Raw genomic sequence first — 225,572 nt, 5'->3', positions numbered from 1 at the left:
GCCGCGGCGACTCGCCGGACTACCTGCCCCAACTGCAGCAGGAGCTGGTTGCCGTCATTTCGAAGTATGTGAAGATCGACCCCGAGGACATCAAGGTCCATCTCGAACGCCAGGACACCCTGGAAGTGCTCGAGGTCAAGATCGAAATGCCGCAAAACTGAATACTCGGGTGCCTGTCCCCGCACGGGGGACAGGCACCCGCTGAATCTTGCTCCCCGCACGCGGGACAGGCGCCCGCTGAATCTCGTCCCCGCACGCGGGACAGGTGCCCGCTGGATCCACGCTGGCCGCCTCCCCGACGGCGCCTCGGCAGCCACAAAAAACCCGGCCGAAGCCGGGTTTCTCGTTCAGGCGCGGGCGCGGATCTACTTGCCGACCTGGTCGCCGATCACGCCGCCGATGGCGGCGCCGCCGACCGTGCCGAGAATGCCGCCGTTGGTGATCACGGCGCCCGCCACGCCACCCAGTGCGGCACCACCCACGGTGCTCTTCTGGCGGCGGCTCATGCTGTCCCAGGACGAGCAGCCGGCCATGGAAACGGCCAGCAAGGCGGCCATGCAGGCTTTGGAGAGGGTACCGATCTTCATAAAAAGCTCCTATTCTTGTGCCGGGATAGCGCACCAGCAGCGAAGCGAGCGCAACACGCACAAAGCGCGTCCCATGAAACTTAGAGCCTACAGAATCGCAAAATACTGCACCCGATGCTGTTAGGTTTGCCCAGGAATTGTGTCAATGGGTAGGCAATCCCGCCCGGATGCAGGCAGGTTGTTGCCGGAACGCGCGTTCATTTGACCAAACGTAACACGTCGCGAAACTTGGGATGTTCGCAAGTTTCCATCCATTCGAAAATCGCCATCTCGGTGGTGACGATTTCGGCGCCCGCGCCGCGCGCGCGGCGCAAGGCCGCATGGTGGTCGGCCGGCTTGCGCGAGCCGGCCGCGTCCGAGACCAGCAGGGCGCGGTAGCCCTCCTCGCGCAGGCCCAGCACGGTTTGCAGCACGCAGATGTGCGCTTCGCAGCCGGCCACGAGTATGGTCTTGCGGGCCGGCGGCAGCCAGGCGGTGAAACCGGGCTCGCGCGTGGCCGAGAAATGCATTTTCGGGAACCGGGCCTGGATCTGCGTGTCCAGCGGCGCCACCGTGACGCCCAGCATGCGGGCATGGTGTTCGGTGGCCACCACCGGCACATCCAGCAGGCGGGCCGCCTGCGCCAGCTTGTGCGCGGCGGCCAGCACGGCCTGGCCGTCGTGGATGGCGGGCATGAGACGGCCCTGCATGTCCACGATGAGCAGCGTGGCCTGGTTGGCTTGCAGCAATGCGGACATGCGGACCTCCCGTCGCGGCCTTACTTGAGGGCCTTGTAGCGCAGGCGCTTGGGCTTGGCGCCTTCCTCGCCCAAGCGTTGCTTCTTGTCGGCTTCGTACTCCTGGTAGTTGCCGTCGAAGAACACCACTTGCGAATCGCCTTCGAACGCCAGGATGTGGGTGGCGATCCGGTCCAGGAACCAGCGGTCGTGGCTGATCACCATGACGCTGCCCGGGAACTCGAGCAGCGCGTCTTCCAGCGCGCGCAGCGTTTCGACGTCCAGGTCGTTGGACGGTTCGTCCAGCAGCAGCACGTTGCCGCCGGCGATGAGGGTCTTGGCCAGGTGCAGGCGGCCGCGCTCGCCGCCGGACAATTGCCCGACGATCTTGTTCTGGTCGCCGCCCTTGAAGTTGAAGCGGCCCAGGTAGGCGCGCGAAGGCATTTCGAACTTGCCCACGGTCAGCAGGTCGGCGCCGTCGGCCACCGCGTCGAACACGGTCTTGCTGCCCTCGAGCGAATCGCGCGACTGGTCCACGTAGGCCAGCTTGACCGTCTGGCCCAGCTTCACCTCGCCCGAATCGGGCTGCTCGCGGCCGGCCAGCATGCGGAACAGCGTGGACTTGCCCGCGCCGTTGGGGCCGATGATGCCGACGATGGCGCCGGCCGGCACCTTGAAGCTGAGGTCGTCGATCAGCAGGCGGTCGCCATAGGCCTTGCTGACATTGTTGAACTCGATGACTTCATTGCCCAGGCGATCGCCCACCGGAATGAAGATTTCCTGGGTTTCGTTGCGCTTCTGGTACTCGTACGAGGACAGTTCCTCGAAACGCGCGATACGCGCCTTGGCCTTGGCCTGGCGGCCCTTGGGGTTCTGGCGCACCCACTCCAGTTCCTTCTTGATGGTTTTCTGGCGCGCGGACTCGGTGGCCTCTTCCTGCTTGAGGCGGTCTTCCTTCTGCTCCAGCCAGGAGCTGTAGTTGCCTTTCCAGGGAATGCCGTAGCCGCGGTCCAGTTCGAGGATCCACTCCGCCGCGTTGTCGAGGAAGTAGCGGTCGTGGGTCACGGCCACCACGGTGCCCGGGAATTTGTGCAGGAACTGCTCCAGCCATTCCACGCTTTCCGCGTCCAGGTGGTTGGTGGGCTCATCCAGCAGCAGCATGTCCGGCTTGGACAGCAGCAGGCGGCACAGCGCCACGCGGCGCTTTTCGCCCCCCGACAGGTTGCCCACCATCGCATCCCACGGCGGCAGGCGCAGGGCGTCGGCGGCGATTTCCATCTGGTGCTCGATATCGTCGGCGCCGCTGGACGCGGCGGCGGCGATGACGGCCTCCAACTCGGCCTGCTCGGCCGCCAGGGCGTCGAAATCCGCATCCGGCTCGGCGTAGGCCGCATAGACCTCGTCAAGGCGCTGCTTGGCGTTGAAGACGGCGCCCAGGCCCTCTTCCACCGATTGGCGCACCGTATGCGCGGGGTTGAGCTCGGGTTCCTGCGGCAGGTAGCCGATGTTCAGCCCCGGCATGGGGATGGCTTCGCCTTCGATTTCCTTGTCCACGCCGGCCATGATCTTGAGCAGCGTGGATTTCCCCGAGCCGTTCAGGCCCAGTACGCCGATCTTGGCGCCAGGAAAAAAGGAAAGGGAGATGTCGCGCAGGATCTGCCGCTTGGGCGGCACGATCTTGCCGACACGATTCATCGTGTAGACGTATTGGGCCATGGACTCAGGGTCGGAAAAAGACAGTGATATACCGGAACAAGCCTTGATTGTAGGCCGGAACCCGCCGGCCCATGGCGGGCCGCCCGCGGCGGCCTCAGGCGCGGCGCCGCGCAGGGCGCCACTGGGCCAGGCTGACGCCGGCCAGCGCCATCAGGCCGCCGGCGATGTGGTACAGGTGCGGCGTTTCGCCCAGGAAGGCGGCGGCGATCGCGACCGTGACGACCGGCATCAGGTTGAGGAAGATGCTGGCCCGGTTGGGCCCCAGGTAGCGCACCCCCTGCATCCACAGGAACGGCGCGAACAGCGACGGGAAGATGCCCGCATACAGGACCAGCGGGATGTTCTGCGCATTCAGGGGCGAGGCCGGCGCCAGCAGGAAGGCCGGCAACTGGAACACGATGCCGAACAGCACCTGCACGAACAGCGATTGCCACGGCCCGACCGACATCGGCCACTTGCGCAGCAGCACCCCGTAGAGCGCATACGCCAGCGCCGCCAGCCCCATCAGGGCGTCGCCGCGGCTGCCGCCCAGCGCCAGCAGGCGCAGCGGGTTGCCCTCGCCCAGCAGGATGCCCAGCCCCGCCAGCGAGACCACGGCGCCCAGGATGGCCGTGAGCGCCGGCCGTTCGCGCAGCATCAGCGAGCCGACCGCGACCGTCAGCAAGGGGACCATGGCGGTGATGATGCCCATGTTGGTGGCGGTGGTCGTGCCCGCCGCGACGTACATCAGGCCCTGGTACAAGGCCATGCCCAGGCCGCCCAGGACCGCCAGCCTGCCCAGGTTGGGCCGGATCTGCGGCCATTGCCGCAACACCCCGGGCAGGGCGAAGGGCGCCAGCAGCAGGCCGGCCAGCACCCAGCGGTAGAAACCGATGGAAGCCGGCGCGATCACGTCGGCCGCCATTTTGGTCACCACCATGTTGACCGACCAGATCGTCGTCGCCAGCAGGGGAAACGCCATGTGGCGCGGCTGCGGCTGGGCGGCGCCGGGCGGCGGGAGGCTACTGCGCATCGAAAATCCGGAATTGGGGAAACCCCGCGATGTTAGCGCAGGGCCGCCATGCGCCCGGCCGCGGAAAGCGCGACAATACGGGCTGCCTTTTGTTGTCCCACCAGGAATCACCATGTCCGCTTCCGCCCAGCCGCCCGCCTCGCTCACGCATTTCAGTCCCGCCGAACTGGACATGCTGGCCAAGACCGCCGACGCGCTCAGCGCCTATCTGGGCAAGCCGGTGCTGGCCGAAGTCGCGCTCGGCGACGAGGGCACCGAATGGGTCACGTTCGGGGTCGCGCTGGATACCGACGCCGACGAAACCGACGACGCCGCGCCGCATGTACAGATGGGCGGCGCCGGCGCGCGCCTGCTGGGCGGGCGCGGCGGCCTGCCCGACTCCGACACGGAAAGCTATGACTGCCTGTATCTGTGGGCGGTGCAGATTTCGCTCGTCGAGGGCGAGCGTTTCGTCAAGCTGGACCAGGACGGCGACGAATGCGCCTGGTCGGACCAGCTCACCGACGTGCTGCCGTTCGCGCTGAGCGAGGACGAGCTGCCGCCGGACGACGACGAGGACGACGAGGATGACGATGACGGCGCCGACGACGACGGCCCCGGCCACAATGGCGATACACACCGTCACTAAGCGGGCAGGAATCGGGCGGATTTTGCGGTAGTCTGGCTTCTGTCCGGGCGGCCCGTGCAGCAGCCGTCCCGCCAGCCGGCCGGCCCAGGCCGCGCGGCCGATCCGTCGTGAAAGGAGCCCCATGACCTCGACCCCGCCCCCCACGTTCCCCGCCGGCGCCAAGCGCCCCGACCTGGCCAGCCTGACCGCCTACGAGGCCGCGCGCGAGCTGGCCGCCGGCGAAATCAGCAGCGAAGCGCTGACCGCCGCCTACCTGGCCCGCATCGCGGCGCATCCGGAACTCAACGCCTTCATCACGGTGGACGCCGACGGCGCGCTGGCGCGGGCGCGCGCCTGGGACGCGGCGCGCGCCGCGGGCGCGGCCGCGCAGCCGCTGGGCGGCGTGCCCGTCGCCATCAAGGACAACATCCACGTGGCCGGCCTGCCCAATACCGCCGGCACGCCGGCGCTGCGGCAATTCGTGCCGCGCGAGCACGCGCCGGTGGTGCAGCGCCTGGTCCAGGCCGGCGCCATCATCCTGGGCAAGACCAATATGCACGAGCTGGCCTACGGCGTCAGCGGGTACAACACCGCGTTCCATGGCGAGCGCACCGTCGGCGTGCGCAATGCCTACGACACGGCCCGCATCGCCGGCGGTTCCTCGGCGGGCAGCGGCGCGGCCGTGGGCGCACGCCTGGCGCCCGCGGCGCTGGGCACCGACACCGGCGCCTCGATCCGCCTGCCGGCCGCGCTCAATGGCGGCGTGGGGCTGCGGCCCACGGTGGGCCGCTACGATGGGGCCGGCATCACGCCGATCTCGCATACCCGCGACACCCCCGGCCCCATGGCCAACAGCATGACCGACGTCATGCTGCTGGACGCGGTGATCACCGGCGAGCCGGCGCCGGCGCCGATCCCGGCGACCCGCATCCGCCTGGGCCTGCCGGCCTGGTTCTGGAGCAACCTGGATCCCGCCATCGAAACCGTGGCGCGCGCCGCGCTGGGCAAGCTGCGCGCCGCCGGCGTCGACCTGGTCGAACTCGACATGCCCGGGCTCAAGGAGCAGAACCAGGAGATCAGCTTCGTGCTGGCCCTGTACGAACAGAAAACGGACCTGGCCGGCTATCTGCGGCGCTACGAGGCCGGGCTGGATTTCGACGGCGTGGTGGCGCAGATCTCCAGCCCCGACGTGCGCGCCATTTTCACCGACATGATCGCGCCGCTGCGGCTGCCCGGCCCCGACGGCGCCGGCTTCGACCTGGAGCCCTTGTACCGCGAGGCCATCGCCACCGGACGGCCGGCGCTGATCGACATCTACCGCGACGCCTTCGCGCGCCATCGCATCGACGCGCTGCTGTTTCCCACCGTGCCGGTGGGCGCGCCCCTGGCCGGCCCCGAAGCCAGCTCGCTGGAGAACTTCGCCAGGCTGGCGCGCAACGCCGACCCTGGCAGCAATGCCGGCCTGCCCGGCCTGAGCCTGCCCGCCGGGCTGGACGCGCACGGCCTGCCGGTGGGCCTGGAGCTGGACGGCCTGCCCGGCGAAGACCGCAAGGTGCTGGCCATCGGCCTGATGCTGGAAACCATCCTGGGCCGGCTCCCGCCGCCCGCCATCGCGGCGGCCTGAGACGCGGCCGCCCGCCCGAGGCGGCCAGCGGACACCCGGCACGGGGCGATCGCGGCGCATTGCATCGCGACGCTTGCCGGCGCGCGCCACGGCGCTTTAAGGTGGAAAGACCCCACCCACCGGAGCCGCGCCATGGCCCGCCTCACCCGCATCGTTCCCTGCCTGTGGTTCGACCACCAGGCCGAGGAAGCCGCCCGCTACTACGCGGACATATTCGACAACTCGCGCGTCGGCGCGATCAGCCACTACGGCGAAGCCGGCCAGGAGGTGCACGGACGCGCACCCGGCTCGGTCATGACGGTGCAGTTCGAACTGGACGGCACTCCCTTCACGGCCCTGAACGGCGGCCCGGTGTTCCAGTTCAGCCCGGCGATTTCGCTGCAGGTCAGCTGCGCCACCCAGGAAGAGATCGACCATTACTGGGAACGGCTGGGCGCCGGCGGCGATCCGCGGGCGCAACAGTGCGGCTGGCTGGCCGACCGCTACGGCCTGTCGTGGCAGATCGTGCCCGCCATGGTGGCCGAGTGGATGACCGGCGATCCCGCCGGCGCGCAGCGCGCCATGACGGCGCTGCTGGGCATGAAGAAGCTGGACATCGCGGCCCTGCGGCGCGCCTACGACGGCGCCTGAGCGGGCGCCGCGCTCAGGCCATGCGGCCTTCCTCCACCGCGTGGCAGGCGACCACGGCCAGCCCGTGGCCAAGCGCCCGCGGCGCCTCGCTCTTGCAGCGCGCATTCGCATGCGGGCAGCGCGGATGGAACGCGCAGCCGGTCGGGGGGTTGAGCGGATTGGGGACCTCGCCGGCCACCGCGGTGCGCGGCCGCCCGGCGCCGTTCAGATCGGGAATCGCCTCCAGCAGCATGCGGGTGTAGGGATGCCGCGGCTGCGCGAACAGGTCGTCGCGCGGGGCCACCTCGACCAGCTTGCCCAGGTACATCACGCCCACGCGGTCGGCCACATGGCGCACCACCGCCAGATTGTGCGAGATGAACAGATAGGTCAGGCCCAGTTCGCGCTGCAGGTCCTTCATCAGGTTCAGCACCTGGGCCTGCACCGACACGTCCAGCGCCGAGGTCGGCTCGTCGCACACCAGGAACTGCGGCCGCGCCGCCAGGGCGCGCGCGATCGAGATGCGCTGGCGCTGGCCGCCCGAGAACTGGTGCGGGTAGCGGTGCTGGTCGGCCGGGTCGAGCCCGACCTGGCGCAGCAGCTCGCCGACCCGCTCCTGGCGCTGCTGCGGCGCCATGCTGGCATGCGTGAGCAGCGGTTCGGCGATGATGCGCCCGACCCGCCAGCGCGGATTGAGGCTGGCATAGGGGTCCTGGAAAATCATCTGCAGGCGGCTGCGCAACTGCTTGCCTTGCGGCGTGGCCAGCGCCGACAGCGGCTGGCCATCGAACTGTATCGCACCGCGCGTCAGGCCATACAGGCCCACCAGCATGCGCGCCACGGTAGATTTGCCGCAGCCCGACTCGCCCACCAGCGCCAGGGTCTCGCCGCGCGCGATCTCGAAACTCACCCCGTCGACCGCGCGCAGCATCTGGCGCGGCTTGCGCGCCAGGACGCGCTCGAGCCATGGCGCCGACACGTCGAACCAGCGCGCGGCGTCCTGTACCTGTACCAGCGGCGCGTTCATGCCGCCTCCCGCGCATCGTGCAGCCAGCAGGCCGCCCGCGAGGCGCCCGCGGCCATCAGCTCGGGGCGTTCGCTGCCGCAGCGCGGCAGCCGGACCTTGCAGCGCGGGTTGAAGGCGCAGCCTGGCGGAATGGCGTTCAGGCGCGGCATGCTGCCGTCGATCTGCACCAGCCGCTCGGCATGGCCATCGAGCGCCGGGATCGATCCCATCAGGCCTTCGGTATAGGGATGACGGGGGCGGTGGATGACATCGCCGACCGGCCCGATCTCGGCCAGCCGCCCGGCGTACATGACCGCCACGCGGTCGGCAGTTTCGGCGATCACGCCCATGTCGTGGGTAATCAGCATGACCGAGGCGCCCTGCTCGCGGCACAGCTTCTTCAGCAATTCGATGATCTGCGCCTGGATGGAGACGTCCAGCGCCGTGGTGGGCTCGTCGGCCACCACCAGCCTGGGTTCGGCCGCCAGCGCCAGCGCGATCACCACGCGCTGGCGCATGCCGCCGGAGAACTGGTGCGGAAAATGATCGATGCGCTCGCGCGCGGCCGGGATGCCGGTGGCCGCCAGCAGTTCGATGGCGCGCTCGCGCGCCTGGCTCCAGGACAGCGGCAGGTGCGTCACGATGGTTTCGGCCAGCTGGCGGCCGACCGTGTACAGCGGATTGAGCGAGGTCAGCGGATCCTGGAACACCGCCCCGATCTCGCGCCCGCGCACGCGCCGCATCTGGTCTTCGCGCAGGTTGTCGATGCGCCGCCCGCCCAGCAGGATCCGGCCCGCGCTGATGCGCCCGGGCGGCTCGAGCAGGCCGATGATGGCGGCGCCGGTCAACGACTTGCCCGCGCCGGACTCGCCCACCACGCCCAGCACTTCGCCCGGCGCGATCGTGAACGACACGTCGTCCAGCGCCTTGAGGGTGCCGCGGCGGGTCGGGAATTCGACCGACAGGTTCTTCACTTCCAGCAATGCGCTCATGGTCGCCTCAATTCAGCCGGGGGTTGAGCGCATCGCGCAGCCAGTCGCCCACCAGGTTGACCGACAGCACCAGCAGCACCAGGGCGGCGCCCGGGAAAATGGTGATCCACCACTCCCCGGAAAACAGGAAGTCGTTGCCGATGCGGATCAGCGTGCCCAGCGAGGGCGCGGTGGGCGGCACGCCCACGCCCAGGAACGACAGCGTCGCCTCCGTGATGATCGCGGTGGCCAGATGCACCGTGGCCAGCACCAGGACCGGACCCATGACGTTGGGCAGGACGTGGCGGAACATGATGACCGGCGAGGCCACGCCGATGACGCGGGCCGCCTGCACGTACTCGCGGTTCTTCTCCACCAGGGTGGAGCCGCGCACGGTGCGGGCATACTGCGGCCAGCCGGCCAGGGCGATGGCGCCGATCAGCACCGGGAACGCGATCACTTCGTGCAGCTCGCGCGGCACGGCGGCGCGCGCCACGCCGTCGATGAGCAGGGCGATCAGGATGGCGGGAAACGACAGCTGCACATCGGCCACGCGCATGATCAGCGCGTCCAGCCGGCCGCCCACGTAACCCGAGACCAGGCCCAGCACCACGCCGATCAGCATGGACAGCGCCACCGAGGCCAGCCCGATCAGCAGCGACACGCGGGTGCCGTACAGGATGGCCGAGTACAGGTCGCGGCCCTGGCTGTCGGTGCCCAGCAGGTACTGGGGCTGGCCGTTGTCGGACCATACCGGCGGCAGCAGCGCATCGAGCAGCTCGACCGTGGTCAGGTCGAAGGGATTGTGCGGCGCCACCCAGCGCGCGCCGAACGCGCTGACCAGCAGCAGCGCGAGCACCAGGGTGGCGACCATGGCCACCGGACTGTGGCGCCACGACCAGGCCAGGTCGCTATCCCACCAGCGTTTGAGTGCGGCGCGCATCAGTGGCCTCCGTTGCGTGACAGCCCCGAACGCAGGCGCGGGTCGACGACGAAATACAGCAGATCGACGATCAGGTTGATCACCACGAACACCAGGGCGATCAGGCACAGATAGGCCGCCATCACGGGCACGTCGGCGAACTGCACCGCCTGGATGAACAGCAGCCCCATGCCGGGCCACTGGAACACGGTCTCGGTGACGATGGCGAACGCGATGATGCCGCCCAGCTGCAGGCCGGTGATGGTGATGACGGGCACCATGGTGTTCTTCAGCGCGTGGCCGAAATGGATGGCGCGCTGGCGCAGGCCGCGCGCGCGGGCGAACTTGATGTAGTCCGAGCGCAGCACTTCCAGCATTTCGGAACGCACCAGCCGCAGCACCAGCGTCATCTGGAACAGCGACAGCGTGATCGAGGGCAGGATCAAGTGCTTCCATCCCGTGGCGGTGAACAGCCCCGAGGTCCACCAGCCGAAGCTGACGGTATCGCCGCGGCCGTAGCTGGGCAGCCAGCCCAGCTGCACCGAAAACACCAGGATCAGCAGGATGCCGATCAGGAAGGTGGGCAGGGATACCCCCAGCAGGGATCCGGCCAGCACCAGTTGCGCCAGCAGGCCATGGCGGCGCAGCGCCGTGTACACGCCCAGCGGCAGGCCGACGACCAGCGCGAGAATCGCCGCCACCAGCGACAGCTCCAGCGTGGCGGGCAGCCGGGCCTGGATCAGGCTGGAGACCTTCTCGCTCTGGCGCAGCGAAATGCCGAAATCGCCCTGCATGGCGTTGCCGACGAAACGGGCGAACTGGACCGGCGGCGCATCGTCCAGCCCGAGGCGCTCGCGCAGCTCGACCCGCTCGGCGTCGGTAGCGTCCTGCCCCAGCATGATGGTGACGGGATCGCCGACGTACTGGAAAAGCACGAAAGCCAGCAGGGCGACGGTGAGCATGACCGCCGCGGCCTGCAGGATGCGGCGCAGAATGAATGCAAGCATGGCAACTCGATACGGAGCGCGACGCCGGCGCGGCCATGCCGGGCGGCGTCGCGGAACGTCCCTCGCGGGCCTCAGTCGATACGCACCCAGTCGGCCGACAGGCGGTTATCGGCCCGATGGATCACCGTCACGTTCTTGCGCATGGCCCAGGGAATGACCTGGTCGTGCAGCGGGATATGGCCGAACTCCTGGGCATGGATCTCGAGCGCGCGGACGATGTCGGCGTCGCGCTTGGCCGGGTCGGTCTCGGTCTTGATGCGGTCGATGATCGCGTCGGCTTCCTTGTTGCTGTAGTCGCCCAGGTTGTACATGCCGTCGGCGCCCTCGCCCTTGGTGCGCACCAGGTTCTGCAGCGTATACATGGCGTCGAAAGTCGGCACGCCCCAGCCGAACAGGAAGGCGCTGGTGTCGCGCGACTGCACCTTGGGGAAATAGGTGGCGCGCGGCATGGCGTTCAGCGAGGCCTTCACGCCCACCTTGGCCCACATGCCCACCACGGCCTGACAGATCGCCTCGTCGTTGATGTAGCGGTTGTTGGGGCAATCCAGCGTGAAGCTGAGCGTGCCGTCATAGCCGGCTTCCTTGAGCAGCGCGCGCGACTTCTCGGGGTCGTAGGGCACGCGCTTGTGCAGGGCCTCGGTCCAGCCATGCACCTGCGGCGCGATCATGGTGCCGGTCGGCGCCGACAGTCCGCGCATGACCGCGCGCTTGATCGCCTCGACATCGATGGCGCGGTACAGCGCCTCGCGCACGCGCACGTCGGCGAACGGGTTCTTGCCCTTGACGCTGGAATACAGCAACTCCGGACGCTTCTGGTCGAAGCCGAGGTAGATGGTGCGGTACTCGTTGCCCTCCACCACCTTGGCCTGCTGGCGCAGGCGCTCCAGGTCCTGCGCGGCCGGATCGAGCACGAAGTCGATCTCGCCGGACAGCAGCGCGGCGGTGCGGGTGGCGTTCTGCTTGATCGGGGTGAACACCACTTCCGTGACATTGCCGATCTTCTTGTCCTTGTTCCACCATTCGGTGTTCTCGACGAACACCGTGCGCACGTCCACCTCGCGCGACTTCAGCTTGTAGGCGCCGGTGCCGTTGGTGTTGCGCGCCGCATAGGTTTCTTCCTTGTTGACGAAGTCCTGCGGCTTGGCGACGTTGTGCTTCTCGGACCAGGCCTTGTTCATGATGAACACGTTGGGCAGCTGCCGCAGCAGCACCGGATTGGGCGCGCTGGTCTCGATCTCGATGGTGTGGTCGTCGATCTTGCGCGCTTCCTTGATGCCCGTGGTGTACGCCTTGTAGTTCGAGGTGGGCGCCATGGCGCGATGGATCGAGAACACCGCATCGTCGGCGGTGAACGGCGCGCCGTCATGGAACTTCACGCCCTCGCGCAACTTGAACCGGTACAGCGTGGGCGAGACCTGGGTCCATTCGGTGGCCAGGGCCGGCACCACCTTGAAATCCTTGTCATAGGCCACCAGCGGCTCGTACACATAGCTGTTGGCGGCAATCGTCATGCCTTCGTTCTGCGAATGCGGGTCGAACGTGAGGATGTCGCCCTGCGAAGCCCAGCGGAAGGTTTTCGCCTGCCCGATCGACGGCAAGGCGCAAGCGGCGGCGATCGCGATAGCAATCATGGTGCGGCGCATGGTTAGCTCCTGACAGATATCTGAATGACCGCCGGATATTGCCGTAGCGCCGCTTTGCGCGTCAATTAGGGGTTTGTGCCGATACAGGCGGCCCCCGCCCGCGCAGACAGGCGCCGGCGCTCAGGCCACGCCGCGGCGGCGATCCCGGCGATACAGCAGGTAGCCCAGCGGCCACATCAGCAGGACCAGCAGCCGCGCGGACGGCTGGGTGAGCCGGTATGCCTGCACCGCAGTGGGCAGGCCGGAGTTGTCCAGGTGCAGGCGAAAGCGCGTGTAGCGCGCCGCCGCCATGATGAATTCCCGCGGCCGGTAGCGAAACCAGTCCAGGTGATGCTGCAGCATGTCCCAGGCCAGCAGGTACAGGCCCTGGATATTGCTGCTCAAGGACACGCCGCCCTGGCTCAGGCCGCCCGGCGTGTCGTGGTACACGCGCACGACCCGGTTGATGAAGCGGCTGAGGTAGCCGGCGCGCGAGATCGCCCACCACACCAGGCTTTCGGGCACGAAGCCGGCCACGTCCTCGGGAAACGGAAAGCGGCGCAGCACATCGGCGCGCATGGCGCCGAACTTCTCGCCCTGCACGCGGTAGCGGAAGTACATGTCCACCGCCGTGCTGTCGAAGACATCCTGCGGGAAACGGTCGCCCACGATGGAACCGTCGGGCCGCGCGCACAGGCCGGTGACCGCGACGTAGGTCTCGCGCCGGTCGGCGGGTATGCCCTCCCAGGCCTCCTTCAGTATGGCCAGGGCATCGGGCGGGATCTCGTCGTCGCTGTCCAGCCCCACCACCAGCATGCCGCGCGCTTCGCGCACGCCGCGGTTGAAGGCGGTTTTCTTGTGCTGGTTGTGCTGCCACACATAGCGGATGGGGAAATCCGCCTGCGCCTGCCAGGCCCGCACCACCTCGTGCGTGTTGTCGGTGGAACCATCGTCGACGACGACCCATTCGAAATCCCGACAGGTCTGGCGCTGCAGTGACTGGAACACTCGGTGCAAGGTGGCAGCCCGGTTATATGTGGGCGTCAGCACCGTGAATTGGTATTGCGAATCGATCATGCTCGTTTAGCCGGTACGCAACGGACGAGTCGGTTATGGGGTGGTGCGAGAGTTGCAGTGTATGAGATAAGCCTCGCAGGTACACGCGCACGTCCTCTCATTTTGCAATTGAATATGTCATCTGTTGGCATATTCTTACCTGACTCGTAGGACGCGGTACACTCGCGCCGTACCTGTCCGACCCGTCATGCAAGCGCAAACCGTCCAGCTCAACGATATCGCCCTGTTCGTCGAAGTCGCCAAGCGCAAGAGCTTCAGCCTGGCCGCCCGCGCGCTGGACATGCCGACGTCCACGCTGTCACGGCGCATCAATCAGCTGGAAAAGGCCATCGGCCTGCGGTTGATCAACCGCAATACCCGGCGCCTGGAGCTGACCGACGCCGGCATGGTCTATCTGCAACGCTGCCAGGGCCTGATCGACGAAACGCGGCTGGCGCGCGAACAGCTGGAATCGCTGACGGGCCGCCCCAAGGGCCGGCTGAATATATCCATGCCGTACAGCCTGGCGATCTGGCTGCTGCCGACCTCGCTGAGCGCATTCCTGGACAGCTACCCCGAGATCGATTGCGAATTCGATCTCAACCTGAATGCCAGCGCGACCTCGCAGGGCGCGCCCTTCGACGTCATCCTGCGCTTCGGGCGCGACAGCGGCGACGACGAAGCGCCGGATCCCAATACCGTGGTCGACGAAATCATTTCGCTCGACAGCTACCTGTACGCGTCGGAAGACTATCTGGCTCGCCACGGCGAGCCGCGCGACCCCGCCGACCTGGGCCGCCACGAATGCCTGCGCACCGCCATCGACCCGGAGCATTCGCACTGGACGCTGCACAATGGCGAGCGCACCGAGCGCGTCGAGGTAAGCGGCCACGTGGCGGGCAACAACATCAGCGTGGTGGGCACGCTGGCCGGGCTGGGACTGGGCATCACGCGCCTGCCCCATTGCCAGGCGCTCGATCCGGTGATCGAACGCAACTCGCTGCGCCGCGTGCTGCCCCAGTGGCGGGTGCAGCCGATCTCCATCTACGCGGTGTACCCGTCGCCGATCCTGCCGGGCCGCACGCGCGTCTTCATGGATTTCGTGCGACCGATGCTCGGGCCGGCGCCGACCGGCCCGCAACCGCGCGCCTGATCCCGGCCCACCCCGCTCCACGCCTCGCGCGTGGCGCCGCGCATGAAAAAAGCCGCCGGCAAGGGCCGGCGGCTTTTTACCTGCAAGCAACGCAACTTACACGCGCTTGATCTTTTCCAGCATCTTGAAAACGCCCTTGGGCGACTTCACGAAAAGACGCTTGAAAGCCTTGCCCAGGCAACGGCGTTCCAGGGTGTTGCGACGCACGCGTTTGCGTTCGGCCATGATGATCTCCAGTGGGGTGGCCGCCGCGCCCGCGCCTGCCATTGCAGGCGCGAAAAGGCGACGGCGAAAATCTGAATAACTCGGCATTCTAGCCTGAAACAGGCTGGACCGCCAAGCCGCCCCGCTTACCCGCTAGCCCGCTCCAGCAGGGCGCGCACCGCTTCCGGGCGCGGCAGCGGACCCACCGCGCCGTATCCGGTGGTCGACAGCGCGGCCGCGGCATTGGCGTAGCGCACGGCCGGCTCCCAATCGTCGCCGGCGCAGCGGCGCGCCAGCAGGCTGCCGGCGAAGCAATCGCCGGCGCCGGTGGCGTCCACGGCCCGCACCGCCAGGCCGGGCACCGCCTGGCGCCGCGCGCCGTCGTCGATCAGCGCGCCGTGCCGGCCCAGTTTCAGCACCACCGTGCCGGGCGCGCCGGCGGCGCGGATCCAGTCCAGCGTGCGCTGGGGGTCTTCATGGCCCGTCAGGTGGCGCATGTCGTCCAGGCTGGGCAGGAACAGGTCGGCCTGGCGCATGGCCTCGCTCAGGATGGCGCGGGCCCGCGCCGCCGGCCACAGGCGCAGGCGCAGGTTGGAGTCCAGGCTGACCCGCGCGCCGCAGGCGCGCGCGCGCCCGATGGCCGCCAGCACGGTGTCGCAGGCCGAACTGCTGATGGCCAGGCTGACGCCGGACACATGCAGCACGCGGGCGCGCTCGACCAGCCCGCAGTCCAGGTCGGCGGGCTGCATGCGGCTGGCGGCCGAATCGCGCCGCAGATAGCTGAATACGTGGCCGTCCGCCCCGTGCTGCACGAAGTACACGCCGGTGTGGGCCTGCGGGTCCACCCGCACGCCGTCGGTGGCCACGCCCTCGGCGCGCCACAAGTCCATCAGCTGCTCGCCGAACGGGTCGGCGCCGATCCGCGTCAGGTAGGCGCAGCGCGCGCCCTGGCGCGCCGCGGCGATGATCGCGTTGGAAGTATCGCCGCCCACGCCCTGGAGATAGCCGGGTTCGCCCGGACGGGTCTGGTTGAATTCGATCAGGGGCTCGCCCAGGCCGACGATGTCGAAGTCAACCATGGGCCGACTCCAGCGTGCGGGCGACCTGCCGCGTCAGCGCGGCGGTATCGCGCGCGGCGAACGCGGCCGGGTCGTACAGATTGGCGCCGATGCCGACGATGGCCGCGCCGGCCGCGAAGTATTCGTGCATGTTCTGCGCCGTGACGCCGCCGGTGGGGCACAACGGCGTATCGGGAAAGACCGACCGCAAGGCGGCCAGATGGCGCGGGCCGCCGGTATCGGCCGGGAAGATCTTCACCACGTCGGCGCCCGCCGCGCGCGCCTGCATGGCCTCGGATGGGGTGAACGCGCCCAGCAGGCAGAGGGCGCCGGCGGCATGGGCCTGCTCGGCGATGCCGGCCGTCAGCCCCGGCGATACGAGAAAATCCGCGCCCGCGGTCAAGGCTTCGTGGGCCTGCGACGTGTCGAGCACGGTGCCCACCCCCAGCAGCAGCTGCGCGCCATGCTTGTCGCGCAGCGCGCGCAGCAGGTCGGTCACGCCGGGGATGGTCCAGGTCAGCTCCAGCGTGCGGCAGCCGGCGTTGACCGCCACCTCGGCGGCATAGGCGGCGGTGGCCGCGTCGCGATAGCGCAGCACCGGTACGACGCGGCTGGCCAGCAGGGTGGCGAGTCTGGCTTGTTGGGTCATGGAGTCTCCTCAGGATGCGGCGCCGGCCGCGGCCGGCCCGGCGCCTGTCAGTTGCCGCACGGCGGCGGCGCGCAATTCCAGCAGCGGCGCGATGCATGCGGCGGGGTCGGCCTGGCCCACCCGCACCGTGCTGACGCTGACGCCCGCCAGCGCGCGTCCGTCCGGCCCGGCCAGCGCCACGCCGTAGCACACGATGCCGGCCTCGTTTTCCTCGTTGTCGATGGCATAGCCGCGTGCGCGCACGATATCCAGTTCGGCGCGCAGGGCGGATTCGCTGGTCAGGGTGTTGGGCATGAGGGCCGGCAGCGGCAAGCCGGCCAGCGCGGCGTCGAGCTCGGCGCCCGGCAGCGAGGCCAGGTACGCCTTGCCGACCGCGCTGGAATGCAGCATCAGCCGCCCGCCTATGCGCGACACCATGCGCACCGGACCGGGCGCTTCCAGCTTTTCTATATAGGTCATGGCCTGGCGATCCGGCACGGCCAGGTGCACGGTGGCGCCGGTCGCGTCGCGCAGGGCGCGCAGCTGCGGCGCCAGCAGCGCACGGATGTCGAAGGCCGCCCAGCTGCGGCTGGCCAGTTCGAGCAGCCGCGGGCCCAGGCCATAGCGGCCCGGCACGGACTCGGCCAGCATGCCCTGTTCGAGCAGCGCCGCCACGATGCGGTGCGTGGTGGCGCGCGGGTAGCCGCTGGCGCGCGCCAGCTCGGCCACGGCGAGCGGATGCGGGGCGTCGGCCACGAGCTGGAGCACATGCATGAACTTGGCGAACGCGGCGGCGCCGGCCACGGCGGTCTGGGACACGGGGTTTCCTTGCAACAGACGCGCAAGGCGTCAGGAAAATCTGCGATACTGGGTATTTATACAGCAACCAAACCAAGATAATGCCCACATTGTGGGCACATTCACCACAATGTAGTTGATTATTCCATATCCCTGGAATCCCAACCAGCCGGGCAGCCTCCTGCCTTGCCGCCGCTTCCCCTCAGGCTACGATTACGCCCCATGAGCTCCCAGATCCGCATCGTTGGCGCCCGCCAGAACAATCTCAAGAACCTCGACCTGACCATCGCCACCGGCGAACTCGTGGTGGTGACCGGGGTATCCGGCTCGGGCAAAAGCTCGCTGGCCTTCGACACCCTGTATGCCGAAGGACAACGCCGCTACGTCGAAACCTTCTCGCCCTACGCGCGCCAGTTCCTCGACCGCATGGACAAGCCGCAGGTCGAGCGCATCGAAGGCATCCTGCCGGCGATCGCCATCGACCAGACCAACCCTGTGCGCAGCTCGCGCAGCACGGTCGGCACCATGACCGAACTCAACGACCACCTGAAGCTGTTGTTCGCGCGCGGGGCGCGGCTGTACTGCCGCGGCTGCGGCAAGCTGGTGCGGCGCGATACGCCCGAGTCGGTCTACCATTCTCTGGCCGAGCGCGCGGCCGCGCTGGGCGATCCGCGCCTGGCGGTGACCTTCCCCATCGCGGTGCCGGCCAATTTCACCGAGGACGAGGTGCGCGGCTTCCTCGACCAGCAGGGCTACACGAGGGTGCACGCCGAGGAGGCCGCCAGCGCCGCCGCGCCCGCGGCCAAGGCGCGCCGGGGCAAAAGCGCCAAGGGCGCCAAGGACGGCGCCGCGCCGGTCGCGCGCCGCATCCTGCACGTGGTGCAGGACCGCTTCCGCTTCGCCGGGGCCGAGCGCGAGCGCGTCATGGAAGCGCTGGATACCGCGCTGCGCATGGGCGCGGGCCATCTGGCGGTGTACGCCATGGGCGACGAGGGCGACGCCGACCAGGCGGTCTGGAAGTACAGCGACCGGCTGCACTGCGCCGACTGCGACATCGAATACACCGATCCGCTGCCCAGCAGCTTTTCGTTCAACTCGCCGCTGGGCGCCTGCGAAGCCTGCCGCGGCTTCGGGCGCGTGATCGGCATCGACATCGGGCTGGTGATTCCCGACGAGAACAAGACCTTGCTGGAAGGCGCGATCAAGCCGTGGCAGACGCCTTCGTTCAAGGAATGCCAGGACGACATGGTCAAGTACGCGCCGCGCGCCGGCATTCCGCTGTCGGTGCCATGGAAAGCCATGACGCCCGAACAGCGCGGCTGGGTGCTGCACGGCGACCCCGACTGGAAAGGCGGCAACCAGGCCTGGAAAACGCAGTGGTATGGCGTGCACAAGTTCTTCGCGTGGCTGGAGAGCAAGGCCTACAAGATGCATGTGCGGGTGCTGCTGTCGAAATACCGCAGCTACACCCCCTGCCCCACCTGCCATGGCGCGCGCCTGAAGCCCGACGCCCTGCTGTGGCGCCTGGGCAGCCGCGCCGAGGCCGATGCGGTGCTGCCGCCGGGCGAAGGCCGCTACCAGCGCTTCATGCCGGCCGGCACCAGCTGGAGCCGGCCGCAGCTCGAGGCGCTGGACGGCCTGTCCGTCCACGACGTGATGCTGCTGCCCATCGAGCGCGTGCGCCGCTTCTTCGACGGCCTGCGCTTCGAGGGCGTGCTGGACGCCGCGGCCGATCTGCTGATGACCGAAGTGCGCGCGCGCCTGAAGTTCCTGTGCGACGTCGGGCTGGGCTACCTCACGCTGGACCGCCAGAGCCGTACGCTGTCGGGCGGCGAAGTGCAGCGCATCAACCTCACCACGGCGCTGGGCACCTCGCTGGTCAATACCCTGTTCGTGCTCGACGAGCCGTCCATCGGCCTGCATCCGCGCGACATGCACCGCGTGGTCGAAGTCATGCACCGCCTGCGCGACGCCGGCAACACGCTGGTGGTGGTCGAGCACGACCCGCAGGTCATGGTGGCCGCCGACCGCATCATCGACGTCGGCCCCGGCCCCGGCGAGCGCGGCGGACGCATCGTGTTCGACGGGTCGCCCGAACAGCTGCGCGCCGCCAATACCCTGACCGGCGACTACCTGGGCGGGCGCCTGCGCGTGGAAGCGCCCCGGCCCATGCCGGTGGCCAGCAATACGCCGCGGCTCATCCTCGAAGGCGCCACCGCGCATAACCTGAACAACGTTTCGATCGAACTGCCGCTGGGCCGGCTGGTCTGCGTCACGGGCGTGTCCGGCTCGGGCAAATCGACGCTGGTGCAGGACGTGCTCTACCCCGCCCTGCTCAAGCAGAAGGGCAAGCCGTCCGAAGCGCCCGGCGCGTTCGACCGCCTGCTGGGCGCCGAGCAAATCGCCGACGTGGTGATGGTGGACCAGACGCCCATCGGCAAGACGGCCCGCTCCAACCCGGCCAGCTACGTCGGCGCGTTCGACGCGATCCGCAAGCTGTACGCCCAGGCGGCGCTGTCCAAGGAGCGCGGCTACACGGCCGGCACCTTCAGCTTCAACAGCGGCGACGGGCGCTGCCCGACCTGCGGCGGCACGGGCTTCGAGCACGTCGAGATGCAGTTCCTGTCCGACGTCTACCTGCGCTGCCCCGATTGCGACGGCAAGCGGTTCCGCCCCGAAGTGCTGGAGGTGCGCGTCGAGCACCTGGGCAAGAGCGCCTCGATCGACCAGGTGCTGGAAATGACGGTCAGCGAGGCGCTGGAATTCTTCAAGGGGCTGCGCGACGTGCAGACCGGCCTGGCGCCGCTGGCCGACGTAGGCCTGGAGTATGTGCGGCTGGGCCAGCCCGTACCGACGCTGTCGGGCGGCGAGGCGCAGCGGCTCAAGCTGGCCGGGCACCTGGCCGAGGCGGCGCGCAGCGGCATCTCCACCGCCAAGGTCGCCAAGAAGGGCAGCCTGTTCCTGTTCGACGAACCCACCACCGGCCTGCACTTCGACGACGTGGCGCGCCTGATGCGCGCCTTCCGCAAGCTGCTGGCCGCCGGCCATACGCTGCTGGTGATCGAACACAACCTGGACGTGATCCGCGCCGCCGACTGGCTGATCGACCTGGGCCCGGAGGGCGGCGACGCCGGCGGCGAGGTGGTGGGCGTGGGCACGCCGCAGGACCTGATGGCCAATGCCCGCTCGCATACCGGCCAGGCGCTGCGCGATTACGAAGGCAGCATCCTGCCCGTGGCGCCGGTCAGCGCGCTGGCCGAGCCGGCCGCCGCCTATGGCGAGGAAGCCGGCACGCCGCTGCAATCGCTGATGCGCCGGCGCCGCCAGGCAGCCCAGTCCATCGAGATCCGCAACGCGCGCGAACACAACCTGAAGAACGTCAACGTCGAGATCCCGCGCGACAAGTTCACGGTCATCACGGGCGTGTCCGGCTCGGGCAAGTCGACCCTGGCCTTCGACATCCTGTTCAACGAAGGCCAGCGGCGCTACCTCGAATCGCTCAACGCCTATGCGCGCGCCATCGTGCAACCAGCGGGCAAGCCCGACGTGGACGCCATCTTCGGCATCCCGCCCACCGTGGCGATCGAGCAGCGCACCAGCCGCGGCGGACGCAAGTCGACCGTGGCCACCATGACGGAAATCCACCATTTCCTGCGCCTGCTTTACGTCAAGCTGGGCACCCAATACTGTCCCGATTGCAAGGTGGCGGTCGAACCGCAGAACGCCGACCAGATCGTGGCGCGCCTGCTGCGCGAGCACAAGGGCCAGCACATCGGCGTGCTGGCGCCGCTGGTGACGGCGCGCAAGGGCTACTACACCGACCTGGCCAAGTGGGCCGGCAGCAAGGGCCACACCCATCTGCGCGTCGATGGCGCCTTCATTCCGGTCAGCCCCTGGCCGCGCCTGGACCGCTACAAGGAGCACACCATCGAATTGCCGGTGGCCGACGTGGTGGTCGACCCCGGCAACGAAGCGGCGCTGCGCGATGCCGTGCGGCAGGCCCTGGAGCATGGGCAGGGCGTGCTGAGCGTCGTGTATCCGCTCGACCGGCTGCGCGAAGGCCTGGACGGCGATCTGCAGCAGCAGCACTTCTCGGTCAAGCGCGCCTGCCCGTCGTGCGGCGTCAGCTTCCCCGAGCCCGATCCGCGCCTGTTCTCGTACAACTCCAAGCACGGCTGGTGCGGCGGGTGCTTCGGCACCGGCCTGCAGCTGCAGGGTTTCGACGCCGAACAGACCGGCGAGGAAACCGCCTGGAACGCCTGGTACGAAGGCGAGGCCAGAACCTGCACGGTATGCCACGGCCAGCGCCTGAACCGCGTGGCGCTGGCCGTGCGCTGGCGCGACCGCTCGATCGCCGAGCTGGCGGCGCTGCCCGTCTCGGACGCCCATACCTTCTTCACCGGCCTGGTCGCGCGCGGCCGCGAAGGCGAGATCGCGCGCGACATCCTGGCGGAAATCCGCGGCCGGCTCAATTTCATGCAGGAGGTGGGGCTGAGCTATCTGGCGCTGGACCGCGCCGCGCCCACGCTCTCGGGCGGCGAGGCGCAGCGCATCCGGCTGGCCGCGCAACTGGGCTCCAACCTGCAGGGCGTGTGCTACGTGCTGGACGAACCCACCATCGGCCTGCACCCGCGCGACAACCGCATCCTGCTCGACGCGCTGGCGCGCCTGGAAGGCAATGGCAACACGCTGGTGGTGGTGGAACATGACGACGACACCATCCGGCGCGCCTCGCACATCATCGATATCGGCCCCGGCGCGGGCATCCGCGGCGGCCGCGTGGTGGCGCAGGGCAGCGCGCAGGACCTGATCGACGCCCCCGAATCGGTGACCGGCCGCTACCTGGCCAAGCCGCTGGCGCACCCGCTCAACGGCCGCCGCGCCGTCGCCGCCGACACGCCCATGATCCGCGTGCATGGCGCGCGCCTGCACAACCTGCGCAGCGTGGACGCCAGCATCCCGATCGGGCGCCTGAGCGTGGTGACCGGCGTGTCGGGCTCGGGCAAATCCACCCTGGCGCGCGAGGTGCTGCTGGACAACCTGGTCCAGGCCGTGTCGCAGGGCAAGGCGCCGGGCTGGAGCGGCTGCGAACGCATCACCGGCTGGGAGGTCATCGACCGCGTGCTCGAGGTCGACCAGACTCCCATCGGCAAGACGCCGCGCTCGTGCCCCGCCACCTATGTCGGGTTCTGGGACGACGTGCGCAAGCAGTTCGCCGATACGCGCGAGGCGCGCATGCGCGGCTGGACCGCGGCGCGCTTCTCGTTCAATACCGGCGACGGCCGCTGCCCGATCTGCGAGGGCCAGGGCATGCGCACCATAGAAATGAGTTTCCTGCCCGATGTGAAGGTGCCCTGCGACGCCTGCAACGGCGCGCGCTTCAGCAGCGACACCCTGAGCGTGCAGATGCGCGGCAAGAACGCCGGCGAGCTGCTGGCTATGGAAGTGGACGACGCCATCGGCTACTTTGCCGCGCATCCGAAAATCCACCGTCCGCTGCAATTGATGCAGGACGTCGGCCTGGGCTACCTGACGCTGGGCCAGCCCTCGCCCACGCTCTCGGGCGGCGAGGCCCAGCGCATCAAACTGGTCACGGAGCTGTCCAAGGCGCGCCTGACCGAAGGCGTCATCACCACCGGGCGCGCCTCGCGCGCGCCGCACACGCTGTACGTGCTGGACGAGCCCACCGTGGGGCTGTCGATGGCCGATGTCGAGAAGCTGATCCACGTGCTGCACCGGCTGGTCGAGGCCGGCAATACCGTGGTGGTGATCGAACACAACCTGGACGTGATCGCCGAAGCCGACTGGCTGCTCGACCTGGGGCCCGAAGGAGGCAGCGGCGGCGGACAACTGGTGGCCGAAGGCTCGCCCGAACACGTGGTAAGTTTGCGCGAGCGTTCGCACACCGGGCGCGTACTCGGTGAGTTCCTGCAGCAGTAGAAGCAATGGAATGTCGTTTTGAAGACCGGCTGGCCGGACGCGCCCTGCGCCTGGCCGGCGACCCGATCCGCATCGAGGCGCGCAGCGCCGACGCGGTGGCGCCCGCCCTGCGGGAAATCGAGCGGGCGCGCGCCGGCGGCCGCTGGATCGCGCTGCTGCTCGACTACGAACTGGGCGAATGGCTGCTGCCGGAGGCCTTGCGGGCGCCTGCGTCCGGCGCGGCGCCCGCCCCCCGCGAGGACGGCCGGGCGCGCCTGACCGCGCTGGCCTTCGAGCGCGCCGACGTCGAAGCGCCCTGGGCCGCGCCCGCCACGCCGGCGGCGCGCATCGCCTCGGTCGCGCCGCGCATGGCGCACGACGATTATCTGCGCGCGGTCGACGCCATCCGCGGCCTGATTGCCGCGGGCGAGCTGTACCAGCTCAACTACACCCAGCCGCTGGACGTGCGCGTCGAGGGCGATCCGCGCCTGCTGTACCGTCAGATCGCGGCGCGCCATCCCGTCGGGCACGGCGCCTACATCGAGGACGGCGAACGCACCATTCTGTCGTTCTCCCCGGAGCTGTTCGTAGCGCGCCAGGGCGAACGCCTGGTGACGCGCCCCATGAAGGGCACGGCGCCGCGGCACGCCGACCCCGCCGAAGACGCGCGGCTTGGACGCGAGCTGCTGGCCAGCGACAAGAACCGCGCCGAGAACCTCATGATCGTCGACCTGCTGCGCAACGACCTGGGCCGCCTGGCCACGCCGGGCTCGGTCAAGGTCGATGCCCTGTTCTCGCTGGAACGCTACCCCACCGTATGGACCATGACCTCGACCGTCTCGGCCCATGCGCCGCAAGCCGGCCTGGCCGACGTGCTGCGCGCGCTGTTTCCCTGCGGCTCGATCACCGGCGCGCCCAAGATCGCCGCGATGCGGCGCATCCGCCAGATGGAGGCGGCGCCGCGCGGGTTGTATTGCGGCAGTGTCGGCTGGCTGGCGCCCGATGGCGATTTCTCGCTGAACGTAGCGATCCGCACGCTGGTGCTGGATAGCGCCGGCCACGGCGTGTACGGCGTGGGCGGCGGTATCGTGCACGACTCGGACGCCGCGCAGGAATGGCAGGAGTGCCATTGGAAAGCGCGCATTCTGGGCTGACGCCGGCGCGCCGCTTGGCCTACACTAGCCGAGGCACCGCGCCGCAAGGAACCGCATGCAACCCGAGCTCATCGAAACCATCCTGGTCACGGCCGACCGCCAGCTTCCGCTGCTGGGGCGCCACCTCGCGCGGCTGCTGACCTCCTGCCAGGCATTGCGGTATCGCTGCGACGAGCCGGCCGTCGAATCCGCCATCATGGCCGCCGTGCGCGGCCTGCACGCCCCGGGCCCGCACCGGCTGCGCCTGCTGCTGGCGCGCGACGGCAGCCACGACATCCAGACCGCGCCGCTGGCGCCGCTGCCGCCCGACCTGGAAGTCATGCTGGCGCCCGAGGCGCTCGATGCCGACGAGCCGCTGCTGCGCTACAAGACGACTTACCGTCCCTGGTACGCCCACACCATCGAATGGCTGCCCGCCCATCCGCGGGTATTCGACCTGCTGTACCTGAACCAGCGCGGCGAACTGTGCGAAGGCAGCCGCAGCAACGTCTACCTCGAACTGGACGGACGCTGGTACACCCCGCCCGTCGCCAGCGGCTGCCTGCCCGGCGTGCAGCGCGCCGAACTCATCGACCAGGGCAAAGTCCAGGAACGCACCCTGACCATGTCGGACCTGCGCAGCGCCGCGGGCATCCGCCTGTCCAACGCCCTGCGCGGATGGATAGAGGTGAAATACCATTAACCCGGAGCCTGTCCCCGCAGGGGGACTGGCTCCGGCAAACTCCTCCGGTGCCTGTCCCAGCAAGGAGGCTGGCTCCGGCAAACTCCTCCGGTGCCTGTCCCCGCGGGACAGGCACCCCGCCCTGCGCCATGCGCACTTGACCGCCACGCTCACACCGTCATGCCGCCGCACACATACAGCACCTGCCCGGTGATGAAACCGGCGCGGGGGTCGAGCAGGCTGGCCACCGCATGGGCGACTTCCTCGGGACGGCCGACGCGGCCTACCGGAATGGCGGCTTCCAGTTGCCGCGTGCGCGGATCGCCCGGCGGATTGGACTGGTTGAACAGCTCCGTGGCGATCGGGCCGGGCGCCACGACGTTGACGGTGATGCCGGCCGGCGCCAGTTCCAGCGCCCAGGTGCGCGACATGCCGGCCAGCCCCGCCTTGCTGGCGCCATAGGCCGAGCGGCCGGGCTTGCCCAGCGCCGCGCGGCTGCCGATATTGACCACCCGCCCGTAGCCGCGCGCCCGCATGCCCGGCAGCAGCGCCTGCAGCAGCACCAGCGGCGCCACCAGGTTCAGCGCCAGGGTGCGCTGCATAGCGTCCGGCGCCACCTGGTCGATCCCGGCCACTTCGATCAGGCCCGCGTTGTTGACCAGGTGCAGCACTTCGCACCGCGCCGCCAGTTCGGCGGCCGCGCGGCGCGCCGCCTCGGTATCGGACAGGTCCACCGGCACGAAGCGCTCGCCCGGCAACGGATCGGCCGGCTGGCCGCGGCTGAAGTTCACCACCTCGTAGCCATCGGCCAGCAGGCGTTGCGCGATGGCGCGGCCGATACCGCGGCTGGCGCCGGTCACCAGGACGACGGGCCGGCTCATTGGGCGCGGATCCCGCGTTGCTTGATCAGGTCGCCCCACTTCTGGCGCTCGGCCTGCTCGAACTGGCCCAACTGGGCGCCGAACCGGTCGCCCGGCCGCGCGCCCATGGCGCCGAACTGGCGCGCCAGCTCCGGCGCCTGCAGCCCCTGGCGGGCCGCCGCCACCAATTGGTCGACCACCGGCTGCGGCGTGCCGCGCGGCGCGTACAGCGCGAACCACGCCGTCACATCGAAGCCGGCGACGCCGGCTTCGGCGAAGGTGGGCAGCTCGGGCACCGAGGGATCGCGCTGCGCCGAGGTGATGGCGATGCCGCGCACCAGCGAACCGTCCTTGATCTGCGCCAGCGCGCCGGGCAGGTTGTCGAACAGCAGGTCGACCTGCCCGCCCGCGACCGCCGGCAGCGACGCCGAGGTGCCCTTGAACGGCACGTGCAGCAGGCTGACCCCGGCCACGGCCTCGAAATACGCGCCGGTCAGGTGCACCGACGACCCCACGCCCGGCGACGCGTAGGTCAGCTTGTTGTCCTTGCGCTGGCGCGCCGCCTCGATCACGTCGGCCAGCGTGCGATAGGGAGATTTGGCGCTGACGGCCAGCACATTGGGGGTGGTCGAGACCAGCGCGACCGGCACCAGGTCCCGGCCCGGGTCGTACGGCATGTCGGCGTAGAGGAATTGGTTGATGCTTTGCGTGCCGATGGTGCCCAGGCCCAGCGTGTAGCCGTCGGGCTTGCTGCGCGTCACGTACGTCATGCCGACGTTGCCGCCGGCGCCCGGCCGGTTTTCCACCAGCACGGTCTGCTTCAGATGCGGCTGCATCGCATGGGCGATGGCGCGCCCGAAAATGTCCGCCGCGCCGCCCGGCGGGTACGGCACCACGACCGTCACGGGATGCTCAGGGTAGCCCGCGGCGCCTGCCTGCGCCGCCAGCGTCGCCATGCACGCGGCAACGATGGCGCGAACCGCCGCCATGCACGCGCGCCACTGCCCAGGTGTTCGCTTCATGCCTGCCTCCACTTGTATCCGTCGCCGGCTTTTTCTAAAGTACGTAAATACGTACTTTATCGATCTAAACATAAACGGCCAGGGCGGACAACCGTAGGCGCGCCGCGCTTGCGCCCCCTTTCCGGGAGGCCCCCCATGCCCGCCGCTGAACTGTTCGCCACGAGGCTCGACACGCATGCCCGCGAGCGCCCCGAGGCCGTTGCGCTGGTCGACCGCGACCGCCCCGTCACGCATGCCGCGCTGCGCGCCGGCGTGCTGGACCTGGCCGGCGGCCTGGCGGCGCTGGGCGTGCGCCGCGGCGAACGGGTCGCGCTGTGGCTGCCCAATTGCGCGCACTGGGTGACGATGTTCCTGGCCTGCGCCCGCCTGGGCGCGCTGACGCTCGCGGTCAATACCCGCTTCCGGGCCCAGGAACTGGGCGACATCCTCGGACGCGGCCAAGCCGACTGGCTGGTCTACTGGCCGGGCTTCAAGGGCATCGACTTCGCCGGCATCCTGGCCGCCGTACCGCCCGCCGCGCGCGCGCGGCTGCGCGGCGCCATCGCCGTGGACGAGGACGGCGTGCCGGCCGTCCCTGGCCCGGCCGGCCTGGCCGCCCACGCCCTGGCCGCGCTGCACGGCCCCGCCCCATTGCCCGCGCCCGATGCCGGCGTACTGTGCTTTACCACTTCGGGCACCACGTCGCTGCCCAAGTTCGTCCTGCACGACCAGGACACCCTGCTGCGCCATGGCGACGCCATCGCACGTTCGTATGGCTATGACGACGACAGCCGCATCCTGGCCAGCGCGCCGTTTTGCGGCGCGTTCGGCTTTGCCACCCTGGTGGGCGCGCTGGCGCGCGGCGTGCCGGTGGTGTGCGAGCCCGTGTTCGACGCCGCGCGCTCGGTGGCGGCCATCCGCCGCCACCGCGTCACCCATACCTACGCCAACAACGAAGCCCTGGCGCAGATGTTGCGCCTTGGCGAGCGAGCCGACTTCGCGACGGCGCGGCTGTTCGGCTTCGCCAGCTTCGCGCCGGCCCTGGGCGACCTGCTGCCGCTGGCCCAGGCGCGCGGCGTGCCGCTGACCGGCCTGTATGGCTCCAGCGAACTGATCGCGCTGGTGGCCGCGCAACCGCGCGAACCGGCCGCCGGCGACGTCTCGGTGCGCTACGAGCCCGGCGGCGCCTTGATCCACCCCGAGGCGCGCGTGCGCGCCCGCGATCCGCAAGACGGCCGGATCCTGGCCGATGGCGAATCGGGCGAAATCGAAATCCTGGCGCCCAGCCTGATGCGCGGCTATCTCGACAATCCGCGGGCCAGCGCCGGCGCCCTGACCGACGACGGCTATTTCAGGACCGGCGATCTCGGCTACACCCTCGGCATGCGGCAGTTCGTGTTCCAGACCCGCATGGGCGACTCGCTGCGTCTGTCCGGGTTCCTGGTCAACCCGGCCGAGATCGAACAGGCCGTCGAGGCCCTGCCGGGCGTGCGGGCCTGCCAGGTCGTCGGCGCCACCCGCGGCGGCAAGACCGTGCCCTACGCCTTCGTACTGCTGGACGAAGGCGCAAATCCCGATCCGGCCGGCTGGATGGCCGCCTGCAAACAAGGCATGGCCGGCTTCAAGGTGCCGGCCGGCTTCCAGGTGCTGGAGGCGTTCCCGGTGGTCGAAAGCGCCAACTCGGCCAAGATCCAGAAACACAAGCTGCGCGAACAGGCCGAGGCCCTGCTCGCCGCCGCGCCCGCCGCCTGACCATGTCCGACGCCCGGCTCTTTGCCCGCAGCCCCCAGCCGCTCTACCTGCAAGCCGCCGCCATATTCCGCAACCACATCCAGACCGGCGCCTGGCGGCCCGGCCGGCAGATCCCGCCGCTGGACGCGCTGGCGGCCCGCTACGGCATCGCCCGCTCGACCGTGCGGCAGGCGCTCGGCCTGCTGGAGGCCGACGGCCTGATCCGCCGCTCGCGCGGCAGCGGCACCTTCGTCCAGGATGCCCTGCCCGCAACCCCTACGCTGCTCATCCCGAAGAACTGGGCCGAGACCGTGGCCCTGAGCAGGCAACTGGGCACCGTGGCGCTGCACGAATCCGCCGCGCAGCAGCCGCTGCCCGAGGACCTGGGCATGCCATGCGACTTTGCCCGCGACGGCCGCTTCCAATACCTGCGCCGCCTGCACACCGCCGCCGCGGGCCCGTTCTGCTTCAGCGAGGTCTACCTGGAAAGCGCGCTGTTTCGCCAGCACCGCGCCGAGATCCGCGCCAGCACCGTCGCGCCCGTGCTGGACCGCCATTACCGGGCGCGGCTCAGCCATGCGCGCCAGGTGCTCACCGTGATCGAGGCCGGCGCCGCGTCGGCCCAGGCCCTGCGCATTCCCGTATCCGCGCCGGTGGCCGAACTGCGCCGCTACGTCTGCATCGACGCGCGCGTCGTCTACTTCGCCCGCCTGGAATTCCCCTTCCACAAGGTGCGGATGGAATTCGACCTCCTTCCATAAACCGGGTGCCTTGTATCTTTCCTCCGGTGGTGATTAGCTATCACCACCGCGCGCCGATGACCGCGAGTTGGTGCCCAAAGCGAGGACTTTGTGGGACAGATAGCGGCTCGGTTGCGCACTGCTGGGCCGGCGAAACACTGGACGGTATCGTAGGGCGAGGACCCTGTATGTACAAGGCAAGTGGGCGCAGTGGCTGACAGCAGTTTGTTATCTGCAGGAGGCCAAGTCCATGTTTTTTATAGGTATTGATGTATCGAAGGCTAAGCTGGATTGCACGTTGCTGACGGCTCAGTCTGATAAGCGTAAGACCAAGGTGGCGGCCAACAGCGCCGCGGGCGTGAAGGCCCTGCTGGCGTGGTGCGCCAAACACGGCGCACAGCCAGCGCAGTTGCACGCCATCCTGGAGCCCACGGGGCTGTATCACGAGCAAGCGGCCACGGCGCTGCACGATGCCCAGGTCCGGGTCTCTTTGGTCAATCCCGCCCAGGCTCGGGACTTTGCCAAGGCCTTGGCGATGCGCTCCAAAAATGATGCGCTCGACAGCTACGTTCTGGCACGCTATGGACAGACGCTGAGCCCGGCGCTGTGGCACCCGGCGCCCTTGCATGCGCGCCAACTGCGCGCCTTGTTGACGCGACGCGAGGCGCTGGGCAAGGATCTGCTGCGTGAGCTCAATCGCAAGGAGAAGAGCCAGTTCAGCCCTTCGGCGCCCTTGGTCGATGGCTCCATCGACAAGGCCATCGCGTTTCTGCGCGAACAGCTCAAACAGATCGAGCGGGCGATCGAGCAGCACATCGACAACCACCCCGATCTCAAGCAAGACCGCGAGCTGCTGAACTCCATCCCCGCCGTCGGGCCTCAGGCCGGCAACGCCATCCTGGCCGTCATGCACAATCGGCGTATCGACTCCGCCCAGAGCCTGGCCGCCTACCTCGGGATTGTCCCCGTGCAGCGCCAATCCGGCAGCAGCCTGAACGGCCGCGCACGCCTGTCCAAAGCCGGCCCGGCCCAGGTGCGCGCCACGTTGTACATGGCGGCCCTGGTGGGCACCCGCCACAACCCCCACATCCGTGCTCTCTACCAGCGTCTGCTCAAAGCGGGAAAAAGCAAAAAGGCCGCGCTGGGCGCGGCCATGAGAAAACTGGTGCATCTGTGCTTCGGGGTCCTCAAAAACCGCATCCCCTATCAGCCCAATTACGCCATGAACGCTTGACGGCCAAGACGGTATCTGTCCCCGAATGGGGACAGGCACCCGATACGCCAGCACGCTTGACCGCCAGCGTACCGGCGCGCCGGCGCCACTGATCAAGCGCCCGGTCTGCCCACCACCCACCGCAGCACTTCATTGGCCGCGGCCAGCCCCATGGCGGCTGTTACGGTGACGACCGAGCCATAGCCGGCGCACGACAGGCCCTGGGGGGCCGCGCGGGTCCCGGCCGCGCCCATATCGTCCTCGCCCTCGACCGCGCGGGTCCAGGCATCGGGCAGGATGGCGGGCTGGTCGAACCACAGGGCGCGCACGCCCATGCGCGGCACCCGCTTGCGGGCCTTGCCATTGGCGTCCGCTGCCCGGGGAAAGCCATGCTCGCGCCGCAGCCTGTTGCGCAGCTTGGCCAGCAACGCGTCGTTGACGGCTTCGGACAGGTCGCCGGCGCGCAGCGCCAGCGGGTCGGTCTTGCCGCCGGCGCCGCCGCACAGCAGCAGCGGCACGCCGCGCTGGCGCGCGTGCAGGATCATGGCGATCTTGGCCGCCGCCTGGTCGGTGCAATCGACGATCGCGGCATAGGGACCGTCGAGCACTTGCATCACGTTGTCGGGCGCGACGAACTCGTCGACGCACGTCACGGCGCAGGCGGGGTTGATCTGGCCGATGCGCTGCGCCATGGCCTCGATCTTGGCCTGCCCCAGCGTGTCCGACAGCGCGTGGATCTGGCGGTTGACGTTGGATTCGGCGATATGGTCCAGGTCGATCAGGGTCAGGGCGCCCACGCCGCAGCGCGCCAGCGCCTCGGCGGTCCAGGAGCCGACGCCGCCCAGGCCGGCCACGGCGACATGGGCCCCGCGCAGGGCGGCCGGCGCATCCGGGCCATACAGACGGGCCAGGCCGCCGAAACGGCGTTCGGCATCGGCCTCGCGGGCCGGCGCGATCACAGAAGGCAGAGAGTTCATGGGCGCCATTTTCCCATGCCGGCCGCGATGCGGGACGATACGCCCCGCCTGCCATCGAGGCTGTTCCGTTGCGCATACGACACATTACCGCGCTGAAATACCCCGCGCGGGCGCAGCATGCCCACGGCAAGGCTTGAGCCAATTGCCGCCAAATGCCGCCAACTGGCCGCCACCTGCGCCATACAGGCCGCCTACCTCGCGCCATGCGCGCCGGGGCGCGCGAGGCTGCCTGCTCGACATAGGCCGAAGTTAGGGACAGAATGAAAGCAGTTACGCCGTGTCTACCTCCGACCCTACCCCCTCGCGCTCGACCCATGGCCCCGAACTCTCGGGAGCAGGGTATCTGTGCCTGCTGGCCATGCTCAACCACATGGCGCTTACCGGGGGACGCATCACCGTTTCACTGACCGCCCTGAAACTGGGCCTGTCGACCTTCACGGTCGGCATGCTGGTGGCGGTGTTCGCCGTGCTGCCGATGTTCGCTTCGGTGCATGCCGGACGCTGGGTAGACAAGATCGGCGTCGTGCGGCCGCTGGTGATCGGCTCGTCGCTGGTCACCTTCGGCACGGCCCTGCCCTTCGTCGCGCAAACCCAGGCGGCGCTGCTGGTGGCGTCCTGTTGCATCGGCATCGGCTTCATGCTGCACCAGGTGGCGACGCAGGACCTGCTGGGACACGCCGAGCCGCGCGAGCGGCTGCGCAATTTCTCCTGGATGTCGCTGGCGCTGGCCGCCTCCGGGTTCTCCGGCCCGCTGATCGCCGGCCTGGCGATCGACCATCTGGGCACGCGCCTGGCGTTCGGCATGCTGGCGATCGGGCCCATGCTGTCGCTGGTGGGGCTGTACCTGCTGCGGCAGCCGCTGCGCACCATGAACGGCGCGCTGACCGGGGGCAGCAACCGCCCCGCCGAGCGGCGCCGCATCACCGAGCTGCTGGCCGTGCCGCCGCTGCGCCGCATCCTGATGGTCAACACCATCCTGTCCGGCGCCTGGGATACGCATTTGTTCGTGGTGCCCATCTTCGGCGTGGCGATCGGCCTGTCCGCCACCACCATCGGCGTCATACTTGCCGCCTTCGCGGCGGCAACCTTCGTGATCCGCCTGGTTCTGCCGTTCATCCAGACGCGCGTGCGCTCGTGGACGCTGGTGCGCGCCGCCATGGCCACCGCCGCCATCGATTTCCTGCTTTACCCGTTTTTCACCGACGTAGGCATGCTGATCGGCCTGTCTTTCGTCCTGGGCCTGGCGCTGGGCTGTTGCCAGCCGAGCATGCTGTCCCTGCTGCACCAGTATTCGCCGCCCGGCCGCGCGGCCGAAGCCGTGGGCCTGCGCATGGCGCTGATCAATGCCTCGCAGGTGTCGCTGCCGTTGACGTTCGGCGCGCTCGGTGCGGTAATTGGCGTGGCTCCCCTGTTCTGGGCCTATGCGCTCGCCCTGGTGGCGGGCGGCTGGGCCAACCGCAATCCCCCGCAAGAATCCGATTCCTCCAAGTCTTCGTGAATACGCAGTCCGCTCCGTCCCCGCACGATCCGCATGGCGCCGCCGCGCTGCCCTTTCGCCTCTGGACGGCCGAGGAGCGGCGCGCCTCGCTCGATACCGCGCTGCGCGAATGGCGCGCCGGCGAAGACGTCTGGGTGTACGGCTATGGATCGCTGATCTGGCGGCCCGACTTCGATTTCCTCGAGCGCAGGCTGGCTACCCTGCACGGCCATCACCGGGCGCTGTGCCTGTGGTCGCGCGTCAACCGCGGCACCCCGGAATGCCCCGGGCTGGTGTTCGGGCTGGACCGCGGCGGCTCATGCCGCGGCGTGGTCTACCGCCTGGCCGGCCGGCAGGTGCCCGATTACTTCCCCGCGCTGTGGGACCGCGAGATGTCCACCGGCGCCTACCTGCCGCGCTGGCTGCGCTGCGCCACCGAGCACGGCCCGGTCAACGCGCTGGTGTTCATCATGAACCGCGCCAATCCGGCCTATATCCGCGCCTTGCCCGAACCCGAGCTGCTGGCCATCGTGCGGCGCGCCTCGGGCCGCTACGGCCCCTGCACCGAGTACGTGGTGCAGACGGCGCAGGCGCTGCGCCAGGCCGGCATCCGCGACGCGCGCCTGGAGCAGATCGCGCGCAAGCTGGAGGCCGACGTCCATCCGCTGGGCGTCTAGGGCCGCGCCCACGCGCCCGCGGCGTTGGCGGTACACTGACAGCCTTCCATCCAGCCGGTTCCGCAACAGATATGTCCGTGTCCGATCTGCGTCAGAGTTACGAAAAAGGCGTTCTCGTCGAAGGGCAGGCAGCCGCCTCGCCATTCCGGCAGTTCGCGCGCTGGTTCGACGAAGCCGTCGCGGCGCGGGTGCCGGAACCCAATGCCATGACCCTGGCCACGGTCAATGCCGAAGGCCAGCCCAGCGCCCGCATCGTGCTGATCAAGGGCTACGACGACGCCGGCTTCGTGTTTTTCACCAACTACGAATCCCGCAAGGGCCTGGACCTGGAGGCCAATCCCCGCGCCAGCCTGCTGTTCTTCTGGCAGCCGCTGGAGCGCCAGGTGCGCATCGAGGGCGTCATCGAGAAGGTCAGCGCGGCCGAATCGGACGAATACTTTCACAGCCGCCCGCTCGGCTCGCGCCTGGGCGCCTGGGCTTCGCGCCAGAGCCAGCCGATCACCCGCGACGAGCTGGAAGCGCGCGAGCGCGAGTTCCGCGACCGCTACGGCGAGCATCCGCCGCGCCCGCCGCATTGGGGCGGCTATCGCCTCAAGCCGAACCGCTTCGAATTCTGGCAGGGCCGCCCGTCGCGCCTGCATGACCGGCTGCGCTACGAGCCCGACGGCAAACAGGGCTGGACCATCGACCGCCTCTCGCCCTGACGCGCCCTTTTTGCCGCCATTGCCGCCTGAATGTCCGCAGCTTTCCCTCCCGCCTTTGACGCCGCCTTCTTCCGCACCGCGCTGGGCCGTTTCGCCACCGGCGTCACGGTCGTCACCACGGCCGGACTGGACGGCCAGCCTGTCGGGCTGACCGTCAGCTCGTTCAACTCGGTGTCGCTCAACCCGCCGCTGGTGCTGTGGAGCCTGGCGCGTACCTCGTCGTCGCTGGCGGCCTTCGAGCGTTGCCAGCGCTATGTGGTCAACGTGCTGTCGGCCAGCCAGATCGCGCTGGCGCGCCGCTTCGCCACCGGCAAGACGCCCGAGCGCTTCGCCGGGCTGACGCTGGCGCGGGCGCCGGCCGGCACGCCCATGCTGGGCGAAGGCTGCGCCGCCTGGTTCGAGTGCCACAACCGCAGCCGCTACGAAGAAGGCGACCACATCATCATGGTCGGACAGGTCGAGCACTGCGGGCACAGCGGCGTGCCGCCGCTGGTGTTCCACGCGGGCGGCTTCGATCTCACGCCGCCGCAGGGCGGCGCTTCCAGCTGAGAGCATCCCCATGAGCACCGATATCGATTGCATCGTCATCGGCGCCGGCGTGGTCGGCCTGGCCATCGCGCGCGCCCTGGCCGCCAGCGGCCATGAAGTCCTGGTGGCCGAAGCGGCCGAGGGCATCGGCACCGGCACCAGTTCGCGCAATTCGGAAGTCATCCACGCCGGCATCTACTATCCGGCCGACAGCCTCAAGGCGCGCCTGTGCGTGCGCGGCAAGCACCTGCTCTACGAATACTGCGCCGCGCGCGGCGTGCCGCACCGGCGGCTGGGCAAGCTGATCGTCGCCGCCTCCGACCAGGAAGCCGCCCAGCTCGACAGCATCGCGCGGCGCGCCAGCGCCAACGGCGTCGACGACCTGCAACGCATCGACGGCGCCGCCGCGCGCCGGCTGGAGCCGGCGCTGCACTGCACGGCGGCGCTGGTGTCGCCGTCCACGGGCATCGTCGACAGCCACGCGCTGATGCTGGCCTACCAGGGCGACGCCGAAAACAACGGCGCGCAATTGGTTTTCCACACTCCCGTGACGGCCGGCCGGGTGCGGCCCGCGGGCGGTTTCGAGCTGGATTTCGGCGGCGCCGAGCCCATGACGCTGAGCTGCCGGGTGCTGATCAACGCCGCGGGCCTGCACGCCCCCAGCCTGGCGCGCCGCATCGAAGGCATACCGCGGGACAGCATTCCGCCCGAATACCTGTGCAAGGGCAGCTATTTCACGCTGGCCGGCCGGGCGCCGTTCTCGCGCCTGATCTACCCCGTGCCCCAGCATGCCGGGCTGGGGGTGCACCTGACGCTGGACCTGGGCGGACAGGCCAAATTCGGCCCCGATACCGAGTGGATAGCCACCGAAGACTACACGTTGGACCCGCGCCGCGCCGACGTCTTCTACGCCGCCGTGCGCAGCTACTGGCCGGCCCTGCCCGACGGCGCACTGGCGCCCGGCTACACTGGCATCCGCCCGAAGATCTCCGGCCCGCACGAACCCGCCGCCGATTTCGCCATCGCCGGCCCCGCCAGCCATGGCGTGGCCGGCCTGGTCAACCTGTACGGCATCGAGTCGCCCGGGCTGACGGCCAGCCTGGCCATTGCCGAAGAAACCCTGGCCCGCCTGGCCGCCTGAGCGCGCCCGGCCCGTACCAACCCCTGCCCCATATCGTCTTCCGACCATGCAGCACAACGACTACATCCTGACCCTGTCCTGCCCCGACCGCACCGGCATCGTGTTCCGCGTCAGCGGCCTGCTGTTCGAACTGGGTTGCAACATCCGGGATTCGCAGCAATTCGGCGACGAAGAGACGGGACGCTTCTTCCTGCGCGTGCACTTCGACCTGCCGCGCGAAGTGGCCGAAAGCGCGCTGCGCGAGCAGTTCGCCGCGCTGGCCAACGGCTACGACATGCAATGGCAGATCCACGACGCGCACCGCAAGGCGCGCCTGCTCATCATGGTGAGCAAGCAGGGCCACTGCCTGAATGACCTGCTGTTTCGCGTCAGCAGCGGCCAGCTGCGCGCCGAGGTGGCCGCCATCGTGTCCAACCACAACGACTACGCCAGCCTGGCGGCGTCGTACGGCATCCCGTTCCACCACATGCCCGTCACGCCCGACACCAAGGCCGGGCAGGAGCGCCAGGTGCTGGAACTGGTCGACCGCGAGCAGATCGACCTGGTGGTGCTGGCGCGCTACATGCAGATCCTGTCGGCGGACATGTGCCAGGCGCTGGCCGGGCGCGCCATCAACATCCACCACAGCTTCCTGCCCAGCTTCAAGGGCGCGCGCCCCTATCACCAGGCGCATGCGCGCGGCGTCAAGATCATCGGCGCCACCGCGCACTACGTGACCTCCGACCTGGACGAAGGCCCCATCATCGAGCAGGACATCGAGCGCGTGGACCACACCATGACGGCCGAAGACCTGACCCAGGTGGGCAGCGACATCGAATCGCTGGTGCTGTCGCGCGCGGTACGCAGCCACATCGAGCACCGCATCCTGCTCAACCGCAGCAAGACCGTCGTCTTCCGCTGAGCCAGGCTCAAACGGGCGGCGGCGCGAAATGACGCAAGGCCGCCTGCAGGGCCGTTGCCTGCAGGGAGGTGGGCGCTAGGCTGGGCCAGGCGATCTGGCACACCGAGCGGGCCTGGTGCTCGAACGCCACATAGCAGGCGCCGGCCAGCCCGGCCCGCGCCAGGCACGACGGCACGATGGACACGCCCAGCCCGCTGGCCACCAGCGCCGCGACGCTGAGCCAATGCCGCACCTCGTGGCGCACCGCCGGGTGGAAGCCAGCCGCCACGCACAGCGACAGCACCGTCTCGTAATAGCTGGGCGAGGCGGCCTGCGCGAAGAACACGAAATCCTCCCCGGCCAGGTCGGCCAGGCGCAGCGAACGCTGGCCGGCCAGGCGGTGCGTATCGGGCAGGCAGACGACGAACGGCTCTGCCACCAGGTCGCACGCGCTCACGCCCTCGGGCGGCGGATTGGCGTGGATGAAGCCCAGGTCGAGCTCGCCGCGCCGTAGCGCCTCGAGCTGGTCGTGCGAATTGCGCTCGGCCAGCACTTGCTCCACATCGGGAAGCTGGCTGCGCAGCGCCGCCAGCAGGTCCGGCAGGCCCCGGTACAGCATGGAGCCGACGAAGCCGATGCGCAGACGGCCTTGCAGCCCGGCTTCGGCGCGCCGCACCAGCCGCCCCACCTCCTCGCCCTGGCGCAGCAGCGACAGCGCTTCGCCATAGAGCACCCGCCCGGCGTCGGTCAGCGCCACATGGCGGCTGGAGCGCTCGAACAGGCGCGCGCCCAGCTGCGTTTCCAGCTGGCGGATGGCATAGCTGAGCGGCGGCTGCGAGATATGCAGGCGCTGGGCGGCGCGGCTGAAGTTGCGCTCCTGCGCCACGGCGATGAAATAGCGCAGCAAACGGGGCTCCAGGTCCATGCCTCCTCCTATCCATACTTTAATTGTATTGTTCTACACCAAAACGGTATTTGTATAGATATATCGAACGGGCGACCATGGCGGCAAAGAATCCGGCAAGGGAGACACCATGGATACGCTTTCCTCCACCGACACGGCCGCCGCGGCGGCCAGTCCGGTGCCCGACGCGCGCGGCCTGAACCTGTTCCGCGCCGACCCCTATGCGGCCGGCCTGGCACGCTGCTATCTGCCCGCCGATCTCTGCGACCACCTGTTGCCGCACCTCGACCGCCTGGGCGCGCTGGCCGGCGGCCGCATGGACGAACTGGCCATGACGGCCGACCGCCACCCGCCGACGCTGTCGGTGCGGCACCGCACCGGCACGGACGAATCGCGCATCGACAAGCATCCCGCCTATGTGGAGCTGGAGCGCCTGGCCTACAGCGAATTCGGCCTGGCGGCCCTGTCGCATCGCGGCGGCGTGCTCGGCTGGCCGGACCCCATGCCCGCCGCGGCCAAGTACGCGCTCAGCCATTTGTTCGTGCAGGCCGAATTCGGCCTGTGCTGCCCGGTCAGCATGACGGACTCGCTGGCGCGCACGCTGCGCAAGTTCGGCGACCCGGCGCTGGTGGAACACGTCCTGCCGCAAGTCATCACGCAGGATTTCGACCAGCTGCAGCAAGGCGCCATGTTCATGACCGAACAGGGTGCCGGTTCCGATGTCAGCGCCACCACGGTGACCGCCCAGGCGCAGGCCGACGGACGCTGGGCGCTGCATGGCGACAAGTGGTTCTGCTCCAACCCGGATGCCGGCTTTGCCATGGTGCTGGCGCGCAGCGAGCCCGACGCAGGCCTGCGCGGCGTGTCGCTGTTCCTGCTGCCGCGCCGCCTGCCCGACGGCAGCCCCAACCACTACCGCATCCTGCGCCTGAAGGACAAGCTGGGCACGCGCTCGATGGCCAGCGGCGAGATCCGCCTGGAAGGCGCGCTGGCATGGCTGGTCGGCCAGCGCGGCCAGGGGTTCAAGCACATGGCCGACATGATCAACAACTCGCGCCTGTCCAACGGCATGCGCGCCGCCGGCCTGATGCGCCGCGCGCTGACCGAGGCGGTTTTCTTCGCCCAGCAGCGGCGCGCCTTCGGCAAGCGCCTGATCGACATGCCGCTGATGCGCCGGCAGCTGGCCAAGATGGCCGTGCGCGCCGAGCAGGCGCGCAGCGTCATGTTCCAGACCGCCCAGGCGCTGGCCGCCGCCGACCGCGGCGAGGGAGAGCCCGCGCTGCCGCGCATCCTCACGCCGCTGATCAAGTTCCGCGCCTGCCGCGACGCGCGCCACGTAACCGGCGACGCGATGGAAGTGCGCGGCGGCTGCGGCTATATCGAAGAGTGGGTCGAGCCGCGCCTGATGCGCGATGCGCATCTGGGCTCGATCTGGGAAGGCACCAGCAACATCGTGGCGCTGGACGTGCTGCGCGCCATCCGCAAGGCCGACGCTCTGCCGGCGTTGCAGCGCCATGTGCAGGCCTTGCTGGCCGATGGCGCGCCGTGCCCGCCCGGGCTGGCGCAAGTGCAGGCGCGCGCCTTCGACGACGCCTATGCGCTTGCCGCGCACGCGGCCGCCCATGAACGCGATGACCTGGCCCGCCAGGCGGCCTCGGCGCTGTACCACGTCGTCGCCATCGCCGCGCTGCGCTGGGAAGCGGCGCGCGATCCCCAACTGGCCTCGCGCGCCGCGCTGGCCGACCTGGCGCTGCGCCACCGGCTGGCGCCCCGCGACCCTTGTGCGCTGCCCGCCGACGATGACCAGGCGTGCCGCGCCGTGCTGCAGACCGCGCTGTAGCGGCGGTCCCCCCATAACAACGACGGAGACATACCATGCAACAGCTGATTCGCAGCCTCGTCCTGGCCGCCGGCCTGGCCTTGCTGGGCGGCGCCGCCGCGCCCGCGCTGGCCGACTACCCCGACCGGCCGGTCACCCTAGTCGTGCCCTTCCCGCCCGGCGGCCCCACCGACGCCATGGCGCGCCGGCTGGCCGAAGGCCTGAAAACGCAGCTCGAGCAGACCGTGGTGGTGGAAAACCGCGGCGGCGCCGGCGGAAATATCGGCGCCGAACTGGTGGCCAACGCCAAGCCCGACGGCTATACGCTGCTGTTCGGCACCTCGGGCCCGCTGGCCATCAACCTCAGCCTGTACAAGAAACAGAACTACGATCCGCGCACCAGCTTCGCGCCCATCGTGCGCATCGGCCACCTGCCCAACATCCTGGTGGTGCATCCCTCGGTGCCGGCCAACAACGTGCAGGAACTGATCGCCTACGCCAAGGCCAACCCCGACAAGCTGAGCTACGCGTCCTCGGGCAATGGCGCGTCCTCGCACCTGGCCGGCGTGCTGTTCAACCGCATGGCCGGCACGCGCATCCTGCACGTGCCCTACAAGGGCACCGGCCCGGCCCTGAACGACCTGCTGGGCGGGCAGGTCTCGATGTCGTTCACCGACATCCTGACCGCGCTGCCGCACATACAGGCCGGCAAGCTGAAGGCCATCGGCCTGGCCAGCGCGCAGCGCTCGGAGGCCCTGCCCGACCTGCCCACCCTGGCCGAACAGGGGCTGGCCGGCTACGACGTCAGCGTGTTCTTCGGCATCGTGGCGCCCAAGGGCACGCCCGAAGCCGTCGTGCAGAAACTGAACGCCGCCTTCATCGCCGCGCTGGACGCGCCCGATGTACGCGACACGCTGCGCAAGCAAGGCATCGTGCCGGCGCCCGAGCGCACGCCGCAGGCCCTGGCCGGTTTCATCAACGAGGAAGTCGACAAGTGGGGCGAGTTGATCCGCGCCGCGCAGATTTCCCTGGACTAGAGGCGTACCCATCATGGCTGTTGCCGCATTGCCCCCGGGCGCCCTGCAAGGCTGCCGCGTCATCGACCTGTCGCGCGTGCTGGGCGGCCCATACTGCACCCAGATCCTGGCCGACCACGGCGCCGACGTGCTGAAGATCGAACCGCCCGGCGGCGACGAGACACGCGGCTGGGGGCCGCCGTTCTCCGGCCAGACCGCGTCGTACTTCATCGGCGTCAACCGCAACAAGCGCGGCATGACGCTGGACCTGTCGCAGCCCGCCGGCCAGGAGCTGCTGCGCGGCCTGCTGGCCGACGCCGACGTGCTGGTGGAGAATTTCAAGCCCGGCACGCTGGAAAAGTGGGGGCTGGGCTACGACACGCTGAGCCAGGCGTTTCCGCGCCTGGTGCATTGCCGCGTCAGCGGCTTCGGCGCCGACGGCCCGCTGGGCGGCTTGCCAGGCTACGACGCCTGCGCCCAGGCCATGTGCGGGCTGATGAGCGTCAACGGCGAGGCCGACGGCCCGGCCACGCGGGTGGGCCTGCCGGTCGTGGACATGGTGACCGGCCTGAACGCGGCCGTCGCCGTGCTGCTGGCGTTGCAGGAGCGCCAGCGCAGCGGGCTGGGCCAGTTCCTGGACATCACGCTGTACGACTGCGCGCTGTCGCTGCTGCACCCGCATGCGCCGAACTACTTCTACAGCGGCCGGGTGCCCGCGCGCACCGGCAACGCGCATCCGAACATCGCGCCGTATGAAACCCTGCCCACCGGCGCCGGGCCGATTTTCCTGGCGGTGGGCAACAACCGCCAGTTCGCGGCGCTGGCCGACGCGCTGGGCGCCCCGCACCTGGCGCAGGATGCGCGTTTTGCCAGCAACGCCGACCGCCTGGCGCACCGCGACGCCCTGCGCGCCGCGCTGGCCGAACTGCTGCAGCCGCACGAAGCGGCCTCGCTGGCCGAGCGCCTGCTGCGGCTGGGCGTGCCGGCCGCGGCCGTGCTGGACGTGGCGCAGGCGCTCGACCATCCGCATGCCCGCCACCGTGGCATGCTGCTGGAAACGGGCGACTACCGGGGCATCGCCTCGCCCATCAAGCTGTCGCGCACCCCCGCGCGCCTGCGCAGCGTACCGCCGGCGCTGCAGGAACCGGCCGGGGCCTGAACCGCCCTCAATCGCCCAGCGCCAGCCCTTCGCGGCGCGGGTCGGCGCCGCCGGCCAGGCCGTGCGGCCCGATCACGATGCCCTGGATCCCGCTGGGAAAATCGGTAATGCGCACCTCATGGCCCATGCGCCGCAGCGCCGGGGCCAGCGCCTCCAGCGCCGTGCCGCGCTCGAGCTCGGTTTCCCTGTTGCGGCTGCCCAGGTTGGGCAGCGCGATCGCCTGCTGCACGTCCAGCTTCCAATCGAGCACGCCGACCAGGGTCTTGGCCACGTAGTTGATGATGGCGCTGCCGCCGGGCGAGCCCAGCGCCAGCACGGGTTTGCCGGCGCGAAACACAATCATGGGCGCCATCGAGCTGCGCGGCCGCTTGCCTGGCTGGACCCGGTTGGCCACCAGCCGCCCTTCCGGATCGCGGTACGAGGACGAGAAGTCCGTCATCTCGTTGTTGAGCAGGAAGCCGCGCACGAAAATCTTGCTGCCGAACGCGGCCTCGATGGTCGAGGTCATGGAAACCACGTTGCCCGCGGCGTCCACCGCCACCAGGTGGCTGGTGGAGGGCACCTCGATGGCGTCGTCGCGCGCGCGCTCGGCCAGCAGCCCCTGCGGATCGCCGGGCAGGGCCGTCTTCATGCTGCGGTCGGGGCGGATCAGCGCGCCACGCTGGCGCAGGTAGGCGGGATCGAGCAGCGCGCGCACCGGGACGTCGACGAAAGCCGGGTCGGCCACGTAGAAATCGCGGTCGGCGAAGGCCAGCCGCCCGGCCTCGGAAAAATAGTGCACCGCCTCGACACTGCCGGGGCGCATGCGCGCCAGCGGGTATTGCTCCAGTTCGCCCAGCATCTGCAGCACCGCCAGCGGGCCGCTGCTGGGCGGCGGCGCGCCGCACAGCCGGTAGCCCCGGTACAGGCCGCAAACAGGCTCGCGCACCACGGCCCGGTAGGCGGCCAGGTCGGCCTCGCTCAGGTCGCCCGGCGTGGGATGGGCGCGCACCGCCGCCACGATGTCGCGCGCGATCGGCCCGCGGTAGAAGGCGTCGGCTCCCTCGCGCGCGATGCTGCGCAGCGTGGCCGCGAACTCGGGATTCTTCAACCGGTGGCCGACCGGCCAGGCCTGCCCGCCGGGGCCGTAGAAATAGCGCGCCGCCGCGGGCTGCGCCGCCAGCGCCTTGTCGCCGGCGATCGACTCGTGCAGGCGCGGCGACACGGGAAACCCCTGCTCGGCCATCGCGATGGCCGGCTCGAACAGCGCCTGCCATGGCAGCTTGCCGTGCTCGCGGTGCGCCAGTTCCAGGCCGCGCAACAGGCCCGGCGTGCCCACCGCGCGGCCGTTGTTGACCGATTCCGCGTACGACAGCGGCTTGCCCTCGTGCATGAAGCGATCGGGCCGCGCGGCCGCGGGCGCGGTCTCGCGGCTGTCGTAGACGCGCAGCTCGCCGGCGCCGCGGTCGTAATGCACCATGAAGGCGCCGCCGCCTATGCCCGAGGATTGCGGCTCGACCAGGTTCAGCACCAGCTGCGCGGCGATGATGGCGTCGGCGGCGCTGCCGCCGGCCCGCAGGATGCGGTAGCCGGCCTCGCTGGCCAGCGGGTTGGCGGTGGCGATCATGTAGCGCCGGGCGTGCGCTTGCGCGCGCTCGCTGCGCGCGCCGGCGATCTCCGGATTGATGTCCTCGCGCGCCACGCCCGGCGCCTCGCGCGCCCAGGCCGGCGCCTGGCAAATGGCGGCGGCGCACAGCGCCAACAGCAGAGTCCGCAATGGCATGGTCTTCCCTTGTCCAGGTGGTCCAGCGGCACATGATAAACAGGCTGTCCGGCAGCGGCGAATCCGCCTCGGCATAGAATCGCATTTTCCATCCCGGGTTTGAGCCATGCGCCTGCGCCACATCGAAATCTTCGAGGCCATCCGCCGTACCGGGTCGCTGACCGAGGCGGCGGCGGCCCTGCATATTTCGCAGCCCGCGGCCAGCAAGCTGCTGGCGCACGCCGAGGCCCAGCTCGGGTTCAAACTGTTCGAGCGGGTCAAGGGGCGCCTGGTGGCCACGCGCGAAGCCGAAATCCTGGCGCCCGAAGTGGCGCGCCTGAACCAGGACCTCGGCAGCGTGCGCCGGCTGGCCGCCAGCCTGCGCGAACGCCCGCACGGCCACCTGCGGCTGGGCTGCGCCCCAGCCCTGGGCCTGGGCCTGCTGCCCGGAGTGGTGCGCGCCAGCCGCGACGCCCAGCCCGGCATCACGTTCGACATCCACACCCATCACAGCGCCGAGCTGGTGCAGGGCCTGCTGGCGCACGAGCTCGACCTGGCCATTACCTTCGACGCCAACGACCACCCCGGCCTGACGCGCGCCAGCCTGGGCCATACCGAGCTGGTGCACCTGAGCCGCCGCCCCGGCGCCGGCGCGACGCGCCTGCAGGATCTCGGCGACGAAACCCTCATCGTGCTCGACGCCCGCGATGCCTCGGGCTCGCTGCTGCAGATGGCGCTGGACGCGCAAGGGCTGGCTCCGCCCGTGGCGATCCAGGTACAGACCCACTACGTGGCCTGCGCGCTGGCCGAGGCCGGTTGCGGCGACGCCGTGGTCGACGCCATCACCGCGCGCGCCATGCTGCGCCCCGGCATGGCGCTGCGGCGCCTGGAGCCGGCGCTGCGCGTGCCCATCAGCGTCATGACCCGCAGCCAGGACGCGCTCTCGACCCTGCACCACGACTTCATCGAACGCCTGCGCCAGGCCTGCGCGGCGCTGCAGGCGCAGCCCGCGCCGCAGGCGGAATAAAAAACGCGCGCAAGAAAAAAGCGCCCCGCGGGGCGCTTTCGGCGTGCACGGTGTCAGGCAGCCATCAGTCCAGCTTGATGTTCTGCTTCTTGACCACGTCCTGCGCCCAGTCGTACTGCTCCTTGATTTCCTTGGCGAACTCCTCGGGCGTGTTGCCCGACGGCGCCGACCCCTGGTCGTCCAGGGCCTTGATGACCTTCGGGTCCTTCAGGGCCACCACGGCGGCATCGCGCAGCTTGTTCACGACGTCCATCGGCGTGCCCTTGGGCGCCAGCAGGCCGTACCACACCGGCTGGTTCAGCACCGGAAAACCGGCGTCGGCGAACGTGGGGACGTCCTTGATGGCGTCGATGCGGGTCGGCCACGCAATGGCCATGGCGCGCAGCTTGCCGGCCTGGATCTGCGGCATGGAAGACGGCAGGTTGTCGAAGATCAGTTCGATCTGGCCGCCCACGGCATCGGCGACGGCCGGGCCCGAACCCTTGTAGGGCACGTGCACGATGTCGGTGCCGGTGGCCATCTTGAACGACTCGCCCATCAGGTGCAGCACGCCGCAGGTGCCCGAGCTGCCGTACGAGTACTTGCCGGGGTTCTTCTTGAGCTCTTCCAGGAAGCCCTTGAAATCCTTGGCGGGAAACTTGGGATTGACCGCCACGACGTTGGCCGTGTTGGCGAAGTTCGTGACCGGCTGGAAATCCTTGATCGGGTCGTACGGCAGGTCCTTGGGACGGCAGGCCGGGTTGACGGCCATGGTCGACACGGTGGCGATCGACAGCGTGTAGCCGTCGGGTTCGGCCCGCGCCGCTTCGGACGCGCCGATGGCGCCGCCGGCGCCGCCCTTGTTCTCCACCACCATGGGCTGGCCCAGTTCCTGGCTCATGCGCTGCGTCACCAGGCGGGCGATGATGTCGGTCGAGCCGCCCGGGGCGAACGGAACGATCACGCGAATGGCCTTGCTGGGATAAGCATCGGCGGCCTGCGCGCCAGCGGCGGCGACAAGACCGGTGGCCACGGCAATGGCCTGAACCAGGGTGCGTACTTTATTCATGAGTGTGTTTCCTCCAGGGATTTCGACGCCGTGCGTAACGGGCCGGCTGTGCGGTGGGCGCGCCGGTGTGCGGCGGCCTTTTTGATTGTTGGCGCGCGCCTTCAAAGGGTTGCTTATGGCCAAGGCGCTGCCAGAATGTCGGAGAATAGCAGCTTGCGCCGCGACGCGGAAGCGCCGCCCCCGTCAATTTTCCCTCCAGGTTCCATGTCGGTTGCCCTGCTGGTTTTGCCCGATTTCATGCTCGTCGCCCTGGGCTGGGCCCTGCGCCACAAACTGGGATTCTCGCGCGAATTCTTCGCCGGCACCGAACGCATGGTGTATTTCGTGCTGTTTCCCGCGCTGCTGTTCCAGTCCATCCTGCGCACCCCCATCAGCGCCGGCCACGCCGTGCAGCTGCTGCAGGCCACCGCGGCCCTGATGGCCTGCGGCGTGGCGCTGGCGTGGCTGGCCGGCCCGGTGCTCAGGCCCGCGCCGGTGGCGCTGGCCTCGGCGGCGCAATGCGGCTACCGCTTCAATACCTATATCGGCCTGGCCCTGGCCGCCAGCCTGGCCGGCGGCCCCGGCCAGACCATCATGGCGCTGATCGTGGGCTTTGCCGTGCCCATGGCCAACGTCGCCGCCGTGTACGGCCTGGCTCGCCACAGCGGCAACGGCCTGCTGCGCGAGCTGGCGCGCAATCCGCTGCTGGTCTCGACCCTGCTGGGCCTGGCCTGCAACCTGGCCGGGCTGAGCCTGCCGGGCCCCATCGACACCGTGATGGCGCGGCTGGGCGCGGCCGCCCTGGCGCTGGGCATCATGTGCGTGGGCGCCAGCCTCGCCTGGGAGGGCGGCAAGGGCCATGGCCGGCTGATCGGCTGGATGCTGGCGGTCAAGCTGGCCGCCATGCCGTCGGCGGCCCTGGGCATCGCCTGGGCGCTGGGGCTGCCGGCGCTGGAGACGCGCATGCTGATGCTGTTTTCCGCCCTGCCCACCGCCTCGGCGGCCTATGTGCTGGCCATGCGCATGGGCGGCGACGGCCGCATGGTCGCGGTGCTGATCTCGCTGGGCACGCTGGCCTCGGCCGCGACCATCCCGCTGTGGCTGACCGCGGCCGCGGGGCTGGGCGCGCCCAGCTGACGCGCCGGCGCCGCTCAGCGGCGCGCGTTGGTCATCTCGCCCGGCACCACCCACTCGGCGAACTGCGCCTCGGTCAGGTGCCCCAGCGCCAGCGCCGCCTCCTTCAGCGACAGGTTTTCCTTGTGGGCCTTCTTGGCGATCTGCGCGGCCTTGTCGTAGCCGATGTGCGGGTTGAGCGCGGTCACCAGCATCAGCGAACGCTCGACCAGCTCGGTGATGCGCTCGCGGTTGGGCTCGATGCCGGCGGCGCAGTGCTTGTCGAAGCTGACCATGCCGTCGGCCAGCAGGCGCACCGACTGCAGGAAGTTGTGGATCACCAGCGGCTTGAAGACGTTCAGCTCGAAGTTGCCGCTGGCGCCGCCGAAATTGATGGCTACGTCATTGCCCATGACTTGCGCGGCCAGCATCGTGACGGCTTCGCACTGGGTCGGGTTGACCTTGCCCGGCATGATCGAGCTGCCCGGCTCGTTCTCGGGGATGCTGATCTCGCCCAGGCCCGAGCGCGGGCCGCTGGCCAGCCAGCGCACATCATTGGCGATCTTCATCAGCCCGGCCGCCAGCGTCTTCAGGGCGCCGTGCGCAAACAGCAGCGCCTCGTGCGAGGCAAGCGCCTGGAACTTGTTGGGCGCCGACACGAATGCGCTGCCGGTGTCATGGGCCAGTTCGGCCGATACCTTGGCGCTGAACTGCGGATGCGCATTCAAGCCGGTGCCCACCGCCGTGCCGCCGATGGCGAGCTGGTGCAGCCCGGCCAGCGTCGCGCGGATCTGCTGCTCGGCCAGGTCCAGCTGCGCCACGTAGCCGGAGATCTCCTGGCCCAGCGTCAACGGGGTGGCGTCCTGCAGATGGGTGCGGCCGATCTTCACGATGTCGTAGAACGCGGCGCTCTTGGCCGCCAGCGTGCCGCGCAGCGCCTTCAGGGCCGGCAGCACGCGATGCTCGACTTCGACCGCGGCGGCCACGTGCATGGCGGTCGGAAAGGTATCGTTGGACGACTGGCCCCGGTTCACGTGGTCGTTCGGGTGCACCTTGCGGCCTTCGCCGCGCTCGCCGCCCAGCAGCTCGGAGGCGCGGTTGGCCAGCACCTCGTTCATGTTCATGTTGCTCTGCGTGCCCGAGCCGGTCTGCCAGACCGACAGCGGAAACTCGTCGGGCCACTTGCCGGCGACCACTTCGTCGGCGGCCCGCATGATCGCGTCGGCGATCTGCGGATCCAGCTCGCCCAGTTCGGCGTTGACCTTGGCGGCGGCGCGCTTCAGGCGCGCCATGGCGGCGACCAGCGGCACCGGCATCCTCTCGGTCGAGATCGCGAAGAAGTGCAGCGAGCGCTGGGTCTGCGCGCCCCACAAATGCTGGTCGGGCACCTCGATCGGGCCGAAAGTGTCTTTTTCGGTGCGGGTTTTCATGGCGGTACAGCTCCGTTTGCGGCGAGTTGGTCGGGTTGCCGGACGCGTCCGACAATACATGAACGAGAATCAATCCTGTCGGCAAGCGTAGCAGAAAGCCCGCTTCCTATAATCCGCTCCACGCTTTGCGTTTTACCACTCGAGACCCGCCATGTCCGCCCCACCGACCACCCTCCGCCTGCACCTGCCCGACGAAGCCGCCACCGAAGACCTGGCGCGCCAGCTTGCGCCGCTGGTCGACGGGCGGCGCGGCGGACCACCGGGGGGACAGATCCACCTGCAAGGCGACCTGGGCGCCGGCAAGACGGCCTTCACGCGCGCACTGTTGCGCGAATGCGGCATCCAGGGCCGGATCAAGAGTCCCAGCTACGCGCTGCTTGAATCCTATAAAGTTTCTAACTTATACTTCTATCACCTTGATTTTTATAGGTTTAGCGATTCGCGCGAATGGCTGGACGCCGGTTTCCGAGATTTACTGCGTGACGACGCGGTAGTTTTGATCGAATGGCCGGAGCGCGCGGCAGGCTTGCTGCCCCCTCCGGACCTGCTGATCTCCCTGGCTTACGCAGACCAGGGACGGGACGCCAACCTGACCGCCCATACCGCCCGAGGACAAACATGGTTGAACGCGATTGTCCCCCCGCCCACGGCGCGCTCTCTCCCCGCGCCGCCGCCCGCCGACGCCTGATCAGCGTCGCCGCGACCCTGCTCGTCCTCCCCGTCGTTCCCCGCCTGGCGCATGCGGCCACCATCCTGGCCGTGCGCACCTGGCCGGCCGATGAGTACACGCGCGTCACGCTCGAGCTCGACAGCGAGCTCAAGGCTGAACACTTCACGCTGGAGAATCCCCACCGCCTGGTGGTGGATATCGAAGGCCTGTCGGTCAATGCCGCCCTCAACGACCTCGTGTCCAAGGTGCGGCACGACGACCCGTACATCCGGGGCCTGCGCGTGGCGCAGAACCGGCCCAACGTGGTGCGCCTGGTGTTCGACCTCAAGCAGTCGGTGGCGCCCCAGGTGTTCACCCTCAAGCCGGTGGCCGACTACCAGTACCGCCTGGTGCTGGACCTGTACCCGAAGGTGGCGCAGGACCCGCTGATGGCGATCCTGAACAAGCAATCCGGGCCCGATGTCGACGATCCGCTGGCGCGCGTGCTCGACGAGATCGCGCGCAACCAGCCCGCGCCCGACCAGCCGGCCGCGCCGCTGGCGCGCGGCCAGGAGCCGGCGCCCGCGCTGCCCACCCCGCCCATCAAGCCGCTTCCCGCGCCCAGCCGCTCGGCCAGCCGCAAGCGCATGCTGACCATCGCGCTCGATCCGGGACATGGCGGCGAGGATCCTGGCGCCATCGGCCGCTCGGGCCTGCGCGAGAAGGACGTGGTGCTGCGCATCGCGCGACGGCTCAAGGCCCTGATCGACGCGCAGCCGTACATGCGCGCCTACCTGACGCGCGACGACGATTATTTCGTGCCGCTGCACGTGCGCGTGCAGAAGGCGCGCCGCGTGCGCGCCGACCTGTTCGTGTCCATCCACGCCGATGCCTTCATCAAGCCCACGGCCAACGGCTCGTCGGTGTTCGCGCTGTCCGAGCGCGGCGCATCGAGCACGCAGGCGCGCTGGCTGGCCGACAAGGAAAACGCGGCCGACCTGATCGGCGGCGTCAACCTCGGCAGCCACGACCGCCAGGTGGCCAAGGTGCTGCTGGACCTGTCCACCACGGCGCAGATCAACGATTCGCTCAAGGTCGGCACCGCCTTCCTGGACGAGATCAAGAAGATCAATCGGCTGCACAAGAACCGCGTCGAACAGGCGGGCTTCGCGGTGCTGAAGGCGCCCGATATCCCGTCCATCCTGGTCGAGACGGCCTTCATCAGCAATCCCAAGGAAGAAGCCCTGCTGCGCAGCGCGGCGCACCAGGAAAAGCTGGCGCAGGCCATGATGACCGGCATCGACCGCTACTTCACCGCCAATCCGCCGCTGGCGCGCGTAGGCGACGTCAGCTGAGGCCGGCGCCTGCCCCGCACGGGGCGGGCGCCGCGCCGCTCATCCGCCGCGCCGTACCTGCGCCAGGCGCACCAGCGCGCCGACGACCACGGGCACAATGGCCGCGCCCAGGCCGATCAGCACGATGGTGTTCAGGTGCTCGCGCACCAGCGGGATGTTGCCGAAGAAATAGCCCGCGGCCACCAGGCTGATCACCCACAGCAGCGCCCCGCCGATATTGAACAGCTGGAAGCGCGCCAGGCGCATGTCCGCCACGCCGGCCACGAACGGCGCGAAGGTGCGGATCACGGGGATGAAGCGCGACATGACGATGGTCTTGCCGCCATGCTTCTCGTAGAACGCGTGCGTGCGCATCAGCGCGTTGCGGTCCAGGAAGCGCAGGTTCATCGAGAACACGCGCGGCCCGATGTAGCGCCCTATCGTGTAGTTGACCGTATTGCCGCTGATGGCCGCCACGATCAGCAGCGCGGCCGTCAGCACCGGGTCCATGTGGCCGGTGGCGCCGAACGCGCCGGCGATGAACAGCAGCGAGTCGCCGGGCAGGAACGGCAGCACCACCAGCCCGGTCTCGGCGAACACGATGAGAAACAGCACCAGGTACACCCACACGCCGTACTGTTCGACCCAGATGCCTAGGGTCTGGTCGATGTGGAGCACCATATTGAGGAAGTCGAGCATGAGGGTCCGCGGATGTGAGGCCGGCTGCCGGGCGGTAGCGTAGGGCTAAAATCGCCATTATTGCCTATTCCGTTTGCCGCCCGCCCATGTCCGATCGCCGTCCGATTGCCACCCTCCCCGACCTGTTGATCAGCCAGATCGCCGCCGGCGAGGTGATCGAGCGGCCGGCGTCGGTGCTCAAGGAAATCCTTGAAAATGCCATCGACGCCGGCGCGCGCGCCATCGAGGTGCGCCTGGAGGGCGGCGGCATCCGCCGCATCGCCGTCACCGACGACGGCAGCGGCATCCCGCCCGAGGAGCTGCCGCTGGCGCTGACGCGCCATGCCACCAGCAAGATCCGCTCGCTCGACGAACTGGAAGCCGTGGCCTCGATGGGGTTTCGCGGCGAGGCCCTGGCGTCGATCGCCTCGGTGGCCGATCTCACGATCATCTCGCGCACGCGCGGCGCCGACCACGCCTGGCAGATCGACGGCGGCAGCCTGCAGGTCAGCCCGGCCTCGGGACCGCCGGGCACGACGATAGACGTGCGCCAGCTGTTCGACCGCGTGCCGGCGCGGCGCAAGTTCCTGCGCTCGGAAGCCACCGAATTCGGCCATTGCGTCGACGCCATGGAACGCATCGCGCTGGCCCACCCCGAAGTCGCGTTCCGCCTTTTCCACCACGACCGCGCGCAGCGCCAATGGCTGCCGGCCGACCATGGGCAGCGCATCCGCGACGTGCTGGGCGCCGAATTCGTCGGCCACGTGCTGCCGGTGCAGGCGGCCGCCGGCGCCATCGCCCTGATGGGCATGGTGACGCGGCCCACCGCGGCGCGGGCGCGCGCCGACCGCCAGTACCTGTACGTCAATGGCCGCTTCGTGCGCGACCGCACCGTCAGCCATGCCTTGCGCAGCGCCTATGCCGACGTGCTGCATGGCGACCGGCAGCCCGCCTACGTGCTGTACCTGGACATCGATCCGGGCGCGGTCGACGTCAACGTGCACCCGGCCAAGCATGAAGTGCGCTTTCGCGACAGCGGCGCGGTGCACCGGTTCGTTTCGCAGGTCGTGGGCCAGACGCTGGCGCAGACCGGCGGAGCCGAAGCGGTGCCGGCCGGCGCCCCGGACGGCGCCGCCCCCGACGCGGCCTACGCCGGCCAGCCGGCCGCCGCGCCCGGCCTGGCCGAGCCGCGCGCGCCCTATCCCGCTTCCTATCCCCCGCCAGGCCAGGTTTCCTACCAAGGGTCGCCGGCCCGGCCGCACACGCAGGTGCCGTTCCGCCTGCACGCAGAACCGGCCGGCATCCCCGCGTCCGATTGGCAAAGCCTGTACCGCCCCCTGCCCGCGGACGCGGCGCCGGCGGCCATGGCGCTGCGCGACGCTCCCGCCACGGCGCTGCCGGCGGCCGACGAGCATCCGCTGGGGCAGGCCCTGGCGCAGTTGCACGGCATCTACATCCTGGCGCAGAACTCGCGCGGTCTGGTGCTGGTCGACATGCACGCCGCGCACGAGCGGGTGGTATACGAACAGCTCAAGCGCGCCCTGGACGACCGCGCGCTGCCGCGCCAGGACCTGCTGGTGCCGGTCGTGTTCCATGCCGCCGAGAAGGACGTGGCGCTGGTCGAAGAGCACGAGACGCAGCTGAACGAACTGGGTTTCGAGATGCGCCCGTCCGGCCCGGCCTCCATCGCGGTGCGCAGCGTGCCGGCCCTGCTGGCGCGCGGCGACATCGAAAGCCTGGCGCGCGCCGTGCTGCGCGACCTGGGCGCGGTGGGCGTGTCGCGCCTGCTGACCGAGCAGCGCAACGAGCTGCTGAGCACCATGGCCTGCCATGGCTCGGTGCGCGCCAACCGGCGCCTGACGCTGGAGGAAATGAACGCGCTGCTGCGCCAGATGGAAATCACCGAGCGCGCCGACCAGTGCAACCACGGCCGCCCCACCTGGGTGCAATGGTCGGTCAACGACCTCGACAAACTGTTCCTGCGCGGCCAATGACCCCGCGCGCCATCATCTGCCTGGCCGGCCCCACGGCGGCCGGCAAGAGCGCCTCGACCCTCGCGCTGGCGCAGCGCTGGCCGCTCGAAATCATCAACGTCGATTCGGCCACCATCTACCGCGGCATGGACATCGGCACCGCCAAGCCGTCGGCCGCCGAGCGCGCCCAGGTTCCCCAGCACCTGCTGGATATCCGCGATCCGGCGCAAGCGTATTCGGCCGCCGAATTCCGCGCCGACGCGCTGCGGCTGATCGCCGAGATCCACGCGCGCGGGCGCATTCCGCTGCTGGCCGGCGGCACCATGCTGTACTACAAGGCGCTGCGCGAAGGGCTGGACGATCTGCCGCAGGCCGATCCGGCGCTGCGTGCCGAGCTCGAGGCGCGCGCCGCGCGGCTGGGCTGGCCTGCGCTGCATGCCGAGCTGGCCTTGCTGGATCCGGTCACCGCGGCGCGCCTGTCGCCCAACGACAGCCAGCGCATCCAGCGCGCGCTGGAAATCTGCCGCCTGGCCGGCCAACCCATGTCGGCCCTGCTGCAGGGCGAACGGCGCGGCGACGCGCCATCGCCCTACCGCTACGTCACCCTCAGCCTGGAACCCTCCGAGCGCGCGGCGCTGCACGCGCGCATCGCACAGCGCTTCGACGCCATGCTGGCGGCCGGGCTGGTCGAAGAAGTGCGCGGCCTGCACGCGCGCCCGGACCTGCATCCGGGACTGCCGTCGGTGCGCTGTGTCGGCTACCGGCAGATGTGGTCATACCTGGATGGCGATATCGACCTGGACACCGCCCGCGAGCAAGGCGTGGCGGCCACCCGCCAGCTGGCCAAGCGCCAGCTCACCTGGCTGCGCGCGCAGCCGGAGCGCGTCATCATCGATTGCCTGGCCGGCGACGCCGTGGCGCGCACCGTCGACGCGATGGCGCGGGCGCTGGGCCCGACGCCCGACTGAACGTCCGGCGCCTGTCCCCGCGGGGACAGGCACCGAACCCTGCCTCAGACCACGACGGTCTGGGCCATGCCGTCTTGCTGCGGCACGATTTCGCCGATCCGGTTGACGATCTCGCCCTGCTCGCGCAGCGTGGCGGCGACGGCATCGGCCTGATCCGCCGCGACCACCAGCACCATGCCGATGCCGCAGTTGAACACGCGGTGCATCTCGGTATCGGCCACGCTGCCCTGCTGCTGCAGCCACTGGAACAGCTTGGGCATTTCCCAGCCGTCGCGCTGCAATTGCGCGGCCATGCCGGGCTGCAGGATGCGCGGCACGTTGTCGAGCAGGCCGCCGCCGGTGATATGCGCCAGGCCCTTGATGGCCGGGCCGTGGCGATCCAGGGCCGCCAGCACCTGCTTGACGTAGATGCGGGTCGGCGCCATCACCACGTCGGCCAGCGGCTGGCCGTGGAAGTCCTGGTCGGGGCGCGCGCCGGCGCGCTCGAGGATCTTGCGCACCAGCGAGTAGCCGTTCGAGTGCGCGCCGCTGGAAGCCAGGCCCAGCACCACGTCGCCCGGCTGGATCGACTTGCCGTCGATGATGGCCGACTTGTCGACCGCGCCCACCGCGAAGCCAGCCAGGTCGTATTCGCCGTCGGGATACATTCCCGGCATTTCGGCGGTTTCGCCGCCGATCAGCGCGCAGCCGGCCAGTTCGCAGCCGCGCGCGATACCGCCCACCACCGCGGCCGCCGTGTCCACCGACAGCTTGCCGCAGGCGAAGTAGTCGAGGAAGTACAGCGGCTCGGCGCCCTGCACCAGGATGTCGTTGACGCTCATGGCGACCAGGTCGATCCCCACGGTGTCATGACGGTTCCAGTCGAACGCCAGGCGCAGCTTGGTGCCCACGCCGTCGGTGCCGGACACCAGCACGGGCTCGCGGAATTTCTTCGGCACCTCGAACAGGGCGCCGAAGCCGCCGATGCCTGCCAACACTCCGGGACGCATGGTGCGCGCGGCCAGGGGTTTGATGCGGTCGACCAGCGCGTCGCCTGCATCGATGTCGACCCCGGCATCGCGATAGGTCAAGGGAGCGGAATGTTGATTAGTCATGTGAAAAACCGTGGGGTATGTAACAATTGCGGGATTTTGGGTGGTACGTCCGGGATTTTACGACGCCGGGCGCGATCCTGGCCGCAAACCCCTGGAAATGCTCCGAAATGCTCCGCCCGCCGGGTTTCGCCCGCCCGCGTTCGCCGTCGCGCGACACCGCCCGGCCCGCAGTGGTTTAATGCAGGGTTGGCCGCGCCGGGGCATGCCATGCGCCGCGCGCCCCGATCCGGAAAGCCTGTTTTATCGCCATACATGAACCGCCAGCTGCTGCTTGACGTTCTTCCTGCGCCTGCGCCTACGCTGAACAACTACATTGCCGGCCCCAACGGCCAGGCGCTGGCGGCCGCGCACGCCCTGACGGCGGGGCGGGCCATCTACCTGTGGGGGCCGGCCGGCTGCGGCCGCACGCACCTGCTGCGCGGCCTGAGCGCCCAGCCCGAGGCCATCTACATCGATGCCGCGCGCGCGGCGCAGTCGCTGCGCGAGCTGGCCGAGGCCGACTCGACCGCGCCCATGCCCCGGCTGGTGGCCGTCGACGACGTGCACCGCATGGACGACGCGCGGCAGGCCGGCCTGTTCGCCCTGTACAATCGCTGGCGCGAATCGGCCGCCACCGGCCGGGCCTTCGCGCTGGCCGTCTCCGGCGACCGCGCCCCGATGTCGCTGCCGCTGCGCGAAGACCTGCGCACCCGGCTGGGCTGGGACCTGGTCTTCCGGCTCGACCCCCTGTCCGACGCGGACAAGCTGGCCGCGCTGACCGCCCAGGCCGCCGAGCGCGGCCTGCAGCTGGCGCCCGAGGTCATCAACTGGATGCTCACCCACCACGAACGCGACATCCGGAAACTGGCCGCCTTGCTGGACGCGCTGGACCGCTATTCGCTGGCCACCGGCCGGCCCATTACCATTCCCCTGCTGCGCGCCATGCTGGCAGACCCTCACTCGCAAGCGACATGACGACCCGACGCCTAGCCCTGTTCGACCTCGACCACACCCTGTTGCCGTTGGACAGCGACTACCAATGGGCCGACTTCCTGGCCCGCACCGGCCGCGCCGGCGATCCCGACGAGGCGCGCCGCCGCAACGACGACCTGATGGAGCGCTACAACCGCGGCGAGCTGACCGCCGAGCAGGCCGCCGAGTTCATGCTGGGCCTGCTCGCTGCGCATTCGCCGGTGGAGCTGGCCGCCTGGCACGAGGAATTCATGCGCGACGTGATCCGCCCCAGCCTCACGGCGCAGGCGGTCGACGTCGTGCGCGGGCACCTGGCGGCCGGCGACCTGTGCGCGCTGGTGACCGCCACCAACAGTTTTGTCACCGCCCCGATCGCGCGCGCCTTCGGCGTGCAGCACCTGATCGCCACCGACCCGGAATACCGCGACGGCCGGTACACTGGTCGCATCGAAGGCACGCCCAGCTTCCGCGAAGGGAAGGTGGTGCGGGTCAGCCAGTGGCTGGCCGGCATGGGCCTGGCGCTGGGCGATTTCGCCGAGTCGTTCTTCTACAGCGATTCGGTCAACGATGTTCCCTTGCTGGAAGCGGTAACACGGCCTATCGCCGCCAATCCCAGCCCGGGCCTGCGCGAGATCGCCCAGGCGCGCGGATGGCAGGTGATCGACCTGTTCGACCACCTCGAAGATGCGAAGTCCTAAATGATTACCGAAACCATAAGAAAATTTGTCGGCCGGCTGTTCGCGCCGGCCCTGCGCGGCCCACAGCGCATCGGCGCGGAACGCCATGGCATCGATCGCCGCAATGTCTCGCGCCACGCCATCAAAGTCTGCGACGTACTGCGCCAGCATGGCTACGAAGCCTATATCGTCGGCGGAGCGGTGCGCGACCTGATCGTGGGCCTGGAGCCCAAGGATTTCGACGTGGCCACCAACGCCACGCCCGAACAGATCCGCCCGCTGTTTCGCCGCGCCCGCATCATCGGCCGGCGCTTCCAGCTGGTGCACGTGGTGTTCGGCCAGGAAATCATCGAAACATCCACCTTCCGCGCGCCGGCCTCGGACGACCAGGAAACCGACGAGCACGGCCGCATCCTGCGCGACAACGTATTCGGCTCCCAGGAAGAAGACGCGGCGCGCCGCGACTTCACCATGAACGCGCTGTACTACGACCCGCACACCGAGGAAGTCATCGACTACCACCAGGGGGTGCAGGACCTGAAGAAGCGCCAGGTGCGCATCATCGGCGACCCGGTCAAGCGCTATCGCGAAGACCCCGTGCGCATGCTGCGGGCGGTGCGCTTCGCGGCCAAGCTGAACGGCACCATCGATACCGCCACGCGGCAGCCGATCCGCACCATGGCCAGCCTGATCGAGAACGTGCCGGCCTCGCGCCTGTTCGACGAAATGCTCAAGCTGCTGACCTGCGGCCACGCCATGGACTGCCTGCGGCAGTTGCGCAATGACGGCCTGCACCACGGCCTGCTGCCCTTGCTCGACGTCGTGCTCGAGCAGCCTGGCGGCGAGAATTTCGTCGAACTGGCGCTGGAGCGCACCGACGCGCGCGTGCGCGCCGGCAAGACCATCAGCCCCAGCTTCCTGTTCGCGGCGCTGTTGTGGCAGCTGGTCGACGTGCGCTGGAAACAGCTGCGGGCCCAGGGCGAACACAACATCCCCGCGCTGGTGCAGGCCGCCGACTCGGTGCTGGACGAACAGACCGAGAAACTGGCCATCCAGCGCCGCTTCTCGTCCGACATGCGCGAGATCTGGTTCATGCAGCCGCGCTTCGAGCGCCGCGCCGGCAAGACCATCTACCGCATGCTGGAGCAGCCGCGCTTTCGCGCCGCCTGCGATTTCCTGCAGCTGCGCGCCGCCGCCGGCGAATTCGACAGCGTGCTGGCCCAGTGGTGGATGGACCTGGCCAATGGCGACGATGCCACGCGCGCCGAAATGATCGAGGAAACCGCCCGCCTGCCGCGCGAGGCGGGCGACGCGCCGGCGCAGAAGCGCCGCCGCCCGCGCCGCCGTCCGTCCAACCGCCCGTGCGAACCGCAATGAGCGGCGCCCCGGCTCCCGTCCTGGCGTACGTCGGCCTGGGAGCCAACCTGGGCGATGCGGCCGCGACACTGCGCGGCGTGCTGGACGAACTGGCCTCCGCGCCCGGCGTACTCGCCTGCACGGCCTCGCGCCTGTACCGCACGGCGCCCGTCGAGGCCCAGGGCCCCGATTTCGTCAACGCGGTCGCCGCGCTCAGCACTACGCTGGCGCCACTGGCCCTGCTGGATCTGTTGCAGGCGCTGGAGCAGCGCCACGGGCGCGAACGGCCCTACCGCAATGCGCCACGCACCCTGGACCTGGATCTGCTGCTGTACGGCGACGAGGCCATCGACCATCCCCGCCTGAGCGTGCCGCATCCGCGCATGCATGAACGCGCCTTCGTGCTGGCGCCGCTATGCGAGCTGGCGCCGGGCCTGCGCCTGGCGCAAGGCGACTGCGCGGCGTTGCTGGCCGCGCTGGCCGGCCAGGCCATCGAGCCGCTGCGCTGAGGCAGCGGCCCGGCCCTGTTCAGGGCTGCAGATTGCCGTCCTTGACCACCTTGCCCCACTTGGCCATCTCGTCCTTCAGGAAGGCCGCCGCGTGCTCGGGGCTGTCGGCCACCAGGTCGATACCGTCGCGCTCGAGCATCTGGCGCATGGCCGGCGTGTTCAGCGCGCGCGCGGACGCCTCGTTCAGCGTCTGGATCACCGCCGGCGGCGTGCCTTGCGGCGCGGCCAGCACGAACCAGTTGCGGGCCTCGAAGCCCGGCAGGGTTTCGGCCACGGTCGGCACGTCCGGCAGGATGGCCATGCGCTTGGACCCCGTGGTCGCCAGCACGCGCAGCTTGCCCGAGCGCACGTGGACCAGGGACGAGGCCGGGTTGTCGATCATCAGGTCCACTTCACCGCTGATCAGGTCCATGAAGGCCGCGCCCGCGCCCTTGTAGGGAATCGTCATGAACGTCACCCCGCCCTGCCCGGCGAGCATGGCGGTGGCCAGCGCCTGGATGCCCGTGCTGGCGCTCAGGGCGAAATTGATGCGGTCCGACTGCCTGGCCTGCGCCAGCACGTCCGGCAGCGACGCCGCCTTGAACTTGTTGCTGGCCACCAGCACCTGGGGCGCCGCCGCCATGATCATGACCGGCGAGAAATCCTTGACCGGGTCGTACGGCACCTGCGGGTAGAAGGCCGGCGTCGTGGCGAAGGCGGCCGAACTCAGCAGCAGCGTATAGCCGTCGGCCGCGGCGCGCGCGACGTCGGTGGCGCCGATCTGCCCGGTGTTGCTGGGCTTGTTCTCGACCACCACGCTCTGGCCCAGGATATCTCCCAGTTCCTTGGCGAAGGGGCGCGCCAGCGCATCGACGCCGCCGCCCGCGGCAAACGGCACCACGATGCGCACCGCCTTGTCGGGGTAGCCGGCATGCGCCGCGCAACTTCCCACCGCCATCGCCGCGGCCAGCAGCGTTCCCCAGATTTGCTTCTTCACGTATGTCTCCTATGTTGCACGTGCATTCAGGCGGCCGGCTGTTCCGCCGCCAGTCGCATGACGGCGGCGGCGTCGCCTGCCTCATCCAATGTCCAGACCGCCTCGATCAGCCGGTCCGCGTCCACGCGCGCGCCGCCGTGGCGGCACAGTTCGCGCAGTTTCTCCTCGATCTCGCCGTCTTGCAGCGGCCGCGCCCGCGAGCCGCGCGCGGCCTGCACCTCGCGCTCGAGCAGCGTGCCGTCCTGGAACGCGATGCGCACCTTCACGGCGTCGACCGACATGCTGTCGTCGTCGTGAAAACCCAATCGCTCGCCCAGCGCCCGCAACCCGGCGTCGGCGACCGCCTCGTCCGAGAACTCCGGCAACCCGGCGCGGCCGCGCGCCAGGGCCACGGCCACGGCATGCTGGGCGCTGACCTGCGACTGCCGGCCGGTGGCCACGCCGGGCCGGTCGGTGCGCTGTTTCAATAGCGGATGCCCGGTCAGCTCGATGCGCTCGATGGCGGCCCAGCCGCCGCCGGCGATGCGGGGATCCGCCGCCAGCGCCAGGCAGGCGTCGATCACCGGGTTGAGCACCACGCCGCAGGGATAGGGCTTGTACGTGTTGTTCAGCACCTCCCAGCGTTCTCCCAGGCCGGCGCTGACCGCAGCGATATCGGGCGCGTCGGCGGCCACGCGCAGATAGCCGCGCGGGCCCTCCAGCGGTTGCGGCGGCCCGTCCAAGCCCTCCGCCGCCAGCAGGGCCGACAGCAGGCCATTGCGCGCCGCATTGCCCACGCTGATACTCTTGGCCGCGGTGCCCAGCATCTCCACCAGCCCGCCGGCCTGCACCGCCGCGCAGCCCAGCGCCGCCACCATGGCGTCGCCCGGCAGCCCCAGGCAGCGCGCCGTGCCCAGCGCGGCGCCGAACACGCCGCAGGTCGAAGTGATATGCCAGCCGCGCGCGTAGTGTCCCGGCGACATGGCGTTGCCGATGCGGCAGGTCGCCTCCACGCCGAGCACGAACGCATGCAGCAGCTGCGCGCCGCTCAGCGGCCGGGTTTCGGCCAGCGCGAACAGGGCCGGCGCCACCGGCGCCGTGGGATGGATGATGGTGGGGTGATGCGTGTCGTCGAAATCGTAGACATTCGCCGCCATGGCATTGAGCGCGGCGGCGTTGAGCATGTCCAGGCGCCGCGCCCGGCCGACCAGCGAAGCCCGCGCGTCCGAGGCGAACCGGGCATAGGTGCGCGTGGCGGTATCCAGCACGGGATCGCGCGCCGCCGCCAGCGCCACGGCGAAGTAGTTCAGCAGGCTGCGCCGGCCTTCGTGGCGCACGGCCTGCGGCACATCCTCCCAGCGGCTGGTGGCGGCAAAGCGCGCCAGTTCGGCGCTGACCGCGGGCGTGCCGGCGAGCGGCGAAACGGCTTGATTCATGGTCATTTCACTTGTTGGGGAAGCCACATCACGATCTGCGGGTAAATGTAGATCAGGCACAGGAAGAGCAGGATGATCAGCACGAAGGGCAAGGCGCCGCGGATGATATCCGTGAAACGCGCCTTCTCGTTCATGCTGCGCAACACGAACAGAACCATGCCCACGGGCGGCGTGATCAGCCCGAGCTCGATCATCAGCACCAGGAATACGCCGAACCAGATCGGGTCCAGGCCCAGCGACATGGCGATGGGATACGTCACCGGCAGGGTCATCAGCATCATCGCGATGGACTCGACGAACATGCCCAGCACCAGATAGGCCAGCACCATGGCGGCGACGATCAGCGCCGGCGACAGGTCCGCGCCCTGGATCAGGTTGACCACCTCGCGCGGCAACCGCAGGTAATCGAACACCCAGCTGAAGATGCCCGCGCCCACGACGATCAGCAGCAACAGCGCCGTCACCTTGGCGGAGTCGTGCGCGATCTCGAACAACGCCCGCCAGCTCAACTGGCGACGCACCAGGCACAGCACGAAGGCGCTGATGGCGCCGATGGCGGCGGCCTCGGTCGGCGTGGCCACGCCCGTATACATCGAGCCGAGCACCGCGCCGATGATCGCCACGAAAGGCACCATGCCGCGCGACGCGCTCAGCTTCTCGCGCAGCGTGTAGGCGCGCGCCACCGGCGCCGAGCCCGGCACGGCCAGCGCCCACACCAGCGCGCCCAGCATGAAGCAGGCCATCAGCAGCAGGCCCGGCAACATGCCGGCCAGAAAGAGATGGGTGACCGACGCGCCCACGGTGGTGCCGTAGATGATCATCGGAATGCTGGGCGGGATGAGAATGCCCAGCGTCGCGCCGGCCGCCGCCACGCCGTAGGTCAGGCGGGGGCTGTAGCCGCGCTCGATCATGTCCGGGCAGGCCACCTTGCCCAGCGTGGCGGCCGTGGCCAGGCTCGAGCCCGACACCGCCGCGAACACCGCCGAGGCGCCCGCCGACGCGTGCGCCAGGCCGCCGGGCGCGCGGCCGAACCAGCGCACCAGTGCGTCGAACATGCCCGCGGTAATGCCGCTGCGCAGCAGCAGCCCGCCCATGAAGATGAACATCGGCACGGCCGTCAGCGTGAAGGTGTTGGTGCTGCTCCAGGCCCGCTCGGCCAGCAGCGACAACTGCGGGCGCGACAGCAGGAAATACACGCCGAACAGGCCCACCAGGCCCAGCGCGACCCCGATGCGCACGCCGAGAAACAGCAGCAGCATCATGCTGGCCACCAGCAGGACGGCGATCCAGCCCAGCGACTGCCCGCGCGCCAGGCCATACAGCACGGCGCAGCCGCCGACGACCAGCACGACGTGCGCCAGCGTGCGCGCGCCGCTCCAGGCCCATGCGCAGACCAGCAGGACCGCGACGATCAGGGCCATGCCCCAGTCGAAACGTCCGCCGCCCGCCATCGGCACCGTATTGGCGCCCAGGGCCACCAGGGCGGCCGCCAGCAAGGCCAGCAGCGCCGGCGTCAGCCAGCGCCGCCAGGCCTGGGCAGGCGGGCTCAGGCGATAGAGGTCCACCAGGATGGACATGCAGAAAACCACCATGCCCACCGACACCGCCAGCTCGGGCATCCACTGCGGCGTGGACAGCAGGCCCCAATCGCGCGTGTCGTTGAGGTACTCGCGCACGTTGAAGCTGGCCATCTGCCAGCCCAGCACCACGCAGAACAGCAGCGCCAGCCACTGGCACAGCAGTTCCACCCGCAGGCGCACGGGCGCGGACAGGCGGTCGATCCAGAGCTCCACCTGGACATGCGAGTTGGACGCCTGCGCCGCCGCCAGGCCGAAGAACACCGTCGCCACGAGCAGATAGCCGGAAATCTCGGTCGCCCATGCCGTGGGCGAATTGAAGAGGTAGCGCGAGAAGATCTCGTAGCACATGGACAAGGCCATGAGCAGCAGCGCCAATGTCGCCAGCGCGCCGGAGGCGCGCGAAATCCCCGCCATCCAGCGGATCAGGCAGAAGTCCCGGTCGGCCGCCAGGGGATAGGGGGAGGCGCCCGCCAGCTCCGCCGGCTCGATCGGCATGACAGGCGCCGGCATCTCGATACTGCTCATAGCTGTCTCCTCGACACACGCGGCGCGGCCGCGCGATGGTGTTTTCCCTGAGAGAGCCGGCAAGCTCCTCCCAGAATGATGTTATGACGGTATTATAGGCATATTGTATGATTGAATGCTTGAAATTTTAACAGCGCACCGCGCCGCAACACCAACCCAGGAGGAGCAACATGCCCCAACATTTCCCGCTACCACGCGGATTCCAGGCCGCCCTGGCGGCGGCCGCCCTGTGCACGGCCAGCTGGAGCGGCGCCGCCGCCGCCCAGACCTATGACCTGACCATGGCCGTCATCACCTCGCCCGGCGACGGCTACTCCATCCTTACGGCCTCGGTGCCCGAACGGGTGGCCAAGGCCACGGACGGCAAGGTCAAGGTCACGGTCAGCGACTCGCTCGTGCCGCCGGCGCAAATCGCCACCGCCGTGCGCGAAGGCCGCGTGGACATGAGCGCCGCCCTGCACACCTATCTGGCCGCCGACGAGCCGCGCATGGGCATCTTCAACCTGCCCGGCCTGATCAACAACATCCAGGAATACAAGCAGGTGTGCGACGCCTTCTGGTGCGAGGACACCCGCAAGATCTGGAAGGACAAGTGGAACGCCATCGTCCTGGCCGAGGGCGCGTGGTGCACCCAGCAGCTGTTTTCCAAGGATCCCATCCACAAGGTCGAGGACTTCAAGGGCAAGCGGCTGCGCGTGCACAACCCGCAGACCGCCGAAGTCGTCAACGCGCTGGGCGGCAAGCCGGTCGCCATGCCCACCACGGAAATCTTTCCGGCGCTCGAGCGCGGCGTGATCGACGGCCTGTTCATCTCGACCTGCGTGGGCGGCTCGCTCGAATTCTGGCGCATCGCCAAGAACGTGCAGAACTGGAGCCTCGGCCCGATCAACGGCTGGGCCATCCTGGTCAACCCCGACAGCTGGCAGAAGCTGCCCCCCGAGGTGCAGAAGCAGGTCCAGGGCGCGATGGACGCCCTGCAGCAGGAAGCCTTTGGCAATTACGACACCTTCGTCGGCAATGCCCAGCAGGAGATGATGAAAAAGGGCGTGACGTTCTGGGTGGCCCCCGAGGAGGAACGGGCTAAACTAATGCAGCAGCAATATATCGGTCCTTCCTACGAGGCGTGGAACAAGCGCGCCAAGCAGGTCGGGTTCGATGGCCCGGCTTATCTCGATCGCGTGCGCACGACGCTCGGCAAGAGCGCCTCGAACTGATCGCAGGCCGTCCAATGGTGTCCGGTGCGCTTGCGCGCACCGGATGCCTTTCCCATTTTGCAATCCGAACCGCATGACATCTCCCGCAGCGCCAGAAGGTGAATTCAAGGTCCAGCGTGTCGCTTCCGTACTGCGCCACAGCGTGACCGAGAGCATCCGCAACGCCATCCTGGTGGGCCGGTTCCGCCCCGGCGAACGCCTGCCCGAACGCGAACTCTGCGAAATGACCGGCGTCAGCCGCACCCTGGTGCGCGAAGCGCTGCGCCAGCTCGAATCCGAAGGCCTGATCGTCGTCATTCCGCACCGCGGCCCCGTGGTCGAACGACTGTTGCCCGAACAGGCGCGCGGCATCTACCAGGTGCGCGAAGAACTGGAAGGCCTGGCCTGCCAGCTGTTCGCCGAACACGCCAGCGACGCCCAGCTCGCCGCCCTGCAGGAAGCCTTCCAGGCGCTCAAGCGCGCCCTCACGCGCGGCACGCCGCTGGAGCAGATCGCCGCCAAGAACGCGTTCTACCAGCAACTGCTCGACGGGGCCGGCAACGAGGCGCTGACCACCACCTTGCGCCTGCTCAACTCGCGCGTCATGCTGCTGCGTTCCACCTCGATGCAGGCGCCGGGCCGCGCCAAGCACAGCGTGGCCGAACTGTCGAACCTGCTGCAGGCCCTGGTGGCGCGCGACGGCAAGGCCGCCCGCAAGGCGGGCAGCCTGCACGTGCGCAATGCCGCCAGCGTGGCCATCGCCATACTGCAGGACTCGCTGGCCGACGCTGCCGCGCCGGCCGAGTAAGCCCCGCGCGGCGCGCTCAGCGCGCCGCCGCCCCGAACGGATCGGCCTCGACCGGCGTATCCACCTGGTAGGGCAGCGCCTCGGGCAATCCCGACAGGCTGCGCATGACCGGGTAGATCGCGCTGTAATCCTGGCCGCCACGGCCCTGCGCACGCGCCGCCGTATAGGACTGGAATGCCGCGCTGCCCATCGGCACGCAGGCCCGGCTGCGCGCCGCCAGCTCGAGCGCCAGGCCCAGGTCCTTGTGCGCCAGGTCGACCTGGAAGCCCGCCGACAGATCGCCGCGCAGCACCTTGTTGGGATAGGTGATGTTCATGTGCCCCAGACCGGCGATGGTGCCGCGCATGACCTCCAGGGCCAGCTCGACGCTCAGGCCGCTGGCCTCGGCCAGGGTCAGCGCCTCGGCCGTCAGGGCATTGAGCGAAATGCCCATGAAGTTGTTGACCACCTTCACGCGCGAGCCGCCGCCCACTTCGCCGCAATCGATGACCTGGTTGCCCATGCACAGCAGCGCATCGCGGGCGCGCGCCTTGTCCTGCGCGCTGCCGCTGGCGAGGATCAGCAGCGTGCCGCGCTGCGCCTCCATGGCGGAGCGGCCTACCGGCGAATCCAGCATGCGCAGGCCGCGCTCGGCCAGGCGCTGCGCGATCAGGTCCGTCTCCTGGGGCAGGATGGTGGACATGTTGATGAAGAGCGCGCCCGGGTCCATGCCCTGCAGGGCGCCGTCCGCGCCTTCGAGCGCGGCCTGGATATGCGCCGCGGTCGGCAGCATGGCGATGACCAGGCCGGCGCCGGCCGCCGCCTCGCGCGCGCTGGCGGCGCGCTGGCCGCCGGCCTGCGCCAGGGCGTCCAGCGCTTGCGGATTCAGGTCATAGCCGGTGACGGCGTGGCCGCCCTTGACCAGGTTGCAGGCCATGGGCAGGCCCATCGCGCCCAGGCCGAGAAATGCGATCTTGTGTTTTTCCATGATGTCTCCTTGTCGGCCAGCGCGTCCAGGCGCTGGCCCGTCTTCCCCGACGCGTCAGGCGAAGGCCCCTTCCTTTTCCATCGTATCCACCACTTCGCGCACCGCCTTCATGGCGTCCAGCGCGGCGGGCACGCCACAGTAGATGGCCGCCTGCAGCACGACCTCGACGATTTCCTCCTTGGTCACGCCGTTGTTGATCGCGCCGCGCAGGTGCAGGCGCAGCTCGTTGGGCCGGTTCAAAGCGATCAGCATGGCCAGGTTCAGGAAGCTGCGGGTCTTGCGCTCCAGGCCGGGACGCGTCCAGACTTCGCCCCAGCAATATTCGGTGACCAGCTTCTGCAGGGAAGCCGTGAGGTCATCGGCACTATTGAGCGATTTGTCCACATACGCGTCGCCGACCACCGCGCGGCGAACTGCCAGGCCTTTTTGGAACTGCTCGGTTTGAAACTCAGGCCGTAATGCCATGGTGTGTCTCCATTGAGTAAAAAGCGGCGCGTTGGAACATCCACTTGCTACCGCACATCGTACTACTATAATACAATCCTATTGTATTTATAAGATCCCGAACGTCATCCAGCCTGGAGGAGACACCTTGAACTGTGCGCCTTTTGACGTGTACGCCATCCGCTACGCGCGCCATAGCGGCCGGATCGCGGCCGACAACTATCTGGGCAAGGTGGATTTCCACGATGCCGAATCCGATCTCGATTACTACGTCTGGGCCCTGCGCCGCGGCGACGAGGTCTATGTGGTGGACACCGGCTTCGCCGAAGACGCGGCGCGCCAGCGCGGCCGCGAGCTGCTGATGCGCCCGGCGCAGGGTCTCGCCCTCATCGGCATCGACGCGGCGCAGGTGCGCGACGTGATCCTCACCCATCTGCACTACGACCACGCGGGCACGCTGGGCGACTTCCCCGCCGCCACCTTCCACGTGCAGGACGCCGAGCCGGCCTACGCCACCGGGCGCTGCATGTGCCATGGGCCGTTGCGCCATCCGTACGACGTCGAGGACGTGGTTGGGTTCGTGCGCAAGGTCTATGCCGGCCGGGTCAATTTTCACAACGGCCAGACCGACCTGGCGCCCGGCCTTTCGCTGCACCTGGTCGGCGGCCACACCGGCGGCCTGCAGATCGTGCGCGTCTGGACGCAGCGCGGCTGGGTCGTGCTGGCTTCCGATGCCAGCCATCTGTACGGCAATATCGGCCACGAGGCGCCCTTCCCGGCGGTCTACCACGTGGGCGACATGCTGGAGGGCTACCGCACCGTCAGGCGGCTGGCTGACTCCGAGGCCCATATCGTGCCGGGCCACGATCCGCAGGTGATGCAGCGCTATCCCGCCCCCTCGCCCGAGCTGCAAGGCAAGGTGGTGCGGCTGGACGTCGCCCCCACGCCCGACGACCTCGTGCCGGAGGCGGCATGAACCCGGCCCGCCCGCTGCACGGACGCTGCGCCCTGATCACCGGCGCCGAGGCCGGACTGGGGCTGGCCATCGCCGATACGCTGGCCCGTTCCGGCGCCGACATCGTGATGCACTGCCTGCAGGCCGGCGACGCCGCCCGCCAGGCGCAAGCCGCCCTGGCGCGCGAGCACGGCGTGCGCGTGCTGCTGCTGCAGGCCGACCTGCGCGACGTGGACCAGATCGAGGCCATGGCGGCCCAGGCGCTGGCCGAGATGCCGCGCCTGGACATCCTGGTCAACAACGCCGTGGTGCGCCATTTCGAGCCGGCCCATGAACTGCCGCGCGCCCACTGGGACGAGTCGCTGGCCGTCAACCTGTCGGCGGCCTTCCACCTCGCCCGCCTGGCGCTGCCGGGCATGCTGGCGCAGGGCTGGGGCCGCATCATCAATCTTTCGTCGGTCTATGGCGCCGCGGCCGCGGCCAACCGGGTCGGCTATGTCACCACCAAGACCGCCCTGCTGGGCCTGACGCGGGCGCTGGCCGTGGAGACCGCCGCCAGCGGCGTCACGTGCAACGCGGTCTCGCCGGGCACCGCGCCCACCCCGGCCATCGTCGGCCGCATCGCCGACATCGCGCGGCGCGACGGCGTCGCGCAGGAACAGGCCGAACGCGAATACCTGGCGGCGCGCCAGCCCACCGGCCGCTTCGTCGCCATGGAAAACGTGGCGGCCCTGGTCGCCTTCCTGTGCAGCGACGCCGGACGCGACATCACGGGCGCCACCCTGCCCATCGACGGCGGCTGGACCGCGGCCTAGGCTCGCCCCTCTTTCACTTCCCACTCTCCACTCACACCACAGCGAGACACATCATGACGACGGAAAAGCATCTTGGTTTCGTAGGTATCGGCCGCATGGGCACCCCCATCGCCGAACGCCTGCTCGAAGCCGGCTACACCCTGACGGTCTACGACACGCAAGCCCCCGCGCTGCAGGCGCTGGCCGCCAAGGGCGCCCATATCGCCGACTCGCCCAAGGCGGTGGCCGACCGCGCCGAGACCGTGCTGGTATCCCTGCCCACCCCGGATATCGTGCTCGCGGTGGCGCTGGGCGAGAACGGCCTGGCCCGCGGCAGCGCGGTGCGCACGGTCATCGACCTGTCCACCAGCGGCTCGCAGGCCGCGCGCACCCTGGCCGACGGCCTGGCGGCGCAAGACATCGCCAGCATCGACTGCCCGGTCAGCGGCGGCGTCACGGGCGCCAAGCGCGGCACGCTGGCGCTGATGGTATCCGGTCCGCGCGACCGCTACGACGCCTTGCACGACATGTTCGGCGTGATCGGCAAGCCGGTCTACGTCGGCGAGCGCGCCGGCATGGCGCAGACCATGAAGGTCATCAACAACCTGATTTCGGTCACGGCGCTGAGCATCACCTCGGAACTGATGGTGATGGGCGTGAAGGCCGGGCTGGATCCGGACATCATGCTCCAGGTCATCAACTCGGGCTCGGGCCGCACCAACGCCTCGGAAGACAAGATTCCCCGCTTCGTGCTTACCCGCAGCTTCGACTTCGGCTTCGCCATCGGCCTGTCCGCCAAGGACGTGCGCCTGTGCCTGGAGGAAAGCGAGCAGCTGGGCGTGCCGCTGCGGGTCGGCGACGCCGCCCGGCGCCTGCTCAACGACGCGCGCGACAAGTTCGGCAACGAGGCCGACCTGACCGAAATCATCCGCTACGTCGAAGACAACGCGGGCGTACAGGTGCGCGGCAAGGCCGCCGACGCCGCATGAACGCGGCCGGCGTAGCCGTCATCACGGGCGGCGCAAGCGGCATCGGCGCCGCCTGCGCCCGCCGCTTCGCGGCCCAGGGGATGGCGGTCGCCATCCTGGACGTGGCGCGCGAGGCGGGCCAGGCCCTGGCCGCCGAACTCGCTGCCCTGGGCGCGCCGGCGCGCTTCTATGCCTGCGACGTGGCCGACGCCGCGGCCGTGCAGGCCTGCGCCGACGCGGTCTCGGCCGAACTGGGCCAGGCCGCGCTGCTGGTCACGTCCGCCGCGCTCATTCCCAATACCGAATCGGTGCTGGACATGGACCTCGCCGAGCATGACCGCATGTGGCGGGTCAACTACCACGGCACGGTGCATGCCTGCCGCAGCTTCGGGCGCATCCTGCGCGCGCGCGGCGCGGGCCACATCGTCACGCTCGGCTCCATCAACAGCCGCAACGCCCTGCCCCTGCCCGCCTACAACCCGGGCAAGGCCGCGCTGGCGCGCCTGACCGAATTGCTGGCCCAGGAGCTGGGCCGCCATGGCGTGCGGGTCAACAGCGTCGCGCCGACCTACGTCATGACGCCGGCGCTGCAGGCCCGTATCGACGCCGGCCAGCGCGACCTTGCCTCGATGATGTCGGTGCACGCGCTGGACGCGCTGCCCACGCCCGAGGACATCGCCGACGCCGTCGCCTTCCTGTGCTCGCCGCAGGCCCGCCTGATCACCGGCGTGCTGCTGCCGGTGGACGCCGGCTGGGCCGGCGGCATCAGCTATCGCACCTACGCCGGCGGCATGCCCCCGCAAAGCCAAGGCGCCTGACCCCATTCCCATACCAAGACAACGGAGACCCCTGATGTCCAGCTCATTCCTGAAAGCCCTGCGGCGCGCGCCCGTGCTGGCGCTGTGCCTGGCCCTGCTGCCTGCCGCCGCCGCCCGGGCGGCCTACCCCGAGCGCCCCGTGCGCGTCATCGTGCCCTTTGCCGCCGGCGGCGGCGCCGACATCGTCGCCCGCCTGGTGTTCAAGGGCGTCAGCGAGCAGCTCGGCCAGCCCTTCATCATCGACAACCGCGGCGGCGCCGGCGGCATCATCGGCACCGACGCGGTCGCCAAGGCCGAAGCCGACGGCTATACCCTGCTGCTGGGCCAGAGCGGCCCCAATGCCATCAACCCCTCGGTGTACGGCAAGCTGCCGTACGACGCGCGCAAGGACTTCGCGCCGGTCACGCAGCTGACCAGCTACCCCTATGTCGTGGCGGTCAAGAACGGCCTGGCGCCGAACAACCTGCGCGAACTGATCGAACTGGCCAAGCGCGAACCCGGCACGCTCACGCTGTCGACCGCCGGCCAGGGCAGTTCCGCGCACCTGGCGGTCGAGCTCTTCATGCGCCAGGCCGGCATCGTCGTCATCCCGGTGCCGTACAAGGGCGCCGGCCCTGCGCTGCTGGACGTGGTCGGCGGCGTGGTCGACATGACGTTCGGCGACGCCGCGTCGGCCTCCAAGCAGGCACAGGCAGGCAACATCAAGGCGCTGGCCGTCACGGGCGCGCGGCGCTCGCCGCTGATTCCCGACGTGCCCACGGTGCAGGAAGCCGGGGTACCCGGCTACGAAGCCTCGGCCTGGCATGCCGTGCTGGCCCCGCGCGGCACGCCGGAACCCGTCATCCAGACGCTGTACACAGCCATCGGCAAGGTGCTCGCCGACCCGCAGCTGAAGGCGCGCCTGGCCCAGGACGGCATCGAAGCCGTGGGCAGCGAGCCGCAGGCATTCGGCCAGGCCTTGAACGCGGAAATCGACAAATGGCAGAAGGTGGTCGAAGACGCGGGCATCAAGCTGGAGTAGTCCGGCGCCGTGCTACGGCTTCTCGGGCCAGCGCGCCATCACGGCGGCGACATCGTCCTGGCCCGGCAGCCCGGCCTCGTTGCCCAGGTGCTGGATCTTGTAGGCCGCGGCCGCGCGCGCGAAGCGGAAGTGCTCGCGCCATGGCAGCCGCGGCCGCGCCGCATACGACCACACATAGGCGCCGTGAAACACGTCGCCCGCGCCCGAGGTGTCCACCACCGCGCTGGCGGGAATGTCCAGCGCCGGCAGGCGCGACACCGCACCCGCCTCGTCGTACCACAGCATGCCGCGCTCGCCCTGGGTGACCGCGCCGACGCGGCAGCCGCAATCGCGCAGCCAGTCGAGCAATGCCTCGGCGCTCAGACCCATCTGTTCGCACAGGCGCTCGGCGCATACCGCCACGTCGATATGCCGCATGAGTTCGGCGGTGTTGCTGCGCAGGCCGCCGCCATCCAGCGAGGTCAGCACGCCGGCGGCGCGGCAGGCGCGCGCGTAGTGCAGCGCGGCGTCCGGCTGGTGCCCATCCAGGTGCAGGACACGGTATCCGCCCACTTCGAGCAGCGGGAACGATTGCAGGTAATCGGTATCGCGCGCCCGCAGGATGGCGCGCTTGCCGTCGCGCGGCATGATGAACGACAGCGACGAACGCCGCACCGGCCGGGGATGGACGCGCACGCCATGGCTGGCCGCCATGTCGGCGAACATGTGGCCCAGCCAGTCGGGCGCCTGCGGACAGATCAGGTCGGGGGCCAGGCCCAGGCGCGCGCAGGCGAACGCCGCGGTGACGGCATTGCCGCCGAACGACACCGCGTAATCGCGCGCCACGCGCTTTTCGTCGCCGCTGGGCCATTCATCGGCCAGCAAGGTCACGTCGATATAGGCATGGCCGACGAACAGCGCCGCCGGCGCGGGGCCCGGCGCGGCCATGGCTCAGGCGTCCGGGCCGGCCGGCTCGCCGGCTCGCGCCAGCAACTGGCGCGCCCGAGCGATCACCGGCGCGTCCACCATCCTGCCGTCGAGCATGAAGGTGCCCGCGCCGCTGTCGCGGTGCGCCGCCACCACGCGGCGCGCCCAGTCGAGCTCGGCCAGGGGCGGCAGCAACGCCTCGTGCACGATCGGGACCTGGGTCGGATGGATGCACAGCATGCCGGCAAAGCCCATGTCGCGCGCCCGCGTGGCGGCCGCCCGCAGGCCGGCCGTGTCCTGGACGCCCGGATGCACGCCGTCGAGCGGCTGCGCCAGACCGGCCGCGCGGCTGTGCAGCAGCACCTGCACGCGGGCCTGGTCCAGTACCACGCCGGCCGCCTCGGTGTCGGGCGTCAGGCCGAGGTCCAGCGCGTAGTCCAGGCTGCCGAACGCCAGCCGCGCCACACCGGGCGTGCCCGCCACTTCGGCCGCGTTGAGCACGCCGCGCGCCGTCTCGATGATGGGCACGATGGGGATGCCGCTTTGCGCCGCATGCCGCACCTGCATCAGGCTCTCGGCCTTGGGCAGCAGGATGCCCCGCACGCCGGGCCGCCCGAGGCAGGCCTTCAGGTCGTCATCGTGCCAGGCCGTGGAAGCATCGTTGATGCGCACCCACAGGCGCGCGTCGGGATGCGTACCCAGGAAGTCGCACAGCGCTTCGCGCGCGCTGTCCTTGGCCAGGTGCTCGACCGCATCCTCGAGATCGACGATCACCGCATCGGCGCCGCTGGCCAGCGCCTTGGGAATACGTTCGGGCCGGCTGGCCGGCACGAACAACGCAGTACGCACGACAGTTTGCATCACACCACCTCGGCTGCACGCAGGCGCGCCACCTCATCGGGCGCGTATCCCAACGATGCTAGCACCGCGGCGGTGTTTTCGCCCACCGCCGGCACGGCGTCCATGCGCGCGGCGAACGCGTTGCTGGTGGCCGGCGGCAACAGCGCCGGCAGCATGCCGGCCGGGCTGTCCACCTCGCGCCAGCGCTGGCGCGCCTGCAATTGGGGGTGCTTCCAGACGTCGCGCATCTGGTTGACGCGCGCATTGGCGATCTGGGCCTGCTCCAGCCGCGCCGTCACCTCGCCGATGTCCAGGCGCGCGAAAGCCGCCACGATCAGGGCGCGCAGCGCGTCGCGATTGGCCGCGCGGCGGGAGTTGCTGGCGTAGCGCTCGTCGTCGGCCAGCTCGGGCTGGCGCAGCACGCGCTCGCAGAACGCGCGCCATTCGCGCTCGTTCTGCAGGCCAAGCATGATGGTGGCGCCGTCGCCCACCGGAAACGGGCCATAGGGGTAAATGGTGGCGTGCGCGGCGCCGGCGCGCGGCGGCGGCGCCGCGTCGTCGAAGGCGTAATACATCGGATAGCCCATCCACTCGACCGTGCTCTCCAGCATGGAGACGTCGATGCGGCTGCCGAGGCCGGTCTTGCCGCGCAGCAGCAAGGCATTGAGAATGCCCGAATAGGCGTACATGCCGGCGGCGATGTCGGAGATGGAGCAGCCGGCCTTGACAGGCTCGTCCGGCGTGCCGGTGACCGACACGAAGCCGCTCTCGCTCTGGATCAGCAGGTCGTACGCCTTCTTGTCCTGGTATGGCCCGCCTTGCCCGTAGCCGGAGATGTCGCAGACGATCAGGCGACTGAAGCGCGCATGCAGCTGCTCGAACGACAGCCCCAACCGGGCGGCCGCGCCCGGCGCGAGGTTCTGCACCAGTACGTCGGCCGAAGCCAGCAGGCGCTCCAGCACCTCGTCGGCGCCGGGCCGCTTGAGGTCGAGGGTCAGGCTTTCCTTGGAACGGTTGGTCCACACGAAATGCGACGACAGGCCGCGCACGCGCTCGTCGTAGCCGCGCGCGAAGTCGCCGCTGCCGGGCCGCTCGATCTTGATGACGCGCGCGCCCATGTCGGCCAGCTGGCGGGTGCAGAACGGCGCGGCGATTGCGTGCTCCAGGCTGACGACGGTGATGCCGTCGAGCGGGCGGATGGCGGGCGCGGCGCTCATGCCGTGAACCTCAGCTCGCCCTGGTGGGCCAGCGTGTCGTCCTGCTGCGCCCACAGGCGCGCCAGGCCCGGCTCGGCCACGGCGCCGGCCACCTCGAACGGGCGCGGCGCGATCAGCGGCCGCAGGCCGCGATAGGCCAGATGATCCAGGCGCGCCCCGGGGTGGGCGCGGCGGAACGCCGCGACCATCATGGTCGCGATCATCGGCCCGTGCACCACCAGTCCGGGATAGCCCTCGACGCCGGTGACATAGGGGTGGTCGTAGTGGATGCGGTGGCCATTGAAGGTGACGGCGGAGTAGCGGAACAGCAGCACTTCCGAGGGCGTCACGGTTTCGCGCCACTGCGCCGCCGGCGCGGGCTCGGTGCCGGCCAGCTTGGGCGGACTGGGCTGGCGGTAGACGATGTCCTGCTCTTCCAGGATCGCCAGCTCGCCCTCCTGGCGGTATTCGTGGCGCACGGTGACGAACAGCAGCGCGCCGGTGCGGCCGGTCTTCTCCTGGATACCGGCGACCGTGGACAGACGCTCGGCCGGCACGCCCACGCGCAGCGGCTGGCGGAACTCGACCCGGCCGCCGGCCCACATGCGGTTGCGGTCATCGGCCGGCGGCAGGAAGCCGCCGCGCGCCGGATGCCCGTCGCGGCCCAGGCCGTCCAGACCCACCGTACTGATGAAAAACGCCCACTGCCACAGCGGCGGCAGCGGCTGCCCGGCGCCAGGCGCCGGCTCTCCCAGCGTCGCGGCCACGCGGCCCACGGCTACCGGATCCAGGGAATCCTGCACGCGTTCGGAGCTGCCTATCCAGGCGGTGAGGGAAGTAGCGGTCATCTCGGCGATCCTCGTTGCATCGAATCCGCCAGCATGCCCGCCCCACCGCCCCCGCGCAATTCGTTTTTCCGGTAGGCCGCCTTCAAAAAACGAATACACCTACATGGGTGCCCGTCCCCGCACGGGGGACGGGCACCCACAGACTCCCGGGCCTTGCCCCCGCAGGAATCCCGGCGCCTGTCCGCACGGCGACAGGCGCCCGCCCCGGCCGCCGTCCGAACCAGGAATCAGGCCACCGCGACCGGAATCTTGCCGATGCGGGCCTGCCATTCCTTCGGGCCGGTGGTGTGCACCGAAGTGCCCTGCGAGTCCACCGCGACGGTCACGGGCATGTCCTTGACATCGAACTCGTAGATGGCTTCCATGCCCAGGTCTTCGAAAGCCAGGACCTTGGCGTTGCGGATGGCCTTGGACACCAGATAGGCCGCGCCGCCCACGGCCATCAAGTAGGCCGAGCCGTGCTTGCGGATCGACTCGATGGCGACCGGGCCGCGCTCGGACTTGCCGATCATGGAGATCAGGCCGGTCTGGGCCAGCATCATGTCGGTGAACTTGTCCATGCGGGTCGCCGTGGTGGGACCGGCCGGGCCGACGACTTCGTCGCGCACCGGATCGACCGGGCCGACGTAGTAGATGACGCGGTTGGTGAAGTCCACCGGCAGGCTCTCGCCCTTGGACAACATGTCCTGGATGCGCTTGTGCGCCGCGTCGCGGCCGGTCAGCATCTTGCCCGACAGCAGCAGGGTCTGGCCCGGCTTCCAGCTGGCCACTTCTTCCTTGGTCAGGGTATTGAGATCGACCTGCCTGGACTTGTTGTAGTCGGGCGCCCAGTGCACTTCCGGCCATTCGGACAGCGACGGCGGATCGAGGCGGGCCGGACCGGAGCCGTCCAGCACGAAATGCGCGTGGCGCGTGGCGGCGCAGTTCGGGATCATCGCCACCGGCTTGGACGCGGCGTGCGTGGGGAAGGTGTTGATCTTGACGTCCAGCACGGTCGTCAGGCCACCCAGGCCCTGGGCGCCGATGCCCAGGGCGTTGACCTTCTCGTACAGCTCGATGCGCAGCTCTTCCAGCTTGTTCTGCGGGCCGCGCGCCAGCAGCTCGTACATGTCGATGTCTTCCATCAGCGACTGCTTGGCCATCAGCATGGCCTTCTCGGCCGTGCCGCCCACGCCGATGCCGAGCATGCCCGGCGGGCACCAGCCGGCGCCCATGGTCGGCACGGTCTTGAGCACCCAGTCGACCAGCGAATCGCTGGGGTTGAGCATGACGAACTTGGACTTGTTTTCCGAGCCGCCGCCCTTGGAGGCCACTTGCACGTCGACGGTGTCGCCCGGCACCAGTTCGACGTGCAGGATACAGGGCGTGTTGTCGCGGGTGTTCTTGCGCGCGAACAGCGGGTCGTCCAGCACCGAGGCGCGCAAGGGGTTGTCGGGGTTGAGGTAGCCGCGGCGCACGCCTTCGTCACAGAGTTCCTGCAGCGTGCGTTGCGTCTCGAAGCGCACGTTCATGCCGACCTTGAGGAACACGTTGACGATGCCGGTGTCCTGGCACAGCGGGCGCTTGCCTTCGGCGCACATGCGCGAGTTGGTCAGGATCTGCGCCATCGCGTCGCGCGCGGCCGGGCTTTCTTCCCGCTCGTAGGCGCGCGCCAGGTGACGGATATAGTCCACCGGATGGTAGTAGCTGATGAACTGGATGCCATCGGCGATGGATTGGATGAAGTCTTCTTCTTTGATGAGGACGGTCATGACGGTATGCGAGGATGGATGAAAATGGGCGCGCGGCGGTCGGACCCGCCGCGCCATGCAGCCTGTTTTATTTGCCTTGCCAGACAGGCTTGCGCTTCTCGGCGAAGGCGGTGGCGCCTTCCTTGGCGTCGGCCGAGGTGAAGATTTCGGTGACCTGGGGACGCTGGCGGTCGAACATGGTTTCCTGGTCCCAGTCGCCCGATTGCGCGACGATGCTCTTGGCGACCTGCACCGCCAGCGGGCCGTTCTCGACGATGACGCGGGCCAGCGCCAGCGCGCCTTCCAGCGCGCCGCCGGCCGCCGTCAGGCGGTTGACCAGGCCCAGCGCGTGCGCGCGCGAGGCATCCAGAAAATCGCCGGTCAGGATGATTTCCATGGCGACGTGGTACGGCAGCCGGCGCGGCAGGCGCAGCATGCCGCCGGCGCCCGGCACCAGCCCGCGCTTGACTTCGGGCAGGCCGAACCGGGCATTGTCGGCGGCCACCAGCAGGTCGCAACTCAGGGCCATTTCGCAGCCGCCGGCCAGCGCATACCCCTCGACCGCCGCGATCAGCGGCTTTTTCGGCGGGCGCTCGGTCAGGCCGGCAAAGCCGCGCCCGGGAAGGGACGGGCGCTGTCCGGTCTGGGCGAACGCCTTCAAGTCCATGCCGGCCGAGAACGTGCCGCCCGCGCCGGTCAGGATGCCGATACGCACGTCGTCGCGTTCATCGAGTTGGTCCAGCGCGGCCGCCATGGCCTGCGCCGTTTCGAAATTGATGGCGTTCCTGGCTTCGGGACGGTTGACCGTGATGATCTGGATGCCGTCGGCGATTTCCACCTTGACCAGTTCTGACATGCAATGCTCCTTCCGTATGCGCATGGGGCCGGGCCCCGACTTTTATATAAGACTCGCCAGACCCGCATCATACGACCATTGCTCCGACCCCCGCTTCGGACTGCTCTCACCGCCGCTTGCGAGCCGTATCAAAACTTAGGTACACTTGTACTATCATCAATACAACAGATCAGGAGACGAACATGCAGGGATTGCAACGCCTGGCCGCCGGCTGCGCACTGTTTGGCGCGCTGGCCCTGCCGCTGGCGCCGGCCTCGGCGCAGAACAACGCCATCAAGCTGGTCGTGGGCGCCCCGCCCGGAGGCACCACCGACACCGTGGCGCGCAGCATCGCCCAGCACATGGCGCAGGATCTCAAGCGCACGGTGCTGGTCGAGAACAAGCCCGGCGCGGGCGGCAACATCGCGGCCGACTATGTCGCCAAGGGCAAGGCCGACGGCAGCACCCTGCTGGTCACCTTCACCAGCTTCTCGATCAACGCCAGCCTGTACCGCAACCTGCCGTTCGATCCGGTGCGCGATTTCACGCCCATCAGCATGCTGGCCAACGTGCCCAGCGTGCTGGTCACGCGCAAGGACTTCCCGGCCCAGACCATGCCCGAGTTCGTGTCCCTGGTGAAGGCCAGCCCGGGCAAGTACACCATGGCGCTGGGCGCCATCGGCTCCTCGCTGCACATGGCCGGCGAGCGCATGAAGATGATGGCGGGGCTGGACATCCTCAACGTGCCGTACAAGGGCACGTCGCCGGCCATCACCGACCTGCTCGGGGGCCAGGTCGACATGATGGTCGCCAGCTCGCTCAACGCCCTGCCGCACATCAAGAGCGGCGCGCTCAAGGCGCTGGGCGTGACCAGCCCGCAGCCGCTGCCGCAATTCCCCGGCGTGCCGCCCATCGGCGATACCATCAAGGGTTTCGAATCCAACGCATGGTTCGCCCTGTTCGGCCCGGCCGGCCTGCCGCCCGAGACGGTCGCGGCGCTGAACGCCGCCGCCCGCAAGGCGGTCGACACGCCCGAGTTCCGCAAGCTGCTCGAAGGCGAGGCGGCCACCGCGGTCAGCAGCAGCCCGCAGGAACTGGACGAATTCGTGCGCAAGGACATCGAACGCTACGCCGAACTCGTCAAGTTCACCGGCGCCACGGTGGACTGAACCCAACCGACTGGAGCCCCCGTGCCCGACAGCCCCTTGCCTCTGTATCACAAGGTCTATCTGCTGCTGAAGCAGCGCCTGCAGTCGGGCGGCTTCGCCCTGAACGCGGCGATGCCCGGCGAGAACGCGCTGGCGGCCGAATACGGCGTCTCGCGCCTGACGATACGGCGCTCGCTCGAAGCGCTGGAGTCCGAGGGCCTCATCGAGCGCCGCCAGGGGCGGGGCACGTTCGCCGCCGAGGGCGCGGTCCTGTCGGCGCCGCAGCACAGCGCCGACATCGACGCCCTGATGGCGCACCTGGCCCGCATGGGCATGCATACCCAGGTGAGCCTGCTCGAACTCGACACCGTGCCGGCCACCCCGCAGGCGGCGGCGCAGCTCGAACTGCCGGCCGGCGCGCCGGTGCAACGGGCGGTGCGGGTACGCAGCCACCAGGGCCTGCCGTTTTCGTACCTGGTCACGTACGTGCCGGGCGAGATCGGCGAGCGCATCCGCCGCGAGGACCTCGTCGCCAAGCCCCTGCTGGCGATCTTCCGCGACCTGGGCGTGCGCGTGGCGCGCGCCCAGCAATCGATCTCGGCGGTGCTGGCCGAACCCGGCACGGCCGGCGCGCTGGACGTGCCGGTCGGCTCGGCCCTGCTCAGCCTGCAGCGTCTGGTGCGCGACGACGCCGGCCGGCCGGTGGAATGGCTGCATGCGCTGTACCGGCCCGACCGCTACGAATACCGGCTGGACATGCAGGCCCACGATACGCCGGGCCAGCCCACCTGGCTGCCCGCCGGCGCGCCGCGGCGCGCCTGACCGAAACCTCCCATACGCCATCATGCCCGCCCAGACGCTAGCCCAGAAACTGCTGGCCGCCGCCGCCGGCCGCGACGCCGTGCGCGTCGGCGAGATCGTGACCTGCAAGGTCGACCTGGCCATGTTCCACGACTCCAGCGGCCCGCGCCGCCTCCAGCCCATGCTCGAAGAGCTGGGCACCGGCCTGTGGGACCGCTCGCGCATCGTGCTGGTCATGGACCATTACGTGCCCGAGTCCGATGACGAATCGCGCCGCATCGTACGCATCGCCCGCGATTGGGCGCGCGAGCAGGCGCTGCCGCATGTCTACGACTCGATGGGCATCTGCCACGTGGTGGTGCCGGAACATGGCCATGTGCGCCCCGGCATGTTCTGCGTGGGCGGCGACTCGCATTCGCCCACCGGCGGCGCCTTCGGCGCCTATATGTTCGGCGTGGGCAGCACCGAAATGCTGGGCGTGGTCACCAGCGGCGAAATCTGGATGCGCGTGCCCGACACGCTGATGATGCACTGGCGCGGCCGGCTGCGCCCTGGCGTCATGGCCAAGGACATGATGCTGCACATGATAGGCCTGCACGGCATGAACGGCGGACGCTACCAGGCCGTGGAGTTCTGCGGCGAGGCGGTGCGCGCCCTGTCCATGCAGGAACGCATGACGCTGTCGAACATGTCGGCCGAGCTGGGCGCGCAGGCCGGCCTGATCGCGCCCGACCGGACCACGGCGCAGTACCTGCGCCAGGCCGGCGCGCCCGAGCCCGATACCGCGCGCTGGCAGTCCGACCCGGACGCGCCCGCCCAATGGCACGAGTTCGACGCCGACAGCCTGCCGCCCTACGTGGCGGCGCCGCACAGCCCGGCCAACGCCGCGCCGGTGCAGGCATACGCGGACACCGCCGTGCAGGTGGCCTATATCGGCGCCTGTACCGGCGCCAAGCTGGACGATCTGCGGGCGGCCGCGCAGGTGCTGCGCGGCCGCCGCGTGGCGCCGGGCGTCAGCCTGCTGGTGGCCCCGGCCAGCCAGCGCGACCAGGCGCGCGCGCAGGACGAAGGCGTGCTGCCGGCGCTGGTCGAGGCCGGCGCGACGGTGCTGCCCACCACCTGCGGCGCCTGTTCCGGCTACGGCGGCTCGATCCCGGACGGCGCCAACGTCATTTCCACCACGGCCCGCAACTTCAAGGGCCGCATGGGCGCGGCCAGCGCCCGGGTCTACCTGGCGTCCCCCTGCACCGTGGCGGCCTCGGCCCTGGCCGGCCGCATCGCCGACCCGCGCGAGGTCCTGTCATGAGCGAAACGCACCAAGCCTGGCGCGTGGGCGACGATGTCGATACCGACCAGCTCGCCCCGGGCGCCTATATGAAACTCGGCATCGCCGATATCGCCCGCCATTGCCTCGAAGGCGTACGCCCCGACTTCGCCGGCGGCGTGCGGCCGGGCGACGTGCTGGTGGCCGGACGCAACTTCGGCATCGGCTCGTCGCGCGAACAGGCCGCCGCCGCCCTGGTCCAGCTGGGCCTGCGCGCGGTCATCGCGCCCAGCTACAGCGGCCTGTACTTCCGCAACGCCTTCAACGTGGGCCTGCTGCTGCTGACCTGCGAACGCGCCGGCGAGATCGCCGAAGGCGAGCGGATCCGCATCGACCTGCCCAGCCAGCGCGTGCTGCGCGCCGACGGCACGCCCCTGCCCTGCGAGCCCGTGCCCGCCTTCCTGCTCGACATGGTGCAGGCGGGCGGCCTGCTCATGCAATTGAAGCGGCGGCTGGCCGATGGCTCGCTGCCGCGTTACCCGATGAAAGCCTGATGACCCCTGCATCCCTGAAACACAAACTGGCCGCCGGCCAGACCCTGCTGGCCCCCGGCGTCTACGATGCGCTGTCGGCGCTGATCGCCGAACAGGCCGGCTTCGACGCCCTCTACCTGTCGGGCGCCTCCATCGCCTACACCCGCCTGGGCCGCTCCGACGTGGGCCTGACCACCTACAGCGAAGTCGAGGACGTGCTGGCGCGCATCACCGAACGCGTGCGCCGCCCGGTGATCGTCGACGCCGACACCGGCTTCGGCAACGCCCTCAATGTGCAGCGCACCGTGCGCGGCTTCGAGCGCGCCGGCGCCGCGATGATCCAGCTGGAGGACCAGGACTTTCCCAAGCGCTGCGGGCACCTGGCGGGCAAGTCGCTGGTCCCGGCCGACGAAATGTGCGGCAAGCTGCGCGCCGCCCTGGATGCCCGCGCCAGCGACGACACGCTGATCCTGGCCCGCACCGACGCGGTCGCGGTCGAGGGCATCGAGGCCGCGTTCGAGCGGGCCGAACGCTACCTGGAATGCGGCGTGGACGCCCTGTTCATCGAGGCGCTGCGCTCGCCGCGGCAGCTCGACGCCGCCTGCGCCCGCTTCGCCGCGCGGGTGCCGCTGCTGGCCAATATGGTCGAAGGCGGCCAGACGCCCATCGAAAGCGCCCAGGCCCTGGCCGGGCGCGGCTTTCGCATCGTGATTTTCCCGGGCGGCACGGCGCGCGCCGTGTCCCATGCGCTGCAGGACTATTACGGCAGCCTGCGCGAGCACGGCACCACCGCGCCCTGGCGCGCGCGCATGCTGGACTTCGACCAGCTCAACGCGCTGATCGGCACCCCCGCCCTGCTGGAGACGGCCGAGCGCTACCGCTAGCGCGCGGCCTTGCCGCGCGGCAGCCAGTGCCAGAACACGGCCGCGGCGGCCAGGCCCACTCCGCCCATGGCCGCCACCCCGGCGGCCAGCGACACCGCGGCGGTGATACCCGACAGCGCCACCGGCCCCAGGCTGCCGCCCAGGTCGGACATCAGGCGCCACAATCCCAGGAACTCGGTACGCCCGGACGCGGGCGCCGCGTCGGCGCCCAGCGTCATGACGATGCCCGAACCGATGCCGTTGCCCATGCCCAGCATCATCGACACGATCACGAAACCGGCCACGCCGGTGGTCAGCGAAGTTCCGATCAGGGCGCAGCCCATCAGCAGCGTCGAGGGCACCGCCACCCACAGCCGCCCGCGCCGGTCCATCAGCATGCCGGCCGGATAGAACACCGACATGTCGATCGCCGCCACCAGGCCATAGATGAGCGAGGTGGTCGCCGGGTTGATGCCCAGGTGGTCGGCCCACAGCGGAATCACCACCTGCCGGGACGCGCGCACCGCGCTGACCAGCAGGATGCCCAGCCCCAGCGTCAGGTACACCTGGCGATGCGCGCGCGCCACGTCCAGCAGCCGCGGCCGCGCCGCCGCCTCGCCGCGCCGCCGCGGCGGCGCCATGTCGGGCGCGAACCAGGCGATCAGGCCGGCGCCGGCCATGGCCACGGCCGCCACCCAGTACGCGCCCTGCAGGCCCATGAAGTGGATCAGCGCCGCCCCGGCGAACGGCCCGGCGAACACGCCGATGCGCATGGTGCCCGCCAGCGTGGACAGGGCGCGCGCGCGCATGTGGGCGGGCACGGCGTCGATCATGTAGCCCTGCCGCGCCAGCAGGAAGACCGAGGACGCCATGCCGACCATGAATACGCCGGCCGCCAGCATCCACAGCGCGCCGGCGAAGATGCACAGCAGCAGCGCCGTCACGCTGAGCACGGCCGCCCCCACCATGGAGCGCCGCTCGCCGTGGCGCGAGGTGAACATCGCGGCGGGGATATTGCTGACCAGCGAACCGATGCCGACCAGGCCCACGATCAGGCCCGAGGTGGCCAGCGATGCGCCCAGTTCCCGCGCGGTCAGCGCCACCACGGGCAGGATGGCGCCATTGCTCACGCCATAGAGGATGGAGGGGCCGAAGGCGGGAACGGCAATGTCTTTGAGGCTGAATGAAGCGTCGTGGTCGGACACGATGGAAGCAGGAAGTGAAGGCCGACCTGTATTCTAGGACCTGTCCCGCGTGGGGACCGACATCCGCGGCAACGCGTGCCTGTCCCAGCACGGGAACCGACATCCGCGGCAGCGTGTGCCTGTCCCCGCTGGGACAGGCACACCGTCGCAGGCCATGAACGATTCACGGCCAAAAAGGGACGCGTCCGCCGTCTACGCCAAGGCCAGTTAAAATGGCGGGTTTTCCACGCTGCCGGCTGGCGCGCGGCCTGCCGCGTCCCGACTTTCCTTACCCTATGCTCACCTTCCAGCAAATCATCCTCACGCTCCAGGACTATTGGGACAAACAAGGCTGCGCCCTGCTGCAGCCGTACGACATGGAAGTCGGCGCCGGCACCTCGCACACGGCCACCTTCCTGCGCGCCATCGGCCCCGAGCCGTGGCGCGCCGCCTACGTGCAGCCCTCGCGCCGCCCCAAGGACGGCCGCTACGGCGAAAACCCGAACCGCCTGCAGCACTACTACCAGTACCAGGTCGTGCTCAAGCCCGCGCCGCCCGAGATCCTCGATCTCTATATCGGCTCGCTCAAGGCGCTGGGAATCGACCCCACGCAGCACGACATCCGCTTCGTCGAGGACGACTGGGAGAACCCCACGCTGGGCGCCTGGGGCCTGGGCTGGGAAGTCTGGCTCAACGGCATGGAAGTCACCCAGTTCACCTACTTCCAGCAGGTCGGCGGCCTGGACTGCACGCCCACCACCGGCGAGATCACCTACGGCCTGGAACGCCTGGCCATGTACCTGCAGGACGTCGAGAGCGTCTACGACCTGGTCTGGACCGAAGGGGCCAACGGCAACCGCGTCCACTACCGCGACGTGTTCCACCAGAACGAGGTCGAACAATCGACCTACAACTTCGAGCACGCGTCGGCCGACATGCTGTTTGCCCACTTCAACGATTACGAAGCCGAGGCCAAGCGCCTGATGGACGTGCCGCTGGCCCTGCCGGCCTACGAGGCGGCCCTGAAGGCCGCCCATACCTTCAACATGCTGGATGCGCGCGGCGCGATCAGCGTGACCGAGCGCGCCGCCTACATCGGCCGCATCCGCAACCTGTCGCGCGCCGTCGCGCAGGCCTACTACGACTCCCGCGAACGACTGGGCTTCCCCATGCTTGCCGGCCGCAAGGCCGCCGGGGAGGCAGCCTGACATGACCACCGATATCCGCCCCCTGCTGGTTGAACTGTTTACCGAAGAACTGCCGCCCAAGGCCTTGCAGAAACTGGGCCAGGCGTTCGCCGAAGGCGTGCGCGCCACCCTGGCGCGCCACCATCTGCTGGCCGACGGCTGCGCGGTCGAGCCTTTCGCCACGCCGCGCCGGCTGGCTGTGCGCCTGTCGGCCGTGCTGGCCCAGGCCCCCGACCAGGCCTACGTCGAGAAACTGATGCCGGTGAAGGTCGGCCTGGACGCCAGCGGCCAGCCCACCGCCGCGCTGGCCAAGAAACTGGCCGCCAAGGGCCTGGAAGGCCTGGACCCGGCCACGCTGGAACGCGAGTCCGATGGCAAGCAGGAATACCTGGTGGCGCGCGGCACCGCCGCCGGCGCGCAACTGGCGGCCGGGCTGCAGGAGGGGCTGGACGCCGCCATCGACGGCCTGCCCATTCCCAAGGTCATGCGCTACCAGCTGGCCGACGGCCAGACCACCGTCAAGTTCGTGCGCCCGGCGCACGGCCTGGTGGCCCTGTTCGGCGCCGACATCGTGCCGGTCGCGGCGCTGGGCCTGCAGGCAGGCCGCGCCACGCAGGGGCACCGTTTCCAGAGCAACGGCGCCATCGAGCTGGCCACGTCGCAAGACTACGAGGCCGACCTGGCCGAGCGCGGCCGCGTCATCGCCTCGTTCGAGGCGCGCCGCGCCGAGATCTCGCGCCTGCTCGGCGAGCACGCGCAACGGCTGGGCGCCACGCTGGGCGACGACCCCGAAGTCACGGCCTTGCTGGACGAAGTCACCGCCCTGGTCGAACATCCCACCGTCTACGTCGGGCAGTTCGAGGAACAGTTCCTGCAAGTGCCGCAGGAGTGCCTGATCCTGACCATGCGGCTGAACCAGAAGTACTTCCCGCTGTTCGACCCGGCCAGCGGCAAGCTGACGCACCGCTTCCTGATCGTCAGCAACATGCAGGTGGCCGACCCGACCAATATCGTCGAAGGCAACCAGCGCGTGGTGCGTCCGCGCCTGGCCGACGCCCAGTTCTTCTTCGAAACCGACCGCAAGACCCCGCTGGCCGCGCGCGTCGAGCAGCTGGGCAGCATCGTCTACCACAACAAGCTGGGCACCCAGCTCGAACGCGTCGAGCGCGTGCGCGCCATCGCGCGCGGCATCGCCATGGCGCTGGGCGGCGACGTCGCCCATTGCGACCGCGCCGCGCTGCTGGCCAAGGCCGACCTCGGCTCGAACATGGTGGGCGAGTTCCCCGAGCTGCAGGGCATCATGGGCGCCTACTACGCCCAGGGCGACGGCGAGCCCGCCGACGTGGTCACCGCCTTGCGCACGCAATACCGCAACCGCTACGACGCGCCGGTCGACGCCGCCACGCTGACCGCGGCCACGCTGTTCATCGCCGAGCGCATCGAAACCCTGGTCGGCATCTGGAGCATCGGCCTGGCGCCCACCGGCGAGCGCGACCCGTTCGGCCTGCGCCGCGCCGCGCTGGGCCTGATCAGCGCCTTCGAGCAGCTGGCCGCCGGCGGCTGGCTGAAAGTCAGCGAAGACGGCCCGCTGTCGCTGGACGGCCTGCTGGCGCTGGCCGCGCAGGCCTTCCCGGACGGCAGGATCGGCGCCGCCACCCTGGCCGAGGTGCGCGCCTTCATCTACGAACGCTACCGCAACCAGCTGATCGGCGAGCACGACCGCAATGCGGTCGAGGCCGTCATCGCGCTGGCGCCGCCGCTGCACCAGGTGGCCGGGCGCGTACGCGCGGTGGCCGCCTTCGCGCAGCTGCCGGCGGCGGCCAGCCTGGCCGCCGCCAACAAGCGCATCGGCAATCTGCTCAAGAAGGCCGAAGGCGAAATCGGCGCGGTGGACGCCGCCCTGCTGCAGGACCCGGCCGAGAAGGCGCTGGCCGACGCCGTGGCGCAACTGCGCCCGCAGGCCCAGGCCCAGCTTCAGGCGGGCGATTTCGCCGGCAGCCTGGCCACGCTGGCGCAAGCGCGCGAGCCGGTGGACGCCTTCTTCGCCGATGTCATGGTGATGGCCGACGACGCGGCGCTGCGCGCCAACCGCCTGGCGCTGCTGGGCCAACTGCACGGCCTCATGAACCAGGTGGCCGACATTTCCAGGCTGGCCCAGTGAAACTGATCATTCTCGACCGTGACGGCGTGGTCAACCAGGACAGCGACGCCTTCGTCAAATCGCCGGACGAATGGATCGCCCTGCCGGGCAGCCTGCAGGCCATCGCGCGCCTGACGCAGGCCGACTGGACGGTGGTGCTGGCCACCAACCAGTCCGGGCTGGCCCGCGGGCTGTTCGACACGGCCACGCTCAACGCCATCCACGACAAGATGCACCGCGCGCTGGCGCAGATGGGCGGTGTCGTCGACGCCATTTTCATGTGCCCCCACGGGCCGGAAGACGGCTGCGCGTGCCGCAAGCCGCTGCCGGGCATGTATCGCGACATCGCGCGCCGCTACGACATCGACCTGGCCGGCGTGCCGGCGGTGGGCGACTCGCTGCGCGACCTGCAGGCGGCCGCGCAGGCGGGTTGCGCGCCGTGGCTGGTGCAGACCGGCAACGGCCGCAAGACCCTGGCGCAGGGCGGCCTGCCCGAAGGTACGCGCGTGTGCGAGGACCTGGCCGCGATGGTCGAACAACTGCTGCAGGAGGCCTGACCCATGGCCTGGCTGCGTTCGGCGTTGTATGCCCTGTTCCTGATCGTTACCGTCATTCCCTACGCGTTCGCCTGCATCCTGTGGGCGCCGCTGCCGCTGCACTGGCGCTATCGCCTGACCGTGGGCTGGCCGCGCCTGGCCATCTGGGGCGCGCGCGTGATCTGCGGCATCCGCTGGCGCATCAAGGGCGCCGAGAACCTGCCCGACGGTCCCGCCATTCTGCTCTCCAAGCACCAGTCCGCCTGGGAGACCCTGTTCTTCCCGGCCCACATGCCGCGCGAAGTGTGCTTCGTCTACAAGAAGGAACTGCACATGGTGCCGTTCTTCGGCTGGGGCCTGGCGCTGCTGCGCATGATCCCGATCGACCGCGCCAAAGGCCGCGACGCCTTCGAGCAGGTCGTGCGCCAGGGCCAGGTGCGGCTGGACGAGGGCCGCTGGCCGCTGCTGTTTCCCGAGGGTACGCGCGTGCCGCCCGGCAAGACCGGCCGCTTCAAGATGGGCGGGGCCCTGCTGGCCTCGCGTACCGGCGCGCGCATCATCCCGATCGCGCACAACGCCGGCGAATGCTGGCGCCGCAATGCCTTCGTCAAGCGCCCCGGCCTGATTACCGTCTCTATCGGCCCCGCGATAGAATCGCAGGACATCGCCCCCGAAGCCCTCAACGCCAAGGTGCAGGCCTGGATCGAAGGCGAGATGCGTGTTCTCAATCCCGAAAGGTATGGCCAAGCCTGATCAGCTGGAACTGCTGTTCGACGCCGCGCCGCCGGCGGATCCGGCCAGCGCGGCGCCGCCGGACGCGCCGCCGCGCAAGTCGCCCAGGGCCCGGCCGGCCCCCCCCGCGCCCGCCGCCATCGCCACCCCGTGCCCCGACCCGCTGCCGCCCGGCGCGCGCTGGCGCGAAGTCCATACCGAACAGCAGCCCATCGGCTTCGTGCTGCTGCGCTCGCGCCGCCGCAGCATCGGCTTCGTGGTGGCCGATGACGGGCTGCGCGTCACCGCGCCCAACTGGGTCACGCTGGGGCAGATCGATGATGCCGTGCGCGAGAAGGCGCGCTGGATCCTCGCCAAGCTGCGCGACTGGCACGCCCGCAAGGAGCAGCTGGCCATGGCGCACACGCGCTGGCAGGCCGGCGGCGAACTGCCCTACCTGGGCAAGCGCATCGTTCTCGGCCTGGGCGCCGAGCACCGCCAGGCCAGCATGTCGGGCGATGCCGACGCGCCCTGCGACGGCGACACCCTGTGGCTGGCGCTGCCCGTCGATGCCGACCAGGCGCGCATCCGCGATGCCGCCCAGGCATGGCTGCAGCAGCGCGCCGGCGCCTGGTTCGGCGCCCGCCTGGCGCACTTCCTGCAGCTCACCGGCCTGCGCATCCGGCGCTGGCGGCTGTCCTCGGCCGCCACCCGCTGGGGTTCGTGCACCAGCGACGGCAACATCATGCTCAACTGGCGCCTGATCCACTTCGCGCCGGCCATCATCGATTACGTCATCGCCCATGAGCTGGCCCATCTGCGCGAGATGAACCACAGCCAGGACTTCTGGACCGAAGTCGGCCAGATTCTGCCCGGCTTCGAAGACGCCAAGAACGTGCTGCGGCGCCACGATCCGGCCACCCTGCCGCAATTCTGAGCCCACCCCGGCTTGCGCGGCCGATTTGCTACGATGACGCCCTGGACGTTTTACCCATGAGGAGTTCATCATGCGCCTGTTGCATACCATGCTGCGCGTCGGCAACCTGGATAAATCCATCGATTTCTATACCAGCGTGCTGGGCATGCGCGAACTGCGCCGCAAAGACTACCCGGATGGCCGCTTCACCCTGGCCTTTGTCGGCTACCAGGACGAAAGCGAAGCCGCCGCCATCGAACTGACCCACAACTGGGACACCGAGAAATACGACCTGGGCACCGGCTACGGCCACATCGCCATCGAAGTCGACAATGCCTACGAAGCCTGTGACAGGGTCAAGGCAAAAGGCGGCAAGGTCACCCGCGAAGCCGGCCCCATGAAGCACGGCACCACGGTCATCGCCTTCGTCGAGGATCCGGACGGCTACAAGATCGAATTCATCCAGAAAAAGGGTCGCAACGACTGAAGCCCCGCCATGATCCACGCCATACTCAAAATGGGCGACCCGCGCCTGCTGCGCGTGGCCGCACCGGTCGAGCGCTTCGACACGCCCGAACTGCGCGCGCTGATCGACGACATGTTCGAGACCATGGCCCACGCCCAGGGCGTGGGCCTGGCGGCGCCGCAGATCGGCGTGGATCTGCAGCTGGTGATCTTCGGGTTCGAGCGCAACGACCGCTACCCGGACGCGCCGGCCGTGCCGCGCACCATCCTGTGCAACCCGGTCATCGAACCGCTGTCGGACGAGATGGAAGACGGCTGGGAAGGCTGCCTGTCGGTACCCGGCCTGCGCGGACTGGTGCCGCGCTACCGCCATATCCGCTACAGCGGCTACGACCCCGTCGGCCAGCGCATCGAGCGCGAAGCCGAAGGCTTCCACGCCCGGGTGGTGCAGCACGAATGCGACCACCTCATCGGCCGGCTCTACCCCACCCGTATCCGCGACCTGACCAGGTTCGGCTACACCGAGGTGCTGTTTCCGCAGATGGACCCGAACGCCGACTGATCCATCCGCGGCGAGATGTGCCTGTCCCCGCTGGGACAGGCACACGCGCTCGGGGGCTTGCGCCCGCTACCGCCCGCGCCCGGTCAATTCCTCGGGCGCGAAATCATCCACCGCCAGCACGCCGGCCACCGCCGCCTCGGCGGCCTCGATCTCGGCCGCCTGCTCGGGCGTCAGCGCGCCGCCGCGCAGCGCGTCGCGCCAATCCGGCACGCCTTCGCGCCGCAGGCGGTCCAGCAGGGGCTGCACGGCCGTCGCCAGGGCAAAGGCGCGCTCCAGGCGGCCCAGCGGATCGTCGCCATCGCGCTGCAGGTCGGCCGCCAGCCGGTCGTGCGTGCGCGACGGCGACAGCAGCAGGCTGGCGCATTCGCGCGTCAGCGCATCCGAGGGGCCGCGCGCCAGCCGCACGGGCAGGATCAGCGCGCGCACCAGCCACGCCAAGGGCCGGTTGGGCAAGTTGGACAGGACCTGGTCGATGCGGGTCTCGATGCGATGGCGGCCATCCTCCATGCACCAGCTCACCAGGGGCAGGTCGCCGTGGCAGCGCCCCTCGTCCTCCCAGCGCTTGAGCACCGCCGACAGCAGATACAGCTCGGACAGGATGTCGCCCAGTCGCGCCGAAATCATCTCGCGGCGCTTGAGCGCCCCGCCCAGCGCACCCAGCGCCACGTCGGCCAGCAGCGCGAACGCCGACGCGTAGCGGCTGAGCTGGCGGTAATGGGCCGCCGTGGGTCCGCTGACCGGCGCGCGCGCCAGCAGCCCGCCGGTCCAGGCCCGGCCCCAGGCCCGCAATGTGTTGGCGCCGGCGTGGCCCAGATGCTTCCAGAACAGGCTGTGGAAGGCCTCCAGGCCGCGCTGGGTATCCTGGTCGCCCAGCGCCAGCACCTCGCCCATCAGGTACGGGTGGGCGCGGATCGCCCCCTGGCCGAATACGATCAGGCAGCGCGTCAGGATATTGGCACCCTCGACCGTGATGGCGATGGGCACCGCGCGATACAGATTGCCGAGATAGTTGGACGGGCCGTCGATCACCGCCTTGCCGGCGTGCACGTCCATCGCGTCGTCGACCGACTCGCGCATGCGTTCGGTGGCGTGGTACTTCATGATGGCGGAAATCACCGCCGGCTTGTGCCCCTGGTTCAGCGCCGCGCAGGTCAGGCGGCGCGCGGCCTCGACCAGATAGGCATTGCCCGCCAGCCGCGCCAGCTTCTCCTGCACGCCTTCGAACTGGCCGACCGGGATGCCGAACTGGCGGCGGACCCGCGCGTACATGCCGGTGGCGCGCGCGCTGACCACGGCCGCCGCGGCCGACAGCGACGGCAGCGAGATCCCGCGGCCGGCGGCCAGCGCGCTCATCAGCATCTGCCAGCCCTGGCCGGCGCGCGCCGGCCCGCCGATCAGCGCCTCGATCGGCACGAAGACATCACGGCCGCGGTTGGGGCCGTTCTGGAATACCTGCATGGCCGGCAGATGGCGCCGGCCGATTTCCACGCCGGGCGCCTCGGTGGGCACCAGCGCCACCGAAATGCCGATGTCGGCCGGACCGCCCAGCAGGCCCTCGGGATCGGACAGCTTGAACGCCAGGCCCAGCACCGTGGCCACCGGCCCCAGCGTGATGTAGCGCTTGTGCCAGTTCAGGCGTATGCCCAGCATCTCGCGCCCGTCCACCATCTGGCGGCACACTACGCCGGTGTCGGTCATGGAGGCCGCGTCCGAGCCGGCCTCGGGGCTGGTCAGGCCGAAGCACGGCACCTCGGTGCCGTCGGCCAGGCGCGGCAGCCAGAATTCGCGCTGCTCGGGGGTGCCGAACTGCAGCAGCAGCTCGCCCGGCCCGAGTGAGTTCGGCACCATCACGGTCACCCCCGCCGTGATCGAATAGGCCGAAATGCGCCGCACCACCTCCGAATGCGCATACGGAGAAAAGCCCAGGCCGCCGTATTGCTCGGGAATGATCATCCCGAAAAAACGCTGCGTCTTCATGAACTGCCAGACCGGCTCGGGCAGGTCGCGGCGCGACCAGGTGATGTCCCATTCGTCCAGCATGGCGCACAGCTGCGCCACCGGGCCATCGATGAAGCGCTGCTCGGCGGCGGTCAGCTCGGCCGGCGGCACATCCAGCAGCTTGCGCCAATCGGGGTTGCCGGTAAACAGGTCGGCGTCCCACCAGACGTCGCCGGCCTCGATGGCCTCGCGCTCGGTGTCCGACATGCCGGGCATGGCCTTGCGCGCCCAGCGAAATGCGGGTTCGGTGATACGCCTGCGGCGCCAAGCGTTGAAATCCATGCGCGGTTCCTTTTCGTATCGATGCCTCTGCGATCCAAGTTACCAGAATTGACCGGGTGCGGCCAATGCCGCGCCAGTCTGCGACAATGAGCGGCGCCGCGCCGCGGCGCCCTGCCCTGTCCGCCTCACCGCGCACCCGCTCATGCTGAACAAGCTCTGGCTCGCCTTCTTCCTGACCGCCGCCGCCGCGGCCCTGTACCGCTGGCTGGGGCTGGGCGAACCCGACGTCTTCCAGGCCATGGTGGTCTCGCTGTTCGACATGGCGCGCGTGTCGGTGGAAGTGATGGTGCTGCTGTTCGGCACGCTCACCCTGTGGCTGGGCTTTCTGCGCATCGCCGAAGCCGCCGGCCTGGTCGAGCGGCTGGCCAGCCTGCTGGGGCCGCTGTTCGCGCGCCTGATGCCCGACGTCCCGCGCGGGCATCCCGCCATCGGGCTCATCACGCTGAACTTCGCCGCCAACGGCCTGGGGCTGGACAATGCCGCCACGCCGATCGGGCTGCGCGCCATGCGCGAACTGCAGTCGCTCAATCCCAGCCCCGAGACGGCCAGCAACGCGCAGATCCTGTTCCTGGTGCTCAACGCATCGTCGCTCACCCTGCTGCCGGTCACGCTGTTCATGTTCCGCGCCCAGCAGGGCGCGGCCGATCCGACGCTGATCTTCCTGCCCATCCTGCTGGCCACCAGCGCCTCGACGCTGGCAGGCCTGCTGGCCGTCGCGTTCTGCCAGCGCCTGCGCCTGTACGACCCGGTGGTGCTGGCGTGGCTGGGCAGCGCGGCGCTGGCCTTGGGGGCGTTCATGGCGATGCTGGCCGGCATGTCGGCCGCCGCGATCGCCGCCCTGTCCTCGCTGCTGGGCAACCTGACGCTGTTCGGGGTGCTGCTGGCGTTCCTGGTGGCGGGCGCCTGGAAGAAGGTGCCCGTCTACGAGACCTTCATCGCCGGCGCCAAGGACGGCTTCAACATCGCGCGCGACCTGCTGCCCTACCTGGTGGCCATGCTGTGCGCGATCGGCGTGCTGCGCGCCTCGGGCGCGCTGGATTTCGCGCTCGACGGCATGCGCTGGCTGGCGCATGCCGCCGGCTGGGACACGCGCTTCGTCGACGCGCTGCCCACCGCCCTGGTCAAGCCGTTCTCGGGCAGCGCGGCGCGCGCCATGATGCTCGAAACCATGGGCCACTTCGGCGTGGACAGCTTTCCGGCGCTGCTGGCGGCGGTCATGCAGGGCAGCACCGAAACCACCTTCTACGTGCTGGCCGTGTACTTCGGCTCGGTGGGCATCGTACGGGCGCGCCACGCCGTGGGCTGCGCGCTGGCCGCCGACCTGGCCGGCGTGCTGGCCTCGATCGGCGTGTGCTACTGGTTCTTCGGCTAGGGTTTATTCCACCTTCAGGATCTTCAGGCCGTTGGTGCCGCCGCTGTCGCGGTAGAAATCGCCCTTGGTCAGGATGACCCAGTCGCCCGCCTCGACGCGGCCGCGCTTTTTCAGCTCGTCGATGGCCGCGTTGCTCAGGTCGGCAGGATCGTATTCGGCCGGCGCGAAAGGCACCGTGTAGACGCCGCGAAACAGCGCCGCGCGCCGCTGCGTGGGGCCATGCGGGCTGTAGCAGTAGATCGGCACGCCCGAGCGGATGCGCGACATGATCAGCGGCGTGTGCCCGCTTTCGGTCAGCGCGATGATGGCCTTCACGCCCGGGAAATGATTGGCCGCGTACATGGCCGCCAGCGCGATGGTCTCGTCGCAGCGCGTGAACGTCTCGCCCAGGCGGTGATGCGAATGCGTGGTGGTGGGGTGCTTCTCCGCCCCCAGGCAGACCCGCGCCATCGCCGCCACCGCCTCGATCGGATACTGGCCCGAGGCGCTCTCGGCCGACAGCATGACGGCATCCGTGTAGTCGAGCACCGCGTTGGCCACGTCCGACACCTCGGCGCGCGTGGGCATGGGGCTGGCCACCATGGACTCCATCATCTGGGTGGCCGTGATGACCACCTTGTTCAGCGTCCGCGCGTGCTGGATGATGCGCTTCTGGATGCCGACCAGCTCGGCGTCGCCCACTTCCACGCCCAGGTCGCCGCGCGCCACCATCACGCCGTCGCTGGCGCGGATCAGCGCGTCCAGCGCGTCGTCGTCGGCCACCGCCTCGGCGCGCTCGATCTTGGCGATGATCCAGGCCTGGCTGCCGGCCGCGCGCAGCAGCGCGCGGGCCTCATCGATGTCGGAGCCATAGCGCGGAAACGACACGGCCACGTAGTCCAGCTCCATCTCGGCGGCCAGCTTGATGTCGGCGCGGTCCTTGTCGGTGAGGCTGGGCGCCGAAAGCCCGCCGCCGCGCCGGTTGATGCCCTTGTTGTTCGACAGCGGCCCGCCCACCGTCACGGTGGTGTGGACCTCGTCGGCGCCCACGCTGTCGACCACCAGCACCACGCGGCCATCGTCGAGCAGCAGCTCGTCGCCGGGGCGACAGTCCTGCACCAGCTCGGGATAATCGATACCGACGATGGTTTCGTCGCCAGCCTCCTTGGCGTGCGAACGCGACAGCGTGAAAGGCTGGCCGGCCCGCAGGCTGACCTGCTGGGCGGTGAAGCGGGCGATACGGATCTTCGGCCCCTGCAGGTCGCCCATGAGGGCCACGAAGCGCCCTTGCTTGGCCGCCAGCTCGCGCACCAGCCGCACGCGCTCGCGATGGTCTTGCGCGCTGCCGTGCGAGAAATTCAGGCGGGCGACGTCCATGCCGGCGCGTATCAGTCCGTCGAGCCGCTCGGGCGTGGACGTGGCGGGCCCCAGGGTGGCAACGATTTTGGTGCGGCGCAGTACGGGCATGTGGGCTCTCTCCGGGGAAAACACGACAAGCCTGTATGGTACGACGCCCCCGGGGCGCGCGGGTATCATAGGCGCTCGCCATGCCGCGCCAGGAGCCGCACCACCGTGAAGATCGTCATCGCGCCCGACTCATTCAAAGAAAGCCTGTCGGCTCCCGCCGCCGCCGCCGCCATCGCGCGCGGCGTCAGGCAGGCCTGCCCGGGCGCCCATACCCTGTGCATCCCGATGGCCGACGGCGGCGAAGGCACGGTCCAGGCCGTGCTGGCCGCCACCGGCGGCCAATGGCGCGAGACAACCGTGCGCGGCGCGCTGGGCGAACCGGTGCAAGCCCGCTGGGGCTGGCTGCCCGATGACGCCACCGCGGTCATCGAAATGGCTGCCGCGGCCGGCCTGGAACTTGCCGCGCCGGCGCAGCGCGATCCCTTGCGCGCCTGCAGCCATGGCGTGGGCGAACTGATCCGCGCCGCGCTCGATGCCGGCGCGCGCCGCCTGATCGTGGGCCTGGGCGGATCGGCCACCAACGACGGCGGCGCGGGCATGCTGGCGGCCCTGGGCGTGCGCTGGCTGGATGCGGACGGCCGTGAACTGCCGCCAGGCGGCGCGGCGCTGGCCGGGTTGCGGCAGGTGGACGCCAGCGGCCTGGATCCGCGCCTGCGCGACGTCGTGGTCGAGATTGCCTCCGACGTCGACAATCCGCTGTGCGGGCCGCACGGCGCCTCGCACACCTTCGGCCCGCAGAAGGGCGCCAGCCCGCAACAGGTGCGGCAACTGGACGCCGCCCTGGCGCACATGGCCGACATCGTGACGCGCGCCGGGCATCCCGACCGGCGCACGGCGCCGGGCGCCGGCGCCGCCGGCGGCCTGGGCTATGCGGCGCTCGCCTTCCTGTCGGCGCGGCTGCGCCCAGGCGTGGAGATCGTCGCCGAACTGGGCCAATTGGCGCAGGCGGTGGCCGGCGCCACGCTGGTGTTCACCGGCGAAGGCCGCATCGACGCGCAGACGCTGCGCGGCAAGACCCCGGCCGGCGTGGCCCGCATCGCCAGCGCCGCCGGCGTGCCGGTGGTGGCGCTGGCGGGCTCGCTGGGCGCGGGATACCAGGATCTGCATGCGGGCGGCATCACGGCCGCCTTCAGCCTGACGCCTGGCCCCATCACGCTGGAACAGGCCTGCGAGCAGGCCGAAACGCTGCTGGCCGAGCGGGCCCGCGACATCATGCAGCTGTGGGTCGCGGCAGGACGCCGCATGCTCTAGGGCCGGCCTGCGCCAGCGCGGCGCGCGCCGTTCAGGCGCGGGCCAGTCCTGGCGCCGCAGCCGCCAGCAAGGCGTCGGCCAGGCCGATGAATTGCGCCACGCCCACTTCCTCGGCGCGCGCGGTCGGCGCAATGCCCAGTTCTTCCCAGGGGGTCAGGGCCGCCCAGTCGCCCAGCACGCGGCGCAGCATCTTGCGCCGCTGCGAAAAAGCCCGCGCCACCACCGCCTCGAACGCCGCCTCGCTGGCCGGACGCAGCCGGTCGGCCGGCAGCGGCGCCATGCGCACCACCGCCGACACCACGCGCGGCGGCGGATCGAACGCCTCGGGCGGAACGTCGAACAGCTTCTCCATGCGGTAGCGCGCCTGCAGCATGACCGACAAGCGGCTGTAGTCGCCGCTGCCGGGCTCGGCCACCATGCGGTCGATGACCTCGCGCTGCAGCATGAAGTGCTGGTCGCGCACATGCTCGACGGCGCCCATCAGGTGAAACAGCAGCGGGCTGGAAATGTTGTACGGCAAGTTGCCCACCACCCGCAGCCCCTGGCCGAACTGCGCGAAATCGACCGTCAAGGCATCGGCCTCGACCACGGTCAGCCGTTCGGCGGGGTACTGGCGGCGCAGGCGCGCGGCCAGGTCGCGGTCGATCTCGACCGCGGTCAGGCGGTCGATGCGATCGAGCAAGGGACGGGTCAACGCCGACAGGCCCGGACCGATCTCGACCACGCGGTCGTCCCGCGCGGGCCCGATGGCCCGCACGATCGACTCGACCACGCTCTCGTCGGTCAGGAAATGCTGGCCGAAGCGCTTGCGCGCCTGGTGTGCTGACATGAAATGGACCGGTCCTGTCGATGCTAACGGTTGTTCTGTTCCAGCCGCTCTTGCTTCTCGAGGCGGTTGTCGATGAACGCCTGCGAACGCAATTGCTCGAGCCAGTCCTCGAAGGCCGGCACGGCGCGGCGCTCGAACAGCAACTGGCGGGCGCGCATGCGCTGCACTTCGTCGGACACGTCGTGCTCGCGGCGCTCCAGCACCTGGATCAGGTGCCAGCCGAACGGCGACAGCACGGGCGGGCTGATTTCGTTGGGCTGCAGCGCATTCATGGCGGCCTCGAACGGCGGCACCGTGTCGCCCGGGTTCACCCAGCCCAGGTCGCCGCCCTGCGGCGCGGTCGAGTCCTGCGAGTACTGGCGGGCCATGTCCTCGAATTTCACCGCGCCGCCCAGCAGGCGCTCGCGGATCTGCTCCAGGCGCTGGCGCGCCTGATCGTCGGTCATGACGGTGGAAGTCTTGATCAGGATGTGCCGCGCGTGCGTCTGCGTCACGCGCACCGGCCCTTGCGGCGCGGCCACCGACGGCCCTTCCTGGAACGAGGACGGTTGCTGCGGCGCCGGCGCGGGCGCCGGCCGGGCGGCTTGCGCGGGCTGGCCGCCGCCGGCGCGGTCGACCACCTTCAGGATATGGAAACCGTTGCCGCTTTGCACCAGCGCCGACACCTGGCCGGCGGCCAGCGAGCCGGCCGCCTTGACGAACAGGTCCGGCCAGCCGTCCAGCGGACGCGCGCCCATCATGCCGCCCTGCAGCGCTTCGGGGCCATCGGAATTGGCGGCGGCCAGGCTGGCGAAGTCATCGCCCTTCTTGGCGCGTGCAAGCAGGCCCTCGGCCTTCTTGCGCAAGGCCGCGACCTGGTCGGGCGACGAACCCTCCGGCACCCGCACGAGAATCTGCGCCAGCACCAGCACCGCCGGCCCGGACTGCGCCTGCTGCCGCGGCTGGGGTTGCGGTTGCTGCGGCGCCGGCGCGCGCGTGGCCTGGGCGGCGGCCGGGTTGCGCTCCTGGTCTTTCAGGAAGGCATCCACTTCGGCGTCGGAAATGATGATGTTGGCGTCGACCGCGCGCTGGCGCAGGCGGTCCATGCGGATGTCGTCGCGCAGGGACTTGCGGTACTGCTCCCAGGTCAGGCCGCTTTTCTCGATTTCGGCGCGCATCGCGGCGGGCGTGATCTTGTTGCGCGAGGCAATCATGTTGATCGCCTGGTCGACCTGCGCCTCGTCGACGCGGATACCCATGCGATCGGCTTCCTGGCGCTCCAGGCGCTCCATGATCAGGCGCTGCAGCACCTGCTTCTGCAGGGTGCGCTCGTCGGGCACCTGGATCCCGCGTTTCTGCAGGTCGGCCGAGGCCAGCTTGGACGCCTCGCGCACTTCGCGCAGGGTAATGACGTCCTTGTTGACGATGGCGGCGATACCGTCGACGAACTGCTCGCTCGGCGCAGGCGCGGCCGGTTTCTGGGTGCTTTTCGGCGCCGGCCTGGCCGGCTGCTGGGCCTGCGCGGCCGACAGGGGCAGGCCCGCCGCCAGCGTCACCGCCAGTACCGTGCCGGACATGCGGCGCAGGGAATGCAAGCTACGCATCATTCATACCTTTCAAAAGTCGTGCCCGTAGGCGTCGGTGGAACCACCGATTGGTAGCCCGGGATGCTCCGGTTGAGCAGGCTGATCGGATCGGTGCCCAGGGCACCCAGCCCGGTCAGCTCAAGCTGGAAGAACAGCGCCGTGTTGGTGTCGGCGGCCGACACCGCGTAGCGCTGGTAGACCACGCGGCCCACCCAGCAACAGTCGCCCTTGTACTCCAGCCCGGCGATGGCCTGCGTCACGCGCGGCGACTGCTCGGCCGCCGCCGCCGTGGCGGGCTCGGAGCGCAACGAGTAATCGACCCGGCCCACGCCATACCAGCGGCGATGGATCGGCCATTGCACCGCCAGGCTGACCTGGTTCTGGCCTTGCGGCTGGTACGAAATGCCCGGCAGCGGGTCACGCTGGTAGCGGTAGGCCAGCGCCACCGTGGTCAGGCGCTGCGGCGACCAGCGCGCGCTGACCATGCCGCGCGACCATTTGTTGTCGTACGGGTTGTACTGCGCCGCCATATCGGTGGTCAGCGTATCGGTAAGCGCCGCGCTGGCGCCCACCAGGAAGTCCGAACGCACATTCTTGCGCGGCTGTTCCGCCGGCAGGGTGACTTCCTGGTCCTGGAAATAGATGCGCTGCGCGGCCGACAGCGACAGGCGCTCGAAACCGGTGTTGGCGTCCAGCCAGCGCGTGGTCAGCGCCGCCGTGAGCTGGTTGGCGTTGGCGATGCGGTCCCAGCCGCCGGTATAGATGTTCTCCTGGAACGCCTGGTCGAAGCTGAAATCGGCCAGCGTCGTGTCGTAGACCGGCAGCGCCGACTGGTCGCGATACGGCACGCGCAGATAGTACAGGCGCGGCTCGAGCGTCTGCGTGGCGGCCTTGCCGAACAGCGAGGCGTCGCGCTCGAATATCATGCCCGCGTCCAGCGACATGATGGGCACGGTGCGCGATTCGGTGCGCTTGTAGTTCGACAGGCCGATGCGGTTCCAGTCGCGGTTGTACCAGTCGGTCCGGTACTGGGTATAGTGCACGCCCACCTTGGGCACCAGGAACCAGCCCGGCCGCACGATGGGATACGACACCGTGGGGTACGTCTGCAGGCGGTCGCCATCGGGGCCCAGGCGGCGGCCGTTGAGCAAGGGGCGCTGGAACCGCACGGCCGTGCTCACCCACTCCGCGTCGAAGCCGCCCCAATCGTAGCGCGCCCCCTTGAGCCACAGCTCGGGCACCTTGTCGTAGGGCGGCGCCAGCGGCGCGTCCGGATCTTGAAGCGTCTGGTACTTGTAGACCTGGGCGTAGGTCTGCCAGTAGGTGCTGGACCAGCCCACCCGGCCGCGTCGCGGCAGATAGGTGGTGGACGCCGTATTCAGCCCCAGTTCGGAGATGTCGCGGAAGTAATTGTCGTCCGACGCCCCGGCGATATCCCAATCGGTGTAGAAACCGTTGCCCAGGATCTGCCGGTGGTACGTGCGGTACATCCAGCGGTCGCGGCCGGTCTCGTTGTCGTCGGGCAGGTAGGTGCCGATCGCCACGCCCCGATAGCCCGAGCCCAGGTAGCGGAACTCGCCGCCCAGCTGCGCGCCGCGCTTGCTCAGGTAGCGCGGCACCAGCGTCAGGTCATAGTTGGGCGCCAGGTTGAAGTAGTACGGCAGCGAGATATCGAACCCGCTGTTGCTGGTGGTGCCGTAGGTGGGCATCAGGAAGCCCGATTTGCGCTCCTTCTTGACCGGGAAGGTCAGGTAGGGCGAGGCCAGGATGGGCACGTCCTTGAAATACAGCACCCCGTTGCGCGCCACCCCTTCGTTCTCGTCGAAATCCAGGTCTACCGTATCGGCCTTGATGTACCACGACGGCTTGGGGCAGGGGCAGCCGCTATAGGTGACCTGGCTCAGCCGCATCTGCGACTTGCTGAAAATGTCCGCGTGCTGGGCCTGGGCCGTGCCGCCGCTGGCGCCGATCCAGAAATTGGGCTCCTGGATCTCGCCGCTGTAGGTATCGACGTTCAGGCGCGCCGACGGGCCGGTGATCAGCGTGCCGTCGCGCAGCATCCGCGCACTGCCCTGCACGTCCACGTCGCCGGTGTCGCGCCGGTAGTTGATGCGGTCGCCCTTGATGATGCCGTCCACCCGGCGCACCTGGGCGTTGCCCGTCAGGGTGACCTCGCTATCCGGGTCGCCGCTGATCTGGTCGGCCTCCATGAAGGCCGGAATCTTCTCGTCCGGCAGCCGGTGCACGCGCAACCCGGGCGAGGTGCGCAGCACGGGCGCATCGGCCGCGGTCGAAGAGGCGCTGGCCGCGGCCGAATCCTGATTGCCCTGAGCCTGAACGGCCCCGGCTACGCTGAAAGCTGAAAGGATCAACCACCGGAGCATGCGCACGAGGGAAACAACGCCTTATGAAGGATGCCGTCCGGGCGGGACTGGCCCTGACCGACGGCTGGAATGACCCGGTATTATAGAGAAGCCGGGCGATAGGGGAATTCCTGTTTTGCCCGGTGCCGGCCTACCCATCCGGGGCCGCCGGGATCCCGAAACCATCGAGACGCGCTGCTTGAACAACGACCAAGACCCCCGCCTGGCCCTGATCCACGCGTGGCTGCAAACCCTGCCGGGCTCGCTCGGCCTGCGCCCCGGGACCATGGAGCCCGCCTCCAGCGACGCCAGCTTCCGCCGCTATTTCCGCCTGCAGGCCGCCGCCGGCACCCTGATCGTCATGGACGCCCCGCCCCCGCACGAGGACGTGCGTCCCTTCGTGCACATTGACGGCCTGCTGCGCGAGGCCGGCGTCAACGTGCCCGAAATCGTGGCCCAGGACGCCGAACAAGGCCTGCTGCTGCTGTCCGACCTGGGGCAGGACACCTTCTATCAGCGTATCCGCGCCGGCGTCAGCGACGCCCAGCTCCAGTCGATGTACCGCGACACCCTGGCCACGCTGGTGCGCCTGCAGCAGGCCAGCACGGCCGGGCTGCCGGCCTACGACGGCGCGCGGCTGGCCGCCGAGCTCGAACTGTTCCCCGAATGGTATGTCGGCCGCCACCATGGCGTGACGCTGGACGACAAGACCGCCGCGGCGCTGCGGCAGATATTCGGCCTGCTGGCGGCCGAGGGCGACACGGGCCACCGGGTGCTGGTGCACCGCGACTTCCATTCGCCCAACCTGATGGTCTGCGACGAGCCGCGCTACGGCCCGAATCCCGGCGTCATCGACTTCCAGGACGCGCTGGCCGGCCCGCTCACCTACGACCTGGCTTCGCTGGTCACCGATGCCCGCACCACCTGGGAGGAGCCGCAGCAGCTGGATTGGGCGATCCGCTACTGGGAGCTGGCGCGCGCCGCCGGCCTGCCGGTGGACGACGATTTCGCGCAGTTCCATCGCGCCTACGAATGGATGGGCCTGCAGCGCAACCTGCGCATCCTGGGCGTGTTCGCCCGCCTGAACCACCGCGACGGCAAAGCCATCTACCTGTCGCACATGCCGCGCGTCAATGGCTACGTGCGCCAGGTGGCGCAGCGCTATGGCGTGTTCGCGCCGCTGCTGCGCCTGCTGGACAGGCTGGACGACCGCCAGGTCCAGGTCGGGTACACCTTCTGATGCGCGCCATGATCCTGGCCGCCGGCCGCGGCGAGCGCATGCGGCCGCTGACCGACACCACGCCCAAGCCCCTGCTGGCCGTGGGCGGCAAGCCGCTGATCGTCTGGCACATCGAACGCCTGGTGGCCGCCGGCCTGCGCGACATCGTCATCAACCACGCATGGCTGGGCCAGCGCATCGTCGAGCGCCTGGGCGACGGCGGCGCGTACGGCGCGCGCCTGCGCTACTCGGCCGAGCCGGCCGCGCTGGAGACGGCGGGCGGCATCGCCCAGGCCCTGCCCCTGCTGGGCGAGTCCCCCTTCCTGGTCGTCAATGGCGATATCTGGTGCGACTGGGACCCCGCCCAGGCCCGGCGCCAGGCCGCGGCCCTGGACGCCGCCGGCGCGCAAGCCTGGCTGCTGCTGGTGGACAATCCGCCCCAGCATCCGCAAGGCGACTTCCGGCTGGCAGACGACGGACGGGTCGCCGACGACGGCGCGCCGAAGCTGACTTTCGCGGGAATCGGCCTGTACCGGCCCGCCCTGTTCGATCCGGTAGCGCGCGGCGCCGCCGCCCCGCTGGCCCCGCTGCTGCGCCAGGCCATGGCGCGGCAGGCGGTCATCGGCGCGCGGCACGCCGGCCGCTGGACCGACGTGGGCACCCCCCAGCGATTGGCCGCGCTGGACGCCCGATTGCGCCAGGACGGCGCGTAACGTCACGTATTTCACGTCATCTACGGACGAAACCAGAGGTATCCGCCGGTCGCCAACGCGGCTGCAACGCGGTATCCTCTACCACTTTGGCCCGAAGACACGCATGCTGTCTTCGCTGATTCTGCTACAGGAAATTCTCTCGCATGGCGTTCGGACGATCACAACGGCAAGTATTCAAGCCCTCGGTGTATCAGCCCGGTAAACGCACCCGGCGCATGCCGCGCTGGCTCGTGTTGCTGCTGGTAGGCATTGCGCTCGGCGCGGGCGGGGTGCTGTTCCTGCAGGCCAACTACGGTCCGCAGCGCCTGACCGTCGAGCAATCCGAACAGCTGCACACCGAACTGAGCGCCGCCAACCTCGAGCGCCAGCGCCTGCAGACCCAGCTGGACGAAGCCATCGGCCAGCGCGACGCCAACAAATCCACCCACGAACAGCTCACGACCGACCTGGCGCAGGCGCGTACGCGCATCGACACGCTGAACCAGGAACTGCTGCTGTTCCAGGACGCCATGCCGCCCGACCCGCGCGGCGGCGACATCGGCGTGCGCTCCGCCGTGTTCAAGCGCCAGCCGGGCCAGCTCAGCTACCAGGTGCTGATCATGCGCGAGAACCACACCGGCCCGGCGTTCAAGGGCAATGTGGCGCTGGCCATCGAGGGCAACTACGCCAACGGCCGCCGCGGCACGCTCACGCCCGACCCGCTGGCGCTGGAGCTGCAGCGCTACAACAATACCCAGGGCGTCCTGCCGCTGCCCGACGGCTTCACGCCGCGCTCGGTCACCATCCGCGTGCTGGACGGCCAGCAGAAGCAGCACGCCATGCGCATCTACTACGTGCGCGGCTGATCCGCGCGCGCCGGCAGGCCGGCTCCGCCCAGGCGGCCGGCCGCCTCGTCCATGAACTGCGCCATGCGCACATCCAGCTCGGTCACCCCGCCGGCGTCATGGGTGGTCAGCGTCACGTCAACCCGGTTGTAGACATTGCGCCATTCCGGGTGATGGTCCATTTTCTCGGCGAACATCGCCACCCGCGCCATGAATCCGAACGCGGCATTGAAATTGTCGAACCGATAGCGCTTCTCGATGGCGTCGCGCCCGGCCGCCGCGTTCCAGCCCTGCAACGCCGGCAGCGCCACCTCGGCGCCGATACGCATCGGAAATTCCGTGCTCATCGCAAACTCCCCGCGACCGCGTCCGCCAGCCGGCATGGGCGGCGGACGCGCCGCCTTGCCTGTTACTTGACCGCGTACAGATAGACTTCGACGCGGCGGTTGGCGGCCCGGCCCTCGGCCGTCGCATTGTCGCCTATCGGGTCGTTCGCGCCGCGGCCCTCGACGGTCATGCGCCCCTGCGCCACGCCCTGCTTGCCCAGGTAAGTCGTCACGGCGCGCGCGCGATTGACGGACAGCTGCTGGTTGTGGGCCGCCGAGCCGGTGCTGTCGGTATGGCCCACCACCTTGGTGCGCAGTTCCGGATGCTGGTTCAGGGCGCGCGCCACGCTGTCGAGCACCGGCAGCAAGGCCGGCTTGAGCTGCGACTTGTCGGTGTCGAACGATACGTTGCTGGGAATGTTGACCTTCAGGCTGCCGTCCGGCATCTCGACCACGTCGATGCCCAGCGACGACGCGCCCGACTGCTGCACGTCCTGCTTGACGCCCGACCAGTTGTAGCCGATCAGGCCGCCGGCCACCGCGCCGATGCCAGCGCCGATCGCGGCGCCCTTGCCGTGGCCGATCAGGGCGCCGATACCCGCGCCTACCGCCGCGCCCGCGCCCGTACCGACCGCGGTATTGGTCTGCTGCTGTGTCGCGCAGCCCGAAATGAGCAGGGCTGCGGCACTGACGACGGCGACGCGCATGATGGTTGTTCTTGCTTGCATGACGACCTCCTCGACGGTAGGAACAGGACCGGCAGGAACCGGCTCGACCATGCTAGCAAGCGGCAGGCGGCGCACTCGAAACATTTTGTATATTCCGTGCCGCCCGCCCGCGGCACGCCCTCGGGCGCGCTCCCTTTCCGGAGGGCGCAAGCCTATAATTTTCTTCCGCCCGCCCGATGCGACGCGCCATCGGGCATGACGCCAGCAAGATAGCGCGTCGATTCCTCATGTGCCGCGAGCGGCGTCGCCGCCGCGGTGCGCAAGGGGCACACCATGTCACGCAAATATATCGATTGCCGTGAATTTCCCAGCGCAATGAACTGCTCGGTCGCGCTGTCGGCCGACAGCGACGCCGAACTCCTGGAGGCGGCCGTCCAGCACGCCACCACCGTGCACAAGCACGCCGACACCCCGGAGCTGCGCGCGCAACTCAAGACCATGTTCCATGAGGGCACGCCGCCGCTCGCGGCGCAGGCCGGCAGCCGCGCCTGACCACGGGCCGGGCCGCGCGCGGCCCGGCCGCCCCGGCGGGCGCCCGGCGCGCCCGCAGCCTCAGCCGAAGACCGTGGCCAGCGCCCGGTCGATCGCGCCGCACAGTTCGTCCACCTCGTCGCGCGTCAGGATCAGCGGCGGCGCCAGGCACAAGGTCGTGTTGAGCCCGGGCAACGCGCGCGTGATGACGCCGATCAGCACGCCCTGCGCCTTGCACTGCGCCACCACCCGCTTGGCGTCCGCCTCGGACACCGGCGTTTTCGCCACCCGGTCGCTCACCAGTTCCACGCCCTGCAGCAGGCCCTTGCCGCGCACGTCGCCGATGACGGCATACCTGTCGGCCAGTTGGCGCAGGCGCGCCTGCAAGTAGTCGCCCACCTGCGCGGCATGCTCGACCAGGCCCTCCTCCTCGAGGATGCGCAGGTTCTCCAGCGCCGCCGCCGCGCTGCCCGCGCAGCCGCCGAACGTGGAGACGTCGCGGAAGAAGCTGAGGGGGTCCTCCGGCTCGTCCTTGAACTGGTCGAAGATGCGCTCGTGCGTCACCGTGCAGGCAATGGCGGCGTAGCCCGAGGCCGTGCCCTTGGCCAGGGTGACGAAATCCGGTTCGACGTCGAAATGCTGGTAGCCGAACCATTTGCCGGTGCGCCCCAGGCCGCACACGACCTCATCGATATGCAGCAGCACATCGTGACGCCGGCATATCTCCTGCACGCGGCGCCAGTAGCCCTCGGGAGGCACGATGATCCCGCCGCCGGCGGTGATGGGTTCGAGGCAAAGCAGCCCGACCGTTTCCGGGCCTTCGCGCAGGATGACTTCCTCGATGGCGTCGGCGGCGCGCTCGCCGTAGTTCGCCACATCCCATTGCTTGCGGTACTCCAGGCAGTGCGGCACCTGGACGAAGCCGTCGGGAAACGGGCCGTACTGCGCCGCCCGTTCGGGCTGGCCCGCCGCCGCCAGCGTGGCGATCGAAGAGCCGTGATAGTCCCGCTCGCGAAACAGGATCTTGTATTTCCTGCCGCCATGGCGGCGCGCGGAAATCTGGCGCACCATCTTGAATACCTTCTCGTTGGCCTCGGAGCCCGAGTTCGAAAAATACACCCGGCTCATGCCCGGCATCTTCGAGACCAGCTGCCTGGCGAACAACGCGCCGGGCACATTGCCCGCGCTTTGCGCGAAGTAGTTCAGCTTGAGCATCTGGTCGCGCATGGCATTGGCGATCCGCTCCCGCCCATAGCCCACATTGACGGTCCAGAGCCCGCCAGCCGTGGCGTCCAGGTACTCCTTGCCGCTGGCATCGCGGATACGCGTGCCCTTTCCTTCGACCACCACCCAAGGGGCCGTGGCCTGCAAGGCGTCGTGCTGCAGCATGTGATGCCAGATGGCATTGCGGTCGTCTTCGACGACGCTGTGAAGATCGTTGATCGTTGCCGAGTCGTTCATGGAAACCTTCCGCTGAAGTAGGGGCTGGGGAGTAAACGGGTTACACAGGGTCCACCGGGACAGGCGGCATGCCGCGCGCGGCGATGTCCTCGGCCGCCAGGAACAGCAGGTCCTCGCGGTAACGGCCGGCCGCCAGCTGGATCCCCACGGGCGCCGACCCGCACATGCCGGTCGCCACGCTCATGCACGGCAGGCCCATGAATGCCAGGCCCAGCTGCGGCATCTGCGCCTCCCAGACGCCGTCGTAATCGGCCGCGGACCGGGTATCCAGGTCGTTGGCGAAGGGCAGGCGGGCCGACACAGGCAGCATCATCAAGGGATAGTCTTCGAAGAACAGCATCCACTGGCGCAGGTAGGAAGCCCGCGCCTTGAGCGCCGAACAATAGCTTTGCAGGGTGACGCCGGCCGACTGCGGCTGGCCCCGCAGCATGGCCAGGGCGCCGGGGTCGCCTTCGGCCTGCGCCTCGGCCAGCAGGGCCGGATACTCGTCTCCGAGCCACAGCGTCACCTGGGCCACGGCGGCCTCGCGCATGGGCGGAATGTCGTCCAGCTCGGCCACTTCCCAACCGGCCTCGCGCAGGCGCGCCGCCGCATCCAGCAGCGCGTCGGCCACCGCGTCGTCGATCTCCAGGCCGTCGGGCCGCAGGCACAGCGCCACCCGGCGCGGCCGGGCCGGGCCGGCCAGCGGCGCGGGCACCCACCACGGGTCGCGCGGGTCCGCCTGGGCAAGCGCGGCGAACGACAGCGCGACGTCCGCCACGGTGCGGGCCAGCGGACCGGACACCGACATGAGCTGCCCGCCCAGGCCGCGTTCGGGAAACGAGGCGTTGTAGTTGGGGATGCGCCCCAGGGTCGGACGCAGCCCGTGCACGCCGCATGCATAGGCCGGATACCGGATCGAACCGGCGATGTCCGTGCCATGCGCGATGGCGCCGATGCCCGAGGCGACCGCCGCGCTGGCGCCGCCGGAAGAACCGCCGGGCGTCAGGCTCCGGTCGAACGGATTGTAGGTATCGCCGTGCAGGCGGCCATTGGTGAACCAGCGCAGGCCGAACGCCGGCATGTTGGTGCGTCCGATGGGAATCGCGCCGGCCCGCTCGAAGTTGTCCACGATGGGGCTGTTGACCGCGGCGCGATGGTCCTTCAGCTTGCGGATGCCCATGGTGGTCGCGAAACCCGCCTGGTCGTGCGTGACCTTGATCGTCACCGGCACGCCGGCCAGCGGGCCGGGGTCCTCGCCGGCGGCGATGCGCGCATCGACGCGGGCCGCCGCCGCCAGCGCCGCCTGGGGGTCGCTGTCGACCACGGCATTGATGCGCCCATTGACGGCCTCCATGCGGTCCAGCGCGGCGCGCACCGCCTCGCTGGCCGAGAACGCCCCCGACTTCACGCCCGCGACGATCTCGCAGGCCGACAGCCGCCACAATTCTGATGTCACGCCCCTTCCCCCTCGATGCTTCGCAAACCGGACAGATGGCTACCGTTCGCGAAAGTTGGCAAAGTCCCAGTCGCGTCCCGGCGCGGCCTCGATCAACGCGCGCGTGTAGGCGTGCGCGGGCCGCGCCAGGACATTCTCGGCCGTGTCGTGCTCCACCACGCGGCCATGCCGCATTACCATGACCTCGTCGCAGATCTGCGCGGCCACCCGCAGATCGTGCGTGATGAACAGAATCGCGATGCCCAGCTTGCGCTGCAGCGTCTCGAGCAACTCGAGCACCTGCGCCTGCACCGAGACATCGAGCGCGGACACCGCCTCGTCGGCCACCAGTACATCGGGCCGCATGGCGATGGCGCGCGCGATGGCGATGCGCTGCCGCTGCCCGCCCGAGAACTGGTGGGGGTAGCGCGCCAGGGCGTCGGCCGGCAGGCCCACCAGCTCCAGCAATTCGGCCGCCTGCGCCAGCGCGGCCTGCCTGTCCTGCCCGAAATTCACCGGCCCTTCGATCAGGCTGGCGCCGATGGTGCGGCGAGGGTTGAGCGAACGGTACGGATCCTGGAAGACGATCTGCAAATGCTTGCGATACGGCTTGAGCTGCCTGGGTCCCAAGCGCGCGATATCGGCGTCGCCGACGCGGATGGCGCCTTCGCTCGGCTCGATCAGCCGCATCACGCAGCGCGCCACCGTGGACTTGCCCGAACCGCTCTCGCCCACGATGCCCAGCGTACGGCCGGGCTGGATACTGAAAGCGACATCCTGCGCGGCCTGGACCTCCCGCCGGCGGCCCAGGAATCCGCTCAGCGCATAGCGTTTCGCCAGCCCCTGCACCTGCAGCGCGGCGCTCGCCCGCGGCGCGCCCCGGCCCGGCCGCGGAATCAGGCTGGGCACCGACTTGAGCAACTTGCGGGTGTAGTCCTGCCGCGGTTCGCGCAACAATTGCTCGACCGGCGCGCTCTCGACGATTTCGCCCAGGCGCATGACGTACACCCGGTCGGCGATCTCGGCCACCACCCCCATGTCGTGGGTGATGAACAGCACGGCCGTATCGTGCTTGCGCTGCAGCTCGCCGATCAGCTTGAGCACCTGGTTCTGCGTGGTGACGTCCAGCGCGGTGGTCGGCTCGTCGGCGATCAGCAGCCGGGGCTCCAGCACCAGCGCCATGGCGATCATGATGCGCTGGCGCTGCCCGCCGGAGAGCTGGTGCGGGTAGGACTCGTAGATGCGCGCCACGTCGGGCAGGTGGACCTGCTCCATGATGTCGAGCACACGCTGCTTCTTCTCGCGCCTGGACAGCGCCGTGTGGCTGTCGAGCACCTCTTCGATCTGCGGCCCCACCTTCATGACCGGGTTCAGGGCCGTCATCGGCTCCTGGAAAATCATGGATATGCGCCTGGCGCGCAAGTCGCGCAAGGCGGCCGGGCCGAGTTCGAGCAGGTCCTGGCCATCGAGTTCGATGCGTCCGCCCGTCACCCGCAGAAGCCCCTTGGGCAGCAGGCCCATGACGGCAAGCGAGGTCATGGACTTGCCCGAACCGCTTTCGCCCACCAGGCAGACCGTTTCGCCCTGCCGGATCTCGACGTCGATATCCCGCAGGATGGCGTTGCCGGCGCCCGGCTGCCCGTCCGCCAGGGACAGGCCCGCGATGCGCAGCACCACCGGGCGATGTTGGAGGTCGCGCTTGCGAAATATCATCGTTTACTCCCCCCGCCGCTTCAGGCGCGGATCGAGCATGTCGCGCGCGGTATCGCCCAGCAGGTTGATGGACAGGATGCACAGCGACAGCAGCAGCCCCGGCCACAGCATCAGCCCCGGGCGGATCTGGAAATACATGCGCGCTTCCGCCATGATGTTGCCCCAGGTGGGTATCTCGGTGGAGACGCCCGCCCCCAGGAACGACAGGACCGCCTCGGTCAGGATGGCCGAGGCGCAGACGTACGTGGCCTGCACCATGAGCGGGGCCAGGGTGTTGGGCATGATGTGCCGCCAGAGAATGCCGGGCATCGACGTGCCCAGCGCCAGGGCGGCCTCGACATAGGGCTCTTCGCGCGCCGACAGCACCACCGAGCGCACCAGGCGCACCACGCGGGGCACCTCCGGCACGGTGATGGCGATGACGACCGACCAGATGCTCGGCCCGTTGAGCGCGACCAGCGCGATCGCCAGCAGGATGGATGGCACCGACATCACGGCGTCCATGATGCGCATGACCACGCCGTCCAGCACCCGGAAGAACCCCGAGACCAGGCCGATGCACAGCCCCGCGGCAATGGAGATGGCCGCCGCCGCCACGCCCACCAGCAGCGAGACCTGGCCGCCCGCCATCACGCGCGAGAACAGGTCGCGCCCCAGCGCGTCCGTGCCCAGCCAATGGTCGGCGCTGGCCAGCTTCAGGCGCATCAGCGGGTTGATCGCAATGGGGTCGTGCGGGATGTACAGATAGGCGCCCGCCGTGGCCAGGACCAGGACCGCCAGCACCAGCGCGGCGGCAATCGGCGGCCAGCCGAAGCGGCACCATGCGGGCAGCTGGGTGACCCGGAATACGGCCTGCAGGGCGCTGGCCGGCTGCGGTAGCGTGGTCATCAGTAGCGGATCCTCGGATCGAAAATGGTGTAGGACAGATCGATCAACAGATTGATGAAGACGTACAGCGCGCTGGTCAGCAGGATCATGGCCTGGATGACCGGATAGTCGCGCGCCAGCACCGCATCCACGGTCAGCCGGCCGATGCCCGGAATGTTGTAGACGCTCTCGGTCACCACCACGCCGGCGATCAGCAGCGCGAAGCCCGTGCCGATGATGGTGATGATGGGCACCGCCGCATTGCCCAGCGCATGGCGAAACAGCACGATGCGCTCCCTGACGCCCTTGGCCCGCGCCGTGCGGATATAGTCCTCGCCCAGCACGTCGAGCATGCTGGCCCGCGTCATGCGCGCGATCAGGGCCACGAATACCGTGGCCAGCGTCATGCACGGCAGGACCGCCGTGCGCAGGAACTGCTGCGGATCCTGGAACACCGAGGTAAATCCCTGCACCGGCAGCCAGCGCAGGTCCACGGCGAAGACCTTCATCAGGATGTAGCCCACCACGAAGGCCGGGATCGAGAAGCCGATGACCGAGAACGCCATCACCGCGTAGTCGAGCCAGCTGCGATGGCGCCATGCGGCCAGCACCCCCAGCGGCACCGCGATCAGCACCGACAGGATGATGGTCAGGGTGGCGATCTGCAGCGTCGGCCCGATCCGCTGGCCGATCAGCTTGGTGACCGGCTGCCTGGAAATGATCGACGTCCCCAGGTCGCCGGACGCAAGCTGCGTCATCCAGGTGCGAAACTGCACCGTCAGCGGCTCTGCCAGGCCCAGCGATTTGCGGATGTTCTCGATCTGGGCGGGCGTGGCCGAATCGCCGGCGATGATGGCCGCCGCGTCGCCCGGCGTCAGGCGCAGCAGCAGGAAAACGAACACCGCCACGATCACCACGACCGGAATCGTGGCGAGCACGCGCCGCAGGATGTAACCGAGCATCGGCCGCCCCTTGTGGATTGAGTCAGGATGAGGCGGACCGCGCCCCCCGCGGGCCGCAGGTCCGCCATGGAGCCACGCCTACTTCTTGTCCATCTGCCAGAACACGGGAACCGGCGACGGAATGATGTCGACCAGGTTGGCGCGGCGCCCCTGGACCGTCTGGAACTGGCCCAGCGGCAGATAGGTGACTTCGTCCATGACGCGCGCCTGGATGCGCTTGGCCACGTCCAGCTGCGCCTGCGGCGATCCGGCCGTGATGTACTCGCCGCGCATCGCCTCCAGCTCGGGATCCTGCGCCCAGCCGAAGAAGCCCTCGTCGCCGCGCGCGTTCAACGTCGCATTGATCAGCGGCGTCGTGACCTCGGGCACCATCCAATAGCTGAAGAACATGCTCCAGCCGCCTTGCGACGGCGCGCCCTTGTTGGTGCGGCGGGTCACCAGCGTCTGCCAGTCCATCGGCTGCAGGTCCACCTTGAAGCCCGCGGCGCGCAATTGCTGGGCCGCGACCAGCGGCGGCGCGGCAAGAATGGGCACATCGGTCGGCTGCAGGATCACCACGGGCGAGCCGTCGTAGCCCGCCTCCTTGAGCAGGGCGCGCGCGCCCTCCACGTCGCCCTTGCCGGTCAGGGCGCCGGCGCCGGCCTCGGAGGCCAGCGGCGTGCCGCAACCCAGCACCGCGCCGCAGACCTGGTAATACTTGGGATTGCCGACCATGGCCGCCAGGATGGGCTCCTGGCTCATGGCCTTGAGCGCGGCCTGGCGTATCCGCTTGTCGTTGAACGGCGGCTGCTTGAAGTTCATGCGTCCCAGGGCCTGGTAGCCCAGCTGGTCGCGCACTTCCAGCACCACGTCGGGGTTCGACTCCAGGATGGGCAGCAGGTCGGTCGGCGTCTGCTCCAGATAGTCGATCTCGCCCGACGACAGCGCGCTGACCGCCGTCTGCGCGTCCGGCATGGTCACCCAGTTGACCCGGTCGACCTTGACCACCTTGCCGCCCGCCATCCAGTTGGCGGGCTCGTCGCGCGGCACGTATTTGTCGAACTTCGCATACGCCACCTTCACGCCGGGCGAGAACTCGTCCAGCACGAACCGGAACGGGCCGGAGCCGGTGTAGTCGGTAATGGCTTCGCTCGACGGCGTCTTGGCCACCCGCTCGGGCATGATGAACGGCGGCACCGTCGACTGCTTGCCCAGGGTTTCCAGCATCGGGCCGAACGGCTTGGTCAGCTTCCAGGTGATCGTCCGGGCGTCGGTGGCGGCCAGGCTTTCGGTCTGGTCGAAAATGTGCTGGCCGCCGGTGTCGCGCTCGCCCCAGCGCTTGAGCGAGGCCACCACATCGGCCGCCGTGACCGGCGCCCCGTCGTGGAACCACAGGTTGTCGCGCAGCGTGAAGGTATAGGTGAGTCCGTCGGGCGACACGCTGAAATCCGCCATCTGGGGCCGGACGTTGAAGTCCTTGTCCATCGAGACCAGGACGTCGTAGATCATGTACCCGTGATTGCGCGTGATGTGGGCCGTCGTGATGATGGGATCCAGGACGCGCAGCCCCGAATGCATGACGGCCGTCACCGTCCTGGGCGCCTGCGCCGCCGCGGGGGCCGTCGCGGCCAGCCCGCAGAGCGCGGCCGCCACGGCCGCCAGGCGCGCGCCGGCGCGTATCTTCACAGCGGTATCAGCCGCATTGCGTGCGATGAACATCGTTTCTTCCCCTTGTTGTGTCGACTACATCAGAGATGACTTCGGTGACCGGGAACAACTAACATCGAAAACAAACTTCGGAACTTAAGTATCGCTGTGAGATACTTATATATTGTTTGCGACAATCCTAAATGAGATATCGTCAGCCCGTCAATAGGAGGAATTCATGCGGCGCAGTATTGTCAACAGCGAACTGGGCGTCAGGTCTCCCACCGAAGCAGAGCTCGAAGACCCGTTGTTCGTGCAGGCCGCGGCGAGAACCCTGCAGGTGCTGTCCGCCTTCCATCGCGCGGTGCGGCCCATGAGCCTGGACGAAATCGCCGAGGCGTCGGGGGTGGGCCGCAGCAGCACCCAGCGCATTCTCAATACCCTGCGCGTGCTCGGCTACGTCGAACGCAGCGACGGCGGGCGCGGCTATGTCCCCGGCATACGCATCCTCGACCATGCGCTGGACTACCTGCGGCTCAATACCCTGATTTCGCGCGCCTCCCCGGTCCTGCTCGACCTGCGGCGCAATGCGCTGGAGCGCGTCGACCTCAGCGTGTTCGACGACCTGCGGCTGGTCTACGCCTCGCGCCTGCAGAGCAAGCGGGAGACCTTCTTCGCCACCCTGGTGGGGCACAGCGTGCCCACTTTCTGCACCGCCGGCGGGCGGGCCATCCTGTCGCACCTGCCGGGGGCCGAGGTCGACGACATCATCGCCCGCTCCGACCGCACCCCGTTCACGGACAAGACCATCACCGCGCCCAGGGAGATCCGCAGGAAAGTCGAGCAGGCGCGCGTGTCCGGCTACGCCGTCACCATCGAGGAGGTGCTGGTGGGAGAGATAGGCATAGGCGTGGCGGTGCTGGGCGCCGACGGCCGGCCGGTGGGCGCGATACACATCGCGGGCTCGCTGAGCGAGTGGACGCCCGAGGCCTTCACCGCGCGGTTCGCGCCGCTGGCGGTGGAAGCCGCCACGGCCATCAACCGCCTGAGCTGAGACGGCGCCGCGCGCCGGCGGCCCGTATCAGGGCCACGGGCGTGCGCGGGGCCTGCCCATGGCCGCGCCTTACGCGGCCGAGCGCGCCGCGCCGCCCACGGGTTCGGCCACGAAATCCAGCAAATCGTGGAACAGCTCGCGCCAGAGCCGGTCAGACATCGGAAATCCAGCCACGTACCGCATGAAAAACGCGCCTTCGGCCGCCAAAAATGCGATACGCAACAGCCGCTCTTCCTGAGTTTCCGCCGAGAACTTGCCGACGCGCGACGCGTACCACTTCGCCATCACGCCCTCGGTCGTGTCCGAGTCGACCAGGGCGGTGAGGACCGCCGCCAGCCTCGAATTGGCCTCGGGCGATTCCTTGCCGGTGATCTTGACATGCCTGCGCACACGCTCGCGCAGCGACGATTGCGGCCCGATCTTCTTCTGGTAGGCCCGCTGCTCCTTGCGCAGCCATCTTTCCAGCAAGGCCTCGATCATGGCCTCGCGCGTACCGAACACCGACTGCACGCTGGCCTTGGACAGCCCGGCCGCCTCGGCCAGCCCGCCGAACGAGATCGCCACCGCGCCCGCCTCGGAAATGATGGATTCGGCGATATCCAGCAAACGCTCTCGATCTATTGTTCGGGGTCTGACCATCTAGGCGTCCAAATTCAATTATGATACGATCATATGATAACAAGTCGGAGCCTCGGGGTCGTGTCTCCTCGTGCCTCCATCCGGCGCTTGACGCCGCGCCCGTAGTCCCGCCTCGAGCCCGGCCCACTGGCCGCCGCTGGCGTAACGCAATATGAAGTCTCGGCCCCGTCTCGGCAGGGGCCCATCTACTGGTTGGAGAGGACGCTATGAATAGTGACGCCCTCTTCCAATTGGGGATCGTTCCGGCATCGCTGAACACGACCCAAACGGAAGACAGAACTATCGTGACCGCAACGCGAATCGCATTCGCGTCGGCCACGCGTGCGCTGCATCCGTCGCATGGCGCGCTCCACCACAAGGCTGGCACGCTGCTTCCCCACTCGGCCCGAATGCATACCTGAGGCCGGCGCCGCGGCCCGGCGCGCCTCCACCCGCCATCGCCTTCACGGGCGCCCGGCCTCGCGGCCGATCGCCCGGCCACATTCCTATTGCAACACTCCACGCATGGCCCGCGGCCCCTGCGTGGCATTGCCCCGCCATGTTGAAAACGCCTTACTACCTGATCGACAAACGTGCCCTGCTCCAGAACCTGGAGGTCATTCGCCGGATCCGCGAGCGGTCCGGGGCGAAGGTCCTGCTCGCCCTCAAGTGCTTCGCCACCTGGAGCGTATTCGACCTGATGCGCGAGCACATGGACGGCACCACATCGTCGTCGCTGTTCGAGGTTCGCCTGGGCCGTGAGAAATTCGGCGGCGAAACCCACGCCTACAGCGTGGCCTACGCCGACGACGACATCGACGACGTGGTCGCCTGCGCCGACAAGATCATCTTCAACTCGCTGTCGCAGCTCGAGCGCCATGCGCCGCGCGCCTCGGCCATACCGCGCGGGCTGCGCCTGAACCCCGGCATCAGCGTGTCCGGCTACGACCTGGCCAACCCGGCCAGGCCGTTCAGCCGCCTGGGCGAAACGGACCTGGACAGGATCGCGCAGGCCATGCCGATGATCGACGGCTTCATGGTTCACAACAACTGCGAGAACCGCGACTTCGACCGCTTCGACACCCTGCTCACCGAACTCGAGCATCGCTACGGCCACCTTCTTGGGAAAATCAACTGGATCAGCCTGGGCGGCGGGATCCACTTCACCGAGCCCGGATACGCGCTGGACGCGTTCTGCGACCGCCTGCGCCGCTTCTCCGAGCAATACGGCGTCCAGGTATACCTGGAGCCGGGCGAAGCGGCCATCACCAATACGGCCACGCTGGAAGTGACGGTGCTCGACACGATGCGCAACGAAAAGAACCTTGCCATTGTCGACGCGGCGACCGAGGCCCACATGCTCGACCTGCTGATCTACCGCATGAGCGCGCGCGTACTGCCCGACCAGGGCCCGCACCGCTACGTCATCTATGGCAATTCCTGCCTGGCCGGCGACGTGTTCGGAGAGTTCAGCTTCGAGTCGCCGCTGCAACCCGGTTCGCGGATTTCCATCCAGGACGCCGCGGGGTACACGATGGTCAAGAAGAACTGGTTCAACGGCGTGCGCATGCCCGCCATCGCGATCCGGGAACTGGATGGAGAAATTCGGCTGGTGCGGGAGTTCGGCTACCAGGATTACGTAGACAGCCTGTCCTGAGGAACTGGCTCTGTTGATTGAAGCGAGGTCAAAATGAAACGAAACGTCCTGATCATCGGCGCCGGCGGCGTGGCGCACGTGGTCGCGCACAAATGCGCGCAGCACAACGCCACGCTCGGTGAGATCCACATCGCGTCGCGCACGCTGGAAAAGGCCCAGGGCATCGTCCGCTCGGTCCATGCCATGGGCAACCTGCAGACCAATGGCGTGGTGAAAGCCCACGGCCTGAACGCACTGGACATCAAGGCGACCGCCGCGCTCATCCGCGCCACCAACGCGCGCATCGTCATCCAGGCCGGCACCTCGTTCCTGAACATGGCCGTGCTCGCCGCGTGCGTCGAAACCGGCGCCGCCTACATCGACACGGCCATCCACGAAGACCCCGCGAAGACCTGCGAGGCGCCGCCCTGGTACGCGAACTACGAGTGGAAGCAGGCGCAGGCCTGCGCCGACGCCGGCGTGACCGCGATCCTGGGCGCGGGCTTCGACCCCGGCGTGGTCAACGCCTACGCCAAGCTGGCGGTCGACGAACTGTTCGACGAGGTCAGCTCGATCGATATCATCGATACCAATGCCGGCTCGCACGGCAAGTACTTCGCCACCAACTTCGATCCCGAGATCAACTTCCGCGAATTCACCGGATCCGTCTGGTCGTGGCAGGAAGGCCGCTGGTGCGAGAGCCGCATGTTCGAAGAGCAGCGCGCCTGGGACCTGCCCGTGGTCGGCCGCCAGACCACCTACCTGACCGGCCATGACGAAATCCACTCGCTGTCGACGCACCTGGACGTCCCCAACATCCGCTTCTGGATGGGCTTCAGCGACCACTACATCAACGTCTTCACCGTCCTGAACTCCCTCGGCCTGCTGTCCGAGCAGCCGGTGCGCACGGCCGAGGGCCAGCAGGTCGTCCCGCTGAAGGTGGTCAAGGCCGTGCTGCCCGACCCGGCCTCCCTGGCCCGCACCTACAAGGGCAAGACCTGCATCGGCGACCTGGTCCGCGGCGTCAAGGATGGCCGCCCCCATGAGGTCCTGATCTACAACGTGTGCGATCACGAGCAGGCCTACCGCGAAGTGGGCAGCCAGGCCATTTCGTATACGGCCGGCGTGCCCGCCACCGCGGCCGCGCTGCTGATCGCCGACGGCACCTGGGACAACCGGAAGATGAACAACATCGAGCAACTCGCGCCGCGCCCGTGGCTGCAGTTGCTGGAAACCATGGGGCTGCCGTCGCGGATCCGCGACGCGCACGGCGACCGCGCGCTGCTCAGCCCGTGCGGGAAGCTGCTGAAAGCCGCGTAACGCCGCCGCCCTGCATACGCCAAGCGCCACCCATTCCGGGTGGCGCTTCGCATTGCGGCCCGCCTGGCCGCGCGGGGCCGCGCGTCAGCGCGTCGCGTTCGCGACCGCCTCGATGGTGATGCGCAGCTGGACCTCGTCGCTGACATCCGGCGCGAACGCGTCCACGCCGAAGTCGCTGCGCTTCAACGTCGTCGTGGCGTCGAAGCCGACGGCGGGACGCTGCGCCATCGGGTGCATGCCCTGCTTGTTCCGGCGCGCCTGCAGGACCACCGGCTTGTCGATCCCCTTGATGCGCAGGATGCCGTCGATCTGCAGCTTGCCGTCGCCCCGGTCGGTCACCGAGGTGCTCTTGAAGCGAATATCGGGATACTTGGCCGCCTCGAAGAACTGGGCGCCCTGCAGCATCTCGTCCAGCTTGGGAACATGCGAAGTCAGCTTCGACGTCGGTATGCGCAGATCGACCGCCGAATCCGCCGGCCTGGCCGCGTCGTAGCGCACCACACCGGTAACGCCACCCGCGTGCGCCGTGGGCTTGGAGAAGCCCAGGTGGTCCCAGGTGACCACGACTTCGGTGTGCTCCGGATCGATCTGGTAATCGACCGGCGCGGCCTGCGCCGACAGGCCAGCCAGCGCCAGGAGCGTGGCGGCGAAATAAGCAGGGTAGTTTTTCTTCATGGATGCGCTTTGGTGCCAGGCCTCCGGAAATCGGAAGCGCCCTGGTTCATGGCGGCGGCCAGGCCAGCTGGCCGCCGGAGCGTGCGAACCTACAGGTGGAAATCCCCCGCGGCTTCCGGCTGGTAGAGCACTTTCTCGATCCAGATCCGGCGGGTGCGGTCCGAAATCCGCCAGTCGACGGCATCGCCTTCCTGGTAGCCCAGAATCGCGGTGCCAAAGTCGGAAAAGACAGATAATTTCCCGGCGCTGTCGTCCGCGTCGTCAGGATAGACCAGCGCCACCTCCACTTCCTCGTCGTCCACCTGCAGCAAGGCCCTGGAGTTCATCGTCACGACATTGCCCGCCACGTGCCGCGGATCCACCACGACGGCGCGCTCGACCTCGTGCTCCAGCTCGGCAAACGCCGGGCCCTGTTCGAGCTCGAGCAGACTCCTGAGCCGGGCCTGATCGATTTCGGTGATCTGGATTCCACTGGGCTCGCCCGCCGCGCTTTCGCGCAAGAACCGCAGATAGCGCTCCAAAGTCATGGAAAACGACTTCAGCGTCGGCGTTTCGCTTTCAAGCACGAAACCGCAACGCAGGAAGGCCTTCAACGAACGCTCGTTGTCCGGGTGGACCTTGGCGATGAGCCGCGCGGCCCGCATCTCGAAGAACGCCAGCTTCATTCCTTCGCGGATCGCGCTGGCGCCCAGCTTGCGGCCCCAGTTGTCGCGGTTGCCGATGACCAGGACGATCTCGCAGTCCGGCCCCGTCTTGACGAGACGAACAAAGCCCACCGGCACGTCATGCCGGTCGTAGGCCATGAAGAATCGGCCGCCCTGGTTGAACAGATGGGTCAGGATCGGCAACTGGACCCGGTCGATAACCTGTTCGATGAACCGCGAGACATGGCGCGAATCGCTCAGATGGCGGGTGACGTGCTCGTCTTCCAGCCAATCCATCAGAGTCAGCGCGTGTGTCCGGGTAATCTCCGGACACAGCGAAATGAAAGGCTTGTTCATCTTCACCACATTTGGTTGTAAAGAATGAAAGCCCTTCATGGCCACGGCCATGACGGTTCTTTCTACACGTTGCGCATTTTAAGCCAGCCCGCGCGAGGCGGGTCCGGCGCATGCCGCGGCCGTACGGCCAGGCGCGCCGCAAAGTTGAGAGTGGAACATGAGCCAATATTCGCGCATCCCGGGTATGCAAGCCTGCGTTATAGCCCCAGTCTTTCCTTCAATCGCGCGATAAGATCCATCCTCTCATGCAGGATCGCCAGGATCAGCGTCTGCCGATTCTGGCGAGGCAGGCAAAAGAGCACATGCTTGCCTGCCCGTCTTACCCGCAAGCCGGGAAGCAGGTCATCCAGCTCTTTGAAGACTCCTTGGCCTTGGGCTACTTCACAAGCAGCGGCTTCCAGCTCAGCAATATAGGCAACGCTCCGTGCCTCACCCCAAGTCTCCACGGTATAGCGAACAATGCCCCGTAAATCCGCAGCGGCCCCACGGGAAAGAACGTAGGGCCGGGTCATTGCGCCTTGCTGCGGCGCAGTTCCGCCATGGCGATATCGGTGATGCTGCCGTCTTCCAGCTCGCCACGCTCAGCCTGGGCCAAGCGTTCGTTGAGCAAGGTCTTTAGTTCAGACAGAGCCTGCTCTTCCCCAACCGCCTTGGGAAACAGGCGCTCCAGGGCATACTGCTTGATAGTCTTGCCTTCCAGGGCAGCCATCGCCTTGAGAGCCTGGTGCTGCTGGTCGGTTACGTCTATGGTCAGGCGGCTCATTTGCAGATCTCTTTTCACTGGTCGGTGACACCCACATTACCACAAATGTGGGTTTTTTGGCGAGAAACGGGAAATGCTCCGTCCTGATCGACGCGACAAGGTCCATGACGCTGGCAAGGACTTCGTACTGGTGGCCATCAATGCCTATGCTCGCGCGGCCTTTACCGACATCCATCCCGACGAGCGGTTCCCCAGTCCGCGTCCGCAGACCAATGGCGAAGCCGAGCGGTTCATCCAATCAAGGTATCGGCCTCGCTGTACCCATCTCCAGACTCAAATTCGATGGATACACCCTCTTGACGCCCCACAATGGGGTTCACTTGCAACAGGTGCTTGCGCCCTTGTCGCAACCGCATAGTACGTTTTAGCCACTCTGGCCGCGATCAACAGACTGTCGAAGCGTACAAACCGCGCAAGCTGAACACACCACACTTAGTCTTCAACCTTTACCTTCGGCGCAATCTCACCGTTGAGCCACTTCGTCATTGCCGTTTGCAGTCTAGCTGTTCGCTTCACGGTTTCAGGGTCTTCGGCAATACTACGCACCTCAAGTGGCAGTGTCTGCTCGCCCTTCATGAGCGCAACAATGCCGCGCCGGATTTCCGTCTGCTCATTCTCAATATCGAAATGCCCACGAGGCGCATAAATCTCGTTCTTGAGCTGTAACGGGTCAAACCCATAGTTCAGCTTCTCAGCCATCTTCGACAACAAGTCGGTGTACAGCTCCACGCGCTTCGCGCCCCACGCCTCAAGCGAAGTGCCCTGGTTGTTCAAGTGGTCAAGATATGTACGCCAGCTGCGCATAATTGCCTTGTCCTTGTGAAACTCCAAGGGCACTGCGTTCAACGCATTGACATGCTCAGCGGTTAGGGTGCCGACGCGGGTGTTCATCAGCGATCGGAACAACCATTGCTTCCTCTGCCGCGCTTCCCCACGCTCGGCAACGATCCGCTGCGCTTGGACTGCCAACACGGGACCAAGGAGCGTCGCAAATACAACCGCCCATGTGTCTATGTTCATCCTTCTTATCCCCCTCTCCACATGCATCAATAATAATGGTGGGCTGGGGAATCCGGAAATGGAAAAGGACTTAGCGATCGCTCGCTACGTCCTTGATCATTCTGGTGGGCTGTAAGTGGCTCGAACACTCGACCTACGGATTAAGAAGGCAAGCGTGTCCGCTTTTACCTTTACGTGGATGCCTCCACCTTACTGAGCGACTTCTGGAAAGAAGTCGAACTGATCCTGCAAGAGAGGAGTCCCTGACATGAAAATGCTGCTGGCGAGTTTCCGGCGGCGGTTTCTCAAGGAGATCGAGGGTTTGTTCGTGCAGGTGCTGCTGCTGGCGCGCGAGATGAAGCTGCTCAAGCCGAGGCACATTGCGCTGGACGGCACGAAGATCAAGGCCAACGCGAGCAAGTACAAGGCGCTGTCGTGGGGGCTTGCGAACCGTATTGCGGGGCAGTTGCGCGAGGAGGTGTGGGGCAAGGAACCGCAGCCGCCGCCATCGGCGCTCGCGCTAATTATTGAAATAAAAAATAAAATTCAGTACATTCCCTGACGAATTCCTGAATTTTCGAGAGACGGCTAATGACCCGACGCCAGCAGCGAAAGTCCCGCATGACACCTCGATTGCTGGCTGTGGCGGTATCAGGGTTATGCGTTTCGGGCTGCGAAACCACGCCAGGCGGATCATCCGCTGCGCCGGACGCGTATGCCTCGGTCCCATCCGCTAGCGGCCAACTGCGTTCGCTGGGGACGGTTCCCGATCCTGCCGCTGCGCTGCAAGCCCGTGCCTTGCGGGACATCAACCATCTGCTGACGCAAGGCGAAGCCCTGTTCGCTCCGGGGCAGGGCGTTTCGTGCCCGGTTTCTTACCCGTTGGAAGCGGTTAACAGGCGCTTGCGCGCCAACGGGTCGCCGGAAGAGGCGCCACCGCTGGTATATGCCTTGAATGTCGTCTCGGGCGCTTGCCCCAGCCAGGGATCGAGCGCGGAGGATTTCAAGTTCGAAGGGCCGGTGGATTACATACTGGTCACGCACAAACGCAAGAAGACTACGGGCGACGACCATGACGACATTCTGTTGCAGGAGCGCCGCGTGGGGGTTTACGCCGGGGGCATGCCCGTCGGTGAGCACAAGGAATTCGGGCGCGCATTGCACAAGCACTATCGTCGCCTGTTTTCCGGGGAGATCATGGAGATGCAAGCGGCAGGCCGTGACGCCGGCAAACCCATGTATTCCGTCTACTACCAAAGCTACGGAGGCGGCGGCGCGCCGGAACTGGCCGGAACGCCCGCTGGCGGGACGGTCGATTTCTTTTCTCCGGACTGGCTGGCACGGCCTCTCAAAACCACGATCACGGTGGCCGCATACCCTGACGCATCGCGCAGAGTCGTCACGATTTATGAGGATGGCGAGCCCGTCAGGCGCTTTCGTTCCAGAAAAATGGACGGGCAATACGTCTTGCATGGTTGGTACGAATACCTCAAGCCACGCAGGGATAGCGTGTGCTACCAACAGGCCGTGCAAATCCATGCAACCGAATGCGCCGACCTTTGAGGCACGGGATGACAATGCAATATAAGAACAGAATCAGCACGGGACTGATCCTGCTGGCGTGCGGCGTATTGGCCGGTTGCATGGGGGACCACGACCCTTACGCGGGTTATGCGCCCGCGGAACGAGCCAAGCTTGAGGCGGACGACAATGCTCGCCTCGCTGCCTTCAATCAGCAGTTCAGGCAAGAGAAGGCAAACAACGCAGCGCTGGAAACCGTTGCCGATGAAATGCTGGCGTACCGCATGCGCTCAGGGGATACATCGCTGTTCGAGGGGGTGCGCGTTCGCGGCGACTTTGATCGCTTTGACGGGCAAATGAGCCTGGTGCGCGATGCATATACCCATAAACTGGCGCTCACCTATCACAAAGGTACGTATCATTCCTCGCCGGCATCCACCTACCTCGGTCCCGCATCGGGCTTGAACCAGGCGCCGGCTGGATTCAATGGGCAGTACCAGGGTGATTTCAACATGTTCCTGCAGGCGCCCAGCAAGCTTGACCAGGAATTGGAATTGACCGACCCGGCCATTCGCACGGGGTCTTACGTGATGATTGGCACCTTTGTCCGTCACGATGGCGTGCGGGAACATGGCATTTACGTGGCGGATTTTGGCAATGGCAATCACGCGTTGAAATTCACCAGGGCCACGCCTGCCTATCTTGCCCAAATGGAGCAGCGCTACGCCGATCAGGTGGCGTCTTTCCGCGAGTCGGAGCGCCAGCGGCGGCAAGCCGAGGCCTCTGGCGGCGGCGACGGATTCGGGGCCTTGCTGGCGCTGGGCCTGGGTGGCTTGATTTTGTCGTCGGCCGATATTCCCGGGGCGGATGTCGCCCAGATCGGCGCGGCCTTGTTCCAGGACGTGATGACCGACGGCCAAACACAGGCGCTGGCCGCCATCGCGCGAAGTGGCCGAGGCGCATACGCGCCCAGCACGCCAGGCGGAGCCGCGGTTGCGTCCGCCGGCAATACGCCCGCCCGCGGCGGCGCCGAACGCACCCAGCAATACCGTGTCACCTGCCCGGCGGGGCATTCCAGCACGGTGCCCATTCCATACAAAAGCGCTTCCTGCCTCGCGGCCAAGCAGGAAATGGCGCGCGTCTACGCTTGCAATCTGGTGGGCGAGTTTGAACAAGTCGCGCGGCAATGCGCACAGGGCTGCGGTTCGCCGCAGTGCGTCGAATGAATATCATCCATGCCGCGCGGCGGTTGGCCCTGGTAGCCTTGGCAAGCCTGGCGCTTTCGGGGTGCGAAACGCTGACCAATATGGCGACCAGCGTGCGCGATGCCTTTGCGCCCGCGCCTCAAAGCGATGCGGCGGTCGAGGCCCCGCCGGCTCCCGGGACTTCCGTGGCGGATTCGTCGGCTGGCCCTGCCGACGAATCCGCCGAGGATCCTCTCGCGCCGGGTTTCCTGCATTTCGTTCTGCCCGATTCCCCCTGGGGTACGGAGGGTTGGCGTTTCGAGGCCTTGGCGGCCAGGTCCACGGCTGGCTTCATCCCTTTGCAGTCCGATGCCAGGTTGGGCTATCACCTCAAGCTGACCTTGTGGCCTGATCAATACCAGGTCCGGGTGTCTTTGCGTGGCGATACACGCTTGTCCCAGTGGGTGACGGTCGAGGCCGGAAGGCACACTGTCATCCATGTGGACTTAGGCGTCGTGACGGACGACGTTCTAGTCCTGCATGGCGAAGATGCCCTGAAACGTCTTGCCGAGTCCTTGGCGCTGTCCCGGGACCTGGGTCTGGCGCAGACTTTCAGCCCGTTTCGTCTGATATTCGACGGCGGTCTGGAGGGACGCTGGCATGGCCCCAGGAGCGATGGACAGGCCCGCGGTACGGGCAGGCTGGAGCTCTTCCGAGCCCAGTCTCGCGTGGCTCGCCTCGAAAATGCCCAGGCATTGCCGGGTGCGCGAAGCGGTTTCGAGGGCGTACCGGTATTTGACGACGGCCGGCAAGTGGCGGGCCGCTGGCAGGGCAGGAGCCTGGCCGAGGGCAGCGTCATGCGTTTTCCGGACGGCCGTGTTTTCCAGGGCGGCTATACCGGCACGGAACCCGACACAGGCAAGTTGACCCTGACCGATGGCAGGACGTGGACAGGCAAGGTGAGCAATGGACAGCCGACAGGCAACGGAGATTTGACGTTGCCCGACGGTACGGTGGTTCACGATGTGCCGGGCATCGACGAGTCGGCGTTTGACGGCGAGTACGAATGCACCGCGCCGAGCGGCCGCGCCGTCAACTGCGCTTATTTCGAGGGCGAAAGACAGGCTTCTCTTGCGCAATACAAGCGTCGCGACAAGGCGCGGCAGGCCGCGACAGCGCGTGAGGTTGCGCAGGCGCGCGAGTTGGCCGAGGTTGCCCGGCAAACCCAGCCGGCCTCGCGAACCGATCCCATGAGTAAACAAGGCCTTGCCGCGGCGGTTGCCGCCGCCCAGGAAAACCAGGCCCGTCATCAGGACGCGCCCGCCGTCGACGGCAAACTCGATCGCCCGCAACTATCGAATGCCGCGCGAGCGGCCAGCGGTTGCGCGCGGGTAGAGGGCCGGTTTTCCACCACCACGGGTTTGAGCAAGGTGTCTTTCGATGCCGGCGGACGCGGGCATTTCTGGCAAAAAACATATGGTGGCGCGCGCGCCTATACCTTTGACGTCGATTTCCGTTGGACGAGCACTGATTCCAAGATGACGTTCGACTACGACGAAGCCGTCTACCGCGATGCGGCGGGCAATGAAATGCAGCGTACCCGCATGCCCGGCGGCACTGTCGCCTGCAGCTACGACGGGCGCGAACTGTCGATTGGCGGCGTGTCCTACTTCCGGCTCTAAAAACCAAGGCCTTGCAACTCGATGCGTTGCAAGGCCTTTTAAAAATGGCGGAAGGTGTCATTCCTGTCGAATGTAATGACCCAGCGGAACCTGCTCAGGTTAAGCGGCTAATGCAAATGCCTGAGCCGGAGTCTTCATGCCAAGCGCCCGGTGCGGGCACCAGCGGTTGTAAAAGCGTATCCAGTCCCCTACGACGCGGCTGGCGTGGTGGATGGTCTCGAAGCGATGCCGATGTGCGCATTGTTCTTTCAACGTGCGGATCACGCGTTCGATCATGCCGTTCTGCTGCGGGCAATGCGGCGTGATGAAATCCTGGCGCAGCCCGTAGCCTCGCACCAACGCGGTATAGCTGCGAGACGTGCAGACCAACCCGTTGTCGGATAGTAGACCGTGCGCCGCGGCACGTTGAACCAGCGGCACAGCTTGGCGATCGAGACGGTGATGCCGTCGGCTTGCAGTCCCTGGCGGATCGTCTCGATCACTTCTCGTCCTCGTCCAGCAGGGACTGCAGTTTTTTCTCGCGCGTGGCTCCAGCATCGCCTCGCCGTACGCTTCTTGAAGGTCTTTGAGATGACATTCGTACTGCTCGACTTCCGAGGGCGACAGGTCGTACTGGGGGCTGGCCTCGGCCACGATGGTCTTGCCTTGAATAATGCCCAGCACCAGCGCGCTCTTGCTTTCGTCACTGCCACCCGGCTCCGTTCGTGTTCCATGTTCGGGCATCGCCTACCGCCTCACCATGACCTGAATTGATCGATGCAGACTCAGAATGCCTGCACAGCGCCTACATGAAGCCGAAAAGCAAAAAGGCCGTTAGTGACTACTATCACTAACGGCCTTACAAATCATGGTGGGCTGTGAGTGGCTCGAACACTCGACCTACGGATTAAGAGTCCGCTGCTCTACCAACTGAGCTAACAGCCCGGCGATTGCTGCCTGTCATTCCGGGCCAGCCGGTTGCAGTACTGATGCAATTGCAAGAGGGCGCATTGTACACGAATTTTCGGACCTGTCCAGCCGCGCCCGGTTTTCTTTGCCTTCAGGCGGCGTAGCCGCCATCGACTGAGAGTTCGGCGCCGGTGACGTAGCGCGCCTGGGGCCCGGCCAGGTAGGCCACCATGTTGGCGATGTCGGCCGGCTCGCCATAGTGGGGCACGGCCAGCATCTGGACCAGCGCCGCGGCCTTGTCGGTGCCGGCGGGGTTCATGTCGGTGTCGATGGGCCCGGGGTGCACCACGTTGGCGGTGATGCCGCGCGGGCCCAGGTCGCGCGCCAGCGCGCGCGTGAAGGCCGCGACGGCGGCCTTGCCGGCCGCGTACAGGGCCACGCCCGGCCGGCCGGTGTGCCCGGCCAGGCAACTGCCGATATTGACGATGCGCCCGCCCTCGCCCAGGTGGGGCAGCGCCGCCTGGGTGGCCACGAACACGGCGCGCACGTTGATGTCCATGGAACGGTCGTAATCGTCCGCCGAGATGTCCTCGAGCGGCCCGGCCAGGAAGATGCCGGCGTTGTTGACCAGGATGTCGAGGCGGCCCAGGTCGGCGGCGGCCCGGGTCACCGCTTCGCGGACCTGCCCGGCATCGGCCGCGTCGGCGGCGTAGGCGTGGGCGCGCCGGCCGGCGGCGCGCAGTTCTTCCACCAGCGCGTGGGCCTTGTCGGCGGCGCTGACGTAGGTCAGCGCGATATCGGCGCCGTCGGCCGCCAGGCGGCGCGCGATGGCCGCGCCGATGCCGCGGCTTGCGCCGGTGATGAAAGCAACTTTTCCGTCGAGTGCGGCCATGGCCAGCTCCATTTATGTAGTGATCGATACATATATAATGAAGGCGGGTCACCCAGTCTGTCAATACCCTGGCGACAGCGGGCCCCACGGGTAGAATCCAGGCATGGCAGAACGTGGTCGCCCGCGCAGCTTCGAACGGACCGAAGCGCTGCGCCAGGCAATGGAAATTTTCTGGTCCAAGGGATATGAAGGGGCCTCGCTGGCCGACCTGACGTCGGCCATGGGCATCAATGCGCCCAGCCTGTACGCGGCGTTCGGCTCGAAAGAGGCCTTGTTCCGCGAAGCGGTGCAACGCTACGCCGACACCGAGGGCGCGCGGACGCGGCGCGCCCTGCTGGAGGCGCCCGACGCGCGCGCCGCCATCGAGGGCATGCTGCGGGCCGGCGCGCAGACCTGCACGCTGGACGGCAAGCCGCCCGGCTGCCTGATGGTGCTGGGCGCCACCGCGGGCCCGGCGCAGCATGCGCCAGTGCGCGGCTGGCTGTGCGAGCACCGCCGCAATATGCAGGCCCTGATCCTGCAGCGGCTGGAGCAGGGACGCCGCGACGGCGAGATCGGCCCGGATGCCGACCTGGCCGCCCTGGCGGCCTTCTACGCCACCGTCCTGCATGGCATGTCGATCCAGGCCCGCGATGGCGCCGATCGCGCCGCGCTGCAGGCCGTGGCGCGGCAGGCCATGCACGCCTGGGACGCGCTGGCGCGCCCGCCCGCCGCCGCCCGCTGAGCTAGCGGCGCGGCGCCTGGGCAGGCTTGCGCATCTCCGTCAGCAGGGTGGCGCAGTGATTGTCGTCGCTGGTGCTGGGCGCGATCAGCGCCAGCAGGCCGGCGGCCGGCGTCAGGAGTATGCCCAGGGCCACCGCGCCGGCGCCGCGTGCGGCCAGCGGTCCGACATGCACGCCGGCGTCGGGCTTCTTGAAGCTGCCTTTGACGTACAGCGGCGAGCGCAGCGAGAACAGGCGAAAGCCCTTGCTGTCGGGATCGATATCCAGGTTGAGCAGTTCCTTGCGGAAGTCGATCGAGCCGGTGATGTTGACGATGGCGTTCTCGGTGTCGATCACGAACACGCGCGGCGTCATGACGCCGCGCGTCATGCCCATGTCGGCCGCGGCGCAATTGATCTTGACCTCGTCGTCGCCGAACAGCTTGCTGACCACGTAGTTGCCCACGTTCAGGCCGGCGATCTCCATCAGCGCGCGGCTGATCACGCCGTCGTTGACCAGCAGCTTGGTCTCGCCGCTGGCGCTGCCCAGCAGGGCCGCCACGGAGTTGCCCTGGCCTGAGAGCGCCACGTCGCCGTTGACCTCGCCCAGCGCCTTCTGCATGGCCTGCACGTTCGGAAAAAGCTGCTTCAGGCGCAGCCGCCGCACGGCCAGGCGCACGTTGCCATTCATGGGCGCCTGGCGCCCGTCCAGCTTGAGCGTGGTGTCCAGGCTGCCGCCCGCCATGCCGAAACGCAACGGCGCCAGGGTCAGCACGCCGTCGTCGAGCTGCACATGCGCGGTCAGGTCGCTGATGGGCAGCGTGTCGCTGTGCAGGATGCGTTCGCCGCGCAATTCCACGTCGGCATCCATGACGCGCCAGCGGTCGGTGCGGAACTCCTGTACCGGCAGGACCTTGTCCGCCGGTTGCGCGACGGCCTTCTCGCCTTCGGCCTTGACGGACTTGGCGCCGCCCGATTGCACGCCGATCAGCGGGCCCAGGTCGGCCATGCGCAACAGGCGCGAAGACAGCTTGCCGCTCAGCTTGGGGCGCGGTTGCCGCAAGGCGAAGGTGATGTCGCCGTGCAGGTCGCTGGCGCCGACCTTGCCGTTGAAGCCGCGGTATTCGAAGCGCGCGCCGTTGGGGTCCTGCAGCCGGGCCACCAGGTGGCCGTCGGTGGAATACGGCGGCGTATCGGGCAAGGTCACGCCGGTCAGGGGATACAGGTTGGCCATCGAAGCGCCGGCCAGCTTCAGGCGCAGGTCCAGCGCGCCCAGGTTCATGGGGTCGGTCAGGGTGCCCGCCACCGCGACCTTGGTCGAGCCGATGGCCACCTCGGCCTGCACCGGAAACGGCTGGCGGGCGTCGCGCAGCGCCAGCATGCCCCCGACCTTGCCCGTCCCTTCCAGGGGCAGGTTCTTGTAGCGGCCGTTCACTTGCCAGCCAAACGCGTAGTCGGGCGGCGCGGCCGCGGCGTCCGCCGCCTTGCCGCTGTCCGCCTTGCCGCTGTCCGCTTTGCCGGCCGGCTGGTCCGCGGCGCCGTCGGCGGCTGGCGCCCCGGCCAGTTCGGCGAACGGCACGGGCTTGCCCAATGGGTCGACCAGCACGTCAAGGTCGGCCTGCACAATGGCGTCCGCATAGCGGATGGCCCCCTGGTCGAAGCCGATCGCGTCGATATCCACCTTCCAGGGCGAGGGCTCGCCCGTATCCGGCATGGTGAATTCCCAGTTGGCCACGCCATCGGCGCGGCGCTGCAGGTCGGCCCGCAGGCCGCTCAACTGGATGCGCCGGATGACCACGCGCTGCCGCAGCAGCGGCAAGGGCGCCAGGCGGAACTCGCCGCGGCGCAGCGTCAACAGGTTGGGATCGCGGGCCCAGACGGCATTGGCGATGGCGACATCATGGACCACGAAATGCGGCCAGGGCACCCAGCCGCGCCAGCCGCCCTGCCCGGGTTCGCGCGCCCATTGCACGCTGAGGTCGCCCTGGATGGCGAACGGCCTGCCCAGCGCGGCGCTCGCCTGCTCGTTGATCATTGGCTTGAGGCGATTCCAGTCCAGCGTGGCCAGAATCACCAGCACGGCGGCCAGCACAACCACCACGGCGCCGGCCAGACCCAGGAAAATCTTCTTCTTGCGCGTCATCCCGCGGATCCCTTTGCCTGGCCACGTGGAGCGGACCAGGCTGTTTATCCTTCAACTAGGGTAGCGCAGGCATGCCCGGGCGCAAAGGCCGGCGCACCATCGGGATACAGCCGGCAATACTGCCTTACGTACTCGGCGCCTCTCGATCGGGACGCTGGAAGCGGTAACGCGCCTGCTCGCAGGCGGCATGATGATGGCACAGGGGGTGATGGTCGTTGACCATGCCGACCGACTGCATGAAGGCATAGACGGTGGTGGGCCCCACGAAAGACCAGCCCTGCTTCTTGAGCGCCTTGGAAAGGGCCTCGGACTCGGCGGTGGAGGCCAGCACCTCGAAAGGGGCGTCGGCGCCGCGCGGCGGCGCTTCGTAGCGCCAGAAGAATGCCGCCAGCGAACCCTCCCGGTCGCGCAAGGCCAGGGCGCGCCGCGCATTGTTGATCACCGCCTCGATCTTGCCCCGGTGGCGCACGATGCCGGCGTCCAGCAACAGCGCCTCGACCCGGCGCTCGTCGAAACCCGCCACCCGTTCCATGTCGAAGTCCGCGAAGGCGCGCCGGAAGGCCGCGCGCTTGTTCAGGATGGTGCGCCAGCTCAGGCCGGACTGGAAGCCCTCCAGGCACAGCTGCTCGAACAGGGCGCGATCGTCGGCCTGCGGTCGGCCCCATTCGTGGTCGTGGTAGGCCACATAATCGACGGAATGATCCAGCCAGCCGCAGCGGGTCAGGCCGTCGGCAAAATCGGTACGAGGGTCCATGAGGCGGGCAGACAGAAAGGCAAGTTCCGGAACCACCGATGCTAGCAAATCTTCTGGAAAATTCCCGCCCCTCCCTGCTAAGATCGCTGCCTTCCGGCCCCCCCGGCGCTTGCGCCTTCGCCGCCATGACGATCCCCCCTCTCTCGCTCACCCAGGCTCCCGTCCCCGTCTCCCTGGTCGTCGGCAGCGACGACGCCAACCCCTGCCTGAGCTGCGGCGCCTGCTGCGCCCATTTCCGGGTGTCGTTCTATTTTGGCGAAGTCGATGGCGTCCACGGCGGCCAGGTCCCGCAGGAGCTGGTCACCCAGATCGGCCCGCTGCGCGTCTGCATGAAAGGCACCGAGGCCGGCGGCGGACGCTGCGTCGCGCTGCGCGGCGAACCGGGCCGGCCTGGCATCCTGTGCGCCATCTATGAGCAGCGGCCCACGCCGTGCCGCGAGTTCTCGGTATGGCAGCCGGACGGCACGCCCAACCCGGACTGCCAGCGCCTGCGTCTCGCCCTGGGGCTGGCCGCGCTGGCGCCGCGCCCCGACGCCGAGAACGACCCCGAAGGTCCCGCCACCCCGACCCAGCCACGCGCGGCGTAAGCGCGCCACGGCGTCATTCGGGCGGCGGAAAATGCGGCCCCGCGCCCAGGCGCGCCATGGCGTCGTCGGGGTTGCGCAACGGGCACTCCCGCAACGACAGGCAGCCGCAGCCAATACAGCCGTCGAGCTGGTCGCGCAATTGCGTCAGCCCCAGGATGCGCTCGTCCAGTTCCTGGCGCCACGCGCGCGACAGGCGCCGCCAGTCGGCCACGGTGGGCGCGCGCGAGGTCGGCAAGGTGGCCAGCGCCTGCGCGATCGCCGCCAGCGGCAGGCCCATGCGTTGCGCCACGCGTATCACGGCCACCCGCCGCAATACGGCGCGCGCGTAGCGGCGCTGATTGCCGGCCGTGCGCGTGCTGGCGATCAACCCCTTGGCTTCGTAGAAATGCAGGGCCGATACGGCCAGCCCGGTGCGCTCGGCCACCTCGCCCACCGACAGCAAGTCCGGACGCCGGACGGCTTTCGCGGATCGCGTCATCACCAACCCCAAGTCTGCGTCATCGCGCAAATGCTAACAGCGCGCCCGCGCCGGGCGTCCACAACCCCAAGATGCGCAGGGGCTTTGCCCTTGACCTCAAGCCAGCTTCAGGGTCCATACTGGTGTGCGTCGTCGATACACCGGAAGTCGCCACGGCGTAATGAACTTATGCCTGATCGGCCGATCCTAATGCCTTGCGCATCAGCGCCATGCGCCGCGCCGCCACACCAAGGAGTACCCATGTCCGAACCCGTACGCACCGCCTCCCGCCCGGGCAAGCAGCCAGCCCCGCCCGTCGCCGAGCCGATGGCCCCGCGGCAGGCGCCGCGCTCGCGTCAAGCGGCGCGCGCCGGCGCCAACGCATCCGGCCGGCCGTACGATGCAATCGAGCACGAACAGGTGCGCGCCTGGAGCAACGTGTCGTAGAAACCGCCCAGGCCGGCATCGGCGCGCCAGCCATCGCGGCTGCCGTTATCCGTCCAACGCGTACTCCGGGACCGCCTGGGTCGTCAGCGACGCCCGCGCCCAATCCAGGGCTTCGCGTATGGCACGGAACTGCTTGCCGCCCTCGTTGCCGGCGGAGGCCGCACTGACCCCGTAGACCACCCCGTCGACCTCGAAATCGATGGCCACGGCCGTATAGCCGGGCGTCAGCACACTCCGGGTCACGAAACAACCCTGCTTGCGGCATTGCCGGACCCGCTCGCGGATGTCCGACCCCTGGTAGCCGGCGGCAAGCAACCCGTCCTGATTGCGCACCAGGTAGCGGTCTATTTCGTAGTCGGGCCAGCGCGACAGCAGGCAAACCCCGGCGGGACCGATGCCGAGCAGCCGCATGACCGCGACCTTGCTCGGCACGATCTCCAGCTCGGCCACGTCGAAGTAGGTCCGCTGCAGGACCGAATAGTCACCCGAGCAGCGAACCAGGTGCAGGCGGCATGCGTGCTGTATGGCGAGCGGCTTGAGCACCTCCTCGATGGCGGGCGGCACGTACGGACGCGCGACCGCCTGCACCCCCAGATCGAACGCCAGGGGGCCCAGGTGCAGCTTGCGCGTACTGGGGTGGCGGACGATCAGGCCCGACTGCCGCAGCATGTCTATCCAGCGATACGCCGTCGATAGCGACAGGCCGAGCTGCTCGCTGACGTAGCGGGCCGTCACGCCGGCACGGTTGCTGTCACCGACCAGCAGCAGTATCGACACGCAGATCGAAAATGGCGCCATGTCCGGTCAGTTCAGCAGCCGCAGCGTTTCTTTCTGCATCGCTGCCGCAGTCTCTTGCTCGGACATGTCGTTGGCCAGCATCTTGTTGATGGCGCTCTCGATCTGGCCGGAACTGATCAGGTCGCCGGACTTCGGCGTCAGCCCTACCCCGTCGATCCCCGGCATGGTGCCGTCCGTATGGCGGCGAATGAAATCGGTGGCATCGGGAAAGCGCTTGACCGTCTCGTTCGAGGCCTGGAATTGCCCGTACGCCGCCTGGTCGTGGTAGACCGGAAACGAGCTGATGGAGGCGGCCTCCAGGTAGGCCGCGAACGAGTTGGTGGAGAACAGATGCTCGACGAACGCCTTGGCGGTCTGGCTGTTCTTGCCGTCGGCGATGCACCAGCCGCGCTGGTTCTGGATCGTGCGGTTCACCTTGCCCGGCAAGGCCAGGGCCAGGGTGGAGCCCTCGTCGCGGTTGGTGCGCTGGAACGTCGCCATGGACGAGGGGTTGGAGATGGTCATGGCCACCCTGCCCTGCGCCAGCGCGCGCTGGATTTCCGAGAAGCCGAAATTCAACGACCCCGGCGGCGAGTAGGCGTACAACTGCTTGTAGACCTTCAGCGCATCGATGGACGCGGCAGACTCGAAGATGGGGTTGCCCTGCGCGTCGAACGTGCTGCCGCCCATGGAGTACAGAATCATGCCGTAGGCGAAGCGTGGCGAAAAATCGGTCTTGCCGGGCATGGCGATGCCGTACTTGCCATTGGCGGGATCATTCAGCTTCTGCGCCGCGCGGATCACATCGTCCCAGCTCTCCGGCGCCGCCAGCCCGGCCTTCTTGAAAAGATCGGCCCGGTACATCAGATAGGTCGGCGTGCGCGCCACCGGCACGCAGGCCACCGCGCCCCGATAGCTCCATTGCTTGAGCGCGTCCTCGTCGAAGCGGTCTTTCCCCAGCCGGTCGATGAGGTCCGACACATCGGCCAGTTTTCCGCCTTTCATCCCGTCCAGCCACGGCGCCAGCCCATAGGTCGTCCAGATGACATCGGGCAAGCCGCCCGCCGCCGCCGCGGCGGGAATCTTGAGGTAGGCGTCATTGGGAGACATCTGCACCACGCTGACCTTGACGCCGGGCTGCTTCGCCTTGAACGCGGCAGCCTCCGTTTCGAGCCATTTCTTGTAGCCAGGACGGGAGTCCGTCATCCATACAACGATGGAACCATCAGCCATCGCACAGCCGGAATACAGCAGCGACGACACCAGCAGTGAAGCAACGCGTTTCATCATGTCCCCTTCGACGATTCTGGTTGAGACAGGTCGACGCCTGTCTATATGAACTTCATGGAGGCCAGCTCGGAAAATGCCGCCCGGGAAGAGCCGGCAACAAGCTCATGGGCCGCGATCCCGGCCGACTCGCCCATCTGGATGCACGGCGCGGTGACCCGGCAGGACGCCTGCGCCAATGGCGTGCTGCTGATCGCGCGGCCGACGACCAGGGCGTTCCGGACTCCCTGCGGCAGGCACGATTCGTAGGGAATGCCATAGTAGCGGTCGCCCTCCAGGGGCTCCCAGTGCGTCTGCGTGTTCGAGCCGTGGAACTCGATCGGCCAGGCCGAATAGGCAACCGAGTTGGCCGGCTTGTCTCCGTCACGCACCATGGCTTCGGTGAGGGGATGGTCGTTGACGATGTTGCGCGAATCCCGCACGCCCACCGACGAGCCCAGGTCGACGATCTCGATATTGGCGAAGCCGTCCACCTCCCGCTTCAGCAGCTCGACCAGCCGGAAGGCTTCCTTGCGCGCCTCCATCTCCACCCGGGACATGTCCAGCGCGGCGGCCAGCGCATCGTCGGCGGTCGACTCGAAATACACCCTGGTCGCATTGAAGTGCAGCAGCCGCTGGTCGGGATGCACATAGACCGCGACGGCGCTGCGCTTGAACGCCTCCGCCTGGCCGCCGGCATTGTGCTTCTCGATGGCCTGCTTGATTTCCGTGCGCACGTCGCGCACGCGCGGGTCCACTTCCGCCCCGATCACCCGGAACATCGACGATGCCGCCTGCACGGTGCCGTTCTCGCCGCGGCGCAAGGGCGTCGCGCACAGGCCCGCCAGGGAGGCGTTGCCGGTCGCGTCGACATACGCGCGCGCCGCGAGGGAGAACGGGCCTTCCACGCCTGCCAGGTGGATGCGCGCGATCCGCTCGCCTTCCATGTCGACCGCGAACAGCCGCGAATGGAAGAATGTCGTGACGTTGGGCGGCAGGAATTGATCCAGCAGATACCGCACCTTGACCGGCTCGTAAGGCAAGGCCGTGACATGGCCGTACGAGTACAGGCCATCGCAGGCCTGCGCCTTGCGCATCGCGTGCACAAACTCGTCGAACAGGCCATGCACGACCTGGGTATGGGCAGCGCCCGTCCAAGCGCCGCAGATGCCGCCCAGGGTCACCTGCGTCAGCGTTCCGCCCAGCATCCCGGATGCCTCGACGAGCGCCACGCGCAGCCCCCTGCGGGCCGCGCTTATGGCCGCGAAGGCGCCGCTGGTGCCGCCGCCCACGACGATCAGGTCATACCTGCCGTGTGGGCTATCCATGTTCCTACTCACGTATCCTCCTTCCGCTTTGCGGGTCGAAACACATCGCATGCTTGCCCTCGAAGCGGACGCTGTAGCGCTGCGTCCGGTCGAGCCGGTCCGGGCCGAAGGCCTGGACCATCATCTCGCCAGCCTCGCGCCTGAGGGAAACAATGGTCTTTCCTCCGAGATACTCGGAAGAGAGAAACACGAACTCCCCATTGGCGTCGGGCGTGATCTCCAGGTGGTCGGGCCGGACTCCGATCAGCAGATCGCCGCGCGGATCTAGCGGGCAACGTCCATCGCCAAGCGTCACGACGTCCCGCGCCGCGGCCTGGGAGAACCGCTCGCTCGCCACGCGCAGGAAATTGATCCGCGGGGAGCCAAGGAATTCGGCCGCGTACGTCGTGGCCGGCTGCTCGTACAGCTCGGCCGGCGCGCCATCCTGCTCTATGCGCCCTTCCCGCATGAGAATGACCCGCGTGCCCATCGTCATGGCCTCTGTCTGGTCGTGGGTCACGTAGACAATGGTGTGCCCGAGGTCGCGGTGCAGGTCCGCGATCTCGCGCCGCGTCGAGGCCCGCAGCTGGGCATCCAGGTTGGAAAGCGGCTCGTCCATCAGGCAGATTTCCCTGCCATCGACGATGGCCCGGGCCAGCGCCACGCGTTGCCGCTGCCCGCCCGACAGCGCGCGCGGCTTCCTGTCGAGCAAGGGCGTCAGCCGGACTTTGCCGGCCGCCCGCTCGGCGGCCTCGCGCATGGTCCTGAGGATACGCTTGCGCTTCGGGAACAGCCGGCCAAGCAAGGGCAGCGAGTACGCATACTTCCACAGGCTCATCTTGATGGGAAAGGAGATGTTCTCCCAGACCTTCAGGTGCGGATACAGCGCGTAGCTTTGAAAAACCATCGCCAGGCGCCGGTCCTTCGGCGCTACGTCCGTCATGACCTCGTCGCCGATGCGAACGGTTCCGGCCGTGGGTTGCTCGAGGCCGGCGATGATCTTGAGCAGCGTGCTCTTGCCGCACCCCGACTCGCCAAGTATCACCACGAACTCCCCCGGCGCGATCGCCACGGAAATATCATCCAGTATGGGCGAGCCGCCGTACGACTTGGATACCGAGTTCAGCTCGATTGCAGTGCTTGCAGACTTCATGGAATGGTTCTCATCCTTTGACGGCGCCCGAAGTCATTCCGCCAACGAAATACTTCTGGAAGAAGACGAAAAGCAGCAGGATCGGCAGCGTGGTGATGGTTCCCATCGCCATCATCAGGCCGTCGGTCAGTTCATAGTCGGACGACAGGTATCCGATCGCCAGCGGCAGGGTTCGCAGGGTCTCCGAATCGAGCAGGATGAGCGCGAAGATGTAATCGTCCCAGGCCAGGATGAACGTCAGCAAGGCCGTGGCGACCACGCCAGGCTTGATCATCGGGGCCAGGATGTAGACCAGCGTCTTGAGCCGGTCCGCGCCATCGATGGCGGCGGAATGTTCCACCTCCTTCGGCAATTGCTCGAAATACCCGATCATGACCCAGGTCGCGAACGGTATGGCATAGGTGGACAGCCCCAGCACATGGCCCATGCGCGTGTTGTAGATGTTCAGCCAGACCGCGATCAGGTAGAACGGCACGACCAGGATGATGATGGGCACCATGTACGCGAACAGCACATAGGCCCGGTAGTACTTGCTGTGGCGGATCTCGAACCGGGAGAAGGCGTAGCCGGCCAGGATTCCGATCGGCATGGAGAACAGCACCGAAAGCACCGAGTTGACCGCGCTGTTGAAGAAAAACTGGCCGAACGATTTCTCGTACCAGGCCGACTGGATATTGGCCATGTCGAGCGCGCCGGGCAGGATGCGCAAGGGCACCTGGTAGAGCTCGTGTTCCGGCCGGATCGCGGTCAGCACCATCCAGGCGATCGGAACGAACAGCACCGCTCCGACCAGCCACGCCACCGCGGCCGGAAGCGGGAATCGATCAATTATCCGCATGGCGTCGTCTCATCATGAAAGCGATACACAGACAGGTCAGCGCAAGGGCGATGACGCCCAGGGCGGAAGCCTTGCCCAGCGCGAACTCCCGAAAGGCCAGTTCGTAGATCATCAACGGCAGGATGCGGGTGCTGTCCGCCGGTCCGCCGTTGGTCAGCAAGGCCATCAGGGAATAGTTGTTGGCGATCTGCATCGTGCGGATGACGGCGAGAATGAGCAGCAGGCCCTTGAGATAGGGCAGCGTCACGTAGACGAAACACTGGATCGAATTGCCTCCCGAAACCCTGGCGGCGTGATAGTCCTCGTCGCTGATGCCCTGCAGGGCCGCGAAGACCATGATGACGACGAACGGAATGCCGCGCCATGCGCTCACGATCAACGCCGTCGCGAATGCCGTGTCGGGCGAGGACAGGAACGGAAACCGCGCCAACCCGTCCAGCCCCGCGCCGCCCGCGATGCCGGAGACCAGGCCGGTCTCCGGCGTCAGCAGCCATTGCCACATGTACGCCACCACCGCGACGGGTATCACCCAGGGCAGGAAGATCGCGCCGCGCAGGAACGCCTTGAACCGGGTGACGCGGTCGAGCAGCACCGCGATGACGGTGCCAAGCGCCAGCTGGGGAATGACCGATAGCACGATCCACAGGAAAGTGATCCTGAGCGATCGCCAGAACTGCTCGCTGGCCAGCAGTTCGCCGTAGTTCCGCAAGCCGATGAACTGCGCGCTCGACTCGCCCAGCCTCAGGTCGAAGAACGAGAACGCAATGGTGGCAAGCAAGGGGACGATCACCAGCGCTGTCAGGACCACCAGCGCCGGGCTGAGCAGCAGCATTCCCAGCCGGTTCTCTTTCATGGCGCGCCGTTGATCAGTTTCGAGATCTCGCTGGCCAGCGGATTGGCCGTCTCGTCGCGCAAGCGCGCCACGATGCGGTCGACCGCCTCGGGCGCCAGCAGGCCACGCGCGCCATCGGCCAGCTTGGTGGCATGGTCGAAAGGACGGTCGTAGCCACCGAGCATCTGCTCGACGGTCCTGGTCGCCGTGCGCCCGTCCCGGGCGTGGACGGTCACCGTCGCGCCGTACTTGAAGTCCTGGAACTGCGCCTTCTGCAGCCGGGCGCTGGGAACCAGGCTGATCTTGCCGTACAGGGCCTTGACGCGCGCGTCGGTGGCGTTCTCGACCAGGTATTGTTCGTGGATGAGATCGCCATGGACATAGGCGGCGGCAACGCAGAACTTCGTGTCGAAACACAGGCCCACGTGCGTCAGCAGCCCTTGCTCGTAGGCGTCGAGGATGCCGGGTTCGAAATCGTCGTAGCGGCCGCCCACGTACAGCGTGGCCGTGCTGCATTCGACCACGATCCGCTCCACGTCCTCGGGCGCGATCTCGTCGCGGATCGACATGGCGCACTCGGCCGCCGGCAGGTTGTACGCGCAACCCGCGTGCTTCTTGGTCGACAGCGTTTCGGTGTACCACTTGACGCCGATATCGCGCGTCAGCTCCTTGAAGTCGATCGACTCGGACACCGTGGCCAGATAGCCCGCCGGGTGTTCCACGATGTCGCCGCGGCCCACGATATCCTGTTGGGCCATGTTGGCCGAGGCGATGGCCCACATCGCGGGCAGCCCGTTGACCAGCAGCTTGGAATCGCTCGTCCAGCCCACCGGGCAGTTTTCCATCGCCATGTAGCAACTATGGCCCAAGGCATAGCCCAGCTGCCGCCGGTCCAGCCCGAGCAGCCGGCCGGCCACCAGCGGCAACTCGATCTGATGGTTGGGCAGGCCATTGCCCAGATAGGCGCCGCGCTGGATCGCCCGCGACGTACGGCCCGCGATCTCATTGCCGACCGTCACCGCGGCGACCACGTCGTTGAGGCGCAGGCCGCGCTCTTCGGCAAGCGCCCATGCCACCGGTACGACGGCGGCGCCGACGTGGCTGATGAGCACCCAGTCTTCCCAGTCCAGGATCTGCGCCAGGCCCGAGTTGTACAGCGCCGCCGAAGCGGCGGACATGCCCGTGCCCGCGCCGAAGGCCGAGCTTTCACCGCGGCCGAACGTCGTCTGGATGGCGTTTTCGAAGGACTTCGCGACCGGCAATTGCGCGCCGCCCAGTATCGAGCCTACCGTGGCGATGATCTGTTCCCGCACGATGGACCGCACGTGGACGGGAATATCCTCGTAGCGCAGGTCATGGGCGAAATCGATGAGGGGAGCCGAGCTGTTCATTGTTTTTCCTCGAGCAGGACGGCCTGCAGCAACATGGAGAAATGCATGATGTAGCGACGTTCGTGCTTCAGGAAACCGCACTTCCCGGCCAGCACCTTGCTCATGATGGAACGCTCGCCGCTGAGCACCGTGCCCCAGTCGTCCGTGCCCAGCTCGATCGTGCAATGGGGCCGGTGCGCGTGCTCACGCGCGACCATGGGCGGCTCCACGCACAGGAACACGGACTCTTCGCCGCGCTTGAGCTGGTAGACCGTGCCCAGAACGGCCTCCAGCCTGGGTGTCAGGTATTTACGTCCGCTGCGCTGCAAGGCACTGCGGATTCTTTCTATCTCTTCGAAGAACATGACGCGTTTCCCTTGGCAAAAGATGGCCGGAGTATTGGGGACAACGCGACACGGCACAATTGCGCGCGGCGAAAGTTTCGCAGTTTCTGGGAATTTCCATGAAACCGCGGTTACTCCCCTATAGGACTGGCCTCGCCCTCCTGCTAAGGTTATTTGTTTTGCCACGCCGGACCTGCCTGACCCCGCTCCCTACCGAAGGTACCCCTATGTCCCAACCCTATCTGCAGGTCATCGCGCACTACCATGCCCAGCCGGGCTCCCAGGACCAGGTCGGCGCGCTGCTTGCCCAGCTGGCGCAGCACACCCGCACGGAACCGGCGAATCTGTATTACGAGTACTTCCAGTCGGGAAGCGATCCGTGCCACTTCGTCATCCTGGAGAAGTATCGCGACATGCACGGCCTGGACGAGCATCGCAAGACCGCGCATTTCCAGGCAATCGGCATCGGCCAGATCATTCCCCTGCTGGCCAGGCGCGAGGTCGAAAGCCACATGGTCACCCCTGACAGCTAGCGCCGCCACGGGTCGGCGCGCACCGCCGCGACGGCGGTGCGCGCGACGCCGGCGGCGTCAGAAGGCCTCTTCGTAGAGCCGCGTGGCGTCGGCCAGCGTGACATCGCGCGGATTGTTCGCCAGCAGGCGCTGTTGCTGCAGGGCCTGCCCGGCCAGCGCCGGGATGTCCGCCGCCGTAACGCCCACCTGCGCCAGCCGCGTCGGCAGTTCAAGCGTCCCTGCCACCTCGGCCATCGCCTGCACGAATGCCGCGGCCTTCTCCGATGCGCCGCCGGCATGCCCCGGCAGGATCACGTCCGCCAGCTCCGCGTACTGCGTCTCGCAGCGAAGCGAGTTGAACCGCAGGACCGGCCCCAGCACCAGGGAGTTGGACAGCCCATGCGGCACATGGAATGTGCTGCCCAGCGGATAGGCCAGCGCATGCACGGCGCCCACCGGCGCATTGGCGAACGCCTGGCCCGCCAGCATCGCGCCCAGCAGCATGTCCTGCCGCGCCGCCAGATCGCCGCCGTCGCGGCAGGCGACAGGCAACGCGCGAAACAGCAGCCGCAGCGCTTCGCGCGCCAGGGCATCGGAGATGGGATTCTTGAGCACGCGGCTGGTGTATGCCTCGGTCGCGTGCACCATGGCGTCGATACCCGTCGCCGCGGTGATGGCCGGGGGCAGGCCCAGCGTCAACGTGGCGTCCAGGACGGCCAGGTCGGCATACAGCACCGGCGAGATGACGCCGGCCTTGGCGCCATCGGCCGTCGTCACGACGGCGATCGGCGTGGCCTCCGAGCCGGTGCCCGCCGTGGTCGGCACCTGCACCAGCGGCAAGCGCGGCCCGGCGACGCGGCCTATGCCATAGGCCTGGCGCAAGTCCTGCGCCGTACCGGCGAACGCGGCAGCCAGCTTGGCCACGTCCATCGAAGACCCCCCGCCAAAGCCCACGATCACCTGGGCCCGGGCATCGCGCGCCGCCATGATGGCGCGCTCGACCACCGACTCCGGCGGGTCCGCGACGACCTCGTCGAACATGGCCACCGTATGGCCCGCGCCGGCCAGCGCGTCGCGCAGCCGGCCCGCCAGGCCCAGTGAAACCAGCGCCCCGTCCGTCACCAGCAGGACACGGCTCGCCCCCCATCGGGCCGCCAGCGTCTCTCCCAGGGCGTCGCTGGCGCCACGGCCGACCAACGTCCTCGCATGCGTACAGAACTCAAACATCGCCACCTCGATCAGAACAGGCTGGAGAGTCCGCGCGCCGACGCACGGCATCCGCCCGGCGCGGCGCGACCCGGAAAACCAGCTTAGCAGGCCGCGGGACCTCGCAGGCAGGCGGGTACGGCGGTTTCCCAGTTGTCGGGAAACCGCGTTCCGGCAAATCGCGATCCAAGACTGGAAGAAGGCGGCGGGCGTGAAACAACCAGGCGCGCCAAATGAAAAAAGCCGCTCCTGTGAGCGGCTTTTTTCTTGCTGACGTTGCTTGCCAACAGTGCTTGCTGAATCTGGTTGGTGGGTCGTGCGCGACTCGAACGCGCGACCAACGGATTAAAAGTCCGCTGCTCTACCAACTGAGCTAACGACCCGACCGAAGCCAGGAATTATGACGGATTTCCAGCCTCGTGTCAAAACGGCCGGGTGAAAAAACCAGGCCGCCCGAGGACGGCCTGGCTGGATGCGAACCCGGCCAGGCCGGATGCGTGCCGCGCGGGCTTACCAGGCGGCGACCACGGCGCCCTTGTACTTGCCGAGAATGAACGCCTTGACCGGCGCGCTCTGGTAGATGGAAACCAGCTTGCGCAAGTCGGCGCGGTCCTTGTCCTGCTCGCGCACCACCAGCACGTTGGCATAGGGCGATTCAGCCGATTCGCGCACCAGCGCATCCTTGCTCGGATCCAGGCCGGCTTCCAGCGCGAAATTGGTATTCACGGCGGAGGCGTCGGTGTCGTCCAGCGAGCGCGGCAGCTGGGCGGCGTCCAGTTCGATGAAGCGCAGCTTGCGCGGATTCTCGACCACATCGATCGGCGTGGCCTTCAGGCCGGCCTCCGGACGCAGCTTGATCAGCCCATGTTCCTGCAGGAGCAGCAAGGCGCGGCCGCCGTTGGTGGGGTCGTTGGGGATGCCGATGCGCGCGCCGTCCTTCAGCTCGTTCAGGTTCTTGATCTTCTTGCTGTAGATGCCGATGGGGAAGATCACGGTCTTGGCGATGCTGACCAGCTTGTAGCCGCGGTCGGCATTGGCGTTGTCCAGGTACGGCTGGTGCTGGTAGCTGTTGGCGTCGAGGTCGCCCGAGGCCAGCGCCACGTTGGGCTGCACGTAGTCGGAGAACTCGATGACCTGGATGTTCAGGCCCTGCTTGGCCGCTTCCTCCTTGACCACCTCGAAGATCTGCGCGTGCGGGCCGGCGGTCACGCCGATCTTCAGCGGCTTGTCCTGCGCCAGCGCGGGCTGCGCGAAGACGGCGGCGCCCAGGGCGAACGCGGCGAGGGTTTTCAGGAACTTGGTGCTCATGTTGCGATATTCCCAGATACGGAGTGAGGAAAAAGGATCCAGCGAGGTTCAGCGGTGCGACATGCGGCGCACCAGCCAGTCGCCCAGGCTCTGGACGACCTGCACCAGCGCGATCAGCACGACCACCACGGCCAGCATGACTTCAGGCAGGAAGCGCTGGTAGCCATAGCGGATGCCCAGGTCGCCCAGGCCCCCGCCGCCGATGGCGCCGGCCATGGCCGAGTAGCCGATCAGGCTGACGATGGTGACGATGGTGGCGGCCACCAGGCCCGGCAGGGCCTCGGGCAGCAGCACCTTGCAGATGATCTGCAAGGGCGAGGCGCCCATGGCGCGCGCCGCGGTGATCAGGCCCGGGTCCACTTCGCGCATGGCGTTCTCGGCGACGCGCGCCATGAAGGGAATCGCCGCCACCGCCAGCGGCACGATGGCCGCGGTGGTGCCGATGGAGGTCTGCACCAGCAGGCGGGTGAACGGGATGATGGCCACCATCAGGATGATGAAAGGCACCGAGCGGGTGCCGTTGACGACAGCCGCCAGGACCCGGTTGACCGCCAGGTTCTGCAGCATGCCACCGCGTCCGGTGACGATGAGCAGCACGCCCAGCGGAATGCCGACCACCACCGAAATGGCGCCGGACACGCCGACCATCAGCAGGGTCTCATGCAGCGACGTGATAAGCAGGTCGATCAGTTGCGGGCTCATGGGCGATTTCTTCTACAGTGATTTCACGGGCGGCCAGCGCGGCGAGCGCGTCCTTGACCGCATGCGGCGCGCCTTGCGCCAGTACGAACAGCGTGCCGACGGCCACGCCCTGGATATCCTCGACGCGCGCCTGCACCAGGCTGACGTCCAGCGCGAATTCGCGCGCCAGGTCCGACCAGAGCGGCTCGCCGGCGGCCACGCCCTTGAGCGACAGGCGCCACAGGCGCACGGCGCGGCCGGGCTCGGCGGCCGCCAGCGCGTCGATACGCTGCTTGACGGCGGCCAGGGTGGCCTCGCTGAGGTCCGACGCGGTGGCGGCCGAGACCATGGCGCGGGTGACTTCGTGCCGGGGCGCGGCGAACACTTCGCGCGTGCTGCCCAGCTCCACCACCTCGCCATGCGACAGCACGGCGACCCGGTCACAGATCTCGCGCACCACTTCCATCTGGTGGGTGATCATCACCACCGTGACGCCGGTCTTGCGATTGATGTCGCGCAGCAGCGCCAGGATGTTGTGGGTGGTCTCGGGGTCCAGCGCCGACGTCGCCTCGTCGCTGAGCAGCACGTCGGGGTCATTGGCCAAGGCGCGCGCGATGCCCACGCGCTGCTTCTGTCCGCCGCTGATCTGGCTGGGATAGCGGTCGCGCAGGTGCTCCAGGCCGACCAGCGCCAGCAGCCGCTCGACCTTGGCGGGAATCTCGGCGCGCGCCACGCCGGCAATTTCCAGCGGCAGGGCCACGTTGCCGTACACCGTGCGGCGCGCCAGCAGGTTGAAGCCCTGGAACACCATGCCGATGCGGCGGCGCTGGTTGCGCAGTTGCGCCTCGCCCAGCCCCACCAGGGCCTGGCCGCCAATGGCGATGCTGCCCTGGTCCGGGCGCTCGAGCAGGTTGATGCATTGAACCAGCGTACTTTTGCCCGCGCCGCTCGGCCCGATGATGCCGAACACCTCTCCCTGCTGGATGTGCAGGTTGATGCCCCGCAGCGCTTCGAAGCGGCCATGCGGGGTGGCGTACGTCTTGGATAGATTTTCGATATGAATCATGGCATGCGATTGTGAATCGCCGCTCTTCTTAAGCGAACGACTGTTTATTCCTCTTTTTATAACTGTCAGTTATATAAAATGGATAAGACCCGATGCGCGCCGGCAATGGGCCGGCGATGCATCGGGTCGGAAGGGAACGCGCCGGGCGCCAGGCCCGGCAGGCGTCAACGAGCGCGCGAGATGCGGACTTCTGCGCCGCGGCGCTTCACTTCCAGCCCTTCGGAAGGCAGGATGCGCAGTCCTTCCAGCCCCTTGATATAGCTGGATCCCTGCATTTGCATTACGCGGATTTTATTGCGCATGACCACCGGATTATGGACAGGCATGCCGAACATCCAGACCTCGTCCAGGATGCGCGCCGAATTGAACTCGCCCGTGTGCTGCGCGGCCGGGCCGAGACAGAGCATGTGGCCTTCGCGGCCGAACACGGGGTAGCGGTCCAGCTCGCACTCGACCGTCCAGGTCGTGCCGCCCTCGTAGCGGTGGCCGGTGTTGAGGTCCCACCAGGCGTCGCCCTTGGGCAGGTAGACGCGCACCTGCTTGCCGGGCTGCGTCACCGGCGCCACCAGCAAGGCCGGCCCCAGCAGGTATTGCAGGTCCCAGGCATGCGCGTGCGGGTCGTGCGGGAACGACATGGCCATCGAACGCTGCACCGGCAGGCCGGTGCGCGCCGAGTCCTCGATGGCGCCCAGCACATAGGGAATCAGGCGGTAGCGCCACTGCATCCAGGTGCGGGCGTGCGCCAGGGTTTCTTCGCCGAAGGCATCGGGCAGCAGGCCAGGGACGCCCTGGAAGCTGAAGTTGGCCGACAGCACGCAGGCGCCCAGCCAGCGCAGGTACAGCTCGGCAGTCATGCCCTCGAGCGGCGCCCGCGCCGAACCCAGCGCGTGCACCTGTACCGGCACGCCGCTCGCGCCGATCGACAACGCGGTGCGCAGGCTGTGCTCCAGCCCGGCCCAGTCGTTGGTGACGCGCGGACCCACCTGCCACGGCAGGCGCTGCGCCGCCGGGAACAGGTCGGTGCTGGGCACCACGCCCTCCGGCGGCACTTTCAGGCCGGCCACCGCGTCGAAGAGCGCGCGGCGGACCAGCAGCGGATACATGGTGCGCAGCGCCGGGCCGGTTTCGCCGTTGCGGGCCGACACGCCGTCGGGAATCGCAATCTGCGCGTCGCAGGCCGGCGCGTCCAGGCCGTCCTCGATCAACTGGCGATGCCGCTCTACCCACATCGCGTAGGCGTCCCGATACGACAGATCCAGCAGGCCGTATGGCTGCCCGCCGGTGGCGGCATTGCCGTCGAACACCTGGGCGCTGCCGTCGTCGCGCGTCAGCAGCCAGCCGCGGTCTTCCAGTTCCTCGAACAACAGGCTGGATTTCAGCACGCCCGGAAAACCGCTCGCCGCCACATGGACGTGATGCTTGTGGAACAGCGCCAGCATCTGGCGCGCGTCGGGAAAGCGCTGGGCGTCCCACTCGAGCACCGGCTTGTCGGCCTGGAAGCTCCAGGCCGCCGGCAAGGCCAGCGTCACGGCATCCAGCGCAATCTGCTGATCGCGCAGGCGCGCCACCAGGGCCGCCGTCTCGGTCGGCATCTGGCCGTCGGCCTGCTGCAGCCATGCGCCCATCGCCCACAGCACCGGCTGGCCGGCGCGGCCGGTCAGCGCGGTGTACTGGTTGAGAATCTCGGCCGGCTCGCCGACAAACAGGAACAGGTCCAGCACCGGGTCGTCGATGGTGAGCACATAGGCGCCCTCGGCGGGCTCCAGGCCCACCGCGTGCTCGACGCGCCGCATCGTGTTGGCGTAGACGCCCCAGCCGCGCGGGCTCCAGGCCAGCGGCAGGGCGCGATGCTCGGGGTCGTCGGACACCACGGCTTCGCCGCGTCGGTCGAGATCTCCCGGCGTTTCCCCCAGGCCATAGACGGGCTCGGCGCCCTCCAGGCCCAGGCCCACGGTCCACACGGCCTCCTCGGTTTCGTCGAGCGCGTTATGACCGAACGCGGGCGTATGCGCGGACACTTCGGAAGCAAAGACTTCCTGGTCGCCGCGATACAGTTTCACGCGCACGGGATCGGAGAGCACCTCGAGCGTCGTATCGCCCTGCGCGATACGCCAGCCGCCGCCATCGTCGCGCGGCGACAGCGTCGCCTCGCCCACGGCCTCCTGGCGCGCCAGCAACATTTCAGCCACGGCGCGCGCTCGCGCGCTGGATTTTTCATCGGTGAGGAGACTCGCCTCGCCACAACGCAGGCGGTATACGCCCGGCGCGTGCGCTTCGACTACCAGATGCAAGCCGTCGCCCGCGTCGAAGTCGATGCGGCTAGGGCGGGACGTCAACAACTCGACGGTGTCGAGCTGGGTAGTATGAGCAAAGTCGAACTTCGGCGGCACAGAGCATCCCCCGGCTTTAGCCAAAAAACCATTAAAAGACGCTATTTTGACGGATTTGGGCCCTGAAATAAACTCGCCCCTTCATTTTGAGGGTGCCGGCATGCCAGGGACGGCGATTCAGGCGCCATTTTGCGGCCTAAGCGGTCACTTACTTCAAACCCCCGCAAAATCGCCAATCACCGCTATCGTTCCGCTTATATCGGTGTTTCGGGCCCTATTTTGCCCGCAACCCCGGCCGATTATGCGCCCACTCGGCCGCGCGTGGCCGGCGACGGATACGACACCATTTTATTTTCATCGCGGCGCGATTTGCGCCAGCAAGTCGGTTTCGAGCAGCCCGGGCTCGCCGCAAAGACGCGCCGCGATCACATCGCCCATCAGCGCGGCCCAGCTCAGCCCGCGCGATGCATACCCCGCCGCCAGCCACAATCCGGGCGCATGGGCGAGCGGCCCGACGGCCGGCAACCGCCCCGGCAGCACGGCGCGCCATCCCGCCCAGCCGGGCAGCGATCCGGGCCGCAGGGACGCGAAGGCGGCCGGCGCCTGGCCCAGCAGGCCGGCGGCCTTGTCCAGGTTGACGCGCTGGCCTGCGGCGCCGGTCAGCGCCTGCGCGGCGCCATGCACATAAGTGCTGCCCGCCACGCACCAGCCGTCCACGGCGGGCAACAGATATCCCTCGCCGCCGACGACGCAGCACGGCCCGCCGGACAGGGCCGCGGCCGGCAGCAGGGTCACTTCGCCGGCCAGCGCGTGCATGCGGGCCAGCCGCGGCAAGGGCTCGAGCAGGCCGCTGTCGGCCAGCAGGCGCGGCGCGTCGGCCGCATTGGCCAGCACCACCACCGGCGCCCGCGCCACTTGCCGTCCCTGCGCGTCGAGCACCTGCCACTGAGCGCCATGGCGTCGCAGCCGCGCGGCCTGCGCCGCGATCGTGCCTATGCCCGGGCCCGCCAGCAGCGCATCGATGAGCGCGCCCGGCCGCACCAGCATGCCGTCGGCGAAGAATACGCCGCCGCGCGCCACCGGCAAGCCGGCCAGCGCGCCAGCCTGGTCGCGGTCCACCATGCGCACCCAGTCGGCCGGAAATTGCAGGATCTGCAGCGTCTGCGCCAGCGCCGCGGCCCGGCCGGCGTCGCGCTCGAGCTGCACGGTGCCGCAGCGCCAGGGCGCGGCCGGCGCCGGCAGGTCGCGCCAGCGCAGCCAGGCGCGCTGGCTGCCCGCGCGCGCCAGGCGCGCACGCGGGTTGTCGTCGCGCGCGATGACCGGCGTCAGGGCCGCGGCGGCGTGGCCGGCGTGTGACGCAACGCCCGCCAGCCGCGCCGCGTCCAGTACCGTCACGGCCCGGCCGCGCAAGGCCAGCGCATGCGCCACCGCCGCGCCGGCCAGCCCGGCGCCGACCACCAGCACCGGCGCGCCGTCGTCATCGGGCGCGCCGTCGTCGGGCGTCGCCGCCCCGGGCAGGCGCCGGCCCAGCGTCATGTGCCACTTGCCGCCAAAGCCCGGCGCGCGCGTGACGGCAAAGCCCGCCTGCTGCAGCGCCTGCCGTACCTGCCCGGCGCTGCACCAGGACGCCAGCGTGGCGTCCGGCGCGGCCAGGCGCGCCAGGGTCTGCAGCATGAACGGGTCCCACATGGCGGGATTGCCGCGCGGCGCGAAGCCGTCCAGGAAGTAGGCATCGACGCGCGCCGCCAGGCGCGGCGCCAGCTGCTGCGCGGTGCCGAAGCCCAGCGTCAGGGTCAGCGCGCCGCCCTCGAACTCCAGCCGGTGCAGCCCCGGCAACAACGGCGGCCATTGCGCGGCCAACTGGGCGGCCAGCTCCTGCAAGCCCGCCGGCGCATGGGCGCGCAGCACCGCCAGCAGATCCTCGCGCGTGAACGGGTGGCCCTCCAGCGACAGCATGTGCAGGCGGCGCGGCCGCGCCGGATCGTCACGCCAGGCCCGCCAGAGGGCGAGAAAATTCAGCCCCATGCCAAAACCCGTCTCGCAGACGGTGAAGCGCGCCCGGCCGCGCCAGCGCTGCGGCAGGCCATTGCCGCGCAGGAAAACATGCTCGGCCTGGCCGGCGGCGTCGTCGCGCGAATGGTAGACATCGCCATAGGCGGCGCTGTACAGGCGGCCCTGTTCGTCACGGGCGACGACGGCGGGCTGCAGGGGCGCAAACGAGGCAGACATGGCGGCAGGAAAGATCCGACTATTCAAAGGTTTGCCACTATAAAGCCATCGCCGGCCGTTGGATAAGCACCACGCCGTCGCGGCGAAATGCCCGGCCGCGAGACCGAATTCTCCCTGGTTGCGAAACGGGCTGCGAGCATGGGCTTACACTTGGGCTATGCAGACCTCCGCCCAACGCTCCCCTGCCTCCGCCACCCTGGACCTCGGCGCGGCCGTCGACGCAGCCGTCACAGCGGCCCATGCGGGCGCCGCCATTCTGCAGTCGTACGCGCACCATCGCGCCGACCTGGTCATCGACCGCAAGGCGCGCAACGACCTGGTCTCGCAGGCCGACCGCGAGTCCGAAGCCGCCGTCATCAGCGTATTGCGCGAACGCACGCCGCAGTTCGGCATCGTGGCCGAAGAAACCGGCGGCGCGGCGCAAGGGCCGGCCACCTGGTACATCGACCCGCTGGACGGCACGACCAACTACCTGCACGGCATTCCGCACTACGCGGTGTCGATCGCGCTGGTCGCCCACGCGGGCACGCGCGTGGTGGCGGGCGCCGACCTGCAGGAAGACACGCCGGTCATCGGCGTGGTCTACGACCCCAGCAACGAAGAGCTTTTCACCGCCGTCCACGGCATCGGCTCGTGGCTCAACGGCCATCGCATCTCGTGCTCGCGCACGTCGACGCTCGACGACGCCGTGCTGGCCACGGGCTTTCCGTTCCGCGATTTTTCCTTCGCCCACCAATACATGCCGATGCTGCACGACGCCATCCGCCGCACCCGCGGCGTACGCCGCATGGGCGCGGCGGCGCTGGACCTGGCCTGGACGGCCTGTGGCCGCTACGACGGCTATTGGGAAATGGGCCTGGCGCCGTGGGATGTCGCGGCCGGTACCTTGCTCGTGCGCGAGGCCGGCGGTGTGTGCACCGACATGATGCAGCAGCAGTCGTGGCCCAGCGGCGGCCGCGTGGTGGCCGGCAACCGCCACATCCACGGCGCGCTGTTCGACATGGTCAGCCCGCACCTGGACGCGCCCGCGCCCGATTCCAGCCAGGCCTGAGCACCCGCGCGGCCCGGGCTAGCTACCCGCGTCGGGCCGCAGTTCGCGCCGCAGGATCTTACCCACGTTGCTCTTGGGCAGTTCGTCGCGGAACTCCACATGGCGCGGACGCTTGTAGCCCGTCAGCCGCTCCTCGCACCATTGCAGCACCGCCTCGGCCGTCAAGGCCGAGTCCTTCTTCACGACGAACACCTTGACCGCTTCGCCCGAATGCTCGTCGGGCACGCCGATGACCGCGCACTCCAGGACCCCCGGGTGCGCCGCGATGACGGCCTCGACTTCGTTGGGATACACCTTGAAGCCCGACACCGCGATCATGTCCTTCTTGCGGTCGACGATGCGCGTATAGCCGGCTTCGTCCATGATGCCGATATCGCCAGTGAGGAAGAACCCGTCGGCCGTCATGACATCGCGCGTTTCCTCGGGCTTCTGCCAATATCCCAGCATGACTTGCGGACCGCGGATCGCGACCTCGCCGCGCTCGCCCAGCGGCACCGGCACGCCATCATCGCCGAGGATGGCCACGTCGGTCGATGGCAGCGGCAGGCCGATGGAACCCGAATAGGTCTTGGCATCGGTCGGGTTCACGGTGGCCACCGGCGAGGTCTCCGACAGGCCATACCCTTCTATCAGCGGATGGCCGGTCAGCTCCAGCCACCGCTCGGCGACCTGGCGCTGCACCGCCATGCCGCCGCCCAGGGTCAGGCGCAGGTCGGTGAAGTCCAGACGAGCGAAATCCGGGTTGTTGATCAGGGCGTTGAACAAGGTGTTGACGCCGGGGAAGATGTTGACCGGCGCCTGGCGCCAGGCAGCGATCAGCGCCGCCTGGTCGCGCGGGTTGATGACCAGCAGATTGCGCATGCCGGCATGCATGCCGTAGAGGCCGCACACCGTCATGGCGAACACGTGGTACAGCGGCAGCGCGCTGATGATCGTCAATTGCCGGCCCTGCAGGTCGTGCAGCACCGGCTGCGCCACGGCCTCGGTCTGCAGCACATTCGCCACCAGGTTGCCGTGCGACAGCATGGCGCCCTTGGGAGTGCCGGTGGTGCCGCCGGTGTATTGCAGCACGGCCAGGTCGTCCATGCCCAGCTCGGGTGGCGTGAACGTGGCGCGCGCGCCATCGCGCAGGGCATCCGGCAAGCGGTGCGCCCCCTCGATGTTCCATGGCGGAACCAGCTTCTTCACATAGCGCGCCGCCAGGTTGACCAGCGGCGCTTTCAGGCCTCCCAGCAAATCGCCAGGGCCGACCACCACGACATGCGACAACGCGCCGCGATCGGACACCGCCTGCAGCGTGTGCGCGAAATTCTCCAAGATGACGATCGTCTCGGCGCCGCTGTCGAGCAACTGGCGCTGCAATTCGTCGGCCTTGTAGAGCGGATTGACGTTCACCACCACCATGCCGGCGCGCAGCGTGCCCAGCAGGCACACCAGGTAGGCCGGCACGTTGGGCATCATCAGCGCCACGCGCGCGCCGCGCGCCAGGCCGCGCCCCTGCAGCCAGGCGGCGAAGTGCCGCGCATGGGCATCCAGTTGCGCATAGGTCATGTCCGAGCCCATCGAGCGGCAGGCCGCCTGGCCGGCATGGCGCCGGCAGGCCCGGTCCAGCAGGTCGGTCAGCGACGTGTAGTCCTGCGGCGAAATCTCGTGGGGGACTCCCGCGGGATAGTGAGCGAGCCAGGGGCGCAGCATGGTGTTTGCCTCCATTAATTCGAGTTTTGTTTGATGATAACCTTGTTGCCTCGGACTTCCGCATGGAGCCCACGGCATGAAACTGATCGAACCCATCGTCGCGTGGCGCCAGGATATCGCCGCCATACGCCGCGACATACACGCGCACCCCGAACTGGCCTTCGAGGAATTCCGCACCGCCGACGTGGTGGCGGCCAGGCTGCAGGAATGGGGCATCGAAGTCGACCGCGGCCTGGGCGGCACGGGAGTGGTCGGCATCATCCGCGGCGCGCGCGAAGGCGCGCGGGCGGTCGGCCTGCGCGCCGACATGGACGCCCTGCCCATGCAGGAAGCCAACACGTTCGACCACGCCAGCCGCAATCCGGGCAAGATGCACGCGTGCGGCCACGATGGCCATACCGCCATGCTGCTGGCCGCGGCGCGCTTTCTGTCGCAGCAGCGCGACTTCGCCGGTACCGTGTACGCGATCTTCCAACCTGCCGAGGAAGGCGGCGGCGGCGCCAAGCGCATGATCGACGATGGCCTGTTCACCCGCTTCCCCATGGAAGCGGTATTCGGCATGCACAACTGGCCGGGCATGAAAGTCGGCCAGTTCGGCCTGACCGCCGGGCCCATCATGGCCTCGAGCAACGAATTCGCGATCCACATCAAGGGCAAGGGCACGCACGCCGGCATGCCGCACCTGGGCATCGATCCGGTCATGGCGGCGGTGCAATTGGCGCAATCGCTGCAGACCATCGTCACGCGCAACCGCAACCCGCTCGACGCCGCCGTGCTCAGCATCACCCAGATCCACGCCGGCAGCGCCGACAACGTGGTGCCCAACGAGGCCGTCATGCGCGGCACGGTGCGCACCTTCACGCTCGACACGCTGGACCTGATCGAACGCCGCATGGGCGAAATCACGCGCCTGACCTGTGCCGCCCTCGATTGCGAGGGCGAGCTGGAATTCCGGCGCAACTATCCGCCCACTATCAACCATCCCGCCGAGTCGGCGTTCTGCGCCGGCGTCATGCGCGGCATCGTGGGCGCGGAAAACGTCAACGACCACGTCCAGCCCACCATGGGGGCCGAGGATTTCGCCTTCATGCTGCAGGACAAGCCCGGCTGCTACGTCTGGATCGGCAACGGTTCGGGCGACCATCGCGACGCCGGCCATGGAGCCGGCCCGTGCATGCTGCACAACGGCAGCTACGACTTCAACGACGAGCTGTTGCCGCTGGGCGCCACCTACTGGGTGGAGCTGGCGCGCCAATGGCTGGCGCGCCCCTGAGCCGGCCAGGCCCCTAGGGCAGCGCCAGGCAGGCGTCCAGGAAGCGCTGGGTGGCGCGCGACGCCGCGCTGGCGTGCGGCGCCAGGATGCTGAGCGTGCGCGTCAGCGGCCGCGGCAACAGCCGCAGCGTCGCCAGCGAACCGTCCTCGTGCCGCACCGACATGATGGAGACGAAGCCCACGCCCAGGCCGGCGCGCACCGCCTGCTTGACGCCTTCCACGCCCGCCAGCTCCAGCCCCACGGCCGGCGCCAGCCCCGCGCTGGCGAAGGCGCGCTCGACCAGCCCGCGCACGCCCGAGCCCGGCTCGCGCGTGACCTGGGGCCACGCCGCCAGGTCGCGCAGCGTGGCCGCGCCGTTGCCCGCCAGGGTGTGGTCGGAGCGCACGATCGCCACCACCTCGTCCTGGCGCCAGGGATGCACCACCGTATCGGCGGGCAGGCCGGCCGGCACTTCGCCTTCGATGAAGGCCAGGTCCAGGGCCGGCAGCCGCTCGACGATCTGGCGCGTATTGCCATCCGACAGATGCACGCCGACCGCCGGATAGCGGGCCCGGAAGGCGGCCACCAGGCCGGGCAGCAGGTAGCTGGCCGGCGTGGTGCTGGCCCCCAGGCGCAACGAACCGGTTTCCAGGCCGCGCCACGCATCGCGCAAGGCGCCGGCCTGGCCGTACACCTGGCGCAGCTGGCGCGCGTGCTCGGCCAGCCGCTCGCCGGCCGCGGTCAGGACGATCCCATGGCCGCTGCGCCGATACAACGGTTCGCCGAACCAGTCCTGCAACATGCGCAACTGGCCGGACACCGCCGGCTGCGACAGGTGCAGCAGTTCGGCGGCGCGGCTGATATTGCCGGCGTCGGCCACGCTGGCGAAGGTAAGCAATTGGTCCGGCGTCATGTTGATATCGTAATATCTGATGATAGATATTAAAAATAAAGATTTTTCAGATAATAGTCCGGGCCGTAATATTTCTGCCAGTTATTTAGTTATTGCTGACGGCGCCATGACCACCACTACCTCTACCCTGCCCCTGCCCACCCCGTGGCGCGACAAGCTCAACGGCATCCTGTTCGTCGCCCTGATGGCGGCGGCCGTGGTGCAGCTGGCCGACCTGCCGTTCATCCGGCAATTCGGCTTCTCCCCCCTGGTGGTCGGCATCGTCTGCGGCATGCTGTACGGCAACTTCCTGCGCGGCACCATGCCGGCCGACTGGGGCGCCGGCGTGCACTTCACGGCGCGCCGCCTGCTGCGCATCGCCGTCGCGTTCTACGGCCTGAACATCAGCATCCAGCAGATCGCCGCGGTGGGACTGCCCGGCCTGGCGGTGTCGGTCGGCGTGGTCGCCTCCACCCTGCTCATCGGCACGGTGGCCGGCCAGCGGCTGCTCGGCCTGGACCGCGACACCGCCATGCTGACGGCCGCCGGCAGCGCGATCTGCGGCGCCGCCGCCGTGCTGGCTTTCGAGCCGACCCTGCGCGCCGCCCCTCACAAGAGCGCGGTGGCGGTCGCCACCGTCGTCCTGTTCGGCACGCTCTCGATGTTCCTCTACCCGGTGATCTACCACGCCGGCTGGCTGCCCTTCGACACCCAGGCGCTGGGCATCTATATCGGCGGCACCGTGCACGAGGTCGCCCAGGTGGTCGGCGCGGCCAGCAACATCGACCCCGCCACGACCGAGGTCGCCACCATCGTCAAGATGACGCGCGTCGCCTTGCTGGTGCCCGTCCTGCTGGTGCTGGGCTTCTGGCTGCGCGCCAGCGCCGCCGCCGGCGCCGACGGCAAATCCCACGCCAAGCTGCCGGTGCCGTGGTTCGCCATCGGCTTCCTGGTCCTGGCCATCGTCAACTCCCTCGACATCCTGCCGTCCGACCTGGTCACCACCATCCGCAAGCTGGATGTGTTCGTCCTGACCATGGCCATGACGGCGCTGGGAATCGAAACCCGCTTCGCCCAGATCCGCAAGGCCGGACCGCGCGTCATGGCGCTGGGACTGGTCCTGTACGCATGGCTGGTGTTCGGCGGCTACGGAATCGTGAAGCTGGCGACCTGAGCCGCGCGCCTAGGACACGTTTTTCCTGCATAATCGGCCGGGTCCCTTCAGGAGCCGGCCCGCATGACCAACCCAGCCAAATCCCCCTTCACCAGCCTGCCCACCGGGCGCGAGCCGGTCCTGCGCGTCATGCCCATGCCCGCCGATGCCAATATCCATGGCGACGTGTTCGGCGGCTGGATCATGGCGCAGGTGGATATCGCCGGCTCGATCCCCGCCGCCCGGCGCGCCGCCGGGCGCGTGGCCACCGTGGCCGTCAACGCATTCCAGTTCAAGCAACCGGTATTCGTCGGCGACCTGCTCAGTTTCTATACCTCCATCACGCGCACCGGCACGACCTCGGTCACGGTGTCGGTCGAAGTGTATGCTGAACGCCAGCGCCTGGACGCCGAAGTCGTGAAAGTCACCGAAGCGGTGCTCACCTACGTCGCCACCGACGAAGCCCGGCGCAGCCGCCCGCTGCCCACCCTTTGAGTCCTGTTGCATGACGCAGTCCGCCGCCACGCCCAAGCCGCCCGCGACACCCCGCCGGCTCGACCCCGAAGACGCCCAGCACGCACTGGCCGAGGTCCAGGAGTGCCTGCGCCGGCAGCATCTGGTCGAAGACCTGGTCCATCGCCAGGAACAGGGCGACGACAAGGCCCACCTGGTCGAAGACCTGGTGCACCGCCAGCATGAGGCGGAGCTGGCCACCCTGATCAACGGGCTGCACCCGGCCGACATCGCCTTCATCCTGGAGTCGCTGCCCAAGGACGAGCGCCAGACGGTCTGGCGGCTGGTCAGTACCGAGCACGATGCCGATGTCCTGATCGAAGTCGAAGACTGGGTGCGCGAATCGCTGATCGAGGCGATGGACCGCCAGGACCTGGTCGCCGCCACCGGCAGCATGGACGCCGACGAGCTGGCCGACCTGGCGCCCGACCTGCCGCCCGACGTGGTGGCCGAAGTCCAGAAGGGCCTGACCGAGGAAGAGCGGGCCCAGCTGCTGGAGGCCATGGGCTACCCCGAGGACAGCGTCGGCGCCATCATGGACTTCGAAATGGTCCGGGTGCGCGAGGACGTGTCGCTGGAAGTGGTGTTGCGCTACCTGCGCCGCCTGCACGAACTGCCCGACCACACCGACCAGATTTTCGTGGTCGACCGCCAGGACAAGCTGCAAGGCGTCCTGCCCATCGCCACGCTGCTGGTCAGCGAGCCCGATACCGAAGTGCGCGCGGTCATGAACTCGGATTTCCTGACCCTGGGCCCGCTGGATTCCGACGCCGACGCCGCCAGCGCGTTCGAACGCTACGACCTGGTCTCGGCCCCGGTCACCGACGAACAGGGCCGGCTGATCGGCCGCGTCACCATTGCCGACGTGGTGGACGTGATCCAGGAAGACTCGCAGGAGCAGGCGCTCTCGCGCGCCGGCCTGCAGGAAGAAGACATCTTCGCGCCCGTGCTCATGGCCTTGCGCAACCGCGCCCCCTGGCTGCTGTTCAACCTCTGTACCGCGGCCACCGCCTCGTTCGTGGCGTCGCGCTTCGAGGATACCGTCAGCCACATCGTGATCCTGGCGTTTCTCATGTCCATCGTGGCGGGTATCGGCGGCAACTCCGGCAACCAGACCATGACCATGATCATCCGCGCGCTGGCCGTCGGCCGCATCACCGGCCGCAACCTCTGGCCACTGGTCAAGCGCGAAATGCTGGTCACGCTGCTGGTGGGCTTGTGCGGCAGCCTGGTGGCCGCCCTGTTCGCCTGGGCCATTTCCGATTCGCTGTCCATCGCCGTCGTCATGATGGGCGCGATGATCTGCAACATGCTGGTCGGCGCCTCGGTGGGCGTCATGGTGCCCATGCTGCGCGCGCGCTTCGGCAAGGACCCGGCCATCGGCTCGTCGGTGCTGCTGACCTTCGCCACCGACTCGCTCGGTTTCTTCATTTTCCTCGGGCTGGCCACGGTCTTCCTACTGTAGTTCCGCACCCCAGGTAGGCGGTTTCTCTTGACAGCTCACTGAAAGGCTGTGTGTCGCGCTATCGGTTAAGGTGTAGGTTTGCACTTTTTCCCGTTAGCGCAGCATATGACCCAGTATTTCCGGGCCCTGGCTTTCTTTTTCCTGCTGGTGCCGGCAACGGCCATGGCCTGTGACGACTGGCCTTCCTGGGCGCGTGGCGCCTGCCAGCGCGTGGGCCAGATATGGAATGAAGGCGGCAACGACCTCTACCTGACCGGCTATTCGTGGCACAACCGGGCCATGTACAGCAGCGACAAGATCCGCAGCTTCAACGAACTGGCCTGGGGCGGCGGACTGGGCAAGAGCATCTACGACGAAGACGGCGACTGGCAAGGGTTGTACGCCATGGCGTTTCTCGATTCGCACAGCGACATCGAACCGATAGCCGGCTACGGTTTCCAGAAAATCGGCCGCGTCGGCGCGGACACCCGCCTGGGCATCGGCTACACCGTCTTCCTGACTTCGCGCTCCGACATCATGAGCCGGGTGCCGTTTCCCGGCATCCTGCCCCTGGTCTCGGCCGGCTACAAGGATGCCACCCTCTACGCCACGTATATCCCGGGCGGCAAGGGCAACGGCAACGTGCTGTTCATGTTTGGCCGCTGGCAGTTCTAGGACTGCGCCAGCCTGTCGACCAACGCCCCCAGGCGCCAATCGACAATGCCGTGCTCGTTGAGCGCCCTGTGGGTTTCCCGCACGTAATCCAGGCATGCGCCCGAACGCCCCACCGCCTGGCGCACGGCGCGGATCAGCAGTTCGTCGCTGAGCGCGCCCGCGTAGTGCCGGCAACGCCGGTCCGGCACGAAGGCCAGCCCACGCACCGGCGCCTGCCCGGTATGGCAGCGCAGCCAGCGCGGTTTGTATGCGCCGCCGCTCATTTCGCGATGCCACAGCGCCTGGAATACGTCGGGCACGTCGCGCCCGGCCACCCGGAACGCCACGCCCCGGCAACAGCCGCCACGGTCCAGGCCGAACACCAGGCCCGGGTTGTCGGGCGAACCGCGATGGTCATGCGACCACAGGCACAGCGAGCGGTGGTAGCCGCGCACCGTCGCCAGCCGGCGCTCCTGCCAGGCGAAGTCGGGTCGCCAGATCAGCGATCCGTATGCAAATACCCAGACGTCCTCGCAGCCGTTCCACTGCGACAACAAGTCGCGCGCCGAACCTGTCCGCGGATCGGCCCCTTCGTCCGCCGCGGCGGCGGACTCTCGCAATGACATGACCAAACCTACCTCTGCCTGTGCGCCGGCACGCGCTCCGCGAGCCGGATAGCGAGCTATGCTACGCCGGCGCCGAAGAAATTACCTTGCGAGATGACGGGCCTGCCATGCCCTGGCAGGCAAAACCCGTTCACGGCGCGCGCCCGCCGTGAAAAATTTTTGCGCGCGCTCGGCGCCCTCTACACGGCATCCAGTGGCAACTCCGTGGTGCTCTTGATGACTTCCATCGAAAAGCTGGCGCTGACGTCCAGCAAATCCACCGCTTCGATGAGACGCCGGTAGAACCGGTCATAGGCGGCCATGTCCTCGACCACGACCTTGAGCAGATAGTCGATATCGCCCGCCATGCGGTAGAACTCCACCACGTTGGGCAGCGACATGACCGCGTTGATCAGGTTGTCGGTCCATTTTGCGTTGTGCTGGTTGGTCTTGATGGACACGAAGACGGTCAGGTTCAGCCCCAGCGCCCTGGGATCGAGCAGCACCGCGTTGCGCGCGATCACGCCGTCGTCCTTCAGCTTCTGGATGCGGCGCCAGCATGGCGTCACCGACAGGTTCACCTGCTCGGCGATCTCGGCCACCGAGCAGGTGGCGTCTTTCTGCAGCAGGCGCAGAATCTTGATATCGGTTTGATCCACGGGAACCCCCAAATAGCGTCAGGTGTAGCGGTCGGCGGTCAAGCCATCCAGGTCAATCTGCGGCGTGCGGCCTGCCACGATGTCTGCGACGATCCTGCCGGTACCGCAGGCTTGTGTCCAGCCATTCGAGCCATGGCCGCAATTCAGGTAGAGATTGGCGTAGCGGGTCGGCCCCAGGATGGCAGGGCCGTCCGGCGTCATGGGCCGCAGGCCGGCCCACGCCTGCGCCGCATCGTAGTCGGCGCCTTGCGGAAACCACTCGCGCACCACGCCCTTCAGAAACGCCACGCGTCCTGGGTCGATCGCCAGGCCGTACCCGTCCAGTTCGGCCATGCCCGCCGCGCGCAGGCGCGAACCCAGCCGGGAAATCATCACCTTGTTGTATTCGTCCATGATGGCCGCCCGCGGCGCGCGCGCCTCGTCGGCGATCGGGGCGGTGATCGAGTAACCCTTGACCGGGTAAATGGGCAGCTTCAGGCCCAGCGGCCGCAGCAGGAAGGGCGTGCTGCCGCCCAGGGCGACCACATAGGCGTCGGCCTGCAGCAATCCCTGGTCGGTGCGCACGCCCGCGATCGCCCCGCCGGCTTGCGCCAGGCTCGCCACGGTGCAGCCATAACGGAACGCCACGCCCTCGCCAGCCAGGTAGGCGGCCATGTCGCAAACGAACTTGTAGCAATCCCCCGAGCCATCGAGCGGCAGGAACAGGCCGCCCGCCACCGGCGCATGGGCGCCGGCCAGCGCCGGCTCGCGCGCGGCGGCCTCGGCGCCGCTCAGGAACTGCCATGGCACCTCGAACTCATCGAGCGCACGCGTGATATTGGGCACCGCCTTCAGGTCGGCCTCGCCGCGAAACAGCTGCAGCGTGCCATCCTGATGGAAATCGAACGAGACCGGCAGCCCGGCCGCGGCGATCTCGCGCAGGCAGGCCTGGCTGTAGTGCGCCACACGCTGCATGCGCAGCTTGTTGACGCGGAAGCGCTCGGCGGAGCACTCGCCCAGCCAGCGTGCCAGCCATGCCAGCTTGCGCGGCCGCGGCGCCAGCGAAAAGCGGATCGGCGCATGGCGCTGCAGCGCCATGCGCAGCACTTTGGCCACCATGCCGGGCGCGGCCCACGGCCCGGCGAAGCTGGGACACAGCCCGCCGGCGTTGCCGAAGCTGGTTTCGCGCGCCGGGCCGGCCTGGCGCTCGAGCACGGTCACGGCATGACCGTCGCGCCACAGATAGTAGGCTGCGGTCATGCCGGCCACGCCGGCCCCCAGGACCAATACACGCATCAATCGCTTCCTTGTGTGAGAGGCCGTGAGGCCGCTCTTTTCGATAAGGGGCGCATTATGACGCAGCGCCCGCGCCACGCGGGCTTCAATAGGTCCCGGGATAGCCGCCGCCGTCGATCAGAATATTCTGACCGGTCATGTATCCGGTATGCGTCGAGCATATGTAGGCGCACAGGGCGCCCAGCTCCTCCGGCTGGCCGTAGCGGCCGGCCGGATTGGAGCGGCCGCGCTCTTCCCACAGTTTCTCGAACGGCTGGCCCGACTGCTCCACCAGGCCCTGGATGTGGCGCACCTGGGCGTCGGTCGCGAAGGCGCCGGGCAGCAGGTTGTTGATGGTGACGTTGTGGCGCACGGTCTGCCGCGCCAGGCCCGCGACAAATCCGATCAATCCGGAACGCGCGCCATTGGACAGGCCCAGCTCCGCGTGCGGCGCCTTGACGCTGCGCGAGACGATATTGACGATGCGGCCGAAGCCGCGCTGCGTCATGCCATCGACCACCCGGCGGATCATGTCGATGGGGCCCAGCATCATGGCGTCCAGCGCGCTGATCCAGTCGTCGCGGCTCCAGTCTCGGAAGTCGCCCGGCAAGGGGCCATCGGCATTGTTGATCAGGATGTCGGGCGCCGGACAGGCCGCCAGCGCGGCCTCGCGGCCCTCGGCGCGGGTCAGGTCGGCGGCCACCCAGCCCACGCCGATGCCGGCTTCGCGGGTAATCTCCGCCGCGGCCAGCTCCAGTGTCTGCGCCGTGCGCGCGGCCAGCGTCACCTTGACCCCCTCCAGCGCCAGCTGGCGGGCACAGGCCCGCCCCATTCCACGGCTGCCGCCGAACACCAGCGCCGTCTTGCCTGCGATACCCAGATCCATGCCGACTCCTGATGAAATATTTTTCTAATCCGTCCCCTGCGGACCTGCCAATTGGCAAACCCATTCCGGAACGTAGCCCCTAGGATAGGAATACTGTCAGCATTCGTCCATCCCATGCGCCCGCAACCGTTTTTGTCCGTCCCCATTTCGCCCGGCCTGCAGGATTTGTGCGCCTCGGTGCAGTCCGCGCAACTGAACGCGGCGCAGGCCTTGCTACGCGAACTGGCCGCCAGCGTGGCCGGCGCGGACGGCGCGCTGGCCGACCTGCCGTCCGAGCTGCGCGCCGGACATCCCGATCACTACAGCCGGCACGTCGCCTACGCCGACCCGCACGGCAGCTTCACCATCGCCTATCTGATCTGGCGCCCCGGGCAATTCAGCCCGGTGCACGGCCACAAGACCTGGTGCACCTACCGGGTTCTGCAGGGCGAACTCACCGAATCGCATTACCGCTGGAACCCCGACCTGGGGCTGGCCATGCGCACCGGCATGGTGGCGCGCCGCCCCGGCGACATCGTCACCGCCACCCCCGGCCTGGCGCAGATCCACCGGCTGGGCAATGCCGGCGACGAGGTCGCCATTTCCCTGCACATCTACGGGGTGGCCCAGAGCGATATCGCCACCGGCGTCAACCACGTCGTGCAGGAAGCCGCGCCGCGCCCGCACTAGGCGCCGCGCTCAGTTCTCGAGGCTGATGTTGTTGGCCTTGATGAACGAGTCCCAACGCTCGTATTCGCTGCGCACATACTGTTCCAGCGCCGGACCGTCCGAGGCGACGATCTCGAAGCCCGCTTCGTTCAGCTTGCGGCTGACCTCGGGATCGGCCAGCACTGCCTGGAAGGCCGCGGTCAGCTTGCGCACCGTATCGGCCGGCGTACCGGCCGGCGCGAACATGCCGCTCCAGGAATAGGCGACAAAACCGGGAAAGCCCGATTCGATCACCGTGGGCACCTCGGGCAAATCGCTCAGACGCTTGTCGCCGGCCACCGCCAGCGGCTTTATCTTGCCGGCCTGGATCTGGCCCCGCAGCGCCGCGTAACTCAGCCAGGTCATGTTCGCCTGCCCGCCCACAACCGCCTGCACCGCCGGCCCCGCGCCGCCATAGGGAACGTGCAGCAGCTCGACCTTGGCGCGCCGCTTCAGCTCTTCGGGCGCCAGGTGATTCAGCGAGCCCACGCCCGTGGAGGCGTAATTGAAGGTGTTGGCCGGCTGCTTGCGTGCCATGTCCAGAAACTCGGCCAGCGTCTTGCCCGGCACCGACGGATTGGCCCCCACCACCAGCGGGAACCGCACGGTCTGGCTGATCGCCACGAAGTCCTTGAAGGTGTCGTAGGGCAGCTTGGGCTTGACCGCCGGGTTGATCGCATGGTTGTCGAAGCTGACCAGCAGGGTGTTGCCATCCGGTTCGGCACGCGCCACGTACGCGGTCGCGATCTGGCTTGCCGCGCCCACCTTGTTCTCGACCACGACCGCCCGCCCGTCCAGCTCCTTGGACAGGCGCGGCTGCATGATGCGCGCCAGGATGTCGGTGCTGCCGCCCGGCGGATACGGGACGACCAGCACGAGCGGCCGCTCGTCGGCGTGCGCGGGCGCATAGGCTGCCGCGCCCGCGCCCAACAGGGCCAGCGCGCACAGGCCGGTCGTAAAACCCTTCAGTATTCGAGGTTTCATAGATTTTCTGCCTCAAAGGTCAGTGAAGACGGCCTGCCGGCCGCCGTGGATCACGCATGCGGATCGCGGGCCGTCTCGCGCGGCCTCGGCCCGACCCTGGCCATGCTCAGCCTCCATGATGCGCCATCGGCGCGCGCCGCGCATGGCCGGCATGGCCGGCCGCGCCCTTGCCGCTCAGACGCCGGTATCCAGCGTGTAATGCGCGCCGTCGCGGTTTTCCAGCGTCAGCGTGCGCAGCCGCGGCGTGGCGCAGGCGGGATCCTGCAGCACCCGCAGGCGCAGGTTGCCCAAGGGTACGTCCCAGCCGCCGGGCGCGGCCTCGGCCGGCACGTCCGCCACCAGGCCCAGGCGCTGCGCCACGGCTTGCGCGTCGGCGGCGCCCGCCTCGATGCTCACGATGCCGCGGGCGCCGTTCGGGTGGGACAGGAGTTCGTCGTTCCAGACCAGCTCGGGCGTCAGATGGCGGCAGAAGTACATCCGGATTCCCGGAATGGGCTGCTCGGCGAAACGCACGGTATGGAAGCGCGCCTGCACTTCACGGCCCTGCCACTGCGCCGGACGCGTCAGCTCCTGCACCGGATTGACGGCGAAACCTGCCTCGAGCAGGCGCCGATACGTGGCCTCGGCATCATAGGTGCGAAACACCAGGGCTTCCAGGCCCAGCGGCGAGTCGGCGATTTCCTTGCGCGCCGGCGGCGCGCCGGGCGGCCAGCCCAGCAGCTCGATGTAGGTGCCTTCCAGCACGATCAGGCGATTGCACGACCCCAGGTTGTGCACCGCCTTCTCGCTGAGATGGAAGCCCTGCCGCTCGAAATGCGGCGCCAGCGCATCCAGCCGGTCGCGAACCATGACCACGGCGTGGTCGAATTCGGTGCGGCCGACGGCATGCAGCATGGCGTTCTCCGGGTGCGTCAGGCCAGCTGGCCGTGGCAATGCTTGTATTTCTTGCCGCTGCCGCACGGGCAGGGTTCGTTGCGGCCGACCTTGGGCAGCACATTGCGCACCGGCTGCGCCCCCTGCGGCTGGCCGTCATCGGCGAGCGCCTCGTCGTAGTCGGAGTGGTGGTACTGCACGTTCTGCACGTGCGATTGCGCCGCATCGGCCTCGGCCTGCTCGACCTGCTCGGCCGACTGCACCCGCACCGTCATCAGCACCCGCACCACGTCGTCGCGGATACGGTCCAACATGCCCGAGAACAGCTCGAAAGCCTCGCGCTTGTATTCCTGCTTGGGGTTTTTCTGGGCGTAGCCGCGCAGGTGGATACCCTGGCGCAGATAGTCCAGCGCCGACAGGTGCTCGCGCCAGTGCGTATCGATCGACTGGAGCATGATCGAACGCTCGAACTGCGCCCACGACTCGGCCCCGACCTGCTCCACCTTGGCGGTGTAGATCTGGCGCGCGGCCGCCACCACGCGCTCGAGCAGTTCCTCGTCGGTCAGGTTGGGCTCCTGCTCCAGCATGTCGGTCAGCGGCAGCTGGATGTGCCAGTCGCCCGCCAGCGCCTTTTCCAGCCCGGCGACGTCCCATTGCTCCTCGACCGATTCCTCGGGGATGAAGCCGCGGAACATTTCGGTCACGGCGGCATCGCGCAGGCCCTCGACGGTCGCGCCGATGGAAGCGGCCTCCAGCACCTCGTTGCGCTGCGAATACAGCACCTTGCGCTGGTCGTTGGCCACGTCGTCGTATTCGAGCAGCTGCTTGCGGATGTCGAAGTTGCGGCCCTCGACCTTGCGCTGGGCGGTCTCGATCGACCGGGTCACCATGCCTGCCTCGATGGGCTCGCCTTCGGGCAGCTTGAGGCGCTCCATGATGGCGCGCACGCGGTCGCCGGCGAAGATGCGCATCAGCGGATCTTCGAGCGACAGGTAGAAGCGCGACGAACCCGGGTCGCCCTGGCGCCCCGCGCGGCCGCGCAGCTGGTTGTCGATACGGCGCGATTCATGGCGTTCGGTGCCGATGATGCGCAGGCCGCCGGCCTCCTTGACGCGCTCGTTGAGCGGCTTCCACTCGGCACGCAGCGTCTGGATGCGCGCCTCCTTCTCGGCCTCGCTCAGCGCCTCGTTGGCGTGGATCAGGTCGACCTGCTTGTCGACACTGCCGCCCAGCACGATGTCGGTGCCGCGGCCGGCCATGTTGGTGGCGATGGTGATGTGGCCCGGCTTGCCCGCCTCGGCGACGATCTCCGCCTCGCGCGCGTGCTGCTTGGCGTTGAGCACCTCGTGCGGCAGCTTGGCCTGGCGCAGCAGGCCGGCCAGCAGCTCGGAGTTCTCGATGCTGGTGGTGCCCACCAGCACCGGCTGGCCGCGCTCGTGGCAATCGCGGATATCGTTGAGGATCGCCTGGTACTTCTCTTGCGTCGTCTTGAAGACCTGGTCGTTCTGGTCCTTGCGGACCATCGGCTTGTTGGTCGGGATGATGACGGTTTCCAGGCTGTAGATCTCCTGGAATTCGTACGCTTCGGTATCGGCGGTCCCGGTCATGCCCGACAGCTTGTCGTACATGCGGAAGTAGTTCTGGAAGGTGATCGAGGCCAGCGTCTGGTTCTCGTGCTGGATCTTGACGCCTTCCTTGGCTTCGACGGCCTGGTGCAGCCCGTCGGACCAGCGGCGGCCAACCATGAGGCGGCCGGTGAACTCGTCGACGATCACGACCTCGTCGTCCTGCACCACGTACTGCTGGTCGCGGAAGAACAGCGTATGGGCGCGCAATGCCACCATCATGTGGTGCATCAGGGCGATGTGGCGAGGATCGTAGAGGGATTCGCCTTCGGGCAGCAGGCCCACGCGCGTGAGGATTTTCTCGGCGCTCTCATGGCCGGCCTCGGACATGTAGACTTGCTGGCTCTTCTCGTCGACCCAGTAGTCGCCTTCGGGCTCGGGCTCGTGCGGCTTGGGTTCGGACGCCATGCGCTTGAGCAGCGGCGGCACCGCGTTCATGCGCACGTAGAGCTCGGTGTGGTCCTCGGCCTGGCCGGAAATGATCAGCGGCGTGCGCGCCTCGTCGATCAGGATCGAATCCACCTCGTCGACGATGGCGTAGGAGAGGCGGCGCTGGCGGCGGTCCTCGACCCGGTACTCCATGTTGTCGCGCAGGTAGTCGAAGCCGAATTCGTTATTGGTGCCGTACGTGATGTCGGCGGCGTAGGCGGCGATCTTCTCGTCGTTGGGCTGCTGCGGCACCACCACGCCGGTCGACATGCCCAGGAAGCGGTACAGCCGCCCCATCCACTCGGCGTCGCGCCGGGCCAGGTAGTCGTTGACCGTCACCACGTGCACGCCCTTGCCGGCGATGGCGTTCAGGTAGACCGGCAACGTGGCCATCAGCGTCTTGCCCTCGCCGGTACGCATTTCGGCGATCTTGCCGTTGTGCAGCGCGATCCCGCCCAGCATCTGGACGTCGAAGTGGCGCATGCCGAACACGCGCTTGCCGGCCTCGCGGACCACCGCGAAGGCTTCCGGCAGCAGATCGTCCAGTGACGTGCCCTGCTGGTGCCGGTCGCGAAACTCCTGAGTCTTTGCCGACAATTCCTCATCGGAAAGAGCCGAGATCTTGGACTCCAGGCTATTGATCTGACTTACCTGCTTGCGATATTCCTTCAGCAAGCGGTCGTTACGACTACCAATGAGTTTTTTGAGCAGAGAAACCATGCGTGTCGTTGGCGGCACCGGCCGGTTTGCGCCGCAACGGCGGCGGACAGGCCCGTGACTGGATTGTTGTTGTCTGGTTGAGCGGGCGAACCCGCTGGGAAACGATCCAGTTTAACGCACCTGGACCGCAACGGCCTGCCGTGCGCGCGGCGGCCCCGTCCGGCTCCGCGACGCGCCTTTTCAGCGGGTCGCGGAAGCCGCGGGCGCCACGGCCGGCGCCTGGGCCACGGTGGGCGGCGCCGTCTGCTGCGGCCCCAGGAACAGGCGCGGATCCAGCGGCTGGCCGGCCAGGCGCACCTCGAAATGCAGGTGCGGCCCGGTGGAGCGGCCGGACGACCCCACGCGGGCGATCTCCTGGCCGCGTTCGACCACGTCCCCCGCCTTGACCAGCAGGCGCGACGCGTGGGCGTAACGTGTGATCAGGCCGTTGCCGTGGTCGATTTCCACGCTGTTGCCGTAGCCGCTCTGGTATTTGGCCACCAGCACCACGCCCCCCGAGGCCGCCAGGATGGGCGTGCCGCTGGGCGCCGAGAAATCGAGCCCTTCATGCATGGCGTAGCGGCCCGTGACCGGGTTGCGGCGCCAGCCATACGAGGAACTGAGGTAGGGGTATTCCGTGATCGGCATGGCCGAAGGCACCAGCGCCTTGTCCGCGGAGCGGCGCGTCAGGGCGGCGTCCAGCAGCCGCAGGTTGTCGGCCTGCTGCGCCATGCGTACCTGGATCTCGTCGAGCTGCTGCGCCAGGTCGGCGGCCGTGGCCGGCGACGGCGGCTGCCGGTCGGTGAACAGGTCATCCATCACGTGCGTGGCTTCCTCGGGCATGCCCTGCAGCTGCGTGGCCAGTTCCGGGTCGGTATAGGCGACCCCGGCCACCTGGGCCACGCGCCGTCCCAGCCCGTCGATGCTGGCCAGCTTGGCCTGCAGCGTGCCGACCTTGGTGGCAAGCATGGTAACGTTCTCACGCACGAACGCTGTATCCCGGTCGGGGCTGACGGCCTGGGCGTAGGCAGGCCAATCGACCGCATAGGCGGCCGGAGCCGGCGGGGACATATAGCGTTGCACGGCGGCGCCCACGATGGCGGCGGTCACCAGGGTGGCGCCCACCAGCAACGCCAGGCGCCCGCCCCCGAGAGTGAAATGCCCTTCCCGCCCGGGCTGGGCATGCATAATCACGATCTTCAAGCTTGCATCCTGTTATTTGAGCCGGCATGGCCAGTCGAAACACATACCGTCCTCCGCGTTCTTCCACCAACCGCCCCGGCGACCGTAGCGCCCTGGGGTGGCTGGGTCATGACATGCGCGGCGCCGGCGTATTGGCCACGGCGCGCAAGCACCTGCAGATACAGCACGCCGTGGCGGCGGTCCTGCCGCCCGCGCTGGGCGCGCTGTGCGTGGTCGCCAAGCTGGAAAACCAGCAGCTGCAGCTGGCGGTGCCGGGCCCGGCCCACGCGGCCAAGCTGCGCCAGATGGCGCCGCGCATCGCCCAGACCCTGACAGAGCAAGGTTGGAACGTAAACGAAATCAGCGTCCGGGTGCAAGCCGGCATGCCGCGGCCAGGACAAAAAGCGCCGCGCCCGCCCAAGCTGGCCCAACCCCTGGGCTCGACCGCGCTGGACGCCTTCGAGACACTGCATCGGGGCTTGCGCCCCGGCCCCCTGGCCGACGCCGTGGCGCGGCTGCTGAAACACCACAAGAACCGCTGACGCGGGGCCGGCCAGCGGCCGGCAAACCGGGGACGCCTGGGCGTCCCCACCAAAAAGCCTATGGCCGCTCAGCGCGGCCATAGGGCGAAAACCGATATCGGCAAGGCCTGGTCAGGCCAGCTTCCATTCGTGCCGGAACGCCTGCGGCGCCGCGGCTTGGGATTCATACGTCACCAGCTCCCAGGCATCCTGCTGTTCGAGCAAGGCGCGGGCCAGCTGGTTGTTCAGGGCATGGCCCGATTTGTAGGCGACATAGCGCGCCACCAGCGGCTTGCCCAGCAGATACAGGTCGCCGATGGCGTCCAGGATCTTGTGCTTCACGAATTCGTCGTCGTAGCGCAGGCCGTCGCTGTTGAGCACCCGGAACTCGTCCATGACGATGGCGTTGTCCAGGCTGCCGCCGCGCGCCAGACCCATCGAGCGCAGGGCCTCGACCTCGTTGACGAAACCGAAAGTGCGCGCGCGCGCGATTTCACGCACGTACGAATGGGTGGCGAAGTCGATTTCGGCGAAATTGGCCGTGGAATCGATGGCCGGATGGCGGAAGTCGATCGAGAACGCCAGCGCGAAACCCTCGTGCGGCTCCAGCCGAGCCCACTTTTCGTTGCGGCCCTCGCCTTCGCGCACCTCGATGGGCTTCAACACGCGGATGAAGCGCTTGGGCGCATTCTGCTCGACGATGCCCGCCGAACGCAGCAGGTACACGAACGTGGCCGCGCTGCCGTCCATGATGGGCACTTCTTCGGCCGTCAGGTCGACATGCAGGTTGTCGATACCCAGGCCGGCCAGCGCCGACATCAGGTGCTCGACGGTCGAAACGCGCACATTGCCCTGCTGCAGCACCGACGCCATGCGGGTGTCGCCCACGCCGATGGCCGAGGCCGGCAGGTCCACGACCTGCGGCAAGTCCACGCGGTGGAAGACAATGCCGGTATTCGCCTCGGCCGGACGCAGGGTGAGTTCGACCCGGCGGCCCGAATGGACGCCAACGCCTGTCGTGCGTACGAGATTTTGAATACTGCGCTGTCGGAACATGACGACTCTATTATTCTTGCGAAAGCCGGAAATCTACCAATAGACACCGGCATAACCGGGCTATTGTAACCTCCGGGGAACAATGCTGCCAGCCGGGTCCCTTGCCAACAAAAGATACGTCCCTTTTATTGAAGAACAGGCGGACCGCTCCGACCCCGGCCCGCCGGGGAAAGGGCGGGCCGGAGTTGAGGGAGTTAGAGCCGCAGGACGGCTCTTGGTTCACTACGTCAATCGGCTTGCTTGCGCAGGAACGCCGGAATGTCGAAATGATCCATCCCGGAGCTTTCCAACGCGCGCACCTGGGCCGAAGCCTGGCTGCGCGGGTTGCGCATCACCGACGGCATGTCCAGCCCGCGGTAGTCGCCCTGCTGGCCAGCCAGCATGTTGCCCACCGGCATGTTGTCGGTGCCGGTGCGCAGCGCCTCGCTGGTGTGCTGCACCAGTTGCGGACGGACAGCCTCGCGGCCCAGGCCGGTGGCGACCACGGTGACGCGCAGCTCTTCACCCATCTGCTCGTCATAGGCGGTGCCGAAGATCACGGTCGCGTCGTCCGAAGCGTAGCTGCGGATCGTTTCCATGATTTCGCGCGTTTCGCGCATCTTCAGCGTGCGGCTGGCGGTGATGTTGACCAGCACGCCGCGCGCGCCGTTCAGGTCCACGCCTTCGAGCAGCGGGCAGGCGATCGCCTTTTCCGCCGCCACGCGCGCGCGGTCCGCGCCGCTGGCCGCGGCCGTGCCCATCATGGCCTGGCCCTGCTCGCCCATGATCGTCTTGACGTCTTCGAAGTCGACGTTGACGTTGCCCTCGACATTGATGATCTCGGCAATGCCCGCGCACGCGTTGTGCAGGATGTCGTCGGCCGCCTTGAAGCAGTCTTCCTGCGTGGCATCGTCGTCCATCAGCTCGTAGAGGTTCTCGTTGAGGACCACGATGAGCGAATGCACGTGCTTGCCCAGTTCGCCGATACCATCCTCGGCCATGCGCAGGCGCTTGTTGCCTTCGAAGGTGAACGGCTTGGTGACCACGCCGACGGTCAGGATGCCCAGCTCCTTGGCCACTTCCGCGACCACGGGGCCGGCGCCCGTGCCGGTGCCGCCACCCATGCCCGCGGTGATGAACACCATGTGCGCGCCGTTGAGCGCCGCGCGGATTTCCTCGCGCGCCGTCTCGGCCGAGGCACGGCCCTGCTCGGGCTTGGCGCCCGCGCCCAGGCCGGTGCGGCCCAGGCGGATCTGCACCGGCGCATTGGTAGCCGCCAGCGCCTGCGCGTCGGTATTGGCGCAAATGAAGTCCACGCCGCTGACACCGCTGCGAATCATATGCGCGACGGCGTTGCCGCCCGCGCCCCCAACGCCAACGACCTTGATTACGGTCCCCTTGGCGTTGTTCTCAAGCATCTCAAAGTTCATCATGATGACTCCCTCACAAGTCCGAATTGCAAATCACAAAAATTCCCCAACAACCTATCTTTTGTGAATCGCCTCAAAGCCGAAGCCGACCGTGGTCCGCAATGGGTTTGAGACGCCTCCCCTCTTCCGATGCGCCCGGCAATACCGCCGCCGCGCGCACCGAGGAACAGGCCCCGACCTGTCCCTTCCTGATCAGTTCATGAACCATTCCTTCATGCGCGCCAGCAGGGTCTTGAAGTTGCCGGTCTGCGCCGCCACCTTGCGGCCGCGCAGACGCTGCATGCGCGCTTCCTGCAGCAGGCCCATCACCGTCGAGAAGCGCGGGTTGCGCATCACGTCGGCCAGGCTGCCTTCATATTCGGGCACCGCCACGCGCACCGGCTTGAGGAACACGTCCTCGGCCAGCTCGATCATGCCGGGCATCTGCGCCGAGCCGCCGGTGAGCACCACCCCCGAGGCCAGCAGGTCCTCGTAGCCGGAGTCGCGCACCACCTGCTGGATCAGCGTGAACAATTCCTCGACGCGCGGCTCGATCACCGCCCCCAGCGCCTGGCGCTTGACCTGGCGCGGGCCGCGATCGCCCAGGCCCGGGACCTCGACGGCCTCGTCGGGACGCGCCAGCACCTGCTTGGCCACGCCGTAGCGCAGCTTGATTTCCTCGGCATCCGGCGTGGGCGTGCGCAGCATGGCCGCGATGTCGTTGGTGATCTGGTCGCCCGCGATCGGGATCACGGCCGTGTGCCGGATCGCGCCGCCGGTGAAGATGGCGACGTCGGTGGTGCCGCCGCCGATATCGACCAGCACCACGCCCAGCTCCTTTTCGTCGGCGGTCAGGCACGCCAGGCTGGAGGCCAGGGGCTGCAGGATCAGGTCCTGCACTTCCAGGCCGCAGCGGCGCACGCACTTGACGATGTTCTGCGCGGCGCTGACCGCCCCCGTGACGATGTGCACGCGCACTTCGAGACGCAGGCCGCTCATGCCGATGGGCTCGCGGATATCTTCCTGGCCATCGACGATGAACTCCTGCGTCAGCACATGCAGCACCTGCTGGTCGGTGGGGATGTTCACCGCCTTGGCGGTTTCGATCACGCGGGCGACGTCGGTGGCGGTGACTTCCTTGTCCTTGACGGCCACCATGCCGCTGGAATTGAAGCTGCGGATATGGCTGCCGGCGATGCCGGCGTAGACGTCGCGGATCTTGCAGTCGGCCATCAGCTCGGCCTCTTCGAGGGCGCGCTGGATGGAGTTGACCGTGGTCTCGATATTGACGACCACGCCCTTGCGCATGCCGCGCGATTCATGCTGGCCCAGGCCCAGCACTTCGAAGCGTCCCTCGGGCAAGATCTCGGCCACTACAGCCACCACCTTGCTGGTGCCGATATCGAGGGCGACGATAAGGTCCTTGATGTCACGGGTCATGGCGTTAGCGTTTCTTGGCAGGTTTCGATTTGGAATTTGATGCATGCTCGGGCGGCAGCGGCGCCAGCGCCAGAGCAAATCCGGTTGGGTAGCGCAGGTCGGCCTGCGTCACGGTGCGGCCTTCGAGCCGGCTGCTGACCACCGGCCAGGCCTGCACGAAGCGCTGGATGCGCGCGGCGAACGGCAAGGCGCCGGGCAGGCCGTGCGGATCGGGCGCATCGGCGCCCGGGTCGCGGCCCAGGTCCAGCTTCATGCCGTTGGACAGCGTCACGGCCCACGCATAGCGCGGGTTGAGCACCAGCTCGCGCACGTGCATGTCCAGCGGCGCGAACCAGCGCGCCAGCTCGGCGTAGCGCTGCACCACCAGGCTCTCCGTGCCTTCCGGCCCGGTGAAGTGCGGCAGCACCATGTCGTCGGCCAGCTCGCCCGTGTTGGCGGTGAACGCTTCGCCCCAGGTGTTGATCATCTGGTTCTCGTTCCACAGCGCCAGCGGCTGCTGCTCCTCGACGCGCACACGCAAGGTATTGGGCCAGATGCGCCGCACGGTGGCATGGCGCACCCAGGGCACCGACTCGAACGCCTCGCGCGCCTCGTCCAGGTCCACGGTAAAGAAATTGCCCCCGAAGCGCCCCGCGATCGCCGCGCGCACGGCGCCGGTCGATACGTAGTGCATCTCGGTCTCGGGCATGGGCTCGATCTCGATGGTCGCCAACGTGAAATAGGGACGCTGCGCCACCCACGCCACGCCGGCCAGCAGCATGGCGGCTACCGCCAGCACGGCCAGCGTGTTGGCGATCAGGTTGATGGTGCGAGCGTCGTTCCACACAGAGCGTCCCGTTCAATCTTGTCGCGCCGGGCTGCGCACTTTGCACGCCGCCTCGGCCAGGATGGCCACGCACAGGTCGGCATAGCTCATGCCCACCGCGCGCGCCGCCATCGGCACCAGTGAATGGCCGGTCATGCCGGGCGAAGTATTCATTTCCAGCAGCCAGGGCCGGTTCTCCCGGTCCAGGATGAAATCGACCCGGCCCCAGCCCTCGCAGCCCAGCGCGGCGTAGGCGCGCTCGGCGACGGCGGCGACTTCCGCGGCCACGTCCACCGGCAGGTCGGCCGGGCAGAAGTACTGGGTGTCGTCCGAGAAATACTTGTGTTCGTAGTCGTAGTTGCCGCCAGGCGCGACGATCTCGATCACCGGCAAGGCGCGCGCCGCGGCGCCCGAACCCAGCACGGCGACGGTCAGCTCGCGGCCCGTGATGAACTGTTCGGCCAGCACCTCGGCGTCGAAGCGCGCGGCCAGCTGGTAGGCCTCCTTCATGTCGGAATAGCCCACCACCTTGGTGATGCCGACGGTCGAGCCCTCGTGCGGCGGCTTGAGAATCAGCGGCAGGCCCAGGCGATCGGGCACCAGGCGCAGCTCGCTGTCGCGGCCCAGCACCTCGAAGGCCGGCGTGGGCAGGCCGTGCTGCAGCCACACCCGCTTGGTCATGATCTTGTCCATCGACAGGCTGGAAGCCAGCGGCCCGCTGCCGGTGTAGGGAATGCCCAGCAGTTCCAGCGCCCCTTGCAGCGTGCCGTCCTCGCCATAGCGGCCGTGCAGGGCGATGAACACGCGCTCGAAACCCGCCTCGGCCAGGTCCGCCAGGCTGCGCTCGCCGGTGTCGAACAGGTGGGCGTCCACGCCCGCGCTCAGCAGGGCCGCGTGCACGCCCTTGCCGGACATCAGCGACACTTCCCGTTCGGCCGAACGGCCGCCGTACAACACGCCGACTTTGCCGAATTGCTTGCTCATGCCAGTTCTCCCACAAGGGCCGGCGTCTTGCTGATCGAGCCTGCTCCCATCACCACCACGACGTCGCCGTCGCGCACGAAATCGAGAATCGCCTGCGGCAATTCGCCCACGTCCTCGACGAATACCGGCTCGACCTTGCCCGCCACGCGCAGCGCGCGCGACAGGGCGCGGCCGTCGGCCGCCACCAGCGGCGCTTCGCCGGCCGCGTAGACCTCGGTCAGCAGCACGCCGTCGGCCGCGCCCAGCACGCGCACGAAGTCCTCGAAGCAGTCGCGCGTGCGGGTGTAGCGGTGCGGCTGGAACGCCAGCACGATGCGCCGCCGCGGCCAGGCGCCGCGCGCCGCGGCCAGCGTGGCCGCCATTTCGACCGGATGATGGCCGTAGTCGTCGATCAGGGTGAAGGTGCCGCCGCCATGCGCGGCCGGCACCGGCAGATCGCCCCATTGGGTAAAGCGCCGCCCCACGCCCTTGAAGGCCGCCAGCGCCTCGCAGATGGCGGCATCGTCCACGCCCAGTTCGGTGGCCACGGCGATGGCCGCCAGCGCATTGCGCACGTTGTGCAGGCCGGGCAGGTTCAGCTCGACCTGCAGCGCGGGCAGCACCACGTCGCGGTCGCGCCGCTGCACCGTGAAGCGCATGCGCGTGCCGTCGGCCTGCACGTCCTGCGCGCACACCTGCGCCTCGGGATTGAGCCCGTAGGTGGTGATCGGCCGCGACACGAACGGCATGATCTCGCGCACGTTGGCGTCGTCCGCGCAGAGAATGGCGCTGCCATAGAACGGCAGGCGCTGGGTGAATTCGATGAAGGCGCTCTTCAGGCGCGCCACGTCGTGGCCGTAGGTGTCCATGTGATCGGCGTCGATGTTGGTCACGATGGCCATCACCGGCAGCAGATTCAGGAACGAGGCGTCCGACTCGTCGGCCTCGACCACGATGTACTCGCCCTGGCCCAGCCGCGCGTTGGCGCCGGCCGAGGTCAGCCGCCCGCCGATCACGAAGGTCGGATCGAGGCCGCCGGCCGCCAGCACGCTGGCCACCAGGCTGGTCGTGGTGGTCTTGCCATGCGTGCCCGCGACGGCGATGCCGCGCTTCAGGCGCATCAGTTCGGCCAGCATCACGGCGCGCGGCACGACCGGGATGCGCGCGGCGCGCGCGGCCAGGACCTCCGGGTTGTCGCCGGCCACGGCGGTCGAGGTGACGATGGCGCCGGCGCCGGCCACGTTGGCGCGGTCGTGCCCGATGGCGATGCGCATGCCCAGCTCGGCCAGGCGACGCGTCACGGCGGATTCGTTCAGGTCGGAACCGCTGATGGTATAGCCCAGGTTGAGCAATACCTCGGCAATGCCGCTCATGCCCGAGCCGCCGATGCCGACGAAATGTATATGTTGGATGCGATGTTTCATGATGCCCGCCTCGCTGCCTGCTCGCAAACGTCGGCGATATGGGCCGCGGCGCGCGGCAGCGCATGCGTGCGCGCCCGGGCGGCCACGGCCTGGAGTTCTTCTCGGGTACGCTGGCCCAGCCATTGCGCCAGCCACTGCGGCGTCAGGGTGGCTTGCGGCTGCAGCCAGGCGGCCTGCGCATCGCTCAGAAAGCGCGCGTTGGCGGTCTGGTGGTCGTCGATGGCGTGCGGAAACGGTACGAACAGGGCGGCCACTCCGGCCGCCGCCACTTCCGACACGGTCATGGCGCCGGCGCGGCAGATCAACACATCGGCCTGGGCCATGGCGCCGGCCATGTCGTCGATGAAGGCGCGGCAGTCGGCCTGCACACCCGCCTGCGCATAGGCCTGCTGCAAGGCGGGCAGATGCTGTTCGCCCGCCTGGTGCACGACCTGGGGCCGCGCCTGCGCGGGCAGCAGCGCCAGCGCCTGCGGGACGGTGGTGTTCAGCGCATGCGCGCCGAGGCTGCCGCCGACCACCAGCAGGCGCAACGCGCCGTCGCGGCCGGCATAGCGTTCGGCCGGCTCGGGCAGCGCGCACAGGTCGGCGCGCACCGGGTTGCCCAGCGCCTCGCCACGCGGCAGCACGCCGGGAAAACCGCTGAGCACGCGACGCGCCAGCCGGGCCAGCCAGCGGTTGGCCGTGCCGGCCACGGCGTTCTGTTCGTGCACGACCAGCGGCGTGCGGCGCAGCGCGGCCATGACGCCGCCCGGGAATGCCACATAGCCGCCCATGCCCAGCACCACGTCCGGCCGGATATCGGCCAGCCTGCGCCAGGCCTGCGCGCAGGCGCGCGCCAGCAGGAACGGCAGTTTCACCAGCGCGGCCGCGCCGCGGCCGCGCACGCCCTGGAAGTGCAAGGGAACCAGTTCGATGCCGCGCGGGGGCACCAGCCGGCCTTCCATCTTGTCTGGATTGCCCAGCCACAGCACGCGCCAGCCGCGCTCGCGCAGCACTTCGGCCACCGCCAGGCCCGGCATGATGTGCCCGCCCGTGCCGCCGGCCATGATGAGGATGGTCGGTGCGCTCATACCCGCCCTCCCCGCATCATGACGCGATTCTCGACGTCCACGCGGATCAGCATCGCCAGCGCGCACAGGTTCATGACGATCCCCGAGCCGCCGTAGCTCATCAGCGGCAGGGTCAGGCCCTTGGTGGGCAGCAGGCCCAGGCACACGCCCATGTTGATGAAGGCCTGCACGCCCACCCACATGGCCACGCCGTGCGCCACCAGTCCGGCGAACGTGCGCTCCATCGCGATGGCCTGCCGGCCGATGTCGAAACCACGGTAGACGATGATCGCGAACAGCGCGATCACCAGCATGACGCCGGCGAACCCCAGTTCCTCGCCCACCACGGCCATCAGGAAGTCGGTATGGGCCTCGGGCAGGTAGTGCAGTTTCTCGACGCTGGCGCCCAGGCCCACGCCGAACCACTCGCCGCGCCCCAGGGCGATCAGCGAATGCGACAGCTGGTAGGCGCTGCCGTAGGCGTTGGCCTCGTTCCAGGGGTCCAGGTAGGCGAACAGGCGCGCGCGCCGCCACGGCGACACCCAGATCAGCATCAGGAAGGTGCCCACCAGCACGGCCAGCAGGCTGCTGAAATACTTACCGTTGATGCCGCCCAGGAACAGGATGCCGATGGCGATCGCCACGATCACCATGAACGCGCCCAGGTCCGGCTCCAGCAGCAGCAGCATGCCCACGCCCCCCAGCGCGCAGGCCATCGGCAGGAAGCCGCGCGAGAACGCCTGCATGTGCTCCTGCTTGCGCACGGTGTAGTCCGCGGCATAGAGCAGGGCGGCCAGCTTCATCAATTCGGAGGGCTGGAAATTCAGCGGCCCCAGCGGGATCCAGCGATGCGCGCCGTTGACCTCGCGGCCGATGCCGGGAATCAGCACCGCCACCAGCAGGACCAGCGCGAACATGAACAGCGGCACGGCCAGGCGCTGCCACACCCGGATCGGCACGCTCAGCACGACGGCGCCGGCCAGCAGGCCGGCCGTCAGGAACAGGCCGTGGCGGATCACGAAGTAATAGCGGCCGTAGGAGGCATAGCGCGGCCCGTCGGCCAGCGCGATGGAGGCCGAATACACCATCAGCAAACCCAGCAGCAGCAGGGTCGCCGCCGCGACGATCAGCGGCATGTCGTAATTGCGCATGCGCGTGCGGCCAGGCCGTACGGCATTCACGCTGGCGGTGAGTTCGGCGAACAGGCTCATGCCACCTCCCCCCGGTCGAGCGCGAGTTCCTGCACTTCCTCGGCGAATACTTCGCCGCGATGCGGGTAGTTGCGGAACATGTCGAAGCTGGCGCAGGCCGGCGACAACAGCACGGCATCGCCGGGCTGCGCCAGTTCGGCGGCGCGGCGCACGGCCTCGCGCATGTCGGCGGCCGCCACGCAAGGAACGCCGGTCGGTTCGAGCACCTTGCCGATGGCCGCCCCGTCGACGCCGATCAGCACCACGGCGCGCGCGTGGCGGCGCACCACCGGCACCAGCGGCGAGAAATCCTGGCCCTTGCCCTGTCCGCCGGCGATCAGCACGACCTGCTGGCCCAGCCCTTCCAGCGCGGCCACGGTGGCGCCCACGTTGGTGCCCTTGCTGTCATTGATGTAGTCGACATCGCCGACCGAGCGCACCAGTTCGGCGCGGTGCGGTTCGCCGGCGTAGTCGCGCAGGGTGCGCAGCATCGGCCCCCAGCCCAGGTCGAGCGAGCGGGCCAACTGCATCGCGGCCAGGGCATTGAGGGCATTGTGCACGCCGCGGATGCGCAGCGCATCGACCGGCATCAGGCGGCTCATGCGGCCGCCGGCGCGGGTAGGCGGCGGCGCGTCCTTCTTGCGCCGCGGCGCCGGCGCCGGCTCGTCGAAATCGTTGGGCTCGCAGGCGGTCAGCCACGCCACGCCCTGCCCCAGCTCCAGGCCCATGTCGCCCACCAGGGCGGGCACGTCGCGGCCGAAACTGCGTACGTTCAAGGCTTGCAGGCTCTCGACCATGGCGACCGTCAAGGGATCGTCGCGGTTGACGATGGCCAGGCGCGCCGGCTTGAGGATGCGGGCCTTGGCCTGCGCATAGGCCTGCATGTCGCCGTGCCAGTCGAGGTGGTCCTGGGTCACGTTCAGCACCGCCGCGGCGTCGGGCGTCAGCGTCCGCGTGGTTTCCAGCTGGAAGCTGGAGAGCTCCAGCACCCATACCTGCGGCAAATCGTCCTGGTCCAGCGCCTCCATCAGCGCGGCCAGGGCGGCGGGGCTGATATTGCCGGCCGCGCGCGCGCTCATCCCGCCCGCCTCGATCAGCTGCCGGGTCAACGCGGTGACCGTGGTCTTGCCATTGGTGCCGGTAATCGCCAGCACGCGCGGACGATATTCGCGGGATTCGGCCAGGCCAGCCAGCGCGCGGGCGAACAGCTCGATCTCGCCCACCACTTCCACGCCGCGCTCGCGTGCCTGCTCCAGCAGTTCGCGCGTGGGCGACTCGTGCGGCACCAGGCCCGGGCTCAGCACGATCTGCGCCACGCCATCGAGCAGCTCGGCGGGAAACTGCTCGCCGCAGCCCAGCCGGTATTCGACCGTGGCATCGGCCAGCGCCGCCTGCAGCGCGGCCAGCCCTCCCGGTTGCGCGCGGGTGTCCGCCACGCGCAGGGGCGAACCCTGGCGGGCGCACCAGCGCGCGGCGGCCACGCCCGTCTCGCCCAATCCGAGGATCAGGACGAGCGGTGCGGCGGCACGGGAGGTTTCAGTGGTATTCATCGCAACTTCAGTGTGGAAAGGCCGATCAGCACCAGCATCATGGTGATGATCCAGAATCGCACGACAACCTGGGTTTCCTTCCAGCCGCCCACCTCGAAATGGTGATGCAGCGGCGCCATGCGGAATATCCGCCGGCCCTGGCCGTACTTGCGCTTGGTGTATTTGAACCAGGTGACCTGCACCATGACCGAAAGGGTTTCGACCACGAACACGCCGCCCATGATGAAGAGCACGATTTCCTGGCGCACGATCACCGCGATGGTGCCCAGCGCGCCGCCCAGCGCCAGCGCGCCGACATCGCCCATGAACACCTGCGCCGGGTAGGCGTTGAACCACAGGAACGCCAGGCCCGCGCCGCCGATGGCGGCGCACAGCACCATCAGCTCGGCCGCGCCGGGAATGTACGGGAACAGCAGGTACTTGGAATAATCGACGCGGCCGACCACGTAGGCAAAGATGCCCAGGGCGCTGCCGACCATGACCGTGGGCATGATGGCCAGGCCGTCCAGGCCGTCGGTCAGGTTGACGGCGTTGCTGGTGCCGACGATGACGGCCCACGTCAGGGCCACGAAGCCCAGCACGCCCAGCGGATAGCTGACTGACTTGAAGAACGGCACGATCAGGTCGGCCCGGGTGGGCAGCGGCATGGTGAACCCGCTGCCCACCCATGCCTTGAAGAGCGGCCACAGTTCGGTATTGGCGGGCGCCGAAACGGCGAAGGCCAGATACACGGCGGCGACCAGTCCGATGGTCGCCTGCCAGAAGAATTTCTGCCGGGCCGGCATGCCTTCGGGGTCGCGGTAGACGACCTTGCGATAGTCGTCCATCCACCCGATCCAGCCAAAGCCGAACGTCACCAGCAGCACCACCCAGACGAAGCGGTTGGTCCAGTCCGCCCACAGCAGCGTGCTGATGGCGATCGCGATCAGGATGAGCGCGCCGCCCATGGTCGGCGTGCCCGTCTTGACCAGGTGCGATTCGGGGCCGTAGGCGCGCACGGCCTGGCCGATCTTCATTTCGGTCAGGCGGCGGATCACGCGCGGCCCGGCCACCAGGCCGATCAGCAGCGCCGTCGCGCACGCCAGCACGGCGCGCAGCGTGATGTACTCGAATACGCCAATGGCGCGCACATCGTCGGACAGCCACCGGGCGATTTCAAGCAGCATGCTTGTCCCCCTGCCCCGAAGGCGCCTGATTGTTGCCGCTGAAAGCCGTCACTACCCGCTCCATGCGCATAAAGCGCGAACCCTTGATCAAAATGCTGGACGGGCGCAGGCCGCGCAACGCGGCCACGACTTCGTCAACCGATGCGCAGGCGCGCGCCGCCGGACCGAATGCGCTTGCGGCATCCCGGCTGGCCTCGCCTAGCGTGAGAAGCGCGTCGATGCCATGCTCGCGCGCGTAATCGCCCACCTCGCGGTGCATGGCGGGCCCGTTGTCCCCGACTTCGCCCATGTCGCCAAGCACCAAGGCGCGCGGCGCGGGCAGCCGCGCCAGCACATCGATGGCGGCGCGAGCCGAGTCAGGATTGGCATTGTAGGTGTCGTCGACGAGCACGGTTCCGTCACTCATTTGCCGATGCTGCATACGCCCGGCGACGGCCTGGAAACCGGCCAGCGCCGCGATGCAGGCATGCAGGGGCGCGCCGGCCGCCAGACCGCAGGCGATCGCCGCCAGCGCGTTGCGCAGGTTGTGCAGGCCGGGCACGGGCAGGTCCAGCTCGGCGCTGCCGGCCGGGGTCACCACGCCGCATTGCGTGCCGTGCGGCTGCGTCACGATACGCTCGGCGTAGACATCCAACCCAGGCTGCAGGCCGAAGCGCAGCACCCGGCGCGCGCCCGCCAGCTTGTCCCAGACAGGGGCATAGGGCTCGTCGCCCGGATAGACGGCCACGCCATCCTCGGGCAAGGCGCCGATGACCGCGCCATTCTCGTGCGCCACCGCCTCGACGGTATGCATGAACTCCTGGTGCTCGCGCTGGGCATTGGTCACCAGCGCAACCGTCGGCGCCGACATCGCGGCCAGGCGCTCGATCTCGCCGGGGTGGTTCATGCCCAGCTCGAAAACGGCAGCGCGATGCCGCGCGCGCAGGCGCAGCAGGGTCAGCGGCACGCCGATCTCGTTGTTGAAGTTGCCGGCTGTCGCCAGGCGGCCGTCGTCGCCCTGCCACTGCGCCAGGATGGCGGAAATCATTTCCTTGGTGGTGGTCTTGCCATTGCTGCCCGTCACGGCGATCACCGGCAGCGTGAAGCCGGAACGCCAGGCCGTGCCCATGCGGCCCAGCGCGGCCAGCGTATCGCCCAGCACCAGTTGGGGCAGCGACACATCGGGCACGGGATGCGCCACCACGGCGGCGCAGGCGCCGGCCGACTGCGCCTGCCGCAGATAGTCGTGGCCGTCGAAGTTTTCGCCCGACAGGGCCACGAACAACTCGCCGCGGCCGATGCGGCGCGTATCGGTCGACACCGTGCCCACATGCGGCAGCAGCAGCGCCAGCCGGGCCCATTGGCGATCGTCGAACGGCAGCTTGCGGCCGCCGATGTCCTGGTACGTTTCGTGCCCCTTGCCGGCCAGCAGTACCACGTCGTCGGGCGCGGCGCTCCAGAGCGTCTGCATGATGGCCAGGGCGCGGTCCGGCTGCACCGTCGCGCGCAGGCCGGCGGGAATGCCGGCCAGGATCTGGTCGATGATGTCCTGCGCCGACTCGCCGCGCGGATTGTCGCTGGTGACCACCACCCGGTCGGCCCGCTCGACCGCGATACGGCCCATTTCGGGACGCTTGCCGGGGTCGCGCTCGCCGCCGCAGCCAAACACGCACACCAGGCGTCCGCCGCGCGCCTGCGCCACCGGGCGCAAGGCGGTCAACGCGCGCGCCAGGGCGTCGGGCGTGTGGGCGTAATCGACCACCACCAGCGCGCCTTGGGCTCCCGCGGTCAGGTGCTGCAGCGGCACCGGCGCCACCGCCTGCAGGCGGCCGTCGACCGGCGAAATCGCCGCCAGCTCGCGCGCGATCTGCGGCAGCGGCCAGCCCAGCTTGCTCAGCGCGCCGGCCACCAGCAGCAGATTCGAGATATTGTGCTGGCCGAGCAGGCGCGTGACGATCTGCGCCTCGCCGTCGGGCAGCGCCAGCGTGAACACCTGGCCATGCGCGGTGGCCTGCAGGTCGCGCGCGTGGACGTCGGCCGGCGCGCCTTGCAGCGAATAGCCGGTCTTCAGCGCGGCCGGCAGCGATGCCAGCAAGCGTTCGCCGGCGGGATCGTCGGCGTTGATCACGGCGGCCTGCAGGTCCGGCCATTGGAACAGCGCCGCCTTGGCCTGCTCGTAGCGCTGCATGGTGCCGTGGTAATCGAGATGATCGCGTGTCAGGTTGGTAAAACCCGCCACCGCGATGCGGATATGGTCCAGCCGGCCCTGCTCGATGCCGATTGACGAGGCCTCCAGGGCCACCGCACGCGCGCCCGCGTCGCGCATGCGCGCCAGCGTGCGGTGCATGGTCAGCACATCCGGCGTGGTCAGGCTGCCGCCCAGCGACTGGCCGTCGGGCAGCAGCGCGCCCAGGGTGCCGATGCTGCCGCACGGCTTGCCCATGCGCGTGAGCACCTGCGCCAGCCATTGGGTGCACGAGGTCTTGCCGTTGGTGCCGGTTATCGCCACCACGCTGAGGTCCTGCGACGGACGGCCATACCAATCGTCGGCCAGCCCGCCAAGCAAGGTGCGCAGTTGCGCGACCGGGCGCGCCGGCGCGCCCGCGGGCGCGGCCGGCGCGCCTTCGGTTTCGTACAGGATGGCGCTGGCGCCGCGCGCCAGCGCCTGGTCCATGAACTGGCGGCCATCGCTGGCCAGGCCGGGGCAGGCGACGAACACATCGCCCGGCTCGACCTCGCGCGAATCCAGGCGCAGGTCGGCCGTCGGCGCGACGCACCCACGCAGCCACGCCAGCGCCTGGTCCAGGTGCTGGCGTTGCGCGGCGCTCAGGCGATTCACCGGGTTCATCGCGCGCCCTCCGGATTGCCGGCCACGATGGTCGATTCGAACGGCGCGTCGGGCTGCACGCCCATCAACCGCAGGCTGCCGCCGACGATGCGCGAGAACACCGGCGCGGCAATGGCGCCACCGTAATATCCACCCACCTGCGGCTCGTCGATCGAGACCGCCACCACGATCTTGGGATTGGAAACGGGCGCAAAACCCACGAACGAACTGCGGTGGCGCTGGGCGCTGTATTTTCCATCCACGATCTTGCGCGCGGTGCCGCTCTTGCCGGCCACCCGATAGCCCTGCACCTGGGCGCGCTTGGCCCCGTCGGGCCCGGCGGCGGCTTCCAGCATGGCGCGCACGGTCGCGGCAGTCCTGGGGTTGTAGACCCGCACGCTGGTGGGCGCGCTTTCGCGCTTGACCAGCGTCAGCGACACCATGTCGCCATCGCGCGCGAAAACCGTGTAGGCACGGGCCACCTGCAGCAAGGACACGGACAGGCCGTAGCCGTACGCCATGGTGGCCTTTTCGATCAGGCGCCAGCGGTCCCACGGACGCAGGCGGCCGGGCGCGGCGCCGGGAAAGCCCAGCTGGGGCGCCTGCCCGAGCCCCAGCCCGGTGAACAGGTCCCACATCTCGCGCGACTGCAGCTTCTCGGAGATCATGGTCATGCCGATGTTGCTGGACTTCAGCAACACGCCTGCCAGATCCAGCGTGCCGTTGCGGCTGACATCGCTGATCGTGCTGCCCTGGTACTGAAAGCGGCCGTTGCCCGTCTCGAACATGGTCGAGGTCGAGATGCGGCCCAGATCCAGCGCCAGCGCGGCCGTGAACGGTTTCATGATCGAACCCGGCTCGAACGTATCGGTGATCGCCTGGTTGCGCAGGGTCGAGACCTGGAAGGTCTCGCGATGGTTCGGATCGAACGAAGGCAGGTTGACCAGCGCCAGGACCTCGCCGGTATGCACGTCGATCACCACCGCCGTCGCGCTCTTGGCCTGGTGCGCGACGCGCGCGTCCTGCAGCTCCTTGTACACCAGGTACTGCAGGCGCGTATCGATGGACAGGCGCAGATCGCGGCCGTCGACCGGCAGGGTCACCGCCTGCACGTCCTCGATGACGCGCCCCAGGCGATCCTTGATGACGCGGCGCGAGCCCGCCTGGCCCGACAGTTGCTGGTTGAACGTCAGCTCGACGCCCTCCTGCCCCTGGTCCTCGACATTATTGAAGCCCACGATGTGGGCCGTGACCTCGCCTTCCGGGTAGTAGCGGCGCGACTCCGGCTGCTGGTGGATCCCGGGCAGGGCCATTTGCTTGACCTTGTCGGCGACGTCCATCGGCACCTGGCGCTTCAGGTAGACGAAATTACGGTCCTCGTCGGCCAGCCGGCGGCGCAGCTCGGCCACCGGCGTCTGGAGCAATTGCGCCAGCGCGGCCACCTGTTCGGGCGGGATCGCCTTGGCGTCTTCGGGAATCGCCCAGATGGCGCGCGCCGGCACGCTCGATGCCAGCACCACGCCATTGCGATCCAGGATCTTGCCGCGCGTGGCGGACAAGGTCAGCGTGCGCTCGTAGCGGCGCTCGCCCTGCTGCTGCAGGAACTCGGTCGACAGGCCCTGCAGGAACAGGGCGCGCCCGGCCAGCACGACAAATCCGCCGAACAGCAGTATCAGCACCAGGCGGGCGCGCCACATGGGCAACTGCCCGCGCAGCACGGGGTTGTCGAAGAAAGGCACCCGCCTCACTGGACGCCTCCGGCGGGCTGATTCATATAGAGCGTGCGGTCGGGGACGATCGGAATCATCTTCAGATCGTCACGCGCGGCACGGTCGATGCGGGCGTTGCGTGCCAGCTCGGCCCGCTCCAGCTGCAGGCGGCGCCAGTTCGTATCGAGATCGCGCGCCTCGGCCTGGCTGCGCCCCAGCTCGATGAAGAGCTGGCGCGACTGGTAGCGGCTGGTGACCAGGGAAATGGCCGACAGCATCAGCAACGCGGCGACGATGAGACTGGTGCGCCCCATTAGTGACGCCTCCCCTTGGAACCGGCACGCGCGCCGCGCACCGGCTCGCCGGGCACCCGGCCGGCCTTGACGAAACCCGCCCCGCCGCCAGGCGGCAGCGGTTCGCCGGTACGTTCGGCCACCCGCAGGATGGCCGAGCGGGCGCGCGCATTGCCGGCGACCTCGGCATCGTCGGCGACGACCTTGCCCAGCGAGCGGACCAGCGGTTGCGGCAATTCGCTTTCACGCAGGGGCAGGCGCGCGTGCGCGGCTGCCGGACGAGCCGCCGCCGCGATGCACTGCTTGACCATGCGATCTTCCAGCGAATGAAAACTGATCACCGCCAACCTCCCCCCCGGGGCAAGCAGGTCTAGAGCTGACGCGAGGGCGCGAGCGAGCTCTTCGAGTTCCCGATTGATGTAAATCCGTAGAGCCTGAAAGGTGCGTGTGGCCGGATGCTGCCCCTTTTCGCGCGTGCGGACGGCGCCGGCGACGCACTCGGCAAGCTGGAGCGTGGTGTGCAGCGGCCGTGTTGCGCGGCAAGCAGCAATCGCTTTTGCAACCTGAAAAGCAAACCGTTCTTCGCCATAATCTGCTATGACCTCCCGCATCTCATCCACGCTGGCTTGCGCCAGCCAATCCGCCACCGTGGGGCCGCGGGTCGTATCCATCCTCATGTCGAGGGGACCGTCCCGCATGAACGAAAACCCCCGTTCGGCATCGTCAATCTGGGGCGATGACACGCCCAGATCCAGCATCACGCCATCGACCTGCCCGATGCCGCGCGCCGTCAATTCCTCGGCCATGGTGGCAAAGCCGCCATGCACCACTTCCACCCGGCCATCGCCGGCGGCCAGTTCCCGCGCCGCCGCGATCGCCTGGGGATCCTTGTCGAACACCACCAGGCGCGCCTGCGCGCCCAGCCGGGCCAACAGCGCGCGGCTGTGTCCGCCGCGGCCGAAGGTGCCGTCGACGAAGACGCCGCGCTGCAGGCGCGTGGCCGCATCCGGCCCCGGCTCGCCGGCCTGACGGTGGGCGCCCTTGCCGCCGAAATCCGGCAGCACCAACGCGTCAACCGTCGGCTCCAGCAGCACGGGCCGATGTTCGAATTCCATATCCGGCTTCAGAACGAAAACTGATTCAACACATCCGGCATTCCCTGAGCCAGGTCCTCTGCCTCTCGGCGGGCCAGGGAAGCGGCATCCCAGAGCTCGAAGTGCGCGCCCATACCGAGCAGCATCACATCGCGCGTCATACCGGAAGCGTTGCGCAGCTCAGGAGCGATCAGGACCCGACCCGAACCGTCGATGTCCACGTCCTGCGCGTTGCCCAACAGCAGACGCTGCAGCGCACGCGCCGACATGGGAAACGCAGCGATCTGCGCGCGCTTCTCTTCCCACTCGGGACGCGGATACACCAACAGGCAGCCATCGGGATGACGGGTCAGGGTCAACCGGCCTTCGGCACGGTCCATGAGCGCGTCACGATGCCGGGTCGGAATCGAGATCCGCCCCTTGGCATCCAACGTGAGTGCGCTGCTTCCCTGGAACACCCGTTTGCCCCACTTAGTTGCACAAATTCCTACTTTTTCCCACTCTACGGGAAGCAACACCATGGGTCAAGGGCGTGGTTGCAATTTTTTCAATCACAACAAGGACTTAGAGCCAATTGTAAAAATGGCGTGTAGAAAACTTGCTGATAAATCAGCAGCTTGCGCGGACAATTAAATGTCATTCATCAGAAGTGGGGCCCGGAAGCGTGTTTTCATTGTTTTACGTAGGGCGCCGTAAGCCAGCCGGCCGGAATCCGGCCGGCTGTCATGAAAATGCAGTGCAGAGCAGATCTATAGGCCGGATTCTGTACGCCGGGTTTCCCCGGCGGGCAATCATTCCTCTTGGCGAGCCATTGCTGGACCGCTCTAGCCACCTACCCGCATGCTTGGACGGAGCCGCCCTTCCCGGCCTTACGGCCGTACGCATGCCTATTTGGTGTTGCTCCGGATAGAGGTTGCCGCGTTTCACCCTGCCATGCCGCCGCCCGTTGCCGGACGGCGCGGCACGGAGATGGCCGTGCCGGTGCGCGCCAGGCGCGCCCTCATGACAGACTCGTCTCTGTGGCCCTGTTCCTCGGCTTTTCCGGCGGGCAAGCCCGCCAGCGTCGCCGGACGGCCGTTAGCCGCTATCCCGCCCTGTGGAGTCCGGACCTTCCTCGAAGGATTTGCATCCCCGCGATTGCCCGATCTGCCCTGCGGACGGCATTTTAATACAGCCGGCGCCCCGGCTCCCGGCCGCGCCCTGCCCGTCCCGCGCGTTCCTGCGACAATACAGGCCAATACGCATCATTCTGTCTGTCCATGGCCCTCGCTTCCCTTATTACGCTTACCGACGTTCAACTGGCCTACGGCCATCACCCCTTGCTGGACCACGCCGATTTCGCCATCCAGGAAGGCGAGCGCATCGGCCTGATCGGGCGCAACGGCGCCGGCAAGTCCTCGCTGCTGCGCCTGCTCGATGGCCGCACTGTGCCCGATGACGGCGACATCGCGCGCAGCTCGGGCCTGCGCGTGGCCACGGTCGAGCAGGAACCCGAACTGGATGAAACCGGCACGGTGTTCGACGTCGTGTGCGACGCCCATGCCCATCCCGAAGACTGGCAGCGGCCGGCGCGAGTGAGGGCGGCACTCGAACGCCTGGGCCTGCCGGCCGAGGCGGCGATCGCCAGCCTGTCCGGCGGCATGCGCAAGCGCGTCGCGCTGGCGCGCGCCCTGGTCGACGAACCCGACCTGCTGCTGCTGGACGAACCGACCAACCACCTGGACTTCGACGGCATCGCGTGGCTGGAAGCCATGCTGCGCAACTGGAAGGGCGCGGCCGTCATCATCACCCACGACCGGCGCTTCCTCGACGCGGTGGCGACCCGCATCGTCGAACTCGACCGCGGCCGCCTGCTCAGCTTTCCCGGCAACTTCTCGCAGTGGCAGGAACGCAAGGCGCAGTGGCTCGAAGCCGAGCGCCTGGAGCAGGCCCGCTTCGACAAGCTGCTGGCACAGGAAGAGGTCTGGATCCGCAAGGGCATCGAAGCGCGCCGCACCCGCAACGAAGGCCGCGTGCGCCGGCTCGAACAGCTGCGCGTCGAACGCGCCGAGCGCCGCGAACGCGTCGGCAACGTCAACCTGGCGCTGGCCCAAGGCCAGCGTTCGGGCAAGCTGGTCGCCGAACTCAAGGACGTCGGCAAGGCGTTCGGCGACAAGGTCGTGGTGCGCGACTACTCGACTACCATCCTGCGCGGCGACCGCATCGGCATCGTCGGTCCCAACGGCGCGGGCAAGACCACCCTGCTCAAGCTGCTGCTCGGCGAACTGCCGCCCGACAGCGGCACGGTACGCCAGGGCAGCAACGTCTCGGTAGCCTATTTCGACCAGATGCGCGCCCAGCTCGACGAGAACGCGACGCTGGTGGACATCATCAGCCCGGGCAGCGAGTGGGTGGAGATCGGCGGCGCGCGCAAGCACGTGATGAGCTATCTCGGCGACTTCCTGTTCTCGCCGGCCCGCGCCGGCTCGCCCGTCAGCAGCCTGTCCGGCGGCGAGCGGGCCCGCCTGTTGCTGGCGCGCCTGTTCGCGCGCCCGGCCAACGTGCTGGTGCTCGACGAACCCACCAACGACCTGGACATCGAAACGCTGGAGCTGCTGGAAGAACTGCTGCAGGAGTACGCCGGCACGGTACTGCTGGTCAGCCACGACCGGGCTTTCCTGAACAACGTCGTCACGCAGACCATCGCCGCCGAAGGCGACGGCCGCTGGCGCGACTACGTCGGCGGCTACGACGAATGGCAGGCGCAACGGCCCGCCCAGCCTGTCGCGCCCAAGGCCGAAAAATCCCCCGAAACCGTCAAGCCCGCCGCGGCGCGCCCCAAACCGGTACGCGCGGCGCGGCTGAGCGCCTGGGACCTGCGCGAACTCGAGGCCCTGCCCGATGCCATTGCCGCCATCGAGGCGCGCCAGGCCGAATTGAGCGGCAAGCTGGCCGACGGCAGCCTCTACCGCGACGCGCCGGACGAAGTCGAACGCATCAACGCCGAGCTGGCCGCCCTGGAAAGCGAGCTGGAAGAGAAATTCGCGCGCTGGGAACTCCTGGAGGCGCGCCGGGGCGACTCCGCCTGACGCGCAGACCGGGCCTCGCAAGGTCCGGCCTGTCCCGGCCCGGCCTCAGGCCAGGGCCCGCCAGCCGAGCGACTCGCCGCCGGCCAGCGGCACCAGGGTCGTATCGCCGAACGCGACCTCGGCCGGAATTTCGTAGGCTTCGCGCCGCAGCGTGAGCGTGCCCGTATTGCGCGGCAGGCCATAGAAGTCCGGGCCATGGAAGCTGGCAAATCCTTCCAGGCGATCCAGGCGACCGACCGCGTCGAACGCGGTTGCATAGAGCTCCATCGCATGCAGGGCCGTGTAGCAACCCGCGCAGCCACAGGCATGTTCCTTCAGACCGCGTGCATGCGGCGCGCTGTCGGTACCCAGGAAGAAGCGCGGGCTGCCGCTGGTAGCCGCCTCGACCAGCGCCTGGCGGTGCGCCTCGCGCTTGAGGATCGGCAGGCAATACCAATGCGGCCGCACGCCGCCGGTGAAAATCGCGTTGCGGTTGTAGAGCATGTGCTGCGGCGTGATGGTCGCGGCGGTCGGCCCTTCCGCGTCGCGCACATAGTGCGCGCCTTCCCGGGTCGTGATGTGCTCGAACACGACCTTCAGGCCGGGATACGCGCGCCGCAGCGGCTGCATGACGCGGTCGATGAACACCGCTTCGCGGTCGAACACGTCGATCGCCGGATCGGTCACCTCGCCATGCACCAGCAGGGGCATGCCGCAGCGCTCCAGCGCGGCCAGCGCGGCGCCGCACTTGCCCAGCAGGTCGGTCACGCCGGCATCGGAGTTGGTCGTGGCCCCGGCCGGATACAGCTTGACCGCGGCGACCTGCCCGGACTCGTGCGCGCGCACGATCTCCTCGGCGGGGGTATTGTCGGTCAGGTACAGCGTCATCAAGGGCGTGAAGGCAGCCGTATCGCCGCCCGCCTTGCGCAATGCCGCCTCGATGCGCCCGCGATAGGCCAGCGCCTGCTCGGTGGTGGTCACCGGCGGCCGGAGGTTGGGCATCACGATGGCGCGCGCGAACTGCCGGGCCGTATCCAGCACCACCGCCTCCAGGGCGCTGCCATCGCGCAGGTGCAGGTGCCAATCGTCCGGGCGGGTGATGGTAAGTTCTGTAGCGTGTTGGATAGACATGGAAAGGGCCTCAATCGGCCAAAGGCATGCCGCGCTCGGCCAGCGCGCTGAACATCGCGCTGCCCAGGGGGATCACGGCATCGTTGAAATCGAAATGGCTATTGTGCAGCACACAGCCCGACTCGGCGCCGCCCTGGCCGAGCCGGAAATACGCGCCGGGCCGCATCTGCAGCATAAACGAAAAATCCTCCGAGCCCATGGAGGGCGCCAGGTCGCGCACCACATTCTCGCGGCCGATCATCTCGGTGGCGATATCGGCAACCAGGTTGGCGTGCTGCGGCGTATTCAGCGTGGCGGGATAAATGCGCTCGTAGAGCACTTCCGCCGTGGCGCCGAACGCGCTGGCGATGGCGCTTGCCAGTTCGCGCATGCGGGACTCCACCATCTCCTGCACGGAACGGCGGAACGTGCGCACCGTGCCCACCATCCGGGCCTCGCGCGGGATCACGCTCATCGCGCCCGGATGGCCGGCCTGCACCGAGCCGATCGACAGCACCGCCGAATCGAGCGGATTGACGTTGCGCGACACGATGGTCTGCAACGCGGTGATCAGGTGCCCTGCCACCGTGACCGGATCGATAGTCTGGTAAGGATGCGCGCCATGGCCGCCGCGGCCGTTGATCGTGATCTCGAAACGATCGGCCGCCGCCATCATCGGGCCCGGATTGATCCCCACCGTGCCCGGCTTGAGGCCCGGCCAGTTGTGCAAGGCATAAATCGCGTCGCAGGGAAACGTATCGAAAAGCCCGTCGTCGATCATGGCCTTGGCGCCACCGCGCCCTTCCTCCGCCGGCTGGAAGATCAGCACGGCCGTGCCGTCGAAATTGCGGGTTTGCGCGAGATACTTGGCTGCCCCGACCAGCACCGCGGTGTGGCCGTCATGGCCGCAACCGTGCATCAGGCCCGGCTTGGTCGATTTGTGCCCGAAATCGTTGTCCTCGGTCATCGGCAGCGCATCCATGTCGGCGCGTAGGCCGATCATGCGGCCGCTGTCGCAGGTCCGGCCCCGGATGACCCCCACCACGCCCGTCTTGCCGATGCCGCGGTGCACCTCGATGCCCAGCGCTTCCAGCGCGCCGGCGACGATGCCCGAAGTACGGACCTCCTCGAAGCCCAGCTCGGGATGCGCATGCAAATCGCGCCTCAACGCCGTCAATTCGTCATGAAACAGCCGGATGGATTCGAGCGGGGAACGGGCGTACATGGGCGGTTACAGGTTGCTGTCCCCAGGGGGACCGATCAGTAATTTTAGTTGCTACAGAGGATAAATGGCTTTGTCTTTAGGGGAGAGACACGTTATGCTGCGGCCCGCAGGACTATTTTTCCAACAAGCCAGAGAAGGAGCGCCGCATTATGGCCACACCCTCCAAAACCGCGACCGCACGCAAGCCGAACGCCGCGTTCATGAAGCCCCTGACCCCCAGCGCCGAGCTGGCCGCTGTCATCGGCTCGGAAGCCGTGCCGCGTACCGAGGTCACCAAGAAGATCTGGGATTACATCAAAAAGCACAACCTGCAGGATGCCAGCAACAAGCGCAACATCAACGCCGACGCCAAGCTGCGCCCCATCTTCGGCAAAGACCAGGTCACGATGTTCGAACTGACCAAGCTGGTCAACGCGCACCTGAAGTAATCGCTCGGGCCAAAGGGCGTACGGCGTACGTCCCTTCCCGTCTCAGTGCCGGGCCTGCCGCAACAGCGGGCATTCGGTTGGCACAATCCGCTTCAATCAATCTCCGCATGCGCTGGCCCACATCTCCGGCCCGCAACGCCTCGCAACTGCAGCTCCCGCCTTGCCACCTCGCGCGAACGCCCACGGCGCCGCCAGCCGCGCCCCTGCGTGTCCCTGCGTCCCTGCGTCCCTGCGTCCCTTCGGCCCTGCGTTCCTGCGTCCCTGCCGCATGCTGCTTGCGCCGCGCGCTGTTCGCACCAGGCGCCGGCAAACGAAAACGGCTGGCACGAAGCCAGCCGTTGCGAGCGGAACCGCGGCGTGCGGCGGTTCAGGCGTAGGTCGACGGCGCGCTGCCTTCGAGCAGGGCAAGCCAACCCTTGATCAGGCGATACAGCACCCACACCACGGTTGCCACCACACCGATCCAGCCTATGAAAATCAACGTGCCGATGGCGCTGATGGCCAGCCACAGCAAGGCCCACCAGAACGTGCGCAGCAGCCAGTCGAAATGAGCCGCGTACATCGTGCCGGCGGTATCGGCACGCTTGACATACATCAGCACGACGGCAGCCAGCGTGGCTATACCCAGAAAACCGCCGGTCAAAAAGCCCAGCGCGTACAGACCGTAAGCCACATGGGTAAGCGTGCGCAGATCCGGGGCACCGCCCGGCTGAAGGGTCTGGGGGTCACTCACGATTACTGCTCCATCGAATAAGTTCACAGCAATCTTACCGCAAGATGCACACCCGCCCCGGCTGGCGTTGTTATTTGTAGACGGCGTCCTGTTCGGCGCTGTTGAAGGCGGTTAACTCCGTATTGACGACGACTCGCCGACGGTATGCGAATTGCTTTCGTGCGCGGCTGGAGCGCCTGGACGCGCATGGCCCCGCCGCGTCACCAACACCTGTCCGCGTCGCCGTGCCCTCGTACGGACATCGCTTCGGCGTTTCGTTGCCATGCACATCCTGCCGCAGAGGTCAGTTCCATGCCGGGACGGGCGCCCGCGCGTCGCAGCAGGGCCGGCCTCCACGGGTGTCTGTCCCCGCAGGGGACCGACACCCCGTGTGCGGCCATGGCCATCCTCGGTCTGAGGGAGGACGCGCATGGACATCCCCCGCGCAATCCCGTCGCAGGGGCGGTACGCGTCGCGCTGAGACGAGCGCGGATTTTGTGGTGGCGTGGCGGCGTGCCAGTCCCCGTTCGGGGACAGGCACCCGGGGCGCTGGGGGCCGGGGCGGGGCGCGCCGCAGCGGGCGCGCATGGTTGCGCGCCCCAAAAACAAAACCCCGCGAGCCGTGAGGCTGCGGGGTTTTGAGCAATAAAAGCCTGACGATGACCTACTTTCACAGATGTACATCCACTATCATCGGCGCGAAGGCGTTTCACTGTCCTGTTCGGGATGGGAAGGAGTGGGACCACCTTGCTATGGTCGTCAGGCGTAACCGGCTAAGCGGTTGACGCATGGTCAACGGCTTGAATCTGGAAGAAGCACAGCGTGCGCCTGGCAGTCGGTTGGGACTGGCAGCGACGCGGGTTGCGTATGTATGTTGTGTTGGTATGAACGGCGCTGGCGCTTACTGTCCAGCGGTAATAATTAAGACTTGAGAGTTATAGGATCAAGCCTCACGGGCAATTAGTATCGGTTAGCTTAACGCATTACTGCGCTTCCACACCCGACCTATCAACGTCCTGGTCTCGAACGACCCTTCAGGGGGATCTAGTCCCCGGGATACCTAATCTTCAGACGAGTTTCCCGCTTAGATGCCTTCAGCGGTTATCTCTTCCGTACTTAGCTACCCGGCAATGCCATTGGCATGACAACCGGTACACCAGAGGTACGTCCACTCCGGTCCTCTCGTACTAGGAGCAGGCTCCGTCAAGTATCCAACGCCCACGGCAGATAGGGACCAAACTGTCTCACGACGTTTTAAACCCAGCTCACGTACCTCTTTAAATGGCGAACAGCCATACCCTTGGGACCGGCTACAGCCCCAGGATGAGATGAGCCGACATCGAGGTGCCAAACACCGCCGTCGATATGAACTCTTGGGCGGTATCAGCCTGTTATCCCCAGAGTACCTTTTATCCGTTGAGCGATGGCCCTTCCATTCAGAACCACCGGATCACTATGTCCTGCTTTCGCACCTGTTCGACTTGTCAGTCTCACAGTCAAGCACGCTTATGCCATTGCACTATCAGCACGATTTCCGACCGTACCTAGCGTACCTTCGAACTCCTCCGTTACGCTTTGGGAGGAGACCGCCCCAGTCAAACTGCCTACCATGCACTGTCCCCGATCCGGATAACGGACCAAGGTTAGAACCGCAAACAAACCAGGGTGGTATTTCAAGGATGGCTCCCTCGAATCTGGCGACTCGAGTTCTGCGCCTCCCACCTATCCTACACAGGCCGGTTCACAGTCCAATGCAAAGCTACAGTAAAGGTTCATGGGGTCTTTCCGTCTAGCCGCGGGTAGATTGCATCATCACAAACACTTCAACTTCGCTGAGTCTCAGGAGGAGACAGTGTGGCCATCGTTACGCCATTCGTGCAGGTCGGAACTTACCCGACAAGGAATTTCGCTACCTTAGGACCGTTATAGTTACGGCCGCCGTTTACCGGGGCTTCGATCAAGAGCTTGCACCCCATCACTTAACCTTCCGGCACCGGGCAGGCGTCACACCCTATACGTCGACTTTCGTCTTTGCAGAGTGCTGTGTTTTTAATAAACAGTCGCAGCCACCGATTCTCTGCGACCCCTTCATGCTCAGCGCGCAGGCGCATCACACTACCAGGGTATACCTTCTCCCGAAGTTACGGTATCAATTTGCCGAGTTCCTTCTCCTGAGTTCTCTCAAGCGCCTTGGAATATTCATCCCGTCCACCTGTGTCGGTTTGCGGTACGGTCTCGTACAGCTGAAGCTTAGAGGCTTTTCTTGGAACCACTTCCAATCACTTCGCGAGACTTGCTCGCTCGTGCCACACCCTTGATTTACGCGCCCGGATTTGCCTAAGCGCCATCTTCAATGCAGCAACAGGGACTTCCAACACCCTGATGACCTTCCGCGATCCGTCCCCCCATCGCACTGTACGACGGTGCTGGAATATTAACCAGCTTCCCATCAGCTACGCATCTCTGCCTCGCCTTAGGGGCCGACTCACCCTGCGCCGATGAACGTTGCGCAGGAAACCTTGGACTTACGGCGAGGGGGCTTTTCACCCCCTTTATCGCTACTCATGTCAGCATTCGCACTTCTGATACCTCCAGCAGCCTTTACAAGCCACCTTCGCAGGCTTACAGAACGCTCTCCTACCGCGTGCACTAAAAGTGCACACCCGCAGCTTCGGTTTATCGCTTAGCCCCGTTACATCTTCCGCGCAGGACGACTCGATCAGTGAGCTATTACGCTTTCTTTAAAGGGTGGCTGCTTCTAAGCCAACCTCCTGACTGTCTATGCCTTCCCACTTCGTTTCCCACTTAGCGATAATTCGGGACCTTAGCTGGCGGTCTGGGTTGTTTCCCTCTTGAGTCCGGACGTTAGCACCCGGTGCTCTGTCTCCCAAGCTGTACTTGCAGGTATTCGGAGTTTGCCATGGTTTGGTAAGTCGCCATGACCCCCTAGCCATAACAGTGCTCTACCCCCTGCAGTAATACTTGAGGCACTACCTAAATAGTTTTCGGAGAGAACCAGCTATTTCCAGATTTGTTTAGCCTTTCACCCCTATCCACAGCTCATCCCCTAGTTTTTCAACACTAGTGGGTTCGGTCCTCCAGCACGTGTTACCGTGCCTTCAACCTGGCCATGGGTAGATCATCTGGTTTCGGGTCTACACCCAGCGACTGGACGCCCTATTCGGACTCGCTTTCGCTACGCCTTCCCTATTCGGTTAAGCTCGCCACTGAATGTAAGTCGCTGACCCATTATACAAAAGGTACGCCGTCACCCCATAAAGAGGCTCCGACTGTTTGTATGCATACGGTTTCAGGATCTATTTCACTCCCCTTCCGGGGTTCTTTTCGCCTTTCCCTCACGGTACTGGTTCACTATCGGTCGATCACGAGTATTTAGCCTTGGAGGATGGTCCCCCCATCTTCAGACAGGATTTCACGTGTCCCGCCCTACTTCTCTTACGCCTAGTTCCACACTCTGCATTTCGTCTACAGGGCTATCACCTGCTACGGCCGGACTTTCCATTCCGTTCGACTATGCAAAATGCTAAATCGTAAAGGCTCTTCCGATTTCGCTCGCCACTACTTTCGGAATCTCGGTTGATTTCTTTTCCTCGAGCTACTGAGATGTTTCAGTTCACCCGGTTCGCCTCCACTGGCCTATGTATTCAGCCAGGGATACCGCTTGCGCGGTGGGTTTCCCCATTCGGATATCTGCGGATCAATGCTTGTTTGCCAGCTCCCCGCAGCTTTTCGCAGGCTACTACGTCCTTCATCGCCTGTGATCGCCAAGGCATCCACCATATGCACTTAGTCGCTTGATCCTATAACACTAAAGTCTTATAGGTGCTGTTCATTCGCGCTTGTGCCGTTCATAAGTTCAAAGCATCTGACCAAACGCTTGCGCGCCCAGCCAGTCTTGAGACTTGGAACAAAATCATGCAATCACAACCCGTATCCGTCTTCATCGGCTCGCACCGACTACTAAACGAACACTTTACGTTGTGCTTCTTCCAAATTGTTAAAGAACATATATAGCTGTCGGGCCAAAACCCAACGCTTAACACTGACTCGCAGCACTAAGCGTTGCTCTCTCGCCTTCTGGTCTCGCCTCTCGCCCCACACCCTTGCTCAGAAACAGGCGCGTGGTGGAGGTGAACGGGATCGAACCGATGACATCCTGCTTGCAAAGCAGGCGCTCTCCCAGCTGAGCTACACCCCCATTTCCCTCTCAGGAAACCTTGGTGGGTCTGGTTGGATTCGAACCAACGACCCCCGCCTTATCAAGACGGTGCTCTAACCGACTGAGCTACAGACCCGCGAAACCTCTCTCTCTCGGATCAGCAGCCACCGATCCAGCAGCTATATAACAACAACCGATAAGCGTGGACACTTAATACGAGCACCTAAGCTCTTAAAGGAGGTGATCCAGCCGCACCTTCCGATACGGCTACCTTGTTACGACTTCACCCCAGTCATGAATCCTACCGTGGTAATCGCCCCCCTTGCGGTTAGGCTAACTACTTCTGGTAAAACCCACTCCCATGGTGTGACGGGCGGTGTGTACAAGACCCGGGAACGTATTCACCGCGACATGCTGATCCGCGATTACTAGCGATTCCGACTTCACGCAGTCGAGTTGCAGACTGCGATCCGGACTACGATCGGGTTTCTGGGATTGGCTCCCCCTCGCGGGTTGGCGACCCTCTGTCCCGACCATTGTATGACGTGTGAAGCCCTACCCATAAGGGCCATGAGGACTTGACGTCATCCCCACCTTCCTCCGGTTTGTCACCGGCAGTCTCATTAGAGTGCCCTTTCGTAGCAACTAATGACAAGGGTTGCGCTCGTTGCGGGACTTAACCCAACATCTCACGACACGAGCTGACGACAGCCATGCAGCACCTGTGTTCCGGTTCTCTTGCGAGCACTCCCAAATCTCTTCGGGATTCCAGACATGTCAAGGGTAGGTAAGGTTTTTCGCGTTGCATCGAATTAATCCACATCATCCACCGCTTGTGCGGGTCCCCGTCAATTCCTTTGAGTTTTAATCTTGCGACCGTACTCCCCAGGCGGTCAACTTCACGCGTTAGCTGCGCTACCAAGGCCCGAAGGCCCCAACAGCTAGTTGACATCGTTTAGGGCGTGGACTACCAGGGTATCTAATCCTGTTTGCTCCCCACGCTTTCGTGCATGAGCGTCAGTGTTATCCCAGGAGGCTGCCTTCGCCATCGGTGTTCCTCCGCATATCTACGCATTTCACTGCTACACGCGGAATTCCACCTCCCTCTGACACACTCTAGCCCGGTAGTTAAAAATGCAGTTCCAAGGTTAAGCCCTGGGATTTCACATCTTTCTTTCCGAACCGCCTGCGCACGCTTTACGCCCAGTAATTCCGATTAACGCTTGCACCCTACGTATTACCGCGGCTGCTGGCACGTAGTTAGCCGGTGCTTATTCTGCAGGTACCGTCAGTTGCACAGGATATTAGCCCGTGCCGTTTCTTTCCTGCCAAAAGTGCTTTACAACCCGAAGGCCTTCATCGCACACGCGGGATGGCTGGATCAGGGTTGCCCCCATTGTCCAAAATTCCCCACTGCTGCCTCCCGTAGGAGTCTGGGCCGTGTCTCAGTCCCAGTGTGGCTGGTCGTCCTCTCAAACCAGCTACGGATCGTCGCCTTGGTAGGCCGTTACCCCACCAACTAGCTAATCCGATATCGGCCGCTCCAATAGTGCGAGGCCCGAAGGTCCCCCGCTTTCCCCCGTAGGGCGTATGCGGTATTAGCCACGCTTTCGCGTAGTTATCCCCCGCTACTGGGCACGTTCCGATACATTACTCACCCGTTCGCCACTCGCCACCAGGCCGAAGCCCGTGCTGCCGTCCGACTTGCATGTGTAAAGCATCCCGCCAGCGTTCAATCTGAGCCAGGATCAAACTCTTCAGTTCAATCTCTGTGTGTGGACCCTGACCTAAGCCAGGATCCGTATCGCTTGCTCAAAGGAAGTGAGGTTTAAAAAACCTTACTTCATTCAGTGAGCACTTGATAATGCTTCGCTTGTGATGACAGACGAATCCGCCATCGTGCGCTCGCACCAAGTGCCCACACTTATCGGTTGTTAAATTGTTAAAGAGCGGTCCTGCCACCCGGCCTTCCGACCGGCGCTGCGTTCTCAGCAGCAGAGAAACGAGATTATGAAGAAGTTTTTTCAGCTTGTCAAGTTGGCCTGGCTTGCACCGCAACTCCGACTCGCTCCTTCCTCAAGGCCTGCGCCTCTCGCCTGGCACTTCTCGAAACCCCAGCACCCGCGCCTATCGGCATCAGGGTTAACCCTTGGGTTTCGGCAACTGCCAAGCCCGAAACTATAACACGACTTTTGCAGAACTTGCAACCCGAAGGCAGCGATTCGTTAACCGTCGTGCAACAACACCTGCCAGAACCCGGGAACCGCCCATCGGCTTAATCCCGCTCGCCCTGCCCCGGTGTTGCCCGCGCCTCCTGCCCTGGCTTGCCGGCTCCCGCACCTGGGCGGAGAACCTGCAAACCGCGGGATTCGCGGTTCCGGCTTCGTCGCGCTGAAAGATCAGTGCGGCGAAGAAGCGAGACTATAGCACAGAAAAAATTCGTGCGCTGGCGTTGTGACACCAATTTTGCTGTTTCGTTAATTATTTTGTGCGCCCGGCAAGTTTCCCCTCTGAAATGAACCGGCCCTTTTTATTCCGGGCCGGCTGGACGGGGGCTGCCCGCCGTCCGTCCATGGCCCCTATATATAAAGGGCATAGTGGAGCGCCGTGCCGTGTCCCCATATATAGAGCGACCGCTATACGCGCAGCTCGGTGGTTTCCTTGATCTGCTGCAGCGCGAAGTAGGATTTCATGTCGACCACGGCCGGGTGCTGCATCAAGGTGTCCATGGCGAACCGGGAAAAGTGCGCGAGGTCCGCCACCTGGATGCGCAGCAGATAATCCATGTCCCCCGACATCGCGTAGCACTCCACCACTTCGGGCCATAATTGGACATCCCGGGCGAAATTGCCCATAGGCGCGTGGCTGCCGCCACTGTGCTTGTTCAGCTTGATGGTGACGTAGGCCAGCAAGCCCAGGCCGACCTTCTCGGCGTCGACCAGCGCCACGTAGCGCTTGATATAGCCCTGCTCCTCCAGGCGCCGCACCCGGCGCAGGCACGGACTGGGAGAGAGCGAAACCCGCTCGGCCAGCTCCTGGTTGCTGAGCCGCCCGTCGCGCTGCAGTTCGGCAAGAATTCTCCGATCTGTCCTGTCCAACTCGATTTCCAGCATACTTAGCCTCTATTTTGAATATTACGGCAATATTATTGCCGATCCAGGCCTTTTTTAGGGCATGTTTGCAATCGCCTGCCCGCCCTCGCTGCCTACAATCTGCGTTCTGGTTTCAAGCAATTGATTGCACAACATACAAGGGAGAGCAGCCATGGCTGAGAATTTCCAACCCTGGGAAAATCCGATGGGTACGGCCGGTTTCGAGTTCATCGAATACACCGCCCCCGATCCCGCCGCGTTGCGCAAGGTTTTCGAGCTGCTGGGCTTCAAAGCCATCGCGAAGCATCGCCACAAGGATGTGACGCTGTACCGCCAGGGCGGGGTGAACTTCCTCATCAACGCCGAACCCGATTCATTCGCCCAACGCTTCGCACGCTTGCACGGCCCTTCGATCTGCGCCATCGGCTTTCGCGTGCAGGACGCCAACAAGGCCTACAAGCGCGCGCTCGAGCTCGGCGCGTGGGGGTTCGACTCGCACAGCGGCCCCATGGAGCTGAACATCCCGGCCATCAAGGGCATCGGCGACTCGCTCATCTATCTGGTGGACCGCTGGCGCGGCAAGGAAGGCCACGGCGGCATCGGCGACATCGGCATCTACGACGTCGACTTCGAGCCGATCGACCGCGATACCGCGCAAACCGACCTGCACCACACGGGCGCCGGCCTGACGCTGGTCGATCACCTGACGCACAACGTACACAAGGGCCGCATGGCCGAGTGGTCCGAGTTCTACGAGCGGCTGTTCAATTTCCGCGAGATCCGCTACTTCGATATCGAAGGCAAGGTGACCGGCGTGAAGTCGAAGGCCATGACCTCGCCCTGCGGCAATATCCGCATTCCGATCAACGAGGAAGGCACGGAAGAGAAGGGGCAGATCCAGGAATACCTGGACCTGTATCGTGGCGAAGGCATCCAGCACATCGCGATGGCCACCGAGGACATCTACCAGACGGTGGAGGCGCTGCGCCGCAACGGCGTGGTGTTCCTGGATACGCCGGACACCTATTACGAACTGCTGGACCGCCGCCTGCCCGACCATGGCGAGGACGTGACACGCCTGCAGAAGAATCGCATTCTGCTCGACGGCGCGCCCGGCGGCGGGCTGCTGCTGCAGATCTTCACGGAGAACCAGATCGGCCCGATCTTCTTCGAGATCATTCAGCGCAAGGGCAATGACGGTTTCGGCGAAGGCAACTTCAAGGCGCTGTTCGAGTCGATCGAACTCGACCAGATGCGCCGAGGCGTGGTCAAGCAGGTCGACTGACCCCTGCCGCAAACGACAAGGCCCACCTTCACGGTGGGCCTTGTCGTTTGCGGCGCCGTTGCGCGGCAAGCTCAGCGCGCCAGCCGGTCCTGGAACTGCTTGCGGAACTTGGCTACCTTGGGCGCGATGACGAACTGGCAATAGCCCTGCTCCGGATGCCGGGCGTAATAGTCGCGGTGATAGTCCTCGGCCGGCCAGAACTTCGCCGGCGCGAGCAGGCGGGTCACGATGGGGGCATCGAAGACCTGTTGCGCGCGCAATTCGTCCATGACGGCCTGCGCCTGGTCGCGTTGTCGTTCGTCCTGCCAGAAGATGGCGGACTCGTATTGCGGCCCGACGTCATTGCCCTGGCGCCCCGGGGTGGTGGGATCATGGGTGGCGAAGAAGACCCGCAGCAGATCGCTGTAGGACAGCACGGCAGGGTCGAACTCGACACGCGCCACTTCGATGTGGCCGGTGTCCTTGCCGCACACTTGCTCGTAGGTGGGGTTCTCGACGTGGCCGCCGGCATAGCCGGGCTCGATGCTGGTCACGCCACGCAGGTCCTTGAAGACGGCTTCGACGCACCAGAAGCAGCCGCCCCCGAGAATGGCCGATTCGGTGGCCGCGCCGGCCGGTTGGGATGAAGACATGGCTTTCGCTCCGGAAAGAATGTTCAGGGCTTGGCGGGCAAGGACAGGATCCACTCGGCCAGCGCCTGCGCGTCGGCGTCGCTGACCTGCGGCTGGGCCGGCATGGGCACCGCGCCCCAGGCACCGCGCCCGCCGCCACGGATCTTGCCCGCCAGGTAGGCAGCGGCCTCGGACTGCCCTGCGTAGCGTTCGGATATGCTGCGCAAGGGCGGCCCCACCCGCTTGCTATCGACCTGATGGCACGCCATGCAGTTCTTGTTGCGCGCCAGCGCCTCGCCCGCCGGCTGCGCGCCGGCGCTGCCGCCGGCCAGACAGGCCAGGACCGCCCACGCGGCCAGACTACTCTTCAAATGCATCGGTTACTGCCCCACGGCTGGCGGTACAGGCCAGCTTGCCGAACTTGGCAAGCACGCCGCGCACATAGCGCGGCTTGGGCTGGGCCCAAGCCTTGCGACGGGCCGCCATTTCCTCATCGCTGATGTTGAGCTGCAGCAGCAGCTGATGGGCATCGATGGTAACCGAATCGCCCTCGCGAATCAGCGCGATCGGCCCGCCCACGAACGCCTCCGGCGCCACGTGCCCGACCACCATGCCCCAGGTGCCGCCGGAAAACCGCCCGTCGGTGATCAGGCCGACGGTTTCGCCCAACCCCTGGCCGACCAGCGCCGAGGTCGGCGCGAGCATCTCGCGCATGCCCGGGCCGCCCTTGGGGCCCTCGTAGCGGATCACCACCACATCGCCATCGCGGATGCGCCGATCCATGATGGCGGCCATGGCGTCGTCCTCGGAATCGAACACGCGCGCCGGGCCGGTAATGACCGGATTCTTCAGCCCGGTGATCTTGGCCACGCAGCCTTCCGGCGAAAGATTGCCCTTGAGTATCGCCAGGTGCCCCTGCGGGTACAGCGCGCGCTCGATGGGCATGATGACATCCTGCCCGGGCGGGGGCACATCGGGCACGTTGGCCAGCGTCTCGGCCACGGTCTTGCCGGTGATGGTGATGCAATCGCCATGCAGCAGGCCGGCGTTGAGCAGGATCTTCATCACTTGCGGAATGCCGCCGGCGCGATGCAGGTCGGTCGCCACGTACTTGCCGGACGGCTTGAGATCGCAGATGACCGGCACGCGCTTGCGGATGCGTTCGAAGTCGTCGATGCTCCACGGCACCTCGGCCGCGTGGGCGATGGCGAGAAAATGCAGCACGGCGTTGGTCGAGCCGCCCGTGGCCATGATGACCGACACCGCGTTCTCGATGGAGGCGCGGGTGATGATGTCGCGCGGCCGCAACTGGCGCCGCACGGCCTCGACCAGCACGCGCGCCGATTCCGCCGCCGACGCGACTTTCTCCTGGTCCTCGTTGGCCATGGTGCTGGAATAAGGCAGGCTCATCCCCATGGCCTCGAAGGCCGAGCTCATGGTGTTGGCCGTGTACATGCCGCCGCAGGAGCCCGACCCGGGGATGGCGCATTGTTCGATGGCCTTGAAGTCGGTTTCGTCCATGCGGCCCATGGTGTATTCGCCCACGGCTTCGAACACCGATACGATGGTCAGGTCCTTGCCCTTGTAATGGCCGGGCTTGATGGTGCCGCCGTACACGTAGATGCCGGGCACGTTCATGCGCGCGAGCGCCATCATGCCGCCGGGCATGTTCTTGTCGCATCCGCCGATGACCACCACGCCATCCATCCACTGCCCCTGCGCGGCCGTCTCGATGCAGTCGGCGATGACTTCGCGCGACACCAGCGAATATTTCATGCCTTCGGTGCCCATGGACATGCCATCGGAAATCGTCGGCGTGCCGAACACCTGCGGGTTGGCGCGGGACACGCGTATGGCCTCGATCGCCGCGTCGGCCAGCCGCTGCAGCCCGCTGTTGCATGGGGTGATCGTGGAGTGCCCGTTGGCCACGCCGATCATCGGATTCTGGAAATCCGCCTCGGTGTAGCCCAGCGCGTAGTACATGGCCCGATTGGGCGCGCGCGCCACGCCCTCGGTAATGTGACGGGAACGATTGTTGTCGGACATGGTCTTGTCTCCAGGTGCGTAGGCCCACGCCGGGCCGGCCAGGCCGCTGTCGGAAGGCAGCGCTACGGAACAACACGCTCGCCGGTTATTATCGGACATCTTTTTGCGCCAGGCGGAACATGCTTCAGTACCCTCAAATCGACCCCGTAGCCCTGCGTATCGGCCCGCTCGCCATCCATTGGTATGGATTGATGTACCTGATCGGCTTCGCGCTGGTCTATGCATTCGGCCGCCGCCGCATCACGTCGGGCCATACGACCTCGATGACGGTTCGCGACCTGGAAGACCTGATTTTCTACAGCGTGCTGGGCGTGGTCCTGGGCGGGCGGCTGGGCTACGTCCTGTTCTACAAGCCCGCCCACTATCTGGCCAACCCGCTGGAGATCCTCTACCTGTGGGAAGGCGGCATGTCGTTCCACGGCGGCCTGATCGGCGTCATCGTGGTGATGCTGCTGTTCGCCCACAGGAAGCGGCTGGGCTTTTTCACGGTGAGCGATTTCATCGCGCCGCTGATTCCGCTGGGGCTGGCCGCCGGCCGCCTGGGCAATTTCATCAATGGCGAATTGTGGGGCCGGCCGACCGACGTTCCCTGGGCGATGGTCTTTCCGCAATCGGGCGACGGGCTGCCGCGGCATCCGTCCCAGCTCTACGAACTGGGCCTGGAAGGCATCGTCCTGTTCGCGCTGCTGTGGTGGTATTCGAGCAAGCCCCGCGCGGCGGGGCAAGTGAGCGCCATGTTCCTGATGGGCTATGGCGCTTTCCGGTTCCTGGTGGAGTTCACGCGCGAACCGGATAACTTCCTGGGGCTGCTGGCGGCCGGACTCAGCATGGGTCAGTGGCTGTCGATACCCATGGTGCTGGCCGGCGCCGGCCTGTACCTGTTTACTGCAAGGCCACCGTCCCGTTGACGGCGATGCTGACGGTGACTTCGCCCGCCTCGAGGGGAGCCTCGGGATTGGGCGCGCCGCCGCCGGCGTCCTTGGCCATCATCATCTGCGCGCCCACCGCGCGCGGGACGGGCGCCCCGCCGCTGCCGCCCAGGTCCAGCTTGATCAGACGATAGCCCGAGAAGCCGAAGGCATTGGCCGCGGCCAGCGCGCGCTCGCGAAACGCCGTGGCGGCCTGGCTGAGCAGCTTGCGCTCCTCGGCCTCGCGGCCGGCGCGCGACAACTGGAAGCTGATGTTGGTGATGGCGGTCTTGTCGCCCAGCTTGGCGGCCAGCGCCGAGGCCGCCTGGAAGTCCTTGGATTCGAGCACGACCTCACCCTGGCCGCGCCAGTTGATGATCTTGCCCTTGGAGTTGGTATTGGGCCACACGTTGTAGCCGCCGGTGCGCACGTCGATGTTCTTCGCGCCGCGCGCCCGCTTGACGACATCCTCGAGCGCGGCCGACAGCTTCTTGCCGGCGCCCGGCTGGTCATTGGCCTCGACCTCGGCGGACAGGGTGATGCGCACCGTATCCTGCTTGACCTCGGAAGACGCGGTCGCCTGCAGCGTCAGCTCGGGCGCGCGGCTGGCGCTGTCGGCCTGGGCCTGCGGCGCTGCCGCGGGCGGCTGCGATTGGGCCAGGACGGGCTGCGCGGCGGCCACGGCCAGGGCGGCAGCGCAGGCGGCGCCCAGCCGGGTCAGCGAAAACGCGGAATGTCGGAGCATGGTGGACCTGTGAGGGAACGTGGGGGGAGGGAGAGAGTCATCCGAAGGCAGGCCTGCGATACAGGCCTGCCTGGATAGATGCCCCGCCTGTGCCGTCTAGGCCGGCATCTCGAACCCTGAGGTTCAAGGTGGTCGCGATCCGAAGAGCATCGGGTTCGTCTACGAGTAGACGATCACTCCAGCTCTACACTCCCGCAACCCATATGCCGTAAGACATAGGTTCAGAGAATGTATGGCCAAGTCACGAGCACGGCAGGGACAAACCATGAATACTGCGTAAATACAGATACTGCGCGCGGATTGCCGCGTTGATGCTAGAGCAGCTTTTCCTGTCCGGACAGCGCATCATCCAGCATCAAATTCATTTCCTCGATTCTACGCTTGAAGTCGCCCACCGCCAAACCGCCCAGCGGACCATCCGGCGCCTTCATGGCGAGCAGTTCGCCGGCGACTTGCAGCGCCGCCATCACGGCGATGCGCTCGTTGCTGGATACCTTGCCCGACCCCTGGATGCGCAGCATGAGCTGGTCCACATGGCGCACGGCGGCCATGAGCACGGGCTTTTCTTCAGCGGAGCACGCCAGCGAGTAGTCGCGCCCCAGAATCGTGACGTCTACACGTTCCATTACGGTTGCTCCCCGGCCGGCGCGCCCGGCAGGCGGGCCAGCACGGCGTCGATACGTTCGCGCGCCGTCGAGGCGGCCACGCGCAGGCGTTGCAGGTCGGTGTCGCGCGCCCGCAGGCTGCCCTGCAGCTCGGCCTCGCGCGCACTGACGCGGGACTCCAGCGCCTGGCGCTCGGCGGCTTCGCGGGCCAGTTGCTCGCGCAGCGCGACTTCGGTCTGCTGCGCCTCGGCCAACTGGGTCGCGGTGGCGCCGTCGTGCTCGCGCAAGCGGGCCTGCAAAGCCTGGAGCTCAGTCTCGAAATCGGCGCAACGCTGCTTGAGCTTGCGCTGTTCGGATTCGCTGTCGTTCAGGCGGACACGCAACGCGTCACGCTCGGCATGCAGATGCCGGGTGCGTTGCACCAATTGCCCGATGCGGGCGGCGAGTTGGTCGAGGTCTTGCAGCATGGGCGCTATCGTAAACCATCCGGGAACCGAACGGGCCTCTTCACGCAAGCTGAGAAACACGGCAATATTCGGTAGAACCTGCATTCGCCGCTTTTGCGGCGCGGCCTGGCGCCATAAGCGCCCGCCGGCCAGCTTGGCTGTCGACCAGCTGTCTGCAAACTTTCAGTTTGCTTTCATTCTGGCCTCGCCACGGCGATCCCGTTACACATTCAAGCCCCCGCAGGCGCATTTCTAGGGAAAACCCCGAGCAACTGGCGGAAAACCAGGGTTTCCAGCGCCCTTGCCCTCCATTACCATTCGGCCTTCAAAAATACGCAAGCGCCGATTTCAGAAAACCAAACGGCACCACCAAGTGCCTTTTTTGTGCCCGCCATCCAGCACGAGCCGGAGCAGGCAGTCTCTTAAATACATGCTGTAAAACAGGAGCCAACCAATCATGCAGCTACGCAATCGACAGGACTTCTGGTCGGGGGTGATGTTCATCGTCCTCGGACTGGGATTTTCCTGGCAAGCCAGCAGCTACCAAATGGGTACTGCCGCCCGCATGGGGCCGGGATACTTTCCTTTCTGGCTGGGGCTTGTCCTGGCTTTGTTGGGCGCGATCGTGCTGATCAGCGCGCTGTCCAAGAAAGCCACGGAGACAGCGGTGGAAGGCTTCGATTGGCGCATCGTTTTCCTGGTGGTGGGCTCGGTCGTCCTGTACGCCCTGATCCTCAAGCCGCTGGGTGTCTATCTGTCCGTCTTCATCCTCGTGGTCGTCAGCAGCCTGGCCAGCCACGAATTCAGCTGGAAGGTGGCCGTTGCCAACGGCATCTTCCTCGTGGTCTTCAGCTATCTGGCGTTCATCAAGGGACTCGGCCTGATTTTCCCGCTGTGGCCGTCGTTTCTGGGCATGAACTAAGGAGACCATGAGTCATGGAATTGTTTGACAACCTGATGCTGGGTTTCTCGGTGGCGTTCACCCCCGAGAACCTGGCGTACGCCTTGCTCGGCTGCATCCTGGGCACCCTGATCGGCGTGTTGCCGGGCATTGGCCCGGTCCCGACCATCGCCATGCTGCTGCCCATCACCTACGTGCTGCCGCCGGTGGCCGGCCTGATCATGCTGGCCGGTATTTACTACGGCGCCCAGTACGGCGGTTCGACCACGGCCATCCTGGTCGCGCTGCCCGGCGAGACATCAGCGGTGGTGACCGTGCTCGACGGCCACCAGATGGCGCGCAACGGCCGCGCCGGCGCCGCCCTGGCCATCGCCGCCCTGGGCTCGTTCTTCGCCGGTTGCGTCGCCACGCTGCTGCTGGCTGCCTTCGCGCCCCCGCTGGCCGAAGTCGCCTTCAAGTTCGGCCCGGCCGAATACTTCTCGCTCATGGTGCTGGGCCTGGTGGGAGCGGTGGTGCTGGCTTCGGGCTCGCTGCCCAAGGCCATCGCCATGATCATCCTCGGCCTGCTGCTGGGCATGGTCGGCACCGACGTGAACTCCGGCGTGGCCCGCTATGACTTCGGCATCCCCGAGCTGCAGGACGGCATCGACTTCGCCATCGTCGCCATGGGCGTGTTCGGCTTCGCCGAAATCATGACCAACCTGGAGCAGAAGGAAAACCGCGTCGACATCACCGACAAGATCGGCTCGCTGTATCCGAACTTCCAGGAGTTCAAGGAATCGGCCCCGGCCGTGGTGCGCGGCACCGCCCTGGGTTCGGCCCTGGGCATCCTGCCGGGCGGCGGCGCCGTGCTGTCCTCGTTCGCCTCCTACACGCTCGAGAAAAAGATCTCGAAGAACCCGGAGCGCTTCGGCAAGGGCCACCCGGCCGGCCTGGCCGGCCCCGAGTCGGCCAACAACGCGGCCGCGCAGACCTCGTTCATCCCGCTGCTGACCCTGGGTATCCCGGGCAACGCCGTGATGGCGCTGATGGTCGGCGCGATGACCATCCACAACATCCAGCCGGGCCCGCAGGTCATGACCAGCCACCCCGAGCTGTTCTGGGGCCTGATCGCCTCGATGTGGATCGGCAACCTGATGCTGGTGGTGCTGAACCTGCCGCTGATCGGCCTGTGGGTCAAGCTGCTGAAAGTGCCCTACCGCATCCTGTTCCCCGCCATCCTGGTGTTCTGCACGATCGGCGTGTACTCGTTGAACTACAACACGTTCGACATCTTCATGACCGCGGCCTTCGGCGTGGTGGGCTACGTGTGGGCCAAGCTGAAATGCGAAGGCGCGCCGCTGCTGCTGGGCCTGGTGCTCGGCCCCATGATGGAAGAGAACTTCCGGCGCGCCCTGCTGCTGTCGCGCGGCGACTTCGGCACCTTCGTGACGCGCCCGCTGTCGGCGACCCTGCTGGCCGTCGCGGTGTTCCTGGTGATCCTGGTGGCGCTGCCGGCGATCCGCAAGAAGCGCGAGGAGACCTTCGTCGAGGAAGATTGATCCCTCGATGCGGCCGGCGCCTGCCGGCCGGCGCGAACCGGGCCCGCGGGCCCGGTTTTTTTTTGCCTCGGCTTCGCAGCAGCACCGTATGCCTGTCCTGCCCCGACGCGCATGGCGCCTGTCCCCGCAGGGACAGGCGCCCTTACGCCACGGGCACAAGGCCACGAAATTTCAAATCGCAACCAATCACGACAAATTTGACATGAATCGGCCGCGCGTGCGTTAAGCTACGGGTTTACCCGTGTCTGTCGGCTTGTCATGAAGTTCGATTGGAACAACCCCTACCCCAGCACCCGGATTCCTGTTTTCGCGCGCAACGTGGTCGCCACGTCCCACCCGCTGGCGGCGCAGGCCGGGCTGCGCATCCTGGCGCAGGGGGGCAACGCCGCGGACGCGGCGGTGGCCAGCGCCGCGACGCTGGCGCTGGTCGAGCCAGCCAGCAATGGCCTGGGATCGGATTGCTTCGCCCTGGTCTGGGATGGCGCCCGCCTGCATGGCCTGAACGCCTCGGGCAGCGCGCCGACGGCGTGGAGCCCCGCTTATTTCCGGCGCAAGCACCAGGGCAAGATCCCGTTGCGCGGCTGGGACAGCGTGACCATACCGGGCTGCGTGGCGGGCTGGGCCAGCCTGCACGAAAGACTGGGCAGCCTGCCTTTCGCCGACGTGCTGGCGCCCGCCATCGAATATGCCGAGCGCGGCTTCGCGGTGCCCCCGACCGTACAGCGAAGATGGGCTGCCCAGGCGGACCCGCTGCGCAGCCTGCCCGGATTCGCCGAACACTTCCTGCCGCATGGACGCGCGCCCGAGGTGGGCGAACATTTCGTGCTGCCGGGCGCGGCCGCCACGCTGCGGCGCATCGCCGCCAGCGGCGGGCGCGATTTCTACGAAGGGGAAACGGCCCAGAAGCTGGTGGCGCACGCGCAGGCGCACGAGGCGGCGCTGACGCTGGGCGACCTGCGCGACTATGCGCCGCAATGGGTCGACCCCATCAGCCAGGCCTACCGCGGCCACGCGCTGCACCAGCTGCCGCCCAACGGGCAGGGCCTGGCGGCGCTGATCGCGCTGGGGATCGTCGAACACTTCGACCTGGCATCGCGCCCCATCGAGCATCCGGACACCCAGCACATCCTGATCGAAGCCATGAAACTGGCGTTCGCCGACGTCTATGCGCACGTCGCCGACGCGGCGCACATGCGCATCCGCGTCGAACAGCTGCTGGACCCGGCCTATCTGGCCGAGCGCGCGCGCCTGATCGACCTGCGCCGCGCGCGCGTCTACAACGCCGCGCAGGCGCCGCGGGGCGGCACCGTCTACCTCGCGTGCGCCGACCGCAACGGCATGATGATCAGTTTCACCCAGTCCAATTACATGGGATTCGGATCCGGCATCGTGGTGCCGGGCACCGGCGTCAGCCTGCAGAACCGCGGCTCCTGCTTCAGCATGGACCCCGACCACCCGAACGTCGTGGGCGGCGGCAAGCGTCCGTTCCACACCGGCATTCCCGCCTTCCTGACGCAGGATGGCGCACCGCTGATGAGTTTCGGCATCATGGGCGGCAACATGCAGCCGCAGGGACACTTGCAGGCGCTGGTGCGCATGCTCGATTATCGACAGCAGCCGCAGGCGGCGTGCGATGCCCCGCGCTGGAAATGGAACCGCGGGCTTTCGGTCGATGCCGAGGCCGCCATGCCCGCGCAGGTGACCGACGCCCTGCGCGCCCGCGGCCATATCGTGGACGTCACGGCGCCGGCCGACAAGGATTTCGGTTCGGGCCAGTTCATCTGGCGCCTGGGCGATCCGGCGGTCGACGGCTATGTGGCGGCCAGCGACAGCCGCCGCGACGGGCTCGCCGCGGGCTTTTGATTGCGTTAAGGTTACTGTCCTGTATCCCAACAGCGCCTTTCAACGGAGATCCGGCATGGCCACCATCGGTTCGAAGACGTACGACACCATCACCCCGCGCAACGTCGCTTTCCTGGGCCTGGGCGTCATGGGCCTGCCCATGGCTGGCCACCTGGCCCGCGCGGGCCATCAGGTCACGGTCTACAACCGCACGGCGGCCAAGGCGCAGGCCTGGGCCGCCGAATTCGGCGGCAAGGCCGCCGCCACGCCGCGCGAAGCCGCGGCAGGCGCGCAGATCGTGTTCTGCTGTGTCGGCAACGACGACGACCTGCGCAGCGTGGTGCTGGGCGCGGACGGCGCCTTCGCCGGCATGCAGGCCGGCGCGGTCTTCGTCGACCACACCACCGCCTCGGCCGACGTGGCGCGCGAACTCTACGCGGCGGCCCGCGAACTGAAGCTGCAATTCATCGATGCGCCGGTCTCCGGTGGCCAGGCCGGCGCCGTCAATGGCGCGCTGACCATCATGTGCGGCGGCGACAGCGCCACGTTCGAAGACATCAAGCCGGTGGCGCATGCCTTCGGCCGCGCCGTCACGCTGGTGGGCCCGCCGGGCGCCGGCCAACTGGCCAAGATGGTCAACCAGGTCTGCATCGCCGGCGTGGTGCAAGGCCTGTCCGAAGCCATCGCTTTCGGCCAGACCGCGGGTCTGGACATGAAGCTGGTGCTGGATGTGATCAGCAAGGGCGCCGCGCAAAGCTGGCAGATGGAAAACCGCGGCGCCACGATGGTGGACGACAAGTTCGATTTCGGTTTCGCGGTGGACTGGATGCGCAAGGACCTCGGCCTGGTACTGGCCGAGGCGCGCAACAACGGCGCCCGGCTGCCGCTGACCGCCCTGGTGGACCAATTCTACGGCGATGTACAGAAAATGGGCGGCAACCGCTGGGATACGTCCAGCCTCATCAAGCGGCTGCGCGACTGACGCCACGGCGCCGGCCGCTCGTTGCCCAAGCGGCCGGCGCCCGTTCTATCAGGCCGCCGCCAGACCCTGGCGCGCATCCAGCGACAGCGCATCGATGCGCTGCCTGGCCAGGGCCAGCCCTTCCTGGGCGGCCAGTTCGCCCATCGCCATGCCTTCGGCGGCGATGAACGTCACGTCGGTCATGCCCAGGAAAGCCAGCATCTGCTTCAGGTAGGGCGTCATCGTGTCATCGGGCGTACCCTCCGACTTGCCGCCACGGGCGATCAGCACCAGCACCTGCTTGCCCTGCACCAGGCCTTCGGGCTTGCCTACGGCCGTATAGCGGAAGGTCACGCCGGCACGGGCGATATGATCGATGTAGCTCTTGAACTGGGCCGGCAGGTTGAAGTTGTAGACCGGCACGGCGAAGACGATGCGATCGGCGTCGAAGAGCTCGGCGACCAGTTCGTCGCTGAGCGCCGCGATGCGCTGCTGCTCGGCGTTGCGCGCCTCGGCGGGCGTGAACAGCGCCCCGACCGTCGCACCGTCGAAATACGGCACGGGATTGGCGGCCAGATCGCGGATCTTGACCGTACCGCCGGGTTCGGACTGCTTCAGGCGGGCCAGCAGATGGTCGGCCAGTTGCTTGGAGTTCGAGCGATCGCCGAGGATCGAGGACAGGATGACGAGGGTTTTCATAAGGTGGGCCTCCAGTGGTACGGCGTCGTGCCGTGTAGCCATGGCGTAACTTTAAGAGGCTTCATTGTTTACATAAACCCGGTTAAGATGAACTGTACGTTCTGAATTTAGAACAATTTTCATGCAAGACCTCAACGATCTCTACTACTTCGCCCAAGTCGTCGAGCAAGGCGGCTTCAGCGCGGCATCGCGGGTGCTCGATATCCCGAAATCCCGCCTGTCGCGCCGCATCTCGCAACTGGAGGACCGCCTGGGGGTGCGCCTGCTGCAACGCACGACGCGCCGCCTGCGCCTGACCACGGCCGGCGAACGCTACCTGCACTACTGCCAGGAAATGACGGCGTCGGCGCGTGCGGCCGAGGACGCCATGCGGCAGCTGCAATCCGAGCCCGCGGGCCCGGTGGTAGTCAGTTGCCCGGTATCGATTGCCCAGCAGATGCTGGCGCCGCTGCTGCCGGAATTCCTCGACGCCTGGCCGTCGGTATCGGTGCAGTTGCTGGTGACCAACCGGCGGGTGGACGTGATCCGGGAGGGGGTGGACCTGGCCTTGCGCGTGCGCACCAGGCTGGATACCGATGCCGAACTGGTGGTCAAGCATCTGGGCCTGGCCAGCGGCACCCTGGTGGCAAGCCCCGCCTACCTGCAGCGCCATGGCGCGCCCGAAACGCCGCAGGAGCTGGCTTCGCACCGCACGCTCAGCTTCAACGACCCGCAGAACGAAGTGCGCTGGCCGCTGACCAACCAGCGCGGGGAATCGGTCGAAGTCGCCGTGCAGCCGGTGCTGGCCAGCAACGACTTCATCGTGCTGACCCAGGCCGCGGTGCGCGGGCGCGGCATCGCGCTGCTGCCGTCGATGGCCAGCGAGGCGGAACTGCGGCGCGGCGAGCTGGTGCGGGTACTGCCGGACTGGCGCTCGCCGGAAGGCATCGTGCATTGCATCTATCCGTCGCGGCGCGGCATGATGCCCGCGGTACGCGCTTTCCTGGACTTTCTTGCCAAGCGCGTGCCCCCGCTGGTGCGCCAGAGCGACACGGCCCGGCCATAGGGCCGGCCTCAGGCCTTGCGCCCGGCGACCTCGGCCGTGCCCTGCGGCGACGCCGGCGGCGCGGCGTCCGGGGCCATGAGGGCCGCTGCGCGCGCCGCCAGCCGCGCCAGCAACGCGTGCAATTGCTCGGCCGTCAGGCGGCCGACATGCTCGCGCGCCCACAGGATGGCCTCGCCCTGCTCGGACAGATCCAGCAGCACGGGCGGCCACTGCGCCAAGCTGTTGGCCAGCGCCGTGCCCGGCAGCGGATCGGGCGCCGGCCCGAGCGGCAGCAGCACGGTCACCATGTCGTCCTCGCATCCGATATGGACGACCCATTGCTCGTCGATGGCCAGGGAGGTGACCGGCTCGTCGGCGCCAGCGGGCAGCCCCAGCAGGTGGCGCAGATTGCGGATGAGCAACGGGAACATGGCATCTCCTGGGCGTACATGCGGACGGGGCCACATATGTTGGCCTGCCCGGCGCCCGGCCTTAATCAGGCGAACGCTGCCCGCCATGGCGGAAAGCGGCCTAACGGGCGCGGACTTCTCCGCGCCGCGAGGGGCGCGGAGAACGCCGGACAGACGGCGGTTACCAACACGGCATCCGGCGGACTTGCCGGCGCCTGCGCCGCATCCAGCCATCGCCCCCAAACCACGGAGGACCCGCACATGTTGAGCAACAACGTCAATCCGGTCGTCGGCCTGTCGTACCGGCCCCTGCCCGAGACGCCGCCCAGCGGCCAGGCCGCCGCACATCCCTCCATGCGCCTGCTCGAGCCGAACAACGACGAATTCGTGCGCAGCGTGGCCAGCCCGCGCCTGCGCCACAGCAGCGAGGCGCTGCGCGAAGTCAAGCACGATGTCAGGCAGTTCCAGGCCAGCGGCGACCGCTCGCTGCAGCAGCTGCGCGACCTGGAAGTGGCGCTCGACCACTGGGAGGCCAGCCAGCCCAGGGAGTTCGCCAAGCGCGGCGGCATGGTGGCCGAATTGCGCACCGCCATCGATGCCTACAAGCAACAGCTGCGGGAGCATGCGCCCAGCCATGCCAGCCTGGACGTGAAATGGCTGGATGGACTGCGCGCCGGGTCGATGGCGCTGCAAAACGACGTCAAGGTCTGGATGCAGAACCTCGAAGACCTGCGCACGCGGCGTCCCGACGAATTCGCCGCCCGCCTGCAGCAATCCACCGACGCGCTGTACAGCCACCTGGAGGCCCAATGGGCGACGCAGCACGGAGCACCGCCCACGGCGAGCGACGTCGCGGGCATGCCGCAATGGCGCGAATACACCGCCATGCTGCGCGAGCGCTTCGCGGGCCTGGACACCATACGCCCCAACCTGACGGCCGAGGAAAACGCCGTCGCCATCCTCAAGACGCAGACGCAGCTGCTGGCCTTGCAGCGGGCGCAGGAAGCGCTGCAGGCGAGCCTGGCCGACGGCGTCTCGCGCCAGGGCGACGTCGGCCTGCTGCGCACCCAGTTACTGGCCGGCATGGTCGAAGGATTGATCGCCCTGCAGCAGTCCGACGACGACAGCGCGCTATGGAGCCGCCCTCCCGCCGCCGATAGCGGCGGCCGCCTGTCCGTCGAGACCGGCGCCAAGGCCAGCACCGATTTCGAGGCGCCGGCCGGCAAGGCCGAGTGGCTCAGGGGCAAGGGCATCAGCGGCGAGGCCGTGCTGGAGGCGTTCGCCAACATCGAGATGAGCGTGAGCGGCTCGCGCGCCGGCGCCGCCGGCGAGGCGGAAGGCTCGCTGCGGCTGTACGGCGAGTCCACGGCGCGCGCAGAGGTATCCGGGTCGTTCGAACCGTTCGCCCTGTCGGGCACCATCGGGCGCGAGGAAGCCGACGGCGACACCGAGACCAGCTCCAACGCCGTGCTGTCGCTGAACGTGAGCGCCGAACTGTCGAGCAAGCTGGGATTGGAGACCCAGGGCTCGGTGACGTTGGGCAGCCTGCTCAAGCTGGACGCCGAAGGACGCGCGGAAGTCGGCGCCAGCGCCGAGGTCTCGGGCACGGCGGCGATCGAAAAGCGCAGCGACGGCGTCGGCGTGCGCCTGGAGGGCCAGGCCGAAGCCTTCATGGGCATGAAGGCGGAAGGAACGTTGACGGCCAACCTGCTGCACAGCAAATATGCCGAAACGCACGGGCTGACCGCCTCGGTCACCGGCAGCGCCAATGTCGGCCTGGGAGCCACGGCAGAGGGCAAGCTGGTGGCCAGCCCCGGCCAGTTCGAAATGGGCGGCGAGGTCGGCACCACGCTTGGCGTGGGCGGCAATATCGGCTGGAACAGCAAGGTCGACGTCAACGCTTCGGCCGCCTACGCCTACGAACTGGCCTCGGCGGCCATGGCGCGCTTTGACGCCTTGCGCGCCAGCCAGCTCGACCATGACGCGAAGACCAGCGGCAACGATAGCCAGCTCAACCGCCTGGCGGACAACCTGCAATCGCACATCGACGCGACCAGCCACAAACTGGATGCGCTGAACAGCGCCGGGATCGAAAACCGGATCCGCAAGGTGGACGGGGCTGCCGCCGGCGACGGCGCCCAGGCGGCGGCCGGCCTGGCGGCGCAAATGGCCTTGGTGGGAACGGGCGCGGACCTCAGCCACGACATCAAGATCACGGCGCTGAACCTGCGCGCATGACGGCGAGACGCTCGGAGCGAGGCGCTCAGCCGTAACGCCGGGGCGCCTCGGCCTCATCGGCCGGGGCGCCCCGGTCGTACAGGGGAATCCAGAACACGGCGCACAATCCGACCCCGCCCTGGGCGTTGGGCTCGCCGTCGCGCAATTCGATATCGCCATCATTGCGGCGCGCATAGGCGCGAGCGATCGACAGCCCCAGGCCCGACCCCGACGACGACGCATGGCGGTCGCCCGCCATGCGGTCGAAACGGGCGAACGCGCGGGCCCGCAACAACGGCTCGATGCCGGGGCCGTCGTCGGCGACCTGCACCTCGGCGCGGTCGGCGTAGCGCACGACCGATACCGTGATGTGCGCCCCCGCCGGGGCATAGTTGATGGCGTTGTGCACCAGGTTGGACAGGGCCTCGTGCAGTTCGACCTCGCTGCCCCAGACCGGCACCACGGCGGTGTCGCTGGCGCCTTCGGCCTCGTCGCCGCGCGCGTCGACCCAGCCCAGGTCCTGCTGCTTCTCGTGCGCCAGCGGCAGGTACTGCAGCACGACGTCGCGCGCCACGTCGTTGAGGTCGAGCTCCTGCCGCGGCGGCGCATCGGCCTGGCTGGCATGCGCCAGAGACAGCAGCTGCTCGGTCAGGCGGCGGGTGCGGCCAAGCTGGTCGACAATGGCGCGCAGCCCCTCCTGGGCGCGCACCGGATCGCGCTCGCGCAAGGCATATTGGGCCTGGGTCAGCATGATGGCCAAGGGCGTGCGCAACTGGTGCGACGCATCGGCGAGGAATTGCGACTGTTCGTCCAGCACGCGGCGATGGCGCGCAATGTGGTGATTGACGGCCTCGACCAGCGGCGCGACCTCGCTGGGCACCCGCGTGGCGTCCAGCGGCGTCAGGTCGTCGGGCCGGCGGGTGCGGATATCGTTGCGCAGGCGCACCAGCGGCCGCAAGGCCCAGTTCACGCCCCACCAGACCAGCAAGGCCACCAGCGCCAGCATGCGCGCATCGCGCAGGACCTCCTGGCGCTGCGCGCTGGCTTCGGCCTCGACGCGCTTGCCGATGCTTTCGGCCACGACGACCAGCACCTGGCGATGCTGGTTGCGGTAATAGAGGTCGCGCACCACGGCCACGGCGCGCACGGGATCGTTGCGATAGACCGCGTCGAAGAAGACCGGTTGCCCGTTGCTGCGCGGCCAATAGGGAGGACGCGGCATCTCCGGCATGCCCGACAGCGCCCGGCCGGGCTCGCGCGGCATGCCGGGCAGGTTTTCGGGCCAGGGAGGGTCGATTTCCTCGATGCGGTAATACTTGCGCATCCCGGCCTTGGACTCGAGCATGACCTGGGCGTACAGCGGCGTCGCCACCTGCAGCGTGCCGTCGGCCGCGAACTCCAGGCTGCTCTCCAGCACGCGCGCCGGCTCCAGCAGCGCCGAGTCATAGGCTTCGTTGGTGATGGCCGCCAGGGTGCGATAGTCGTTCCAGCTGTCGATGACCAGCAAGACCACCACGCCCGGCAGCAACAGCGAGATCAGCAGCGCGCGGATGCCCACCAGCGGCGTGCGCGACGATGCGCGCGAACGCTCAGCTTTCGGAGGATTCACTGACGGTGCTTTCCAGCATGTATCCCAGGCCGCGCACCGTGACGATGCGCACGTCGCTGCCCGTCAGTTTCTTGCGCAGGCGATGCAGCACCACTTCGATGGCGTCGGGATTGGCCTCGCTTTCGTGCGTGAACACTTTGCCGAACAGCTGCGACTTGTCGACCGGATAGCCGCTGCGGGTCAGCAGCGCCGCCAGGGCGGCATGCTCGCGCGGCGTCAGGAACAGCAGCGCCCCGTCCAGGGTGAAGGCGCGGCTTTCGCCGTCGTACGACAGCGAGCCGCATTGCAGGCGGGGGGGCTGGCGGCCGCGGCTGCGCCGCACCAGGGCGGTCAGGCGGGCCTCCAGCTCTTCCAGCGCGAACGGCTTGGTCAGGAAATCATCGGCGCCGAGATTGAGCCCGCGCACCCGGTCCTGCAGCGCGCCCTGGGCGGTCAGCAGCAGCACCGGCGTACGGTCGTCCCGGTTGCGCATTTCGCGCAGCAGCACCAGCCCGTGCTTGTCGGGCAGGCGCAGGTCCATGACCACCGCGTCATATTCGTTGCCTGCCATCAGGCCTTCGGCCGTACGGGCGTCCGGCGCATGGTCGGGCATGAACCCGCTCTGCGCCAGCGCCCGCATCAGCCAGGCCGCCATGTCGCGCTCGTCTTCAACCAGCAATATGCGCATGGTCGTCCGTCTCGGAGGACGGGTTGTCGGTCGAGCGCGGCCCATGCACCCGCTGGCGCAAATAGCGCGTTTCGTGGTGCCGGCGGAATAGAATGACGGCCAGTTCGTTCAGGGCCTGCGTATAGACGTCGCGCTTGAACTCGATGACCGCGTCCAGCGGCACCCAGTACTGGCTCCAGCGCCAGGCGTCGAATTCCGGGTGCTGCGTGGCGCGCAGGCATACGTCGCTGTCGCGCCCTACCAGGCGCAACAGGAACCAGATCTGCTTTTGTCCTTTATAGTGGCCACGCCACTCTCGCCGGACGAAGTGATCCGGTACGTTATAACGCAACCAATCACGTGTACGCCCCAAAATGCGGACATGCTCGGGCTTCAAGCCCACCTCTTCATGGAGTTCGCGATACATGGCCTGCACCGGGCTTTCGCCGTACTTGATGCCACCCTGCGGGAACTGCCAGGCATGTTCCCGGATTCGCTTGCCCCAGAAGACCTCGTTTTTACCGTTTACGAGAATGATGCCGACATTGGGACGGTAGCCTTCGCGATCAAGCATGGGCCACCCCCACCGAATTCAATACAATTACGGTCGATTATACGTATCTGCTGCCACCTTTAACTATGCGCGCCTCCAAGTACCACCTGAACACTCTGAAAGAAGCCCCGGCCGAGGCCGAGATCGCCAGCCACCAGTTGATGACGCGGGCGGGCATGATTCGCAAGCTGGCGGGCGGAATCTACACCTACATGCCGCTGGGGCTGAAGGTCATCCGCAAGATCGAGGGCATAGTCCGCGAGGAAATGAACGCCGCCGGCGCGATCGAGCTGCTGATGCCGGTGGTGCAGCCGGCCGAGCTCTGGATGGAGTCCGGCCGCTGGGAGCAGTACGGCGCGGAATTGCTGCGCATCAAGGACCGCCACCAGCGCGATTTCGTCCTGCAGCCGACCTCGGAAGAAGTGATCACGGACATCGCGCGCAACGAGATCCAGAGCTACCGGCAGCTGCCGCTGAACTTCTACCATATCCAGACCAAGTTCCGCGACGAACGCCGCCCCCGCTTCGGGTTGATGCGCGGGCGCGAGTTCACCATGAAGGACGCCTATTCGTTCGACCGCGACGAGGCCGGCGCCCAGCGCAGCTACGACATCATGTACGCCGCCTACCAGCGCATTTTCCAGCGCCTGGGCCTGGAATTCCGCGCCGTGGCGGCCGACACCGGCTCGATCGGCGGGTCGCGCAGCCATGAATTCCAGGTCATCGCCGACACCGGCGAGGACCTGATCGTGTACAACCCCGAGTCGGACTACGCCGCCAATATCGAGCTGGCCGAAGCGCCCGCCCTGCTGGCCACCCGTCCGGCCCCCGCCCAGGACCTGGAAGCGGTCCCCACGCCCGGCGCGGCCAAGTGCGAGGACGTGGCCAAGCTGCTGGGCCTGCCGCTGGCGCGCACCATCAAATCCATCGTGCTGGCCGTGGACCAGCCGGAGGGGCCGGCGCAGGTCTGGCTGCTGCTGCTGCGCGGCGATCACGAACTCAACGAAATCAAGGCGGGCAAGCTGGCCGGGCTGGCCGGCTTCCGCTTCGCCACCGAAACGGAAATCGCCGACCATTTCGGCTGCAAGCCCGGCTACCTGGGTCCGATCAAGACGGCCAGGCCGGTGCGCGTGGTGGCCGACCGCACGGTCGCCAACATGGCCGACTTCGTCTGTGGCGCCAACCGCGAGGATTACCACTACCAGGGCGCCAACTGGGGCCGCGACATGCCCGAACCTGAGCTGGTCGCGGATCTGCGCAACGTGGTCGAGGGCGATCCCTCGCCCGACGGCAAGGGCACCCTGTCGATCCAGCGCGGCATCGAGGTCGGCCACGTATTCTTCCTGGGCACCAAGTACTCGGAAGCGCTCAAGGCCACCTTCCTGGATGACAACGGCAAGCCGGCCGTGCTGCAGATGGGCTGCTACGGGATCGGCGTCACCCGCATCGTGGGCGCGGCCATCGAGCAGAACCACGACGCCCGCGGCATCATCTGGCCGCGCGCCATCGCCCCCTACGAGGTGGTGATTTGCCCGGTGGGCTGGGGCAAAAGTGAAACTGTTCGTGACACCGCGGTGGCGCTGTACGAGGCGCTGCGCGCGCGCGGCGTGGACGTCATGCTCGACGACCGCGACAGCCGCCCGGGCGTCATGTTCGCCGAATGGGAGCTGATCGGCGTCCCCCTGCGCGTAACAGTTGGAGAACGCGGGCTGAACGAGGGTGTGGTGGAATTGCAGGCCCGCCGCGAAGCCGAGGCGGCCAAGGTCCCGGTGGACCAGGCCCTGGCGCAGACGCTGGCCAAACTCGACTTGCTATAGTCCCCAGGGCGGGCGCCAGCCCGCCCCGCGGCAGCCACAGGGCTCCTATCGATCGTGACCGACCCGAAGTTCTCCGAATCCGTGCTGGACATCCGTGTCTACTATGAAGACACGGACGCTGGCGGAGTCGTCTTCTACGCCAACTACCTGAAGTTCCTGGAACGGGCCCGCACCGAATGGCTGCGCGGCCTGGGCGTGAACCAGTCGGACCTTGCCGAGCGCGAGCAACGCCTGTTCGTTGTCCACTCCCTGGACATGTCCTACCGCAAGCCCGCCCGGCTGGACGACCTGATTACCATACGCAGCCGGATTACACGAATCGGCCGCGCTTCGATACACTTCGCGCAGCGCGCCGAGCGCAACGGGGAACTGCTTGCCGAGGGCAACATCCAAATCTGCTGCGTCGATTCGATCCGTATGCGTCCGGCCGAACTGCCGGACGATATTCGCGCAAAACTGAAATTCATCCAGATTCAGGAATAAACATGCAAGTCACCAACGACATGTCGTTGCTTTCGCTGATCTCCCACGCCAGCGTGCCGGTTCAGTTGATCATGCTGCTGCTGCTGGGCATCTCGATCATGTCCTGGACCTATATTTTCGCCAAGCGCCTGGCAATCAAGCGGGCGCACCAGCAGACCCGCCGCTTCGAGGATGACTTCTGGTCGGGCGGCGACCTGGCCATGCTGCAGCAGGCGGTCGCCACCCGCCGCGACGAACAGGGCGCCCTGGCGCGCATTTTCGACGCCGGCATGACCGAATTCCTCAAGGCGCGCCGCACCAGCGCCGCCGGCGACGTCAACGCGGTGCTCGACGGCCCGCGCCGGGCCATGCGCGCGGCCTACCAGCGCGAAATGGACTCCCTCGAGTCGCACCTGAACTTCCTCGCCTCGGCCGGCTCGGTCAGCCCGTACATCGGCCTGCTGGGCACGGTGTGGGGCATCATGCATGCCTTCATCGGCCTGTCGAACATGCAACAGGCCACGCTGGCCGCGGTGGCGCCCGGCATCGCCGAGGCCCTGATCGCCACGGCCATCGGCCTGTTCGCGGCCATCCCGGCCGTGGTGGCCTATAACCGCTTCACCAACGACATCGACCGCCTGTCGATCCGCTTCGACAGCTTCGTCGACGAGTTCCTGAACATTCTGCAGCGGCAGGTGCGCTAATGCCTTCGGTACGCTCCAACGGCCGGGCCGGCCGCCGAATGAAGGCCGACATCAACGTCGTGCCCTATATCGACGTCATGCTGGTGCTGCTGGTGATCTTCATGGTCACCGCGCCCCTGATCACGCCCGGGCTGATCGAGCTGCCCTCGGTGGGGCAGGCCTCCGATGTGCCGGCCAAGCCGCTGGAAGTGCAGATTTCGGAAGACGGCAAGATCGCCTTGCGCATGCGCGAGCCGGGCGCCACGCCCCAGGACATCGCACGCACCGAGCTGGTCAACCAGGTCCGTTCGCGCATTACCGCCGAAACGCCGGTCGTGATCGCCGCCGACGGCAAGGTGCCGTACGAGTCGGTGGTGAAAGTCATGGACGAATTGCGTTCCAGCGGCATCACGCGCCTGGGCCTGCTGGTCGACCAGGGCGCCGGCGCCGAGACGCAGCAACCTGCCCGGAAACGCTAACGCGCCGCTTGCGGACAAGCCGGCACAGCAAGACACATGACCCCACCCCTGATTCGAAACGACCGTTCGGCGCCCCCCTCGCCCGCCACCCAGGACAATCGCAAGGCCCTGGGCCTAGCGGTACTGGTGCACTTGCTGCTGTTGCTGGTGCTGATCTTCGGCGTGAACTGGCGTTCGGAAAACCCCGGGCCGGTGCAGGTCGAACTCTGGGCCGACGGCGACTCGCCGGTCGATCCGCCGCCCGACGACGTCAAGCCGCAGCCCACGCCGCAGCCCGAGCCCGAGCCGGAACCTGAGCCCGAGCCCCCCCCTCCGCCGCCGCCGCCCCCGCCGCCGCCCCCTCCTCCGCAGCCGGAAGTCCAGCCCAAGGAACAGCCGGACCCGGAAATCGCGCTGGAAGAGGCGCGCAAGAAGCGCGAGCAGGAAGAAAAGGCCCGCCAGGCGGCCGAAGCCGCCAAGGAAAAGGCGCGCCTGGATGAAGAGCGCCGCGCGGCCGAGCTCAAGGAAAAGCAACGCCTCGAACAGGAGCGCCGCGCGGCCGAGAAAGCCGCGGCGGAGAAGGCGGCCGCCGACAAGGCCGCCGCCGAGAAGCAGGCCGCCGAAAAGAAAGCCAAGGAAGAGGCCGCCAAGAAAGCCGAGGCCGAGAAGAAGGCCGAAGCGGAGAAGAAAGCCGAGGCCGAGAAAAAGGCCAAGGAAGAGGCGGCCAAGAAGGCTGCCGCGGAGAAAGCCGCGGCCGAGAAGGCGGCCGCCGAGAAGAAAGCCAAGGAAGAAGCCGCCAAGAAGGCGGCCGCCGACAAGGCCCTGCGCGATGCGTTCCGCAACGACGCCCTGGGCGCGGCCGGCATCCCGGGCGGCACGGCTGACCGCAACCAGGCCGGCGGCGGACGCGACAGCGGCTACGGCGCCAAGGTGCGCGCCTGCGTGCAGCCAGGCGTGGCCTATCCGCCGCCGCCGCGCGCCGGCTCGGCCAATCCCACGGCACAATACCGGGTACAGTTGGGTTCTGATGGGAAGGTCAATGGTGTCACGCTGACCAGTTCTTCCGGCAACCCGGGTTTCGACCGGGCGGTCGAAACCGGCATCCGCCGCTGCAACCCTTTCCCCAAACCATCGACCGGCCGCTACGAGCCCATTATCGATGTTGTGTACCGCATGTACGATTGACAGGAGATTGCCCGCTATGACACCCGCCTTCCGCCGCGCAGACCTGACGGGGTTCCTGCGCACCTACGGCGCCGCGCTCATTCTGCTGCTGGCAGCGATGCTGGCCTGGCAACCCGCCCAGGCGCAGCTGCGCGTGGACATTTCCGGCACCGGCGCCACGCAGTACCCGGTCGCGATCGCCGACTTCGCGGTCGATGACACGCACGGGCGCGCGCTTGCCGAGGTGATCCGCGCCGACCTGACCCGTACGGGCCAGTTCCGCCTGATCAACGCCGCCGGTTCCGGCCTGAATGTGGATTCGCAGGTCGCCCACGATGACTGGCGCGCCAAGGGCGCGGACTTCCTGGCCTACGGCAGCATCACCCGCGGCCCGGATGGCCGCTATGACGTGCGCTACCGCCTGGCCGACACGGTCAAGAAAGGCCAGCTCGACGGCGTGGCGTTCTCGGGGACGGAGCAGGAGCTGCGTCGCGTGGCGCACCAGATCGCCGACCGCATCTACGAGAAGATCACCGGCGTACGCGGCGTGTTCTCGACCCGCATCGCCTACGTGCTCAAGCGCGGCAGCACCTACGAACTGCAGGTTGCCGACGCCGACGGCCAGAATCCGCAAGTCGCCCTGCGCTCGCGCGAACCCATCATTTCGCCCAGCTGGTCGCCCGATGGGTCCCGGCTGGCCTATGTGAGTTTCGAGTCGGGCAAGCCGGTGGTGTACGTGCACACGCTGGCGACCAGCGCGCGCATTCCGGTGGCCAACTTCAAGGGCAACAACAGCGCGCCCGCGTGGTCGCCCGATGGCAGCCAGCTGGCCGTGGCGCTGACCCGCGATGGTTTGTCGCAAATTTACATCGTTAGCGCCGGCGGCGGCTCGAATATGCGCCGTATTACGCGCTCTCCGGGCATCGACACCGAGCCGAACTTTACGCCCGACGGCCGTTCCATTATCTTTACCAGTGACCGTAGTGGTGGGCCGCAAATCTACCAAACCGGCCTGGATGGTGGAGATGCCCGCCGCCTGACGTTTAATGGTGGTTACAACATTTCACCCCGAATTTCCCCCGATGGATCGACGCTGCTGTACGTTGCAAGACGCGACGGCGCGTTTCGTATCGCTTCGCTCAACCTGTCCTCAGGATCCGAAACGCTGCTGACTGACGGTCGTGACGATCAGTCTCCCAGTTTCGCGCCCAACGGCATGCAAGTGCTCTACGCCGCAATCCAGAATGGTCGTAGCGTACTTGCCGGTGTCTCGAGCGATGGGCGCGTGCGGCAGACCTTGTCCGTCCTGAACGGGGAAATACGTGAACCAACGTGGGGCCCTTTTACCCGTTAACACGTGTGACTCTCTTTGCAAAGGAACTATCATGAAGTCGCGCATTGCCAAAAGCCTAACCATAGCTGCGCTGGCCGCCACGCTGGCAGCCTGCAGTTCCGTCCCTCTCGACGACAAGGCAGGTCAAGCTGGAGGCTCCGGCCAGGGTTCGGCCACCGGCCAGATCCTGGATCCCTTCAACCCGCAAAGCATTCTGGCGCAACAGCGTTCGGTGTATTTTGACTTCGACAGCTATACGGTGTCGGAACAGTATCGCGGCCTGGTCGAAACCCACGCCCGCTACCTGGCTTCGAACAACCAGCAGCGCATCAAGAT

Annotated in this window: 203 protein-coding genes, 4 tRNA genes, 3 rRNA genes, 2 other RNA genes and 3 pseudogenes (2 of these 215 running past the window's edge); 93 read left to right on the top strand and 122 right to left on the bottom strand. The window is 67.8% G+C overall.

Annotated elements, in window-relative coordinates; translation table 11 throughout:
* Positions 1-161, top strand: partial view of a cell division topological specificity factor MinE gene (gene minE / locus CAL11_RS04825; RefSeq protein WP_003814252.1) — the 3' portion only. The gene continues 91 nt to the left of window position 1, outside the view; only the last 161 of its 252 coding nucleotides appear in the window; its start codon lies beyond the left edge, outside the window; it ends in the stop codon at positions 159-161.
* 204 nt (positions 162-365) lie between these two features.
* On the opposite strand, the gene CAL11_RS04820 is transcribed toward minE, so the two are convergent.
* From CAL11_RS04820 to CAL11_RS04805, 4 genes are all read right to left on the bottom strand, one after another.
* Positions 366-587: a glycine zipper 2TM domain-containing protein gene (locus CAL11_RS04820; RefSeq protein ID WP_003814254.1), complete on the bottom strand. Its 222-nt coding sequence runs from the start codon at positions 585-587 to the stop codon at positions 366-368.
* 197 nt (positions 588-784) lie between these two features.
* A complete protein-coding gene (locus CAL11_RS04815; RefSeq protein ID WP_033461265.1) occupies positions 785-1,324 on the bottom strand; it encodes an isochorismatase family protein in 540 nt (179 codons plus the stop codon).
* A 20-nt stretch (positions 1,325-1,344) separates the two neighbouring features.
* Positions 1,345-3,018 carry an energy-dependent translational throttle protein EttA gene (ettA, locus tag CAL11_RS04810; RefSeq protein ID WP_068926993.1) on the bottom strand — a complete coding sequence of 558 codons (1,674 nt, stop codon included), beginning with the start codon at positions 3,016-3,018 and terminating at the stop codon, positions 1,345-1,347.
* Between the two features lie 94 nt (positions 3,019-3,112).
* The gene (locus CAL11_RS04805; protein WP_086092307.1) at positions 3,113-4,030 is read right to left on the bottom strand and encodes a DMT family transporter; all 918 of its coding nucleotides are present in this window, start codon (positions 4,028-4,030) and stop codon (positions 3,113-3,115) included.
* Positions 4,031-4,142: 112 nt separating this feature from the next.
* Here CAL11_RS04805 and CAL11_RS04800 point away from each other — a divergent pair, with 112 nt between their 5' ends.
* The 3 genes from CAL11_RS04800 to CAL11_RS04790 all read left to right on the top strand — a co-directional run bounded on the left by CAL11_RS04800 (position 4,143) and on the right by CAL11_RS04790 (position 6,891).
* Entirely contained in the window at positions 4,143-4,658 is a 516-nt protein-coding gene (locus CAL11_RS04800) for a hypothetical protein (RefSeq protein ID WP_033461269.1), read from the top strand.
* A 121-nt stretch (positions 4,659-4,779) separates the two neighbouring features.
* The gene (gene iaaH / locus CAL11_RS04795; RefSeq protein ID WP_086092306.1) at positions 4,780-6,261 is read left to right on the top strand and encodes an indoleacetamide hydrolase; all 1,482 of its coding nucleotides are present in this window, start codon (positions 4,780-4,782) and stop codon (positions 6,259-6,261) included.
* Positions 6,262-6,393: 132 nt separating this feature from the next.
* A complete protein-coding gene (locus CAL11_RS04790) occupies positions 6,394-6,891 on the top strand; it encodes a VOC family protein (RefSeq protein WP_086092305.1) in 498 nt (165 codons plus the stop codon).
* A 13-nt stretch (positions 6,892-6,904) separates the two neighbouring features.
* Here the strand turns inward: CAL11_RS04790 and CAL11_RS04785 are convergent, their stop codons facing one another.
* From CAL11_RS04785 to CAL11_RS04760, 6 genes are all read right to left on the bottom strand, one after another.
* Complete coding sequence (locus tag CAL11_RS04785) at positions 6,905-7,897, bottom strand: ABC transporter ATP-binding protein (protein ID WP_086092304.1); 993 nt, start codon at positions 7,895-7,897, stop codon at positions 6,905-6,907.
* Complete coding sequence (locus tag CAL11_RS04780) at positions 7,894-8,868, bottom strand: ABC transporter ATP-binding protein (RefSeq protein WP_015065036.1); 975 nt, start codon at positions 8,866-8,868, stop codon at positions 7,894-7,896. The genes CAL11_RS04785 and CAL11_RS04780 overlap by 4 nt, the downstream gene beginning before the upstream one ends.
* Before the next feature lie 7 nt (positions 8,869-8,875).
* Entirely contained in the window at positions 8,876-9,790 is a 915-nt protein-coding gene (locus CAL11_RS04775; protein ID WP_086092303.1) for an ABC transporter permease, read from the bottom strand.
* Positions 9,790-10,776, bottom strand: a complete 987-nt coding sequence (locus CAL11_RS04770; RefSeq protein WP_015065034.1) for an ABC transporter permease — start codon at positions 10,774-10,776, stop codon at positions 9,790-9,792. The genes CAL11_RS04775 and CAL11_RS04770 overlap by 1 nt, the downstream gene beginning before the upstream one ends.
* Before the next feature lie 71 nt (positions 10,777-10,847).
* Entirely contained in the window at positions 10,848-12,419 is a 1,572-nt protein-coding gene (locus CAL11_RS04765) for an ABC transporter substrate-binding protein (RefSeq protein WP_086092302.1), read from the bottom strand.
* 120 nt (positions 12,420-12,539) lie between these two features.
* Complete coding sequence (locus tag CAL11_RS04760) at positions 12,540-13,475, bottom strand: glycosyltransferase family 2 protein (protein WP_015065032.1); 936 nt, start codon at positions 13,473-13,475, stop codon at positions 12,540-12,542.
* A 187-nt stretch (positions 13,476-13,662) separates the two neighbouring features.
* On the opposite strand from CAL11_RS04760, the gene CAL11_RS04755 reads away from it, so the two are divergent.
* Positions 13,663-14,607, top strand: coding sequence for a LysR family transcriptional regulator (locus CAL11_RS04755; RefSeq protein WP_033461274.1), 945 nt, complete (start codon positions 13,663-13,665; stop codon positions 14,605-14,607).
* A 42-nt stretch (positions 14,608-14,649) separates the two neighbouring features.
* Positions 14,650-14,907, top strand: coding sequence for a hypothetical protein (locus tag CAL11_RS24460; protein ID WP_167382413.1), 258 nt, complete (start codon positions 14,650-14,652; stop codon positions 14,905-14,907).
* A gap of 50 nt (positions 14,908-14,957) precedes the next feature.
* Here CAL11_RS24460 and CAL11_RS04745 read toward each other — a convergent pair whose 3' ends face one another.
* The 3 genes from CAL11_RS04745 to CAL11_RS04735 are packed head-to-tail and all read right to left on the bottom strand — an operon-like array spanning position 14,958 to position 17,316.
* Positions 14,958-15,890, bottom strand: a complete 933-nt coding sequence (locus CAL11_RS04745) for a sugar kinase (RefSeq protein ID WP_086092301.1) — start codon at positions 15,888-15,890, stop codon at positions 14,958-14,960.
* On the bottom strand, positions 15,883-16,518 hold the full coding sequence (locus CAL11_RS04740; RefSeq protein ID WP_068926997.1) for a bifunctional 4-hydroxy-2-oxoglutarate aldolase/2-dehydro-3-deoxy-phosphogluconate aldolase: 636 nt from the start codon (positions 16,516-16,518) through the stop codon (positions 15,883-15,885). Before CAL11_RS04740 ends, CAL11_RS04745 begins: the two co-directional genes overlap by 8 nt.
* A 9-nt stretch (positions 16,519-16,527) precedes the next feature.
* The gene (locus tag CAL11_RS04735) at positions 16,528-17,316 is read right to left on the bottom strand and encodes an IclR family transcriptional regulator (RefSeq protein WP_086092300.1); all 789 of its coding nucleotides are present in this window, start codon (positions 17,314-17,316) and stop codon (positions 16,528-16,530) included.
* 201 nt (positions 17,317-17,517) lie between these two features.
* Here CAL11_RS04735 and uvrA point away from each other — a divergent pair, with 201 nt between their 5' ends.
* From uvrA to CAL11_RS04720, 3 genes are read left to right on the top strand one after another with little or no spacing between them, the layout of a single operon-like run.
* Positions 17,518-23,235 (top strand): excinuclease ABC subunit UvrA, encoded by a 5,718-nt coding sequence (gene uvrA / locus CAL11_RS04730; RefSeq protein WP_086092299.1) that lies wholly within the window; start codon positions 17,518-17,520, stop codon positions 23,233-23,235.
* Between the two features lie 5 nt (positions 23,236-23,240).
* Entirely contained in the window at positions 23,241-24,368 is a 1,128-nt protein-coding gene (locus CAL11_RS04725) for an aminodeoxychorismate synthase component I (RefSeq protein ID WP_086092298.1), read from the top strand.
* 55 nt (positions 24,369-24,423) lie between these two features.
* Positions 24,424-25,050: an aminotransferase class IV family protein gene (locus CAL11_RS04720; RefSeq protein WP_086092297.1), complete on the top strand. Its 627-nt coding sequence runs from the start codon at positions 24,424-24,426 to the stop codon at positions 25,048-25,050.
* Between the two features lie 149 nt (positions 25,051-25,199).
* Here CAL11_RS04720 and CAL11_RS04715 read toward each other — a convergent pair whose 3' ends face one another.
* A complete protein-coding gene (locus CAL11_RS04715) occupies positions 25,200-25,910 on the bottom strand; it encodes an SDR family oxidoreductase (protein WP_086092296.1) in 711 nt (236 codons plus the stop codon).
* On the bottom strand, positions 25,907-26,911 hold the full coding sequence (locus CAL11_RS04710; RefSeq protein ID WP_086094512.1) for a Bug family tripartite tricarboxylate transporter substrate binding protein: 1,005 nt from the start codon (positions 26,909-26,911) through the stop codon (positions 25,907-25,909). Before CAL11_RS04710 ends, CAL11_RS04715 begins: the two co-directional genes overlap by 4 nt.
* 135 nt (positions 26,912-27,046) lie before the next feature.
* Between CAL11_RS04710 and CAL11_RS04705 the strand changes: the two genes are divergently transcribed.
* The 3 genes from CAL11_RS04705 to CAL11_RS04695 all read left to right on the top strand — a co-directional run bounded on the left by CAL11_RS04705 (position 27,047) and on the right by CAL11_RS04695 (position 30,595).
* Positions 27,047-28,642, top strand: a complete 1,596-nt coding sequence (locus tag CAL11_RS04705) for an AMP-binding protein (protein WP_086092295.1) — start codon at positions 27,047-27,049, stop codon at positions 28,640-28,642.
* 2 nt (positions 28,643-28,644) lie between these two features.
* On the top strand, positions 28,645-29,382 hold the full coding sequence (locus CAL11_RS04700; RefSeq protein WP_086092294.1) for a GntR family transcriptional regulator: 738 nt from the start codon (positions 28,645-28,647) through the stop codon (positions 29,380-29,382).
* A gap of 229 nt (positions 29,383-29,611) precedes the next feature.
* Positions 29,612-30,595: an IS110 family transposase gene (locus CAL11_RS04695; RefSeq protein WP_157668840.1), complete on the top strand. Its 984-nt coding sequence runs from the start codon at positions 29,612-29,614 to the stop codon at positions 30,593-30,595.
* A gap of 92 nt (positions 30,596-30,687) precedes the next feature.
* Here CAL11_RS04695 and CAL11_RS04690 read toward each other — a convergent pair whose 3' ends face one another.
* Positions 30,688-31,560: a tRNA threonylcarbamoyladenosine dehydratase gene (locus tag CAL11_RS04690; protein WP_086092293.1), complete on the bottom strand. Its 873-nt coding sequence runs from the start codon at positions 31,558-31,560 to the stop codon at positions 30,688-30,690.
* A 268-nt stretch (positions 31,561-31,828) separates the two neighbouring features.
* Between CAL11_RS04690 and CAL11_RS04685 the strand changes: the two genes are divergently transcribed.
* From CAL11_RS04685 to purU, 6 genes are all read left to right on the top strand, one after another.
* The gene (locus tag CAL11_RS04685) at positions 31,829-33,049 is read left to right on the top strand and encodes an MFS transporter (protein ID WP_080699656.1); all 1,221 of its coding nucleotides are present in this window, start codon (positions 31,829-31,831) and stop codon (positions 33,047-33,049) included.
* On the top strand, positions 33,046-33,705 hold the full coding sequence (locus CAL11_RS04680; protein WP_033461293.1) for a gamma-glutamylcyclotransferase: 660 nt from the start codon (positions 33,046-33,048) through the stop codon (positions 33,703-33,705). Before CAL11_RS04685 ends, CAL11_RS04680 begins: the two co-directional genes overlap by 4 nt.
* A gap of 71 nt (positions 33,706-33,776) precedes the next feature.
* Entirely contained in the window at positions 33,777-34,409 is a 633-nt protein-coding gene (gene pdxH / locus CAL11_RS04675; protein ID WP_033461295.1) for a pyridoxamine 5'-phosphate oxidase, read from the top strand.
* Between the two features lie 30 nt (positions 34,410-34,439).
* Positions 34,440-34,958 carry a flavin reductase family protein gene (locus tag CAL11_RS04670; protein WP_033452822.1) on the top strand — a complete coding sequence of 173 codons (519 nt, stop codon included), beginning with the start codon at positions 34,440-34,442 and terminating at the stop codon, positions 34,956-34,958.
* Between the two features lie 10 nt (positions 34,959-34,968).
* Positions 34,969-36,078, top strand: a complete 1,110-nt coding sequence (locus CAL11_RS04665; RefSeq protein WP_086092292.1) for an NAD(P)/FAD-dependent oxidoreductase — start codon at positions 34,969-34,971, stop codon at positions 36,076-36,078.
* A 46-nt stretch (positions 36,079-36,124) separates the two neighbouring features.
* The gene (gene purU, locus CAL11_RS04660) at positions 36,125-36,979 is read left to right on the top strand and encodes a formyltetrahydrofolate deformylase (protein ID WP_033461297.1); all 855 of its coding nucleotides are present in this window, start codon (positions 36,125-36,127) and stop codon (positions 36,977-36,979) included.
* Between the two features lie 7 nt (positions 36,980-36,986).
* On the opposite strand, the gene CAL11_RS04655 is transcribed toward purU, so the two are convergent.
* A complete protein-coding gene (locus CAL11_RS04655) occupies positions 36,987-37,883 on the bottom strand; it encodes a LysR substrate-binding domain-containing protein (RefSeq protein ID WP_033461299.1) in 897 nt (298 codons plus the stop codon).
* A gap of 109 nt (positions 37,884-37,992) precedes the next feature.
* Between CAL11_RS04655 and CAL11_RS04650 the strand changes: the two genes are divergently transcribed.
* From CAL11_RS04650 to CAL11_RS04640, 3 genes are read left to right on the top strand one after another with little or no spacing between them, the layout of a single operon-like run.
* On the top strand, positions 37,993-39,702 hold the full coding sequence (locus CAL11_RS04650; protein ID WP_086092291.1) for an acyl-CoA dehydrogenase family protein: 1,710 nt from the start codon (positions 37,993-37,995) through the stop codon (positions 39,700-39,702).
* A 35-nt stretch (positions 39,703-39,737) separates the two neighbouring features.
* A complete protein-coding gene (locus tag CAL11_RS04645) occupies positions 39,738-40,718 on the top strand; it encodes a Bug family tripartite tricarboxylate transporter substrate binding protein (RefSeq protein WP_086092290.1) in 981 nt (326 codons plus the stop codon).
* 13 nt (positions 40,719-40,731) lie between these two features.
* A complete protein-coding gene (locus CAL11_RS04640; RefSeq protein ID WP_086092289.1) occupies positions 40,732-41,856 on the top strand; it encodes a CaiB/BaiF CoA transferase family protein in 1,125 nt (374 codons plus the stop codon).
* Positions 41,857-41,863: 7 nt separating this feature from the next.
* Here the strand turns inward: CAL11_RS04640 and ggt are convergent, their stop codons facing one another.
* On the bottom strand, positions 41,864-43,618 hold the full coding sequence (gene ggt / locus CAL11_RS04635; RefSeq protein ID WP_086092288.1) for a gamma-glutamyltransferase: 1,755 nt from the start codon (positions 43,616-43,618) through the stop codon (positions 41,864-41,866).
* A gap of 106 nt (positions 43,619-43,724) precedes the next feature.
* Here ggt and CAL11_RS04630 point away from each other — a divergent pair, with 106 nt between their 5' ends.
* A complete protein-coding gene (locus CAL11_RS04630; RefSeq protein ID WP_086092287.1) occupies positions 43,725-44,624 on the top strand; it encodes a LysR family transcriptional regulator in 900 nt (299 codons plus the stop codon).
* A 64-nt stretch (positions 44,625-44,688) separates the two neighbouring features.
* Here CAL11_RS04630 and CAL11_RS04625 read toward each other — a convergent pair whose 3' ends face one another.
* The gene (locus CAL11_RS04625) at positions 44,689-45,672 is read right to left on the bottom strand and encodes a tripartite tricarboxylate transporter substrate binding protein BugE (protein ID WP_003814324.1); all 984 of its coding nucleotides are present in this window, start codon (positions 45,670-45,672) and stop codon (positions 44,689-44,691) included.
* Between the two features lie 135 nt (positions 45,673-45,807).
* On the opposite strand from CAL11_RS04625, the gene CAL11_RS04620 reads away from it, so the two are divergent.
* Positions 45,808-46,788: an AEC family transporter gene (locus CAL11_RS04620; protein WP_086092286.1), complete on the top strand. Its 981-nt coding sequence runs from the start codon at positions 45,808-45,810 to the stop codon at positions 46,786-46,788.
* Positions 46,789-46,802: 14 nt separating this feature from the next.
* On the opposite strand, the gene fumC is transcribed toward CAL11_RS04620, so the two are convergent.
* Entirely contained in the window at positions 46,803-48,194 is a 1,392-nt protein-coding gene (fumC, locus tag CAL11_RS04615; RefSeq protein ID WP_086092285.1) for a class II fumarate hydratase, read from the bottom strand.
* Between the two features lie 151 nt (positions 48,195-48,345).
* Between fumC and CAL11_RS04610 the strand changes: the two genes are divergently transcribed.
* Together CAL11_RS04610 and CAL11_RS04605 are read left to right on the top strand one after the other, a co-directional pair.
* Positions 48,346-48,882 (top strand): bifunctional alanine racemase/tRNA (adenosine(37)-N6)-threonylcarbamoyltransferase complex ATPase subunit type 1 TsaE, encoded by a 537-nt coding sequence (locus CAL11_RS04610; protein ID WP_015065018.1) that lies wholly within the window; start codon positions 48,346-48,348, stop codon positions 48,880-48,882.
* Complete coding sequence (locus CAL11_RS04605) at positions 48,813-50,198, top strand: N-acetylmuramoyl-L-alanine amidase (protein WP_033448429.1); 1,386 nt, start codon at positions 48,813-48,815, stop codon at positions 50,196-50,198. Before CAL11_RS04610 ends, CAL11_RS04605 begins: the two co-directional genes overlap by 70 nt.
* 39 nt (positions 50,199-50,237) lie before the next feature.
* On the opposite strand, the gene CAL11_RS04600 is transcribed toward CAL11_RS04605, so the two are convergent.
* A complete protein-coding gene (locus CAL11_RS04600; protein ID WP_086092284.1) occupies positions 50,238-50,876 on the bottom strand; it encodes a VTT domain-containing protein in 639 nt (212 codons plus the stop codon).
* An 86-nt stretch (positions 50,877-50,962) separates the two neighbouring features.
* On the opposite strand from CAL11_RS04600, the gene mutL reads away from it, so the two are divergent.
* Positions 50,963-52,849 carry a DNA mismatch repair endonuclease MutL gene (gene mutL, locus CAL11_RS04595; RefSeq protein ID WP_086092283.1) on the top strand — a complete coding sequence of 629 codons (1,887 nt, stop codon included), beginning with the start codon at positions 50,963-50,965 and terminating at the stop codon, positions 52,847-52,849.
* The gene (miaA, locus tag CAL11_RS04590) at positions 52,846-53,796 is read left to right on the top strand and encodes a tRNA (adenosine(37)-N6)-dimethylallyltransferase MiaA (RefSeq protein WP_068927018.1); all 951 of its coding nucleotides are present in this window, start codon (positions 52,846-52,848) and stop codon (positions 53,794-53,796) included. Before mutL ends, miaA begins: the two co-directional genes overlap by 4 nt.
* Positions 53,797-53,840: 44 nt before the next feature.
* Here the strand turns inward: miaA and purM are convergent, their stop codons facing one another.
* A complete protein-coding gene (purM, locus tag CAL11_RS04585; RefSeq protein WP_015065013.1) occupies positions 53,841-54,890 on the bottom strand; it encodes a phosphoribosylformylglycinamidine cyclo-ligase in 1,050 nt (349 codons plus the stop codon).
* A 252-nt stretch (positions 54,891-55,142) separates the two neighbouring features.
* Here purM and hda point away from each other — a divergent pair, with 252 nt between their 5' ends.
* The 4 genes from hda to CAL11_RS04565 are packed head-to-tail and all read left to right on the top strand — an operon-like array spanning position 55,143 to position 58,383.
* Positions 55,143-55,844, top strand: coding sequence for a DnaA regulatory inactivator Hda (gene hda, locus CAL11_RS04580; protein ID WP_086092282.1), 702 nt, complete (start codon positions 55,143-55,145; stop codon positions 55,842-55,844).
* Positions 55,841-56,539 (top strand): HAD family hydrolase, encoded by a 699-nt coding sequence (locus CAL11_RS04575; protein ID WP_015065011.1) that lies wholly within the window; start codon positions 55,841-55,843, stop codon positions 56,537-56,539. The genes hda and CAL11_RS04575 overlap by 4 nt, the downstream gene beginning before the upstream one ends.
* Positions 56,540-57,895: a polynucleotide adenylyltransferase PcnB gene (gene pcnB, locus CAL11_RS04570; RefSeq protein ID WP_086092281.1), complete on the top strand. Its 1,356-nt coding sequence runs from the start codon at positions 56,540-56,542 to the stop codon at positions 57,893-57,895. It begins immediately after the preceding gene.
* The gene (locus CAL11_RS04565; protein ID WP_086092280.1) at positions 57,892-58,383 is read left to right on the top strand and encodes a 2-amino-4-hydroxy-6-hydroxymethyldihydropteridine diphosphokinase; all 492 of its coding nucleotides are present in this window, start codon (positions 57,892-57,894) and stop codon (positions 58,381-58,383) included. The genes pcnB and CAL11_RS04565 overlap by 4 nt, the downstream gene beginning before the upstream one ends.
* A gap of 19 nt (positions 58,384-58,402) precedes the next feature.
* On the opposite strand, the gene CAL11_RS04560 is transcribed toward CAL11_RS04565, so the two are convergent.
* From CAL11_RS04560 to CAL11_RS04550, 3 genes are read right to left on the bottom strand one after another with little or no spacing between them, the layout of a single operon-like run.
* Positions 58,403-59,359, bottom strand: a complete 957-nt coding sequence (locus tag CAL11_RS04560; protein ID WP_015065008.1) for a tripartite tricarboxylate transporter substrate binding protein — start codon at positions 59,357-59,359, stop codon at positions 58,403-58,405.
* 26 nt (positions 59,360-59,385) lie between these two features.
* On the bottom strand, positions 59,386-60,780 hold the full coding sequence (locus CAL11_RS04555; protein ID WP_086092279.1) for an MmgE/PrpD family protein: 1,395 nt from the start codon (positions 60,778-60,780) through the stop codon (positions 59,386-59,388).
* The gene (locus tag CAL11_RS04550; protein ID WP_086092278.1) at positions 60,777-62,879 is read right to left on the bottom strand and encodes a TRAP transporter large permease subunit; all 2,103 of its coding nucleotides are present in this window, start codon (positions 62,877-62,879) and stop codon (positions 60,777-60,779) included. The genes CAL11_RS04555 and CAL11_RS04550 overlap by 4 nt, the downstream gene beginning before the upstream one ends.
* Before the next feature lie 170 nt (positions 62,880-63,049).
* Between CAL11_RS04550 and CAL11_RS04545 the strand changes: the two genes are divergently transcribed.
* Positions 63,050-64,093 (top strand): TRAP transporter substrate-binding protein, encoded by a 1,044-nt coding sequence (locus tag CAL11_RS04545; RefSeq protein ID WP_086092277.1) that lies wholly within the window; start codon positions 63,050-63,052, stop codon positions 64,091-64,093.
* Positions 64,094-64,136: 43 nt separating this feature from the next.
* The gene (locus CAL11_RS04540; RefSeq protein WP_015065004.1) at positions 64,137-64,880 is read left to right on the top strand and encodes a GntR family transcriptional regulator; all 744 of its coding nucleotides are present in this window, start codon (positions 64,137-64,139) and stop codon (positions 64,878-64,880) included.
* Positions 64,881-64,896: 16 nt separating this feature from the next.
* Here the strand turns inward: CAL11_RS04540 and yihU are convergent, their stop codons facing one another.
* Entirely contained in the window at positions 64,897-65,847 is a 951-nt protein-coding gene (yihU, locus tag CAL11_RS04535; RefSeq protein ID WP_015065003.1) for a sulfolactaldehyde 3-reductase, read from the bottom strand.
* Between the two features lie 54 nt (positions 65,848-65,901).
* Positions 65,902-66,312 (bottom strand): carboxymuconolactone decarboxylase family protein, encoded by a 411-nt coding sequence (locus CAL11_RS04530; protein ID WP_033465621.1) that lies wholly within the window; start codon positions 66,310-66,312, stop codon positions 65,902-65,904.
* Positions 66,313-66,439: 127 nt separating this feature from the next.
* Here CAL11_RS04530 and CAL11_RS04525 point away from each other — a divergent pair, with 127 nt between their 5' ends.
* The 5 genes from CAL11_RS04525 to CAL11_RS04505 are packed head-to-tail and all read left to right on the top strand — an operon-like array spanning position 66,440 to position 70,847.
* Positions 66,440-67,267 (top strand): N-acyl homoserine lactonase family protein, encoded by an 828-nt coding sequence (locus CAL11_RS04525; RefSeq protein ID WP_086092276.1) that lies wholly within the window; start codon positions 66,440-66,442, stop codon positions 67,265-67,267.
* A complete protein-coding gene (locus CAL11_RS04520) occupies positions 67,264-68,061 on the top strand; it encodes an SDR family oxidoreductase (RefSeq protein WP_086092275.1) in 798 nt (265 codons plus the stop codon). The genes CAL11_RS04525 and CAL11_RS04520 overlap by 4 nt, the downstream gene beginning before the upstream one ends.
* A gap of 53 nt (positions 68,062-68,114) precedes the next feature.
* Positions 68,115-69,029 (top strand): NAD(P)-dependent oxidoreductase, encoded by a 915-nt coding sequence (locus tag CAL11_RS04515; RefSeq protein ID WP_086092274.1) that lies wholly within the window; start codon positions 68,115-68,117, stop codon positions 69,027-69,029.
* Entirely contained in the window at positions 69,026-69,826 is an 801-nt protein-coding gene (locus CAL11_RS04510) for an SDR family NAD(P)-dependent oxidoreductase (RefSeq protein ID WP_086092273.1), read from the top strand. Before CAL11_RS04515 ends, CAL11_RS04510 begins: the two co-directional genes overlap by 4 nt.
* Before the next feature lie 34 nt (positions 69,827-69,860).
* Entirely contained in the window at positions 69,861-70,847 is a 987-nt protein-coding gene (locus tag CAL11_RS04505; RefSeq protein ID WP_086092272.1) for a tripartite tricarboxylate transporter substrate binding protein, read from the top strand.
* A gap of 12 nt (positions 70,848-70,859) precedes the next feature.
* Here the strand turns inward: CAL11_RS04505 and CAL11_RS04500 are convergent, their stop codons facing one another.
* From CAL11_RS04500 to CAL11_RS04475, 6 genes are all read right to left on the bottom strand, one after another.
* Positions 70,860-71,774 (bottom strand): sugar kinase, encoded by a 915-nt coding sequence (locus CAL11_RS04500; protein WP_086092271.1) that lies wholly within the window; start codon positions 71,772-71,774, stop codon positions 70,860-70,862.
* A 3-nt stretch (positions 71,775-71,777) separates the two neighbouring features.
* Positions 71,778-72,617: an HpcH/HpaI aldolase/citrate lyase family protein gene (locus CAL11_RS04495; protein ID WP_015064995.1), complete on the bottom strand. Its 840-nt coding sequence runs from the start codon at positions 72,615-72,617 to the stop codon at positions 71,778-71,780.
* Positions 72,614-73,810, bottom strand: a complete 1,197-nt coding sequence (locus tag CAL11_RS04490) for a CaiB/BaiF CoA transferase family protein (RefSeq protein WP_086092270.1) — start codon at positions 73,808-73,810, stop codon at positions 72,614-72,616. Before CAL11_RS04490 ends, CAL11_RS04495 begins: the two co-directional genes overlap by 4 nt.
* Positions 73,807-74,637, bottom strand: coding sequence for an FAS1-like dehydratase domain-containing protein (locus tag CAL11_RS04485; RefSeq protein WP_015064993.1), 831 nt, complete (start codon positions 74,635-74,637; stop codon positions 73,807-73,809). The genes CAL11_RS04490 and CAL11_RS04485 overlap by 4 nt, the downstream gene beginning before the upstream one ends.
* 227 nt (positions 74,638-74,864) lie before the next feature.
* A complete protein-coding gene (locus CAL11_RS04480; RefSeq protein WP_015064992.1) occupies positions 74,865-76,388 on the bottom strand; it encodes a fumarate hydratase in 1,524 nt (507 codons plus the stop codon).
* 67 nt (positions 76,389-76,455) lie between these two features.
* Entirely contained in the window at positions 76,456-77,223 is a 768-nt protein-coding gene (locus tag CAL11_RS04475; RefSeq protein ID WP_033471087.1) for a crotonase/enoyl-CoA hydratase family protein, read from the bottom strand.
* Between the two features lie 182 nt (positions 77,224-77,405).
* On the opposite strand from CAL11_RS04475, the gene CAL11_RS04470 reads away from it, so the two are divergent.
* The 5 genes from CAL11_RS04470 to CAL11_RS04450 are packed head-to-tail and all read left to right on the top strand — an operon-like array spanning position 77,406 to position 81,832.
* Positions 77,406-78,371 (top strand): Bug family tripartite tricarboxylate transporter substrate binding protein, encoded by a 966-nt coding sequence (locus CAL11_RS04470; protein ID WP_015064990.1) that lies wholly within the window; start codon positions 77,406-77,408, stop codon positions 78,369-78,371.
* A gap of 21 nt (positions 78,372-78,392) precedes the next feature.
* A complete protein-coding gene (locus CAL11_RS04465; RefSeq protein ID WP_086092269.1) occupies positions 78,393-79,172 on the top strand; it encodes a GntR family transcriptional regulator in 780 nt (259 codons plus the stop codon).
* A 22-nt stretch (positions 79,173-79,194) separates the two neighbouring features.
* Positions 79,195-80,457, top strand: coding sequence for a 3-isopropylmalate dehydratase large subunit (locus CAL11_RS04460; protein ID WP_086092268.1), 1,263 nt, complete (start codon positions 79,195-79,197; stop codon positions 80,455-80,457).
* Positions 80,454-80,969, top strand: coding sequence for a 3-isopropylmalate dehydratase small subunit (locus CAL11_RS04455; protein WP_015064987.1), 516 nt, complete (start codon positions 80,454-80,456; stop codon positions 80,967-80,969). Before CAL11_RS04460 ends, CAL11_RS04455 begins: the two co-directional genes overlap by 4 nt.
* Complete coding sequence (locus tag CAL11_RS04450; RefSeq protein ID WP_033465631.1) at positions 80,969-81,832, top strand: isocitrate lyase/PEP mutase family protein; 864 nt, start codon at positions 80,969-80,971, stop codon at positions 81,830-81,832. Before CAL11_RS04455 ends, CAL11_RS04450 begins: the two co-directional genes overlap by 1 nt.
* On the opposite strand, the gene CAL11_RS04445 is transcribed toward CAL11_RS04450, so the two are convergent.
* A complete protein-coding gene (locus CAL11_RS04445) occupies positions 81,829-83,016 on the bottom strand; it encodes an MFS transporter (protein ID WP_086092267.1) in 1,188 nt (395 codons plus the stop codon). The two genes, CAL11_RS04450 and CAL11_RS04445, sit on opposite strands and share 4 nt — an antisense overlap.
* A 275-nt stretch (positions 83,017-83,291) precedes the next feature.
* Between CAL11_RS04445 and glyQ the strand changes: the two genes are divergently transcribed.
* From glyQ to def, 7 genes are all read left to right on the top strand, one after another.
* The gene (gene glyQ, locus CAL11_RS04440; protein WP_033448423.1) at positions 83,292-84,203 is read left to right on the top strand and encodes a glycine--tRNA ligase subunit alpha; all 912 of its coding nucleotides are present in this window, start codon (positions 83,292-83,294) and stop codon (positions 84,201-84,203) included.
* 1 nt (position 84,204) lies between these two features.
* Entirely contained in the window at positions 84,205-86,343 is a 2,139-nt protein-coding gene (gene glyS, locus CAL11_RS04435) for a glycine--tRNA ligase subunit beta (RefSeq protein WP_086092266.1), read from the top strand.
* On the top strand, positions 86,340-86,879 hold the full coding sequence (gene gmhB, locus CAL11_RS04430) for a D-glycero-beta-D-manno-heptose 1,7-bisphosphate 7-phosphatase (protein ID WP_015064982.1): 540 nt from the start codon (positions 86,340-86,342) through the stop codon (positions 86,877-86,879). The genes glyS and gmhB overlap by 4 nt, the downstream gene beginning before the upstream one ends.
* Before the next feature lie 3 nt (positions 86,880-86,882).
* Positions 86,883-87,611, top strand: coding sequence for a lysophospholipid acyltransferase family protein (locus CAL11_RS04425; RefSeq protein ID WP_015064981.1), 729 nt, complete (start codon positions 86,883-86,885; stop codon positions 87,609-87,611).
* Positions 87,598-88,506 carry a M48 family metallopeptidase gene (locus CAL11_RS04420; protein ID WP_086092265.1) on the top strand — a complete coding sequence of 303 codons (909 nt, stop codon included), beginning with the start codon at positions 87,598-87,600 and terminating at the stop codon, positions 88,504-88,506. Before CAL11_RS04425 ends, CAL11_RS04420 begins: the two co-directional genes overlap by 14 nt.
* 70 nt (positions 88,507-88,576) lie before the next feature.
* Positions 88,577-88,972: a lactoylglutathione lyase gene (gene gloA, locus CAL11_RS04415; protein ID WP_015064979.1), complete on the top strand. Its 396-nt coding sequence runs from the start codon at positions 88,577-88,579 to the stop codon at positions 88,970-88,972.
* Between the two features lie 9 nt (positions 88,973-88,981).
* Positions 88,982-89,512, top strand: coding sequence for a peptide deformylase (def, locus tag CAL11_RS04410; RefSeq protein ID WP_015064978.1), 531 nt, complete (start codon positions 88,982-88,984; stop codon positions 89,510-89,512).
* 66 nt (positions 89,513-89,578) lie between these two features.
* On the opposite strand, the gene CAL11_RS04405 is transcribed toward def, so the two are convergent.
* Positions 89,579-91,792: an acyl-CoA dehydrogenase gene (locus CAL11_RS04405; protein WP_080703457.1), complete on the bottom strand. Its 2,214-nt coding sequence runs from the start codon at positions 91,790-91,792 to the stop codon at positions 89,579-89,581.
* Between the two features lie 142 nt (positions 91,793-91,934).
* Between CAL11_RS04405 and CAL11_RS04400 the strand changes: the two genes are divergently transcribed.
* Positions 91,935-93,164, top strand: coding sequence for a nucleoside recognition domain-containing protein (locus CAL11_RS04400; RefSeq protein WP_033471076.1), 1,230 nt, complete (start codon positions 91,935-91,937; stop codon positions 93,162-93,164).
* Positions 93,165-93,167: 3 nt separating this feature from the next.
* On the opposite strand, the gene pyk is transcribed toward CAL11_RS04400, so the two are convergent.
* Entirely contained in the window at positions 93,168-94,610 is a 1,443-nt protein-coding gene (gene pyk / locus CAL11_RS04395; RefSeq protein WP_033467477.1) for a pyruvate kinase, read from the bottom strand.
* Positions 94,611-94,715: 105 nt separating this feature from the next.
* On the opposite strand from pyk, the gene CAL11_RS04390 reads away from it, so the two are divergent.
* Positions 94,716-95,861, top strand: coding sequence for a glycerate kinase (locus CAL11_RS04390; RefSeq protein ID WP_086092264.1), 1,146 nt, complete (start codon positions 94,716-94,718; stop codon positions 95,859-95,861).
* A gap of 31 nt (positions 95,862-95,892) precedes the next feature.
* On the opposite strand, the gene rsmA is transcribed toward CAL11_RS04390, so the two are convergent.
* The 3 genes from rsmA to CAL11_RS04375 are packed head-to-tail and all read right to left on the bottom strand — an operon-like array spanning position 95,893 to position 100,645.
* Complete coding sequence (gene rsmA, locus CAL11_RS04385) at positions 95,893-96,690, bottom strand: 16S rRNA (adenine(1518)-N(6)/adenine(1519)-N(6))-dimethyltransferase RsmA (protein ID WP_086092263.1); 798 nt, start codon at positions 96,688-96,690, stop codon at positions 95,893-95,895.
* Between the two features lie 23 nt (positions 96,691-96,713).
* Positions 96,714-98,276: a peptidylprolyl isomerase gene (locus CAL11_RS04380; protein ID WP_033471070.1), complete on the bottom strand. Its 1,563-nt coding sequence runs from the start codon at positions 98,274-98,276 to the stop codon at positions 96,714-96,716.
* Positions 98,273-100,645 carry an LPS-assembly protein LptD gene (locus CAL11_RS04375; RefSeq protein WP_080703456.1) on the bottom strand — a complete coding sequence of 791 codons (2,373 nt, stop codon included), beginning with the start codon at positions 100,643-100,645 and terminating at the stop codon, positions 98,273-98,275. Before CAL11_RS04375 ends, CAL11_RS04380 begins: the two co-directional genes overlap by 4 nt.
* Positions 100,646-100,754: 109 nt before the next feature.
* On the opposite strand from CAL11_RS04375, the gene CAL11_RS04370 reads away from it, so the two are divergent.
* From CAL11_RS04370 to CAL11_RS04360, 3 genes are all read left to right on the top strand, one after another.
* Complete coding sequence (locus CAL11_RS04370) at positions 100,755-101,858, top strand: aminoglycoside phosphotransferase family protein (RefSeq protein WP_080703455.1); 1,104 nt, start codon at positions 100,755-100,757, stop codon at positions 101,856-101,858.
* Positions 101,858-102,550 (top strand): N-acetylmuramate alpha-1-phosphate uridylyltransferase MurU, encoded by a 693-nt coding sequence (murU, locus tag CAL11_RS04365; protein WP_086092262.1) that lies wholly within the window; start codon positions 101,858-101,860, stop codon positions 102,548-102,550. The genes CAL11_RS04370 and murU overlap by 1 nt, the downstream gene beginning before the upstream one ends.
* Positions 102,551-102,693: 143 nt before the next feature.
* Entirely contained in the window at positions 102,694-103,395 is a 702-nt protein-coding gene (locus tag CAL11_RS04360; protein WP_086092261.1) for a DUF6776 family protein, read from the top strand.
* Here the strand turns inward: CAL11_RS04360 and CAL11_RS04355 are convergent.
* Positions 103,380-103,757 (bottom strand): 4a-hydroxytetrahydrobiopterin dehydratase, encoded by a 378-nt coding sequence (locus CAL11_RS04355; RefSeq protein WP_086092260.1) that lies wholly within the window; start codon positions 103,755-103,757, stop codon positions 103,380-103,382. The genes CAL11_RS04360 and CAL11_RS04355 overlap by 16 nt on opposite strands.
* 26 nt (positions 103,758-103,783) lie before the next feature.
* Positions 103,784-104,428 (bottom strand): OmpA family protein, encoded by a 645-nt coding sequence (locus CAL11_RS04350; protein ID WP_033467500.1) that lies wholly within the window; start codon positions 104,426-104,428, stop codon positions 103,784-103,786.
* 273 nt (positions 104,429-104,701) lie between these two features.
* Here CAL11_RS04350 and CAL11_RS04345 point away from each other — a divergent pair, with 273 nt between their 5' ends.
* Positions 104,702-104,920 (top strand): DUF1059 domain-containing protein, encoded by a 219-nt coding sequence (locus CAL11_RS04345; protein ID WP_086094511.1) that lies wholly within the window; start codon positions 104,702-104,704, stop codon positions 104,918-104,920.
* A 60-nt stretch (positions 104,921-104,980) separates the two neighbouring features.
* Here CAL11_RS04345 and CAL11_RS04340 read toward each other — a convergent pair whose 3' ends face one another.
* The 6 genes from CAL11_RS04340 to CAL11_RS04315 form a co-directional block, all read right to left on the bottom strand.
* Complete coding sequence (locus CAL11_RS04340) at positions 104,981-106,360, bottom strand: aspartate aminotransferase family protein (RefSeq protein ID WP_086092259.1); 1,380 nt, start codon at positions 106,358-106,360, stop codon at positions 104,981-104,983.
* A 40-nt stretch (positions 106,361-106,400) separates the two neighbouring features.
* Positions 106,401-107,798: an amidase family protein gene (locus CAL11_RS04335; protein ID WP_033467520.1), complete on the bottom strand. Its 1,398-nt coding sequence runs from the start codon at positions 107,796-107,798 to the stop codon at positions 106,401-106,403.
* Positions 107,799-107,837: 39 nt separating this feature from the next.
* The gene (locus CAL11_RS04330) at positions 107,838-109,490 is read right to left on the bottom strand and encodes an ABC transporter ATP-binding protein (protein ID WP_086092258.1); all 1,653 of its coding nucleotides are present in this window, start codon (positions 109,488-109,490) and stop codon (positions 107,838-107,840) included.
* 3 nt (positions 109,491-109,493) lie between these two features.
* Positions 109,494-110,378, bottom strand: coding sequence for an ABC transporter permease (locus CAL11_RS04325; RefSeq protein WP_086092257.1), 885 nt, complete (start codon positions 110,376-110,378; stop codon positions 109,494-109,496).
* Positions 110,378-111,319, bottom strand: a complete 942-nt coding sequence (locus tag CAL11_RS04320; RefSeq protein ID WP_086092256.1) for an ABC transporter permease — start codon at positions 111,317-111,319, stop codon at positions 110,378-110,380. Before CAL11_RS04320 ends, CAL11_RS04325 begins: the two co-directional genes overlap by 1 nt.
* 78 nt (positions 111,320-111,397) lie before the next feature.
* Positions 111,398-112,984 (bottom strand): ABC transporter substrate-binding protein, encoded by a 1,587-nt coding sequence (locus CAL11_RS04315; protein WP_244172911.1) that lies wholly within the window; start codon positions 112,982-112,984, stop codon positions 111,398-111,400.
* A 199-nt stretch (positions 112,985-113,183) separates the two neighbouring features.
* On the opposite strand from CAL11_RS04315, the gene CAL11_RS04310 reads away from it, so the two are divergent.
* The gene (locus CAL11_RS04310) at positions 113,184-113,999 is read left to right on the top strand and encodes an IclR family transcriptional regulator (RefSeq protein WP_086092254.1); all 816 of its coding nucleotides are present in this window, start codon (positions 113,184-113,186) and stop codon (positions 113,997-113,999) included.
* A gap of 69 nt (positions 114,000-114,068) precedes the next feature.
* Here CAL11_RS04310 and CAL11_RS04305 read toward each other — a convergent pair whose 3' ends face one another.
* Entirely contained in the window at positions 114,069-114,638 is a 570-nt protein-coding gene (locus CAL11_RS04305) for a TetR/AcrR family transcriptional regulator (protein WP_033467537.1), read from the bottom strand.
* A gap of 538 nt (positions 114,639-115,176) precedes the next feature.
* Here CAL11_RS04305 and nspC point away from each other — a divergent pair.
* The gene (gene nspC, locus CAL11_RS04300; RefSeq protein WP_086092253.1) at positions 115,177-116,274 is read left to right on the top strand and encodes a carboxynorspermidine decarboxylase; all 1,098 of its coding nucleotides are present in this window, start codon (positions 115,177-115,179) and stop codon (positions 116,272-116,274) included.
* A 33-nt stretch (positions 116,275-116,307) separates the two neighbouring features.
* The gene (locus CAL11_RS04295; RefSeq protein ID WP_086092252.1) at positions 116,308-117,573 is read left to right on the top strand and encodes a saccharopine dehydrogenase family protein; all 1,266 of its coding nucleotides are present in this window, start codon (positions 116,308-116,310) and stop codon (positions 117,571-117,573) included.
* 84 nt (positions 117,574-117,657) lie between these two features.
* Here CAL11_RS04295 and CAL11_RS04290 read toward each other — a convergent pair whose 3' ends face one another.
* From CAL11_RS04290 to CAL11_RS04275, 4 genes are all read right to left on the bottom strand, one after another.
* Positions 117,658-118,248 carry a YceI family protein gene (locus CAL11_RS04290; protein WP_086092251.1) on the bottom strand — a complete coding sequence of 197 codons (591 nt, stop codon included), beginning with the start codon at positions 118,246-118,248 and terminating at the stop codon, positions 117,658-117,660.
* A gap of 89 nt (positions 118,249-118,337) precedes the next feature.
* Positions 118,338-119,300, bottom strand: coding sequence for a bifunctional GNAT family N-acetyltransferase/nucleoside diphosphate kinase regulator (locus CAL11_RS04285; RefSeq protein ID WP_086092250.1), 963 nt, complete (start codon positions 119,298-119,300; stop codon positions 118,338-118,340).
* Between the two features lie 146 nt (positions 119,301-119,446).
* Positions 119,447-119,761: a type II toxin-antitoxin system RelE/ParE family toxin gene (locus tag CAL11_RS04280; RefSeq protein ID WP_086092249.1), complete on the bottom strand. Its 315-nt coding sequence runs from the start codon at positions 119,759-119,761 to the stop codon at positions 119,447-119,449.
* Positions 119,758-120,012, bottom strand: a complete 255-nt coding sequence (locus CAL11_RS04275) for an antitoxin (RefSeq protein ID WP_086092248.1) — start codon at positions 120,010-120,012, stop codon at positions 119,758-119,760. Before CAL11_RS04275 ends, CAL11_RS04280 begins: the two co-directional genes overlap by 4 nt.
* Before the next feature lie 28 nt (positions 120,013-120,040).
* Here CAL11_RS04275 and CAL11_RS04270 point away from each other — a divergent pair.
* A pseudogene (locus CAL11_RS04270) lies at positions 120,041-120,380 on the top strand (hypothetical protein); the annotation flags it as partial.
* Positions 120,381-120,444: 64 nt separating this feature from the next.
* Here the strand turns inward: CAL11_RS04270 and CAL11_RS04265 are convergent.
* Positions 120,445-121,032 carry a DUF6680 family protein gene (locus tag CAL11_RS04265; RefSeq protein ID WP_157668842.1) on the bottom strand — a complete coding sequence of 196 codons (588 nt, stop codon included), beginning with the start codon at positions 121,030-121,032 and terminating at the stop codon, positions 120,445-120,447.
* Positions 121,033-121,291: 259 nt separating this feature from the next.
* Between CAL11_RS04265 and CAL11_RS04260 the strand changes: the two are divergent.
* The 4 genes and pseudogenes from CAL11_RS04260 to CAL11_RS04245 form a co-directional block, all read left to right on the top strand.
* Positions 121,292-121,492: pseudogene (locus CAL11_RS04260) on the top strand (IS5/IS1182 family transposase); the annotation flags it as partial.
* A gap of 140 nt (positions 121,493-121,632) precedes the next feature.
* Positions 121,633-122,574 (top strand): hypothetical protein, encoded by a 942-nt coding sequence (locus CAL11_RS04255; RefSeq protein ID WP_244172910.1) that lies wholly within the window; start codon positions 121,633-121,635, stop codon positions 122,572-122,574.
* A 14-nt stretch (positions 122,575-122,588) separates the two neighbouring features.
* Positions 122,589-123,758 carry a hypothetical protein gene (locus CAL11_RS04250; protein WP_244172909.1) on the top strand — a complete coding sequence of 390 codons (1,170 nt, stop codon included), beginning with the start codon at positions 122,589-122,591 and terminating at the stop codon, positions 123,756-123,758.
* A complete protein-coding gene (locus CAL11_RS04245; RefSeq protein ID WP_086092243.1) occupies positions 123,755-125,398 on the top strand; it encodes a hypothetical protein in 1,644 nt (547 codons plus the stop codon). The genes CAL11_RS04250 and CAL11_RS04245 overlap by 4 nt, the downstream gene beginning before the upstream one ends.
* A gap of 99 nt (positions 125,399-125,497) precedes the next feature.
* Here the strand turns inward: CAL11_RS04245 and CAL11_RS24635 are convergent, their stop codons facing one another.
* The 4 genes and pseudogenes from CAL11_RS24635 to CAL11_RS04220 form a co-directional block, all read right to left on the bottom strand.
* Complete coding sequence (locus CAL11_RS24635; RefSeq protein ID WP_347876368.1) at positions 125,498-125,674, bottom strand: integrase core domain-containing protein; 177 nt, start codon at positions 125,672-125,674, stop codon at positions 125,498-125,500.
* Between the two features lie 202 nt (positions 125,675-125,876).
* Positions 125,877-126,121, bottom strand: a pseudogene (locus CAL11_RS24630) (hypothetical protein).
* Positions 126,122-126,246: 125 nt separating this feature from the next.
* Positions 126,247-126,322, bottom strand: a tRNA-Lys gene (locus CAL11_RS04225).
* A gap of 115 nt (positions 126,323-126,437) precedes the next feature.
* Entirely contained in the window at positions 126,438-127,178 is a 741-nt protein-coding gene (locus CAL11_RS04220) for a 3-oxoacyl-ACP reductase family protein (protein ID WP_086094510.1), read from the bottom strand.
* 103 nt (positions 127,179-127,281) lie between these two features.
* Here CAL11_RS04220 and CAL11_RS04215 point away from each other — a divergent pair, with 103 nt between their 5' ends.
* Entirely contained in the window at positions 127,282-127,902 is a 621-nt protein-coding gene (locus CAL11_RS04215) for a TetR/AcrR family transcriptional regulator (RefSeq protein WP_086092241.1), read from the top strand.
* Between the two features lies 1 nt (position 127,903).
* Here the strand turns inward: CAL11_RS04215 and CAL11_RS04210 are convergent, their stop codons facing one another.
* The gene (locus CAL11_RS04210) at positions 127,904-130,021 is read right to left on the bottom strand and encodes an AsmA family protein (RefSeq protein WP_086092240.1); all 2,118 of its coding nucleotides are present in this window, start codon (positions 130,019-130,021) and stop codon (positions 127,904-127,906) included.
* A 124-nt stretch (positions 130,022-130,145) separates the two neighbouring features.
* Positions 130,146-130,823, bottom strand: coding sequence for a DNA-3-methyladenine glycosylase I (locus tag CAL11_RS04205; protein WP_086092239.1), 678 nt, complete (start codon positions 130,821-130,823; stop codon positions 130,146-130,148).
* Positions 130,824-130,900: 77 nt separating this feature from the next.
* Here CAL11_RS04205 and CAL11_RS04200 point away from each other — a divergent pair, with 77 nt between their 5' ends.
* Positions 130,901-131,362, top strand: coding sequence for a YkgJ family cysteine cluster protein (locus tag CAL11_RS04200; protein WP_086092238.1), 462 nt, complete (start codon positions 130,901-130,903; stop codon positions 131,360-131,362).
* Positions 131,363-131,375: 13 nt separating this feature from the next.
* On the opposite strand, the gene soxR is transcribed toward CAL11_RS04200, so the two are convergent.
* Positions 131,376-131,840, bottom strand: coding sequence for a redox-sensitive transcriptional activator SoxR (gene soxR, locus CAL11_RS04195; RefSeq protein ID WP_086092237.1), 465 nt, complete (start codon positions 131,838-131,840; stop codon positions 131,376-131,378).
* A gap of 240 nt (positions 131,841-132,080) precedes the next feature.
* On the opposite strand from soxR, the gene CAL11_RS04190 reads away from it, so the two are divergent.
* Positions 132,081-132,266: a hypothetical protein gene (locus tag CAL11_RS04190; protein ID WP_033467575.1), complete on the top strand. Its 186-nt coding sequence runs from the start codon at positions 132,081-132,083 to the stop codon at positions 132,264-132,266.
* Between the two features lie 45 nt (positions 132,267-132,311).
* Here the strand turns inward: CAL11_RS04190 and CAL11_RS04185 are convergent, their stop codons facing one another.
* Genes CAL11_RS04185 through CAL11_RS04150 form a run of 8 tightly spaced genes read right to left on the bottom strand, consistent with a single transcriptional unit; the run spans position 132,312 to position 140,231 of the window.
* Positions 132,312-133,064 (bottom strand): DNA-binding protein, encoded by a 753-nt coding sequence (locus CAL11_RS04185; RefSeq protein WP_086092236.1) that lies wholly within the window; start codon positions 133,062-133,064, stop codon positions 132,312-132,314.
* Between the two features lie 6 nt (positions 133,065-133,070).
* Positions 133,071-134,333 (bottom strand): ABC transporter substrate-binding protein, encoded by a 1,263-nt coding sequence (locus CAL11_RS04180; protein ID WP_086092235.1) that lies wholly within the window; start codon positions 134,331-134,333, stop codon positions 133,071-133,073.
* Between the two features lie 41 nt (positions 134,334-134,374).
* Positions 134,375-135,637, bottom strand: coding sequence for an FAD-dependent oxidoreductase (locus CAL11_RS04175; protein WP_086092234.1), 1,263 nt, complete (start codon positions 135,635-135,637; stop codon positions 134,375-134,377).
* 4 nt (positions 135,638-135,641) lie between these two features.
* Positions 135,642-136,769, bottom strand: a complete 1,128-nt coding sequence (locus tag CAL11_RS04170; protein ID WP_086092233.1) for an ABC transporter ATP-binding protein — start codon at positions 136,767-136,769, stop codon at positions 135,642-135,644.
* 10 nt (positions 136,770-136,779) lie between these two features.
* Positions 136,780-137,607: a carbohydrate ABC transporter permease gene (locus CAL11_RS04165; protein WP_086092232.1), complete on the bottom strand. Its 828-nt coding sequence runs from the start codon at positions 137,605-137,607 to the stop codon at positions 136,780-136,782.
* Positions 137,594-138,460 (bottom strand): carbohydrate ABC transporter permease, encoded by an 867-nt coding sequence (locus tag CAL11_RS04160; RefSeq protein ID WP_086094509.1) that lies wholly within the window; start codon positions 138,458-138,460, stop codon positions 137,594-137,596. Before CAL11_RS04160 ends, CAL11_RS04165 begins: the two co-directional genes overlap by 14 nt.
* Positions 138,457-139,830 carry an MmgE/PrpD family protein gene (locus tag CAL11_RS04155; RefSeq protein ID WP_086092231.1) on the bottom strand — a complete coding sequence of 458 codons (1,374 nt, stop codon included), beginning with the start codon at positions 139,828-139,830 and terminating at the stop codon, positions 138,457-138,459. The genes CAL11_RS04160 and CAL11_RS04155 overlap by 4 nt, the downstream gene beginning before the upstream one ends.
* Positions 139,827-140,231, bottom strand: coding sequence for a hypothetical protein (locus CAL11_RS04150; RefSeq protein WP_033467594.1), 405 nt, complete (start codon positions 140,229-140,231; stop codon positions 139,827-139,829). The genes CAL11_RS04155 and CAL11_RS04150 overlap by 4 nt, the downstream gene beginning before the upstream one ends.
* Before the next feature lie 149 nt (positions 140,232-140,380).
* On the opposite strand from CAL11_RS04150, the gene CAL11_RS04145 reads away from it, so the two are divergent.
* Positions 140,381-140,686, top strand: a complete 306-nt coding sequence (locus tag CAL11_RS04145; RefSeq protein WP_033467597.1) for a putative quinol monooxygenase — start codon at positions 140,381-140,383, stop codon at positions 140,684-140,686.
* Positions 140,687-140,743: 57 nt separating this feature from the next.
* On the opposite strand, the gene CAL11_RS04140 is transcribed toward CAL11_RS04145, so the two are convergent.
* The 7 genes from CAL11_RS04140 to mnmC all read right to left on the bottom strand — a co-directional run bounded on the left by CAL11_RS04140 (position 140,744) and on the right by mnmC (position 149,512).
* Positions 140,744-141,898 (bottom strand): iron-containing alcohol dehydrogenase, encoded by a 1,155-nt coding sequence (locus tag CAL11_RS04140; RefSeq protein ID WP_208617571.1) that lies wholly within the window; start codon positions 141,896-141,898, stop codon positions 140,744-140,746.
* Positions 141,899-142,178: 280 nt separating this feature from the next.
* Positions 142,179-142,254: transfer RNA gene (locus CAL11_RS04135), tRNA-Lys, on the bottom strand.
* A 127-nt stretch (positions 142,255-142,381) separates the two neighbouring features.
* A complete protein-coding gene (locus tag CAL11_RS04130; protein ID WP_033467603.1) occupies positions 142,382-143,179 on the bottom strand; it encodes a MetQ/NlpA family ABC transporter substrate-binding protein in 798 nt (265 codons plus the stop codon).
* A gap of 48 nt (positions 143,180-143,227) precedes the next feature.
* Entirely contained in the window at positions 143,228-143,881 is a 654-nt protein-coding gene (locus CAL11_RS04125; RefSeq protein ID WP_033447981.1) for a methionine ABC transporter permease, read from the bottom strand.
* Positions 143,838-144,926 (bottom strand): methionine ABC transporter ATP-binding protein, encoded by a 1,089-nt coding sequence (locus CAL11_RS04120; protein ID WP_033467605.1) that lies wholly within the window; start codon positions 144,924-144,926, stop codon positions 143,838-143,840. The genes CAL11_RS04125 and CAL11_RS04120 overlap by 44 nt, the downstream gene beginning before the upstream one ends.
* Before the next feature lie 164 nt (positions 144,927-145,090).
* Positions 145,091-147,316, bottom strand: a complete 2,226-nt coding sequence (locus CAL11_RS04115; RefSeq protein WP_086092230.1) for a glycoside hydrolase family 31 protein — start codon at positions 147,314-147,316, stop codon at positions 145,091-145,093.
* A 294-nt stretch (positions 147,317-147,610) separates the two neighbouring features.
* Positions 147,611-149,512, bottom strand: a complete 1,902-nt coding sequence (gene mnmC / locus CAL11_RS04110) for an FAD-dependent 5-carboxymethylaminomethyl-2-thiouridine(34) oxidoreductase MnmC (RefSeq protein WP_086092229.1) — start codon at positions 149,510-149,512, stop codon at positions 147,611-147,613.
* Between the two features lie 130 nt (positions 149,513-149,642).
* Here mnmC and CAL11_RS04105 point away from each other — a divergent pair, with 130 nt between their 5' ends.
* A complete protein-coding gene (locus tag CAL11_RS04105) occupies positions 149,643-150,536 on the top strand; it encodes an inositol monophosphatase family protein (protein ID WP_086092228.1) in 894 nt (297 codons plus the stop codon).
* Positions 150,537-150,554: 18 nt separating this feature from the next.
* Here the strand turns inward: CAL11_RS04105 and CAL11_RS04100 are convergent, their stop codons facing one another.
* On the bottom strand, positions 150,555-152,231 hold the full coding sequence (locus CAL11_RS04100; protein ID WP_208617570.1) for an AMP-binding protein: 1,677 nt from the start codon (positions 152,229-152,231) through the stop codon (positions 150,555-150,557).
* Between the two features lie 76 nt (positions 152,232-152,307).
* On the opposite strand from CAL11_RS04100, the gene CAL11_RS04095 reads away from it, so the two are divergent.
* Positions 152,308-153,504 carry a M20 aminoacylase family protein gene (locus CAL11_RS04095; RefSeq protein WP_086092226.1) on the top strand — a complete coding sequence of 399 codons (1,197 nt, stop codon included), beginning with the start codon at positions 152,308-152,310 and terminating at the stop codon, positions 153,502-153,504.
* A gap of 13 nt (positions 153,505-153,517) precedes the next feature.
* On the opposite strand, the gene CAL11_RS04090 is transcribed toward CAL11_RS04095, so the two are convergent.
* Complete coding sequence (locus tag CAL11_RS04090; protein WP_033467620.1) at positions 153,518-154,396, bottom strand: LysR family transcriptional regulator; 879 nt, start codon at positions 154,394-154,396, stop codon at positions 153,518-153,520.
* A 106-nt stretch (positions 154,397-154,502) separates the two neighbouring features.
* On the opposite strand from CAL11_RS04090, the gene CAL11_RS04085 reads away from it, so the two are divergent.
* The 4 genes from CAL11_RS04085 to pagP all read left to right on the top strand — a co-directional run bounded on the left by CAL11_RS04085 (position 154,503) and on the right by pagP (position 158,160).
* Positions 154,503-155,549, top strand: coding sequence for a YeiH family protein (locus tag CAL11_RS04085; protein WP_086092225.1), 1,047 nt, complete (start codon positions 154,503-154,505; stop codon positions 155,547-155,549).
* A 63-nt stretch (positions 155,550-155,612) separates the two neighbouring features.
* Complete coding sequence (locus CAL11_RS04080) at positions 155,613-156,023, top strand: acyl-CoA thioesterase (RefSeq protein WP_033467625.1); 411 nt, start codon at positions 155,613-155,615, stop codon at positions 156,021-156,023.
* A gap of 10 nt (positions 156,024-156,033) precedes the next feature.
* Positions 156,034-157,506, top strand: coding sequence for a magnesium transporter (gene mgtE / locus CAL11_RS04075; RefSeq protein WP_086092224.1), 1,473 nt, complete (start codon positions 156,034-156,036; stop codon positions 157,504-157,506).
* Between the two features lie 105 nt (positions 157,507-157,611).
* Entirely contained in the window at positions 157,612-158,160 is a 549-nt protein-coding gene (gene pagP / locus CAL11_RS04070; RefSeq protein WP_033467631.1) for a lipid IV(A) palmitoyltransferase PagP, read from the top strand.
* Here the strand turns inward: pagP and CAL11_RS04065 are convergent.
* The 4 genes from CAL11_RS04065 to CAL11_RS04050 form a co-directional block, all read right to left on the bottom strand.
* Positions 158,157-158,765, bottom strand: a complete 609-nt coding sequence (locus CAL11_RS04065) for a gamma-glutamylcyclotransferase (protein ID WP_086092223.1) — start codon at positions 158,763-158,765, stop codon at positions 158,157-158,159. The two genes, pagP and CAL11_RS04065, sit on opposite strands and share 4 nt — an antisense overlap.
* A gap of 179 nt (positions 158,766-158,944) precedes the next feature.
* Positions 158,945-159,415 (bottom strand): Lrp/AsnC family transcriptional regulator, encoded by a 471-nt coding sequence (locus CAL11_RS04060; protein ID WP_086092222.1) that lies wholly within the window; start codon positions 159,413-159,415, stop codon positions 158,945-158,947.
* Positions 159,416-159,421: 6 nt separating this feature from the next.
* The gene (locus CAL11_RS04055; RefSeq protein WP_033467634.1) at positions 159,422-160,678 is read right to left on the bottom strand and encodes a D-amino acid dehydrogenase; all 1,257 of its coding nucleotides are present in this window, start codon (positions 160,676-160,678) and stop codon (positions 159,422-159,424) included.
* A gap of 85 nt (positions 160,679-160,763) precedes the next feature.
* On the bottom strand, positions 160,764-161,543 hold the full coding sequence (locus CAL11_RS04050) for an SDR family oxidoreductase (protein ID WP_033467637.1): 780 nt from the start codon (positions 161,541-161,543) through the stop codon (positions 160,764-160,766).
* A gap of 51 nt (positions 161,544-161,594) precedes the next feature.
* Between CAL11_RS04050 and CAL11_RS04045 the strand changes: the two genes are divergently transcribed.
* Positions 161,595-162,212, top strand: a complete 618-nt coding sequence (locus tag CAL11_RS04045; protein WP_411469326.1) for a cysteine dioxygenase — start codon at positions 161,595-161,597, stop codon at positions 162,210-162,212.
* 9 nt (positions 162,213-162,221) lie between these two features.
* On the opposite strand, the gene CAL11_RS04040 is transcribed toward CAL11_RS04045, so the two are convergent.
* The 4 genes from CAL11_RS04040 to CAL11_RS04025 all read right to left on the bottom strand — a co-directional run bounded on the left by CAL11_RS04040 (position 162,222) and on the right by CAL11_RS04025 (position 168,028).
* On the bottom strand, positions 162,222-163,214 hold the full coding sequence (locus CAL11_RS04040; protein ID WP_033467642.1) for a tripartite tricarboxylate transporter substrate binding protein: 993 nt from the start codon (positions 163,212-163,214) through the stop codon (positions 162,222-162,224).
* Positions 163,215-163,388: 174 nt separating this feature from the next.
* Positions 163,389-164,108: a VOC family protein gene (locus CAL11_RS04035; protein ID WP_086092221.1), complete on the bottom strand. Its 720-nt coding sequence runs from the start codon at positions 164,106-164,108 to the stop codon at positions 163,389-163,391.
* 17 nt (positions 164,109-164,125) lie between these two features.
* Positions 164,126-166,861: a preprotein translocase subunit SecA gene (gene secA, locus CAL11_RS04030; protein ID WP_086092220.1), complete on the bottom strand. Its 2,736-nt coding sequence runs from the start codon at positions 166,859-166,861 to the stop codon at positions 164,126-164,128.
* A gap of 180 nt (positions 166,862-167,041) precedes the next feature.
* Positions 167,042-168,028, bottom strand: coding sequence for a M23 family metallopeptidase (locus tag CAL11_RS04025; protein ID WP_033467705.1), 987 nt, complete (start codon positions 168,026-168,028; stop codon positions 167,042-167,044).
* Positions 168,029-168,156: 128 nt separating this feature from the next.
* Here CAL11_RS04025 and CAL11_RS04020 point away from each other — a divergent pair, with 128 nt between their 5' ends.
* Positions 168,157-168,564: a flagellar hook-length control protein FliK gene (locus CAL11_RS04020; protein WP_033467645.1), complete on the top strand. Its 408-nt coding sequence runs from the start codon at positions 168,157-168,159 to the stop codon at positions 168,562-168,564.
* Between the two features lie 111 nt (positions 168,565-168,675).
* On the opposite strand, the gene lpxC is transcribed toward CAL11_RS04020, so the two are convergent.
* The 16 genes from lpxC to rnpB all read right to left on the bottom strand — a co-directional run bounded on the left by lpxC (position 168,676) and on the right by rnpB (position 187,629).
* Positions 168,676-169,599 carry a UDP-3-O-acyl-N-acetylglucosamine deacetylase gene (gene lpxC, locus CAL11_RS04015; protein ID WP_033467646.1) on the bottom strand — a complete coding sequence of 308 codons (924 nt, stop codon included), beginning with the start codon at positions 169,597-169,599 and terminating at the stop codon, positions 168,676-168,678.
* A 227-nt stretch (positions 169,600-169,826) separates the two neighbouring features.
* On the bottom strand, positions 169,827-171,011 hold the full coding sequence (gene ftsZ / locus CAL11_RS04010; protein WP_003814568.1) for a cell division protein FtsZ: 1,185 nt from the start codon (positions 171,009-171,011) through the stop codon (positions 169,827-169,829).
* A gap of 189 nt (positions 171,012-171,200) precedes the next feature.
* Positions 171,201-172,427, bottom strand: coding sequence for a cell division protein FtsA (gene ftsA / locus CAL11_RS04005; protein WP_003814569.1), 1,227 nt, complete (start codon positions 172,425-172,427; stop codon positions 171,201-171,203).
* Between the two features lie 4 nt (positions 172,428-172,431).
* Positions 172,432-173,253 (bottom strand): cell division protein FtsQ/DivIB, encoded by an 822-nt coding sequence (locus CAL11_RS04000; protein ID WP_086092218.1) that lies wholly within the window; start codon positions 173,251-173,253, stop codon positions 172,432-172,434.
* Positions 173,254-173,265: 12 nt separating this feature from the next.
* Positions 173,266-174,216: a D-alanine--D-alanine ligase gene (locus tag CAL11_RS03995; protein WP_086092217.1), complete on the bottom strand. Its 951-nt coding sequence runs from the start codon at positions 174,214-174,216 to the stop codon at positions 173,266-173,268.
* The gene (gene murC, locus CAL11_RS03990) at positions 174,213-175,619 is read right to left on the bottom strand and encodes a UDP-N-acetylmuramate--L-alanine ligase (protein ID WP_068927077.1); all 1,407 of its coding nucleotides are present in this window, start codon (positions 175,617-175,619) and stop codon (positions 174,213-174,215) included. Before murC ends, CAL11_RS03995 begins: the two co-directional genes overlap by 4 nt.
* On the bottom strand, positions 175,616-176,689 hold the full coding sequence (murG, locus tag CAL11_RS03985; RefSeq protein ID WP_086092216.1) for an undecaprenyldiphospho-muramoylpentapeptide beta-N-acetylglucosaminyltransferase: 1,074 nt from the start codon (positions 176,687-176,689) through the stop codon (positions 175,616-175,618). Before murG ends, murC begins: the two co-directional genes overlap by 4 nt.
* Entirely contained in the window at positions 176,686-177,879 is a 1,194-nt protein-coding gene (gene ftsW / locus CAL11_RS03980) for a putative lipid II flippase FtsW (RefSeq protein WP_033467652.1), read from the bottom strand. The genes murG and ftsW overlap by 4 nt, the downstream gene beginning before the upstream one ends.
* Entirely contained in the window at positions 177,876-179,408 is a 1,533-nt protein-coding gene (murD, locus tag CAL11_RS03975; protein WP_086092215.1) for a UDP-N-acetylmuramoyl-L-alanine--D-glutamate ligase, read from the bottom strand. The genes ftsW and murD overlap by 4 nt, the downstream gene beginning before the upstream one ends.
* Positions 179,405-180,574 carry a phospho-N-acetylmuramoyl-pentapeptide-transferase gene (gene mraY / locus CAL11_RS03970; protein WP_033467657.1) on the bottom strand — a complete coding sequence of 390 codons (1,170 nt, stop codon included), beginning with the start codon at positions 180,572-180,574 and terminating at the stop codon, positions 179,405-179,407. The genes murD and mraY overlap by 4 nt, the downstream gene beginning before the upstream one ends.
* Positions 180,564-183,401, bottom strand: coding sequence for a bifunctional UDP-N-acetylmuramoyl-L-alanyl-D-glutamate--2,6-diaminopimelate ligase MurE/UDP-N-acetylmuramoyl-tripeptide--D-alanyl-D-alanine ligase MurF (murF, locus tag CAL11_RS03965; protein ID WP_086092214.1), 2,838 nt, complete (start codon positions 183,399-183,401; stop codon positions 180,564-180,566). Before murF ends, mraY begins: the two co-directional genes overlap by 11 nt.
* Positions 183,398-185,128 carry a peptidoglycan D,D-transpeptidase FtsI family protein gene (locus CAL11_RS03960; protein ID WP_033467662.1) on the bottom strand — a complete coding sequence of 577 codons (1,731 nt, stop codon included), beginning with the start codon at positions 185,126-185,128 and terminating at the stop codon, positions 183,398-183,400. The genes murF and CAL11_RS03960 overlap by 4 nt, the downstream gene beginning before the upstream one ends.
* Positions 185,125-185,403: a cell division protein FtsL gene (ftsL, locus tag CAL11_RS03955; RefSeq protein WP_033467665.1), complete on the bottom strand. Its 279-nt coding sequence runs from the start codon at positions 185,401-185,403 to the stop codon at positions 185,125-185,127. Before ftsL ends, CAL11_RS03960 begins: the two co-directional genes overlap by 4 nt.
* On the bottom strand, positions 185,403-186,497 hold the full coding sequence (gene rsmH / locus CAL11_RS03950) for a 16S rRNA (cytosine(1402)-N(4))-methyltransferase RsmH (RefSeq protein ID WP_086092213.1): 1,095 nt from the start codon (positions 186,495-186,497) through the stop codon (positions 185,403-185,405). The genes ftsL and rsmH overlap by 1 nt, the downstream gene beginning before the upstream one ends.
* A gap of 8 nt (positions 186,498-186,505) precedes the next feature.
* A complete protein-coding gene (gene mraZ, locus CAL11_RS03945) occupies positions 186,506-186,934 on the bottom strand; it encodes a division/cell wall cluster transcriptional repressor MraZ (protein ID WP_010931263.1) in 429 nt (142 codons plus the stop codon).
* Positions 186,935-187,212: 278 nt separating this feature from the next.
* An RNA gene (gene rnpB / locus CAL11_RS03940) (RNase P RNA component class A) lies at positions 187,213-187,629 on the bottom strand.
* A gap of 106 nt (positions 187,630-187,735) precedes the next feature.
* On the opposite strand from rnpB, the gene CAL11_RS03935 reads away from it, so the two are divergent.
* Positions 187,736-189,544, top strand: a complete 1,809-nt coding sequence (locus CAL11_RS03935; protein ID WP_086092212.1) for an ATP-binding cassette domain-containing protein — start codon at positions 187,736-187,738, stop codon at positions 189,542-189,544.
* A gap of 45 nt (positions 189,545-189,589) precedes the next feature.
* Here the strand turns inward: CAL11_RS03935 and pyrC are convergent, their stop codons facing one another.
* Together pyrC and CAL11_RS03925 are read right to left on the bottom strand one after the other, a co-directional pair.
* A complete protein-coding gene (pyrC, locus tag CAL11_RS03930; RefSeq protein WP_086092211.1) occupies positions 189,590-190,669 on the bottom strand; it encodes a dihydroorotase in 1,080 nt (359 codons plus the stop codon).
* The gene (locus CAL11_RS03925) at positions 190,665-191,858 is read right to left on the bottom strand and encodes a M20 aminoacylase family protein (protein ID WP_086092210.1); all 1,194 of its coding nucleotides are present in this window, start codon (positions 191,856-191,858) and stop codon (positions 190,665-190,667) included. Before CAL11_RS03925 ends, pyrC begins: the two co-directional genes overlap by 5 nt.
* A 149-nt stretch (positions 191,859-192,007) precedes the next feature.
* Between CAL11_RS03925 and CAL11_RS03920 the strand changes: the two genes are divergently transcribed.
* Positions 192,008-192,286 carry an SWIB/MDM2 domain-containing protein gene (locus CAL11_RS03920; protein WP_003814592.1) on the top strand — a complete coding sequence of 93 codons (279 nt, stop codon included), beginning with the start codon at positions 192,008-192,010 and terminating at the stop codon, positions 192,284-192,286.
* Positions 192,287-192,653: 367 nt separating this feature from the next.
* Here the strand turns inward: CAL11_RS03920 and CAL11_RS03915 are convergent, their stop codons facing one another.
* The 7 genes from CAL11_RS03915 to CAL11_RS03885 all read right to left on the bottom strand — a co-directional run bounded on the left by CAL11_RS03915 (position 192,654) and on the right by CAL11_RS03885 (position 200,291).
* Positions 192,654-193,046, bottom strand: a complete 393-nt coding sequence (locus CAL11_RS03915) for a DUF4870 family protein (RefSeq protein ID WP_080699979.1) — start codon at positions 193,044-193,046, stop codon at positions 192,654-192,656.
* A 603-nt stretch (positions 193,047-193,649) separates the two neighbouring features.
* A 5S ribosomal RNA gene (gene rrf, locus CAL11_RS03910) occupies positions 193,650-193,762 on the bottom strand.
* A gap of 175 nt (positions 193,763-193,937) precedes the next feature.
* Positions 193,938-196,819, bottom strand: a 23S ribosomal RNA gene (locus CAL11_RS03905).
* A 322-nt stretch (positions 196,820-197,141) separates the two neighbouring features.
* Positions 197,142-197,217 (bottom strand) — tRNA-Ala (locus tag CAL11_RS03900).
* Positions 197,218-197,237: 20 nt separating this feature from the next.
* Positions 197,238-197,314 (bottom strand) — tRNA-Ile (locus tag CAL11_RS03895).
* Between the two features lie 97 nt (positions 197,315-197,411).
* Positions 197,412-198,942, bottom strand: a 16S ribosomal RNA gene (locus tag CAL11_RS03890).
* The 16S, 23S and 5S rRNA genes sit together here with 2 tRNA genes alongside, the layout of an rRNA operon.
* Positions 198,943-199,814: 872 nt before the next feature.
* Positions 199,815-200,291, bottom strand: coding sequence for an Lrp/AsnC family transcriptional regulator (locus CAL11_RS03885; RefSeq protein ID WP_033466751.1), 477 nt, complete (start codon positions 200,289-200,291; stop codon positions 199,815-199,817).
* Positions 200,292-200,442: 151 nt separating this feature from the next.
* On the opposite strand from CAL11_RS03885, the gene hppD reads away from it, so the two are divergent.
* A complete protein-coding gene (gene hppD, locus CAL11_RS03880) occupies positions 200,443-201,555 on the top strand; it encodes a 4-hydroxyphenylpyruvate dioxygenase (protein ID WP_033466753.1) in 1,113 nt (370 codons plus the stop codon).
* Between the two features lie 71 nt (positions 201,556-201,626).
* Here hppD and msrA read toward each other — a convergent pair whose 3' ends face one another.
* Genes msrA through ilvD form a run of 3 tightly spaced genes read right to left on the bottom strand, consistent with a single transcriptional unit; the run spans position 201,627 to position 204,212 of the window.
* Positions 201,627-202,187 carry a peptide-methionine (S)-S-oxide reductase MsrA gene (msrA, locus tag CAL11_RS03875; RefSeq protein WP_086092209.1) on the bottom strand — a complete coding sequence of 187 codons (561 nt, stop codon included), beginning with the start codon at positions 202,185-202,187 and terminating at the stop codon, positions 201,627-201,629.
* A 23-nt stretch (positions 202,188-202,210) separates the two neighbouring features.
* Entirely contained in the window at positions 202,211-202,543 is a 333-nt protein-coding gene (locus tag CAL11_RS03870; RefSeq protein WP_050458196.1) for a c-type cytochrome, read from the bottom strand.
* Positions 202,527-204,212: a dihydroxy-acid dehydratase gene (ilvD, locus tag CAL11_RS03865; RefSeq protein ID WP_086092208.1), complete on the bottom strand. Its 1,686-nt coding sequence runs from the start codon at positions 204,210-204,212 to the stop codon at positions 202,527-202,529. The genes CAL11_RS03870 and ilvD overlap by 17 nt, the downstream gene beginning before the upstream one ends.
* Positions 204,213-204,331: 119 nt before the next feature.
* Here ilvD and lgt point away from each other — a divergent pair, with 119 nt between their 5' ends.
* Positions 204,332-205,120, top strand: coding sequence for a prolipoprotein diacylglyceryl transferase (gene lgt / locus CAL11_RS03860; protein ID WP_033466759.1), 789 nt, complete (start codon positions 204,332-204,334; stop codon positions 205,118-205,120).
* On the opposite strand, the gene CAL11_RS03855 is transcribed toward lgt, so the two are convergent.
* The 4 genes from CAL11_RS03855 to CAL11_RS03840 all read right to left on the bottom strand — a co-directional run bounded on the left by CAL11_RS03855 (position 205,095) and on the right by CAL11_RS03840 (position 207,021).
* Complete coding sequence (locus CAL11_RS03855; RefSeq protein WP_033466761.1) at positions 205,095-205,865, bottom strand: SIMPL domain-containing protein; 771 nt, start codon at positions 205,863-205,865, stop codon at positions 205,095-205,097. The two genes, lgt and CAL11_RS03855, sit on opposite strands and share 26 nt — an antisense overlap.
* Positions 205,866-205,941: 76 nt before the next feature.
* A non-coding RNA gene (gene ssrS / locus CAL11_RS03850) (6S RNA) lies at positions 205,942-206,127 on the bottom strand.
* Between the two features lie 52 nt (positions 206,128-206,179).
* Positions 206,180-206,491 (bottom strand): cell division protein ZapA, encoded by a 312-nt coding sequence (locus tag CAL11_RS03845; protein WP_003814611.1) that lies wholly within the window; start codon positions 206,489-206,491, stop codon positions 206,180-206,182.
* On the bottom strand, positions 206,491-207,021 hold the full coding sequence (locus tag CAL11_RS03840; RefSeq protein ID WP_086092207.1) for a hypothetical protein: 531 nt from the start codon (positions 207,019-207,021) through the stop codon (positions 206,491-206,493). The genes CAL11_RS03845 and CAL11_RS03840 overlap by 1 nt, the downstream gene beginning before the upstream one ends.
* A gap of 352 nt (positions 207,022-207,373) precedes the next feature.
* Between CAL11_RS03840 and CAL11_RS03835 the strand changes: the two genes are divergently transcribed.
* The 4 genes from CAL11_RS03835 (at position 207,374) to CAL11_RS03820 (ending at position 212,182) form a co-directional block, all read left to right on the top strand.
* Positions 207,374-207,838 (top strand): tripartite tricarboxylate transporter TctB family protein, encoded by a 465-nt coding sequence (locus CAL11_RS03835; protein WP_003820744.1) that lies wholly within the window; start codon positions 207,374-207,376, stop codon positions 207,836-207,838.
* Between the two features lie 14 nt (positions 207,839-207,852).
* A complete protein-coding gene (locus tag CAL11_RS03830) occupies positions 207,853-209,358 on the top strand; it encodes a tripartite tricarboxylate transporter permease (RefSeq protein ID WP_068927092.1) in 1,506 nt (501 codons plus the stop codon).
* Positions 209,359-209,616: 258 nt separating this feature from the next.
* Positions 209,617-211,221 (top strand): gamma-glutamyltransferase family protein, encoded by a 1,605-nt coding sequence (locus tag CAL11_RS03825; protein ID WP_086092206.1) that lies wholly within the window; start codon positions 209,617-209,619, stop codon positions 211,219-211,221.
* A gap of 55 nt (positions 211,222-211,276) precedes the next feature.
* Positions 211,277-212,182 carry an NAD(P)-dependent oxidoreductase gene (locus CAL11_RS03820; protein ID WP_033463904.1) on the top strand — a complete coding sequence of 302 codons (906 nt, stop codon included), beginning with the start codon at positions 211,277-211,279 and terminating at the stop codon, positions 212,180-212,182.
* Positions 212,183-212,230: 48 nt separating this feature from the next.
* On the opposite strand, the gene CAL11_RS03815 is transcribed toward CAL11_RS03820, so the two are convergent.
* Positions 212,231-212,860 (bottom strand): FMN-dependent NADH-azoreductase, encoded by a 630-nt coding sequence (locus tag CAL11_RS03815; protein WP_086092205.1) that lies wholly within the window; start codon positions 212,858-212,860, stop codon positions 212,231-212,233.
* Between the two features lie 121 nt (positions 212,861-212,981).
* Between CAL11_RS03815 and CAL11_RS03810 the strand changes: the two genes are divergently transcribed.
* Positions 212,982-213,905, top strand: coding sequence for a LysR family transcriptional regulator (locus CAL11_RS03810; RefSeq protein WP_033463910.1), 924 nt, complete (start codon positions 212,982-212,984; stop codon positions 213,903-213,905).
* Positions 213,906-213,913: 8 nt separating this feature from the next.
* On the opposite strand, the gene CAL11_RS03805 is transcribed toward CAL11_RS03810, so the two are convergent.
* Positions 213,914-214,315: a type III secretion system chaperone gene (locus tag CAL11_RS03805; protein ID WP_068927098.1), complete on the bottom strand. Its 402-nt coding sequence runs from the start codon at positions 214,313-214,315 to the stop codon at positions 213,914-213,916.
* Between the two features lie 240 nt (positions 214,316-214,555).
* Here CAL11_RS03805 and CAL11_RS03800 point away from each other — a divergent pair, with 240 nt between their 5' ends.
* The gene (locus tag CAL11_RS03800) at positions 214,556-216,532 is read left to right on the top strand and encodes a DUF3120 domain-containing protein (RefSeq protein WP_086092204.1); all 1,977 of its coding nucleotides are present in this window, start codon (positions 214,556-214,558) and stop codon (positions 216,530-216,532) included.
* A 25-nt stretch (positions 216,533-216,557) separates the two neighbouring features.
* Here the strand turns inward: CAL11_RS03800 and CAL11_RS03795 are convergent, their stop codons facing one another.
* From CAL11_RS03795 to CAL11_RS03785, 3 genes are read right to left on the bottom strand one after another with little or no spacing between them, the layout of a single operon-like run.
* The gene (locus CAL11_RS03795; protein WP_086092203.1) at positions 216,558-218,069 is read right to left on the bottom strand and encodes a sensor histidine kinase; all 1,512 of its coding nucleotides are present in this window, start codon (positions 218,067-218,069) and stop codon (positions 216,558-216,560) included.
* Between the two features lie 31 nt (positions 218,070-218,100).
* The gene (locus CAL11_RS03790; protein ID WP_033450566.1) at positions 218,101-218,787 is read right to left on the bottom strand and encodes a response regulator; all 687 of its coding nucleotides are present in this window, start codon (positions 218,785-218,787) and stop codon (positions 218,101-218,103) included.
* Positions 218,768-219,340, bottom strand: a complete 573-nt coding sequence (locus tag CAL11_RS03785) for an RNA pyrophosphohydrolase (RefSeq protein WP_033463919.1) — start codon at positions 219,338-219,340, stop codon at positions 218,768-218,770. Before CAL11_RS03785 ends, CAL11_RS03790 begins: the two co-directional genes overlap by 20 nt.
* A gap of 65 nt (positions 219,341-219,405) precedes the next feature.
* Between CAL11_RS03785 and CAL11_RS03780 the strand changes: the two genes are divergently transcribed.
* The 7 genes in view from CAL11_RS03780 to pal are tightly spaced (at most 54 nt apart) and all read left to right on the top strand, a layout consistent with a single transcriptional unit that may run on beyond the window.
* Positions 219,406-221,136 (top strand): proline--tRNA ligase, encoded by a 1,731-nt coding sequence (locus tag CAL11_RS03780; RefSeq protein ID WP_086092202.1) that lies wholly within the window; start codon positions 219,406-219,408, stop codon positions 221,134-221,136.
* 54 nt (positions 221,137-221,190) lie between these two features.
* Positions 221,191-221,619: a tol-pal system-associated acyl-CoA thioesterase gene (ybgC, locus tag CAL11_RS03775; RefSeq protein WP_086092201.1), complete on the top strand. Its 429-nt coding sequence runs from the start codon at positions 221,191-221,193 to the stop codon at positions 221,617-221,619.
* Positions 221,620-221,621: 2 nt separating this feature from the next.
* Positions 221,622-222,302 (top strand): protein TolQ, encoded by a 681-nt coding sequence (gene tolQ / locus CAL11_RS03770; protein WP_003814641.1) that lies wholly within the window; start codon positions 221,622-221,624, stop codon positions 222,300-222,302.
* A complete protein-coding gene (gene tolR, locus CAL11_RS03765) occupies positions 222,302-222,760 on the top strand; it encodes a protein TolR (RefSeq protein WP_068927105.1) in 459 nt (152 codons plus the stop codon). Before tolQ ends, tolR begins: the two co-directional genes overlap by 1 nt.
* Positions 222,761-222,796: 36 nt before the next feature.
* Positions 222,797-223,924: a cell envelope integrity protein TolA gene (gene tolA, locus CAL11_RS03760; RefSeq protein ID WP_086092200.1), complete on the top strand. Its 1,128-nt coding sequence runs from the start codon at positions 222,797-222,799 to the stop codon at positions 223,922-223,924.
* A gap of 16 nt (positions 223,925-223,940) precedes the next feature.
* The gene (gene tolB, locus CAL11_RS03755) at positions 223,941-225,257 is read left to right on the top strand and encodes a Tol-Pal system beta propeller repeat protein TolB (protein WP_010931417.1); all 1,317 of its coding nucleotides are present in this window, start codon (positions 223,941-223,943) and stop codon (positions 225,255-225,257) included.
* A 31-nt stretch (positions 225,258-225,288) separates the two neighbouring features.
* Positions 225,289-225,572 carry the 5' portion of a peptidoglycan-associated lipoprotein Pal gene (gene pal, locus CAL11_RS03750; RefSeq protein WP_033463926.1) on the top strand. 214 nt of this gene lie beyond the right edge of the window, so 284 of the gene's 498 nt are visible here — the first part of the coding sequence; the start codon lies at positions 225,289-225,291; its stop codon lies off the right edge, out of view.

The organism is Bordetella genomosp. 6 (assembly GCF_002119705.1).
In the GTDB taxonomy this organism is placed as follows: Bacteria; Pseudomonadota; Gammaproteobacteria; order Burkholderiales; family Burkholderiaceae_B; genus Bordetella; species Bordetella bronchiseptica_F.
This window is presented reverse-complemented; position numbering and strand designations above follow the sequence as displayed.

Excerpts from the sequence above, each read along its gene's own strand:
- CAL11_RS04515 (WP_086092274.1), top strand. The coding sequence starts at position 68,115 with ATGACGACGGAAAAGCATCTTGGTTTCGTAGGTATCGGCCGCATGGGC.
- CAL11_RS04555 (WP_086092279.1), bottom strand. The coding sequence starts at position 60,780 with ATGACCATGAATCAAGCCGTTTCGCCGCTCGCCGGCACGCCCGCGGTC.
- lgt (WP_033466759.1), top strand. The coding sequence starts at position 204,332 with ATGCTTCAGTACCCTCAAATCGACCCCGTAGCCCTGCGTATCGGCCCG.
- CAL11_RS04360 (WP_086092261.1), top strand. The coding sequence starts at position 102,694 with ATGGCGTTCGGACGATCACAACGGCAAGTATTCAAGCCCTCGGTGTAT.
- CAL11_RS04325 (WP_086092257.1), bottom strand. The coding sequence starts at position 110,378 with ATGACCACGCTACCGCAGCCGGCCAGCGCCCTGCAGGCCGTATTCCGG.
- CAL11_RS04765 (WP_086092302.1), bottom strand. The coding sequence starts at position 12,419 with ATGCGCCGCACCATGATTGCTATCGCGATCGCCGCCGCTTGCGCCTTG.
- CAL11_RS04480 (WP_015064992.1), bottom strand. The coding sequence starts at position 76,388 with ATGACCGTCCTCATCAAAGAAGAAGACTTCATCCAATCCATCGCCGAT.
- ftsA (WP_003814569.1), bottom strand. The coding sequence starts at position 172,427 with ATGACCCGTGACATCAAGGACCTTATCGTCGCCCTCGATATCGGCACC.
- CAL11_RS03840 (WP_086092207.1), bottom strand. The coding sequence starts at position 207,021 with ATGCAGGTTCTACCGAATATTGCCGTGTTTCTCAGCTTGCGTGAAGAG.
- uvrA (WP_086092299.1), top strand. The coding sequence starts at position 17,518 with ATGAGCTCCCAGATCCGCATCGTTGGCGCCCGCCAGAACAATCTCAAG.
- iaaH (WP_086092306.1), top strand. The coding sequence starts at position 4,780 with ATGACCTCGACCCCGCCCCCCACGTTCCCCGCCGGCGCCAAGCGCCCC.
- CAL11_RS04125 (WP_033447981.1), bottom strand. The coding sequence starts at position 143,881 with ATGAGCCCGCAACTGATCGACCTGCTTATCACGTCGCTGCATGAGACC.
- CAL11_RS04650 (WP_086092291.1), top strand. The coding sequence starts at position 37,993 with ATGGATACGCTTTCCTCCACCGACACGGCCGCCGCGGCGGCCAGTCCG.
- CAL11_RS03925 (WP_086092210.1), bottom strand. The coding sequence starts at position 191,858 with ATGTACGCCCGTTCCCCGCTCGAATCCATCCGGCTGTTTCATGACGAA.
- CAL11_RS04630 (WP_086092287.1), top strand. The coding sequence starts at position 43,725 with ATGCGCCTGCGCCACATCGAAATCTTCGAGGCCATCCGCCGTACCGGG.
- CAL11_RS04255 (WP_244172910.1), top strand. The coding sequence starts at position 121,633 with ATGACACCTCGATTGCTGGCTGTGGCGGTATCAGGGTTATGCGTTTCG.
- CAL11_RS04250 (WP_244172909.1), top strand. The coding sequence starts at position 122,589 with ATGCAATATAAGAACAGAATCAGCACGGGACTGATCCTGCTGGCGTGC.
- CAL11_RS04780 (WP_015065036.1), bottom strand. The coding sequence starts at position 8,868 with ATGAGCGCATTGCTGGAAGTGAAGAACCTGTCGGTCGAATTCCCGACC.
- hppD (WP_033466753.1), top strand. The coding sequence starts at position 200,443 with ATGGCTGAGAATTTCCAACCCTGGGAAAATCCGATGGGTACGGCCGGT.
- rsmA (WP_086092263.1), bottom strand. The coding sequence starts at position 96,690 with ATGTCAGCACACCAGGCGCGCAAGCGCTTCGGCCAGCATTTCCTGACC.
- CAL11_RS04085 (WP_086092225.1), top strand. The coding sequence starts at position 154,503 with ATGACCACCACTACCTCTACCCTGCCCCTGCCCACCCCGTGGCGCGAC.
- CAL11_RS04310 (WP_086092254.1), top strand. The coding sequence starts at position 113,184 with ATGCGGCGCAGTATTGTCAACAGCGAACTGGGCGTCAGGTCTCCCACC.
- CAL11_RS04790 (WP_086092305.1), top strand. The coding sequence starts at position 6,394 with ATGGCCCGCCTCACCCGCATCGTTCCCTGCCTGTGGTTCGACCACCAG.
- tolR (WP_068927105.1), top strand. The coding sequence starts at position 222,302 with ATGCCTTCGGTACGCTCCAACGGCCGGGCCGGCCGCCGAATGAAGGCC.
- CAL11_RS04530 (WP_033465621.1), bottom strand. The coding sequence starts at position 66,312 with ATGGCATTACGGCCTGAGTTTCAAACCGAGCAGTTCCAAAAAGGCCTG.
- CAL11_RS03800 (WP_086092204.1), top strand. The coding sequence starts at position 214,556 with ATGTTGAGCAACAACGTCAATCCGGTCGTCGGCCTGTCGTACCGGCCC.
- CAL11_RS04645 (WP_086092290.1), top strand. The coding sequence starts at position 39,738 with ATGCAACAGCTGATTCGCAGCCTCGTCCTGGCCGCCGGCCTGGCCTTG.
- CAL11_RS04050 (WP_033467637.1), bottom strand. The coding sequence starts at position 161,543 with ATGGATCTGGGTATCGCAGGCAAGACGGCGCTGGTGTTCGGCGGCAGC.
- CAL11_RS04550 (WP_086092278.1), bottom strand. The coding sequence starts at position 62,879 with ATGAGCAGTATCGAGATGCCGGCGCCTGTCATGCCGATCGAGCCGGCG.
- CAL11_RS04740 (WP_068926997.1), bottom strand. The coding sequence starts at position 16,518 with ATGACCCAACAAGCCAGACTCGCCACCCTGCTGGCCAGCCGCGTCGTA.
- CAL11_RS04035 (WP_086092221.1), bottom strand. The coding sequence starts at position 164,108 with ATGCTGCATGCCGTCGGCCGCACCGAATTCGACCACGCCGTGGTCATG.
- CAL11_RS04820 (WP_003814254.1), bottom strand. The coding sequence starts at position 587 with ATGAAGATCGGTACCCTCTCCAAAGCCTGCATGGCCGCCTTGCTGGCC.
- CAL11_RS04020 (WP_033467645.1), top strand. The coding sequence starts at position 168,157 with ATGCGCGGCGCCGGCGTATTGGCCACGGCGCGCAAGCACCTGCAGATA.
- CAL11_RS04165 (WP_086092232.1), bottom strand. The coding sequence starts at position 137,607 with ATGCGGATAATTGATCGATTCCCGCTTCCGGCCGCGGTGGCGTGGCTG.
- yihU (WP_015065003.1), bottom strand. The coding sequence starts at position 65,847 with ATGGAAAAACACAAGATCGCATTTCTCGGCCTGGGCGCGATGGGCCTG.
- CAL11_RS04190 (WP_033467575.1), top strand. The coding sequence starts at position 132,081 with ATGTCCGAACCCGTACGCACCGCCTCCCGCCCGGGCAAGCAGCCAGCC.
- CAL11_RS04170 (WP_086092233.1), bottom strand. The coding sequence starts at position 136,769 with ATGAAGTCTGCAAGCACTGCAATCGAGCTGAACTCGGTATCCAAGTCG.
- CAL11_RS04180 (WP_086092235.1), bottom strand. The coding sequence starts at position 134,333 with ATGATGAAACGCGTTGCTTCACTGCTGGTGTCGTCGCTGCTGTATTCC.
- CAL11_RS04470 (WP_015064990.1), top strand. The coding sequence starts at position 77,406 with ATGCAGGGATTGCAACGCCTGGCCGCCGGCTGCGCACTGTTTGGCGCG.
- CAL11_RS03790 (WP_033450566.1), bottom strand. The coding sequence starts at position 218,787 with ATGCGCATATTGCTGGTTGAAGACGAGCGCGACATGGCGGCCTGGCTG.
- CAL11_RS04690 (WP_086092293.1), bottom strand. The coding sequence starts at position 31,560 with ATGGCGCCCATGAACTCTCTGCCTTCTGTGATCGCGCCGGCCCGCGAG.
- CAL11_RS03805 (WP_068927098.1), bottom strand. The coding sequence starts at position 214,315 with ATGTTCCCGTTGCTCATCCGCAATCTGCGCCACCTGCTGGGGCTGCCC.
- ilvD (WP_086092208.1), bottom strand. The coding sequence starts at position 204,212 with ATGTCCGACAACAATCGTTCCCGTCACATTACCGAGGGCGTGGCGCGC.
- ftsW (WP_033467652.1), bottom strand. The coding sequence starts at position 177,879 with ATGAGCCTGTTCGCCGAACTCACCGCCAGCGTGAATGCCGTACGGCCT.
- CAL11_RS03830 (WP_068927092.1), top strand. The coding sequence starts at position 207,853 with ATGGAATTGTTTGACAACCTGATGCTGGGTTTCTCGGTGGCGTTCACC.
- CAL11_RS04665 (WP_086092292.1), top strand. The coding sequence starts at position 34,969 with ATGAGCACCGATATCGATTGCATCGTCATCGGCGCCGGCGTGGTCGGC.
- CAL11_RS04220 (WP_086094510.1), bottom strand. The coding sequence starts at position 127,178 with ATGGCCGCACTCGACGGAAAAGTTGCTTTCATCACCGGCGCAAGCCGC.
- purU (WP_033461297.1), top strand. The coding sequence starts at position 36,125 with ATGCAGCACAACGACTACATCCTGACCCTGTCCTGCCCCGACCGCACC.
- CAL11_RS04425 (WP_015064981.1), top strand. The coding sequence starts at position 86,883 with ATGGCCTGGCTGCGTTCGGCGTTGTATGCCCTGTTCCTGATCGTTACC.
- CAL11_RS04340 (WP_086092259.1), bottom strand. The coding sequence starts at position 106,360 with ATGAACGACTCGGCAACGATCAACGATCTTCACAGCGTCGTCGAAGAC.
- miaA (WP_068927018.1), top strand. The coding sequence starts at position 52,846 with ATGACCCCGCGCGCCATCATCTGCCTGGCCGGCCCCACGGCGGCCGGC.
- murG (WP_086092216.1), bottom strand. The coding sequence starts at position 176,689 with ATGAGCGCACCGACCATCCTCATCATGGCCGGCGGCACGGGCGGGCAC.
- CAL11_RS24635 (WP_347876368.1), bottom strand. The coding sequence starts at position 125,674 with ATGATCGAACGCGTGATCCGCACGTTGAAAGAACAATGCGCACATCGG.
- CAL11_RS03855 (WP_033466761.1), bottom strand. The coding sequence starts at position 205,865 with ATGCTCCGACATTCCGCGTTTTCGCTGACCCGGCTGGGCGCCGCCTGC.
- CAL11_RS04215 (WP_086092241.1), top strand. The coding sequence starts at position 127,282 with ATGGCAGAACGTGGTCGCCCGCGCAGCTTCGAACGGACCGAAGCGCTG.
- CAL11_RS04065 (WP_086092223.1), bottom strand. The coding sequence starts at position 158,765 with ATGTCATTGCGAGAGTCCGCCGCCGCGGCGGACGAAGGGGCCGATCCG.
- CAL11_RS04155 (WP_086092231.1), bottom strand. The coding sequence starts at position 139,830 with ATGAACAGCTCGGCTCCCCTCATCGATTTCGCCCATGACCTGCGCTAC.
- CAL11_RS04275 (WP_086092248.1), bottom strand. The coding sequence starts at position 120,012 with ATGAGCCGCCTGACCATAGACGTAACCGACCAGCAGCACCAGGCTCTC.
- CAL11_RS04175 (WP_086092234.1), bottom strand. The coding sequence starts at position 135,637 with ATGGATAGCCCACACGGCAGGTATGACCTGATCGTCGTGGGCGGCGGC.
- CAL11_RS04475 (WP_033471087.1), bottom strand. The coding sequence starts at position 77,223 with ATGTCAGAACTGGTCAAGGTGGAAATCGCCGACGGCATCCAGATCATC.
- CAL11_RS04305 (WP_033467537.1), bottom strand. The coding sequence starts at position 114,638 with ATGGTCAGACCCCGAACAATAGATCGAGAGCGTTTGCTGGATATCGCC.
- CAL11_RS03845 (WP_003814611.1), bottom strand. The coding sequence starts at position 206,491 with ATGGAACGTGTAGACGTCACGATTCTGGGGCGCGACTACTCGCTGGCG.
- CAL11_RS04380 (WP_033471070.1), bottom strand. The coding sequence starts at position 98,276 with ATGATGCGTAGCTTGCATTCCCTGCGCCGCATGTCCGGCACGGTACTG.
- secA (WP_086092220.1), bottom strand. The coding sequence starts at position 166,861 with ATGGTTTCTCTGCTCAAAAAACTCATTGGTAGTCGTAACGACCGCTTG.
- CAL11_RS04295 (WP_086092252.1), top strand. The coding sequence starts at position 116,308 with ATGAAACGAAACGTCCTGATCATCGGCGCCGGCGGCGTGGCGCACGTG.
- CAL11_RS04600 (WP_086092284.1), bottom strand. The coding sequence starts at position 50,876 with ATGCTCGACTTCCTCAATATGGTGCTCCACATCGACCAGACCCTAGGC.
- CAL11_RS03785 (WP_033463919.1), bottom strand. The coding sequence starts at position 219,340 with ATGCTTGATCGCGAAGGCTACCGTCCCAATGTCGGCATCATTCTCGTA.
- CAL11_RS04510 (WP_086092273.1), top strand. The coding sequence starts at position 69,026 with ATGAACGCGGCCGGCGTAGCCGTCATCACGGGCGGCGCAAGCGGCATC.
- CAL11_RS04520 (WP_086092275.1), top strand. The coding sequence starts at position 67,264 with ATGAACCCGGCCCGCCCGCTGCACGGACGCTGCGCCCTGATCACCGGC.
- CAL11_RS04105 (WP_086092228.1), top strand. The coding sequence starts at position 149,643 with ATGCAGACCTCCGCCCAACGCTCCCCTGCCTCCGCCACCCTGGACCTC.
- nspC (WP_086092253.1), top strand. The coding sequence starts at position 115,177 with ATGTTGAAAACGCCTTACTACCTGATCGACAAACGTGCCCTGCTCCAG.
- CAL11_RS04545 (WP_086092277.1), top strand. The coding sequence starts at position 63,050 with ATGCCCCAACATTTCCCGCTACCACGCGGATTCCAGGCCGCCCTGGCG.
- CAL11_RS04655 (WP_033461299.1), bottom strand. The coding sequence starts at position 37,883 with ATGGACCTGGAGCCCCGTTTGCTGCGCTATTTCATCGCCGTGGCGCAG.
- CAL11_RS04710 (WP_086094512.1), bottom strand. The coding sequence starts at position 26,911 with ATGAAGCGAACACCTGGGCAGTGGCGCGCGTGCATGGCGGCGGTTCGC.
- CAL11_RS04800 (WP_033461269.1), top strand. The coding sequence starts at position 4,143 with ATGTCCGCTTCCGCCCAGCCGCCCGCCTCGCTCACGCATTTCAGTCCC.
- CAL11_RS04755 (WP_033461274.1), top strand. The coding sequence starts at position 13,663 with ATGCAAGCGCAAACCGTCCAGCTCAACGATATCGCCCTGTTCGTCGAA.
- CAL11_RS04265 (WP_157668842.1), bottom strand. The coding sequence starts at position 121,032 with ATGAACATAGACACATGGGCGGTTGTATTTGCGACGCTCCTTGGTCCC.
- CAL11_RS04420 (WP_086092265.1), top strand. The coding sequence starts at position 87,598 with ATGGCCAAGCCTGATCAGCTGGAACTGCTGTTCGACGCCGCGCCGCCG.
- hda (WP_086092282.1), top strand. The coding sequence starts at position 55,143 with ATGAACCGCCAGCTGCTGCTTGACGTTCTTCCTGCGCCTGCGCCTACG.
- pcnB (WP_086092281.1), top strand. The coding sequence starts at position 56,540 with ATGATTACCGAAACCATAAGAAAATTTGTCGGCCGGCTGTTCGCGCCG.
- CAL11_RS04090 (WP_033467620.1), bottom strand. The coding sequence starts at position 154,396 with ATGACGCCGGACCAATTGCTTACCTTCGCCAGCGTGGCCGACGCCGGC.
- soxR (WP_086092237.1), bottom strand. The coding sequence starts at position 131,840 with ATGACGCGATCCGCGAAAGCCGTCCGGCGTCCGGACTTGCTGTCGGTG.
- purM (WP_015065013.1), bottom strand. The coding sequence starts at position 54,890 with ATGACTAATCAACATTCCGCTCCCTTGACCTATCGCGATGCCGGGGTC.
- CAL11_RS04775 (WP_086092303.1), bottom strand. The coding sequence starts at position 9,790 with ATGCGCGCCGCACTCAAACGCTGGTGGGATAGCGACCTGGCCTGGTCG.
- CAL11_RS03820 (WP_033463904.1), top strand. The coding sequence starts at position 211,277 with ATGGCCACCATCGGTTCGAAGACGTACGACACCATCACCCCGCGCAAC.
- CAL11_RS04760 (WP_015065032.1), bottom strand. The coding sequence starts at position 13,475 with ATGATCGATTCGCAATACCAATTCACGGTGCTGACGCCCACATATAAC.
- CAL11_RS24460 (WP_167382413.1), top strand. The coding sequence starts at position 14,650 with ATGAAAAAAGCCGCCGGCAAGGGCCGGCGGCTTTTTACCTGCAAGCAA.
- CAL11_RS03920 (WP_003814592.1), top strand. The coding sequence starts at position 192,008 with ATGGCCACACCCTCCAAAACCGCGACCGCACGCAAGCCGAACGCCGCG.
- CAL11_RS04695 (WP_157668840.1), top strand. The coding sequence starts at position 29,612 with ATGTTTTTTATAGGTATTGATGTATCGAAGGCTAAGCTGGATTGCACG.
- CAL11_RS04350 (WP_033467500.1), bottom strand. The coding sequence starts at position 104,428 with ATGCAAGCAAGAACAACCATCATGCGCGTCGCCGTCGTCAGTGCCGCA.
- CAL11_RS03780 (WP_086092202.1), top strand. The coding sequence starts at position 219,406 with ATGCGCGCCTCCAAGTACCACCTGAACACTCTGAAAGAAGCCCCGGCC.
- ftsZ (WP_003814568.1), bottom strand. The coding sequence starts at position 171,011 with ATGATGAACTTTGAGATGCTTGAGAACAACGCCAAGGGGACCGTAATC.
- tolA (WP_086092200.1), top strand. The coding sequence starts at position 222,797 with ATGACCCCACCCCTGATTCGAAACGACCGTTCGGCGCCCCCCTCGCCC.
- CAL11_RS04785 (WP_086092304.1), bottom strand. The coding sequence starts at position 7,897 with ATGAACGCGCCGCTGGTACAGGTACAGGACGCCGCGCGCTGGTTCGAC.
- CAL11_RS04345 (WP_086094511.1), top strand. The coding sequence starts at position 104,702 with ATGTCACGCAAATATATCGATTGCCGTGAATTTCCCAGCGCAATGAAC.
- lpxC (WP_033467646.1), bottom strand. The coding sequence starts at position 169,599 with ATGTTCCGACAGCGCAGTATTCAAAATCTCGTACGCACGACAGGCGTT.
- CAL11_RS04505 (WP_086092272.1), top strand. The coding sequence starts at position 69,861 with ATGTCCAGCTCATTCCTGAAAGCCCTGCGGCGCGCGCCCGTGCTGGCG.
- CAL11_RS04575 (WP_015065011.1), top strand. The coding sequence starts at position 55,841 with ATGACGACCCGACGCCTAGCCCTGTTCGACCTCGACCACACCCTGTTG.
- CAL11_RS04245 (WP_086092243.1), top strand. The coding sequence starts at position 123,755 with ATGAATATCATCCATGCCGCGCGGCGGTTGGCCCTGGTAGCCTTGGCA.
- CAL11_RS04280 (WP_086092249.1), bottom strand. The coding sequence starts at position 119,761 with ATGACCCGGCCCTACGTTCTTTCCCGTGGGGCCGCTGCGGATTTACGG.
- msrA (WP_086092209.1), bottom strand. The coding sequence starts at position 202,187 with ATGTCTTCATCCCAACCGGCCGGCGCGGCCACCGAATCGGCCATTCTC.
- CAL11_RS04610 (WP_015065018.1), top strand. The coding sequence starts at position 48,346 with ATGTCCGCCCCACCGACCACCCTCCGCCTGCACCTGCCCGACGAAGCC.
- CAL11_RS04720 (WP_086092297.1), top strand. The coding sequence starts at position 24,424 with ATGCAACCCGAGCTCATCGAAACCATCCTGGTCACGGCCGACCGCCAG.
- CAL11_RS03885 (WP_033466751.1), bottom strand. The coding sequence starts at position 200,291 with ATGCTGGAAATCGAGTTGGACAGGACAGATCGGAGAATTCTTGCCGAA.
- CAL11_RS04145 (WP_033467597.1), top strand. The coding sequence starts at position 140,381 with ATGTCCCAACCCTATCTGCAGGTCATCGCGCACTACCATGCCCAGCCG.
- CAL11_RS04185 (WP_086092236.1), bottom strand. The coding sequence starts at position 133,064 with ATGGCGCCATTTTCGATCTGCGTGTCGATACTGCTGCTGGTCGGTGAC.
- gloA (WP_015064979.1), top strand. The coding sequence starts at position 88,577 with ATGCGCCTGTTGCATACCATGCTGCGCGTCGGCAACCTGGATAAATCC.
- CAL11_RS04285 (WP_086092250.1), bottom strand. The coding sequence starts at position 119,300 with ATGGCCGTGGCCATGAAGGGCTTTCATTCTTTACAACCAAATGTGGTG.
- CAL11_RS04290 (WP_086092251.1), bottom strand. The coding sequence starts at position 118,248 with ATGAAGAAAAACTACCCTGCTTATTTCGCCGCCACGCTCCTGGCGCTG.
- murD (WP_086092215.1), bottom strand. The coding sequence starts at position 179,408 with ATGAATACCACTGAAACCTCCCGTGCCGCCGCACCGCTCGTCCTGATC.
- pdxH (WP_033461295.1), top strand. The coding sequence starts at position 33,777 with ATGTCCGTGTCCGATCTGCGTCAGAGTTACGAAAAAGGCGTTCTCGTC.
- CAL11_RS03815 (WP_086092205.1), bottom strand. The coding sequence starts at position 212,860 with ATGAAAACCCTCGTCATCCTGTCCTCGATCCTCGGCGATCGCTCGAAC.
- CAL11_RS03870 (WP_050458196.1), bottom strand. The coding sequence starts at position 202,543 with ATGCATTTGAAGAGTAGTCTGGCCGCGTGGGCGGTCCTGGCCTGTCTG.
- CAL11_RS04055 (WP_033467634.1), bottom strand. The coding sequence starts at position 160,678 with ATGCGTGTATTGGTCCTGGGGGCCGGCGTGGCCGGCATGACCGCAGCC.
- mutL (WP_086092283.1), top strand. The coding sequence starts at position 50,963 with ATGTCCGATCGCCGTCCGATTGCCACCCTCCCCGACCTGTTGATCAGC.
- CAL11_RS04160 (WP_086094509.1), bottom strand. The coding sequence starts at position 138,460 with ATGAAAGAGAACCGGCTGGGAATGCTGCTGCTCAGCCCGGCGCTGGTG.
- ggt (WP_086092288.1), bottom strand. The coding sequence starts at position 43,618 with ATGCCATTGCGGACTCTGCTGTTGGCGCTGTGCGCCGCCGCCATTTGC.
- CAL11_RS04080 (WP_033467625.1), top strand. The coding sequence starts at position 155,613 with ATGACCAACCCAGCCAAATCCCCCTTCACCAGCCTGCCCACCGGGCGC.
- tolQ (WP_003814641.1), top strand. The coding sequence starts at position 221,622 with ATGCAAGTCACCAACGACATGTCGTTGCTTTCGCTGATCTCCCACGCC.
- mraY (WP_033467657.1), bottom strand. The coding sequence starts at position 180,574 with ATGCTGCTTGAAATCGCCCGGTGGCTGTCCGACGATGTGCGCGCCATT.
- pyk (WP_033467477.1), bottom strand. The coding sequence starts at position 94,610 with ATGCCCGTACTGCGCCGCACCAAAATCGTTGCCACCCTGGGGCCCGCC.
- CAL11_RS04805 (WP_086092307.1), bottom strand. The coding sequence starts at position 4,030 with ATGCGCAGTAGCCTCCCGCCGCCCGGCGCCGCCCAGCCGCAGCCGCGC.
- CAL11_RS04700 (WP_086092294.1), top strand. The coding sequence starts at position 28,645 with ATGTCCGACGCCCGGCTCTTTGCCCGCAGCCCCCAGCCGCTCTACCTG.
- CAL11_RS04130 (WP_033467603.1), bottom strand. The coding sequence starts at position 143,179 with ATGAGCACCAAGTTCCTGAAAACCCTCGCCGCGTTCGCCCTGGGCGCC.
- rsmH (WP_086092213.1), bottom strand. The coding sequence starts at position 186,497 with ATGGAATTCGAACATCGGCCCGTGCTGCTGGAGCCGACGGTTGACGCG.
- CAL11_RS04745 (WP_086092301.1), bottom strand. The coding sequence starts at position 15,890 with ATGGTTGACTTCGACATCGTCGGCCTGGGCGAGCCCCTGATCGAATTC.
- CAL11_RS04815 (WP_033461265.1), bottom strand. The coding sequence starts at position 1,324 with ATGTCCGCATTGCTGCAAGCCAACCAGGCCACGCTGCTCATCGTGGAC.
- CAL11_RS04095 (WP_086092226.1), top strand. The coding sequence starts at position 152,308 with ATGAAACTGATCGAACCCATCGTCGCGTGGCGCCAGGATATCGCCGCC.
- CAL11_RS04490 (WP_086092270.1), bottom strand. The coding sequence starts at position 73,810 with ATGAGCGCCGCGCCCGCCATCCGCCCGCTCGACGGCATCACCGTCGTC.
- CAL11_RS04620 (WP_086092286.1), top strand. The coding sequence starts at position 45,808 with ATGTCGGAGAATAGCAGCTTGCGCCGCGACGCGGAAGCGCCGCCCCCG.
- CAL11_RS04770 (WP_015065034.1), bottom strand. The coding sequence starts at position 10,776 with ATGCTTGCATTCATTCTGCGCCGCATCCTGCAGGCCGCGGCGGTCATG.
- CAL11_RS04025 (WP_033467705.1), bottom strand. The coding sequence starts at position 168,028 with ATGCATGCCCAGCCCGGGCGGGAAGGGCATTTCACTCTCGGGGGCGGG.
- ettA (WP_068926993.1), bottom strand. The coding sequence starts at position 3,018 with ATGGCCCAATACGTCTACACGATGAATCGTGTCGGCAAGATCGTGCCG.
- CAL11_RS04320 (WP_086092256.1), bottom strand. The coding sequence starts at position 111,319 with ATGCTCGGTTACATCCTGCGGCGCGTGCTCGCCACGATTCCGGTCGTG.
- CAL11_RS04330 (WP_086092258.1), bottom strand. The coding sequence starts at position 109,490 with ATGATATTTCGCAAGCGCGACCTCCAACATCGCCCGGTGGTGCTGCGC.
- CAL11_RS04540 (WP_015065004.1), top strand. The coding sequence starts at position 64,137 with ATGCCTTTCCCATTTTGCAATCCGAACCGCATGACATCTCCCGCAGCG.
- glyS (WP_086092266.1), top strand. The coding sequence starts at position 84,205 with ATGACCACCGATATCCGCCCCCTGCTGGTTGAACTGTTTACCGAAGAA.
- CAL11_RS04640 (WP_086092289.1), top strand. The coding sequence starts at position 40,732 with ATGGCTGTTGCCGCATTGCCCCCGGGCGCCCTGCAAGGCTGCCGCGTC.
- CAL11_RS04725 (WP_086092298.1), top strand. The coding sequence starts at position 23,241 with ATGGAATGTCGTTTTGAAGACCGGCTGGCCGGACGCGCCCTGCGCCTG.
- CAL11_RS04450 (WP_033465631.1), top strand. The coding sequence starts at position 80,969 with ATGACCCCTGCATCCCTGAAACACAAACTGGCCGCCGGCCAGACCCTG.
- murF (WP_086092214.1), bottom strand. The coding sequence starts at position 183,401 with ATGAACCCGGTGAATCGCCTGAGCGCCGCGCAACGCCAGCACCTGGAC.
- CAL11_RS03935 (WP_086092212.1), top strand. The coding sequence starts at position 187,736 with ATGGCCCTCGCTTCCCTTATTACGCTTACCGACGTTCAACTGGCCTAC.
- murC (WP_068927077.1), bottom strand. The coding sequence starts at position 175,619 with ATGAAACATCGCATCCAACATATACATTTCGTCGGCATCGGCGGCTCG.
- CAL11_RS03835 (WP_003820744.1), top strand. The coding sequence starts at position 207,374 with ATGCAGCTACGCAATCGACAGGACTTCTGGTCGGGGGTGATGTTCATC.
- CAL11_RS04120 (WP_033467605.1), bottom strand. The coding sequence starts at position 144,926 with ATGATTCATATCGAAAATCTATCCAAGACGTACGCCACCCCGCATGGC.
- CAL11_RS04460 (WP_086092268.1), top strand. The coding sequence starts at position 79,195 with ATGCCCGCCCAGACGCTAGCCCAGAAACTGCTGGCCGCCGCCGCCGGC.
- CAL11_RS03995 (WP_086092217.1), bottom strand. The coding sequence starts at position 174,216 with ATGAGCAAGCAATTCGGCAAAGTCGGCGTGTTGTACGGCGGCCGTTCG.
- ftsL (WP_033467665.1), bottom strand. The coding sequence starts at position 185,403 with ATGGGGCGCACCAGTCTCATCGTCGCCGCGTTGCTGATGCTGTCGGCC.
- CAL11_RS04400 (WP_033471076.1), top strand. The coding sequence starts at position 91,935 with ATGCTGAACAAGCTCTGGCTCGCCTTCTTCCTGACCGCCGCCGCCGCG.
- CAL11_RS04625 (WP_003814324.1), bottom strand. The coding sequence starts at position 45,672 with ATGAATAAAGTACGCACCCTGGTTCAGGCCATTGCCGTGGCCACCGGT.
- CAL11_RS04500 (WP_086092271.1), bottom strand. The coding sequence starts at position 71,774 with ATGGCCGCGCCGGGCCCCGCGCCGGCGGCGCTGTTCGTCGGCCATGCC.
- CAL11_RS04200 (WP_086092238.1), top strand. The coding sequence starts at position 130,901 with ATGACGATCCCCCCTCTCTCGCTCACCCAGGCTCCCGTCCCCGTCTCC.
- murU (WP_086092262.1), top strand. The coding sequence starts at position 101,858 with ATGCGCGCCATGATCCTGGCCGCCGGCCGCGGCGAGCGCATGCGGCCG.
- CAL11_RS04455 (WP_015064987.1), top strand. The coding sequence starts at position 80,454 with ATGAGCGAAACGCACCAAGCCTGGCGCGTGGGCGACGATGTCGATACC.
- pagP (WP_033467631.1), top strand. The coding sequence starts at position 157,612 with ATGACCCAGTATTTCCGGGCCCTGGCTTTCTTTTTCCTGCTGGTGCCG.
- CAL11_RS04355 (WP_086092260.1), bottom strand. The coding sequence starts at position 103,757 with ATGCCGGCTGGCGGACGCGGTCGCGGGGAGTTTGCGATGAGCACGGAA.
- CAL11_RS04565 (WP_086092280.1), top strand. The coding sequence starts at position 57,892 with ATGAGCGGCGCCCCGGCTCCCGTCCTGGCGTACGTCGGCCTGGGAGCC.
- CAL11_RS04605 (WP_033448429.1), top strand. The coding sequence starts at position 48,813 with ATGGTTGAACGCGATTGTCCCCCCGCCCACGGCGCGCTCTCTCCCCGC.
- CAL11_RS03810 (WP_033463910.1), top strand. The coding sequence starts at position 212,982 with ATGCAAGACCTCAACGATCTCTACTACTTCGCCCAAGTCGTCGAGCAA.
- CAL11_RS04040 (WP_033467642.1), bottom strand. The coding sequence starts at position 163,214 with ATGAAACCTCGAATACTGAAGGGTTTTACGACCGGCCTGTGCGCGCTG.
- glyQ (WP_033448423.1), top strand. The coding sequence starts at position 83,292 with ATGCTCACCTTCCAGCAAATCATCCTCACGCTCCAGGACTATTGGGAC.
- CAL11_RS04485 (WP_015064993.1), bottom strand. The coding sequence starts at position 74,637 with ATGACCGCTACTTCCCTCACCGCCTGGATAGGCAGCTCCGAACGCGTG.
- CAL11_RS04670 (WP_033452822.1), top strand. The coding sequence starts at position 34,440 with ATGTCCGCAGCTTTCCCTCCCGCCTTTGACGCCGCCTTCTTCCGCACC.
- CAL11_RS04405 (WP_080703457.1), bottom strand. The coding sequence starts at position 91,792 with ATGGATTTCAACGCTTGGCGCCGCAGGCGTATCACCGAACCCGCATTT.
- tolB (WP_010931417.1), top strand. The coding sequence starts at position 223,941 with ATGACACCCGCCTTCCGCCGCGCAGACCTGACGGGGTTCCTGCGCACC.
- mgtE (WP_086092224.1), top strand. The coding sequence starts at position 156,034 with ATGACGCAGTCCGCCGCCACGCCCAAGCCGCCCGCGACACCCCGCCGG.
- def (WP_015064978.1), top strand. The coding sequence starts at position 88,982 with ATGATCCACGCCATACTCAAAATGGGCGACCCGCGCCTGCTGCGCGTG.
- CAL11_RS04210 (WP_086092240.1), bottom strand. The coding sequence starts at position 130,021 with ATGACGCGCAAGAAGAAGATTTTCCTGGGTCTGGCCGGCGCCGTGGTG.
- CAL11_RS03825 (WP_086092206.1), top strand. The coding sequence starts at position 209,617 with ATGAAGTTCGATTGGAACAACCCCTACCCCAGCACCCGGATTCCTGTT.
- fumC (WP_086092285.1), bottom strand. The coding sequence starts at position 48,194 with ATGAAAACCCGCACCGAAAAAGACACTTTCGGCCCGATCGAGGTGCCC.
- CAL11_RS04705 (WP_086092295.1), top strand. The coding sequence starts at position 27,047 with ATGCCCGCCGCTGAACTGTTCGCCACGAGGCTCGACACGCATGCCCGC.
- CAL11_RS04715 (WP_086092296.1), bottom strand. The coding sequence starts at position 25,910 with ATGAGCCGGCCCGTCGTCCTGGTGACCGGCGCCAGCCGCGGTATCGGC.
- CAL11_RS04100 (WP_208617570.1), bottom strand. The coding sequence starts at position 152,231 with ATGCTGCGCCCCTGGCTCGCTCACTATCCCGCGGGAGTCCCCCACGAG.